Origin of the sequence: Lacticaseibacillus zhaodongensis, assembly GCF_009687905.1 — a bacterium.
Classification (GTDB): domain Bacteria; phylum Bacillota; class Bacilli; order Lactobacillales; family Lactobacillaceae; genus Lacticaseibacillus; species Lacticaseibacillus zhaodongensis.
The window spans coordinates 1-224032 of sequence record NZ_BLBG01000003.1; the positions used below are offsets into that span (position 1 = coordinate 1).

Here is a 224032-nt window from a genome sequence, read left to right on the forward strand (position 1 = left end):
AACTCACCAACTTCATAGATAACAGGCTTTCATACGCCGGATCGGGCCAGGTGGCTAACTTGTTCTTGCAATTTGCGATCATAAAAAAACGAATCAAGGAGTTAAATAGTTCCGTAAGGGTGATTACTGTCCGTAAATATGTAAGCGCAAACAGTACGGCGAATACGCAGATCTTTGCAGATAGTGACATTGTATTGCAGGCGGCAGACCAACCCAGCGGATTAATTGACCGATATGTTGTTAAAGCAGCAGTCGCAGCAAATGTGGCAGTCTTATTGGTGCACAATGGTTCCGTTGGTCCTTTGTTTACCTCTGAGCGTGGAGGCAGTTTTGACCAGTTTGAAGAGTATTTGCAGAAAGAATCAGCTGGTCTATATTTAAAGTTGATTGAAAATAGGTCTGAAAATAACCGAACTGCGTTTCCAACGATTGCTCATGGTATTCTTGGGCTGACTGAGTACGTTTGTGATGTAATTTTGGCTTTCCTCGCAACAGGTAGATTTAAAGACCTTGAGAAGGCCTATTACGATCAAAGAAGCGGGAGCTTAATAGGTTATCTGTAGGGAAGTGTTCAAATTGTTCAAAGACAAAATTAGTAGATTGTTCGAAAGAAAGACGCTTGTGCTGATTTATTTGTCCAGAGCTGTTCTGGCGGGCTTTAATGTTGCAATTTCTGTAATGATTCAAATATCGCTTACCCAGAGTTTGCAACACGAATTTCAGCAACTTGTAGTCAGTGTTTTACTAATGATGTTGGCAGCCATCTTGTATTTGTGCGTGTATTATGCATCTGCTAAGCTTCTTGAGTCAGCAAAACGCCAAATGAATGTCAGTCTCGCGAAGGGAGTTGCGTTAGAGTATCTTTCTAACGGAGGTACGGCTGAGTTAACGAAGGGTCATGCAACGAATCTACTAATGCAAGATTCACAAAATGTTGTCCAATACTTTCAGTACGCATTGTTGCCGTTAGTAGATTTTGTCCTAACCGTTTTTTTTGGTGTGATGTATGTAGGAAATCAGTCCTTGACGATGTTACTGGCTTTTGTAATGTTTGGTATTGTGATTGGTTCTGTGAGTTCAGAGATTTATCGCTATCAGAAACAAAGACAAGAATTTATCATGAAGATTGATGATCATCACAAAACCTTTTTCGAACAAGTCGTAAAAATGGCACCTGTTATTAGAAATTTAAGGGTGCTTTCTTATATCCTTAATCTACATTCAAATTTTTTTAGCAGAAAGGAGAAGAAACTACGCTCATATTCCATTAATTCCGGAATTATTTCTGGGTTGTTTACAGGTGGTGTCTATCTGGCTGAGGTAGCTGTTCTGGCTGTCGGATATATCATGGTCCGCCAAAAAGCGTTGGAAATACCTGGAATGTTAGGAGCTTGGAACGCAGGCGTTGGATCAATTCTGTGGCCGATGATTTCCCTACCGTCAATCGTTGAATATTTCGTGAAGGAACGGATTTCAGCGAAAAGACTTTTTAAAAATATCGGGGATAATTCGGACTTTCAGGTTAACGTAAAAGAAGATTTAAGGCGTATTAAGGGCGATGTGGACTTGTCCCTAGAAAAGGTTAATTATGTATACCCAGGGTCGACAGAGAAAGTTTTAAATAATATTAGCTTTTCGATTCCAAGCTCGGGTTTTACTTTTGTCCTAGGTACAAACGGCGTGGGGAAAACGACGCTTCTAAATATAGTTCTGGGAAATTTGAAACCCACTGCCGGTGAAGTATACGTTACTAATGGTGTAGCTAAAGACCATGCCCAGCCATACGCTGCGTTTGTCCCTCAAAAAAATATTGTAACTTATGATACCCTACGAAATAACTTGGTCTTTGGGAAAAATATTGAAGATAAAAAAGTTAAGGCCGCCCTCAAAAGTGTAAATTTAAGTGAATATTCGACAGATCTCAATCAAAAAATTTCCCCTGAAACTTTGTCTGGGGGACAGATGCGAAGAATCGGAGTTGCTAGAGCGCTGTTGAGTGATCAGCCCTTTATTCTATTAGATGAGCCTTTCTCAGATATTGACACGGTAAGCAAGAAAGAAGTGCTTACTGCTTTACGAGCGGCAGCCGTTCACAGAGGTATTGTTGTAGTTACACACACGACAGACATGATACGGTCCGACGATCAGATATTAAGCTGGTGAAAAATTATGAAAGATTTCAATGGCTCGTGGAAATTTTTGATTTCTAAAACAACCGTTTTAGCATGGGTATTGGCCGCGATCTTGAGTGTTTTGGAGTTTATAGTTGCTTTAACTGTGGGCAACATCACAGGTAAACATGGTTTAATGAGGAGTCTCGTTTTCTTGCTGGTGTTGGGTTTGCTAATTTTTACGGGAAGAACAGTTGTTGCCTATATTCAATATTACTTCAGTGCAAAAAAAGAGCAGGAACTTCAAGAAAGAGTAATAACTGACCTAATAGACACGTCGGAAGCAAATGTTGATTTGAAAGCAGAATTACATTATTTGACTACAGAGGCTAGAGCAGCTTCAAAAACCTATCTTAACAATATGACAGACGTTATTGTTGGCTTGTTTTCATTTGGAGCAGCAATTGCATATGGATTCACGATATCGCGGACTCTGACGCTTTTAATGCTTTTTCTATGTTGTGTCGGTATTTTTGTTCCTAGATATACAGCAAAAGTCTACCAAGTTAAGCAAAAGGCAATGCAAGAAAAAAGCACTACTGCACAGGATTATTTTATAAACTTTATGGATGGCAAAAGTGTTTTTAAAGCATTTGGTGCAAGAAGGTATGCAATTGAATATTTTACTGAAAAGTATTCAGAATCTGCTGATGCACAGTACGAGGCTGGAATTAGTAAGGCGAAGATTGAAACACTTGGGATGGCTTCCGGCTTCCTTTTTGATATTGCCATTTTGGGAGTGGAGCTACTGTTCGTGGGGTTAGGACGCATCTCAATCTTTCAATACGCTGCATTGGCGATTTTAACACCGAATTATACTTGGCTTTTTTACACATTTCCGTCAACTTTTGCCGGATTGATCGAAGGATTAACTCCAGCTGCTAGGATTGTTAATACTATTAAGAAAGCTAAAGTTCAAACTGCATTAGAAATTAAAACAGCACCTGCGACTAGTTTGTCTGTAAATAATGTTTCCTTTGGCTATTCGAATGCAAAACCGATGGTTCTAAAGAGAGTCAGTTTTAAATTGAATGCTCTTCAAAATGAGAAGTTAATGATTGTTGGGCCAAGTGGAGGCGGAAAGACAACTTTACTCAAATTGATTTTAGGTGAGTATATGCCCTCTGGTGGTTCAATCACAATTGGATTGGGCGAAGAGAAAAAACGGAATCTGACGCGTTATGATTCTGCGTATGTTCCACAGAGCAATGTGCTGATTCCAGCAAGTTTACGGAATAACATTTTGTTGGGTAGAAAGGTTTCTGAAGATGAATACCTGCACGTATTGACGGAGGTGGGGCTGGTCGATCTGGTTGCACAGATTCATACTCGAGGTAGAGATGATGACGATTTAACAGATGTTTCAGCCGGTCAAGTGCAAAAAATTGGAATTGCGAGAGCATTGATAAGCAATCGTTCGTTTCTGCTGATGGACGAGCCCTTTGCCAATCTTGACATTCAATCCAGAGAGAATTTATCCAATACCCTCAAAGAGCTAAAGCATTCTGTAATTGTGGTTTCACATCAATATGGTTTTAGTCAATTTTGGACGGTGAAGTACACACTATCAAATGGGTATTTAAGGTGAGCGGGGGTCATTTAGTATGAACGATAAATTGGATATCATTGAGGGCACATCGTATGGTCGCGCAGCAGGAATCTCATTTTGTGAATATCGAGAGTTATCTGAGATGCTGGAAAGCGCCACTGAGTTCAAAGCTTTTGGAACAACCAAAACAGGCCGCAAATTTATGGGTAAGCTTGCTTCGTCTAATCCTAATTTATATATTGCGTTACTGAATGATAACCATATTAGTGACAAAATGCGTCTTGCCATCAAAAAATATCTACTGAGAATGTGTACGAGAGCTACACCTTTTGGAGAATTAGCTTCGGTATTTGACGAAGGAAGTGTAGACAAAACTCAGTATGATATCGATGGCGATTGGTACACAAAAGTTTTGGAAAGAATAAATCTTGCGGAGGCAATTGCTGATGATGTCATACTCCTTTATCGAAACGGTAATTTTGTCTACTATGCTCCTGATATCGCTGTTGATTTCGGTGAGGAGGGGCAAACCAGCATCCGATTGGTTAGTACTGACAGCTTGCTAAAGATGATGGGAAAATCTCTTGAAAAGCCCTTAAACTTCACTGAAACCAAAATTAAATTTAATGACACCCTTGATGGAAGCTTAACTGACGGTCAAATGATCAGCCTGTTGCTGCATCTTATAGATATTGACTTATTGTGCTGGCAGTTGAACTCCAAAAAGACGCGGTTGTACGAAAAGTTGACTGAAGTAGCTAGGTATTTGCCCGTTTCAGATGCTGGGAGGGTTGGCGTTGTTGTTACGAAACTGCGCAAAGTAAACTCCCTGGGGGCATGTTCCTCATTTGATATTGTAAACATTGTAGACAACATGAACCAAATTGAAAAAGTTCGTAACCCATTGATGACTATTAGCGCGGTGAAGTCACCACTTAAAAATGTCGAAGTTACTAATGCCCGAGAATCCGTAAATAAGGCGGCTTCAGATTTAAACAGACTTACTCCATACGTTGGTATGAATTTTGTTCAGCAGAGGGTATCGATGGAAGTATTTAACAAATTCGGTGCAAATGCTTGCGTTCCATTGTCGGAGGTCATGTCTATAATTCAAGAAGAAGGATTCGAACAGGATTCAACTAATAAACTAAAGGACATCTTAAAAGAGGTCTTACTATCCATTTCTTTAGAAGGCAGAACGAACGAAGTACTAGATCTGAAAGCCATTAGATTTGTGAACAGGACACTGGAACTTATTGAAAAGAAGAAAATGTTTGGTACTCGTGTTCCATTTCAGAACAGGTTTGAACTTTTACTAACTGGTGTCTCTGGCAGGAATGATTCTTGGTCGATATCTCCCTCAATTGGAGTTGATGGGAATGGCCGATATGGAGGACGCTTTTTTGATGTCTTTTCAGGCACAAAGCAACAGGACTTTAAAAGGGCAGTTGCGAACGACGGAGACCAAGAGATTGAAATTGTTGATCTTGTGTCGGATTTTTCTAGCCATTCTGCAGTCAACGTGATCCCCAAAAATTCGTATCGAGGCCGAGCCATATCGTTAAATGAAGTTAGCACATTTGAGGACACGTTACGTCCGGATAGTTTAAAGGTTCATGTTGATTCTAAGACAGACTATCCATATTTATCTGATGGCAAGAATGTTATTAGTGTGCAGACTGTGAGCATGATTTATCCACCCTTGGGTGGAAAGCTATATTCTACGATCGACTATATTTCAAGGGTACCAACGTTGGTCGAAGTCTTGAACTTCATCAAGGAGGCTGTTCTAGATCTTGACAGAGCAATTGAAGTGTCATACGGGGGATTCACAATTTTTCCACCTATGATCAGGGCCATTCGTTTCAAGGATATGGCGTCTAACGTTGATGGAACTCAATTGTACACTCAACTTGAACAGGCTGGGGTAGTCAATGGGGGAATGGTCACAGTTTCAAGGTATGATGACGCAATGGTGGTTGATGTCAGAACCGAGTTTGGATGGAACATTGTGGTAAAAGAAATGAAAAATATCGAAGGACTGGTCTTCGTACGACCATCCAATGCTTATGTGGAAAGTTTGAATCGGCGAGATAACACTCATGCAGTAGAATTATTATGTTCCTTCGATTCATCTCGTCGGATGTATGAGCAAGATCTGACTCCGGTACGTGCTTGGAAAAACGATAATAATCTCAATATCTTCAATTCATTAGTCGTATATTACCAGATTGATGTTCCAAAATTTCTGGAGGACCATTTTTTACAAAGCCATTTGCAATCTTGGCGACAGTCTTTAGGAGAAGAGTACACTGGCCATATCCAGCTCGTTCGATACGCTGAACTGAGCAATGAGTTACGGCTTCGTATCTTTACGAAACACAGAGTAGGTGCTGCTACTATTAAACAGTGGACACGTGAGTTAGAATCATTACCGCATGTTAATGCGGTGAGACTGTGTGAATATCAACGGGAAGTGTGCCGGTATGGTGGTATAAACTCACTCAGACTTTATGAGGAATTGTCGTGCGTGGAAACGGGTCTGATTATGGATATAATGTCCATAAAAGTCTCACCCAACGTGATGGATGGTACCGTGTCCTGGATGCTATTCCAAATTTGGAAACTGTTGGGGGGACGGCATTCTTTGAGTGAAGAGTCTGAAAGAATTACACGAGATAAGAAAAAAATTTGGGAGTCACAATTCCGCGTACAAAGCAAAAAAATGGAAGAGATCTACAACGATATTATGTGTAATCGTTCTAAAGTGCAGCTTCAGATATCACGCTGGATTGGTGCGCTTTATAGATATGTGGCAAGCTTGGGAGATAAAAACTACGAGGAAAAATATGAAATTTGTCGAAGCTTAGGACACATGCTTTGTAATCGCGCTTATGGTGTTGAGCATGATAAAGAGATGCAGGCATATTTACGTTCACAAAAGCTTTTGAATTGGTTTACACACATAAATTAGCTTCCAATAGTTTCCAATCCTAATTTAGTGGATGGTAAGTTGATAATGAAATAACACTCTGCCAATTCCACACCAAATGTTACCATTCCACCGTTTAAGCTGGTATTACAATAGTTAATTCAACTACCGCAAAAAATGTTCGCAGATATGCGAAGCATGTTTGCGGCCGTTTTTGTAACATTGATTTTTCTTTTTGTGAGAATGGCATCTTCAATGGGGAACTGTTGGGTACTTACTAAGATGCTCCGGCTTTTTTGAATGATCAGGGTTAGTATTGTGGCGTACCCTTTGGTGATTGTGAGACGAAAATAGAGGCGAAGTACTTTGATTTTTGAATCTTTATGCCTAAAACTAACGGAAATTTTGTTCCGGGTACATACTGTGATATTCTTATATTGAAAGTAATTGGCCGCTTATAACCGCCATGGAGGTGGACCCCATGCACACAGTTAGAACTAAGTCGTGGCTCAAGCTCGTTTTCATCACCGCGGCTTTAGCAATCATTGCTCTGAGCATTAATAATTTCTTCGCCCCCCACGGTGTTGCCGCGGGTGGTGCGACCGGTTTAGCCATTATCGTTCAGGAAGTGGCCGGTGTGCCGACCTATGTGAGCACACTGGTGATCAACATCATTATGCTCATTCTGGCGTGGCTGCTGCTTTCGCGCGCCACGACTGCCCGCATTCTCTATGGTAGTTTCATGCTGCCGGTACTGATGGCCATTTTGCCCAGCAGCAAAATTGTCGCCGACCGCACCCTAGCAATCATGGTGGGGAGCGTGACGATGGCAGTCGGGTTCACGATGCTCTACGCCGTCGACGCATCTAGTGGGGGCACCACCGTCCCGCCGTTGATTTTCAAGAAGTATTTTGGCCTGAAACCTGCGACCGGTTTGCTGCTTGTTGATGTGGCCGTGTCGCTGCTCAACATCCCCGTTTCGGGTCTAGAAGCCTTCATCCTGGCCGTGTTCTCGCTGGTGATTACTAACGTGGCGATGAATTACATTCAGACCGGGCTCGACCGACGGCTGCTCGTGCATGTGTTCAGCTCGGAGCAGCTTGACGCAATCAAGACGGCGCTGCGCAAATCATTGGGTGGCGATGTGCAGGCCGTGCTTATTTCCGGGACCGAGGGCAACTGGGGCCACGATATGCTGATGGTGGTGGTTGACCAACCTTATTACAAAGCTGCGGTCAACATCATTCATGGCATTGATAGTCATGCGCTGATTATTGCTGGTGAGGTCGCCGAAGTCCAAACTGGCAAATGAAACTACTTGACAGGCACACTCTTTCTACGGTAAACTGTTCAAGTTGAGAAAAAGCAGAAGTTCCCGCTTCTCGCCTAAGTCGCTAGACCGCTAGGCTAATTACGTACGGATATAACGTGGTGGCGGGGTTTTGAACTCTGCCACCACTTTTTGCTTTCTCACGGATTAAATCTGGAGGTGAACAACCATAGCAAAAGATATGATGGTCAACGATGGGATTCGCGCTCGCGAAGTGCGACTGATTGCTGCCAACGGTGATCAGCTCGGTATCAAGAGCACACGCGATGCCATTGCCCTTGCAGAAGCCGACAACTTGGATGTAGTCCTTGTTGCGCCGAATGCCAAGCCGCCTGTCGCCCGCGTCATGGATTACGGTAAATACCGTTTCGAGCTTCAGAAGAAGCAACGCGACGCTCGGAAGAAGCAGAAAACCGTCAATATTAAGGAAGTCCGTCTCAGTCCTACGATTGAAGACAACGATTTCCAAACCAAGCTTGCAAATGCCGTTAAGTTCCTGGGCAAGGGTGCCAAAGTTAAGGCATCCGTTCGGTTCCGCGGCCGTGCAATTACGCACAAAGAGATTGGTCAGAAGGTACTCCTCAAGCTTGCTGATGCCACTAAGGACATCGCAAACGTTGAGTCAGCACCAAAGATGGACGGACGGAGCATGTTCTTGCTTCTGTCCCCTAAGGCTGAAGAGAAAAATTAGTCAGCACTACAAAATAGCGGATGCTGTTGTGTCCGGATAAAAGTTCTAGGAGGAAATAATTATGCCTAAGTTCAAGACCCACCGTGCTTCCGCAAAGCGTTTCAAGCTCACTGCTAGTGGTCAGCTCAAGCGCGGCCACGCTTACACTTCACACCGTTTCCACGGTAAGACCAAGAAGCAGCGTCGTCAGCTTCGTAAGTCCGGTGTAGTTCACTCAACGGTAGTTCGTAACTACCGCAAGATGCTACCTTACCTGTAGTAATCGCTGCGGCGATAACTAATCTAGGCGTCCGGCGCATTCCGCCGCGACTCGCCACAACGTTTTTTCTAATTCTAGGAGGTTTTTACTATGCCACGTGTTAAGGGTGGAACTGTTACTCGCAAACGTCGTAAGAAGGTCATGAAGCTCGTTAAGGGCTACCGTGGCTCTAAGCACCGTCTTTTCAAGGCCGCACACACACAGCTGATGGTTTCATACCGTTACGCTTTCCGCGACCGTCGCGCTAAGAAGCGTTCATACCGCTCACTCTGGATTGCGCGGATCAACGCAGCAGCCCGTCTGAACGACATTTCCTACAGCAAGTTGATGCACGGTCTGAAGCTGGCCGGTATCGACATGAACCGCAAGATGCTCGCTGACCTCGCTGTTAGTGATGCAGATGCATTCAGCAAGCTTGCTGAAACCGCTAAGAAAGCTAACGCTTAAATAGCAAATCAAGGTCCGTCCTTTCGGGGGCGGGCTTTTTTTGTACACAGAGCGGAGGGAGACGGTTTGAAGCTGAGCATTTGCGTACTCTGGGAGAAATGCCGGGCTTTGGCATTACTTCCAGAGTGTGCAAAGCGCAGGCTTCAGTCTCACGCAGCTCGACTATGAAACAGAGCGAAGGACCGCGGCCAGAAGCTGAGCATTTGCGTATTCTGGGAATAAGGCCGGTGTTTGGCATTACTTCCGGAGTGTGCAAAGCGCAAGCTTCATTCCTGCGCAGCTCGACTAAGAATTTGAACTGAAAGTGCTTTGTAATCATTTTTCACAATCCACAAGATACTTGCGGGCGTGAATCAAACCAATTTATCGTGCATGAGTGAACTCAATTTTTCTCCCTTTTGCTTGCCTGCCAAATCCAAATCAATAAATAAACAAAACGGCTGCCAAATCAATGACAGCCGTTTTGTGTGGTGCAACGAATTCTATGCTTCTAAATCTGTGGTTTTACCCATGTGAATTGTGTAGCTTAGGCCGTAAGAAATGGCCAGAATCACGATGACAACGGTGTAGGGAATGTGGTAGTTGAGATCCAGCAGGCTGCCGGCCATCAGCGGCCCCGCAATGTTGCCGATACTGGTGAGGGACAAGTTCAAACCGTTGATTGCGCCCTGCATATCGGCATTTTGGCGGGTAAGTAGAGTGGTGATGGCTGGCCGCAGTAAATCAAAGGCGGTGCAGACAATCAAGGTTGCGACCATGACCTGCCATTTTGCGTGGGTCAGCATGATCCACCCGATGGCCAGAAAGCTGAACAGGAAGGTGTAACGAATCACCTTCATTTCCCCTAACCACAACACGATGCGGTCGAAGAAGACCACCTGCAAAACCAAGGAGAAGATTCCGTTCAGGGTGAGCACGAGGGCGATGTCGCCAAGACTGAACTTGAAGACCTCGTTGACAAAAATGCTGTAGATACTCTCAAAGCCTTGCAATCCAAATGAAGAAACGAGAATCAAGATGAAGAGCATCAGTAGGGGTCCGGACAAAAGCTCCCGCCAGTTCGTGCGCGTGGTTCCTGCAGCGCGCTCCGCGTTAGTGCGCCGCTGCCGGCCGATCCGCGGCAGAAAAAACACGGTAGCGAGGGTTGCGAACAGGCCGAGTAGCGCAGCAATGTAGAAGGGTAACTTGTAATTGAAGCCAGCTAGGATCCCGCCCAAACCGGGACCGAGGATGAGGCCGCCACTCAGGGATGCGGACAATAGGCCGATGACCCGTGCCCGCTGTTTTGAAGTGGTGATATCCGCAGCCATAGCCTGGGCCGTGGGAACGTACATCCCCGCCGCAATCCCGCTGACGATCCGGGACAGGTCAAACATTCCGAGGTGGTTGGTAATGGCGAAGAGCAATTCACCGACCGCGAAAAGAAACAGGCCGCCAATCAGAAGCGGTCGGCGCCCCCAAGTATCCGACAAGTGGCCAACGATAGGTGAAACCACGAATTGCGCAAGTGCAAACAGGGAGGACATGATTCCCATGTCGGTCGCACTGAAGTGGAGTTCATTCTTTAGAAAGGGCATCACTGGAAAAATAAGGCTCATTCCTAAGCAAACAAGAAATTCGCTGAAAACGAGGATGGCAACGGCACGTTTGGTTTCACCTGACATAATTGGACTCCTTCAAATTGACATTCCTACCATGATAGCATTTTTTATCGCGTCAAGATAACGGCGAATTGGTTTTGCGAACTTAATAGCATCGCATTAGCGGTGTAGAGAACACTAGTTTGTAATTTGAAATTGCTGTAGAATAGTTAATCGTAGTGAATACATACAAAATGCTAGAACTGGAGGAGCGATATGCCCAAGAAACGGAAAAAACGCGGGAAGCGCAGTTCGCGTCGCAACAGTCAGTGGGCAGGCGTCATTGCCATCATTTTGGCGGCCGTTTTGTACCTTTATCGTGGTGGTTATCTCAACCAGTGGCTGCAGCCACAGGGGAGCAGTCCCCAGATCAGCGCGCAAAGTAATAGTGATAACGCGCTGGACAAAAATGCCTATGCCAAGCTAGCGCAGCTTGACTTCAAGAGTGGTGATAAGCCGGTTGTGCAGGTCAATGGCGGTAAGAGTACGCTTGATGCGGCCAGTTGGCATTCAGAACGCATTGCATACGGAGACTTGGATCACTTAAACCGGACGACCGTGGACACGGCTTACCTGTCTAACAAGAACTTGGGTAAAAGTGCGGGGCGGCCGTCCCAAGACTGGACGCCTACTGGTTGGCATTACAATCACACCGGTAAGGAAATTTATAATCGGGGCCATTTGATTGCGTACACGGTTACCTTCGACATCAACGCCGACGGACAGTATGAACAGGGGGCCGAGGGGTCATCAGATAATCCGAAAAATTTGGCAACCCAATCGGCCTATTCCAACCAGGTGCTGATGCAAATCTATGAGGAGCAGGTGCGAGAGGCTTTGGCACAAGGCAAGCACTTCATTTATCAAGTTACGACCGTGTTCCGTGGCAGTGAACTCATGCCGCGGGGCTATTGGCTCCAAGGTTTGGCCACTAACGGGAGCGTTAACTTCAACGTCTACATCTTTAACGTGCAACCGGGTTATGACTTTGATTATGCAACTGGGAGTAGTCGGGTCGACCAGAATATGCGGGTCGATGAATCAGGATTAGATAAGTAACAAATCGTTACAAAGCATAAATAAGGCGTAGGACCGCGGTTCTGGCGGCCTACGCCTTATTTTGTAATAATCCAGATGGGTTTACTTGAAGACCTCACCGTCCTTGTTGGCTGCCTTGACGATGTTGTCCGGAATCTTGATGCCGAGGATTTTGGCTTCCTTGGTGTTGATGACGTATTCACCTTTAGTGATGTGCTTGACCGCGTAGTCGCTGGTCTTCTTACCCTTCAGGACCTTAGCAGCCATCTGCCCGGCAACGCGGCCGAGGTTGAACTGGTTGATTGCGTATGCAGCGAGCCCGCCGTCCTTGACCATCGTGTCAGCAGCAGGGATAACGGCGACTTTGGCGCCGTTAGCAACGCCGACGAGGGTCTTCATGGAACTGGCAACGAGGTTATCTTGAGGTGCATAGATGATGTCACATTCTTGGACCATCTGGCCAGCAACCTGTTCCACATCGTTAGTGTTGCTGATGGTGTAGAGCTTGTACTTCAGGCCCGCCTTGGTGACGATTTTGGCGAACTTCTTGGCGTTGTAGTCACCACCGTGATCGCTTGGGCTGTAAATAATTCCAATCCGCTTAGCGTGCGGCTTGATGGCTTTGATGACTGATAGGTCTTTTTCCAGAGGTGCTTCACCAGAGGTACCGGTGATGTTGGCGCCAGGCTTGCTCTCACTCTTGATCAGGCCACTACCAGCAGGATCGGTAATTCCGGCAAGGATGACGGGGGACTTACCGTTGGCCGCGTTGGCTAGTGCCATTGCGGCGGGGGTGGCAATCCCGAAGGTCAGGTCCGTCTTTTCAGAGATGAACTTGTCGCTCATTGATTTGAGGTTGCTTTGGTCAGCCTCAGCGTTGGAGTACTTGATGGTGAGGTTCTTACCCTTGTGGAAACCACCATCAGCGAGGCCCTTAGTGATACCGTCATTAATTTGATCCAATGCTGGGTGCCGCATGAGCTGCAAAACCCCGACGGTGACGTGTTTAGGGGTTGCGGTGGTGTGGGCCTTGCTCTGAGTGCTGTTGAAAGCGAAGGCCCCGACGATAATGACTACTAATGCTGCAATTGCTGCGTAAATCTTCTTCATTTTTGTTCTCCTCGTAAATAATGGCAAAGTTTAATCGAATTTAAGCTACAAAAAAACGGCAAACCGACATGGACGGTTTGCCGTTTCTAGCAATACCGGAGCCCGTCATGGATTTCACCATGCAGACTCCACTGAATGACACCTTGGAAGACCACACGGATACAAACTGTTTGCCAGATTGTATCCGCTCAGGACGAATACAATCGACTACCGCCAGGCCTGCCAAGAAGTGTTTGCGTTGATAAATGTCGATGTTGTCATGATTCGTCTTCCTTTCGTTGATTGATAGGGCAATTATATGAGCTGGAGATGGCAGTGTCAACAGAAAAATTAAAATAACTTTCATTCACTGATCTTGGCTTTATTAAATGCAGGTATCATGATAAGCTATAGATAACAGTCAGAGCTTAGTATTGTCTTATAGTAAAACTTATGAAACCATCACTAATTATGACGGGGGAAATCGATATGCGCCTATTAAAGACCGTAGCAATCCTGACGATGTGTATTCTGCCACTAGCAGCGTGTCGTGACGACGATGATGATAAGGACGAAGCGCGCTTGCAAAGTGAGGTCAGCAGCTTACGCGCGGAGAACGCTGACCTGCGGAGTAAGCTCGCGAATGCGGACAGTCATTCTGAAGACTCAGCGAGCAGCAGTTCTGTTGTTAGTGAATACACTTCAACAACTGACGATGACGACGACGATGATGCAGCCCGCACCTTTGCTCGTTTCGGTGCGCTCCAGGTGACCGTCCGGGACGTAGATAGCGACGACGTGGACAATGAGGAAGAAGATTACACGCCGGTTGAACGCTCGTATCCAGATATTAAGAACTGGCCGGCCGAGTACTTCCGCGGCGAGGTGGCTTATACCATCCACAATGTCTCCGGTAGCACGCTTGATTTACGGACCCTGACCGCTGAACTAACCGATGGTAATGGCCGTAAGTACGAACGGGCAAGTAGTGATACAGCTGCCGCCAACCAGTTTGGCCGTGACAGTCTGGCTCCAGGAGCGAGTGTTGATGGCAAGCTGTACGTGATTGGTAAGCGGAGCGTACGTCTTGACACCTTCAAAATTCACTTTGGTGCCCAGAAAAATAACGCTGGCAAGCAGGTTGGTGCCGGTGGAACGATTGAATATCGTTAATTGTTAAGACCAGATGGCAACTAATTAATTAGAAAATAATTCAAAACGAAATCGCTCGGCGGATTCATAACCCGCCGGGCGATTTCGTTTTGCTAGTATTTTCTTTACAGGTCTCGAACTAGTTGACTTTGTTCAGAGCTGCAGACGATTTTGCCTGCAGCGTGGTGGGTGTCCAGTTCAGCTTGCGCCTGCTGCACACCGGCCAAGGTCATCTGGAAGGTGTCTGCGATGTTGATCCACAGGTCAGCGCGTTCACGCAGCTCATGTAGCATCGCAAAAGCTCCCTGAACATCAGCTGGCCCGTTTTCACCAACAACGTGGTAGCGGGAATCGGCTTGCTGAACGGGCGGAATGGCACTCAGACTGACATACGTGCCCTCAGGCTTGAGCATCCAAGTCCCAGCTCCGGCGTCATTTCCACCGCTTGTGGCGTTGAAAACATAATCACCCTGATCAGCAAAACGCGCTGCCACGTTTTCTTTGTCGTAGTGGGCAACTTGATCTGCGCCAAGTTTCATGACCATGTCGTGGTTTCGGGAGTGGCAGGTTGCAAGTACAGTGAGTCCGTAGTACTTGGCCGCCTGCACCACGATGCTACCGACACTGCCACTGGCGCCTTCAACTACGATGGTCTTGCCGGAACCAGACTGCAGTTTGAGTAATTGAATCGCAGAATAAGCCGCGACTCCAGCTTGGGGCATCGCTGCGCCGACCGTGAACGGGACATCTGATGGGATCGGGGCGACCTTGCTGGTGCTGGCGGTCACGTACTCACTGTAGCCACCGCGCGGCCGGTAGTTGATCACGCGGTCGCCAATTTTGAAATCAGTGACGTCTGCGCCGATGGCCGTGACCGTTCCGGCGACTTCCGTTCCGGGAACGATTGGCATCTGCAAAGGCCGCTCATCCTTGAAGTCACCTTTGCGGAGGCGGACGTCGTATGGATTCAGTCCGAACGCAACGACCTTGATTTGGACTTGATCAGCCTTGGGTTCAGGAATCTCCGCTTCAATTTTGCGGAACACCTCAGGGCTACCGTACTCGTAAAAACCAAAGCGAATCATGATTTAGAATGCCTCCTGTCCAATTGGTGCTAAATCGAGTAGTGTTTCCGGCCGGGTGAGCATGTATTCGGCATCCTCGAAGCGGCTAAGATCGTAAGCTCCCCACGTTGCGAGTGCAAAACTAATGCCGGCGTTGTGGGCGCTTTGCATGTCATAAATGGAGTCGCCAAGGTAGAGGCTCTTATCTTTGGAACTGCCAAGTTGCCGTAACGCGGCTGTGATTGGGTCACCAGCGGGTTTTGGCTTGATGCCCGGCTGAGCGGTCACGATGACGTCAAAGTAATCGTTCAGCCCAAAACGGTTGAACTCGTGCTCCAGTTCCGGCTCATTCTTGGATGTAATGATGCCCATGCGAATACCACGGTGCTGCAGGTGACTCATCGTCTGCCGCATCGTGGCAAACACGCGCACATCGCGCTGCTTTTTGGCCAGCAGTTCCGGCCACAGCTTCTTGACGGCTGCACTCTGATCTGCGGGCAACTTCAGGTCCGCAATCGTCTCTGCACTCGGGATTCCCAAGGAAAAACGCAGTTCCGCGTGGGTGTATGCCCGCCCGGTGACTTGGGCTAAAGCCTCCTGAAGAGATGAAATAATTACATCTTCTGTATCGATGATGGTGCCATCGATATCAAACAAAATTGTTGAAAACATAAGGCTTACCTCCCAATAGTCAAATATTGTAACCGCTTCATTCAGCATACCCTGTTTTGCCGTATTTGCCAAGCTAACCGCGAGATAATCACCTTGTGCGTGAACTAGCTGTGCTGATTGCAAGACAATTATTAAGTTTGTGGAAACATGGGCGCATTTCCTTTATACTGAAGGGATAATTACACGTCAGGAGGCGCCATTTTGGCACTAGTCACACCAACGTGGATGGTGAAGGCCATCTACAATATCCGTCCGGCCACGCTGAAGCGTTTAGGCATTCAGGCTGTGCTTACGGACCTCGATAATACGCTCATTGCCTGGAACAATCCCGAGGGGACCGTTCAACTGCGGCAGTGGTTAGAAGAAATGCATGTAGCCGGCATCACCGTGATGGTGGTGTCTAATAATAGTAACGATCGCGTGGGCAAAGCACTCGCGGGAATGGAACTTCCGTACGTTGCGCGGGCACTGAAGCCGCTACCCGTGGGGATTGCGCGCGCAGTGCACCGGCTCAAGTTAGACCGGCGCGCTTGCATCATGGTTGGGGATCAACTGCTGACGGACATGGTGGCCGGTAATCTGGCCGGTGTTCGCACCGTCTTGGTCAAGCCGCTCATCAGCACTGACCAGTGGAACACCCTACCGAACCGGTTCGTTGAGGGCTTTATCAAGCGACACATGAAGCGGAAGGGAACATTCAAATACATGGAGGACATTGATGACTGAAACTGAGACTGTTGATAACAGCTTGTACTGCATCGGTTGTGGGGCTAAGCTCCAGACGACCGACCCGGATGCGGCCGGTTACCTGCCGGAAAAGAGCCTGCAAAAGGCCCAACAGGAAGGTAAGGATGCGTACTGCAAACGGTGCTTCCGGCTGCGGCATTATAACGAAATCCAACCGGTAGGACTCACCGATGATGATTTCTTACGCTTGCTCAACCTATTAGGTAAGCAGGACGCGCTGATTGTTAACGTTGTGGACATCTTTGACTTTAACGGCAGCCTGATTCCTGGCCTGCACCGTTTTGTTGGTAGCAATCCGGTCCTGCTCGTCGGGAACAAGGCCGATGTTTTGCCGAAGTCACTCAAGCGGACCAGGCTGCGCACGTGGCTGGATCACCAAGCTCATGATAACGGCTTGCACCCAGTTGAAACCATTTTGATGAGTGCCAAGGACAAGGCCGACGTGGCTGAACTCTTGCGTCGCATCGAAAAGTACCGGGAGGGCCGCGACGTTTACTTCGTTGGGGTCACTAACACCGGGAAGTCAACACTCATCAATGCAATTTTGAAACAGACTACCGGGGTTGATGACCTCATCACCACCTCGCGTTTTCCCGGAACGACCCTGGACCAGATTCGTTTGGAACTCGAGGACGGTGCCGGGCTCATTGACACCCCTGGGATCATTTACCGTAAGCAAATGGCGCATTATTTGGACGCCAAGGATTTGCGGCTCGTATCCCCGACGAAGGTCATTCGGCCGCGGACCTACCAACTTAATATGGAGCAAACCCTGTTTTTGGCAGGTCTGGCCCGTCTGGATTACGTCCGGGGACCGCGTGCCGGCTTTACGGCCTACGTGGACAACATGTTGCTGATTCACCGCACTAAGCTCGAGAATGCCGATGACTTTTACGATCGGCAGAAGGGCAAAATGCTACAGCCACCGCGCGCGGACAGCGAGCACGAGTTACCACCGCTCGTTCGCGTTGAGTTCACCCCAACGGAGGATTCCGACATTGTCTTTGCCGGTCTCGGTTGGATCAGTGTGCCTGCGGGTGCTGTTGTTGCCGCGTATGCACCAAAAGGGGTGGACGTTGTGATGCGTCCCGCCATGATTTAGTCAAATAAAGGAGTAATAAAAAAACATGTTAACTGGGAAACAAAAGCGCTTGTTGCGCAGTCGCGGCATGACGCTACGGCCACTGATCAACTTGGGTAAGAACGGTCTCAGTGCCACTTTTGTCCAGGGCGTTGCGGACGCACTGGAAGCACGGGAACTCGTTAAAATCAGTTTATTGCCTGCAGCTGAGGAAACCCCCGCAGAGGTTGGGGCATACCTGAGTGCAAACATCGCAGGGCTTGACGTCGCACAGACGATTGGCCGGACACTGCTTGTCTACAAGCAGGCGGAGAAGAAAGCTAATCGGCACCTGTCCGAGCAAGTGACTGCGCTGGTAAAGTAGCATGGCGAGCAAGGTAGAGACGCTCCGGCACCCCGTAATCTCGACCGAATTGCGTGCGAAGATTTTGGGCCCGGAGCAGCGGCGCCAAATCGGTATTTTTGGTGGTACCTTCAACCCCGTGCACACCGGCCACTTAGTTATGGCCGACCAGGTGGGGACGCAACTCGGGCTGGACAAGGTTTATTTCATGCCTGATGCTAACCCACCGCATGTCGACAAGAAGGAGGCCATTCCGGCCAAATACCGCGTCGAGATGTTGGCCGCGGCCATTCAGGGTAACCCGCTATTTGACCTCGAGCTGTGTGAAATCAAGCGGGGTGGCATTAGCTATACCTACGACACGATGGTGCAACTCAAAAAGGACCACCCAGATACGGACTACTACCTAATTATTGGGGCGGACATGGTCAATTACCTGCCTAAGTGGTACCGCATCGATGATTTGGCCAAGTTGGTCCAGTTTGTCGGCGTTAAGCGGCCCGGTTACGCACCGCGGAGTAAGTACCCGGTGCTCTGGGTCGACGCGCCCCAGCTAGAAATCACCTCCACCGCGATTCGCAAGCGGGTGGCAAATGGTGAAAGCATTCGCTACCTCGTCCCCGATGTGGTAGCGGCGTACATTGAGAAAGAGGGTCTGTACCGTGACTGAATATGTTTATCCCGTGGCACTCACGGGGGGGCTGACCCGCAGTGAAATCATCGCCAAAATGCACGCCCGGCTCGATGAGCAGCGCTTTGCGCACTGCCTGCGGGTTGAGGAATGCAGTCGGCAGTTAGCAGAACGCTTTGGCGAGGACGTTGACGTAGCGGGTCTAGCAGGCTTGCTGCATGATTACGCCAAGCAGGTTCCAAGTGCTGATTTTGAAAAAGTCATTCGCACTGAGGGCTTCGATCAAGACCTGCTGCAGTATGGCCGCGGCATATGGCACGGCATGGTCGGTGTCTGGTTCATCCAAAAGGAACTTGGTGTGAGCGATCCGCGCGTTTTGCGCGCAATCAAACGCCACACGACCGGGAATCCTAACATGACCGCGCTCGACATGATCACCTTTACGGCTGATTTTATTGAGCCCGCCCGGACATTAGATACGGAAGTTGCCGCCCGGAAGGCTGCCGAAACCAGTCTTCGCACCGCAACACTGATTCAACTCCAGGGCACCCTCAGCTACTTGGTGGGTAAGGGCGCAATCGTGCACCCGCTGACCCTGGCAACTTATAACGCATTGATCAAGAAGGAGAAAAACTAAATGGTAAGTAGTAAAAAGGTCCTTGAGGCTGCCGTTCGCGCCGCGGATGACAAACGCGCCGAGGATATCTTGGCTCTAGACATGCATGAAGTTAGTTTACTGGCTGATTATTTTCTGATTGTCAGCGCCAGTACCGAGCGGCAGGTTCAGGCCGTGGTTGATAACATCGAAGAAAAGGTTGAAGAGGCCGGCGCAACGGTCAAGTCAATTGAAGGTAAGAAGGGTTCCCGCTGGATTTTGATGGACCTCGGCGACGTGGTTGTGCACGTCTTCACGCCTGAAGAACGGGCTAATTACAACCTTGAACAGTTCTGGCAGGACGCGCCAATCGTTGACGTTTCCGCATGGCTGACTGAAGCATGATTTACTCAACGTTCGCCCAAGTCTATGACCAGTTAATGGATCAGGACCTCTACGATGATTGGGCAGAGTATGTCGAAAAGCGGGTGCAGCCCCAGCAGCAAGAGTTGCTAGAGCTCGCCGGTGGTTCCGGTACGCTGGCGGTGAAGCTGGCGCAGGCCGGGTACAAGGTCACTAATCTGGACCTCAGTGCGGATATGCTGGCCCTCGCTGCGGACAAAATTAACGCCGCGGATGTCGACATCCCCCTAATTCAGGCCGACATGCGGGATTTTGGGGTCATCGACCAGTTTGACCTGGTCACTTGCTTCGATGATTCAATCTGCTACATGCAAAATCTTGATGATGTTAAGGCGACGTTTGCGCAGGTTGCTGCTAATCTCAAGTCTGGTGGGCGCTTCATGTTTGACGCGCACTCAATTTACCAGATGGACGAGGTGTTTCCTGGCTACATGTATAACTACCAGACTGAGGATTACGCTTTCCTCTGGAGTAGTTACGAGGGCGAATACCCGCATTCCTGCGAGCATGATCTAACCTTCTTTATTTATCGGGAAGACATTGACGCATACAAGCCTTTGATTGAGACGCACAAGGAGCGCACCTACCCGATCAATGATTTTGTAGCCGCTTTGGAAGCGACTGGTTTCACGAATGTGGAAGTTAGTGCTGACTTCGGGAAAAGCACCGTCAAAGATGACAGCACGCGCTGGTTCTTCAGCGCGGTCAAGCAGTAGGGTAATAACGGAGGATAATGATGCAGGCTGTTGGGATGATTGCTGAGTTCAATCCGCTCCACAACGGGCACGTGTACGCAATGCAAGCTGCCAAGCGTGGCAGTGGTGCTGACGCTTTGGTTGTGGTCATGTCTCCAAATTACGTGCAGCGCGGTGAGGTGGCAATTGTCGATAAATGGACGCGCACCAAGCTCGCACTGCAGGCAGGTGCTGACCTGGTGCTCGAATTACCCTTAGCCAGTGCCATTCAATCTGCACGGGAGTTCGCTTTTGGCGGGGTCCAGCAGTTGGCGGCATTGGGAATCACGAATTTGGCTTTTGGTAGTGAGGATAGTGACCTAGATTTTGCCGGACTCGCGCAGAAGCGAATCGCGGCGGAAGCCCACCCAGCTGGCGGTATTTTTAGCGATTACACGCAGACTTATGCAAGTCAGTTGGCGCAGTTTTACGCCACAGAAACTGGGCGCAAAATCACCGCGCCGAACACCATGCTCGGTTTGGCCTATGCTGATGCAGATGCGGCGCTCCATGCGGGGATGCACTTCTTTGTCATTCCGCGGCGTGGCGCCGCCCATGATAGTCAGCTCGTCCGCGATGAGTTCGCTAGTGGCAGCGCGATTAGGCATGCACTGCGGCAAGGACAAGATGTCAGGACGCTGGTTCCAGCCAGCACGCAGGCACTGCTTGAGCAGGAGCGCCGCATGAGCTGGGCGGACTTCTGGCCCTTACTGCGGTACCGTCTGCAGACGGCCACTTTAGACGAACTGCGCGCAATTGACCAGATGTCAGAGGGTCTTGAGTACCGGCTGCGCGGCGGGATTGTTGGTGCGGCTGATTTTGCAGACTTCTTGCACGCGGTCAAGTCAAAACGTTATACCTATGCACGGCTGCGACGGCTCGCGCTGGCAACGATGCTGAACATGCGCAGTGATGCGGTGGCTTTTAGTAAAGCCAATCCGGTCGTGCACGTGCTCGGGTTTACCGCGCGCGGGCAGCAATTTCTTCACGAGCGGAAGAAGACGGCTACCCTGCCAATTGTGACGCGGGTGGCTGCTGATATGCTTGGAACTGGCGGTGTGCTCGAGCTAGAGGGGCATGCCGATAGCTTAGTTGAAACGATTACGGGCCGGCGCCAGAATTACGGGCGGCGGCCAATTATGGAGGGAATGGGCAATGCTTAAATGGTCAACGAGTAACTTGCGAGAGTATAATCACAAGCCGCTAGCGTTTGATGAAACGTTGGCGCTCAAAAAGGAATTGATGGAGCGGGATCCAGAGCTGATCGACCTTGATGAAGTGCGCGTGCAGGGTGAAGTACTCTACAGTCGTGGTGATTTTGTGGTCACTGGTGAACTCAACACGCAGGCAACTTTACCATCAACGCGGAGCCTGACCCCGACTACCGTTCCGGTTCATTTTGAATTCAAGGAAATCTACCTGAGCGACCCGGACCACGCCGAAGATTATGAGGATGATGACCTGCTCATCCCCCTTGATTCCGAATGGCTCGACCTCATGCCGGCCGTTAAGGACAATGTGTTGCTCGCACTGCCACTGCGCGTACTGACGCCGGAAGAACAAAGCGCCAGCGAGTTGCCTAGTGGTGATAACTGGACACTGATGAGTGAAGATGATCTGGAAGAGGCTAAGCCCGCGCCTGAAGAGCGGCCCAACAATCCCTTTGCTAGTCTGAAGGGACTCTTTCCTGACGATGGCAAGGACGATCAGGACAAACAGGATTAACTGCCATTTAATTCGGCGGAATTATCTGATAGGATAAAGGGTGATTGGGTGGATGCGTTCTATTAACGTCTCCCCGAACTAATTGCCAAAAGAATGAATCACGGATTCATTAAAAAATGGAGGAATTTAGACTAATGGACAAACCACAAATTGGTGTTGTTGGGATGGCTGTTATGGGTAAGAACCTTGCTCTGAACATTGAGAGCCGGGGTTACACCGTAGCCATCTACAACCGGACGGGCTCAAAGACCAAGAAGGTTGTTGAAGAACACAGTGACAAGAAGCTCGTCCCAAGCTACACCGTGGAGGATTTCGTTAAGTCACTCGAGAAGCCCCGCCGGATTCTCATGATGGTTAAGGCTGGTGCTGGTACGGATGCTGTTATCAGCCAGCTTTTGCCACTGCTGGACAAGGGTGACGTGCTGATCGATGGTGGGAACACCTTCTTCGAAGACACCATGCGGCGTAACGCCGAACTGGACAAGTCCGGGATCAACTTCATCGGTATGGGTGTTTCTGGTGGTGAACTCGGTGCGCTGGAAGGCCCTTCCATCATGCCTGGTGGCCAGAAGGAAGCTTACGACTTGGTTGCCCCAATCTTGAAGAAGATTGCTGCCAAGGCTGAAGACGGTGAGCCATGTGTTACCTACATTGGACCAAATGGTGCCGGTCACTACGTCAAGATGGTGCACAACGGAATTGAATACGGGGACATGGAGCTGATTTCCGAGAGTTACAACTTGCTCCGGAACATGCTCGGAATGTCCGTTGATGAAATTGCCGACGTCTTTGGTTCTTGGAAAGATGGCGAGCTCAGTTCATACCTGATCGACATCACCGCCGACATTTTGACCCGCAAGGATGACCTTGGTTCAGACAAGCCGATTGTTGACCTGATTCTTGACGAAGCTGGCAACAAGGGGACCGGTAAGTGGTCTTCTCAGTCCGCACTCGAATTGGGTGTGCCTCAGTCCGTGATCACCGAGTCCGTTTACGCTCGTTACATCAGTGCAATGAAGGACGAACGGGTTGCCGCAAGCAAGGTTCTGCCTAAGCCAGTCGCTAAGGTGAACGTTGACAAGAAGGAAGCCATTGAGATGATCCGCAAGGCGCTCTACTTCAGCAAGCTCATGAGTTATGCTCAGGGCTTCGAGCAGATGCGTGTTGCTAGTGACCACTACGACTGGGACCTGCAGTACGGCGAACTGGCAAAAATCTGGCGCGAAGGCTGCATTATCCGCGCTAAGTTCCTCCAGAACATCACCGACGCCTTTGACAAGCAGCCTGACCTCAAGAACCTGCTTCTTGATGACTACTTCAAGGACATCGCCCGCAACTACCAGGAATCAGTTCGGGACTTGGTTGGTTTGGCAGTTAAGGCTGGCATTCCAGTTCCTGGTTTCTCCGCCGCCATCACATACTACGACAGCTACCGCAGTGAAGTTCTGCCTGCCAACCTGATTCAGGCCCAGCGCGACTACTTCGGTGCCCACACCTACAAGCGGAACGACCGCGAAGGTATTTTCCACTACACCTGGTACCACGAAGCTTAATTAAGATAATTCTCTAACACCCAAGCGCGTAACTCCGCGCTTGGGTGTTTTTGTGTCTGTGCTTGGATTACCGGGCAACTATTGTAATCGTAACGATTTATTTATAAAATTGATGACACTTACATAATTTGCGTGATAAATACGCAGCGGAGGATTTTGCCATGAAGCCAATTATTGCCTTATCTAGCGATGAAATAATCAATGTTGATCCGCAAAAGCCGGACGATTACCCGGTATACGCGCCGCACGATGTTAAAGAAGGGGTGCTGGCTGCCGGCGGGATTCCGATCATTCTGCCCTTCCCGGATGACAGCACACAGGCGGATGCACTCGCGCGCGCCATGGTGCATACTTTTGATGGTCTGATCTTGCCAGGGGGCCCGGACGTGAACCCAATCAGGTATGGTGAGGAGCCCATTCCGGAAGTGGGAATGACCTTGGACCAAAAGGATGTCTTTGAGCTTGCCCTGATTAAAGCAACAGTTGCCGCGCACAAACCGATTTTCGGCATTTGCCGCGGCATTCAGATTGCCAACGTGGCACTTGGGGGCACCGTCTATCAAGATTTGGCCGCACAAGACCCTGATTGCAAAATCCAGCATGCGCAAGCGACGCGTGGCCACTGGCTCACCCATCACGTTGACACCGTTCCGGGCAGCAGGGTTAACGCACTACTCGGCGACCGTTTCCTAGTTAACTCGCGCCACCACGAGGCTGTGCGGGCCGTTGCGCCTGGTTTGCGGGTCACAGCAACCGCGCCAGATGGGGTGATTGAGGCACTGGAATCAACAGCGGATGACGGTGTGCTTCTAGTGCAGTGGCACCCCGAAAATCTCTGGTATAAGCACCCAGAACACCTACGTTTATTTACCGACTTGGTTGAACGGGCTCAACGCGCCAAGGCTGAAACCTGAGCATTAGACAAACAATCTTGTAACGGACTGACCGCAATTGGCGGTGAGCCCGTTTTTTGGTAGGCAGTGCACAAAAATGGCGCCCCCAGCTAGGCCGGAGACGTCATCATGTTGCTCAATTATTTGCTTTAGTCGTGCAGGGTAAACTGTAACTTCATCTGGGGAGCTGCGAGTTCAACCATCTGTCCCATGAGCTTGTTGGAGTTGTCGAAGGAAATCTTCGCCATCTTGGCGTTGACTGCTTCGAGAGTTGCGGAAACGTCCTTGACGCCGGCGATGTCGGTGTCAGTGCTGATCTGCAGGTGTCGGCAAGCGGCAACGGTGTTCTGTTCGAAGAGGTTCTCGAAGTCTTCGAACAGGCCGAAGTTGGTGTCACCGAGAACAGCCAGGGTGCAGCTGAGCCAGTACATAGCCTGGGGGTCGTAGTCCTTCGTGGTGCGCTTGTAAGCGTCAGGTGTGTCGTTCACGTTGGCGTAGAATGGCACAACAGCGTTAAAGGTGTTTGGACCGAATGCAAGCCAGTGAACCGCGGCAATTTCAGGAGCCACGTCATTGCGAATCTGCAAAATGTGCAGTTCCTGGTTCCGGTTGATTCCGATTGGGCGGTAAAGCTTCTTTTCGGCGTCGGTACCGGTTGTACCATATGGGTCGTAAGGTGTGTTCTCGTAGTGAGAACTCAGAACGAACTTGATGTCCTCAATGCTGATCTTCCGCTTGGTGCGGCAGATGAATGGCAAGTCCTGATCAATTGGGGTCGTGTCGAATTCAGGGTTGAAGTACTTCTGACCATACCAAGCCCGGGGGTTGTTGTAACGGGTGTCCTTGATGGTGGCACTGCCGAAAATGTGGCGCATGTTGACCTGATCTGGATCTGGATTAAGGTGGTAACGCTCAATCAGGTCGGGGAGGTCAGCGGCGTACATCGTGTCGTCGGAGTCAAAGTCGAACTGGTCGATGTTCATACGGTTAGGTGCAATGACGTACGCATCGTCGGGGATGCGGATAGCAGCCCAGTGGTGACCGGCGATTGATTCGAAGTACCAAACTTCATCTTTGTCGGAGAAGCAGATGCCGTTGGTTTCGTATGTCCCGTAAGTCTCGAGCAACTTGCCGAGGCGGCGAACACCGTCCCGAGCGGAGTGAATGTAAGGCAGAGTGATGGTTGGCATGTCCTCTTCACCAAGACCATCGTCCACAAGTGGGTCGATGCCAAGGATGCGGGAGTTGGTCGTGATGGTTTCGGTTGAAGTCATGCCGACGTTTTCACTATTGATCCCGGCTGCGCCCCAAATCCCGTTTGCCGGGTTGGCGTTAGGGGTGGAGGTGTAGCGGAGTGGGTTGTCAGGCAGGTCGATGTTGAATTTGCTCAGCACGGACTGGTAGTGACGAGGCTGGTCCTCGGGTTTGATGACAACAAACTTTTGTGGTTCGAGTGGAGCGGCACCGTCCTCGTTCCGGGCAATGATGGTTGAACCATCGGTAGTTGCATTCTTACCGACGAGAATGGTGGTACATGAACCTTTAATACGTTTGGTCATAGAATTCATCTCTTTCTTATTTGTTGGTGACTTAATGGGTCATATGTCTAGTGTATGCGAAAACGAGTCGGAATTCAGCACCCAAAGCAAAAATTCTGTGAATAACTTTCTTAGCGAAATTAGGAGAATTGCTAGCGCATTAAGCTAATAAGTGAGAACATAGTTGTGAAACTAACATTAAATAAGCATAAATTGTTTGGTCAACCCAGGTTAATCCTACAGAATGCCCGTTACGTCGGGCAAATGGTGGCCTTTATCGCGCTTATGTGTTAGTATTTTTTCAGGAAATGGTTCTTATAATGAGATCAACTGTGCATTGATGAGATAACGAATTAGTTCAATCGACTGATTCTTAGAGGAGTGACATAGTAATGAGCAAGATTTTGATTATTGAAGATGAGAAGAACTTGGCACGTTTTGTCGAGCTTGAACTTAAGCATGAAGGCGACGAAACGGCTGTTTACGCTAACGGTCGTAAGGGACTTGACGCCGCACTCAACGAGGACTGGGACGCAATTTTGCTGGACCTCATGTTGCCAGATTTGAACGGGCTTGAGATTTGCCGGCGCGTGCGGCAGGTTAAGAACACCCCAATCATCATGATGACCGCGCGGGATTCCGTTATTGACCGGGTTTCTGGTCTTGATCACGGTGCTGATGACTACATTGTTAAGCCATTTGCTATCGAAGAACTTTTAGCCCGCTTGCGTGCGTTGTTGCGCCGGGTCAAGTCCATGGACGCCAGCAACAAGGCTAAGCAAACGACTATCAAGTACCGGGACTTAGTTATCGAGAAGGAAAACCGGATTGTCCGCCGCGGCGACGACATTATTGAGCTGACCAAGCGTGAATACGAACTGCTGCTTACCCTGATGGAAAACATCAACGTTGTTTTGGCCCGCGATGTTCTGCTCAGCAAGGTTTGGGGTTACAACTCGGATGTTGAAACCAATGTTGTTGACGTTTACGTCCGTTACATCCGGAACAAGATCGACCGTCCTGGTGAACAGAGTTACATTCAGACCGTTCGGGGCACGGGCTACGTAATGCGGTCCTAGAATGGACGGCACGCACGAAGACCAATCTAGTAGTGCAAAATCACGGCGCTTTATTTCGCTGCGCTGGCGGTGGGCAGCCACCGTTGGCTTCGGCATTTTTCTAACCTTCCTCGTGTTTGCCATCATCATCTACGGGGTGATGCGGCAGACTTTGGTGACTCAGGAGAAAAACACCGTTACGGATACCGTGAACGCGGTGCGGGCGCGGCTCACCCCAGTCGCAGAAAACCTGACCGTGAGTGCGGTCCGGCCACTGCTGGATACTTCAATTAGCCAAGGCGAAGATATGTACCTTCCCAACCAACGGCGTAGTAATATCAGTATCTTTTCGGACACGACCATCCAAAAAATGTCCCGTGCAGATTTCAACGTCTCAGTTTATGACCGGTCTGGGAAACTCCTGTTTAATTCGCGGCCAAATCCGTTGAAATTCCAGCGTTCCGAGCGGTTGGCCGTGAAGAGCGAACGGAACACCAAATTCGATGGCATTGTTGGTCGTGCTGCCGTGATCAGTGATGGTACCGGGCGCAGGATCGGGTACGTGCAGGTTGCCGATGGAATGACCGCGTTCCACCACACGATGGACACGATTACCGACACAATCTACATGATCAGCATTGCCGCTCTACTCATTTCGGCGATGGTGGGCTTTTGGCTTGCAAACCGCTTCTTGCGGCCAATCAAGCGGATCACCACAACCATTGATGCGATCAATGGGGAGCCGGAGAGTGATGCGCGGATCGAGCAGATTGCTAGTAACGATGAGCTCAGCCATTTGATCAGCGAGTTCAACGCCATGTTGGACCGGATGCAGCGCTATATCGATCAGCAGACTGATTTTGTCGGGGACGTCTCGCATGAATTGCGGACACCGGTGGCTGTTTTGGAAGGGCACCTGCAGCTTCTTAATCGTTGGGGCAAGGATGATCCTGAAGTGCTTGACGAATCCCTAAAGGCTTCGTTGCAAGAAGTCGCCCGGATGAAGAGCTTGATTCAGGAAATGCTTGATTTGACCAGGGCTGACCAGGTTGACACGCAGTTTGCAAATGCTGTTACCGACGCCCAGCCCGTGATTGCTCAAGTGGTGGACGACATGCAGATGATTCATCCTGATTTTGCCATCACGCTTGAAGATGATTTGAAGGGCAAGAATTGGGTGCAGATTTACCGCAACCACTTGGAACAGGTCATGATCATTCTCGTTGATAATGCCGTGAAGTATTCCAAGCAGCGCAAAGAGGTTCACGTTTCGGTGGCGACGAGCCACAACGAGCTCGATATTGCCGTGCAGGACTTCGGTGAGGGTATCAGCCCCGAGAACGTTGCACGGGTCTTCAATCGCTTCTATCGGGTCGATAAGGCCCGTAGCCGTGAAAAAGGCGGTAATGGCCTTGGCCTTGCCATCGCGAAGCAGCTCATTGATGGCTACGGCGGGTCGCTAAGCTTGGACTCCGTCGTCGGTTCCGGTTCGGTCTTCCGAATCGCTCTACCGCTGCTCACGGATGCGCAGGCACAGGCCTTCCGTGACGCAGCCGCCCAAGACGGCGATGGTGCCACTAGCGACAGTCTTTCGGGTTCCCAATTATAATTATGTAAATGCAAGACGGCGTGGGTTGGACTTCATTCTGATGCGCGCCGCCTTTTGTATCGGCTTGGTTAATTTAGGGCAAAAAATAAGCAGTTCCCACATCAATCTGGGAGCTGCTTTTTGAATCGGCTTTATGCCAAGTTATTCGTGCTTTTGCTTGCCCGCGTTGCGTGCCCGTAGATCTTCTGCTGTGGGCGTTGGGTCTGTTTTATCTGCTGCGGAATCAGAACTATTGCCTGGTGCGGCAACGCCCATCGCCTGCATTTTGTCAAAGTTACTTGCTTGGGGTGCGCGGTCAGTAATTGCGCCGTCTTCATCGAACATGTCTGGTGTGACCAGAACAACTGGTGGTTTGGTGGCGTATTCCTTGTCCAGACGCTTGCGGATTTCAGGAACAATCATGTAGGTGATGATTGCTTGTTGAATCACCATGACAAAACCGGTACCGAAGAAGTAAAGACCCAGACCGGCTGAGGAAATCATACTAATCCAGAAAGTGATCAGCGGGCTCATAATCATCATGTTGCGCATGGTCTTCTGCTGTTCAGGGGGCACAGACTGTAAGCTCATCCAGCCTTGCACCACATAGAGCAAGGTCGCGGTGATGGTGATGAACATACTTGGTTTGCCGAGCGGAATGCCGAAGAAGGTACTTTCGGAGATCACCTTCGAGTAGGCAACGGCTTGGTACAATCCGGTGATGAATGGCAGCTGAATGATCAGGGCTAGGCAGCCCATTTTCGGCATCATACTGCTGCCGTTCTTCTTGTAGACATCCTGCATCAACCCGTTGATCTGCATTGTAGTTTCCTGATCAGAGGTGACTTTAGCGGCCTTTTGTAGCAAGTCGAGTTGCGGCTTAAGGACCTTGGCTTTTTCCTGTTGCTCCGTTGAGTTGCGCTGTTGCTTGAGCATGCTTGGCATCAAGACGAGGCGAATGATCAGCGTGAAGATCAAGATGGCGAAACCATAACCGTTACCACTGATGCCACCTAAGTGTTGTGCGGACCAGTTAAGCATGTGGGCCATGGGCAGAGAAACATACTTGTAGAGGCTCCCGTAGAGAAAGCCTGTCGGTGGTTGGCGGACGCCGGTGCTGACGTGCCTGCTGCAGGCAGACAGGAAGATCAAAATGCTTCCTAACGCACCCGCAGTGAGGATTTTTTTATTTTTCATTTACACATTAATTCCCTTCGTGATAATCGCTTCCCACTATACTTGATGCCCTGCAGGCTTTCAAGCGATAACGTCGAAACTGTCATATGAAGGAAGCGGCTGGATTGGCGTTTCCTCGTAACTAGAAACGCGGCCATAAGGGGTCGGGCTGTCCTTGATTGCTTTTTTGAACTTGGCCATGACCGTTGGTGTTGCTAACGCGTGGATGACCACTGAGCCGTCCGCTTGGTTGGCAACATTCCCGCGCACCCCTAATTCGTCCGCGACCATTTTGGTGCTCCAACGGAAGCCAACGCCCTGAACGAGACCGCTGACGCGCATTGTGTAAGCTACTGAATCCATTTTGTAATTACCTCCGCTTCAATATAGGTGTATCCGGATACTACAGACGCACTGTTTATTATTTACAGTTTAGCACAGACATCGCTAGCAGCACGGACTTACATGGACGGATTTAATTACACGAAATGTTGTTATCCATGTTATAGTTGTGATAGCTATGACTAGCCGCCGTGTGCGTTGCACCTGTTTGCACACTGGTGGTACAAAAGTGTCGTGAGTGCCGCTACGAGCGATCACTCAATCGGAGGATTTAAACATGGAAATTATCGCGTCACCAAAGAATGATCACATTAAGTTAGCCAAGAAGTTGACCGTTAAGAAGTACCAGAAGGATTACGACCGCTACCTGCTTGAAGGGCCGCACCAGGTTCACGATGCAATTGCTAGTGGCGCTGAACCCGACCGGATTTACGCTACGAGCAAATACATGCAGGACCGGGAGTTACGGACATACTACAACCGCATGTTTGAAATCAGCTCTGATGTCGCACAAGCCCTCAGTTCAGCCAAAACTTCTCAGGGTGTTTTTGCGGTCATGAAGATGCCCCACAATCAGTTGCCAAAGCCACTGAGCGGCAGCTTTTTGATGCTGGACGCCATTCAGGACCCCGGTAATGTCGGGACCCTGGTCCGGACTGCTGACGCTGCGGGTGTTAAGAACGTGATTTTGGGTAAGCAGACTGCCGACGAATTTTCACCAAAAGTTCTGCGCGCGATGCAGGGTAGTCAGTTCCACGTGAATGTTGTTAGTGCGGACTTGATTAAGCTCACCACCGCATTGCAGCGTAGTGGGGTGCCTGTCTATGGGACTGAACTGAACGATGAAGCTAAACCTTACGCATCGATGGCCAAGACTGAAAACTTTGGCTTGATCATGGGTAACGAAGGTAACGGGATGCGGCCCGAACTGCTCGCCCGGACGGACGCGAACATTTACATCCCAATGCGCGGCCGTGCGGAATCACTGAACGTCGGCGTTGCGGCCGGGGTTGTCCTCTTCCACTTGCTTTCCTAGGATTTCTTTGCGGATATTACGTTTCTCTTACTTTTAGCAAGAATAATCTGCAGATATGCACCCACCTGCTATAATGTGGCTAAACAAGTTAAAGGATGGTCAGCAATGGAGAAATATCGGCGTTGGCAGCATGATCAAGAATATTTGGCACTGGTTAGTGACTTACTCGCTAAGCCTGAAGTTCAGCGGCTTGCAGATTTTACGCAGCACCACCACAGCACCCGTTTGGAACACTCGATTCGGGTGTCCTACACCAGTTACATGATCGGTAAGCAGCTGCACTTAGACGTACGCGCGATTGCGCGGGCCGGCTTGCTACACGACCTGTTTTACTATGACTGGCGGACGACCAAGTTTGACCTTGGAACGCACGCATATGTGCACCCACGCATTGCGCTGCACAACGCTGAACATTTGACTAAACTCAGTCCCGTTGAGCGGGACATCATTATTAAGCACATGTGGGGTGCGACGCTGGCATTGCCGAAGTACCCTGAGAGTTACGTGGTTTCACTGGTTGACGATTACGCCGCAACCGCTGAGTTCATGCACCCGTGGCGGATGCGGATGCTCGCTAAGCTTGGCGCCGCAACCGTTGTGAATGGTAAATAGCTTGAACACAAATTAAGTAATGACGGAACACCAGCGAAGTGCTGGCGTTCTTTTTTTTCGCCTGTGAATTAATATGTGCGGTGAGTGCAAGTTTTGTTGCATTCGCGTGATTTAGCGGTATACTTGATTCAAGGTTACTATCAATTCGTAAGCGAATGAGGGGAATAAAATGCAAGTTGCCACAAAGCCATGCACTAAAAACAGTGCAACAGAAATCTGTCCACATTTTCAGAAGACGTTCATGATTCTGGGAAAGAAGTGGAACGGTCTAATCCTTGAAGTACTCATGGATGGACCGCAACGGTTCAAGAACATTGCCAGTGCCGTTACCAAGTGCTCAGACCGGGTGCTCGTTGAACGGCTCAAGGAGCTTGAGAGCGATGGCTTGGTTGATCGGGTCACGCACCCAGATTCAGCACTAATTGAATACCGGCTGACACCTAAGGGTGAGGGCCTTTCCGATGTGCTTGCCAGTGCCCACGCTTGGGGCGATGTTTGGCTGACTGACGAAGAATGTGTTGACTAGCAGCATTTTGGCGTCTAGACTGAAGCATAGTTAAATCGTAAAGGCGTTGAAGAAAACGCAGGCGTGAATTGCTGTCAGGAAGAAAGCTCACCGACTGAAAGGCTTTTGAGCGGAGCGCGCCCGTATTCATTTTCTGAGCTGACTTATTAGTGCGGAGGCTGCTACAAGGCAGTGGTCGCGCGGTATGTTCCGGTCGCGACCGTTATCGCCTTAATTAAGAGCGCACATTGTGTGAACAAGGGTGGTACCGCGGCTAGTTCGTCCCTGATCGTCGAAAGACGGTTGGGGGCTTTTTTTATGCGTTCAGCCGTCGCTACACACTTTAGATACAGAAAGGATTATTGCCATGGACTTGCAAGATAAGCTTCAGGCACTGCTCAAAGAGAACCAGAAGAAAATTGAGGAAACCAAGGAGCTCGATGACTTGGACAAGATCCGGGTCAACCTGCTGGGCAAGAAGGGCCCCATCACCCAAGTATTGCGGGGGATGCGGGACCTGGACGCAACGGAGCGGCCAAAGGTTGGTGCTTTTGCGAACAGCATTCGCGATGAGCTGAACGCCGCACTTGATGAACAGCGGGAAACACTGCGCCGCGAGCGGGTTGCCCGCAAGCTTGCTAAGGAAACGGTTGACGTGACGATGCCCGGCACGCCGGTCCGCTTGGGGACGCCGCACATCCTGCAGCAGATTATCGATGACTTGTCCGATTTTTTCCTCGGCATGGGTTACCAAATTGTGGACAGTTACGAAGTTGAACAGGACCACTACAATTTTGAAATGCTCAACATTCCTGCTGACCACCCCGCTCGGGACATGCAGGATACCTTCTACCTGAACAAAGAACTGCTGATGCGGACCCAGACCTCCGCGGCGCAGTCCCGGACGCTGGAGAAGCACGACTTTAGCAAGGGTCCGCTCAAGATGATCAGCCCCGGCCGCGTTTACCGGCGCGATACCGATGACGCAACCCACAGTCACCAGTTCCACCAGATGGAGGGGCTCGTGATCGACAAGAATATCACGATGGCCGACTTGAAGGGCACGTTGCTCGCAATGGCCCAGCACGTCTTCGGTGCCGACCGTGAGATTCGTTTGCGCCCATCATACTTCCCATTCACGGAACCTAGTGTGGAAGTCGATGTGTCTTGCTTCCGTTGTGGCGGTAAGGGCTGCAGCGTCTGCAAGTACAGCGGCTGGATCGAAGTTCTGGGTGCCGGCATGGTCCACCCGAACGTCCTGACCTACGCGGGTGTTGACGCAGATGTCTATGGCGGCTTTGCGTTCGGCCTCGGCCCGGACCGATTCGCCATGCTGAAGTATGGTGTTGACGACATCCGGAGTTTCTACACCGACGATGTTCGTTTCCTTGAACAGTTCCACAAGGAGGGCTAATTAACAATGGATGTATCGTATGAATGGTTAAAAGAGCTAGTTGACGTTCCGGTGACCCCGGAAGAGCTGGCTGATAAAGTTTCCCGGACAGGAATCGAAGTACCAAGCGTGACCTACCGTGGCGCTGGCATGAAGAAGCTTGTGATCGGGCACATTGAAAGTGAAGTTATGCACCCGAACTCTGACCACCTGCACATTTGTCAGGTTGACGTCGGTGAAGATGAGCTCCGCCAGATTATCTGTGGTGCGCCGAACGTGGCTGCTGGCCAGACGGTTGTGGCCGCACTACCTGGTGCCCGGATTGCCAACAATGTCAAGATCAAGCGCGGCAAAATCCGCGGTGAGGTCAGTGACGGCATGCTCTGCGCCCTGCAGGAAATTGGGTTCAGCGACAGCGTGGCGCCCCACAAGTACAGTGACGGCATCTACGTCTTTGATGAAGCTATCAAGCCAGGGACTGATGCTATGGACGTGCTCGGCATGAACGATGCCGTCCTCGATTTTGACATCACCCCGAACCGGGCGGACATCTTAGGCATGCGCGGTACGGCTTGGGAAGTCGGTGCCACTTATGGCAACAAGCCGCACTTCGAAGAAAAACATCTGGTTGAAGGCAGTCAGAAGACTGCCGACATGCTGAAGGTCAGTGTCACTGACCCTAAGGATGCGCCAAGCTACAATTTGCGCGTGGTCACGGGCGTCAAGATTCAGGACAGCCCACTCTGGATGCAAAAGCGCCTCTGGAATGCTGGCGTCCGGCCAATCAACAACATTGTTGATATCACCAACTACATCATGCTCTACTTCGGACAGCCGCTGCACGCCTTTGATTACGACAAGCTCGATAACAAAGAAATCCTTGTGCGTCGGGCGACCGATGGCGAAAAGCTCACCACGCTTGATGGTAACGACCACGAGCTGGTCAGTGACGACATCGTTATTACTGACGGCGACAAGCCGGTTGCTCTCGCCGGGGTCATGGGCGGTTTGAACTCCGAAATCACTAAGGACACCACCACGGTTGTTTTCGAAGCTGCGACCTTTAACCACATCAACATCCGTAAGACCGCCCAGCGTTACAATCTGCGCAGCCAGGCGTCAATTCGCTTCGAGCGCGGGATCGACTTGGCCAGCATCGTTCCTGCATTGAACGAAGCCGCGCGCCTTGCCGGTGAACTAGGTGGCGGGACCGCTACGGCGGGAGTGATCACAGGCAGTTCGGTCAGTGCCGATCCAGTGGTGATCGATATCTCTTTGAACCGAATTAACAAAATCTTAGGAACCCAGATTTCAGCGGTTGCAGTCAGCAAAATTTTTGATCAGCTGGGCTTCGGGGTGCAGGAACAGGCAAGTGCAGACGATGTGATTTTCACCGTCTCCGTTCCGGCCCGGCGCTGGGATATCAGCATTGTTCCTGACCTGATCGAAGAAGTTGCGCGAATCTACGGCTATGATCAGCTGCCAAGTACCTTGCCAACCACCAGTCAGACCGTTGGTACTTTGACTACGGTTCAGGAACGCGTCCGGCGCAGTCGCAAGCTCCTTGAAGCGATGGGGATGGATCAGGCGATTACCTATGCTTTGCGGCGTGAAGGGGACAACAAACACTTCATCCTCGAACCAGGCGAAACCACTAAGTTGGCATGGCCGATGACGGTCGACCACCAGGAATTGCGGCAGAACATGCTCAGCGGGTTGCTCGATGCCGTTAAATATAACGTCGCCCACGGGACCGCGGATATCGCACTCTACGAACAAGGCCGGACCTTCATTCGGCATGCGGGGCACGACCGACCAGCCGAGCACGAATACCTTGCCGGCGTGTTCAGTGGGTCAATGCAGCAAGACTCATGGAATCAAAAGGCAAAGCCAGTCGACTTCTTCACAGTCAAAGGCATTGTTAGTGCCTTGCTTGATGATTTTGACATTGCTGGGAACATTGAATTTGCGGCAACTGACCTTGACTCCGCTTTGCACCCTGGGCAGGGCGCATCGATCTACTTGGACGGCGAACGCATTGGTCTGCTTGGTCGGCTGCACCCCGAGTTTGAACACGAAGAGGGCTTGCCTGCAACCTTCGTTTTCGAACTGAACTTGGAACCACTGTTTGTTGCCGACCGGAACGTCAAAATCGCTGTGCCTGCGCCTAAGTTCCCTGGCGTCACCCGCGACGTTGCGCTGTTAATCGCAGACAACGTTACCGACCAACAAGTACTCGATGTGATTAAGGCCAATGGTGGCAAGTACTTGCAGTCCGCCCGCCTGTTTGATGTCTACGCTGGACCGAAGCTGCCTGCTGGCACTAAGAGTTTGGCCTACACCTTGACCTACCTGAACCCAGAAGCCACCCTGACGGACGAAACGGTTTCCGCTTCATTTGCCAAGGTTACGGCTGCCTTGGAATCTGAACTTAAGGCACATATCCGTTAGGGGTATCGCATTTTGGCTGTGTTTTAGCTATAATGTTAGGGATAATGCTATGGAGGTCTAACGGTGGCTGAAACGAACAAAGACACAAACAATCAGGATAAGAAAACTATCCGTAATGTCCAGTCGAATGTGGTACACCGCATTGTGATTTGGGTTGTAGGGATTATTATTGCCCTACTGATCATCGTCGGCTTCATGGGCTACCGCTACGTGCGGTCTTCCTTTGGGCCTGTCAACGAGTCGGCGACCGCGACCGTGAACGTCAAAATTCCGATTGGGTCAACGAATAAGGACATTGCAACACTGCTTGAAGACCGCCACGTCATTAAAAGTGCGGTTGTCTTTGACTACTACGTTAAGTCCCGTAACTACACTGATTTTCAGGCGGGAACGTACTCTTTGAAGCAGTCGATGAGTTTACAGCAGGTGATTGCTGCTCTGCGGACCGACAACGGTTCTGTTGCGCGGCCTGTCGCCCACGTACTTGTGCGTGAAGGGGTGACGGCTGAAGACATTGCGGATACGATGTCTAAGTACACCAAAAAGGATAAGAACCTGACTAAGAAGTCATTCATGAAGGTCATGCGTAGTAAGTCATTCTTTAAGCAAATGGCTGCTAAGTACCCCGCACTACTTAGTTCTGCGACTAAGGCGAAGGGTGTCCGCTACCGACTTGAGGGTTACCTCTTCCCGGCGACCTACGATGTCTCGAAGAACATGACCGCAGAAAAACTCGTTGAATCAATGATTGCCAAGTCGGATAGCACCTTGAGCCCGCTCTACAAGTCGATCGATCAGAAGGGCTTCACTGTCCAGCAGGTCTTGACACTTGCTTCCTTGGTTGAACGTGAAGGGGTGACGGAGAACAGTCGGCGGATGATTGCCGGCGTTTTCCTGAACCGAATTGACGTTAAGATGCCGCTGCAATCGGATCTGACCGTCATGTACGCTCTTAACACCCACAAGAAGCACCTGACCAACAAGGACACGGCAGTTAACTCCCCGTACAACTTGTACAAGCACACGGGATATGGCCCTGGTCCCTTCAACCAGCCTAGTCTTGAGTCTGTCCGTGCGGTCCTGAATCCCGCGGAGCGTAGCGCAGGTTACCTCTACTTCGTTGCCAACATGAAGACAGGTAAAATCCTGTACGGGCGCACCCTCAGCGAACAGAATGCTAATATCGCTGCAATTGGCTCGGATAACAATTAGGACACTGATTTGGGGGATACCGTGACAGAACTACAAAAACCAATCGTCATCGGGATTACTGGGGGCTCTGCTTCTGGTAAGACCACGGTGGCACACGAAATTTTTCAGCACTTCTCCACAAGCAGTTCGATTCTGCTTCTCGAACAGGATTCATACTACAAAAGTAGCAAGCTGCCCTTTGAAGAGCGCAAGAAAATCAATTATGATCACCCGCTTGCTTTCGATACACCACTGTTGGTTGCCAGTTTGAAGAAATTACTTGCACGGCAATCAATTGAAAAGCCAGTTTATGACTACAAAATGCACAACCGGAGTGATAAGGTTGTCCACGTTGAGCCCCGTGACGTCATCATCATTGAGGGAATCCTTATTCTCGCCGATGAGGAGTTACGCAAGCTAATGGACATTAAGGTTTTTGTCGATACAGATGACGATATCCGCCTAATGCGCCGGATACAACGCGATATGGTTGAGCGTGGCCGCTCTCTCGACAACATCATGGCCCAGTACATGAGTACCGTTAAACCGATGTATCATGAGTTCATTGAACCCACGAAACGGTACGCGGACTTGATCGTGCCAGAGGGGGGCGAGAATCACGTTGCCATTGATCTTTTGGTAACCAAGATTCAGTCAATTCTCTCTGAGCGTGGCTTGGCTTAAAACAAACAAATTAAAAGGAGTACACGCACATGGCAGATAAGAACTATCAGATGACCGCTGAAGGTAAGGAAAAGCTCGAGAAGGAACTGAATGAATTAAAGACCGTTAAGCGGCCTGAAGTGATCGATCGCATCAAGATTGCCCGTTCATTCGGGGACTTGTCCGAAAACTCAGAGTACACGAGCGCCAAGGACGAGCAGTCATCATTGGAGAGCCGGATTTCCACGGTTGAACAGATGCTGCGGTATGCCGAAATCGTTGACAGTGATGCTGTCGCGAAGGACGAGGTTGCTGTCGGCAAGAAGGTCACCTTCATCGAAGATGGCGAAACCGATGAAGAGACTTACCAGATCGTTGGTGCGGCTGAAGCTGATCCGGCAACCGGTAAGATCAGCAATGAATCACCAATCGGCCAGAGTCTCATCGGCAAGCACGTGGGCGAGAAGGTCAGCATTCAGACCCCGGGTGGCGAGATGATCGTTAAAATCGTGAATGTCGAATAGTAGTGATTAAGTGAACGGTTAAGGTAAGGGGTCCGGCGTGAGCCGGGCCCCTTACTTGTTAATTGCTTGAAATATCAGCCGCTAGCCCTAAGACAAATTAGGGAAAACGCGTATTATAATGTCGGGAGGTGATGTCATTGTCATCCAGAGTGCGCTTTTTTATCATCATCGAGGCAGCATTATTCTTGATGCTCGCATATCAAATCATTAGTAATCCTGCTACCCTGGTCTTTAGCATTTTGGCAGTGTTGAGTTTGGTCTGGGCAAATAGTCTGCACCGGGGCAACTTTTTAAAAACACCATTGCTACTATTTGGCACCATTGCGCTAGTCGTTACGGTGTTCATTAATCCCACTGCGTGGTGGATGATCATGGTCGCAATTCTCGCCATTCTGTTTGCCGGGCGTGGTTCCATCAGTAGTTCAGGGCTCATGCCCTGGTTCCGAAAGCAGTTTGTCAGCGTGCGGACTACTGGTGACGGCGATAAGGGGACTGATGGCCGCCGCCCGTGGTTTGGCGATTTCGTGATCGGTCAATCAGTCTTTGAATGGGAAGACGTTAATATCAGTATTTTGACCGGCGACACGATTGTTGACCTTGGTAACACCATCTTGCCCCGCAGAGATAACGTCGTGATGATTCGAAAGGGCTTCGGGAAGACGCGCGTACTAGTACCAATTGGGGTCGGAATCGAGCTCAACCACTCAGCACTTGTTGGCAAGGTAGACTTTGGTGGGGCGCAGCATATTCTGCGCAATGAGACCCTGCACCTGTACAGTGATGATTATGAGAGTGCACCACGGCATTTGCGGATCGTGACCTCAGCCATTATTGGCGATTTGGAGGTCGTGCCAGTATGAGAAAACGTTCGTATTTGGGGGTTTTTAGCGCCCTCGCAATTATTACTATTGGTTTTGAACTACTGTTACTCTGGATCATCGCCGGGCCAACGAATCCCCAGCACCTGCTGGATCTGCTGCTGAAGAGTTATTTTGGCGTGCCAGTCGTCATGTATGCCTTATTTGGCGGAATCACGACTGGAATTACAGGTTTTTTGATTGCCTATTTTGCCGTACACCGCTTAACCCGCAACATGACCAGTAAGTTATCCGTTCTGGCTGGTAACCAGCTGGAGCGCGACGGGTCCATGGCTACTAATCGGGTTGCTCACGAGGTCGGCCGGGAGAACGCGGTAATGTTGGAAAGCCTGCGCCAAAAAATCGTCCGCTTGCAGCAGGAAATTGCCCGTTACAGCGCCCAGCCGGTCATGGTCGGTGGGGAGTCGAAGGAACAGATTCTCATTGAGGAGCGGCACCGGATTGCGCGGGAGCTGCACGATTCCGTTTCCCAGCAGCTGTTTGCGGCCATGATGATGCTTTCGGCAATGAAGAGTACACTTAAGAAAACTGATGCGGACGCCAACTTACAGAAGCAGGTGCGGACGATTGAGCGGGTCATTAATGCCGCCCAGTCTGAGATGCGGGCCTTGCTCCTGCACTTGCGGCCTACGAGTTTGGCTGGTAAGCATTTACGTGCAGGAATTATCGGTCTGCTTAAGGAACTCCAAACCAAAATTCACATTCGGATCACCTGGGAATTGAGCGATGTTCAGTTGGCGCCTGCCGTTGAAGATAATCTGTTTAGGGTGGTGCAGGAGCTACTTAGTAACACTTTGCGGCATGCCGACGCCGAGGAGCTTGAGGTTTACCTTGAGCAGGCGAACGACACCGTGATTCTGCGGGTCGTTGATGATGGTGTGGGTTTTGACTCGCGCAAGGACGTCGCGGCTGGGAGTTACGGCTTGCAAAATATCAAGGAACGCGCTGCTAGTATTGGCGGCACCGCCCGCATCATTAGCTTCCCAAATCAGGGAACGAGTGTGGAGTTGCGGGTTCCGGTAACCAAGGAGGATGATTCAGTTGATAAAAGTTCTGATCGTTGATGACCACGAAATGGTGCGTCTTGGAATTTCTTCATACTTAGGGGTTCAGGATGACCTTGAGGTGGCAGGTGAGGCCGAAAATGGCCAAGAGGGTTTGGACATGGCCTTAAAGTTACGGCCGGATGTCATTCTCATGGACTTGGTGATGCCGAAGATGAACGGGGTTGATGCCACAAAAAAGATTCTCAAGGCTTGGCCGGCCGCTCGCGTGATCATTCTCACCAGTTTTATCGATGACGAGCTAGTTTACCCGGCGATGGAGGCCGGAGCGGCTAGTTACATTCTCAAGACCAGTACGGCCGAGGAAATCGCAGACGCCATCCGGCAGACAGCGAAGGGCCAGACGGTTCTGGAGCCGGAAGTTAGCAGTAAAATTCAAAACCGGGGTAAGGCAATGGCGGACATTGCCCTTTACGATGATTTGACCAGTCGTGAGCGTGAGGTCCTCCGCCTGATTGCGCAAGGTAAGAGTAATCAAGAAATTGCCGACGAGCTCTTCATCACTTTGAAGACGGTCAAGACGCATGTATCCAACATTCTGGCCAAGCTGGAAGTTGATGACCGCACGAAGGCTGCAATTTATGCTTTTAAACACGGTATCGTCAAACCCAGCGGTGATGATGACGATGATGGTCATACCGCAGCGGTTTAAATCAAAACAACTCAAGTTCCATGCAAAAATGCCACCGACCCGGCGCGGATCGGTGGCATTTTGTGTTTTATAGGTCTGTACGTTAGTGACGCCGGCCCATTGCGTGGCGCGGCCGGTAACGACTACGCAATGTCCAGTAGGCTAAGATCCAGCTACACATGGAAATCACGCTACCCAGGAGCAAGTACGGCGGCACGTAGCGCATGGTGACGTGGTGATTACCTTGCGTTAGCGGTACTGTCATGAACATGTTGAGCGCCTTTTGCGGAGTGACCCGTTTGCCGTCAACGCGCACCGTCCAGCCCGGAACCTGGGGGATGGTGGTGAACAGGACTTGCTTGCGTTTGCTGACGTTGATGTCCCCGCTGAGACTGCTAGCCTTTTGCTTGACGTTCGTGAGCGGGCTCGCCTTCAATTGCGTGATGGCGGCGGTTGCCTTTGCGTTGTTGAGCTGGTAAAGGGCCACGTCCGCGAAGCTGATGTCCTTACTAAAGCTGAACTTCAGCACCTGCTCCTTACTCATATCTCGTGGCGTCACGTTCAGGACCACAGTGTTGCGGAAGGTGTCGTAGGTGTGGACGGGTTCACCATTAAGCGTGATGTTGACCACGTTGCCGGTGAAGTCACCACCAACGGTCAAGTAAAATGAATCGGTGGTGTCAGCCTTGAAGTGGTACGCGACGGTGGCCGTTTTATGCTTGGGCGCGACGCCATAAACCATTCCTGACTTGGTATGAACATTTGTGAAGACGGTCTTGCTGGGAGTGATTGCGGCAAAATACGGGCTGTAGCTCTGCCCAGTGAGTCCCGCCATAATCGCTTCTTGATTGCTAATTGGACTACCAGGGGTCAGTTTGACCCGCTCAATTTTGTTGCTGGCGGCGAATCCTAATCCCAGCGCGTTCTGATTTTTGTAGATGTTTAGCAGCTTAGTGTGACCCACCGGCTCGTAGTCGGACATGTCGGGCCGGGTGCTGAGCGTTGGCAGCAAGGTGTTGCCGAGCGTTTTAGCAGTTACTGGCCGCTGATCTAACCAGTACTTGGTGTCGAGTAACGCATCAGTCAGGATGGTGCCGTCCGCGTAGGTCACAAAACCATCGCCCTCAGGTTGGCCGATGTTGGCGTAGAAGCGGGGCACGGCTGGTTCGAACATCGAGTTGAACTGGTCTTCGCCCATGTAGCCGATCTGCATCGCGTCGTTCTTTGTCCGCAGCACTGTTTTGCCGATGCGATAAGTACTGTGGTCGTGGTTTTGAATGCGGCTGACGCCCTGGCGCAATGTCTCGGTGTAAGTATGGTAATCACTATGGCTGACGTAACTGATTTGGTTGAGCGACAGGGCCGCGTTCGTGGCCATATCAATGACCGTGAAGCTAAGAATCAAGAAGCCGCTCAGCTCCTTGCGGTCATCGCCGGTACTCAACAGGATGATGGCGAGTAACCCAAACAAACCGGATAAGACAACCGTTTGTTTGCGCAAGTAGGTGAAACTCCCAACGTGCGCGTACACATACACGCTAGCAGTGATGACGAGCACGCAGAGGAGCAACATCTGGACAATGTTAATTCCGTCCTTAACTGTCCCCAGTCCCCTGGCGGCGAGGAAAATCAGCCAGAATACCACCACGAAGGAAAAACGGTAGGGGTACCAGACGGGAAACTGCATTCCGTGCCAGAATAGATCTAGTGGTTCGTACATTAGCGATAAGGTTAAGAATGCGGTGATGGCGAAAGCAACGACGCGCTCCCGAATTGGAATTTTGCCGGCAATGAAGTAGATAATTACCCCGAGGAAGACGATTGCCCCCACGAAGATATTTGGTAGTCCCGACGGCATTTGGCCAAAATTGAAGGAGCCACTAAACATCTTGCTGAGCAAATGGAGCGGGGGGTACTCGATGCGGTTGTGGACTGCAGTTACCGTATAGGTGCCCTTGCTGAGGGTGATTTGGTAAAAAGTTGGCAGCAAGATGAGTGCCGCGCTCCCGGCTGCGAGGATGGCTCCGGAGACGAACCGCCAGCTAGTTCGTAATAATTGCGCGCGCTGGGGCCGCTTCCTGGCAAGACAGTAACCAAAATACAAGCAGCTGAATATGCAAATCATGTACGCCATGTAATAATTAACAATGAGGGTGACCGCGAGCGCGATGACGAAGCGGCGGGGCCGGTGCTCAAATAATTCTTCGATTCCATCTGCGACCAGTGGCAACATGATTGCCCCATCAAGCCACATCAAATTGAGCTGATTGCTGATCATCCACCCGGATAGTGCGTAGGCAAGACCATATGTCGGTAGCAAGCGCGCGGTGACCCCGCGCCGTTTGAGAAAGTAGGCCATGCTCAAACCGGCAGTTCCGTATTTAAACAGGGTGATGATGGTGATTCCTAAATCGAGCTGGGTTTTGGGAATCAGGACTAGAATCAGGTTGAAGGGACTCAGCAGGTAATACGCCCAGACGCCGAGCATGTCCCCACCAAGGGCTTTATTCCAGCCGAAAAGGAACTGTCCAGGGTGGCCGAGAACCGTTTGTCTAAAGTATGCGTAAAAATCGATGTATTGTTGGCCCATATCGACCGTTAAGAGACTACCATTACCAAAGGGATAAACCCGCCGAAAGGCAAAAAAGTAGATTGCCATGATGATCACCGGTAAAATAAAGGCGATCACCAGCGGGTGAGTCCGGATTTTGTTCAAGAAACGCATGTGTACCCTCCAATCGGCGGATGTTTTGATGAATTCAGCATACCACGAGCAGCGGGTGCATGGAGTTAGCACTGCAATTTTGGTACACTGGTAAAGATTATAATTAAAGGAGCTACTTAGTTGAAGTATATCCGTACACCGCGTCCGAAGCGGCAAAAATCATCAATTCCCTTCCGGCTGAACTTCCTGTTTTTCGTGGCGTTCTTCCTGTTTGCGATGCTCATCGGCCAGCTGGCTTACCTGCAGATCACAAACGGAGCCCGTTTTGCCACCGAAGTTAACCGGACTGGGACGACCGTTGTTACTGGTAATGTCCCCCGGGGGCTTGTTTACGACTCCAAGGGCCGGATCATGGTGAACAACAAGGCTAATGCCGCCATCACCTACACCAAGAACATTGCAACCTCCACCGACCAAATGTACAAGACGGCCAACCGCCTGCAACGTTACATAACGGTTGATGCTAGTAACCTCCAACCCCGTGATGAACGGGACTACTTCTTGGGTGATAAGAATAACCTGAAGAAGGTCAACGCGCAGCTTAGCAAAGCCCAGCTCAAGAAGAAGGGCAATGCCTTGTACCAGCTTGAGCTGAAGGTTGCAGCACGCTTGATGCCGTCATTGACCGCGCGCCAAAAGCAGGCCGCGGCGATTTATAAGGTGATGAATGGGGCGACGCAACTATCCACCGTGTACATCAAGAACAACAACGTGACCTCTAAGGAGGTCGCGGTCGTTGGGGAACACTTGACTAGTCTACCGGGGGTCAATCTCGGGACGGACTGGGACCGGAGCTACCCGAACGGGAAGTCAATAACTAGTGTGATTGGGACGGTCAGCTCAGAAAAGTCAGGGCTACCCCGCGAAGAGCTGGACAGTTACCTCGCCAATGGTTACGCCCGTAACGACCGCGTTGGGACTTCTTACCTTGAGAAACAGTACGAAGATGCGCTTCGGGGCAGTAAGTCGCAGACAACGGTCGAAATCAATGATCAGGACCAAATTGTTAGCCAGGTTCAGAAGTTTGCCGGCCAACAGGGGCAGAACCTTAACCTGACAATTGATTCGAGCTTCCAGAATCAAGTTCAACAAATTGTTAAGAAGTACTACTCACAAACGCTGGCAACTGGGGATGCATCCCTTTCTGACGGTGCCTACGCGGTCGTCTTGAATCCCAATACCGGTGCGGTGCTCGCAATGTCCGGGATCTCGCGTAATCCAGACACAGGTAAGCAAACCGACGATGCTCTCGGTGTGATCAACCGCGCCTTCGTCATGGGGTCCGCCGTCAAGCCCGCTATGGTGTTGGGTGCTTTGCAGCAAGGAGTCATTAGCCGGAGTAACAACACCCAATCTGACGAGCCCATCTACCTGAAGGGTGCACCCGTCAAGAAGTCAATTTATCCTGCTGGCACTTTTGGTGCAATGAACGCTCAGCTGGCGCTTCAAGTTTCTAGTAACATCTATATGATGCGCCTAGCCATGAAGGAAGCTAACGCGAGCTACGTACCGAAGTCCGTTATGACCATGAAGCCCGACATCTTCTCCATTTTGCGCGGTCATTTTGCCCAGTTTGGTTTGGGGACCAAAACGGGGATCGACTTGCCTGGTGAGGCACTGGGGGTCACTGGTGCCGATTACAACGCTGGCGGGCAACTAGCTGTTGGGTCCGCACTGGACTTGTCCTACGGGAACTATGATTCCTACCCGCTGATCGAAATGGCGCAGTACGTCAGCACCATTGCTAACGGAGGCTACAAGATGCAGCCTTACGTTGTGCAGTCGATTTCCCAGACCTTGTCAGATGGTTCTGAGGGCCCGGTTGTTTCGACAACGCAACCCAAAGTGCAAAGCAAGGTTCTTTCCAGCACGGAAGATATTAACTTTGTGAAGCAAGGTATGTGGCAGGCGGTTCACGGGACCAACGGGTGGACCACGGCGACCTCGCTTAGCGACCTGAACCCTGGAGTTGCTGTGAAGACCGGGACCGCACAGACCTTCTCACATGGCCAAGAAACAATTAACACGTCCTTGGTTGGTTTTGCACCGGCGAAGAATCCGCAAATTGCGATTGCCATCGTGATTCCTGATATTGGGCAGGCTGCCGACAAAGCTTTCTTCAACCAGAAGATTGCGCATGATATTATCTCGGCATACTACAAGAGTCACCACATTGCTAAGGACAAGGGTTACAGTGCTCACCAAACTAACATGCCGTAAATGCATCTACCAATTCGGCAAATGCCTAGTTCTGGCGCATGAAAGGGTATAGCAATATTCATGCGTGAATGCTAAAATTTTAATGTTGGTCTTTTATAATCAAACTATTCAAGCGAAGAGAGGTATGCCATGCGCGATAGAGACTGGTCTGAGCGACCTTTTGTCACTTACCTATTGATTGCGGCCTGCGTGCTGATGTTTCTGCTCGAAGCAGTGGCTGGGGGGTCAACTTCCACCGCCGTTTTGGTGCGACTGGGCGCGCGCGTAACGCCGTACGTCTTTGCGGGAGAGTGGTGGCGCTTAATTACCGCGACCTTCCTGCACATCGGGATCATGCACATCGCGATGAACATGCTGACGCTTTGGTTTCTGGGGCCACTTACTGAGCAGCTGTTCGGGCACACCAGATTTGCGGTGATTTACCTGCTCAGTGGTATTATCGGCAATTACGCCGGCTTATTTTTCAACAGCCCAAACGTCGTTGGCGCCGGTGCGTCTACCGCTTTGTTTGGAATGCTGGGCGCCTTCTTGATGATTGGCGACAATTTTAGAGATAACCCAGCGGTTGCGGCGATGACCAAGCAGTTTTTGATTTTGATCGGAATCAATTTACTGTTTGACATCACCCAGAGCAACATTGATATTGCCGGTCACATCGGGGGCTTAATTGGGGGCTTCCTCGTGGCTGGCGTTTGCGGGGCACCGCGGTTTGGCCGCATCAGCACTTGGAAACGGGTGTTGATGGGGGTCATCCTTGTGGTCAGCCTGCTGCTTTTGTACTTTGTTTATGGGGGTTCTTTGTGGTGATTAATACTTACAACGATATCCTGCAATTACTAAAGCGTTTTGGCACTTATATTCACTTGGGCAATCGGCTCTACGACATGGAGCTAGCGGCGATTGAACTCGACCGCTTGCACAAGGCCCAACTAGTTGATAATGAAACTTATGCGCGGGCCAAAATCGTGCTTAATCATGAACACGAGGAAGAACTGAAGCATCCCCTCAAACTTACAAAATGGAGGAAAAATACAAATGACTGATAAGAAGCTGATTGGTGTTGACTTGGGCGGTACTACCGTCAAGTTCGCCATCCTCACCGCCGATGGTGAGATCCAGCAGCGCTGGAGCATTGACACCAACATTCTGGACGAGGGTAGCCACATCGTCCCAGACATTATTGACAGCATTAACGAGCACTTGGATTTGTACAACATGAAGCCTGCTGACTTCTATGGTATCGGCATGGGCTCACCTGGTTCAGTTGATATTGATGCGGGGACCGTTGTCGGGGCCTACAACCTCAACTGGAAGACCAAGCAGTTCGTTAAGCGCGACATTGAGAAGGGGACCGGGATTGCCTTCAAAATCGACAATGACGCTAACTGTGCCGCAATGGGTGAACGCTGGAAGGGTGCCGGTGACAACGCTAGTGATGTGACCTTCGTTCCGCTTGGCACTGGTGTCGGCGGTGGGATCATCGCTAATGGCCACCTTTTGCATGGTGCAGCCGGTTCTGCCGGTGAAATTGGCCACGTGGTGGTTGATCCTAACGGTTACCTTTGCACCTGTGGCAACCATGGCTGCCTCGAAACCGTTGCTTCCGCGACTGGGATCGTCCGCGTTGCGCGCGACATGGCTGAAGAATTTGCTGGTGACAGTCAGCTCAAGGCGACCCTTGATGATGGTGATGAAATCTCATCCAAGATGGTCTTCGACCTGGCTAAAGAGGGCGACAAGCTCGCAGTTGCAGTTGCTGACCGGGTATCTTAGTTCCTCGGTTTCGCACTCGCTAACCTCGCTAACACGCTGAACCCCCAGTACATTGTTATCGGTGGTGGGGTCAGCGCGGCCGGTGATTTCCTGCTTTCCCGCGTCCAGAAGAACTTTGAAAAGTACACCTTCTCCAACGTGCGCACTTCAACCCAGGTCCGGCTCGCTACTCTTGGCAATGCTGCCGGTGTGATTGGTGCAGCAAGCTTGGTATTGGAGTAAAATAAACTTATTACGTTTCTAGGAGGCAGTTGGATATGGTGCACGGAGCAGGCGTTAATTTTCTAACTTTGATTTGGATCGTCATCGGTCTGATCTTGGTTATTTGGGCGGTGTCATGGTTTTACCGTTACTTCATGGCTCGTCGTTACAAGCAGTATGGTGGGGAATTAGACGCCGAACAGTTTGAAACCACGATGCGCAAGGCTCAGGTCATTGATCTGCGTGAAAGTAGTGAATTTGACAAGGGTCACATCATGGGTGCCCGGGACATGCCTTACACGCAGCTCAAGGAGAAAATGAGCGGGCTGCGCAAGGACCAGCCTGTTTACCTCTACGACACGACCGGTGCGCTCTCATTGCGGGCCGCAAGTCGCTTGCGCAAGGCTGGTTACACCCAAATCTACTGGCTCAAGAATGGTTTTGATGACTGGTCAGGTAAGACTAAGGCTAAGAAGTACCCAGATTAAAGCGCGCTGCCTTTGGTTCTGATTCCAAAGGCGGAGCAAAAAATCACCCGTAAGCACAAGGTTTCGTGTTTACGGGTGATTTTGCGTTGATAGTCACAATGTGAAAAGTCCGGCTACGCTTCTAGAACTGGTGGGCAGCGCGAGACTTGCGAATGGCCTTGCGCCGGTTCTCATTGATCTCGTCCACCTTGGTCTCAACAGGGTCGATGTAAGCCTTCTTGAAGGTGACAATGGTTGCAGCGACGGCACCGAGGGTAGCCAGGGAACCGATTAGGAAGCCGGTACTAAATTTGTTTTTCATGTTTTTCCCTCCTGTCTAATGCTTCGTATGAGTTGGTATAACTTCATTGTAATACTTCGCGGCCACGAACAGAAGTAAAAATTGTGGCGGTTTCATTTTCGCAGTGACGCTCACGAAAGGAGTAACACGGATTCATGGCAGATAAGCAAGCAAAGCCGCAAGTGCTCATGATCGGTGGACCAACCGCCGTCGGTAAAACAGCCCTCGCGATTCGTTTGGCACAACAATTTGAAGGCATCATTATCAACGCTGATGCCTTTCAAATCTACAGGGGGATGGACATTGGCACGGCGAAACCGACCGGAGCTGAACGCCGCGCCGCAGAGCACCGCTTAATTGATATTGCCGAGCCGGATGCGGGTTTCTCCGCCGCGAAATTCGTCGCCTTAGCTAAGCAAGAAATCAGCCGCGCACTGGCTATGGGCAAGTTACCGATTCTCGTCGGGGGAACTGGTTTTTACCTCAACGCATTGCGGCTTGGCTTAGCTTTGGGTGAAAAGGGTGCTGGTCCCGAGCGGCAGCGATGGCAACAATATCTGGTTGCGCACGATTCCGTCTCACTCTGGCAGCAGTTAAATGAGCGCGACCCCAAAGCCGCAGCGGCAATTCCCCCTGCAAACACACGGCGGGTCATTCGCGCACTTGAGGTCATTACGACCACTGGTGAATTATTTTCGGCGCAGGCCGAAAATGAACCGGAATTCGACTGCCTTGTGCTCGGTCTAAACACGGAGCGCAGTGTCCTTTACGAGCGGATCAATACTCGGGTTGATGCGATGATGCACCAGGGGTTAGAACAGGAAGCACGGGCCGTGTTTGCGCGTTATGGTGCTCAGGCCCAGGGCTTAGCCGCAATTGGCTACAAGGAATTCATTCCTTATTGGCAAGGGGAACAGGACCTGCCGACCACAATCGAATTGATCAAACGCAATTCCCGGCGTTACGCCAAGCGGCAGCTGACGTATTTTCATAACCAGATGCCGGCACACTGGTTTGATTTGGTTGCTCACCCTGAAGAAGATCAAGAAATCAACAAATTGGTATATGCATGGCTAAGCGGACCGATAGCACCGATACCAGGGTAAATTTGCTGATTCATGCCGATTTGCCAATTACTTATTTACGCCGAATCTTGAATGAAATGCCGATTTGACGCCCTTCATGAAAGCTGCCAACGCGACCGTAACATTGTTTCACTAAAAATGTTAGAATAGCTAACATAAATGGTTGACCCCCAATTGGCATGCTTGCTATACTGACAAAGTCGAAAGGGGGAAGCGTTCTTGGCACAGGATGATATGTTACGGCGACGGGACGTTCTCCCGATTGGTACAGTGATCAACCTCACCACTTTAACCGCGCGGCAGATTCGTTACTATGAGGAGCAAGGGTTAGTGAAGCCGAGTCGCAACGCCGGCAACCACCGTATGTATTCGCTCAACGATGTGGATTCACTGATCCGGGTAATGAATGACCGCAAGGCGGGAATGAGTCTGGCGGATATCAAGCGGGTGCGAGCTAAGCGGGCGCAGAGGACTAGTGATTCCGCGGCCCGGCGAATGCTCCAGGACGAGTTACTGCACCAGTCGCCTTTTGGCCAGACCGACGACGGAACGTTTCGGCGCGGGTTTTAGTTTTAGTTAGGGTTCCAAAAAATGTGTATACAGAATAGGAGAGGGATTAATGGCTCGCAAAGTGTTTACTGCTGATGAAATTCGCCAGAGTGTTAAGGACGAAAATGTTCAGTTTTTCCGTTTGATGTTCACCGACATCAACGGAATCATTAAGAATGTTGAGGTGCCAGTGTCACAGCTTGAGAAGGTGTTGGCTAACAAAATCACGATGGACGGATCCAGCATTGACGGGTTCGTGCGGATTGAAGAAAGTGACATGGTCTTATACCCTGACCTGTCCACTTACCTGATTTTCCCATGGGGCAACGAACACGGTCGGGTTGCGCGGCTGATTTGCTCAGTTCACCGGCCAGACGGTAAGCCATTTATGGGTGACCCCCGGAACAACTTGATCCGGGTGGTTGAAGAGATGAAAGCTAAGGGCTTCACCAGCTTCAACATCGGACCAGAGCCAGAATTCTTCCTCTTTAAGTTGGACGAGAACGGATTGCCAACGACTCGTTTGAACGACAAAGGTTCTTACTTTGATTTTGCACCACTGGATCTTGGTGAGAACTGCCGCCGCGACATTGTGCTTGAACTTGAGAAGATGGGCTTTGAAGTGGAAGCTTCCCACCACGAAGTCGCTCCTGGCCAGCACGAAATTGACTTCAAGTACGCCAACGCCCTTGAAGCCGCTGATAACATCCAGACCTTTAAGTTGGTTGTTAAGACGATTGCGCGCAAGCATGGACTCTACGCAACCTTCATGCCGAAGCCTTTGCATGGCATTAACGGTAGTGGCATGCACATGAACATGTCGCTCTTCACCAAGGACGGAAATGCCTTCTTCGATCCAGACACTGAGGAGCAACTTTCCGATGCCGCAATGCACTTTCTTGCCGGCTTGCTCTACCACGCGCGTGCTTTGACGGCCATTAACAATCCGATTGTTAACTCCTACAAGCGCTTGGTACCAGGTTTTGAGGCTCCAGTTTACATCGCTTGGTCCGGTCACAACCGTTCGCCTTTGATCCGCGTTCCTTCTGGTCGGGGCATGTCCACTCGTTTGGAAATGCGGAGCGTTGACCCTGCGGCTAACCCATACCTCTCCATTGCCGCAATGCTTGAAGCGGGACTCGATGGGCTCAAGCAAAAACTGCAGCCTGAAGAAGCAATCGACCGCAACATCTACCGGATGAAGCCAAGCGAACTTAAGGCTAACCACATCCAGGATCTGCCAAGCACTCTGCACAACGCCTTGAAGGCCTTAGAAGATGATGATGTGATTGTTGCCTCCATGGGTGATCACCTCTACCACAGCTTCATGGACTCTAAGAACATGGAGTGGGCTGCATATCGGCAGCAGGTTAGTGAGTGGGAACGCGATCAGTACCTCGAATTGTACTAATAACTAACTAAACTAATTCACAAATGAGTCTGTCTTCCAATCAAGGGCAGGCTCATTTTGTGACTATTGGCAAAGCTTTGTTGAACCGCGCGAATATTGTTAAGCATTCTTAATCACCAAGTGTGCTCGATGCGCGTACACTAATTAACAGGCCTGACCGGGGGATGTTGGCCGCACCCAAGCTGTCTTCATGGGCATTACTGTTCGTCAGCTGACATTGATCTACTAACTGGTGTGAGGGCTGGCGGAGTTAAGTTGCACCATTGCGGCAGAATTAAGCTGGAAACGTGGAATCCAGAATTCGCATGGTATACTTGAAATAATTCATTTTAAACGAGGTACGACATGAGACAAGAAGCACGACGGGTGCAACCCAAACACCCAATTTTAAATTTCTTCCTGACCGCTATCGTTGCCATGGTGGTTGTGGCGGGTGCCTATGCTTTTCGCATGTACGGGGACACCAAGAACGCAATTAATGGAACTTTCCAGCAGATCAGTGGCCGCGCTAACGCGAGTGCCCGCATTAAGGAGAACAAGCCGCTGTCCTTTCTGTTATTAGGAACGGATACGGGTGCGTTGGGCCGCAGCCAGAAGGGAAACTCAGACACGATGATTCTCGTCACTGTGAATCCCGAGACTAAGAAGTCAACGATGGTCAGCATTCCGCGGGACACGCTGGCTAATATTCAGAATCGCTCGACCCGTAACCTGCAGAAAGTTAATGCCGCATACTTCTTGGGCGGATCAACTACAGCTGTGAAGACAGTGGAGAACCTCCTTGACGTGCCAATTGATTACTACGTGACGGTTAACATGGGTGGCTTGTCCAAAATTGTTGATGCTGTTGGTGGTGTTGACGTCAACGTGCCATTTTCTTGGGACGACACTGCCCACGATGCCGGGGTCTTCACCAAGGGACCGGCGCATCTGAACGGGAAGCGGGCACTGCAATTTGCCCGCATGCGCGAGCAGGATCCGAAGGGTGATTACGGGCGACAACTGCGGCAACAAGAAGTCATCAAGGCCATCATGAAAAAGGTCCTGTCGACTTCGACCATTGCTAATTACGAACCGCTGCTCAACTCGCTGAAGGGAAATCTACAGATGAACCTGACCTTCGACGACTTGGTTGCGATTGGGTCCAGTAGTAAGTACCGCGCCGCACTTGGTGATTTAAAGCGCGACCAAATCAAGGGTACTGGCGCGTGGATCGGTAATGGTAGTTACCAGGTTGCCTCCACAACGGAATTGCAGCGGGTGAGTGATCTCGTTAACACCAGTCTGGGGCGGAACAAGGTCGTCCTCGATAACGCGGTTACGCGCGAGAATGCTCAGAACTACAATTTTGATTGGGGTTCAGGCAACAACCCAACTTACTACATTTACCCGGGTGAATAAGTCCAAAGCGAAGCAAGCCAAAAAGGGCCGTGAACATGTCAATTAGACACGTTCGCGGCCCTTTTGGATTGCACTTAGTCGTTCTGCTTGCGGACTGGCAAGGTCAGGACACTCTTGCTTAAGTCAACGGTGTATTTTGTTGCTCGTCGTGGCCGAATGGTTTGGGCCATGTCCGCCCCGTGAATGATGAGTGCGAACTGGCGCTCGGCTGGCAAGCGGTAGCGAGTCGGTTGCAGGTCGAAGTCCAGATCAACGAAACGGTTCGGTTCGACGGTGACACTCTCTGCTGCACTGTGCGGATTTTGCAGGTTGCAGTGCGCCAAACTGATCAACTTGGCCGCACTAGGTTTTTTCGCTAAGCCGAACTCAAGGATGTTGTCCTGACTGAAGTTAAAGCCCTGCGGATAGGCTTTTGCCCCGACCACAGCGGCGTTGGGCGTGAAGCGCTTGGCACTACCTAAGTCGATTAGCCGGGTACTGACGATGGCCGTTGCGCCGTCCACCTTGACCCGCAGGTGCAGGTGCGCGGTGCCTTCGATTACCGTGTCATTGGCGCTGACGGGGAGCTTTAGCACCAGTCGCGAGTCGGCGTATGCGGATTCAGGTTGGATGATGGCCGTTTCGTAGCTGGCACTGGTATCACCAGCCGCGGTGAAGGTGCTAAATGAATTGTCGGTGAAGCTAACCTGACCGTCACCAAGTACGTGGTCCACGGCGTCAACGTTGCCGCCACGGCCAAAATCAGCCTCTTGTACCCAAGTTTCGGGTTGAACGTTGTCTTGAATGAGGAGGTCGGGCAAGACATTTAAGGCGTCGTTGTTAACACCCAACAGTTTCGCACTTAGCCAGAGGTTCATCTGGTCCGTGAAGTCCAGTGAGCGGACGTTATTCAGGTAAACGTGTTGGCCTTGGTGCAAGAACATCTTGTGGCGAATCGGTAAGCCGGCGACCGCTTTATGGAACTCAATCACGTTGCGGGGCTTAACGTTCCAGTCGTTCAAACCGTGAACGCTCACGATATCACACTTGATATTTGCAACGTGCTTGCGGTAATTACGGGCGTCCCAAAATGGGGTGTAGTCGCCATACTTGCGGTCCTGCAGTCGCTCCAAATCGGCGAGGCGTTGTTGCCAAGCCGCATTGACTTTGTTTGCGTCACCGGCGGCCTTTATCCGGGAGTAAGTGTCAACGGCGAGTACATCCGCGTCTTCACCCTGAAAGCCCCCAGGAGCAACGACAAGCCCATTCTCGCGGTAGTAGTCATACCAGCTCGAAATAGCGGATTCGGAAATGGCAGTCTTGAGTGCGGGGGTGCCACTGGTTGCCGCGGCGATGGCCAGGGTGCCGAGGTAGGACTTGCCGGTCATCGCCACACTACCGTTGCACCAATTAGCTTTGATTGCCGTGTACCCAGTGCGGCTGGTGAAGGCGCGGCGCGTGCCAGCAAGCCATTCAATGACTGCAACGGCACTAGCCGTTTCGTCCGGGCCGCCAGTGCTACGTAAACCATCAGAGCCCATGGTGCCCACGCCTGCCGAGTACACCGTCGCAAAACCGCGCGCCAAGAAGTAGTCATTCAATGAGTAGATACCGTCCTCATTGGCCGCAGCAGCGGTCTGGTCCGCTTCGGCATCAACGCGGCGGTGCGGTAGGTCGGCCACTTGGGGCGCTTGTGCTGGAGCTTGGGTCCGGGCCGGCTTGACTGCTAATTCTGGTTCAGGATCGTGGGTTACGGCAGTCACGTCGTTGGTGCCGTGGAAATAAGGGTTAGCTGTGAACAAGGCTGGCACTCGCAGTTGGGGACCGCTCTCAACCGGCCGAAAAATGGTGGCTTCCAACATGTCGCGCTCGCCATCGCCATCGGTGTCGAGGTCGGATTCGATCCAGACGCGCTCACGGATGATTTTGCTGGTGTCAAAAGTCGGGAGTGCCTTCCCATTAAAGATTTTGAAGTTGCCGAGCTGTTGCTGGAAGAAGCCGCGGGCAGCAAGAGCGTCGATCAGGGTGACGAGATTCTTGCTGCGGGTGTTCAGCAGCAGGTAAACCGCCCGCACCAGGTCGTCTTGGGTGGCAATCGCAGTTTGCAGGTGCGGCAGCAAGGTCTGATCCATGAATTCCAAGGCGTGGCCATATTTGAAGTCAATGCCGACTTCAAAACTCAGGTATTGCAGGGCCACGGTGTAAAATTGTTCTCCCGTGAAGCTTGTCGGCTTCTGGGCTAGAAACGCGGCCAAATCGGTTTGTTCATCCACCGCCCGGTCGGCAAGAGCTTCTTGTGTAGTTGCCGCGTCTTGGGCTTCTGGTTCAAACTTAGCGAAAATCGCGGCGGCCAATTCTGCAAAAGAAGGCGCGGTCGTTGGCAGCCCGATTGTCGTCAGCTCGCTCTTTTGCGTTTGCAAGTCTGGTGTCAGCCGTGCAAATTGATTCAATTTCATCTTGATTACCCCATTCCTTAATATGTATGTTCTAATCGTTGCCTAATAATGATTTTAGACATCTGTCAGACTGAATACAATGGGCGCGGGAATAATCAATTGCACGGTAGCGGCACCGATTCATCAACACTCTGTAACTGGCAAGATTCCGCCGGTATAACTGCCGGCAAATCGGCTTTAAGATAATCTTAGTTATTGACAAAAGTCCCTAATCTTCGCTAAACTTGAATCTAGCTTTGCGATAGTAGCTCAGCTGGATAGAGCAATGGTCTTCTAAACCATCTGTCGCGGGTTCGAGCCCCGCCTGTCGCATTTATTAGCAAATTTGCTTAATAGGTTTGCACCCCGGCCGGAAGCTAATCAGCGCTTCTGGCTTTTTTTGTGGAGTTAACGGCAATTAATTGAATTCGTTTCCATTGCTTATACCGCGCGTATATAGTTGAAGTAGATGTTAGTCACTGCTGATCATTTTGTCGGTGGGGGAAAATCGTCATGAAGAAAACTGTCACTTTAGGCTTGCTTGCCGTTGCTGGCATGACGCTTAGTGCTTGTGGTGGGGCAATGCTTCCCCGTCTAAATCAGCCGGTGCGTCTTCGAGTAGCAAGAAAGTTAACGAAGATAAGTTGTCGCTAAGCGATTTTGAATCGATTCAGCTTGGTGACGTCGCAAAAGACGGCGCTGGCGGGGTCACAAAGGAGGAATTAGTTGCCAAGTGGGGCAAGCCCATCAGTAGGAGTAATTCGAGCTTTCAGAACGTCCAGACTGAGCTGCTGACGTGGAACAAAGTTGCAAATGCCGATTTCACCGCCACGTTTACGGTGCAGCTAGCGAACAAGCGCGTGGTCCAGAAAGCAATTCAGGGGCTCAAGGTACGGCGGGAACGGCAGCTCACCCTAGATGACTACAACGCGATCCAAGCCGGGGACACGGAGAGCGATGTTGTCAGTCGGCTGGGAAAACCGAATGGGTACAGTGAAAACATTTTGAACGGGATGGTCACTAAGGAGCTGAGCTACACCAGTGACATCAAGGGCCAAGCCGGGGCGAATTTTGCGGTCACTGTTCAAAACGGGCAGGTCACCTTGAAGTCCCAGGTAAACATGGAATGAACGGTACGCACGCTAAGCAAAATTGCTGAATTTACTTGACAATAGTAAGCACGACCCGCATAATGCAACAGTGAAGTGGTCATAGTAGTGCCGCACAGGAAGACTGGTCAGCGATTGAAAGCCGGTTCAGGTGCACGAATCCAAGCCACTAGGAACTGTTAATTTTAATATTGATGTTAAAAGTGTGAAGCGCTGCTTCAAACGAGGATGGTACCGCCCGGCGACGGGTGCCTCGGTTGAAGTGGCGCTTTTTTTAAGCAGATGGCAATTGTGAGCGAGGAGTAATTTGGTAATGAAGCGGGTTATGGATGCAAAACGGGTGGTCGTGAAGGTGGGGACAAGCAGTCTCATCTATCCGACCGGGAAAGTTAACTTACAGGCTATTGACCGTCTGGCTTACACACTGGCCGCACTAAACAATCAAGGCTACGAGATGATTCTTGTTTCTTCTGGGGCCATCGGGGTCGGGCTGGACGTCATGCATATGCAGCAACGACCGGATGCGATTGCTGAGCAGCAGGCGCTGGCAGCAATTGGGCAGTCGGAGCTCATGACCTTGTACACGCAGCGTTTCAGCGATTACGGTGCTCAAGTTGGGCAGTTATTGCTGACCCACGATATTTTCGAATTTACACTGAGCCGGCGCCACGTGCTGGACACCTTCAACACTTTGCTGAAACGCAAAATCATTCCGATCGTCAACGAAAACGACTCTGTTGCGGTTGATGAACTGGATCATCTGACCACCTTTGGGGACAACGATCAGCTATCTGCGCTGGTGACTACACGTGTGGATGCGGATTTGCTGATTGTTCTGTCCGACATTGATGGTTTGTATGATCGGGATCCGAACAAGTTCGCGGATGCCCGCATTCAGAAGGTAGTACCAGAGATTACGGACGCAATCATGACCGGTGCTAGTGGTAGTTCTACGCGTTTTGGCACGGGGGGGATGGTCACCAAACTGCGGGCTGCTGCGCGGGTCATGGCTCATGGCGACAAAATGGTTTTGGCAAACGGTAGTGATCCGCGCGTCATCATGCAGATTCTGGCGGGTGAAGACGTTGGCACCTTATTTTGCAGGCAAACACAGGAAGGGCTGGTTACTAATGAACACAATGGCGAATAACGATTTGGAACGCATGGGGCGTGCAGCTAAGGCCGCCGCTTATGATTTGGCACAGCTGCCAACTAGTCAGAAGAACGCAGCCCTGCTGCAAATGGCCACCGACTTGCTTGCTGCAACGCCGCAGATTATCGCCGCTAACGAACAAGACTTGGCCGGTGGGCTGGTACAAGCTAAGTTTGTCGACCGCTTACGGCTCACGGACGCACGGGTGGCCGATATGGCGGCTGGTTTGCGTAATGTGGCCAGTTTAGCCGACCCCACAGCAGTGATCGATAAGGGCTGGGAAACAGAAGCTGGTCTCAAAATCGAACAACGCCGCGTCCCGCTCGGTGTCGTGGGGATGATTTACGAGGCCCGGCCAAACGTGACTGTTGATGCGGCCGCATTGACCTTTAAGAGTGGGAACGCCGTTATTTTGCGCGGCGGCAAGGAAGCAATTAATAGTAATGTCGCCTTGGCAAATGTACTGCGGTCCAGACTCCAAAAGAGTGGCTTGAATCCGGATGCGGTGCAACTGATTACGGATCCGAGCCATGAACTAGCCGCCCAGTTCATGCACCTGAACGACTACCTAGACGTGCTCATTCCCCGGGGCGGTGCTGGACTCATTCAGGCCGTGGTGCGCAACGCCAGCGTTCCCGTGATCGAGACTGGTGCTGGTAATTGTCATATCTACGTTGACGCCAGTGCCGACCTCAAGATGGCGACAAATATCGTTGTCAATGCCAAAGTGCAGCGCCCGTCCGTTTGCAATGCAGCGGAGAAGCTCCTGATTCATCGAGATGTGGCCGTGCAGTATTTGCCAACGTTGATTGCCGCACTGCGGGAGCATGGCGTCGAGGTACGTGGGGATGCAGCCACGCAGGCAATCGTTAGTGACGTCAAACTTGCTACAGATGCTGACTGGGACACAGAATATAATGATTTGATTATGGCGGTGCACGTGGTTGATTCGGTGGACGCTGCGATTGCCCACATTAACCAGCACAACACAAAACACTCCGAGACCATTGTCACCAATGATTACGCTAATTCTGAACGGTTTTTGCAGCGCATTGACGCTGCTTGCGTGTATGTGAATGCTTCCACTCGCTTCACGGACGGGGTTGAATTTGGTTTTGGCGCCGAAATTGGCATTAGTACCCAGAAATTGCACGCTCGGGGACCAATGGGGCTAAGCCAGCTGACGACGATAAAGTACGAAATTCGTGGTAATGGTCAAATAAGGTCATAGTTGACCAGTAGCGGCCCATTAACTACTGAAAGCGACTCCATTTCCAGCAAAAAACTTGCATATGCAAATAGGCATTTTTTAAGTGAAGGTGGTATACTAAACGCGGTGAGCAGTTGTCTTGATGTGCTCAGTTTGAGCACTGATTGGGGGCGACTTTAATGCTTGAGACGTTGATTTCAGTAGTGTTGATGAGGGCAGGAAATAGGGATCGTACGGGATTGGTAACGCACCTTAACTTGAGGGTGTCGCAAGCGATTGCCAACCGCTAATTTTGGACGCACAACTGTTAATTGTGCTGGCGAGCAGTTTTTTCGTTCCAAAATTAGTGATTAGCGGCGTTTGTGAACTTGTCCTGTGCTATGATGGTGTTGCTTGGCAGGGGCACCCGAGTACATTTTTGTACTCGGATCCACATAAAACGGCCACCCATCATTGTGGGTGACCGTTTTTTTGTGAAGAAATATTTGCTTGATTTAGTGGCGGTGTTTCTGCATCCGGTAGTAATAACGCAAGCCGTACAGTCCGGCAATTATTAAAATCATCCACACCACCAACAGGAAGGTGAACACACCGAAACCAAACATTTTACCGGAAATCATGGTGATAATTAATGCTAATACCACGGCTGCAATTGTCCCCAGCGGTTTTGGTAACTCTAGTAATAGCACTAAGAGTAGCACACTAACTAGTATGTAAATGATGATGTCGATTAGCATTATTGCCACCTCCTGAGTGCAGTATAAATGAAGTACTCGTGGTGAGCAAGTAGACAGCAGATAAAGGGCTTGGTATAATTTGTGGGCTGGTTTAGGAGGTGAACTAAATGGCGGATAATGGTAAACGTCAAGTTGATGCACGGGTTAGAAAGACACGATTACGCCTGAGAAGGGCTTACTTCTCAATGCTTGAAAATGGCGAGCGGCTAAATATTGCCGCAATCAGTAAGCGTGCAGGCGTGACGCGTGGTACTTTCTATCAGCACTATCACGATAAGGACGAGTTTTTGCGGGCGGTGATGGCTGATAGCGTTAATGACTTCATTAACGCTTGTGTATACGTTCGTAGTGGTGATAAGGGTCCAGAACGCATGAATTTGCACGAGGGACTTGAGTATTTGGTCCGCAAGGAGAACGGTTTTGCGATACTCTTTACTAGCGCGAGGGGCGACGACTTCGCGAACAAGTTCGCAGATGCGCTTTGTGATAAGATGCGGCAATACGTGGCTCAACAACAGGTTCATCCCAGCACGACTGCGCAATTTAGTGAAGACGACATTCTGCATTTAGTCGCAACGACGAACGTGTTGGTGTTCAAAGGGTGGCTGCTTGGCGGAATGCGGCGTAGTGCAACTTATGTATATGATCTTGTTACCTTCGCCGCGGACCGCTTAGCTAGTGGCCAAACCGATATTCGCGGTTTCTACTATTAAGGCTTAAGCAGAACTGATAGTGGTGGGCGCTCAGCACCCACTTTTTTCATTATCGAGAAGATTTAATGCATTTGAGCTTGTATAAAGTTAGAAGTATTGATAGAATAGCAACGTTGTATTTGTCACCCTGCGACTGCAACCGCACGGCGGTAGGTTTTAAGCGTAAGCACCTATCCCGGCGAGTAATCAGGGAATCAGCCCATAATTGGGCACGTAGGAGGTGTACACATGTACGCTATTATTAAAACTGGCGGCAAGCAATACAAGGTTCAGGCTGGTGAGGCTGTCTACGTTGAAAAGCTTGACGCAGAAGAAGGCTCCACAGTTACTTTCGACCAAGTTATCTTTGTCGGCGGCGATGAAACCAAGATTGGCACGCCCGTTGTTGAAGGTGCTACTGTAACCGGCAAGGTTGAAAAACAGGGCCGCGAAAAAAAGGTTGTTACTTACAAGTACAAGCCTAAGAAGCACCAGCACCAGAAGAAGGGCCACCGTCAGCCATACACGAAAGTTACGATTGACGCAATTAACCTTTAATCTAGCGGAGTAATCCGCACCATTCATTAACCATGGAGGTGTATCACAATGGAAATGCAGAATCTTGAGTTCCTCTCCCACCATAAGGGGGGCGGTTCCACTTCTAACGGCCGTAACTCCGCTGGTCGGCGTCTTGGTAGCAAGCGCGCCGATGGTCAGCTCGTCAAGGCTGGTAACATCTTATACCGTCAGCGCGGTACTAAGATTCAACCAGGGACGAACGTTGGCCGCGGTAGCGACGACACGCTCTTCGCAACTGCAGACGGTATCGTTAAATTCGAGCGTCTTGGTCGCGATAAGAAGCAGGTTTCCGTATACCCTGCTCCTGCTGAAGCTTAAATCAGCTAATGGGAACGCCCCGGTTACGGGGCGTTTTTTTGTATCAGGCGGCAAGATCCCACGCAGTCAGCTACCGCTGGCGATGCGTACAAAGTACTTTTCTTTGGGGAGATAGCGAATATGTCGAGAATTGAAGCATTGCGCAAAGAAATGATCGGGGCCAAGCTTGATGCCTTGCTTGTCACCGACCCCGTTAATGTATCGTATCTGACTGGCTTTACGGGCAACGAGAGTGCGCTTATGCTCACTCCGGATGCGGGAACTTTCATTACCGATTCCCGATTTGCAGAGCAAGTGCAGCAGGAAGTCAGCGGTTTTACCGTGCAGCTGCACACTACGGGCTTGTTGCCAGAAGCGGGCGAGCTCGCTGCCGCTGCTGGAGTCAAGGTTTTAGGTTTTGAAGCTGACACCATGACCTACAGCGACTACAGCTTGTTGAAACACTCCTTTACTGGGCAGTTAAAGCCCGCTAGCGATTTCGTTGAACGCATTCGTGAGGTCAAGGACGACGATGAGCTCATGCTGATTGAACGGGCAATCGAAATCGCCGAGGCAGGCTATGATCACGTCATCAAGACCATCAAGGCGGGCATGACCGAACTGGCCGTTGCTACCGACCTCGATTTCTTCATGCGCGGATTAGGTGCTTCCGGACTATCATTTGAAACGATTGTTGCCTCCGGTGCGCGCTCCGCAATGCCGCACGGTTCAGCAACAGACCGGGTCATTCAGGATGGCGATATTGTCACCCTTGACTGGGGCTGCGTGTACAAGGGTTACGTTTCGGACATTACTAGGACCTTTGCAATTGGTACTCCCGACCCTAAACTCGATGAAATTTACAAAATTGTTTACGCCGCTAACCGGGCTGTTGCTAAAATTATGGGTCCTGGGGTGACTGGTGCTCAGATTCACGCCGCGGCGCACCAAGTAATTGATGGCGCCGGCTACAAGCAGTACTTCGGCCATGGAACTGGTCACGGGATTGGCCGGGGCATTCACGAGGGTCCAGGTGCTTGGGGCCGCTATATGCAGGTTGAGCAGCAGCCTGGTAACGTTGAAACGGATGAGCCGGGAATTTACCTGCCCGAAATCGGTGGCGTGCGGATCGAAGATGATCTGCTTGTTACCCGTGATGGCAATCAACAGCTGACGGCATTGGCGCCGGCGACATTACCACATATTAATAACTAGTGAGCGTTCGCCTTGCAAGCCGCAGCGAGCCTTGCTATCATGGATAAAGAATAACTCTTGGAGGAAACGCATGATTTCAGTAAACGATTTTAAAAACGGCCTGACCATTGAGGTTGATAGTGACCTCTGGCGGATCGTTGAATTCCAGCACGTTAAGCCAGGTAAGGGCAGCGCGTTCGTGCGTTCCACCCTTAAGAACCTGCGGACCGGTGCTGTGCAAGAAAAGACCTTCCGTTCAACAGAAAAGGTTGAGAAGGCCCAGATTGACACTAAGTCAATGCAGTACCTTTATGCTGATGGCGATACCTACAACTTCATGGATAACGAGACTTACGAGCAGATTGCACTTTCAGCTGACCAGCTGGGCGACACGCTCAAGTACCTGAAGGAAAACATGATGGTTCAGATCATGATGCACGGTAACGAAACACTTGGGATCGAAGTGCCAAAGACCGTTGATCTTGAGGTGACGGACACCGAGCCTGGGATTCGGGGTAACACTAGTTCAGGTGGTTCCAAGCCTGCAACTCTTGAAACTGGTTTAGTGGTGCAAGTACCATTCTTTATTAACAAGGGTGATATGTTGACCATTAACACATCGGACGGTACCTACATTTCACGTGCATAAACGAAGCATGATAATGACGGGAGGTCATGAGCATGGCTGAAGATTCAAACATCATTTTGACCGGGCGCGAAGGCAGCACCGGAACGATTGAAATCGCGCCGGCGGTCTTGGAAGTCATCTTAGGCATCGCGGCGGTTAACGTCGAGGGTGTTTACCAGATGCGTGGTAGCTTGGCGTCGAGTATCAACGCCTGGTTCGGCCGGGTTAACCGGGGCAAAGGCGTTGATTTGCATGTCGCTGACAAGCAGCTGAGCGCTGACGTGTATGTTTACCTCAACTACGGTGTTTCTGTCCCAAAGGTTGCCTTGAGTATGCAGGAAACATTGCGGGAACAGATGCTGTACATGACCGACCTCGAATTGGCTGAAGTGAATGTTCACGTTGTTGGTGTTGTGCCTGAAAAAGCCGACAAGGTTGATACTGCCGACTTGTTCGCAGATGATGATGATACCGAGGAAGACAAATAATGCTTAAACGCCACGAAATTCGCGAAGCCGCCTTTAAGGTGCTCTTCGCACTTGACACGAGCCCGGATGCAGACCGGGACATGGCATATGCAGCAGCACTACCTGAGAACGAAGCAGTTCCTGCTTATATGTTGAAACTGATTGACGGGGTTACCGCCAATCAGGATGCTTTGGATGCCCAGCTTAGTACCCACCTCAAGAAGGGCTGGACACTGAAGCGGCTTTCCAAAACGGACCTGATCATCTTGCGTCTCGGTTTGTTTGAGATTACTGATGAGGATGACCTACCTGCAAAGGCGGCTATCAACGAAGCGGTCGAACTTGCCAAGACATATGCAGATGAACAGTCTGCCAAGTTCATTAACGGGGTGCTCGCGCACTTCGTGGATGCAGAGGACACCGCTGCGAAGTAAGACCAGACAGGAGTCGAGACAATTGTCTCGGCTCCTGTTTGTACATACGTACTGGCAGAGGATTTTGCCCGCTTTTGCGGATTCTCTAAGTAGACATTACAGTAAAGGAGGCAGTTAAATGGATCCAAGTGATTACTTAACAGTCACCGCACTGACCAAGTACATCGCCCGTAAGTTCACCAATGACCCTTATATGCAACAGGTTTACGTTGCGGGGGAAGTTTCTAACTTTCGGCAGCGGCCGGCGCACCAATATTTTTCGCTCAAGGATGATCATGCCAAGATCAACGTGGTGATGTTCAAGAGCGCCTTTGCGAAGGTGAAGTTTCAGCTGGAAGAGGGGATGCGCGTACTAGCGGTTGGGCGCATTAGTGTGTACGAGCCAAGTGGAAACTACCAGATGACAATTGAGCGCTTGGAACCTGATGGTATTGGGGCGCTGTATGCGGCTTTTCAGCAACTGAACAAGAAGCTCGCGGCTGAGGGTCTGTATGATGTCCACACTAAGTGGCCGTTGCAACGCTTTCCGCGGCGAGTAGCTGTTGTGACCAGTCCGAGCGGAGCCGTTATCCACGACATTATTACGACCGTGCGGAGGCGCTATCCGCAGCTGGAAATCGTGCTGTTTCCGACCCAAGTGCAGGGCGATACTGCGGCTCCGGATATTGTCCGCCAACTAGGACGCGTCAATCAATTAAGCGGTTTTGATGCCGTTATCGTTGGGCGCGGCGGTGGCTCGATCGAAGACTTGTGGCCCTTCAACGAGGAAAGCGTTGCCCGCGCAATTGCCGCGATGAAGATACCGGTGGTTTCGTCTGTTGGCCACGAAACGGATGTTACCATTGCCGATTATGTTGCTGACTACCGTGCAGCGACGCCAACTGCTGCGGCCGAGTATGTTACCCCGGTCACATTGAGCGATGCTCAAGATATGGTCAAGAAAGACTTTCAGCGGCTGGTGCGTGCACAGCAGGCCTTGCTGCAACTACAGCGGAGTCGTTTGGACCGCGCCCGGGCTAGCGTGATGTTCACGCAGCCAGACCGGATGTACGATGGCTACGTGCAGCGGGTTGACCAGCTGCGCTTGCGGCTCGTACAGACTGTGCCAGCTCAGGTGCGTCAGCTGCGTGGTCAGCTCACACTTGCCAGCAGTCAACTCGTACGTAGCGGACTGAAACAGCGTATTAGTCAGGACCTGAGTCGGACGCAGAATCTTAGTGAACGCTTATTACGGGCGCAAGAGAACCTGCTAACGCATTACCGGCAGGAATTAAGCAGCAGGTCGGAGGCGTTAGATCACCTTAGTCCACTCAAGACAATGGGCCGCGGCTATGCTTATGTCAGCGCCGATGATGGGAGAATTTTGCAAAAGACGGCTGATTATCAGGTGGGTCAAGAGGTCAATATTCACACAGCAGACGGGCGAGTACGGGCGGCAGTAACCGCCAAGGAGGAACAAAGTGGCAGCAAGTAAAGAAACAGCTAGCAAGCAGAGTGATAAAACTTTTGAAGAGAACTTGCAGGAGCTTGAGGCAATTGTTAATCAGCTCGAGCGTGGTGACGTGCCATTGGAACAGGCACTCAGTCAGTTTCAAAACGGGGTGCAGATTGCCGGCAAACTCGACAAGACGCTGAAGAACGCCGAGGATGCCGTGGCCAAGGTCATGACCGAAGATGGGGAGCTGAAGACTTTTGACACAGACAAGTCCGAGTCTTAAGGAGTTCAGCGCGGCGCAGATGCCGCCGCTCGAGGACATGATGCACGCCTTCTTGCGGGAAAGTCATGATGAGCATTTGCGGCAAGCGATGCAGTATTCGCTTGATGCCGGTGGGAAGCGGCTGCGGCCGTTGCTAACGCTGGCGACTTGCGTAGTTCTCGGCGGTGACGTGGCTAACGCGCGCCCGGCAGCGGCTGCCGTGGAGTTTGTGCACACCTACTCCCTTATTCACGATGACTTGCCAGCAATGGACGATTCCGATATGCGCCGCGGGCAGCCAGCTAACCACATCAAGTTTGGCGAGGCAACGGCGATTCTGGCCGGGGATGCGCTGCTGACGGATGCTTTTAGCATGTTGGCACGGACACCAGACCAGGTACTCATTCCTGATTTATTGATGACTCTTGCCACCGCTGCGGGCTCGCAGGGGATGGTCGCGGGACAGATGCAAGACATTGATGGCTCGCACGAGCAGTTGGATAAGGCAGCACTGATCCGGCTCGACCGGCATAAGACCGGGGCGCTGCTGCGAGCAGCCGTGCGTAACGGTGCGCTTTGCGCTGGGGCGAGTCTGAAGCAGTTGCAGCTGCTGGATGATTTCGCGGCCGCGTTCGGTTTAGGTTTCCAGGTCAAGGATGATATCGAAGACGCCAGCGGGACCGTTGCGGAGCTGGGTAAGCCTGTTGGCCAGGATGTGGACAACGCCAAAAATACTTACGTCGCCCTTTATGGCTTGGCCGGTGCGCAGAATAAGCTGCAGGAGCAGCGGCAGCTGGCCCGGAAGGCACTGGCCCAGCTTGATGGCAACATGGCCCTGTTGGAACAGATCACGGATTATTTGAATTAGGAGAATACTTAATACATGAAAGAACGAGTGGACGTCCTGGCGGTTGGTCAGGGACTATTCGCATCACGCGAGCAAGCCAAGCGCGCCATTATGGCCGGTGAGGTATACGATCAAAACAATGAACGGCTGGATAAACCAGGGGTCAAGATTGCTGCGGACAGTCAGTTGCACGCAAAAGGGAAGAAGTTGCCCTATGTCAGTCGGGGTGGCTTGAAGTTGGCGAAGGCCCTCAAGACTTTTGCTATCGACGTGACGGATTTGACGGTGCTCGATATCGGCTCATCCACTGGTGGTTTCACCGATGTGTGCCTCCAAAATGGCGCTAAGCAGGTGTACGCACTGGACGTGGGTACAAACCAGCTGGTGTGGAAACTGCGGTCCGATCCGCGGGTGCACGTAATGGAAAAGGTCAATTTCCGCTACAGCAAGCCTGAAGATTTCACCTTTGGTCAGGTTGAGTTTGCAGTCACCGATGTGTCTTTTATCTCCTTGAAGCTCATTTTGCCGCCACTACGGCCAATTCTAAAACCAGATGGGGATGCGGTTGTCTTGATCAAGCCCCAGTTTGAAGCGGGACCCGAAAATGTAGGTAAGCACGGAATCGTGCGGGATCCGGCTGTCCACCGCGCCGTTTTGGAGTCCATCACGACCTTCGCTGTAGAAGCTGGTTATTCCGTCCTCGGTCTGGACTTTTCACCAATTAAGGGTGGAGAAGGAAATATCGAATTTCTGGCGCATCTGCGCAACACTGGCGCTGGCGCCCAACCACTTCCGAGTGGGGCCATTGATGAAGTTCTTGCCGCTGCGCACGAAACTTTAGATTAATATAATGCATTTTTATGCACGAACTGATACTATTAAATCGCAAGACTATAACAACGGGGGTTTGTGCTGATGCCTAAACAAACACGACAAGAAATCATTAAAACTATTCTCAACGCCAACATCGTGGAAACACAAGAACAGCTGGTGGAGTTACTCAAACAGGCCAACGTTGAGGTGACCCAGGCGACTGTATCCCGGGATATCAAGGATATGCAGTTGATCAAGGTGCCGATTCGGGCCGGTCGGTACCGCTACAGTTTGCCAGTCATGAATAATGCGGCTGCCAAGGGCGATTCGGATCACGTTGTTGCTAGTGCACTGAGGGCGGCTAAGTCGATGGACAAATTCGTCAGCCTCACCCTATCGCCTGGGAGCGGTCCGGCTGTCGCCAGCATTCTGCAAGCTCGTAACGATGAGCGGATTTTTGCAATTGTGCCTAGTGACGCCAGCACCTTGATCATCTGCTACACCGCTGTGCAGGCTTCTGCGCTTGCAGCTGAACTTGATATTATCGCGGGGTGACTAAATGCTTCAAGAATTACAAGTCCAAGATTTCGCAATCATTGAAAAACTTGATCTGACCTTCGAGGACGGAATGACCGCCCTGACCGGAGAAACGGGTGCGGGGAAGTCAATCGTTATTGATGCCGTATCGCTGCTTGCCGGCGCGCGCGGATCAAGCGAGTTTGTGCGGACTGGTGCCAAAAAGGCCAGCCTGCAGGGGATGTTCTACGCCAAGGATAACGCACATACCGCTGCGGCCCTTGCCGCCGTGGGACTGAAGCTGGATGGTGGACAGGTACTCTTGGAGCGAGATCTCTATGCTAGTGGCCGCAACGTGTGCCGGATTAACGGCCAGCTCGTGAACACTGGTACCCTGCGGACTGTGGGCGAAACGCTAGTGGACTTTCACGGGCAAAATGAGCATCAGGAATTGACCAAGCCGGAGCGGCATATCCACTTGCTGGACCAATACGCTGGGCCAGACTTGCTGAAGGTGCTTACGCGGTATCATCAGCTTTACGCCGAGTACCAGCAGCGCAGTGCCGCCTTGCGTAAGAAACAGCAAAACGAGCAGGAATGGGCGCAGCGTCTGGACATGCTTAAATTTCAGGTGAAAGAGATTGCTGATGCGCACCTTCAAGTGGGCCAGGAAGAGGCTCTGACGGCAGAACGGGACCGGCTAACGAATTTTCAACACATTCAGGATGCACTTAGCACTTCTTACAGTGAATTGTCCGGCGATGAGTTTAATCCGCTGGACGTGATTGACAACGTTCGGCAAACACTGCAGGGAATTAGTGACCTTGATCCGGCGTATAAAGATATCGCCGAGACAGTTGCAAGTGCATACTACTCGCTTCAGGACGCCCAGAGTGACTTGTCGAAGCAGATCGACCAGCTTGAGTGGGATGATGGCCGCTTGGATGAAGTTGACGATGCTCTGGCGGTTATTAGCAGTTTGGAACGGAAGTATGGTGACAGCATTGAGGCCGTGATTGCTTACGGTAATAAAGCCCAGAAGGAACTAAGCGACATGGAGTCCACCGAGCAGAACGCTTCTGGACTTGAAGACCAGGTTGCAAAGCTCCGGGAACAATTACGAATCACGGCAGGAAAACTTAGTGAGCTGCGCAAGCAAGCTGCACACCACCTGGAAAAGGCCGTGCACATCCAACTGCGGGAACTGTACATGGCTAAAACGGTGTTCAGCGTTAGTTTCAGCAAGGATGGCGGCGAATTGGGGCCGGATGGGACCGATGCCCTTGAGTTCTACATTCAGCCTAACCCTGGTGAACGGGCACAACCATTGGCAAAAACAGCCAGTGGTGGTGAATTATCGCGCATCATGCTGGCGCTCAAGACCATTTTTGCAGAGTCCGATGGCGTTACCAGCATCATTTTTGATGAGGTTGATACCGGGGTTTCCGGGCGCGTCGCCCAGGCCATTGCCAATAAAATCGTGCGGATCGCGCAACATTCACAGGTGCTTTGCATCACGCACCTGCCCCAAGTTGCCGCGATGTCTGATTATGAGTATAAAATTGAGAAGAAGGTCACCAGTGGCCGAACGCAAACCACAGTTACGCCGCTGGCGGAGCGAGAACGTGTGGACGAATTGGCCCGGATGCTTGCCGGAACCGAGATAACGGATTTGACTAAGCGTCATGCTCAGGAGCTTCTGGAGCTGGCTGCCAAGACGCGCCGCGAGCTCAAACAAAGCACGAGCGATTAAGAATAACGCAAAAGGGGAGGAGCAGCGTTTGCTGCCCCTCCCCCTTATTAACTTCAATTTCAAATTCAGCCTATGCTTGCGCAGCTTCTAGCTCCTGCTCCGTTAAGCGCTGGACGAATTCACATTGCTGGAGGCGAATGATTTGGGCCACGTTTGATTGCCAGCTCTGCAGCAGATAAGTATTGCTGCTCAACTTATGCTGAACGTATCCCGTCGCAACGTCATGACTTCCCAAACGCACGGCAACCAGTAAGTGTTCTGCGTAAGCCTTCTCCAGGAATAGGGCACTTTGCCACCGCGGCATGCTGATTGGGTCGTCTTCCATGGCGAAGAAACGCTTGGCACCGGCGCCAATACTCTGTTCAACTCGACTGATCGTGCGGTTTGGTTTTTTGATATCCATGATTACTCGCTCCTCCGAACGCTTGTTTGTACTTTCATTATACGAACAGATGTTCTAAAACGCAAGCGCTGATTCTACAAATTTCGGTAATTTTGCATCGCTGACGGACTGGCGTGAGCTTTATCTTAGCTTGCACATACTGGCGAAAAGGCGCAAAATGTATGGATATAGAAGTTACTTATTTGGGAGGGGTAGACAAATGCACGAACGAGGGATGCTCATCGTTTTATCCGGTCCGTCCGGTGTCGGTAAGGGGACGGTTCGCCAGGCGATGATGAACTCTGGTTACCGTGATTTCAAGTACTCAGTGTCCATGACGACCCGTAAGATGCGGCCGGGAGAAGTTGACGGAGTTGATTATTACTTCCGGACCCGGGAACAATTCGAACAAGAAATCGCCGATGGAGGTATGCTTGAATACGCGCAGTACGTGGACAACTACTACGGAACACCCCTTAAATACGTTAACCAAACGCTTGATGAAGGTAAAGATGTCCTTCTTGAGATCGAGGTTAACGGGGCCATGCAAGTTCGGGCCAAGTGCCCAGATGCTGTCTTTATCTTCCTCACGCCTCCAGACCTCGGCGAACTAAAGCACCGGCTTGAAGGTCGCGGAACTGACGATGAAGCAACCATCATCAAGCGCGTGCGCAAGGCCGTGGGTGAAGTTAAAATGATGTCTAATTACGATTACGCGGTTGTTAACGACAAGGTGCCACTGGCCGTTGAGCGGATTGAAAATATCATCAAGAGCGAGCACCTACGCGTGACACGCGTTATGGATCGTTATACCAATATGCTGGAACACACCAAGTTAAGCGATTAAAGGAGATTTTTTAAATGATTGTTTACCCATCAATTGATAAGTTGTTGAGTCAGATTCCTTCCCGCTACTCACTGGCTGTTCTCGCTGCAAAGCGGGCACATCAGCTTGAAGGCAATGCCATTCGCCTCTTGCCTGAATACCAGTCACCACGGACTGTGGGCCAGGCCCTTGAAGAGGTTGCTGATGGTGATATCATTATCGACCCCGATTCAAAGCTGCTCGAACGCGACGCCGAAAAGCTTGATCGCGAAGAAGAGACCCGTGAGGCCGAAGAGCGCGACAGTGAAGAATAAGCGTCTTTGCAATTTGATAGTGCATAATTCTGGGGAGCGGGGACGAATGTCTCGGCTCCTTTGTTATTGCCCGATAATTGCGGATTTTGAGCCTACTTTACAAAGTGGCAGTGTCAAGATTTTTGCTATAATGAAGTCAACGAGATAGGGGGAGTAGCCGTGCCGCAGATTGCCAAGATTATTGTTGATGTGCCGACCATGCAGACTAACCAACCTTACGATTATTCGATTCCAGACGTGCTTTCCGGTCAAGTCGTGCCTGGGAAACGTTGTGTTGTTAATTTTGGCAAGGGTACGCGGTTAGTGATGGGCATGGTCGTTGGCGTGCAGGACGCGCCCGATTATGCCGGAACGTTGAAGCCGATTCAGAGTGTGCTTGATAAAGAGCCGGTACTCGACAAGGAGCTATTGCAGCTGTCATCATGGCTGGCCAATGATAGTTTTGCGTTCTGGATCACCTGTTTGCAGACGATGCTACCGACTGCGCTGCGGACGGAGACCAAGCGGATCGGCAAAATGGATGAGTTTACACTGGTCGACAAGGGACACGTCCAAACGGTCTACTATGTGCATCCGGCGCAGACTGCCGCTGATTACGCCACGATTCAGGCTAGTGTGCGTAGCAATGCCAAAAAGCAGCTCGCGTTGGTCGCTGAACTCAGTCATTTGAGCCAGAGTCAGGGTGAGGTCGCTGCACACGCGTTGACACGGGAGTACGGCATCACGCTTGGGATGCTGAAGAGTGCTGCAGACAAGGGCTGGTTGCGACTAGAGGAGCGGGAAACCTACCGCCACCCTTATGCAGAGCTCGATGATATGCCCCGCACCAAACCCTTACAGCTAACTGATCAGCAGCAAAAGGCCTATGATGCGGTCGCTAAGTCCATCAAGGGCCAGCAGGCGGCCACATACTTGCTTGAGGGTGTGACCGGCTCGGGTAAGACTGAGGTCTATTTGCAGCTGATGGCCGCAGCCCAGGCTGCCGGCAAGGATGCCTTGATGCTCGTGCCGGAAATTGGCTTGACTCCGCAAATGGTCGCACGGGTCAAGGGCCGGTTTGGTAGTCAGGTCGCGGTGCTACACTCCGGCCTGAGCGATGGCGAGCGTTATGATGAATGGCGGCGGATTGCCCGTGGTGAGGCGCACGTAGTCGTAGGTGCCCGCAGCGCGGCTTTTGCCCCGTTGCACAATCTTGGTCTGCTGATCATGGACGAAGAGCACGAAAATAGCTACAAGCAAGATGATGCGCCGCGTTACCATGCCCGCGACGTTCTGCGCTGGCGCAGCGAGTATAATCATGCGCCACTACTGCTCGGTTCCGCCACCCCAAGCCTAGAATCACGGGCCCGGGCGGAAAAAGGGGTTTACACTCAGCTACTGATGCCTGAGCGAGCGAACAAGCAGCCTTTGCCGCCAGTGGATGTGATTGACATGCGCGAGGCTGATCTTGACGAATACAGTGGCGATTTTAGTGCGCAAATGTTAGCGGCTATTAAGGATTGCCTGAGCCAAGGTAACCAGGCGGTGCTGATGCTTAACCGTCGCGGCTTTTCATCGTTCGTGATGTGCCGGGAGTGCGGGTACGTTGCCAAGTGTCCAAACTGTGACATCTCGCTGACGCTGCACATGGACACGCACAGTCTGCGCTGCCACTACTGCGGCCACGAAGAAGCAATCCCCCGTGTTTGTCCGAGCTGCGGATCTAAGCGGATTCGTTACTACGGAACCGGTACCGAAAAGGTTCAGCAGACGCTGGGCAAGCTGCTGCCTGACGCCCGGATCATGCGGATGGATGTTGATACGACCCGGCGGAAGGGTGCACACGGGCGCATCCTGAAGGAATTCGGCGAGCACAAAGCCGACATTTTGCTTGGCACCCAGATGATTGCCAAGGGTCTGGATTATCCAGACGTGACGCTGGTCGGCGTGATCAACGCCGACACCGCGCTGGGGTTGCCAGATTTCCGGGCCAGTGAGCGCACCTTCCAGTTACTGACGCAGGTCAGTGGCCGAGCCGGCCGGGCGGAAAAGCCCGGCCGCGTTCTCGTGCAGACTTATAACCCTGATCATTACGCCATTAGGCTAGCGCAAAAGCAGGACTACGAGCGTTTCTTCGCTCTTGAAATGCACATGCGCCACGAGGGGGATTACCCACCGTATTACTTCACTTTCAAGTTGACCGTCAGTCACGAGGACGAAGATAAAGCAGCCAAGGCAATTTTCCGATTGGCCGACATGCTCCAAAAAGGTCTGTCTGACCAAGCAATTATTTTAGGCCCCAGCCGGGCGGCAATTGCTCGCGTCAAGCGCAAGTATTATTATCAGTTAGTAATTAAATATAAAAACGAGCCCGAATTACAGGCGGTTTTGGAATCAATGTTGGAGAGTACGCAGGTGTCGAGCCGGAGCGGCTACCAGATTGCATTTGACCGGGAGCCCCTGTCGTTCATTTAAACGGGCAGATTGACAGTGCTTAGCGATATGTAGTGTGAGGAGAAAATTTAAAATGACATCAATTATATTCATGGGGACGCCGCAGTTTGCTGTACCCGTTCTGGACGGCTTGGTTGCTGCTGGTTACGACGTGCAACTGGTGATCACCCAACCGGACCGGCCAGTTGGGCGGAAGCAAGTGCTGCAGCAGAGCCCTGTTAAGCAGGCGGCGTTAAAACATGGTATCAAGGTGTTGCAGCCCGAGAAGTTATCTGGTTCACCAGAATTGGCTGAAGCCATCGACCTGCACGCGGACTTGATTGTTACGGCAGCGTATGGGCAGTTCTTGCCTACCAAGTTCTTAAAGTCGGTCAAAGTTGCTGCAGTCAATGTTCACGGCAGTTTACTGCCGAAGTATCGTGGTGGTGCCCCGATTCAGTACGCGGTCAAGAACCTCGATTCCGAAATTGGTGTAACCATCATCGAGATGGTCAAGGCCATGGACGCAGGCGGTATGTACGCGCAGCGGAGCATTCCGCTGACGCGGGCTGACGACACTGGCTCCGCCTTTAAGCGGCTTAGCCCTGTTGGTCGTGACCTACTTCTGGACACCTTGCCGGACATCATTGCTGGTACTGCCAAGAAGACGCCTCAGGAAGAGGCCAAGGTGACTTTCTCACCAACCATCAGCAAGGAGCAAGAGCATTTGGACTTCACGCTCCCAGCAACCAAAGTGGATGGCTGGATTCGCGCATTGCGGCCAGACGTTGGTGGTTGGGTCAAACTCGGCGGCCAGCGTTGCAAAATTTGGGCGGCGACCCCGCTTGATGAGCACACGGAGCTCGCACCTGGGCAGTTGGTTCGCAGCGGCAAGCACGAATTCGTGCTGAGCGCTGGGGATGGGACTGTGCTCGCAATTGACGAGTTGCAGCCAGCAGGCAAGTCCAAGCAGGACGTTACCGCGTACATGAATGGTCAGGGTCGGAAATTCACAACAGGAATGCAGGTAGTTGAGATTGAAGAATAATAATCCCCGTCTTTTGGCGGTCGAAGTTCTAGCACGCGTCAGCAAGGGGAGTTACTCTAACCTCACCCTGGATGGCACGCTGCGTAGCAATAAGCTCGATCCCCGTGATGCGTCATTACTGACAAATATTGTTTACGGTGTGATTCAGCGCCAGCTCACCCTCGACTTCTTCATTGACCCTTTTATCAAGGGCAATAAGGTTGATGACTGGGTGAAAGTTTTACTGCGAACGGCGGTTTACCAGATGGTTTATCTGGATAAAGTCCCAACTCGCGCCATTTTCTATGACAGCACCGAAATTGCCAAGAAGCTGGGCCACGCCGGAATCGGTAAGTTCGTCACCGCAATCTTGCGGCGTATGGACCGTGAAGGCTTCCCCAAAATCGGTGACGTCAAGGACTCAGTGCAGCGTTTGGCCATTAGTTCCAGCACGCCACTATGGCTCACGCAGAAGCTTATCGACGAGCTCGGGATGGACGCCGCTAGCGGCATCCTGAATTCGATTGACAGTGCCCCCGCAGCTTCATTGCGCGTGAACAGCACGGTTAGTTCTGCAGACGACCTCTTGTTCCGCTTGTCCGACCGTTTTCCAGACATTCATCGGAGTAAGCTCACGCCGACCGCGCTTGTTGCCCCAAGTGGTCATTTAGCCGGCACGCCCGAATTTAGGGACGGGATGTACACCCTGCAGGACGAAAGTAGTCAACTAGTCGCTGCTAGTTTGCGGCTTGAACCTGGCGATCAGGTGCTTGACGCGTGCGCCGCGCCTGGGGGTAAGACCACGCACATCGCGGAACACTTGCTGCCAGATCAGGGCGGCAAGGTGGTTGCACTTGATTTACATCCCCACAAGGTGCAGTTGATTGCCAAGAACGCGGCGCGGATGCACTTAGCAGACCGAGTCGAGGCTTTCGCGATGGATGCACGGGATGCGCATGAACATTTTGCCGCGGGTAGTTTTGACAAAATCCTCGTTGACGCCCCTTGCTCAGGCCTTGGACTGATGCGCCGCAAGCCCGAAATCAAGTACGATAAAACGCAGGCGGACATTGATAAATTGTCTGAGGTGCAGCAGAGTATCCTTGGCAGTATGGCCGACCTCGTTAAAGTTGGCGGGCGGATTACCTACAGCACTTGCACCTTGGCGCAGGAGGAAAATCAGCAGGTTGTTAGTGCCTTCTTGCAGGCGCACCCGAACTTCAAGCAGGACACAGTTGCAACCGACACGACCATCACCAAACGGCATGGCGCACCGGCACTACAGATTTATCCTAATGATTACGGCACGGACGGTTTCTTTATTGCGAGCCTAGTCCGGACTGAGTAAGGAGTTAGTTATGGAGTACGCGTATCGAACGGATATCGGCAAGAGACGAGCCAGCAATCAAGATTATGTTGGCTTATTTAAGAATGACAGCGGCGCTAACTTGGCCATTGTGGCTGATGGAATGGGCGGACACCAAGGCGGGGATGTGGCCAGTGAAATGGCTGTCTCCCACATCGGTTATGCCTTTGCCGATTTAAATGCTGCTGACATCGACGGCGCGGCCAAGTGGCTCATTGCGGAATTAAGTCGTGAAAATGATCTGATTCTAGAGCGGGGGCAACAATTTGCCGACCTAACGGGGATGGGGACCACCATCGTGGCGGTGCTCGTCTATGGCAACAAGTTTGTTGTGGCCAATATTGGCGACTCGCGTGCATATCTGTACCGGCGCAAGCACCTGCTCCAAATCACGGAGGACCACAGTTTGGTCAACGAACTCGTCAAAAGTGGTGAGCTCACGCCGGAAGAGGCTGAGAACTTTCCCCGCAAGAACGTTATTACGCGTTCACTCGGGGTCGCACCCGATGTGGACGCGGATGTGAACACATACGACTTGTTAGTTGGCGACACGCTATTACTGTGCTCGGATGGGCTCACCAAAACAGTCAGTGACGAGCATCTCGCCCAGATTCTTGCTGACTCCGCGACGCTGCAGGAAAAAGCCGATGAGATGATCAAACAGGCTAACGCAGCGGGTGGGCCGGACAACATTTCGGCCTTGCTAGTGCACGCAAATTCAGGGGGTGCAAGCGATGATTGAGTCGGGAGCGATACTCGGCGAACGCTATAAATTGCTGAAAACCTTGGGCGAAGGCGGTATGGCCAACGTGTACCTTGCCCGGGACCTGATTTTGGATCGTGACGTGGCGGTCAAGGTTCTGCGCCTTGATTTGCAGGATGACCCGGATACCTTGCGGCGCTTCCGGCGTGAGGCAATGGCGACCCTGGAGCTCAGCCACCCGAACATTGTGAGCATTTATGACGTGGGTGAAAGTGATGGCCAGCAGTACCTGGTTATGGAATACGTCGAGGGTACAGACCTCAAAAAGTACATTGCCAAAAATTTCCCCATTCCTTATGCACGGGTGATTGCGATGATGCGGCAGATCCTGAGCGCGGTGCAGACCGCCCACGATCACAACATCATTCACCGTGATCTGAAGCCCCAGAACATCATGGTGGACAAAGACGGCACAGCCAAAATCACTGACTTTGGGATTGCCGTTGCGCTGTCGGATAACTCGATGACACAAACCAATTCGCTGCTAGGCTCGGTGCACTATCTCTCTCCTGAACAGGCGCGGGGCGGAATGCCGACTAAGCAAAGTGATGTGTACGCGCTCGGAATTATTTTGTACGAGTTGTTGACCGGTAGTGTGCCTTTTGAGGGCGATTCTGCGGTATCCATTGCGCTGAAGCACTTCCAGCAGGAAATTCCTTCCGTTCGTGACTTTGATCCGCGGATTCCCCAAGCACTAGAAAATGTGGTTCTGAAGGCGACTGCTAAGGATCCGAACCAGCGCTACAGTAGCGCGCAAGCGATGAGTGACGATTTAGCGACCGCGCTTGATCCGAGCCGGGCCAGCGAGCCACGGTTCACACCGCAATCTGCAGACGATATGGATGAGACTCGTGTGATCGGTGATTTACCAAGCGCGCTGCGCGGGGTCAGTGCAGAGCAGGAAGCGGACAGGAGCGCAACACAACCGCTTCCACAATCGGAACCGGAGCAGTCGCTCGCGGCAGAAACTGAGAAACCTAAGAAAACGAAGAAGTCCAAGCGCAAGTGGACCTTTGGCATTATCGCGGGGCTCATTTTGCTGGCTCTGGTTGGACTGGCTGTGGCGTTCTGGCCCAAAGGGGACGTCAATGTTCCCGATGTTGCGGGGATGAGTGTCACCCAGGCACAGTCGGCGCTTGAGAAAGATAAGCTGACGGTCGGTACGCAAACCAAGGAGCATTCCAATAAGTATTCTGCAGGTGAAGTAATCACTAGTGACCCAGCCGCGGACACAAGTGTTAAGTCGGGCTCGGCAGTTAACCTGATTGTCAGTTCTGGGGTGCAGAAGGTCACGATGAAGAGTTATCGCGGCGAAACTTATGCGGACGCCGCGACTGATTTGCGCCAACGTGGGTTCAAGGTTGAACGTAAGACAAAGGTCAGCACCACCGCTACGGCCGGTACGGTTCTCAGTCAGAGCATTCCGGCCGGGCAAAAGGTCGATCCGAAGGCGGATGCGGTCGTGCTAACGGTCGCACGGGCGGGGTCCACTTTCGAAATGAGTGATTTAACGCAGCTCAACCTTTCCGGAGTGCAGATGTTTGCTAATGAACACAACCTGCAATTCACGTCCAGTGGGGATAGTAACGGTGTCGTGGTTAGTCAAAGCCCCGCTGTCGGGACTAAAATGCACCGTGGTGATAACTTCACGGTTGTATTACAGGCCAACAATGGTCCGGCACGGTCAACATCTTCAAACGCTGACAGTCAAAGTGACGCCAACAAGGACGAGAGCTCAAAGGCTGCGCAAAGCAGCAGCAGTAGTAGTTCAACGGCTAGTGATGCGCAGACCGCAACCAGCAGTAGTTCGGCTGAGAAGCCTGCGGAGAACCAAAATAGTGCCAGTTCACAGAGCAGTGATAACACCAATAATTAATGGCTTTTAGTTAGCACGCATTATTCAAGGAATAAACAGGAGGAAAACATTTGCAGGGGCGAATTATTAGGCAGATCAGCGGCTATTACGATATCGCTGTTGACGGAGAAGTGGTGCGCACACGTGCTGCGGGCAATTTGCGGCAGCAAAAAGTTACCCCACTTGTGGGTGATATTGCCGAGTTCATTCCGGCCGAGGACAATGGTGAATTAGGGTACTTGACCAGCATTAAGGAACGACAGAATGCATTATTGCGGCCGCCGGTTGCGAATATCGACCAGGCAATCCTAGTCACTTCTGCCGCGGAGCCGGAATTTTCCGCTAACCTTCTGGATCGATTTTTGGTCTACCTTGAGGGTAAAAACATTGCCCCAATCATTTACCTGACGAAAACGGATCTGCTCACCGATGAGGAGTATGCACGTCTAGATACGGTTCTGCAGGGTTACGCGCAGATCCCGTACCGCGTATTCGCCCCGCGCGAGGCATTCGCTGAGGACGTACTCGCTACGCTGCATGGGTTATTTGCCGATAAGTTGACCATTTTTACCGGCCAAACTGGGGCTGGCAAATCTACATTGATCAACCACCTGGCACCTGGTCTGAATATCGCGACTGGCGCAATTTCGAAGAGTCTCAATCGCGGGAAGCACACGACCCGGACTACAGACCTGTACCAAAGTGATGGCGGCTTGTTGGCGGACACACCAGGTTTTTCCTCCTTGGGTTTGTTAGACGTTACTCTGGACGATTTGCGGCTCCGTTTTCCCGAATTCAGGGCGCGCATGGATGGCTGCAAATTCCGCCGCTGCGAGCACATTAGTGAACCTAAGTGTGCGGTCAAGGCCGCGCTCGACGCGGGGGAAATTATGCAAAGCCGCTACGATGACTACCTGCAGTTCCGCAGCGAACTCAAGCAGCAGCGACCGGTGTGGGGAAAAAATTAGGCAGACCGGAGTGAGGTGTAGCGCGACTGGACACCGGCAGATAGAAATGCACGTCGAGTAATGTGAGTTGACCAATTGCAGCCAGCCTCCGTATTTTTGAGGCCTGACTGCAATTTTTGCAAATTGTCGGGCTAGTTTCTGGCCGCAAGACTATGAAACGGTTTCCATTTCGGGTAGTATTGGAATCATTAACGAAATCAGAGCCACCATCCTTATTAGAATCAGGCCGCTCGAAAGGAAGTAATTGACTATGAAAATTGCACCTTCAATTTTAAGTGCTGATTTTGGCAATCTTGCAGCAGCTGTTCGTCAGGTTGACGGTAGTGGGGCAGATCGCATTCACATTGACGTAATGGACGGCCGTTTTGTTCCTAACCTTAGTTTTGGTCCCCAAATCGTTTCGGTTCTGCGGAAGGTCACTCAATTGCCGCTAGAAGTGCACTTGATGGTCCAGAACCCGGAGAATTGGATCAAGCCGTTTGCGGACGCCGGTGCAGACATCATCATGGTCCATGTGGAGTCAACGCCACATATTCACCGTGCACTCGCGCTGATTGATGAAACGGGTGTTAAAGCGGGCGTCGTTCTTAATCCGGGGACCTCGGTTGACGCCGTTAATTTCCTGCTCCCGATTGTGCAGCAAGTGCTTGTGATGACGGTAGATCCTGGTTTCTCGGGTCAGCACTTCATTCCGGAGAACCTGGAAAAAGTTGATGAGCTCGTTACTATCCGTGATCGCAATCCGGAACTTAACTATGAGGTTGAAGTCGACGGCGGGGTTGATGCAGAACGCATCAAGAGTGTTGAGATTCACGGTGCGGATGTCGCAGTTGCCGGTTCAGCGATTTACAATGACAAGGCCGATCCCGCAACGAACATCAAGGCACTGAAGGCGGCGCTATGAGTCGGCGAATCAACCTGATGGTCGGTGGGCCCACCGCCAATTTACCTGCAGATTGGCAGCAAGCGCCAGGGGAATGGGCTGCCGCCGACCGGGGAACTTTAGAACTAGAACGGGCGGGCATCAACATGCTCTTTAGCGTTGGTGACTATGATTCACTGACTGAAAACGAGTTTGCACAGTTGTACGAGGCGGGTCTGACGGGCGAACAATTTCCATCCGAAAAGGACTACACCGACACACAATTGGCTGCCCGCGCAGCTTTCGTGCATTACGGTGCAGATGAACTATACATTTATGCCGCAACAGGTGGCCGTTTGGACCACGAACTCGCGAATATTTTGTTGCCGACCGACAAAATGTTTCGGGCGTACACCGAGCGGATTCATCTTGTTGATCGGGTGAATCTCTTCGATTACCTCACTCCGGGTACACACACGATCGCTGCTAATGCGAATTATCCCTATTTTGGGGTCATTCCTTTGACTGCGGTTGATGATTTGAATATCAGTGGCGCCAAGTACCCCTTGGCACACTGGTCAACTGCCGTTCCGTTTAGCTGGGCTTCTAATGAATTTTTAGGGGGCCAACCGGCGAGCGTATGTTTTGCGAGCGGAGTGGTTGCAATTAATTACAGTCGTGACTACAGAGGCCAGACAAAAGATAATTAAACGCAAATACCAAAACGGGCTGCTAGCATTAATTATGCTGGTAGCCCGTTTTGGTATTTAGAGTATGCTGATAGGTATCGTAGTCGAGCTGCACCCCGCAGAAACTTGCGCTTTGCCCACTCTGTCATAAATGCTTAAGCCCGTGCATTTCTGCCAGAGCATGCAAATGCTCAGTTTCTGACCGCGGGGCTCCGCTCTGTGTCATAGTCGAGCTGCGCCATCCTGCTCCTTCCGCTCAAAATGACTTAGGCCTTGACGAGAAGAGCATTCGTCAAAACCCAAGTCACCTTGATGCTCAGGAGCAACCCGGGTGGCTCCGCTCTGTTTCATAGTCGAGCTGCGTGGGACTGCCTCTTGAACTTTTGCAACTTGTTGCCATTAGTTCAAAGGACAACGTAGTGAAGCCTGCGCTTTGCACACTCCGGTAGTAATGCCAAAGCCCAGGCATTCCTCCTGGAGTACGCAAATGCTCAGCTTCAAACCGTCCCACTCCGCTCTGTGTCATAGTCGAGCTGCACCCCGCAGAAACTTGCGCTTTGCCCACTCTGTCATAAATGCTTAAGCCCGTGCATTTCTGCCAGAGTATGCAAATGCTCAGTTTCTGACCGCGGGGCTCCGCTCTGTGCAAAAAAATAGAACGCCCAGCAGTTAACTGCTGAACGTTCTACAGGTTGCGTCTTAAACGCGGGTAACTTTACCTGATTTAAGTGCACGAGCGGAAACCCACACGCGCTTTGGCTTGCCATCCACCAAGATGCGAACCTTCTGCAGGTTAGCCTTCCAAGTACGGCGAGAGCTGTTCAAAGCGTGAGAACGCTTGTTGCCGAAAGTGGTGTGGCGCCCAGTAATTACGTCTACTGCCAAAAGTATGACCTCCTTGCTGATTCAAGTTTTTTACTCGAATTAATCACCTGACCAATTTATCACAGGCATTGGGGCAATGCAAGAGTTTTGCAAAGTAAAATTCCTTGACACTGCTTTTGCAACCGGTAAAATTGGCACATAGTCTAGTTAACGTCTGTGGCGAAAGGGCAGGGGTTACGTCTGTCAATGGCACGGTAGTTCCTTTAACACCGCGGCTATGCTAAACTGTCATAGAAGCTACACACACTTTTGAGGAGGTATATTATGGCTGTCAAAATTAAGACCAAGTACGGGATCATTGACATAGATAACTCTGTAATTGCGACCGTGGTTGGTGGTGCCGCTACGGATATCTACGGCATTGTGGGTATGGCGAGCAAGAATCAGATCCGCGACAACCTCAGCACCATTCTCAACCGCGAAAATTACGCGCGGGGTGTGGTTGTGCGCCAGGAAGACAACGGCGTTAACATTGAAGTAAATATTATCGTTGGTTACGGGACCAAGATTTCTGAGGTCTGCCGCAACGTCCAAGCTAAGGTTAAGTACAATCTTGAAACGATGCTCGGACTAACCGCGAATGCCGTGACAGTAATCGTCCAGGGCGTTCGGGTCATCGGCGAATAGTTGGTATGCGCTGGTGCATTAGGAGGTTTGATTTTTGAAAGTTACAGAAATTACCGCTAAAGAGTTCCAAAATATGATTCGTGCCGCTGCGCACCGGATCAGCAAGAATGCCGAGTTTGTTAATTCACTGAATGTTTTTCCAGTTCCCGATGGGGATACCGGTACTAACATGAATTTGACCTTTCAGAGCGGCGCTAAAGCCGTACTTGAGAGTGATTCACAGAGTGTTGGCGAATTGGCCCAGAAGCTGGGTAAAGGCCTGCTGATGGGTGCGCGTGGTAACTCTGGGGTCATCAGTTCCCAGCTCTTCCGCGGTTTTGCCAAGAACGTTGAAAAGAAACAGTCATTAACCGCTTCTGATCTGGCCGCCGCTTTTGCAGCAGGGGTTGAGACGGCATATAGTGCCGTGATGAAGCCCGTTGAGGGGACCATTTTGACCGTTGCCCGTGAAGCTGCTAAGGCTGCCCTTAAGGAAGCTAAGGGTACCGATGACGCGGGGGTAGTTATGACTACTACCGTTGAAGCTGCGCGGCGCGCGCTTGCCAAGACACCAGACCTGTTGCCAGTCTTGAAGCAGGTTGGTGTGGTTGATTCCGGTGGTCAGGGTTTGACCTTCCTCTATGAAGGCTTCATGGAAGCTCTCACTGGTGAAACTAGTGATGCGGCCTACGTACCGAACGATGGCGAAATGAACGAGATGATCAACGCCACGCACCACCAGGATGCCCAGATTCAGCTCAACCCTGACGATATTGTCTACGGTTACTGTACCGAAATGATGGTCGGACTTGGTAAAGGCGAGGACAACCAAGAGTTTAACTACGATGAGTTCCGCCAGTACCTGAGTGGTTACGGTGACTCCCTACTAGTCATTGCTGATGATGAAGTCGTGAAGGTGCACGTGCACACTGAACACCCGGGGACGGTTTTCCGTTACGGTCAGCAGTTCGGGACGCTCGACAAAATTAAGATTGATAACATGCGCCTGCAACACGAAAGTATCATCGAGCGCGATACTGAGTCCGACGATAACGACCCTAAGCCACTCGCTGACTTTGGCGTTGTTACAATCTGCAGTGGTAATGGTCTCGCTGAGCTCTTCAAGAGCCTGGGTGTCACCTACGTGCTGAGTGGTGGTCAGACCATGAATCCAAGTACTAATGATATCCTTGATGCGATCAAGGCTGCTCACGCCAAGAAGGTCATTGTGTTGCCAAACAACTCCAACATCTTCATGGCGGCGGATGCTGCGGCCAAAGAAGCACCAGTTGACGTTGCAATCGTTAAGAGCCGCACAATCAATCAGGGGCTCACGAGCATGCTCTCATACAATCCTGAGCGCAGTCTCGCCGAGAACGCAGCGGAGATGTCCGAAGCTTTGAGTAATGTTGTTTCTGGTCAGGTTACCCAGTCCATTCGGAACAGCACCATTGACGGGCTCGAGATTCACGAGGACGACTGGATCGGTTTGATTGATGGTGATATCAAGATCGCCGAGGCCGACCGTTTTGAAGCTACGACTAAGATGATCGACGCCATGCTTGATGAAGATTCCGAAATTGTGACTTTGATTTACGGGGTTGACGGCAGTGAAGATGAAGCCAAGCAGATCGGCAATGCGGTCACAGCGGACAATCCGGACATCGAAATCGAAATTCACGAAGGGGACCAGCCCCTGTATCCATACATCGTATCTGTTGAGTAATTGCGGGAGGTGAGCAGTAGTGGCATTAAGTGATTCAGTAGCCGTGCTCGGTGGGGTTGGCGCTAAGCGTCAAGAAGCCCTCGCCGAACTGGGAATCAAAACAATTGCCGACCTGCTCTTTTACTTTCCCTACCGCTACGATGATTTGAAAGAACGCGATCTGCAGACAGCTGTAGATGGCGAAAAGATCACTATCAAGGGGACGGTTGTGTCCGCTCCCGTCGTGAGCCGGTTTGGCGCACGCAAAACTCGGGTCAACATCCGGCTGCGTGTCGAGCACGCGGTTGTGATGGTGACTTTCTTTAATCAGCCGTGGCTCAAGGACCGGTTTCATGAGGATCAAGAGGCGGCCGTTTACGGTAAGTGGGACGCCAATCGCTCCGCAATGACGGGGATGCGGGTTCTGGCCACTCAGGATGAGGACACCCCGAGTTTGGCCGCTATTTACCCGCTAAGCAAAAGTGTGCACCAGAAGTTTCTGATGGACCTGATCAAGGAGGCCTACGAGCGGGATGGTGCTTCTATTCAGTCTGTTGTTCCGGAAGCAATTCGCACCCGCTTGCGCCTGCTGGACGACCGGACGCTGGTGCAATGGATGCACTTTCCGGAGACCGCGGAGCAGGCGACTGCCGGCCGCCGCAGCGCGATTTTTCGGGAGTTCTTCCTCTTTGAAGCCCGGCTGCAGCAAATGAAAGCCCATGCGGCCGCCCCAGCTGCAGGATTGAGAATTCCCTTTGATAATCAGGCGGTACGGGCGTTTGTTGGCCAGCTGCCTTACGAGTTGACCAATGCGCAGAAACGTGTGGTCAACGAAATCTGCGCCGATATGCGCAGTCCGAAGCACATGAACCGATTACTGCAAGGGGATGTTGGTAGTGGGAAGACCGCTGTCGCTGCCATTTGTATGTATGCTGCTGTCACCGCGCACTTCCAGGCCGCGCTCATGGTGCCGACCGAAGTGCTTGCAGAGCAGCATTACGCAAAGCTAAGTAAGTTGTTCGCACCGTTGCCTGTGCACGTTGCCTTACTCACTAGTGCCACCAAGCCGGCTGCTAAGCGCGAGATTCTTGAAGAACTACGGACTGGCGAGATCGACATCGTAATCGGTACGCACGCCTTGATTCAAAAGGATGTTGACTTCGCGGCACTCGGCTTGGCCATCATTGATGAGCAACACCGGTTCGGTGTTACCCAGCGGGAGATCCTGCGTAGTAAGGGTCTGAAACCAGACGTGCTCGCCATGACTGCCACGCCGATTCCGCGCACGTTGGCCATTACCGCGTACGGTGAGATGGATGTGTCGACCATTGACGAGCTACCAGCAGGCCGCCAGCCGATCAGTACCTACTGGCTGCGTAAAAATGAGCTGGGGCGGGTTGTCGACCGGATGCGGGCTGAAATTGCCAAGGGCGGACAGTGTTTTGTCATCACGCCGCTGATTGCGGAGTCTGAAAAGATGGACCTCCAGAATGCGGAGAGCGTATTCGCGGACATGCAGGAGCGGCTCGGACCAAATATTAAGGTCAGCCTGCTTCACGGCCAGATGAAGAACGAGGAAAAGACCGCCATCATGCATGATTTTGAGGCCGGTAAAACGCAAGTCCTTGTTTCGACGACGGTTGTCGAAGTCGGAGTCGACGTACCCAACGCGACCATGATGGTGATTCTGGATGCCGATCGTTTCGGCTTGGCCCAGTTGCACCAGCTGCGCGGACGCGTTGGCCGGGGCAATATGGCGGCCACCTGCTTTTTGGTTGCCGATCCCAGCACCGAGCAAGGGATTAGCCGGATGGAGGTCATGACCAGTACTACCGATGGCTTCGTGGTCGCGCAAAAGGATCTGGAGCTGCGGGGTCAAGGTGACATTTTTGGCGCAAAGCAGTCTGGCATGCCGGACTTTCGACTTGGTGATCCAGTCGGGGACTTTAACATTCTGGACACGGCACAGCGCTGTGCTGCCAGTTTGTTTAACCGCGATCCGGAGCTGCAGGAGTCAGAGCACCAAGAACTCAAACGCGTTTTGCAGCGGGCAGCCGTTGCGGCGGGTAGTCTTAACTAAACTGAGAAGCACGGGCAGCATTTTGCCGGAGCTACTAGGAGGAAAATTGTGAGAATTGCAGTTGACGCAATGGGCGGCGATGACGCCCCTAAGGTTGTTATTGAAGGTGTCGAACGGGCCCGGGACGAACGGCCAGAAATCGAGTTCACTCTCTATGGTGACGAGAATCAAATCAAGCCGCTTCTGAAGAGTGACGAGCGCATCTCCATCGTGCACACCACCGAACAAATCGAGGGTGACGAGCACCCAGTTAAGGCCATCCGTAGCAAGAAGCAGGCATCGATGGTACTGGCAGCGCAGGCGGTCAAGAAGGGTGAGGCCGATGCTTTGTTCTCACTGGGCAGCACTGGTGCACTTCTTGCGGCGGGACTGTTCATTGTCGGCCGCATCAAGGGTGTTGACCGGCCAGGCCTGATGCCGAGCATGCCGTCAATCAAGTCCGACAAGGGTTTTGTGATGTTGGACGTTGGTGCTAACGCTGACAACCGGCCTCAGCAGCTCCTGCAGTATGCCATCATGGGCAACTTCTACGCCCGCGATGTCCGTGGTTTTGATAACCCGCGGATCGGCCTTCTGAACAACGGTACCGAGGCGACTAAGGGTGATGAACTTCACCAGGAAGCATACAAACTGCTCGCTGCAGATTCCAACTTGAACTTTATTGGGAACGTCGAGTCCAGCACCTTGCTTGAAGGGGGCGCTGACGTCGTGGTTACCGATGGCTTCACCGGGAACGCGGTTCTGAAGTCAATTGAGGGTACCTCGCACGCCCTCCTGCATGAAATCAAGGGCATCATCATGGACGGTGGAATCAGTGCTAAGCTCGGCGGTGCGCTGCTGCAGGGCGGCATCAAGTCTGTCGTCAAGAAGTTTGATGCCTCCCGTTACGGTGGCGCCGTACTGCTAGGTCTCTCCGCACCCGTAATCAAGGCGCATGGTTCAGCCGACGCCCGCACGGTTTACTACACGGTGCTGCAAATCGAGACGATGCTGCAGAAAAACACCGTCGGCAAGTTCATTGATTACTTCGCCGCCCACAATATCCGGGAGCAGGAAAATCAGCCTAAATAAGGCGCTTGTCACATTTTAGTGGTGACAAAAGCCGAAATAAAGGCTATATTGAATCGGGATTTGAATTAAGGAGGATCATCGTGAGCGAACAAGAAATTTTCGACAAAATCTCTGCAATTTTGCAGGATCACTTCCAGTTGGATGCGAGTCAAGTTAACAAGGATTTGAACTTCAAGAAGGACTTGGACGCCGATTCAATCGACATCGTGGAGTTTGTGCTTGAGCTTGAAGATACCTTCAACGCTGAGATTCCCGATGAGGATGCAGAAAACATCCAGACGGTTGGGGATGCGGTGGCTTACATCGCCGCCCACCAGAAATAATGACCAATGTTTTAAGCTAAATCGCCTGCGCATCTGCGTGGGTGATTTTTTGTACTCTTTGATGCCGGGTGGTAGGGGTAGCTACTCCCGCTTCAGCACGGGGCTGCTCCATAGCTACCCCCACCGCCCTCTACATGGATGTCTTTAAGTTGGTTCAGCAAATATTGGAAATTTACGGTGATGGTGATTATGTTTTAGAGTTTTAAATCACCAATGTTCAGTAACTAGCAGTCGGTGTAGAAATGTAGCGGTCAAAAATCTCAATTGTCTTTTGAACTATGGTTGGCATCAACACGACCGCACAAATAACCCATTCACGACAATCCAACATCGACTAATAAAGTAACAACTGATGAGGTTCAAGCGAGTGATTATTAACCCACGAGGTAGGGCTGGGGGCGCCTCTTCTGGAGTGTAGTTGGCGGGAGTGACCATGCTGAAACGACTATTGGATGTGGTAGACTTGCGGGTCTTGCAAGGCTACCACATCCAATAGTCGGGGATAGCGGAGAGACCGCCAAGTCAGATAAACAAACTAGTTGGGAGATTACCGGTGACCTTGCGAAAACACGGGCGGGCTCAGAGCTAAGGCGGAAGACTTGACCCGGGTTTGGTCAAGCCCGGAGCCGCGCCCCAGCATGCCTGTCTGTCACTGCCGCCAACGGAGTGGAGGAAGATGCGCTCCCAACCCGGCAGTTAATGCAACCGTAACTGCGCATTCGACATTTGCCCCCCTGGCGCGGTACAATTAGGCTCAGACAATTAGGAGGTAATCACTTGGTAGTAGCAGAGTTTGTCAGTAATTTACGCAACACGTATGGCATCGAATTTAAGAACCTAGCACTGCTTGATGAGGCATTCACCCACTCAAGTTATGCGAACGAACACCGTGAGCTCGGTATCAGCGATAATGAACGCCTAGAATTCTTGGGTGACGCTGTTCTCGAGCTGACTGTGTCCGATTACCTGTACCGCAAGTACCCCGAAGAACCTGAGGGTAAACTCACGCGGATGCGGGCAGCCATTGTGCAGACACGCAGTTTTTCCGCATTTTCGCGGGAGGCTCATTTTGACCGCTATATTAAGCTCGGCAACGGTGAAGAAGCAGCTGGTGCGCGCAAGCGGAACACACTGCTTGAAGACTTATTTGAAGCTTTTTGTGGGGCGTTGTATCTGGATCAGGGCCGTGGTGCCGTGATCAGCTTTTGCGAAAAGATTATTTTCCCCAAGATTGATGCTGGTGAGTTTCTGAGCACCCACGACTTCAAGACGGCGCTGCAGGAGGAACTACAGCGTAGTGGTGACGCCCAGATCGAGTACGAGTTGCTGAGTACTAGTGGGCCTGCTAACGCGCGGATCTTCACCGTGCGCGTTTTGGACGGGAAGAAGGAGCTTGGTACTGGCACTGGTAAGAGCAAGAAGGCGGCGGAGCAAGAGGCTGCCAAAGCTGCTCTGACGACGATTCGGGCGGATAAGTAAGCTTGAGGAACGGAGTACGTAGATGCAGCTGAAGTCCTTGACACTGAACGGTTTCAAATCGTTCGCAGATAAAACAACAATTGAATTTACGCATGGTCTGACCGGTATCGTTGGCCCCAATGGTAGTGGGAAAAGTAACATCACGGAGGCCATTCGCTGGGCGTTAGGTGAGCAGAGTGCTAAGAGTCTGCGCGGTGAGCGGATGGGTGACGTGATTTTTGCCGGCACTGACAGTCGGCCGGCATTGAACCGGGCGGAAGTAACACTGACTTTTGACAATAGTGACGGCTTTCTGCACGATCAGGGGGCAGAGGTGACGGTTAGCCGCCGCCTTTTTCGTGATGGCACCAGCGAGTTTATGCTTAACGGCAAAAGTGTCCGTTTGCATGACGTCCTAGACCTATTTATGGATAGCGGCCTGGGCCGGGACTCGTTTGCGTTCATTTCCCAAGGCCGAGTTGAAGCCATCTTTAACAGCAAGCCCGAAGACCGTCGGAGCATTTTTGAAGAGGCGGCCGGGGTACTCAAGTACAAGCTGCAGAAGCAAAAGGCGCAGGGCCAGCTGCAAGAAACCAGCGATAACCTGGCGCGGGTGCACGACATTGTTCACGAACTATCTGGCCGGATGGAACCACTGGCGGAGCAGGCGTCAATCGCAAAGGATTACGCGCAGCAGAGCAAGGAACACGCAACTCTGCGGCAACAGTTATTAGCACTAGAGATTCGCGACCTATCTGCGGACCAGGAGCAGGCCCAAACCGCCGCGGAAGTGAATAAGCGCAAAATCGCCGAACTGAACGGTTTGATCAAGCAGCTCGAGACCAAGTCCGACGCCGCAACCAAGGCTGACAACGAGTTGACCCGCAAGCTAGACGCCGTCAACGATGAACTGCTAAGCAAATCGATGCAGCAGGAAACACTCAATGGTGAGGAAAATGTCTCCACCGAGCGCGTGCAGAATGCGGCAACGACGCTGGCTGACTTGAAAGAGCAGTTAACGGACGCGCAGACGGCTAAGCGGGATGCGCAAACGCACCTGACAAAGTTGCAGAAGCAACACGAACAGTTGATCAAGCAAAGCCAAGACCTGCAAAAGCAGCTTAAAGATATGCAGCGGCATGGTAGTAGCAGCAAGAGTCTGCAGGAACAATTGGATGCCGCGCAAGGTGAGTACATCGACACGATGCAGAGACAGGCCGACACGCGGAACCAGCTCGTTGCTTTGGAAAAGGAGCAACAGCTGTCGGCTAGTCAGCTGAAGTCCACGCAGGGCCGGCTTGCGGAACTGAGCACGCAGGAGCAGCAGCTGCAAGCCAAACTGCAGACGTTGACGACGGCCCTCGATGAAGCTAAGCAGCAGCACGAAACAACCACAGCTAACGCCAGCCAGGCACAGGCGGCACTGAACACTGCACAGGAACGGTTAGAGGCGGCGCAGGTTCAACTGCGGCAGCACCGCAGTCAGTACGCGCAGGCGCAGACCCGTTACAACACGCTTAAAGAAATGAGCGAGGACTACACCGGCTTTTATGCTGGTGTGCGGGCCGTGCTGAAGAGTAAAGATGAATTGCCAGGGGTAATCGGCGCCGTTGCGGAACTCTTGCAGGTCCCCCAGAAATACCAGGCGGCCATTGATCAGGCGCTGGGGGCCAACCTCCAGGCCATTGTCACGACCAATGAAGCTGCCGCGAAGGGCGCGATTGCGCATTTGAAGCGGATGCACGCGGGCCGTGCAACCTTTTTGCCAACCGACGTTGTGCGGCCACGGCAGCTAGGCGCGGGTATCGAAACAACACTCGCTCGCCAGCAGGGCTTCATTGGGGTTGCGGCGGAATTGGTCCACTATGATGATGCCGTTGCCAGCGTCATGCGCAACCTGATGGGCACCTTATTACTGGTGGATAACCTTGATAACGCCGTGCACATCGCTGGCGCAATCAACCATCGCTACCGCATCGTGACCCTCGACGGCGATATTTTGAACGCCGGTGGCTCGATGTCCGGTGGATCGCGGCAAAAGGGCAGTAGCAGTCCCTTGGCGCGTAGCCAAGAACTGCAGCGGCTCGCCATTAACGGTAAGGCCATGGCGGAGAGCATCCGCGCCGAAGAGGCTAAGTTGGATGCTCTGCAGGACAAGGCTAATGATTGTCAAAATGCCGCTGGGATCGCGGCCGAACAGCTAAACACTTGCAACGCTAAACTGCAGGAACTTAATTCCGACAAGCGGGTGTTGGACGAACAGGTCAAGCAGGTCCAGCGCCAACGCGCCAACTTGCAACTCAGCATGCCGGCGGGCAGCGTTGACCTCGCCGATAAGCAGCAACAGCTGCAAGAACAGGCTAAAGATATTGCAAGTCAGCTGGAAGAGCTGAAGCAGCGGCAGGCCGATCTCAAACAGCAGCAGAGTGATAGTGAATCTGCCGCTGGTGCCTTGCGGGAACGCACGGCACAACTGCGCGCGGACATTGCCGTTGCCGATACTGATCTGCGCACCAATGTGGAGCAGACACAGCAGTGGCAGTCCAGCTTGCAGCAGGCCAATGGCAACATTGACCGGCTGGAAAAGCGCATTGCCAGCATTCAGGAATCTGCCGGGGTTACGGCCGAGGAGAAGGCCGCCCGTAAGGAGACCTTGGCCCAGTTAGCCGTCGACACCAAGCGCTTGCGCAAGCAGCAAGCCGATTACAAGCAGCAACAGGCTGATGGCCGCACGGCGATGAGCCGGCTGTCCGCCCGGATTACTAGCGCGTACAGCGAGCGGCAAACGGCCCAGACGGAGAGTGAAACCCAAGCGGTCACCCTCAACCGCTGCAAAATCAATCTGGATAACCGTCTGAACATTTTGGCGGATGATTATCAGACGACTTATGAAGCCGCGCTCAAGACCGTGCCGAATCCGGAACCAGACCAGCCGCAATTGCGTAGTCAGTTGAAATTGCTGCAGCGGGGGCTGGACGAATTGGGGCCGGTCAACCCGAACGCGGTTGCCGAGTATCAAGAGGTCAAGGAACGCTTTGACTTCCTGACTAAACAGGAAGGCGACCTGAACTCTGCGCGTGAACAGCTTAATGCCACCATGGCGGAGCTCGACGACGAGGTGCGGGTGCGCTTTAAGGACGTGTTTGACGCGACCAGCGCCGCCTTCACCGAGATTTTCCCGCAGATGTTTGGCGGGGGTCACGCCGAGCTGCGGCTGACGCAGCCGGATGATTTGCTCAACACAGGCATTGAGATTATCGCGCAGCCGCCTGGCAAGAAGCTGACCCGGCTGTCCCTACTGTCGGGTGGTGAACGGGCGCTAACCGCAATCACACTTTTGTTCGCGATTTTACGGGTCCGGCCCGTACCATTCTCCATTCTGGATGAAGTCGAGGCCAGTTTGGACGAGGCAAACGTTGAACGTTTTGGTGAGTTCTTGCGTAACTACTCCAGTTCGACGCAATTTATCGTCATCACGCACCGTCGTGGCACAATGGTTGCCGCCGACATCCTGTATGGTGTTACCATGCAGGAGTCAGGGGTATCCACAATGGTCGCCGTCTCGATTGATGAGGCGGTTGCCGCGAAGAAGGACAGCATTTCGCAGTAAGGAAATGAACGCGATGCAGGAGGCAAAATTATGGGATTATTCGATCGAATTAAACGCGCTTTTGGCGGCAAGTCTGAGACCGAAGACACGGAGAAGTATGACGCCGCGCTTGAAAAAAGTCGGAGCAGCTTTGGCGACAAGCTGAACGCACTGTTTGCCAACTTCCGGACCGTTGATGAAGATTTCTTCGATGACCTTGAAGACACCTTAATTGGGGCCGACGTTGGCTTTGAAACGGCGGTCAAAATCACCGACGAGCTGCGCGAAGAGGTTAAACTCCGCAACGCCAAGGATTCAAATGCCGTTGCCCGGGTGATCGTCCAAAAGCTCGTTGACCTTTATGGTGACGAGGGGCAAGACGAAGATAACAGTTTACATTTTGCCGAGTCTGGCCCGACCGTCTTCCTCTTCGTGGGGGTGAATGGGGCCGGTAAGACGACCACAATCGGGAAGCTAGCTAAGCGCCTCCACGACCAAGGTAAGTCGGTCCTGTTGGCGGCCGCCGACACTTTCCGGGCCGGTGCCATTCAGCAGCTGCAGGTTTGGGGCGAGCGCGATGATGTGCCCGTTGTTGCCGGTCCTGAAGGTGGCGATCCGGCTGCGGTTGTCTTTGACGCTGTGGTCCGCGCCAAGAAGGAGAATGCCGACGTTTTGCTGGTCGACACTGCTGGCCGCTTGCAGAACAAGGTCAACCTGATGAAAGAACTGGGCAAAATCGAGCGGGTGATCAAACGTGAATTACCGGATGAACCCAGTGAGGTTTTGCTAGTTGTCGACGCGACGACCGGCCAGAACGCACTTAATCAGGCTAAGGAGTTCAACCAGACCACGAAGATGACGGGCTTGGTCCTGACCAAACTGGATGGTTCCGGTAAGGGTGGCATTGTTTTGGCCGTCCGCAACGAGTTGCACGTGCCGGTCAAGCTGGTCGGCCTGGGTGAGAAGGTTGACGACCTGGCTGATTTTGAACCCACCAAGTTTGTATATGGCCTGTTCAAGGGCTTGATCGATGAACCGGCGGGTGCTAAAGATGAGGCAGATCCAGCTGCTGTGGCTGCCGCAACTGAAAACAATGAAGATTCAGAAGAGCACGAGGAGGACAAATAATAAATGAGTTGGCGCGATAACTACGACCCCAAACTGGTCGCACTTGTAGACAAGGTGGATGCCAAAATTGCACCCCGACTGGCCGAAATTGACGAGCAAATCGTTGAGAATGAGTCTAAGGTTTTACGCTCATTTCAGGAACACAATGTTGCTGAAAGTGACCTGACGGGGTCAACCGGTTACGGTCACTATGATGAAGGTCGCGACAAGCTGGAGGCCATCTACGCCGATGTTCTGGGCGGTGAGGACGCATTGGTGCGCCCACAACTGATTTCCGGAACCCACGCAATCGGGGTCGCTTTGCTAGGCCTCGTGCGCCCAGGCGATGAGATCGTCTACATCACTGGTAAGCCTTACGACACTCTGCAGGAAGTCCTTGGGATTGCCGGGGATGGCGTTGGCAGCCCCAAGGAATACGGCATTGGGGTGGACTGGGTTGACCTCTTGCCGAACGGTGAGGTTGACGTTGACGCCATCAAGAAGCGTGTGACACCAAAGACCACGGTCGTTGCCATTCAGCGCTCCCGTGGTTACGCGACGCGCGATTCGTTCACAGTCGATAAGATTGCGGCCATGATCAAGGTGGTCAAGGAAGTCGCACCTGACGCGGTCATTTTCGTAGATAACGCTTATGGTGAATTTTCCGAGACCAAGGAGCCACTGCACGTGGGCGCCGACCTGATGGCGGGCTCCCTGTTCAAGAATGCTGGCGGTGGCATGGCCAAAACTGGTGGTTACATCGTTGGTCGTAAAGACCTCGTGACGAAGGTCAGCTACCGCTTCACGGTTCCTGGTCTGGGTGGCGCTGAGGGGGCTACTTACGGCAACCTCGCCGACATGCTGCAGGGTTTCTTCATCGCGCCACAGACCACTGGGAACGCCATCAAGGGTTCCATCTTCGAAGCTGCTCTGTTTGCGGAGCTCGGCCTGGAAGTTGCGCCGAAGTGGGACGCACCGCGGACCGACCTCATTCAGACGGTCAACTTCGGGAATGCGGACGACATGATTGCTTTCGCCAAAGCGATTCAGCATAACTCGCCCGTTGATTCTTTCGTTACGCCGATTCCAGAAAAGATGGCCGGCTACGAAGATGAGGTCATCATGGCCGCCGGTAACTTCGTTCAGGGTGCGACCATTGAGTACTCCGGTGACGGTCCACTGCGGCCACCATACACGCTGTACCTGCAGGGTGGTCTGACTTACGCGCACGTTAAGCTCGCAACGATTGGGGCGGCGCAGGAGACGTTCTTCGACAAGAAGAAGTAATTGTTAGTTTAGAATGCTGTTTATTCCTAATACGCACGTAAAAGGGTTTCCGCGTTGATGCGGGAACCCTTTTGTTGCGCTTACAATACATGTGCCAAAAACTCTCATTGATGTGCCAAAATTTTGCTAAAATGTAGATTAGCGAACGTTAGGGGTGAACACCTTGGAAAAGTACAAAGCCGGTATCGACAAAAATGCCTTCTGGCTCAACGAACTGATTGCCGTCGCACAGATGCGGGATTCTGGTCAAGAGTGGGCCGATGTTCAGCAGGCCGTGGTTGACGATAATCAGTTGTTGATTTCGTCAAGACAGCGGGCCAAACAAATATATGGTGTTTTGAACCGTCGCCTTGAGTCGTTGCCAGATAAACTGCGTAGTTTGTTGCTGACAAGCAGCATGGATGATCAGAAAATCATCAACTTAGTGGCAATTATGAATACAGAGTTGCTGATTAAAGATTTCATCCTGATTCGGTTCCGGGACGAACTGATTGTGGGTGATGCCAAGATTGAGCCTTATGAGATTCAGGCTTTCTTTGATCATTTGCAAGCTACTAATGATGTTGTGGCTTCGTGGACCGACCAGACCATTCACCGCTTGGGCAGTACAATTCGGAATTACCTCAGGATGGCAGGGTTAGCGGTTGCTGACGGTAATGATTTAGTGGTCCAACGGCCGATTGTTGGTTATGAGTTGGAACAAGCCTTACGCAACAATGGATATGGCGCGTATGTGAACGCGCTGACGGGGATGTAGGATGGATAAACTAACCAAAGATTTTATCAATCTAAGAGAAAAAATCAGTTCACCAACTTTTCAAGCCAATGAAGGTTTATCAAACGAAGTCGGTTATTATATTTTCAGCTATGATCCAGCGCAGGAGATGCGAGTGCGGGAGGAAATCACCAATTTAGTTACGACGGCAACGCCCGCTACAATCAATGCGTCCATTCAAGTGTTTGATCTTTTTAAGATTATGATGCACATAGTTGATGAGTTTGGTTATCGGGAGCAATTCGCTGATTTTGAAAAGCAGTACGGAATGTCTTCCGTGATTGAGCAAATGGAACGCTTGCTACGAATGAACAGGGATGACAACCGGATTGTTGAGTATATTCAGAAGCACTTACGCCCGGGACGAACTATCATCTTCGTAACTGGTGTTGGCGCGGTGTTTCCCTTGGTGCGTGCACATAAGGTCTTGAATACTATGAATCAAGTTATTGATAACGTACCGGTCGTGATGTTTTATCCTGGGATGTACGATAGCGTCCGGTTGAAAATGTTTGGGGAACTGCAGGATGATAACTATTACCGCGCGTTTAGCCTAAATTCCTAATGGTTACGCAATGGGGGAGAATTATGGAAATTAAAGATGTGTTTGCTAAGCCGATTGATCGGCGCATTCAAGGGGTAATTAAAGTTGGTCAGGAAGAGGACGCGATTCTTCGGCAGGAATTAGACGAGTACGTCGTAACTGATGAGCTGCAGCGGTTGTTCGCGGATTTCTTTACCGCTTATGAACGTAGTTTGGACGAACCAACGGATGAAATGGGTGCCTGGATTTCAGGCTTCTTCGGTTCAGGTAAATCGCACTTCATGAAGATTATCGCTGACATCTTGAAAGACACACCAGTTGATGGCAAACGGCCGGTTGATTATTTCCAGAGTAAAATTCACGATCAGATGACCTTGAACCAAATGGAACGGGCGGCAAATGCTCCGACCAACGTGATTTCATTCAATATTGATGCGGCCTCTAGGGTCTCCGCAAAGTCAAAAGACAGTGCGATTCTGGATGTGTTTTTACAGGAATTCAACAAGAGCCAGGGCCTGTCCGATGTCGCCTGGATTGCTGACTTGGAACGGCACCTGATTGCTGATGGCAAGTATGCTGCATTCCAGGATTATTTCAATAGTCACAACACCCACGGTTTGGTTTGGGAAGACGACGGTCGGGAGCAGTATGCGTTCAACGCCGGTGTGATTAAGGATGCACTAGTTGCATCCGGATTCATGAGTGATGAAGATGCGGATGGCTTCACAAGACAGTGGAACACACCTTACCCAATGAGCATCGAAGAATTCGCCCAGCTGGTTGCAAAATATATAAATGAAAGTGGCAATCGTGTGGTCTTTCTTGTTGATGAAGTGGGGCAGTTCGTTGGCGACAGTCAGTCATTGATGCTGAACCTGCAATCAATGGTGGAACAATTGGGAGTTGCCGCGCGGGGCAAGGCGTGGGTCATCGTAACTTCCCAGCAAGATATCAACGCGGTCACTAAGAATGTTGATGGGCAAGACTTTTCGAAGATTCAGGGCCGGTTCAAGACCCGCATCAACATGAGCTCGGCCAATGTTGATGAAGTGATCAAGAAGCGGATTCTTGCTAAGACTGAACCAGCACAGCGGGCCTTGGAAACGGAGTATGCTGCCAACTCTGCTTCAATCAACAATAGTATTGATTTCGACGATGGTGTTTCGCGTGATCATTACAAGACGGCGAAGGATTTTGCGGACAATTACCCATTTGTTCCGTACCAGTTCAATTTGTTGCAGGATGTGTTGACCGCAGTGCGGACGCACGGTTCTGATGGTAAGCACCTCTCAGAAGGTGAACGCTCAATGCTCGCCATCTTCCAGGAATCTGCGGAACGTATCATGCACGCTGATATTGGTAAATTAGTTCCTTTCAGCCTGTTCTTCGAAGGCTTAGACCAGTTTCTAGACCACACACACCGGATTGTCATCACCCACGCCAAGAACAACGACAGCGTTAACCCTAAACACGAGGAAAATCCCTTTGCCGTACAGGTGCTTAAAACTTTGTTCATGGTTAAGTACACCAATTTTAAAGCGACCCTAGATAACATCACAACTTTAATGATTGACGACATTAACGTGGATCGGGTACAGCTGCGGAAGAACGTGCAGAACGCTTTGAACGTGCTGATCCGGCAGAATTTGGTTGAGAAGAACCTTAGTGTCTACGTATTCTTGACTGATGCTGAGCAAGACATCAACCAAGAAATCGAACACCAGAATGTTGATGATGTTGAGGTTGCCAGCAAACTAGGCGAGTTTATTTACAGTGGCAATATTATTAAAAATAAGTATTCTTACCCGAAGCTTAGTGGCCGCTATACTTTCAACCTGAATGCATTTGTTGATGATACGCCTGTCGGGAAGACCAGCAACGAATTATCACTCAAAATCGTTACGCCGCTGCAGTATGAGCTGGCTGATGAAGCAAATCAGTTGCTTTACTCAGCTGGGGATGGAAGTCACTCAGTTGTGATTGCCTTGCCGCAGCAGCAAACAGACTATGTGGAGAACACGCGGCGGGCACTCAAAATTGACAAGTTTCTGCGGTCGAATTTCAGCAACCGTGATGCTGAGTTCCAAGCTTTAGGCCGGGCGCGTTCGGTCGAACGGACAGAATTGCAGGCAGAGGCTAAACGGCAAGTAACAAATGCGCTCGAGGAAGCTACCTTGTTGGTCGGTGGCCAGCGTATCGATTCAAAGCGGGATTTCGCTTCACGATTAGCTGATGCTGAACAGATGCTCGTTGACAACAACTATCGCAACTTGAGTTATATTACTGCGGCCAAGGGCGAACGGGATATTCTGCAGCTATTGGCCGGTGATGGCTTAGTTAAAACTGATGAAAACAGCCAGGCGGTTGACGAAGTGGCCAGGTATATCGACAGGGTTGCGCAGACACGCCCACACGTGACACTTCATCAGGTGCGCGAGCAGTTTGAAATAATTCCGTATGGCTACACGGAAGAGGACATCGAATGGCTAGTTGCGAAACTGTATGTAACCCGAAAAATCAAGGCTACCTTTAATGGAGTTGTGGTATCAAGTGAGCAGTTTAAGAATAAGGAAATAGCCGATCTGTTCACGCGTAAGCAAAACGTCGACAAGGTGGAGTTGCAGCCGCGTCCAACCATAAGCCAACAGGATGTACGCATGGTAAAGGACACCGCCCGGGATGTGTTCGGCAAGAAGAACTTCAGTGCTGACAACATTGACGGCCAAATTGTGGAGCTTAAAGAGAAGATTAAGCTTGATTTGGATAATCTGGAAGAATTTTATCAACAGAATTCGGGTTTTCCTGGCCAAAATTTACTTGAGCAAGGAATCAAACTACTGCGGCGGTTGAAGGATACTGCGGATACCGATTCGTTCATTAAACAATTGCGTGAAATTAAGACGGAACTTGAGGATTGGGATTACGACTGCGAAGACACCGGTGTAATTGAGTTTTATCGGAATGAGGCCCAGCAGAAGATCTGGGAACGATCATTGACCGACATGAGCCTCTATAAGGCATCCAAAGAGTTCATTTCAGACGAAGGCCTGGAGGATGTTGTTCAGCAATTAAACAAGCTGCTTAATTCAAACAATCCAGCCACTAACACACCAAAGCTTGGGACGTTAAATGATGAATTTGCCAAACGTTACAGCGAGATATTTGATGCTGAAGAGGAGGACCAGAACGCTAAAATTCAACAAATTTTGGATGTCGGCTTAGCACGCTTTAATCGGGCCCACGTTGGGGATGATTTTAAACATCGAATTGCTCAGTCGTATAAGAATGAGATTGCCGAAATTAACGGACGCGACGCAAAGGACATTGGTACACTTCGCACCAAGTCTGATCGGGCACAAACTGTTCTTGATCGGAAATCGCAGGAATTGCAAAAAGAAGAAGAACGTCTAATTGTTAAAACAGTTCCTGTCGATCCCAAACCAACAGTTGATACACCAGTAAAGCCTAGAACGACCAAGTACATCGACTACAATAACCTTGGTCTGAAGTCCACATGGGTGATTAACAACGAAGATGACGTTGATGCTAAATTGACTGAGTTGCGCAAGGTGCTGGTTGCAAAACTAAACGAAGAAGGTACTAGCGGAATTGAACTGACTTTCTAGTCCTTTGAAAGGATTCATTAATGGATAAACGTGTAATAGAAAAATTTGCGGTAAGTGCTCGCAAACAATTGATCGAAGATATTGGGTTGCGTTTGGCACAACTAGGTATTGATGAGAACGGTGCAAGTGAGAGGGAAGATCGTTCCACTCGTGAGGCCGAGTTTTATGCTAATCAAGAAAAACCCTTGACGGGTGTGGAAATTGGTTGGCGACAAGCAGTTGTGAACCGCCTGACTAAGACTGCAAAAAATGATCAGTGGGCCACTGCATATGCAGATTTGGTGGAGGAAGTTGCTTACACTTGGTTTAACCGGATTATTGCGATTCGTTTCATGGAAGTTAACGACTATCTTCCCAGCCACGTGCGGGTTCTGTCGTCCATTGAGGGGCGCAATGAGCCAGATATAATGACGGAAGCACTGGATATTTCTGAATATCTGGGCGAATTTACTGCGGCAGAGAAGCAAGTTTACGATGAGGCGTGGGCGGCTCAAGATCCGGCCAAAATGGATAAGCTGTACCGCATGCTGTTCTTAAAGCAGATTGATGCGTTGAACGAGAACCTTCCTAAGCTGTTTGAGAAAACTGATGATTACATGAAACTTTTGTTCACCCCCAGCTATAACAACGGGGTGATCAAGGCACTGGTGACGGATGTGCCAGAGGCTGATTTTGATGTGGAAAAAGAGGGCCAGGTCGAGATCATTGGCTGGTTGTATCAGTACTACAATGAGGAACCCAAGGACGCTGCATTCAAAAAGTCCAAGTATACTCGTGCCGAAATCCCTGCAGTTACACAGCTATTCACCCCTGACTGGATTGTCAAATATCTAGTTGAAAATTCATTGGGTCGTTTTTGGATTAATCGTCTGCAAGCTAAGGGCGACACCAGAACTGCAAAGGAGATTGCCGAGGTATTTAATTGGCGGTACTTTATGCCAGCTGCCGAACAAACTTCTGAAATTCAGCTGCAAATCAAGAATGATGATAAAGAACTCAACAAACTTGAGCTTGAAGATATCACCCTGATTGATCCTTCGATGGGATCCGGTCACATTCTCGTGTACGCTTTTGACGTGTTAATGCAGTTGTATGAGTCCGAAGGCTACGGACGAAGCGTTGCAGCCCGGAGCATTCTGAAAAACAATCTGTTTGGTTTAGACATCGATACGCGAGCTTATCAGCTGACGTATTTTGCACTCATGATGAAGGCACGGCAGTATGATTCGCGAGCATTAACACGAAAGGTCAGTATTAATGTGTTAGATGTTCCTCAGTTGAATTGGACAACTGAAGATCAAGAATTATTGGTTAATAACTTAGCAACAACTGCTGACACACGGAGCAACTTAGCAACACTTACAAATATGTTTAGCGTCGGGGATGAATTGGGATCAGTAATCAGTTTTCCCGCTGACTTTGATTGGAATGGGTTGAGAGGACTGACAGTTTCAATACCCGATGATGGACAATTGCTGCTTGATTCGAGTCGACTAACAGACTTGCAGCTACAGCTTAGTAATGCGTTGAGTGTCGGCAAAATCTTAAGTAGTCATTACACTGTAGCGGTTACAAACCCACCTTATATGGGCTCTGGCAAGATGCCTTCCGCATTGCAAAAGTTTGTAAAAAAGAACTTTCCTAACAGTAAATCAGACTTGTTTGCTGTTTTCATGGAGCGGTTGCATCAGTTGGCTGCACAAGCCGGTTACTATGCGATGATTACGCAACATCAGTGGATGTTTCTTTCCAGTTTTGGGAATCTACGCTCACTTTTGCGTGGAGACACACTTGTCAATTTGGCACATCTTGGAACACATGCGTTCCAAGAAATTGGCGGGGAAGTGGTTCAATCGGCTGCGTTTGTATTCAAAAGAACTCAAGTTAAGGATTACTTGGGAACTTATGAGCGGTTAGTTGATTTTGGGTCACAGCAGAAAAAAGAAGAAGCATTTTTGAATGCCGTTCATAATCCTCAGGTGAAATATCTTTATCGAACTAACCAAGCGAACTTTAGCAATATTCCTGGTAGTCCAATCGCTTACTGGGCCAGCGACAATTTGATCCATGATTTTGAAATTGGCATCCCTCTCTCCGAGCTGGTGGATCCTCGTCAAGGACTGGCTACAGCCGACAATAACCGCTTTTTGCGTCAATGGTTTGAAGTAACGTATTCAGAAATCAAGTTTGATGCCAAATCCATAAGTGACTCTGTTAAATCTAAGAAAAAATGGTTCCCGTATAACAAAGGTGGTGCTTACCGCAAGTGGTATGGAAATTACGACTATGTGATTAACTGGGAAAACGATGGATATGAAATTCGCAATTTTAACTGGCCAAACGGAAAACAACGTTCAGTGGTACGCAACCCAGATTATTACTTCCGTGAAGCGATTACTTGGTCAAAAGTCACGTCGGGATCTTTTAATATTCGATATAGAAACAGTGGTTCAATTTTCGACACTGGTGGTAATGAGGCATTTGCTGACAATCTTGGCCAGTTACTCATTGCTCTAGGAGTGACCAATTCAAAAGCTGGAAATTATATTCTTGAAATATTAAATCCAACAATCAACATGTTGACAGAAGATTTTAAACATTTTCCAGTTGTTAACGGAGACAGGGAGGATACAATCAAGAGAATAGTTGCCGAAAATATTAACTATGCAGAATCAGATTGGAATATTGACGAAACCTCATGGGATTTTTTAACTAATCCACTACTGCACAAATTCGATGAACATAATCGAAATTGGACGATTGCAGAGGCCTTTGATCAGTGGAAACAGGAGGCTGAGAACCGCTTCGAGCAGCTTAAGTCAAACGAAGAGGAACTAAATAGGATTTTCATTGATTTGTACGGTTTGCAGGATGAGTTGGCCCCAGAAGAAGATGACAAGGATGTCTCCGTACGACGTGCTGATTATAAACGTGATATCAAAGCATTTTTATCGTACTTTGTTGGGGTAACGTTTGGCCGATATTCATTGGATACACCAGGTCTTGCTTTTGCCGGTGGAGAATGGGATGCAGGTAAGTACAAGTCTTATGTGCCAAATACTGATGATGTATTGTTACTTACGGATGCAGATTATTTTGGTGATAATCGAGACGTGATTTATCGATTAAAGGAGTTTTTGACGGTAACATTTGGTCAACAACATTTATCAGAGAACTTAGACTTTATTGCTGGTGCATTAGACAAAAAAGGTGATTCATCTGAAGCACAGATACGCAAGTACTTTGTTGACGACTTTTACAAAAAGGACCATCTTTCCACCTACCAGAAGCGCCCAATTTATTGGCAGTTGCAATCAGGCAAAAAGAATGGATTTAAAGCATTGATGTACTTGCATCGTTACGATTCAAACACGATGGCGGCAATTCGAACCAAATATTTGCATCCGCTGCAAAGTGCCTACGAAAATCGGATCGAACAGTTAAAACAGATGCTCGATCAAGGGCTATCTGGGCGTGATAAGAATGTAGCTTCAAAAGAATTAGATAAGTTGTTGGCACAACTAGACGAATTGGTTAAGTATGATCAAGTTCTGCAGCACGTTGCTAATCAACACATTGTGTTAGATTTAGACGATGGCGTTTTAGTAAACCATAAAAAAGTACAAGCAGGAGAAAAGTTACTAACTCCCATTAAGTAAATAGTTAAACGAGAGGCCCGCCAGTAAACAGACGGGCCTCTCGTTGTGCCACGAAATGTGCCAAGTTATAAATTATTCAAAACTGAAATGATTTTATCATTATCTAGTTGCTCTAACTCTTTGATTACATGCAAATAGGTTGATTGGGTTGTCGTTATGTTCGCGTGGCCTAAGCGTTTTGATACTGACAGAACGCTAACCCCTTGGTACAACAGGACCGACGCGTGTGTGTGGCGTAGACCGTGGAAGGTAATTCGTGGTAAACCAAGCAACTTCAGAATTCCGGTTAGTGTTTTGTTGATCTCGGCGCTAACGGGAGCAGGCGACTCAGCTGCGAATATTGGCTTGCTGGCATCTTGAAGGCAGCTTGTGAAAGCTTTTAATCGCTGGGTCGTTCTTGAATCTATTGGAATGGTCCGGATTGATGATTTGTTTTTAGTTGGCTTGAAGCCTGTGTGGTATTTGTAATCCCAAGTTTGACTCACGGTTATAGTTGATTGGTCGAAATCAATTGATTTTAGGGTGAGCCCAACCACTTCGGCAAAACGAAGTCCGGTTACAGCCGCGAGATAGATAATCATTTGCTGTTTGTTGCTGGTGTCCAAAGAATTAACGAGTGTACGCCAGTCGTTGTAATTTAATGCTTGCTGAGGATGTGCCACTTTCCGGCCCGTGATGACGACCTTACGTGTTGGGTCAGACAAGATAATCTTTTCGTCTAATGCATCCAAAACGGCGGCACGAATCTGCTTGTGGAATGTGGCAACAGTTCTAGGTGCGTGTGTTTGGGCGAACTCATTGATTTTTTCTTGGTAAAAAATGCGGTTTAAATCATGCAGCGTAATATTGCCAAAGAGGTTTTGAATATGGCTGAGCGTATTGTAATACTTAACCAAAGTTACCGCTGAAACTGACTTCTCCTTGTATAATTTAATCCACTTCTCAAAATAGGCTGCCAGGGAAATGTTGCCGTCACGAAAACTACGAACATCAATGTACGTTGACTTAATTTGGCTGGCGGCCAGTTCCGCATCTGACTTGAAATGAAATCCGGATTTACGCAGCTTCTTGTATTTTCCGTCCAAATCTTTGTAGGAAATCTCGTATTGCCATGATTCCCCACGTTTTCTATAACTAACCATTTTTTCCTCCTAAATTATCGCTTGATAATACTTGGCACTTTTTTGGCACAAATATATTTTATATTGCGACAAATCAGGGAGGAGGTTGTTTATGTTCATCAATATTGGAGATCAATGGCGAATTGTCAAAGTCCCATGCAATCTCTAAGATGTTCCAATCGTCTTTTGCTATGGAAATGTTTTTATAAACCAGTTGTTGAATCTGTAATTTATCTTTCCGACTTACAATTAGGGGAAATCTTCCCACATCGCCGACTTGAAGACTGACAGTAGGATTTAGTATTTCAAAAATTAAGTCTCCTAACTTTGTGTTTAGTGCTGCCAACGAGTAAAACAAAATATCCCTGTTTTGGCCTCTGGCGAAAGCCGACATACCTTTATCTGCATGAATAGAAGATGCAGCGCGGTAACGAATAGAGAAATGGCCACTCGTAATACCTGACCACGTAATCGCTTCACGGAAGTAAAAAGAAGTATTTTGTGGACGAGATTTTACCTTGCCATTGTGATCTTTGAAATTTCTAATTTCGTATCCGTCATTTTGCCAATTAACTACATAGTCATAATTTCCATACCACTTGCGGTAAGCACCACCTTTGTTATACGGGAACCATTTTTTCTTAGATTTAACAGAGTCACTGATGGATTTGGCGTCAAACTTGATTTCTGAATATGTTACTTCAAACCATTGACGCAAAAAGCGGTTATTGTCAGCTGTAGCCAGCCCTTGTCGGGGCTCTACTAATTTGGACATAGGGGTACCAATTTCAAAATCATGAATTAAATTGTCGCTTGCCCAGTATGCGATTGGACTACCCGGAATTTTACTAAAGTTCGCTTGGTTAGTTCGATAAACATAACCAACAGACGGATATTTGATAGCTTCAGTAACTTTCTGCCCTTGCACTTCCATTCCACCTTTAAAGTCAGTCAGCCGAAGATAAATTCCATTAGAATGATTCACGGTGTTTTTAAGAACAAAGCTATCAATGGTGACAAACGCTTCGTCGAAAAAGGCGTGGGTTTCCATTTGAATTAAACTACTGATCTCGAAATTATCAATTATGGATTCTCGCAGCTTCTGAAAGGTTTTGATAAACATCCAAACCATGGGCGTCATGTATGCAGCATAGCCGTCAGTTGTAGTCATATTAATATTCATCCAGATAAATATTGAAAACATGTCCCCACAATAAGCCTTGTAGTTTTTCTTCACATAGGCTTTAAGAGACTTATCCATGTGGTTCAGATACGGTGGGTTCGTAACTATAACTTCGAATTTTGTTTGAAATATCTGAACAATATTTAGCGTATTCGACAGAATATTAATTTTGCCGTCGATTCCAAAAACGTCCAGATCCGTTTTACTAATTGCATTGGATAATTCTTTTTTTAATGATGATGTGTCAAAAGAACGATTCAGCTTAACAATAGAACCAAGGGTGCGTGCATTCGAAAATTTATTCGCAATCTCAGCCAAATCTTTCTTTGCAGGTTCGGATATATTCCACGAATTTATATCTTCTGCCGTGATATCGTCGGTGTCTTCAAACACATAAATATTTGGCATAATTTCCATGGTCAATGCACGGCGGTTGTATTGCCGCAATTTCATCATCAGTGCAAAGTAAGCTAACTGGTACGCGCGACGGTCAATTTCCAGGCCGTACAGGTTGTTTTCAATTATGCCAACTGCAGCATCACGTTTTGAATAGCCCTGTTCGAGATACATTTCCATCAGCACGTCAAACGCGTATACCAAGATGTGTCCTGAACCCATGGCATTATCGAGTACTTTAATGTTTTTTAGTTCAACGGTGTCTTCAGATTGGACGAGCTTGCCTGGCAACAAATATTCCAACTTGTCAGCAATTGTGGAATCTTCATTATGCTCCAGGTAAAACCGGCCCAGTGAGTTATCGACCATGTAGCGTACAACCCAATCAGTCGTGAACAGCTGCGTAGCCGCGGGGATGTCGTTCTTTTTCACGGGTCCACCGTTGATATTAACAACTTGATTATGTGGTTCCTCATTGTAGTACTGGTACAGCCACCCAATGATCTCGACCTGGCCCTCTTTTTCCACGTCAAAATCAGCTTCTGGCACATCCGTCACCAGTGCCTTGATCACCCCGTTGTTATAGCTGGGGGTGAACGATATTACGCTGATTTAATAGTCATTGGAAAGGCTGTCAGCTATACTAGGAATAGTATTTACGCGATGAGAGAGTGGGTAGCTAAATGGCTGAATTGAATGTTGATGAAATTGTCACGGGTTTAACCGCGAAGTTTACCGATAGCAATCGGTTTGTGGTCTGGTACGACGATGATGGCAGCTTTGCCGAGGATATTGAGGAAATCGCACAGCGCTTACCGGCTGGAATTGAGCTGCTACAGATGCAAGCAGATGAACAATTTAATACTAAGTTGCGGCTTGAAGAGATTAGTCGTGCAGATGGGGCCGCTTTAGTGTACTCGCCAGCTCCGGAACCACCACTGGCGCAGAACTTCCTTGCCGATTTCATCCGTTTTGGGGCCAAGTACACCGCGGACGCAACAGCGATGTTGCTGGATCAGCTTAACTTGCCCAAGACGTTGCGGTCGTTTGTTGGGGACCAACAGAAGTTCTTTAACAACAAACGCCGGGCCAGTGAGTTCGGGCGCCTTTATACGACCACCAACAAACCAGAATTGGTTGAGATGGCCGTGCTGACTAGAGCCAACGAGGCGACCGTAATCAGTGTTTTGCAGGTCGTTGGTAGTTCCAGCCTGGATGCTGATAATGACTACTTGCAGCTGTTTGCGAAGTATGGTTTGGCGGATGAGTTCTGGAATATGATTGACCAAACTTTTGCCTTTAACAACATTCAACATGACTTGATGCAACTGTTCAGTGCGTTATTCTTGAATTTTGCGTTTGCACAAGCTGACACCCAGATGCCGGACAGGTTGAGCTCTTATACTGCTAACAACCTCAACAATGCCGTCGCGTTTATTGATCACAGTCGGGACAAGAAGAGTTTGGATGCTGACATGCAGGTGCTTGCCGCAAAGGTGTGGCAGTATGTCAACGGTGGTAGCATTTTTGGCAAGCTAGAGATGGATGTTCTGGTGCAAATTGACGCCTTTGCCGAAATCGACATCACCATTATTAACTGGCTGGTCGCGCGGATTAAGGCTAGAGATTTTGGCATCACGGCTAACCGGTTGAGTTTGGCGGAGATTGCTGATGCCCGGACGCGGATGAATTTTGGTTACCAGTATGCCGATGCGTACGCAGCAATCGTTGATGCGCTCCACATCCTCACGTGGGCTGCGGAGCTGCCCGGTGGTGAGTTAAATGCGCAAATTGAGTGGTACACCAACTCCGGTTACAAATTAGACCAAACGTACCGGCACTTCACCAAGCTAACAACTGGCTTAAAGTCAGTACAGCGTGAGCTTGTTGATGAACTTGCTGACGGTGTTGAGAACCGTTATCTCAACGACTTCCTAACGCCAAGTATTAGTAACTGGACGGACGCATACGCTCCACGGTTGGTTAGTCATGACCAGTTACAGCGCAATTTCTACCAGCGTTATGTTGGCAGCAAGTCTGAATCCCGCACCGTTGTGATTATTTCTGACGCCTTTCGGTTTGAAGCTGCCAAGGAATTACAGGCCCAACTTGAGGGTCGGGATATGTTTAGCACCCAGATGGATTATGCAATCACGGCGCTCCCGTCGGTGACCTACTTCGGGATGCCGGCGCTATTGCCGAACCACGAGCTAAGTTACACTGGCGACACCACGGTGCTGGTGGACGGGCAAAAGGCTAACACGGAGGAGACCCGGCGCAAAATACTGCAGAAGCAGAATCCAGCCAGCGTGAATGAACAGCTAGATAATTTCCGGGTCCACATGAACTCTGGACAACGCAAGGCGTTTCTTGCCGAGCAAAAAGTCGTTTACTTATACCACAACCAAATTGACACGACTGGCGAGAAGGAAAAGCAGGAAGACGAAACTTTCAGTGCCACCGCCATCGCCATCAAGGAGATTGCGGAAGTTGTCGGTTTGCTGCGCAATCTGAGTGTCCGCAATATCATCATTACTGCTGATCACGGCTTCATATACCGCTGGTCGCCAATTGACGAAGCTGACAAGATTGAGCTGCAGGGGTCAACCGAGCGCAAGGAACAGCGGTATGCCATTTCTAATGACCCGATTGCTGAGGTTGGTGTCAAAAGTCAGCAGTTAGGCGAACTCTTAGGTAGTACGGATGCACGGTGGGTGAGTTATCCAACCAGCGGGCGGATATTTAGAGCTCCCGGGGCCGGTCAGAATTACGTTCACGGTGGGGCCTCCCCGCAGGAAATGATTGTGCCGGTTTTGCAAATTAAAGCCCAGTTGGGTAAGTCGCAGGCCGTACCGGTTGAACTCACGGATGTTACTGCTGGTGCGCGGCGCATCACGTCTCGAGAAGTGGTTGTCCGCTTGAATCAAGTTCAAGCAATCAGTGATAAGGTTACAGCCGCTGATTACACTGCCGTCTTCACTGACGCGCAAGGCACTCCAATTTCTGGAACGGTGCAGTTGCGGATTGATAGTCGCGAAGCAGATCCCAAGAACCGGATATTTACCACGCGCTTTACTTTGACTGATCAGCAGTTTGTTAACCAGGCGACATACTACCTAGTCCTGACTAACTTGAGCAACAACACAGAAACTAAGTATCCATACACCATGGACATGATGATTGGAGGTGGCTTTGGCTTTGACATCGGATGAGAATATTTCCAAGGATGAAGCGGCAAGTACGCAGGACGCTTTGCTTGATAAGCTCCAAGCTAATTTTCCCGGGCGCTTTGTGCGCAAGGATTTAACCACGCGCATCAAGGGTGGCGCAAATGTCCCCACTTACGTCCTCGAGTTCTTGCTCGGCCAATACGCTAATGGCGCCGATGAGGGCCAAATCGAACGGGGCGTGGAGAGCGTTAAGAAGACGCTGGCTAATAATTACGTTCGTCCTGACGAGGCCGAGAAGGTCAAATCTAAGATTCGCGAACTGGGTTCATATACCGTCATTGATAAGCTGACTGTGAACCTGAACACGCGGGAGGACCGTTACGAAGCCACTTTTAGCAATCTGGGTATCAGCGGCGTTCCCGTTGACGAGGATTACGTCCAAAAGTATGAGCGACTGCTGGTGGGCGGAATCTGGTCCATTGTGCGTCTGAGTTACGATCACGAGGGCGCAGATTCTTTTATCATCGACAACTTAACCCCAGTGCAAGTTCCATACGTGAACATGGATGAAATATACACTGGTCGTAAAGAGTTAACGACTGATGAGTGGATTGACCTGATTCTGCGGACAACGGGGATGGAACCAACTCAGTTCACTCAGCGCGAGAAGTGGTTGCTACTCGCCCGCTTAATTCCGTTTGTAGAGAACAACTACAACCTAGTAGAGCTTGGTCCGCGGAGCACTGGTAAATCGCACGTGTACAAGGAATTGTCCCCGAATTCCATTCTGGTTTCCGGCGGACAGACCACCGTGGCCAATCTCTTTTACAACATGAGTACGCATAAAGCAGGCTTGGTTGGTCTGTGGGACGTGGTCGCGTTCGATGAAGTTGCCGGCATCAAGTTCAAGGATAACGATGGCGTGCAAATCATGAAGGACTACATGGCTTCTGGATCCTTCGCTCGGGGTCGGGATCAGATTCAGGCCTCCGCGGGGATGGTATTCGTGGGTAACATTGATCAAAGCGTTGATGTTTTGCTGCGTACCTCAAGCCTGTTTGAGCCTTTCCCGGATGCCATGGGTACGGATACAGCCTTCCTGGATCGTATTCACAACTACTTGCCGGGCTGGGAAATTCCTAAGCTCAAGCCCAGCCACTTCACAAATGGATATGGTTTTATCACTGACTTTTGGGCCGAAGCGATGCGTGCACTCCGAAAAATTTCCTATGGGGATGCCTTTGATGAATACTTCAATCTGGGTAGTAATCTAAATCAGCGGGATACGATTGCTGTTCGCAAGACGGTTTCAGGAATGATCAAGTTGCTGTATCCTAATGGTGAATTTACCAAGGATGAAGTGACTGAAGTACTAGAGTTCGCTTTAGAGATGCGGCGGCGGGTCAAGGAACAGTTAAAGCGGATTGGCGGCATGGAATTCTACGATGTGAACTTTTCGTACATCGACAAGGAGAACATGGCCGAAAAATACGTTTCTGTTCCTGAACAGGGCAGTTCAACCATTATTCCTGATGGCAGCCCCAACCCTGGGCAGATTTTCACAATTGCCTACGATGAATCCAACCGGATGTCACTGTTGAAATTAGAATCACAAGTAACAACGGGTTCCGGTAAGCATGACTGGACAGGAATCTCTAGTAATCGTGCTGCGCGGGAGTCGATGAATACCGCGTTTAATTACCTGACTGCCAATTACCGGGCCGTCGATCAGCGGATTGATCCAGAAAAACACGATTTTATTGTCAATGTGACCAATGTGAATGATTCGGTCCCGTCAAAGCACCTTTCACTTGCGACATACATTGCACTCGTGTCAATTGCAACCGCACGGTCTACACTTGATCAGTTGGTCGTTTTGGGCGATTTAACAATTGGCGGTACTATTCAACGGCCTGATAACTTGGCCGATGCTTTGCAGGTCGCGCTGGATAGTGGTGCGAAGAAGGTACTATTACCGACGGCGTCTATGTCTGACTTGGTTTCTGTACCCAGCGAATTGATTGGAGCGTTCTCTTTGCTACCATACAGTAATGTTGAGGAGGCCGTGTTCAAGTCTCTGGGCGTAGAGTAGGAGAGCTTGTTTACACATTCTGGTGTTTATCCAAACAAAATAGACCTAGGCTCTGCCGTTGCTGATACGTTAAGCAACGATAGTCTTAGGTCTATTTTTGTATCTAGAAATGTTGTTATGAAATCATGCTATTTTTGTTGCTGGTCGAGCACGTGTACGCATGGTTCCCCGTCTTTCACGAACACACCCTGAATCTCCGGTGTGAACCCTGGAAACTGATCAACAGCGCTATAGAGGGCTTCAAAGTAGTCGATAGCAGCCGGACTCCAAGTCTCCCCGGGCACGGTGACAAAAATGCCAGGAGGGTATGGCAGCGCCCCCTCAACGGCGACGTGGCCGGCCGCTTCCTTCAGAGCCACGGTGGTGTACTGGCCGCGAACAAAGGCGAGGTCCGCCTCTCTAGGTGTCAGTGGCGCTTTATTGGCCTGACTATTCTGGAAGAGACCGGCCTGTTTGGCGGCGAGCCGCTCGTTCTTGAACAGGTCGGAAAGACTCTGGGCGAGGTCGCACAGGGTTTCGTCGTGATAGCGACTGCCGGTTTCTGCGACCAAAGCTGGTAACACTTCGGTCAGCTTTTTATCGGCAAAGTAGTCAGTTTCAAACTGCTGGAGGACGCTGAACAACTTGTTCCAGTCGGTAGGGCCACTACCTGGTGTGACGAGGAAGAGCACTGAGTTCGGGTCGGCTTTTTCCGGCACGATGCCGTGGTCGAGCAGGTAACGGTCGAGGACCCAGCCGGATGCGCGCAGGTCGCCGCTATTTGCGAGTTGAATGGTGACCTTGCCGGGATCGAGGTATGCCTGGCCGGGCTGGAGACCGGTGAAGCCGTGCCAGCTGGCGGCGGGCTGCAGTTGCCATGCGGCCGCGGAGGTCAGGGCCATGTGGTTAGAAGTATTGAGCATTTCTGGGCTGTTGAAGGCCCTGAATAGGCGGGTGCTTTGCAGCTGGCGGCGGAAGTCTTGGGCCGCGGCGAGTGCATCTGCCCAGATTTTACGGCCGCGCGCCCCACTGTTCAGAGCCACGTTGACGGCCAGAGAGGCGTAGACGGGGTAGGAAAAGCTAGTGGTGACGTGCTTCAAGTACGCGTGGTTAAACTGTTCGTGGGTCACGTAGCGCTTTTGCCCGCGAATGTGGGCGTCTTTCTTGTGGATCTGCGAGGTTTGCGCGAGGCCGCTCTGCTGCTTGTGGACGGACTGGGTGACGATGATGCCGGGGTCATCCGGGCCGAGATCAAGCTGTAGTGGGTCCATGGCCTTCATAGCGGGCAGGAATGGCTCGTAGCCACCCCAAGCCGCATCGAAGGCGATGTAGTCACACAGTGGTCCGAACCGCTTGATCAGTTCCTTGACGTCGGGAACGATGCCGTCAAAGGTTTCGAGCTCCAAAACCGCTAAGCGGAAGGTCCGCTTTTGGGCACCACGCTGGGGGTCAATTTTGCTGGCGGCGGCGCGCAGATTGTCTTGACTGACGTTGCGCAGGTCGACGGGGCCGATGAGTGCGTTCTGGTTGCGCAGGGTGTCCAGGTAAACCGCTTGGGCGCCGCACTGGACGAGGGCGGAGTTATAGAAGGATTTGTGGTTGTTGCGGTCGAAGAGCACGAGGTCGCCAGGAGTGAGTAGCGCGGATGCGACCACGTTGTTCGAGCCGGTGGTGCCGTTGGTCACAAAGTAGGTTTCATCGGCATGAAAAAGCTTGGCCGCGGCTTGTTCGGCTTGCAGGGGCGTCCCGCCGTGGGTGAGCATGTCGCCCAGCGCGGTCACGACATCACTAGTGTCGCTGGCGAAGAACTTGTCACCGTATGCCTGGTGGAAGAGGTAGCCGGCCGGGGCGAGGTCGTCGTAGTGCCCGGCGTGGTGCCCTGGCGTGGCAAAGGTAACGGGGTCAGCATCCGCAAATTTGAAGAGGTCACGAACGAACGCCGGCACCATGCGTTCTTCGTAAGCGCTGGCACCATTGCAGATGACTTTTGCCCCCTCAGCATTGAGTTCAGGCAGGACGGTGACCTGTAACTGGCCGCAGTCAGCCGGTAACTGTGTCTGGCCGACGATGACGACTGGTAGGGGTAATTCGCTATCAATCAGGCGCTGCAAGTTGTGGTCATCGCTGGCGTGGAGCACAGCCGCTCCGAGTGCGCCGAGTGGGGTTTGGGCGACTAGCGCGGTGTGCTGTGTGAACAGCTGTGCGTTGATTCCGGGGCCGATACCAATTGTTAAATGCATGTGGATAGTTCCTCCTTGGCATGATTGCCATTCCGCACGTTGTGGTAACGGCGGAGATGTTTACCGCCCAATTATAGCCTTAGTTACCGTCTCCAGACTAGGCTTGTTGTCTAGTGTGATCGGACTTACACTGATAGCAAAATTACTGAGGAGTGATGATCATGCGGAATGAGCAGACGATGCGCGATTTGATTTTGACGGTTGCGCAAAGTGACCAACGGGTGCGGGCAGTGTATATGAATGGTTCCCGGGCAAATCCACGGGCCAAACATGACCTGTTCCAGGATTACGACATCGTGTACGTGGTGACCGACATTAACGGTATGCTCGCGGACCGTAGCTGGTACGGGCAATTCGGAACGCCGTTGTTGACCCAAGAACCAGACGCATTGGATGAGGCGGTAGGTCAGCCGTGTGATCCGGAGCAAAATGGCTACACCATCATGAGCGTTTTCACGGATGGCAACCGGATCGATCTGCACCTGGAACCCGTAACCGTTTGTGAGTTAACTTATGGGAGCCACAGTCAAACGGTCCCACTCCTTGATAAGGACGGTATTTTGCCGCAGTTACCCGCCGCTAGTGATAAGGACCGGTGGGTGCAGCGGCCCAGTGCCGAATTGTTCTACCACCACACCAACGACTTCTGGTGGGTCGCTCCGTATGTCGCCAAGGGCTTGTGGCGCAACGAGTTGCTGTACGCCAACGCGATGCTAGGTGATGTTCTGCGGCCGCACCTGCTTGACATGTGTGATTGGCTTGTCGGCAGTGATGCGGATTGGCAGATCAGCACCGGCAAGCTGCACAAGGACCTCGTTCACCTCTTGCCAGAGGAGTTGTGGGTGCCGCTCACGAAGACGTTTGCTAATGGCGACAACGAGGCCACCTGGCAGGCGTTAAGCACCACAATGGAGCTGTTCGCAACGGTTGCCCAACTGGTTGCACAGCGGCTAAATTTTGACTATCAACTTAGCGAGGAGCAGGCCAGTCGGCAGTACATTGCGGCCATTCGCGACCTGCCAGCAGGGGCCACGACCATGAAACTAAAGTGGGGCGTCCGGACCAAATAATTTGCAGTCATGGCAAAAATATATGGGCTGTTTTCAGAAAAACATGGTAAATAAATTCATTCGCGGTATAATATTAACGATATTTTAAAGAAAGTTGGACTTATTATGCCCGTACGGACTCGTATTCATAACAATTCGCCGTGCCCAGTAGTGTAGTTGCTGCTAAGTAAACCTTATTAACTACACGAAAGGTAATGTAAAAATGAATAATGACGCACCTTTATTAGGCCAGAAGCCAAAGTACATGTCCTGGCAGGTTCTCGGCCTGCTGACATTTGTTACGGTTATCGGTTTCGAAAACATTTTGTACCCATTCCAGAATCAAGGCCTATCCGTGGTCTTCTCCTGGGTTTTCCTGATGCTTACCTACATCGTTCCTTACGCGCTCATCGCGGCGCAAATTGGGACGACCTTCACGCATGAAGGGGGCGGACTTGCTACTTGGGTACGACGGACGACCAACGATACCCTTGGTTACGTCGTGTCCTGGATGTACTGGAGCTCAACGCTGCCATACCTGATTGACGTTGCCAACGCCATTATCGTTGCACTGTCTTGGCTCATCCTCGGCGATAACACCTTGGATCACTACATGTCACCAGAATGGTTTGGTATTTTCACTTTTGTTGTGATTCTGGTCTTCATCCTTCTGGAAAACGTCTTCTCCCGCTCGATGGAAGTCATGTCCCTGATTGGGGGCGCAGCGATGTTCATCATGGGGATGCTCTTTGTCATCATGGCTTTTGCCGCCGTTGCCAAGGGCTACCACCCGGCAAGTAACATTTTCGACCTCAGCTCCTTCAAGCCCCACTTCTCAGTGCACTACTTCTCGACCACCGGACTGCTGATTTTTGCCACGTCCGGGGCTGAACTCGGGGCAACCTACATTCAGCAGGTTCGCAATCCGAAGAGGGAATTCCCGAAGTCAATGTGGATGCTGGCCATCATGACCGGTTTCCTCGTCATCTTTGGTTCTCTGGCTCTTGGTGTCTTCTTTGATGCTAACCACCTGCCAAATGACCTGAAGATGAACGGTTCCTTCTATGCGTTCCAGTACATGGGTGAACAGTGGGGTGTTGGCAAACTCTTCATGTACCTGTTTGCCGGGACCCAGCTCGTGTTCATGTTGGCGCAACTGGCCGTGCTCATCGACGCAGCGAGCCGAGTTCTGTCCGCTGACACCGCCGCTAAGTACATGCCAAAATGGCTCCTCAAGAAGAACCGGCAGGGCCGGCCAATTAATTCCTACGTGCTGACGGCTGGCATTTGCCTCTTCCTGATCTTGATGGCGGGGACGCTACCAGACATCAATACCATCTTTAACTGGCTGCTGAACCTGAACGGGATCGTTTCGCCATACAAGACCGCTTGGGTGTTCGTTGCCTTCTTAGCTCTGCGGGCCCAGCAAGATAAGTTTGAGTCGGGTTACGTCTTCCTCAAGAACAAGAGTCTGGCCATGGTGGTCGGTGGTTGGTGCTTCCTCTTCACCTTTGTCTGCGCGACGATGGGTTTCATGCCGCAAGATACCAAGTGGGGTACCCCTGCCTTCACGCACCAGCTACTCCTCAACTTCATCTCTGTTATTGTGTTGTTCGGGATGGGCTTCATTTTGCCGATGATTGCCCGGCACCAGCGCGAAAAACACGCTGACAAGCAGCTCAAGTAGGCTGATGACCAGGCGTTAAAAAGGAGATCACATGCACATTTTTTTGACGGTTATGTTAGTCCTCGTGGGTTTGGAGCACCTCGGGATTTGTTACCTCGAGATGTTTGCCTCCACGGCTGCGCAGGTTAAGGCCTTCGGGATGCCCCGTGAGTTCGTGGAGCGGAAAGAGACCAAAATCACTTTGGCCAACCAGGCTAGTTACAACGGCATGCTCGGCGTGCTGCTGTTATTGACGGCGTTTATCGTCCCTGTAGATGCGGTCGTCATCGTGGCGGCGATGCTCTTTGCATTTGTGCTAGTCGTGGGTATCTATGGTGGCGCGACTGTGATTAAGGGCATTTACCTCTTCCAGGCCCTTCCCGCGGTGATCGGTCTGCTGGCGGTATTCTTAGCTCGTTAATGTGTTCGGATGCTCGGTCCCAGTTTTTGGGGGACCGGGCATTTTTTTGATTGCATGACGGCTGGAGATATTTATCTGCTAGAGCTGCGCCAGCCGTTGACGCGGCGCGGTTGCACCGGTATCCTTAAATAGTATGAAAAAGGACTGATTAGATGGAATTAGCCAAGACAAACCGCATGAACAACCTGTTTGCATTTTACAAGGAACTGCTCACTAAGAAGCAACAGGAATACCTCGAACTATATTATGGTGATGACTACTCACTGGGTGAGATTGCCGCCGATGCTGGCGTTAGCCGCCAGGCCGTTTATGACAACATCAAGCGTTCTGACGCTGCGCTCGAGGAGTATGAGGGTAAGCTGCATCTGTTAGCAAAGTACGAGGCTAGCAATGATGCGGTAGACGCACTGAGCGCCTATGTTCATGAGCACTATTCTAAAGATAATGATTTGCGCCACCTGCTCGGGGAAGTCCAGAAGCAAGTTGCACAATAGGAGGAAGCATTAATGGCATTTGAAGGTTTAACTGAGCGCCTGCAGAAGACGTTCTCTGGTTTACGCAGAAAGGGCAAAATCTCCGAGAGTGATGTCCGCGACGCGATGCGCGAGATTCGCCTGGCCTTACTTGAGGCCGACGTCAACTTGGGCGTTGTTAAGGATTTCGTCAAAAATGTCCGGGCAAAGGCGGTTGGTACCGAAGTTCTGGACGGGGTCAACCCTTCACAGCAAATCGTCAAAATTGTTAACGATGAACTCACCAAGACCATGGGTGAGTCCGCAGTACCGCTGAACAAGTCCGCGAAGATTCCGACCGTTATCATGATGGCCGGTTTGCAAGGGGCTGGTAAAACCACGACGGTTGGTAAGCTGGCCAAGTACCTTGAAGAAAACGAGAAGGCGCGGCCACTGCTGATTGCTGCCGATGTTTACCGGCCAGCCGCAATCAAGCAGTTGCAGGTCGTTGGCCAGCAAGTGCACGCGCCTGTCTTTGAGATGGGCACCGATGTTGATCCCCGGGAAATCGTCCGTAAGGGGATGGAACAGGCCCGCGCTGATCACAATGATTACGTGTTGATCGATACTGCCGGCCGTTTGCAGATCGATGAGAAGTTGATGCAGGAACTTGCCGACATCAAGGAGATTGCCAAGCCAGACGAAATTCTGCTCGTTGTCGATGCTATGACCGGGCAGGCTGCTGTTGATGTGGCCAAGGGCTTTAACGAGCAACTCGAGATTACCGGGGTTGTCTTGACCAAACTCGATGGTGACACCCGTGGTGGTGCCGCGCTGTCAATTCGGGCAGTCACCGGCAAGCCAATCAAGTTCACCGGGCAGGGTGAAAAGATGAACGCGCTGGACGTGTTCTATCCTGACCGCATGGCGAACCGAATCCTCGGGATGGGGGACATCCTGACCCTGGTCGACAAGGCCCAGAAGAATTTTGACGAGAAGCAAGCCAAAGACCTGACTGAGAAGATGCAGCTGAACACCTTCGACTTCAACGACTTCATCTCGCAGATGGATCAGGTTCAGAACATGGGCCCGATGGAAGACATCATCAAGATGATTCCCGGCCTGGCCAGCAACCCGCAGCTCAAGAATATAAAGATCGACCCTAAGGACATGGCTCACACCAAGGCCATTGTGCTGTCGATGACCGAAGCAGAGCGGACCAACCCCGACCTGCTGAACCCATCCCGGCGCCGGCGTATCGCAGCTGGTTCTGGGCGGCCGATTGTTGAAGTTAACCGCATGATCAAGCAGTTTAACGCCAGCAAGAAAATGATGAACCAGATGAGCAAGGGTAACATGTCTGGCATGGAACAGATGATGGGCGGTGGCATCAAGGGCAAAATCGGCAAGATGGCCATGGGCTCAATGGTCAAGCGCCAGCAGAAGCAAAAGAAGCGCCGGCTGAAGAACGCCAAGCGGTTTAAGTCCTAGTATTCAGATAATTAGCTAAAAAAATTAAAGCCGTAGTTTGCAACGCGCAGAGAGGATTTTCTTTCTGCGCGTTGTTTCAGTTGCGGCGGTCGGTCATGCGTGGTCCGCTCTGCCGGTGCCCTTCTGCTAACAATTTTTTTGAGACAGGGTGGGAAATGCTTTTTTACATTAATAGCTTATGAACTGTTTAAGAAATAATTAAGGTTATATTATTACCAGATACATTGGTTTGTTCTTTCCGACCGAGATGCCCAGCACGAATTCCTATAATTATATGTAGTGAGGGAGCGCTATCAACCAGTTTATTTAGCAAAACTACTGGTTATGTTGCTTTGATTTGTTCCGTTGTAGCTACGTCCGGATTCGGGCTCGTGATTGGGAGGTTCTTGAACATGACGAAGAATAATAGAGAATTTAATCAGTCCAAACTGATTAAAGATAGTCAGGATCGTAAAGAGCACTTTAGAATGTACAAGGCTGGCCGCCAATGGCTCGTTGCTGGTGTCGTAACACTGGCGGTTGGTGCGGGTGGTCTATTCACCGTCAGCCAAAGTTTTGCTGCGACGACTGGTGGAACTGAACCTGATCAGGTTGCTGGCGCGAAAAATAGTGCCCCTGTCAGTGGTGAGATTAACACACTAACTAGTGGACAAGTCGGGAGTACTCAGAATCAAGAGTCTGGTAGTAAAAGCTCTGCGGAGGGGACAAGCGAGAATTTAAATCGCCGCAGTCAAACTAGTTCTGCATCTCAGCAACAGAGCGATGCTAATGATGATTCTGCAACGGATAGTGCAAACTCTGCCGCTCCTGCAGCAGTGCCCAGTTCTGCAGCTACAACCGCCACTGAGGGTCAGCAAACTGCTGAGTTGCGTCAATCTAGCACTGGTTTGGACTCAGCAAAGCTGGCTGCCAGTTCCGCCGGGGTGAACGTTACTACAAAGCCTACGCAAACACAGACGGTTGATCGCTCCAATGGCCTTGCTCAAGGGCTCGAGGCTGCAGTTGACAGTGTAAAGGACGCTTATGCGGATCAAATTGATGCTCTAAATACAGCCAAAACTAAGCAGGATAGTGATAACGCTGTTTATCAGCAAGCCAAAACCGCATATGACAACCAAACCGTTGAGATCAGTTCAACAAACGATGATTGGACCTCTGATCAGCTAACTAATTTTCTTGCTGGTAAAACAGACATCAACAGTCCGGTTACAGATGCTGATCGTGAGGCTGCTTCAGATGCGGTTAAGAACAGTACGTTAATCAACATGAATAAGAGCACCGTACACATTACGGAGCCTGATAATCCCTTGCTGACCAATGGCAATCTACCGAGTTGGACATATACGAATGTTTTCACCGATTCCAAAACGGGTAAGTCAATCAACATTCGTGAATCGATTACTGCTGTGACGCTAAACAAAGACGCAAATACTGATCCGAACGCCACTATTAGCAGTAGTCACGCGCCGTATATTGAAGTTGATTCCGTAAAAGAAGATTCTAAGAGCACGGACATTGGTTTTATTCCGCACTGGGTCGACAACATTACAGCGCGCCTCGAATACTTCTATGCTGACGGCACCCCTGCTACAATTGATGCGATTGTTGGGATTGGTGACATCGACGGTAAGCAAGGGGTCAAGATTAACAATGGGTATGACTCTGAACTGCATGGTAGTGATATTGTCGAGGGTGATGACGGCACGTTCACTTCAACCTTTGGTGCCGGACGCGAAATCACGGACCCTAGAGGTCAGTTGTGGGCTCTCCAAAAAGGAGTTACCGAGACTGTCTACACGTTCTATGATCCAACCAATCCTGATGGAAGTACGACCAATTCCATACCAGTTCAAGGAATTGGTAACGTTACTTTTGCTACGAAGGTACCCACAGCACCAATCCTGACCACCGAGACGGCGACTGTGCAGCCGATTCAGTTGAGTGTTGCGACCAACTACACCATTCACTATCAGGGTGCCGGTTCCGCCACACCTGCGGACGAGACGAAGACTGTCATTTGGACCGGGAAATATGACCCCGACAGTAAAACGATTACTTGGACACCCGACAAAACTGATTTGACGAAAGTTAGCCCACTGATTGCCGGTTACGTGGCGGACACCCCAACGGCAGGTTGGACTCTGGCCGGAAGTACTGCTGATCCAGCCGATCAAATGCAGACGGTTACTTACAACAAGGTCAGTCTACCTGACGATGATGTTGCGAACCTGACCGTGCACTACGTTGATCAAAACGGGCAGACCATCAAAGCGGATACGACGCAAAGTGGTACTCAGGGCGAAGCGTTCACGGTTAATGCCCCAGCCATTGATGGTTACCGCCTAGTGGATGCCAGTCAGCAGACAACCACGGGTACCTACGTTGGTGCGCAGATGACGTTGACGCTGACCTACCTAAAGGACGGCACGGTGCCTGATGAGGCAACGGATGCGAACTTGACCGTGCACTATGTCGACCAAAATGGTGCCACAATCAAAACTGATACCAACCAGAGTGGTGCGCAGGGTGATGCGTTCACTGTCGATGCGCCGACCATTCCTGGTTACCGCTTGATTGACCCGAGCCAGCAGACAACTTCTGGTAAGTACACTGGCAACCAGATGGAGTTGACGCTTAAGTACTTGAAGGACGGCACGGTGCCTGATGAGGCAACGGATGCGAATCTGACTGTGCACTATGTCGACCAAAATGGTGTCACAATTAAAACTGATACCAACCAAAGTGGGGCGCAGGGTGAAACGTTCACTATCGATGCGCCGACCATTCCTGGTTACCGCTTGATTGACCCGAGCCAGCAGACAACTACCGGCAAGTACGTTGGCAACCAGATGGAGCTGACGCTTAAATACTTGAAGGACGGCACGGTTCCCGACGAGGTTGCGGACGCGAACCTGACCGTGCATTATGTGGATCAAAATGGTGCTACTATCAAAACTGATACCAACCAAAGTGGTGTGCAGGGTGAAGTGTTCACTGTCGATGCGCCGACCATTCCTGGTTACCGTCTGATTGATCCGAACCAGCAGACAATTACTGGTAAGTACGTTGGCAACCACATGGAGCTGACGTTGCACTATCTAAAGGACGGCGCGGTGCCCGATGAGGCAATGGATGCGAATCTGACTGTGCACTATGTCGACCAAAATGGTGCCACAATCAAAACTGATACCAACCAAAGTGGGGCGCAGGGTGAGTCATTTACTGTCGATGCGCCGACCATTCCTGGTTACCGTCTGATCGATTCAAACCAGCAGACAACTACCGGCAAGTACGTTGGCAACCAAATGGACCTGACGTTGCGATACCTGAAAGACGGTGTACCGGCTGACGAAGATGGGGTCGTACTGTTGATTGTGCATTATGTCGATGGAGATGGGCACGCCCTTCAAGCTGACACGACCCAGACAGGGGCGCAGGGTGCTGCCTTTACGGTCAATGCACCAGCAATCAGTGGGTACACTCTAGTTGATTCTAATCAGCAAACGACCACTGGGACTTTCCGTGGCAATGTGATGGAACTGACCTTAGTTTACAATCAGAATCCAACGGTGCCAGACGTGCCAGTTGGTCCAAATACACCTGTGCCGAATGGTGAAAAACCACATGGGCCTGGCAACGATGTTCCTGAGACTCCTGACGTGCCTGAGCTACCAGATACTTTTGGCGGTGATGGCGGTAATACCAATACCGGCACGGACGGTACAAGGGCCGATGGGACTGATGGGACGCGGTCTCCGCTAGCGGACACGTTTGTGGCGACCGGCACGAAGCCGACCCGCAAAGCAGTAAAGGCGGTCAAGCCTGCGCAAGGAGTACGGAACCCAGCGCGTAACCTGCCCCAAACAGGAGAACAAAAGCAAAACTTCCTGTCCATGTTAGGACTCGTGCTTGTCGCGGCAATGTCTGGCTTCGTATTCCGGAAGCACCAGCGCGACTAGATTATTAACTTGGCAAATGCCTTCTCACTACCAGACGCGAATACCCTGGTGGTGGGGAAGCATTTTACTGTAATCGTAAACGGGCCAGCAAATTTGGTATAATTCTTTTTAGAATGGTATTCGTGAGCGACCCAGATACTTGGAAACGAGGATTTTGCCACTTTTCTGCCCATGTAAAGAAAAACCCCTTTACACCTGCCATGGACTCTGGTATTCTATACGAGTTAAGAATTACTAGGAGGAAATACAAACATGTCAGTTAAGATTCGCTTGAAGCGCATGGGTTCAAAGAAGAACCCATTCTACCGTGTTGTTGTTGCAGACAGCCGTTCACCTCGTGACGGCCGGTTCATCGAACAGCTCGGCTACTACAGCCCACTTACAGAACCAATCACCTTGAAGCTTGATAACGACAAGGTTCTCGACTGGCTCCAGAAGGGCGCACAGCCTTCAGATACTGTTCGCACGCTTCTTTCTTCTGAAGGTATCCTTCAGAAGTACCACGAAGCTCGCTACAGCAAGTAAGTCATATGGTCGAGATTGCGCCGCTGATTGAATCGCTGGTGCGGCCGCTGTTAACACAGCAGGACACGCTGACCATTAAGGCTCATGAGACCGCTGAGTACATGGCGTTCGACCTGTCAGTTGCGCCGGAAGATGTCGGTAACGTCATCGGCCGCCAGGGACGGGTCGCGCAGGCATTGCGCTCCGTAGTTTACGGCGTGCGTTCGCCATACGCCAAACGGGTTCGTCTGAACATTGTGGACACCCGGAAAAGGCATTAAGAAAGATCGGTGTAAGCCGATCTTTTTTTGTACGCTGGATTTGCTTCGTAAGTGCAGCAGCTTTAACCAAAGAGTAATGTCATAGTTTTGAACTTTGTTATTTACCGAGATGATAACACCAGCAAAATAAGGTTCAGCACTTATTTATATGGCGATTCGCGAGTATCGTATTGACTCGAATATATTAAATTAGAATGATGGCTTTTTTATCAATAACAACTGTACCACCTCTGGTATAGCTCATAATTACACCTGAAATGCAGAATACCATTAAGCAACCTATGTAGTAACTTAGTTGACCATAAGCGTTGCTGCTGGCTGGATTTAGCGATTAAATCAAGTGGCGCTAAGCGATTAAGTGTCCCCCGACGTTACAGTTAACTGTAACGGACAACTGGTATACCAATGCTGCTGAAACTTGATTTAAAAAGGAAATAAGCGTAATGTAATTATTTGAATATAAAATTTATGTGGTAGAAAGCCAGGATTAACACATGGAGCAAACGAAAAATAAAAAATTTGGCATTGTGTTGCCAATTATTCTGATTAGTTATTTTATGATTCTTCTCGATAATGCAATTGTATACACGAGTTCAGTCAAACTGGCTCAGGATTTGTCACTAAACGCACAGACTCTCTCGTGGGTCAGCAATGCGTATGCGTTAACTTTTGGCGGGATGATTCTGCTCGGTGGGCGAGCGGGGGATGTCTTTGGTCGTCAGGAGGTTTTCTTGCTTGGTCTGGTCATTTTTAGTGCTGCGTCGCTTTTGGTTGGGATGTCTGTCAATGGCGCGATGCTAATTAGCATGCGCGCTGTCCAAGGAATCGGCGCAGCAATTCTAGCGCCAACCACCTTAGCCCTCCTAATTGATAGTTATGCTGGTTCAATGCGTACGCGAGCTATCGTCTACTACGGGGCAACCGGTGGGCTGGGGGGCAGTGTCGGCCTAATCATCGGCGGCCTGATTGCCAGCTATTTTTCTTGGCGAATCGGTTTTTTGATTAACGGACCCGTTGGCATTGTGCTATTTATCTTGGCTAAGAAATTCATTCCGCGTAGTAAGCGTGCGCGGGGGACAATCGATTGGTCCGGCGCAATTTTGTCAGTTCTAGGGATTGTAGCGATTATTTATGGTATCAATGGAGCTACATATCCAGTTCCCACAATCGTTCTGGGTGTTTTGTTGATTGTTGTGTTTATTTGGCAGGAACAGCGGACGGCAGAGCCATTGATGCCGCTTGTGCTCTTCAAGAATCGTGAACGTAGCAGCGCCTATCTTGCGCGGTTTTTCTTTCTCGGTGCCATGACTTCCTACTTTTTTCTGACCCCGCAAGTCATGCAAAGTGTTGATCATTACACACCGCTGATGGCCGCAGTAGCTTTTCTACTGCAGACGTTGCCCCAATTTATTTCTGCAACCGCAGTTTCTAGATTAAATAAACGCTTTTCGAACACGCAAATTATGATTGTTGGGACGTTCATCACTATGCTTGGGATTTTATGGGCCGCTATTACTAAAGTTCAAAGTGGCTTTCTATTGGGGCTCGCGGTGCCAATGGTCATTTTGGGAATTGGTCAGGGACTTGCGATGAGCACTTTGACCGTTGCTGGGGTGGCCAACACGACTCCTGATATTGCTGGATCTGCCTCCGGGGTCGTCAACACTATGCACCAAGTCGGTAGCTCGGCCGGGCTTGCCGTGATCACAATGATGACTGCTGGTTTGAGTAATCCGGTAATTGCTTATAACCATTCTTTAGCAATCATGTTTGTCTTCATGGTGGTAGCCTTGTTTGCAACAATTAACGTTGCGTTTGCGAAAAAATAGGCGCGCAATGTAACGGTATGTACGCAGCCACTCAATAGATGTTGCGTAAATGGCAGCCACTCAATAGATGTTGCGTAAATGGCAGCCTTAATCGGATTATATTTGCGACTGAAAACGAATTGCGGTAGATTGAAAAAGAACGTTTGCGCTATTTAGGCTGAGATGAGCACTCAAGTCGACATTTCTGCATGGAGTACATCCGCGGCTTAGCGTAAAGCGATTAGACAACGTAAATGAAAAGCAAAGCGAGCATCAACAATTATAAGGAGATCAACATGCCAGAATATTACCACGTGGGCAAAATCGTTAACACGCACGGTATCAAGGGTGAAATCAAGGTTATGGCCACGACCGATTTTCCCGATGAACGCTTCAAGAAGGGCGCCGAGCTCTACATTTTGACCAAGCCCGAGCTGCGGGTCGTTGTGAGCGGCCACCGGGTGCACAAGGACATGCACTTGCTAACGCTGGAAGGCTACGACAACATTAATGATGTTGAGAAGTACAAGGGCCAGCTACTCGGCGTGAAGGCGGATCACCTTGAGAAAGCACCGCTTAACGACGGCGAGTTCTTTTACAAGGATGTGATCGGGATGCAGGTGCAGACTGAAGATGGCATCAAGGTGGGTACCATCAGCGAGATTCTGAGCCCAGGTGCGAACGATGTTTGGGTCGTGCGGCGGCCAGGTAAGTCTGATTTGTTGTTGCCGTACATTGATTCGGTAATTTTGCAGGTCGACGTCGCGAACAAAAAGACGATTGTGGATATTCCGGAGGGTCTCGATCCAGATGAAAATTGATGTATTAACCTTATTTCCAGATATGTTTGCACCACTTGAACAATCACTCATTGGTAAGGCAACCGAGGACGGATTACTTGACCTGAACCTGATCGACTTCCGGTCCTACACGCACGACAAGCACCAGCACGTTGACGACACGCCATACGGTGGCGGGGCGGGGATGCTGCTGAAGCCGGAGCCCCTGTTTGAAGCAATGGACGCGCTGGACGTAAAATACGCTGCGGATGGCGGGGACGCCACGAAGAAGCGCGTGATTTTGCTCGATCCAGCCGGCCGGAAGTTTGACCAGGCCGCTGCCGATGAATTGGCGCATGAAGAGCACCTGGTGTTCATCTGCGGCCATTATGAAGGCTATGATGAGCGGATTCGCAGCTTAGTAACTGATGAGTTCTCCCTGGGTGATTTTGTGCTTACTGGGGGCGAGATTGCGTCCATGGCGATGATCGATGCGACAGCGCGTCTGTTGCCAGGCGTGCTTGGCAACTCCGAGTCTCCGCACACGGACAGCTTCCAGAATGGCTTGCTGGAGTACCCGCAGTACACGCGGCCAGCTAGTTATCGCGGCATGGATGTCCCGGCCGTCCTCCAAAATGGTAACCACCAGTTGATCAATCGGTGGCGATTGAAGGAAAGTCTGCGCCGGACTTACCTGCGGCGGCCCGACCTGCTGGAGGGCTTAGAGCTCGATAAGGACGCTAAGAAGCTGTTGCGCGAGGTCAAGGGTGAGGAGAACGCCAAGGCGCGGGAACGCGAACTGGGGCTTTCTGAAGACGATTAGATTACAAAAATAAAAACCTGTTCCGAATTAACGTGATTTCGCTAATTTGGAACAGGTTTATTTTTGTCGGGACATTTTATTCCGGATCGTCTAGCAGGCCGACCTCGTCAATTGCCTGTTGCGCGGCGGCGTTGAGGTAGTTCAGTGGCCGGTTGTATTCGGGATGAAAGAGCATGTCAACCGCAGCGAGGTCTTCCAAGGTGTTCTTGTTCTCCATTGCGACCGAAAGAGCATTGGTCGCCTGAACTATATCTTCTTGCATGCTCTGCAACTGGCCGCCCAGTATGCGGTGAGTGGCAGTGGCGAAGACCAAGCGGACAGTAATTTTGCCGTTGGGCTGAATTGACGGCATGCGGCACCAGTCTGTGTATGTCGTTGCCCGCACGTCCAGCCCATACCTCTCGGCTTCCTCCTGGGTAAGGCCAGTCGATGCAAAAATGTGGCCAAAGAAGCTGGACGCTGTTGATCCTTGGCTACCACGATCGCGGATGTGCCGCCCGGCAACATTGAGACCCGCCAGCTGCCCTTGACGCACCGCGTTGGAAGCTAGGGGGAGGTAGATTTCCTTGCCCAGAACAGTGGAGTGCGCCGCCCGGACGTCACCGGCCGCATAAATGTTCGGGTCGCTGCTTTGACCATAATCGTTGGTTACCACTGCACCGCGGCGATCCAGATCAACGTGGCCGGCAACGAGGTTGGAAACGGGAACGAAGCCCGTACAAATTAGTGCCAGGTCGCTTGGGTACTCGTGGTCTGCCGTGCAGACTTGCAGGTCGACGCCGTTTTTGAAGCCCGTGACTGCTGCGTTAAGATGAATGTCGACCCCGTTTGCGACTAGTAAGTTCTGAACTTCAAGGGCGATGTCTGTGTCGTAATACAAGGGCAAGAGGTGTGAGTTCCGCTGGAGCAAGGTCACCTTATGGCCACTGGCAGCGAGCGCCGCCGCGAGTTCGGTGCCGACATAGCCCCCGCCAATGATTGTGATGCGTTCGTTAGCCTTGGTTGCCTTGACCACCTGCATCGTCGTCTGATAATCCTTGACCATCATCACGCGTTGAGCGTCAACACCGCGCATTGAGGGCACGACGACAGCTGATCCAGTCGCAAGAATGATTTTGTCGTAATGCAAGCTGAGGATTTCATCCGATTGCAGATTTTGAACTAGTACCTCTTGCCGATCGTAATCGATCCGAATTGCATCGTGTTGCATCAGCATCTTGGCCCCCAGCGCGGTCAAATCAGCCACACTAGTGTACATCAATTGGTTGAGGCTACTGATGCCACCTTCTAAGTAGAGCGGCACACCGCCGGCTACAAAAGACACCTCGGCGTGGCGCTCAATCACGGTGACCTCAGCAGTGGGGTTGTATTTTAAGACCGTTTTAATCGCGGCGACACCAGCGTGAGTGGCGCCAATAACAATAACTTGCATTAGATAAATCCCCCAACATTAATTATATTGAACGTTGCTATGTTAAACTCTGATATGGGACGCTTTTGGAAAGTGAAGGTCAAACTTATGTCAGAACCATTATATCGCTATTTTGCACAACAACAGTTTAATGTCTATACAAACACGATAATCGGTTTCGAATTACTGCTGAAGTACTATCAAGATGGTTACTGGCAGACACCGCGTGATTTCAATCAGCTGTCAGCGCAGACAGTGGCCGGGCAGTTGTTGCTCACCACGGAAAAGCTGGCTACAAAAACGAACACGGTTTCCGTTAACTTGACGCTTGATCAGCTTAATTCTCCCGAAATGCGGCAGGCGTTGAAGACGGTGCAGCTGCGTTTGCGCCCAACCCGCGTCATCGTTGAATTGATTGAATCCGGTGGTGGTGACGATGTGACTTTGCCGGGCTTGATCCAGATGATCAAGGGCTTCACCGACCTCGGGATCAACTTTTCGCTAGACGACGTGGGTACTGGGCAGAACACTTGGCCGCAAGTAGAGCCTTTGCTCGACTATGTGCAAGAAATGAAGTACGCATTGCAGAATCGGCATGAAACGCTAGCTGATGCGACAACGCGCGAACACGTGACTTTCTGGCGGCAATTGGCAACCCGGCACCACATGAATTTTGTGCTTGAGGGTATCGAGACCCAGGAAGATGTAGATTGGGCGGACAAAATGGAATTGGATGTTCGCCAGGGTTACTTCTACAGTAAGCCAGAGTTGATCCGGGTTACGGCTGATGACCCAGATGTTGCACTACACTAGCCAGCATACGGTTGCTGAATGCCATGCGCAAGCTTGATGAGTAGACTAACGGTTTGCCCAAATTTAGGCGAGCCGTTTTTATTTTAGTTTGAAATACAACTATTCTAATGTTAAGCTACTTGCACGTGAAAAAAGGAGGCAAGTACAGTGCTCGTTGTCGATAGTGAAGAATTGTTCCAGCAGCACGCTGGTAAAGGTGAGGATTACGGGGCGCAGCCGCAAGCAGTAACGGTTAGTGGTCCAATCACGTATGTGGGTCCGGACATGTTTGGCCTCCCGTGCATTGAACTGGGTGACGAACATGGCGGCGCGACCCGCGTCAACTGTGTGTTCAGTGATTTGGATTACAGCAGTATTCCTGAATCTGGTCACGCAACGATTAGCGGGACGGATGAGGGTTATGCCTACGAACAAGTAGTTGTGAAGCAGGTCCATCTCGTTTCGACGGTTGCTGATTAAAGCCGATGAAAACATAAAAGGCTGGGCAAATGCCCAGCCTTTTATGCTAATTGGTTTAGAAGACGGATTTAATCCCCAAAATAATCAGCAGCACCGCCATGACGGGTTTCATGTAGACTGCTACCTTGGTGTTCCGCAAGCGTAATGCTAGTTGGGGCGCAATGAGTGCACCAAGCATCGCGCCGATCATCAGGGGCAAGCCAACGCTCCAGGCGACTTGGCCGCTACCAATGTGAAATAGACTGCCGACAATGTTCATAAATACCAGCACGTAGGCGGAGGTCGCGGTTGCGTCAAAACCGGAGAGTCCGAGTAAGAACAGTCCGCCAAGAATGATCCCGCCGCCACTCATGCCGGCGACGCCAACCATGAGGCCCGCAATGATCCCGTAAGCACCAGCTTTTACGCGCACGTGGGGGTCTGTAGTGTTTGGCCCTTTTTGCTTGGACTTTTGGCTGAGCATCCCCACGCCAAGCGCAACCAACACGATGGCGATCAGCCAGCTGTAAACAGGGGTGGGAATGAACTTACTGAGCATGACTCCAATGATGACCGCGGGGATGGCCGGGATAAGCATTTGGGTACCGATTCTGGTCTGAATCTGGCCCTGCTGGTGGTACCGCCACGCACCAATCATCAGTGATGAGAGTGAGGTAATTAAGGACGTGGCTGCTGCGGCCGCGGCCGGAATGCCGAAACCACCAGTAAGAATCCCCAAATAAATCGCGCCACCGCCACCGCCAAACAGAATCACGATGGTGCCAACGAGTAAGCCGATGCAAGTGAGTAGAACAAAATGCATAATGAAGCCTTCTTCACGTAGTTTGTGGTGTAACATTGTTTCTGGAACATGAACATCATAATTAATTACAATGTGTAATTATAGAATACATAGTGTATCTGTCAAACTGATGACGCAAGGAGGACGGCTTATGCCACGGCACTTATTATCAAAAGAACGCATTATTGCTGCAGGTGTTGCAATAATTGATGCTGGGCAGCCGCTAAGTTTTGCGGCTGTCGCCCGGCAGCTGGGAACGCGCTCCCAGGCGTTATACGCGTATTTTGCTAACCAAACGGATCTTAGTTATGCAATCGTACAGCAAGTAATTGTGCAGCTGACCCAGAGACTGCAGAGCCAGCTTTTCGGAGCAGCGGGGCGTGCAGGAATTATCATGCTGGCGCAAACCTGGCGGCGGCTAGCCCTTGACCATATCAATTTGAGTTTGTTCGTCCTCACGATGCCCCGGACGGATGCGTACCCTGAGCTCACCCAAGTGTATACACAGTTTGCGACCTTGTTGAGCCAGATGGTGGCGAGCGCGTATCCGGATGAACGGCAGTGTCGTTTGCTGGCGCGCAATGTCCGGGATCTCGTTGTTGGGGATGTTGTCAATGTGGGTTCGGGCTGGTTTAGTAACCCTGAAATTGATCCGGATGTTAGCTTCAGTGAGAACCTCAGCAATAGTTTGCCGCAATAATGGTTGTTTCTGGAAACATTTGTAAAAAGGCCGGCCACATTGAGACTTTGGACTGATTTTGGCATTCAGGGTAAGCGCTTATAATTGCTTTAGTGAACCGATATAGAGAAACTCGCGCGTTGGGGACGGGTTGGTTGATTCACTGAGTATAAATATGTGGTCGCGGTGTCCTGGAAAGCACCGGCCCAGATATGGAGGAGTTAACATGAAAGAACGAAAAGTTGGGTTTTTGCTCGCCCCAGTTGTGTATGTGCGGCGTGCGTTCGACTTTAGGGGTAAGAGTCGGCGGCCAGAATATTGGTGGTTAGTTGCGTGGGGCTTTATTTTAATCACGGTGGTTATGTTGCTGCCTGCGGGGCTCCAAAACAGCTTGTTGCGGTATGCACACCCAGTGCCGTTACTTTTCCACGGTAATTTGTTAGCAATTGTGGCAATCATCGTGCAGGTATTCTTCTATATTGCCTCCTTATCGCTGAGCACGCGCCGGATTCGCGATGCGGGGTGGAATCCGTACTGGGTGCTGCTCAGTGTGGGTACGGACGTGCTGGGCTTATTGCCGACTAACTTGGGCATTCTTAGCTCTGCTGTTAACTTGGCTACTTTTGCTACTGGACTGTTCTTACTGTACGTGTGCATCAAGCCGTCTGCGGAAGACCACATCGGCGAAAACTGGCACCAGCCTGTAAGTAAGGATAGTGCACAATAATCTCAGATTTGTTGATGGAACCACGGATTGACAAGGACTAGCGCTTTACAACCCCTTGGCGGATTGTTATAATACTTGCTTGTGGGGTAGACCCACATAAAAAATCCGATGTTCCGCTGGCCCCGGGAGGGTGTATGAAAGTCGACAAAGGAGAACTACTATGAACCAGCTTATTAACGATATTACCAAGGCCCAACTGCGCGATGATATTCCAGACTTCCGCGTTGGGGACAACGTTCGTGTTCACGCCAAGATCGTTGAAGGCGACCGCGAACGTATCCAACTTTTTGAAGGCGTTGTAATCAAGCGTCGTGGTACCGGCGTTTCAGCTACTTACACTGTTCGTAAGATCAGTTCAGGTGTTGGTGTTGAACGGACTTTCCCTGTTAACACACCACGTGTTGAGAAGATTGAAGTTACCCGCCATGGTGCCGTTCGTCGTGCCAAGCTTTACTACCTGCGTGCACTGCGCGGGAAGGCTGCACGTATCAAGGAAAAGCGTATCTAATTATTCATACGCAAAGGCGGCCGTTCCGGTCGCCTTTTTCTGTTCACAGAGCGAAGTGGGGTTCACCCCTGCTGCGTGAATAAAAGTGGAAGGAGCGCTGCTTAATGGCATCACAACCACAAGAACGAATTGACCGGATCAACGCGCTGGCTAAAAAGAAGCGTGAATCCGGCTTAACAGACGCGGAAGCAGCTGAACAGGCTGAATTGCGCAAGGCATTTCTGGCCGACTTTCGGGCCGGTATGCGGCAACAAGTCGAAGAAACCAAGTTCGTCGATAAGAACGGAAACGATGTAACACCGAAAAAACTTGTCGAGATTCAGCGTAAACGGGGCTTACGCAAAGATTAGCCCTTTGCAAAGCGCTTCATCTTTGGCACAATATAAACTGTGATAAAAAGGAGGGGAACTTGCTATGATGATGTTTTTGTTTGGATTGGTCATCGGTGCTTTAGCCGGTGCAGTCGCGGGCTTTTATGGGGCTCGCTGGTACATGAAGAAATACTTCCAGGATAATCCTCCTATTAACGAAGATATGCTGCGGACCATGATGTTGCAGATGGGTGCTAAGCCTTCTGAGAAGAAGCTTAACCAGATGATGCAGCAGATGAAGGTTGCACAGAAGAAACAGAAGTAGTTCATTCTGACTTTTGCTGCGATTACCATACCAAGGCTCTTATCCGTTATGCGGATGGGAGCCTTTTGTTGTGGGTAAAATTTCATTATTAGCAGTTAATTGGGAAGCAACCTTAGAGCTTGCTTAGACAGTCGTTAGCTTGCTCGTGCTAAACACGAAGCACCCCAACTGTCCGTTAAGCCTTTTTGATTTGGCAATACCGGCATATTAAAGGCGTTGTCCGCTTGCAAATTGATTAAAAATTAACTAAGATTGTCGGAGCAATCTTTAATGTGTTATCGATCTAGAAAGGTCGTGAATTAGCGATGGGAATCTTTAAGAAACTGGGCTGGTACTTCCAGCAGGAGAAGCGCCGCTACGCAATTGGGGTGCTGGCACTGTTCTTAGTCGCCATAGTCAACTTGGTACCACCAAAGATTATTGGGATGATGGTCGACGCGATGAATACGCGCACCGTCACCGCGCACCACTTGGTTTTATGGCTAGGGCTGATGCTGTTTGCTGGAGTCGCCCAGTATCTGTTCCGTTTCGCCTGGCGGGTGCAAATCTGGGGTGGCGCGGCGCTGCTTGAGCGGACGTTGCGGAGCCGGCTGTTTTGGCACTTCATGAAAATGGACGCCACCTTCTACCAGAAACACCGGACGGGGGACTTGATGGCCCACGCTACCAACGACCTGAACGCGATCCAAAACGTTGCCGGGGCTGGGGTGCTGACGTTGTTTGACTCCATTATTACCGGGGGCACAACGCTGGTGGCCATGGTGGCGTTCATTGATTGGCGGCTGACTATAGTCGCTATTTTGCCGATGCCACTGCTGGCACTCATGGCGCGGTTTTTGGGTAAACATCTGCACGATGCCTTCACCGAAGCACAAGCGGCTTTTTCACGGCTGAACGATAAGACGCAAGAATCAGTGTCCGGGGTGAAGGTCATCAAGACTTTTGGTCAGGAAAAAGAGGACCTTGCTGACTTCAATGGCATCGTTGACCGCACCGTTAACATCAATAAAAAGGTTAACTTCATTGACTCACTCTTCGACCCAAGCACGACCTTGATCATGGGGCTCACCTACGTGATTACCATTATCTATGGCGGACACTTGGTCATTGCGAACCAGATTACCATTGGGCAGCTGGTTTCCTTCGTGGCTTATGTGGCCGGATTAGTTTGGCCGATGTTTGCCATTGGGAGGCTCTTCAACATTCTTGAACGGGGAAACGCTTCCTACGACCGGGTTGCCAAACTGCTTGCGGAAAAGAGTACGATCATCGAACCCGCAAAGGCAATCAGTGCTCCTGCTCACGGCGACATTCGTTACTCAGTAGATCAGTTTAGTTACCCAGGTGACGACGACGCGGCGCTGGTTGACGTGCACTTTAATTTGCAAGCCGGCAAGACGCTAGGAATTGTCGGCAAAGTCGGTGCCGGCAAGAGTACCATTTTCAAGCTTTTGCTGCGGGAATTCGACAATTACAAGGGCGCGATTGAGTTCGGGGGCCACAACATCAAGGATTACACGCTTGATGCACTGCTAGATTCGATTGGTTACGTACCACAGGACAATTTCCTCTTCTCCACGACTGTTGCCAATAACATTCGCTTCAGTGCTTACAACAAGGCTCAGGCCGACATTGAGGAGGCCGCGCGGGAGTCTGCCGTCCACGAAGACATCATGCACTTCACCGATGGTTACGACACGCTTGTCGGTGAGCGCGGTGTCAGTCTGTCCGGGGGGCAAAAGCAACGGCTCGCGATTGCCCGGGCGGTGATCAACGGACCCGAATTGCTCATCTTGGACGACGCACTGTCCGCTGTTGACGCAAAAACTGAAGAGGAAATTCTGGAGAACATGCAGCGCGACCGCGCCAACAAGACGACCATTATTGCCGCACACCGGCTCAGTTCCGTGATGCACGCTGATGAGATCATCGTGCTCGAAGCCGGCCGCATCATCGAACGCGGCACCCATGACGAGCTGCTCAAGCAGAACGGCTGGTACGCCGAGATGTGGTCACTGCAGCAACTAGAAAGCAAAATCGGGGGTGAGAACAATGGCTGATCAATATAAGTCCGCTTGGGCAAAGAGTATTCCCTTCAAGCAGCAAGTCAAAATCATGGGCCGCTTGATGACTTATGCAAAGCCGTACAAGAAGCAGTTCATTGGGGCCATTGTCGGTGCTGCCGGCTTGGCAGGGATGAACATCCTGCTGCCATATATTTTGCAGGAGTACATGGATAAGTACCTGGCTAAGCAGCGTGCTAGTGTCAAAATCATTCTGGCGGTCGCCGCGCTTTATGCTCTTGGCACGATTCTGAAGGCCTTTTCTCAGTTTGTGCAGTCCTTCCTGTTTCAGATGGGGGCCGAACGCGGCCTTGAAGACGCACGGCGGGCTCTTTTTGCCAAGCTGGAAACACTCGGGATGCGCTATTTCGACCAGACGCCGGCCGGGTCCATCGTGTCCCGAGTCACCAACGATACCTCAACCATGTCTGACTTCTGGAACGTGTGGTTAACCATTCTGGTGGGTCTGTTCAGTATCATTAGTTCATTCGTGGTCATGCTGAAGTGGGCGCCGAAAGTGGCACTCATGGTGCTCGCCTTCCTGCCGATTCTCGCTGTGGCGGTTTGGTACTACAACCACTACTCCAGTCGGGTATACCGGCACATGCGGGAGAAACTGTCCGAACTGAACACCAAGTTGAACGAATCAATTGAAGGTATCGGCATCATTCAACAATTCCGGCAGGAGAAGCGGATCAGCGATGAGTTTGAAGCGACTAACGAGGATTACCTGCGTAGTCGTAAAGCGATGATTCGCACCAACTCGCTGCTCCTGGGCTCAATGATCAACTTACTCTACAGTCTGGCACTGGTCGTCGTTCTGGCCGCATTTGGCCTGATGAGTATGCACAGCTTTGTTGAAGCCGGAATGGTTTATGCCTTCACGACGTATGTTGCCAACTTCTTCAACCCGATGACTAACATGATGGATAACCTGACCTTCCTCCAAGACGGGGTCGTTGCCGGGAGTCGAATGTTCCACATACTGGACGACACACAGTACGTCCCAGCACAGAATCCTGGTGCGAACGCAATGGTGACGCAAGGCAAAATTGAGTTCAAACATGTCAGCTTCGCCTACGATGGCAAGCACAAAATTCTGAAGGACATCAGCTTTGTTGCTAATCCTGGCGAGACGGTTGCGCTAGTTGGGCACACTGGTAGTGGTAAGAGTTCCATCATCAACGTCATGATGCGCTTCTATGAATTTGGTGAAGGCCAAATTTTGATTGACGATGTTGACATTCGTGATTACCCAATGGCTGAATTACGCCGGAAGCTCGGCCTAGTTCTGCAGGATTCATTCATGTTTTATGGCGATATCAGTTCCAACATTCGGCTGTTCAATAAGGACATTACCGACGAGCAGGTAGAAGAAGCCGCTAAATTTGTGCAAGCTGATCGGTTCATCGAACAGCTACCAGGCGGTTATCACGCGAAAGTAATTGAAGGCGGCAGCCAGTTTAGTTCCGGTGAGCGTCAGTTGATTTCCTTCGCACGAACCATCGTGACGGAGCCAAAAGTCCTAGTTTTGGATGAGGCGACAGCCAACATCGATACTGAGACCGAAAACCTGATTCAAGAAGGGCTCAAGCGCATGCGGCGGGGCCGGACGACCATTGCCATTGCCCACCGGCTCTCGACAATCAAGGATGCTAACTTGATTTTGGTTCTTGACGCCGGCCGGATCGTTGAACGCGGTACGCACGATGAACTGATTGCCAAAAAGGGCCGCTACTATGACATGTATGAACTCCAAACCGGAGTGGATTCGCTAAAGTAAATTTGCTTTAGTACGGTGCTCCAAAACAGTCCAGAATCATTTAGACACAAAAGCAGCTCGCCAAATGGCGGGCTGCTTTTGGATTCTGTGTAGTTGAATTAATCACAATTTTGCTTACCGCCGGCCCTTGCGCCGCAGCCGGAAGTAGTAATAGGAGTCTGTGCCGAGGATGCCGAGCACGAAGACCGTCATGCCGATGCTCGACAGCAGGTTGGTGCTAGCACTACCAAACGTGTTGAAGGCCAAGAGGATGATCAGAAAAATGTCAAAATACAAACTAGTCCGGGCCTGAACTAGCATGACTGGCGGGTGGCGCAAGTTGCGTTGAATGTAGTAAGCAACGTAAGTTAGGCCAAAGGTGTAGAGGGCAAACGGCGCAATGGGGCCACTCACGAAGAAGTACCAGATACCAGTGACCAAGGCGAGAAGGCCTAAGAAATGCCGGCCAATCCAAGTAAAGAGATTATTATTTTGTTGCATTACGTTCCTCTTTTCGGTGATTAATTGCCGCGTGGTGGTAGCCATAGGTGAAGTAGATGATCAGCCCAATTGCGAACCACACGCCACTCATGAGCCAGGTTTCGCGGCTCAACTGACTCATGAAGATGAGACAGAAGATGAAGGAGATAATCGGTACAACTGGGTAGCCAGGGACTTTGAACCCATCGTTATCAATGTCCTTATGACGCCGTAGGGGGATGATGCCGATGGAAACAAAGGCGAAGGCAATCAGCGTCCCAATGTTAACCAGGCTGACCAACTTGTCTAGCGGAATGAGCCCACCCATGATGGCAATGATAATGGTTACCGTCCACAGCGAGTTATCTGGGAGCTGGTTTTTAACCTCACCGAACCAGTGCGGCAACAGGCCATCGCGTCCGATTGCGTATACCAGCCGGCTGGAGCTGTAAATCATCGTCAGCATCATTGTGAACATTCCCGCCAGTGCCCCAATCGCGATGATACCAGCGAGCTGGGGCTGATGCACGAGGTCCAGTGCAAATGACACTGGGTTGGCCACGTCTAGTTTGGTGTATTTTACCATGCCGGTGAGCACAACTGCTACCAAGACATAGAGGATTGTCGCAATGATGAGGGTGCTGATGATTCCACGGGGGAGCGTTTTTTGCGGCTTGACCACTTCCGGAGCACTGGCCGAAACGGCGTCGAAACCTAAGTAAGCGAAGAAGACGGTGGCGGCCCCGGCCAGGACGCCTTTCATGCCGAAGGGAGTGAAGGGGTGCCAGTTCATTGGCTTGATAAAGAAGAGGCCAACGCTAACAAAGAGGATAATGATAGCAATTTTGACCAGCACCATTGCTCGCGATAGTACCATCGAGGTCTTCATGCCACGGCTCAGCAACAGACCGATCAGGAGCACGATAATTACCGCGACGATATTAACGTAAGTGCCATGGCTCGGGTCAAAAGCACCGCTGACTGCCTTGGGGATATGCAGGCCGAAGCCGGAAAGCAAGCTGGCAAAATACCCAGCGAAACCAGTCGAAACCGAGGCGACTGCGAGCATGTATTCCAGAATGAGGGCCCAACCGATGATCCAACCGACAATCTGCCCGAAGACAATGTTCCCATAAGCGTAGGCGGAGCCGGCAATGGGCAGGGCGGATGAGAATTCCGCGTAACACATAGCGGCGAGGCTGCAGACAATCGCTGCCAAGACGAAGGAAATACTAATTCCAGGGCCGGCCGTGGTTGCTGCGACAGTGCCGGGAAGAATGAAGATACCCGTTCCGATGACGGCACCGATCCCGAGGCTGATTAGGTCTCGCGTAGTCATGGTCCGCACTAATTGGTGGTCGGCATACTTAGCTCGGTTGACGTCTGCTTTAGCAAAGATGTGTTTCCAAAAAGACATGTGCTTCTCCCACTTACTTTCAATAGTAATTAATTAGTATATTGTGCCACAGTTGGGACGAATATTCACGCACAGAGCGGAGCGGGACGTTTAGAAGGCGAGGACTAACGAAAATGAGGTTCGGTCACAATAAGCACTTGGAACTGATGGACGATCATCGCTGCCGGCCGACTCCTAACCGTTCGTAATTATGGTGAGGAGTCGGCCTGGAAACGTGGTCCACAATGCAACTCCTTCCGCTTAGCCTGAAAATGAGGTGTATTCCCAAAGTTCGGGAATACACCTCATTTTTGCTAATGCTCAGGAGCTGACCGCATTGTGGCCCACTCTCAAGCCTTAAACTTTACCCTTAGCCTTTTCTTCCAGATACTTCTCCTCATCGGGAACGTAGTGGAAGTTTGGGTCAATCTCTTGGTCCAATTTGTCGAAGGCGGTCTGCATACTTTGACTGACCTCTTCGATTCTGGCGTCATCCATTCTGCCGCTTGGAATCGGGATTGGCGCGCCGAAACGAACGGTGATTTTCTGGCGCTTGAGCAGGTCGCGGAAACGCAGTGGTCCTTGGTAGACAGCTGGCACGAGTGGCACTCTGGCCATCCGGGCAATTAAGGTGGCGCCGCCCTTGATATCGCTGGAGTAGCGGGAACCGGTCGGGAACATAATTAATGAAAGTTCCCCTTTGCGCAAAATCTTGACTGGTGTTTTGATTGCGCTGGGGCCTGGTTTAGCGCGGTTAACCGGAAAGGCGTTGGCATGAACTAGAATCCACCGTATAATTGGATTGTGAAAAGTTTCTTCCTTAGCCATGAAGGTGAACTTGCGCGGTGATGCCGCCAGCCCAAACATGAATGGGTCCCACCAAGTCCGGTGCGGACCAACTAATACATAGTTACCTTCAGGGAGGGCTTCCGTATTTTCGCTATGAAAGTTACCATTGATAATCCATAGAAATACTCGGATTGCAGCTCGTAAAAAAGAGTAAAACATGAATTCGCCTCATTTCGTGAATTGCTTTGGCGCCATTATATCATATACACGGGATTCCAAGTGTCACGGATAGCCGGGACCACCCCTTAATTAGAACGGAGGACCATTTTGCCACTAAAAGATGATGAGCGGATCGATCAGTTACATTCGTCCGGAATTAAGATTATTCAAAGCCCCAGTGTGTTTGCATTTTCACTAGACGCGGTACTCCTCGCGAATTTTGCCGAGGTGAACCGTAAGAGCCGGGTCGTTGACCTTGCCGCCGGAAATGGTGCGGTGGGACTATTTGTTGCGCGCCGGACTGAGCAGCAAGTGACCTTAGTGGAGCTGCAGCCGCGGCTGGCAGACATGGCGGAGCGTAGCGTGGCACTGAATGGGCTCGAAGACCGCGTTGATGTGGTTAACGCTGACTTGGCAGACACGTGGGATTATGTAGCCAAGGACAGTGTGGACGTGGTGACCTGCAACCCGCCGTATTTTAAAGTGCGTCCCGGGGATGTGCAAAATCCGAACACTGCGCTGGCTTTGGCGCGGCACGAACTACGGACTAATTTTGACACGGTTGCGCGGATCAGTGCCGGACTGCTCAAGACGGGCGGCAAGGCCTTCATTGTGCACCGGCCAGACCGGCTGGAGGAATTGCTGCACACGCTGTCTGCGCACCAGCTGGCACCTAAGCGGATTCGCTTCGTTTATCCCAAGGCGGGTAAGGAAGCCAACATGGTGCTGATTGAGGCGCGGCGTAGCGGGCGCGAAGGCGGGGTCCGCATCCTGCCACCGCTGCTGGTATATGGCCCCGACGGTGAGTACACAGATGAGGTGGCGCGGTTGATTCATGACTAGACTACGAATAAATGATAAGCCGTCGCGGCAGGCGGGTGTGAAACACCGGCGGGCACTCCTTGGCCAGCGACCACTCAAAAGCCACGCTACGGCCAAAGCCTCCGCATTACGGGCGGCAGCACATTTTACCTTTTACGTGTTGCTCTGTAATGATGGCAGCTTTTACGGCGGCTATTCGCCAGATGTGGCGGCACGGGTCAAAACTCACAACGCCGGAAAGGGTGCTAAGTACACCAAAACGCGGCGGCCAGTGCGCTTGATTTATACGGAGACATATCCCGATGAGCACAGCGCACTTTCTGCTGAATGGCACTTCAAACATCAAAGTCGCAGCAAAAAGGAGCAATATTTACGCGCCCATGGTGTTGCGTGGAATTAAAAGCTCATGTATACTGGTCGAGTGTGTGAAACGCACACAACTTACATTGCTAACGGATTGTAGAATCGGTGCCCGGAGAGGGTCTTTCCGCAAGGTGAAGTTAGCAAGAAGAAAATAAACCATTTTGGAGGATTTACCATGTCAGTACTCAGCATGAAACAGTTGCTCGAAGCTGGTGTCCACTTCGGCCACCAGACCCGTCGTTGGAACCCTAAGATGAAGCCATTCATCTTTACGGAACGTAACGGTATCTACATCATTGACCTGCAGAAGACGGTCAAGATGATCGATGACGCATACGACTTCGTTAAGGACGTTGCGGCAGATAATGGTGTGTTCCTCTTCGTTGGTACGAAGAAGCAGGCTCAGGACTCCATTGCTGAAGAAGCAACGCGTGCCGGCCAGTTCTACGTTAACCACCGTTGGCTCGGTGGTACCTTGACCAACTGGAACACTATCCAGACCCGGATTCGTCGTCTTAAGAGCATCAAGAAGATGGCCGAAGATGGTACCTTCGATGTTCTTCCTAAGAAGGAAGTTTCTCTTCTTAAGAAGCAGCAGGACAAGCTCACCAAGTTCCTCGGTGGTATCGAAGACATGCCTCGCATCCCAGATGTAATCTTCATCGTTGACCCACGCAAGGAACGGATTGCCGTTAAGGAAGCTCAGAAGCTGAACATTCCTATCGTTGCGATGGTCGACACCAACACCGACCCAGATGACATTGATGTTATCATCCCTTCAAACGATGATGCTATCCGTGCCGTTCGTCTGATCACCTCCAAGATGGCTGATGCTATCATCGAAGGTCGTCAGGGTGAAGAGCAGGCTCCTGAACAGGATGCCGCTGCAACTGACGCTAAGGATGCTGCTGAAGCACCTGCAAGCGACAACAAGTAAGAATTAAATAAGCTGTCTGGGCCTGGTGCTCCAGGCGGCTTTTTTATTAAAACAGAGCGGAGCGGAACGGTTTGAAGCTGAGCATTTGCGTGCTCTGGAAGAAATGCCGGGTTTTGGCATTACTTCCAGAGTTTGCAAAGCGCAAGCTTCAGTTCCGCGCAGCTCGACTATAAACAGAGCCGAGTGGAATGTTTTAGCTTCACAACGCTCAACTAAAAATAGGTTAATTTTCCAGTCAATAAGGAGGACTGCCAGTTATGGCTATTACCGCTAAACAAGTTAAGGAATTGCGCGACAAGACTCAGGCCGGCATGATGGACGTCAAGAAGGCGCTCGTTGAAGCTGATGGGGACATGGACAAGGCAACTGAACTGCTTCGTGAACACGGTCTCGTGAAGGCTGCTAAGAAGAGCGGCAACATTGCTGCTGAAGGTTTGGCTGAAATCGCTGTTGATGGTAACAGCGCTGCTATCGTTGAAGTTAACGCCGAAACAGACTTCGTTGCTTCTAACGACAAGTTCAAGAACTTTGTCAGTGGCGTTACCAAGACTATCGCTGCTAACAAGCCTGCCGACCTGAAAGCTGCACTTGCACTTGACCTTGATGGCGAAACCATCGACGAAGCTGCTAAGTCTTTGACCGCCGTTATCGGCGAAAAGATCAACGTTCGTCGCTTCGACGTTGAAACCAAGGAAGACGGCGACGTCTTCGGTTCATACCTGCACAATGGTGGTCAGATTGCAGTACTCGTTACACTTAAGGGTGGGGACGAAGCAACTGCCAAGGATGTTGCGATGCACGTTGCCGCAATCAACCCTAAGTACCTGTCTCGCGAAGAGGTTCCCGCTGATGAATTGCAGCACGAAACCGAAATCTTCACCGAAGAGACCAAAAACGAAGGCAAGCCTGAAAAGATCATTCCACGGATCGTTGAAGGTCGCGTTAACAAGTGGCTCTCAGAAATCTCACTGCTTGACCAGGAATTCGTTAAGGACTCCAGCATGACTGTTGGCCAGTACGTTGCCAGCAAGGGTGCTGAACTCAAGGGCTTCAAGCGCTTTGAAGTCGGCGAAGGCATGGAAAAGAAGGAAAACGACTTCGCTGCCGAAGTTGCGGACCAGGCTAAGTAATTAATTAGTCGCCTAAAGGAATCCCGGTTATCATACCGGGGTTCTTTTTTTGGGAGTTTTGCAGATTATTCACTCGCTTAGCCGGTAAGATATTAATTTTGCTTACTATTCGGCGTGAATAGCTCATCATGCCCTTAGTTTTCACCCGTGCTCATGCGATTCATGGTAAACTAAATGCATATAAAAGACAGAGGAGTATTCATTCATGGCTAAGTATAACCGCATTGTACTGAAGGTTAGTGGCGAAGCACTAGCCGGTGACACTGGTTTCGGCATTCAGCCCCCAGTAATCGCCGATGTTGCTAAGGAGATCAAAGAGGTTCACGACCTCGGAGTTGAGATTGCTATCGTCTGCGGTGGCGGGAACATCTGGCGCGGTGAAACTGGTGCCCAAATGGGAATGGAACGTGCTCAGGCCGATTACATGGGGATGCTTGCCACCGTCATGAACGCCCTGGCACTCCAGGATAGTTTGGAAAATATCGGCGTACCGACACGGGTGCAGACATCCATCGAGATGCGCCAAATCGCTGAACCTTACATTCGGCGGAAGGCTGTTCGGCACTTGGAAAAGGGTCGCGTCGTAATCTTTGCTGCTGGGACTGGTAACCCGTACTTCAGTACTGACACTACCGCTGCACTGCGGGCAGCTGAAATCGGAGCTGATGCCATTCTGATGGCCAAGAACAATGTTGATGGGGTTTACTCTGCAGATCCAGCAAAGGACAAGTCAGCTGTTAAGTTTGACAAGCTCAGTCACCTCGACATTATCACCAAGGGCCTCAACGTGATGGATTCAACCGCTAGCACTTTGTCCATGGACAACGACATTCCTCTAGTTGTCTTCAACCTTAACGAGCCTGAGAACATCAAGCGCGTTGTTATGGGCGAGAAGATTGGAACTACTATCGAAGGGAGAAAGTAACATGGCTAACGAAGCAATTGAACGCGCCAAGGAGAACATGGCTAAGACCGAGAAAATTCTGGAAAAGGATTTAGGATCTGTGCGGGCCGGTCGCGCGAACGCCGGACTTTTGTCCAAAATCATGGTTGACTACTACGGTGTGCCAACGCCACTGACCCAGATGTCCGCAATCACGGTGCCTGAGCCGCGGGTCTTGCTGGTAACTCCTTACGACAAGTCCAGTCTGAAGGACATCACCACCGCAATCGAAATGTCCGATTTAGGCATCAACCCTGCTAACGACGGGACCGCGATTCGGCTGGCCGTTCCGCAGCTCACAACTGACCGTCGCGTTGAGCTTGCTAAGGAAGTCGGCAAGTACTCTGAAAGTGCCAAAATTGCCGTCCGTAATGTCCGGCGTGACGCTAACGATGACATCAAGCGGCAGCAGAAGAATGGTGACATCACTGAAGACGAAATGCACCGACTGGAAAAAGACATCCAAAAGGTTACTGATGACGCAACCAAGCGGATCGACGAAATCGCTGCTGACAAGGAAAAAGAAATCAAGGAAGGCTAATTGCCTTGCTTGGGTGGTCTCGATGATGCATCGGGGCCGCTTTTTTACATATTTTCGGATTGGGAGAACGTTCAGCGGTCGTTAAGTGCAATCGCAGACTGGACGGCACGTTTTAAGCTAAAAGCGACAGAAGGCTGAATCCGGACGCGAAGGCTTTTGCTTAGGCCCGTAATCTGCTAAACTCTTATGGTGAATCTTTATTCTGGAGGCGCTTTGTGCGAAGCGATAATAATACTCAAATTAAACTAGATCCGCAGCGGATTCCGCAGCATGTTGCCATCATCATGGATGGTAACGGCCGCTGGGCGAAGAAACGCCTGCTGCCACGGATTGCTGGTCATAAGCAGGGCATGGATAATGTCCGGACAATCACTCGGGCGGCATCGGCACTCGGCATCAAGGTGTTGACGCTCTATGCTTTTTCGACCGAAAACTGGAAGCGGCCTAAAGATGAGGTCAGCTACATCATGAGTTTACCGGTCACCTTCTTTAATAATTTTGTTCCCGAACTGATTGAGCAGAACGTCCGGGTCATGATTATGGGTGATTTGACTGCTTTGCCTGAATCCACGCGGTCGGCGTGCGCCAGGGCTATCGCAGACACGGCGCATTGTGATGGGATGATCTTGAACTTTGCGCTCAACTATGGTGGCCGCGATGAGCTACGGCGGGCTGTTCAGCAGCTCGCGCAAGAAGCGGAGGACGGCAAACGGCAAGCGCGCGACATTAAGGATACCGATATCGATGCCGCGCTGATGACCGCACCCCTGGGCAAGCTGGCCGATCCTGACTTGCTGATCCGGACCAGCGGCGAGGAGCGGATCTCGAACTTCCTGCTCTGGCAAATTGCCTACAGCGAACTAGTGTTTACCGACCGGCTGTGGCCAGATTTCAGTGCCGACGACCTGCGCAGTGCTTGTGCTGATTACGCGAGTCGTGATCGCCGCTTTGGGGCGGTAAAGTAACACAGAGCGGAGCCCCGCGATCAGAAGCTGAGCATTAACGTACTTTAGGACAAATGCCGGGTTTTAGGCATTGGTCCTAAAGTGTGTTAAGCGCAAGCTTTTGCGGGGCGCAGCTCGACTACAACACAGAGCGCAGGGAGCCGCAAGCTTCACTACGTTGTCCTTGGAACTAATGGCAACAAGTTGCGAAAGTTCCAGAGGCTACCCCGCGCAGCTCGACTATGCCGCGGCCGTATACCTAGCACCACGGCACACTATGCAGTTAACCTGCATTTATCTTGAAACTAAAGGGGAATATTTAATGAAAACACGTGTAATCACGGCAGTTGTCGCGCTGGCAATCTTTATTCCGATTTTGCTACTCGGCGGCTACTGGATCGATTTTGCGGCGGTAGCCTTAGCACTGGTGGCCTTGAGCGAAGTCTTTATCATGCGCAAGAAGATTATTGTGTCATTGGAATTTTTGATCGGCTCGCTTGGCGTCTTGGTCATGGTTCTGCCCGACACCTTCTTCAACTTCGTGCCACAGAACCTTGGCCGAATTGACATGCTCAGCATCATCATTGCTCTACTGCTGGTTCTGACTGTTACCACAAAGAATAAGACTAGTTACGATGATATCAGCGTGACTGCGCTGTCCATCCTGTACATTGGGACCGGTTTTCACTATTTGGCCGCGATTCGCAACAAGGAAGGCTTTGGCCTGTTGATGTTCGCGCTGCTCATCGTATGGCTGACCGATTCTGGTGCTTATATGGGCGGTCGGGCTTTCGGCAAGCACAAGCTGTGGCCAGCAATCAGTCCGAACAAGACCTGGGAAGGCTCCATCTGTGGGGTCGTTGTCGCGATGGTTTTCGCCGTGATTTACACGCACTTCGTTCCCCTTGGCCACGGCATCCCAATGATGCTGCTGATTGCCTTCGTAATGTCCGTTTGGGGCCAAATGGGGGACCTTGCCGAATCCGCACTCAAACGTTACTACGGCGTGAAGGATTCCGGCAAAATTCTCCCTGGTCACGGCGGCATTCTGGACCGTTTCGACAGTCTGCTGTTCGTTCTACCCTTGGTCCACTTCCTTGGTCTGGTATAATTTAGAAAGCAGCAAAAATACTTTCGTTTGCTCCACCCAAAAGGAGGCTCAACCATGACTACAATCATCTGGTTCATCATCATTTTCGGAACCATCGTTATTGTGCACGAGTTCGGCCACTATTTCTTTGCCAAGCGCTCTGGTATTCTGGTGCGGGAGTTCTCAGTCGGCATGGGGCCGAAGCTGTACAGCTCGCGGCGTAACGGTACCGCCTACACCCTGCGGATTCTGCCGTTGGGCGGTTATGTGCGCATGGCCGGTTGGCAGGACGAAGAGGCGGACATTAAACCCGGCATGCAGGTGACCTTGGCGACCGGCGCTAACGGCAAGGTCAGCCGTATCAATACGTCGACAAAAAATATCCTTGAAGGCGGCGTGCCTGTGCAGGTCAGCAACGCCGACTTGGTCGATGACCTGCTGATTCGCGGCTACGCGAACGGCAATGAAGACATACTCAAGACTTACGAAGTTGACCATGACGCCACTGTCATTGAAAGTGACGGGACGGAGGTGCAGATTGCGCCGCGGGACGTGCAGTTTCAGAGCGTATCCGTTTGGCGGCGGATGTTAGTCAACTTTGCTGGGCCGATGAATAACTTCATTTTGGCTTTTGTCGTCTTCTTGGGACTCGCGCTCAGTATGGGTGTGCCTAGTCCTAGCAACCAAATCGGTGCCGTCTCCAGTGGCGCACCAGCTGACCGGGCCGACATGCGGAGTAACGACCGCATCGTTGCCGTTAACGGGGTCCGCACTGATTCATTCACTGGTATCCAGAAACAAATCGACAAGCACAAGGGCGGTACACTCACCCTGCGCATCCAGCGGCAGAGTGAGCGGCGCACAATTAAGGTCACGCCAAACAAGGCCGGCATGATCGGAATCGAGAGCTCGATCACCCGTAATCCTGGAATTGCAATCAAGTACGCTTTTGTTGAACCATGGACCATGGCTCTGCAAATTCTGGCTGCACTCAAGGATCTCGTTACCGGGGGCTTCTCATTGAACAAGCTCGCGGGTCCGGTCGGGATCTACCAGATGACCAGCCAGGCCGCTAGTGGTGGTTTGTACACGGTGGTTGGCTTCTTGGCGTCACTTTCGATCAATCTGGGCATTATGAACTTGCTGCCGATTCCAATGCTGGATGGTGGCAAAATTTTGATGAATATCATTGAGGCAATTCGCCGTAAGCCGATTCCGCACGAACAGGAAGGGGTTGTCACCCTGATCGGGGCGGCGCTCGTCATGGCATTAATGATTGCCGTGACCATCAACGATATCCTCCGCATCTTTTAACTAAGGTAATTAATTTAATCAGTAACAAGAGGGGAAATTAATCTAATGAAACAAAGTCGCGTATTTATTCCAACAACCAAGGAAGTTCCAAACGGAGCCGAGGCTAAGTCCCACCAGCTCATGCTGCGTGGGGGTTACATTCATCAAGTAGCAGCCGGTGTTTACGCATACCTGCCACTCGCTGAACGGGTGCTGAGCAAGATCGAGGGCATCGTCGATGAAGAGATGGCCAAAATCGATGCCGTCAAAATGCGGATGCCGCACCTTCTGCCCGCCGAACTCTGGGAGCGTTCCGGACGTTACGCGACGTACGGTCCTAACCTGTACAAACTGAAGGATCGCCACGACCGCGACCTGATTCTGGGACCGACCCACGAGGAAACCTTTACGGACCTCGTAGCCAACGAATTGACCTCTTACAAACGCATGCCGATGGTGCTGTATCAAGTTCAGACCAAGTACCGCGATGAAGATCGTCCCCGTTATGGATTGCTCCGGGGCCGTGAATTCGTGATGCAAGATGCCTACTCCTTCACCGCAACCGAAGAAGATCTCGATACGGTGTACGAGCAGATGCGTCAGGCCTACACGAATATCTTCAACCGCATCGGCCTGAACTACCGGGCCATTATTGGTGATGGTGGGGCGATGGGTGGTAAAGACTCCACCGAGTTCTCTGCCATCGCCCCAATCGGTGAGGACACGATTGCTTATTCCGACGGCAGTGATTACGCAGCCAACTTGGAAATGGCAACGACCCTCAATCAGCCGCAGACCAGCGATGTGCCTGCCGGCGAGTTGACCGTCATTGATACTGGTGATGCCAAGACGGTTGATGAAGTTGCCGCAAAGCTAAACATTAAACCAGAGCAGATCATTAAGTCAGTACTGTTCATCGCTGACAAGGAGCCAGTTTTGGCCCTTGTCCGGGGCAATTTTGAAGTCAACGACACCAAGCTTAAGAACTTGCTCGGTGCGGACTTCCTCGACATGGCCACCCCTGAACAGGTTCAGCAGTACATGCACGCTAATATCGGCAATGTCGGCCCCGTTAAGGTCGATGACGATGTCAAAATTGTCGCTGACGACAGCGTGACCTCAATGGTCAATGCATACGCCGGTGCCAACGAGGACGGAAAACACTACAGTAATGTCAACCCTGGCCGCGACTTCAAGCCAGCCATTACTGCTGACATTCGCTTCGTGCTTGAGGGCGAACCTTCCCCAGACGGTAAGGGCAGTCTGCACTTCACCCGCGGAATCGAAATCGGCCACATCTTCAAGCTCGGGACCCGTTACTCCAAGGCAATGGGCGCCAACTTCCTTGATGCTAATGGTCGCAACCAGCCAATCATCATGGGTTCATACGGGATTGGTGTTTCCCGGCTGCTTTCCGCAATCGTTGAACAAACTGCTGACGACAACGGGATGGTTTGGCCACGGCTCATCGCGCCATTCGACATTCACGTTGTGCCAATGAACATGAAGAAGGCTGAACAGGCTGAACTCGCCGAAACCGTCACCAAGAAGCTTGAAGACGCCGGTTACTCCGTTCTGCTCGATGACCGGAAGGAACGCCCAGGGGTCAAGTTTGCCGACTCTGACCTGATTGGTTTGCCAGTCCGCGTCACAGTTGGTAAGAAGGCCGCTGAGGGTATCGTCGAAATCAAGCTGCGTCAGAGTGACGACAGCATTGAGGTGAAACTCGACGAAATGGTTAATTCCATCAAGATTCTCTTAGGTGAAAGTGACGAGAAATAGCCAGTTGCCTGCTTGCCTTTTGCAAAATTGACGGCAGGTACTGTGCCAAGCGCAGAGTGTGTGCCCGTAAAGGGTAACTGCTGCAGCCGCAACTAATGAGAGTGGACCACAATGCGGTCAGCTCCTGAGCATTAGCAGAAAACGGCGTATTCCCGAACTTTGGGAATGCGTCGTTTTAGGCTAAGCGGAAGGAGCTGCAGTGTGGGCCACGTTTACAGGCCGCCTCCTCACCATAACTATTAACGGTCAGGAGGCGGCCGGCAGCGATGGTCGTCAGTCAATTCGAAGCCACTGACTGTTACTTAGCCTCTTATTTTGCAGTGAGGTAACACATTTAGAAAGGAACATCATGCTAGACAAACGGGAAATGTTTGAGAAGCTGAGCGAGCAAATTCAGCTTAATCCGAATATTGCGAACGCCCCAGCTTTTGCGACCGCCACGGTTGATAGTGTGACCGTGCACGCAAAGTCGCGGCGCTATGAATTCCAGTTCACGATGGGGGAGATTCTGCCTTACGCCGTGTTCCAGGAGTTTAGCAATGCCCTTAGTGCGGCCTTCACCGACATTGCGCAGGTCAGCCTGCACATCAACGTCGACAAGCCCAACTACGACATCAGTTTGATTCGCGGTTATTGGGATTACGTGGTCAGTCACGCCCAGCTGCAATCGGCAATTGTCAGTCAGCAGTGCGCGAACATCACGCCCGAACTACGTGGCCAGACTTTAATTCTACCGGTCGAAAATGACCCGATGCGGCAATTCTTCGCGGATGGTCCAGTTGCGGCCTTGGAAAATAAGTATCGCGACTTGGGTTTCGGCGGCTTAACCGTTAAACCGGAAGTGGACACCGCTGCTGAAGCGGCAAACATCTCCGAATTCAAGAGCAAGCGCGCTGAAGAGACCGCCGCGCTCGCCGAACGGGCTGCTAGTGTCATCCAGAAGGCAAGTGAAGAGCACAAAGCGACCGCTGTGGCCGTTCAACTCGGCCGGGAAATCAAGCCCAGCGAGAACGTGCAGCAGATGGTCACCATTAACCAGGAGGAACGCAGCGTTGTGATCGAAGGTTATGCCTTTGACGTTGAGGTGCGGGAACTCCGGAGTAAACGTAAGTTGCTGACAGTCAAACTCACTGACTATTCCAGTAGTTTCCTGGTTAAGAAGTTTAGTAATAATAAGGAAGATGAAGCCGTTTTTGACCAAATCAAGCAGGGAATGTGGCTCAAGGTCCGTGGCAGTGTCCAGGAAGATTCATACTCGCGTGAATTGACCGTTAATGCCCGCGACATGATGCAGGTCAAGCATGCGGAACGCCAGGACACAGCTGAAGGCGAGAAGCGTGTTGAGTTGCACCTGCACACCAACATGAGCCAGATGGACGCAACCAACAGCATTACGGATTACGTCAAGCGCGCGGCCGCCTGGGGTCAGGACGCAATTGCCGTCACCGACCACGCTGATCTGCAGGCTTATCCAGAGGCACACACCGCAGCGGCGAAGGCAGGTATCAAAATGCTCTATGGTGTTGAAGTCAACTTGGTTGATGACGGCACACCGGTGGCCTACCGGAATGACGCAGATGTGCCGCTGGCTGATCAGACCTACGTCGTGTTCGATACTGAAACGACCGGCTTGTCCGCTGTATACGACAAGGTGATTGAACTGGCGGCCGTCAAAATGAAGGACGGCGCGGTCATCGATTCTTTTGAAGAGATGATCAATCCGGGTTTTGCACTGTCAGACTTCACTATGAATCTGACGCACATCACCAACGAGATGGTGCAAAACGGCGGGACCGAGGAGCAAGTTTTCACTAAGTTTGCCGAATTCTCTAAAGACTGCATCCTCGTTGGCCACAACGTCACCTTCGATATCGGGTTCTTGAATGCAGCGCACGACCGGTTAAAACTGCCCGAAATTACCCAACCGGTCATTGATACCCTTGAACTATCCCGGGCTTTGCACCCTGAAATCAAGAACCACAAGCTGGATTCCCTGACTAAGCGCTACAACATTTCGCTGGAGAATCACCACCGTGCTAACGCTGATGCTGAATCGACCGGTTACCTGATGTACGCGCTGTTCAAAGAGGCCAAGGAAATGTTTGACTGGACCCAGCTGAATCAGCTCAACGACAGGGTCGGCACTGGTGATGCCTATAAGCAGGCGCGGCCGGTGCACGCCATCGTGATGGCGACCACCCAGGCGGGGCTGAAGAACCTGTTCAAACTGGTCAGTGAATCAATGGTCAAGTACTTCTACCGGGTACCACGTGTTCCGCGTAGCCGGCTCCAGCATTACCGCGAGGGCCTAATTGTGGGTTCCGCGTGTGAGCGTGGTGAAGTCTTCACCGCCATGATGCAGAAGGGGGTCCCGGAAGCGCGGGCCGCCGCGAAGTTCTACGACTACCTAGAAGTGCAGCCGCTGGCGAATTACAAGCAGCTTTTGGAATCCCAGATGGTTTCGGGCCCCGTGCAGCTGAAGGATATTATTGGCAAAATCATCAAAATCGGTGAGGAGTTGGGTAAGCCAGTCGTTGCAACGGGGGATGTTCATTATCTGGACCCGCACGACGCAATTTACCGCCACATTCTGATTAATAGTCAGGGTGGGGCGAACCCACTGAACCGGTACCCACTGCCAGACGTCCACTTCCGGACCACCGATGAGATGCTTAAGGAATTCGCCTGGCTCGGTGCGGACAAGGCGCAGGAACTTGTTGTCACCAACACGCACAAAATCGCCGACATGATTGACGGCGAGATCACGCCCGTGAAGACGAAGCTCTACACGCCTGAGATTCCCGGTGTTAACGAAAATTTTGAGCGCGACGTTATGCGGACTGCGCACGAATGGTACGGCGAGGAATTACCGACCATCGTTGCGGAGCGTATTAAGAAGGAACTCAAGAGTATCATTGGGAACGGGTTTGCGGTCATTTACAACATCGCCCAGCAGTTGGTATTGAAGTCCAACAAGGACGGTTACCTGGTTGGTTCCCGTGGTTCCGTGGGCTCCAGTCTGGCCGCAACGCTTTCTGGAATCACCGAAGTTAACCCCTTGCCGCCGCATTACCGCTGCCCGAACTGTCAATACAGTGAGTTCTATACGAAGGGGGAGTACGGGTCTGGTTTTGACTTGCCCGACAAGAACTGCCCTAAGTGTGGGACGGAGTTGATCAAAGATGGCCACGATATTCCTTTCGAAACCTTCCTGGGCTTCCACGGGGACAAGGTGCCTGATATTGACCTGAACTTCTCCGGTGACTACCAGCCAGTCGCCCACAACTACATCAAGGTGCTGTTCGGTGAGGACCACGCCTTCCGGGCCGGGACGATTGGGACGGTCGCGGACAAAACCGCATACGGTTACGTGAAGGCATACGAGCGCGATAACGGCCTGATGATTCGCGGTGCCGAAATTGACCGGCTCGCTTCTGGTGCGACCGGGGTTAAGCGGACGACTGGCCAGCACCCAGCCGGAATTCTGATTGTCCCCGAAAACATGGATATTTACGACTTCTCGCCGATCCAATATCCAGCCGATGATCAGGATGCAGCTTGGCGGACGACGCACTTTGATTTCCACTCCATCCATGACAACATTTTGAAAATGGATGTCCTGGGGCATGATGACCCGACCATGATCCGTACCCTGCAAGATTTGTCCGGGGTCGATCCAAAAACGATTCCAACTGACGATCCGGGCGTCATGGCCTTGTTCTCATCAACCAAATCACTCGGGGTCACCCCAGAACAGATCAACTCCAAGACGGGGACACTAGGGGTGCCTGAATTCGGGACCCGCTTTGTCCGCGGCATGCTCGAGGAGACGCACCCGGCCACTTTTGCAGAATTGCTGCAGATTTCTGGGCTTTCCCACGGTACCGATGTGTGGCTCGGGAATGCCGAAGAATTGGTCAACGATGGCGTTATCTCCCTCAAGGAAGTCATTGGTTGTCGTGATAACATCATGATGGACTTGATTCACTGGGGGATGGACGATTCGATGGCCTTCAACATCATGGAACACGTGCGTAAAGGCCGCGGGATCCCTGATGACTGGCAAAAGGCGATGCGGGATAACCCGAACGTGCCGGACTGGTACATCGATTCCTGCCTCAAAATCAAGTACATGTTCCCTAAGGCCCACGCGACCGCATACGTCATGATGGCGCTGCGGATTGCTTGGTTTAAGGTTTACTACCCACTGGTTTACTACACGGCCTACTTCTCCGTGCGGGCTGAAGACTTCGATCTCGTGGCGATGAGCCGCGGTAAGGACGCAGTTAAGGCAGCAATCAAGGAGATCTCCGACAAGGGTAACGAAGCCAGCGCGAAGGAAAAGGGTCTCCAGACCATTCTGGAGATTGCTAATGAATGCTTGGAGCGCGGCTTTGAGATCAAGATGGTCGACATCGAGAAGAGTGATGCCCATGACTTCCTGATTGTGGACGACCACACCTTGCTGGCCCCATTCCGGGCGATTCCGGGTCTGGGTGAAAACGTGGCAAAACAAATCGTTTCCGCGCGTGAAGAAAAGCCATTCCTGTCGAAGGAGGACCTCTCCAACCGCGGTAAAGTTTCCAAGACGATTATCGACTACATGACCGAGCAGCACGTCCTCGACGCGCTTCCCGATGAGAACCAGTTGTCACTGTTTGATAATTTGTTTTAAACCAGAGCGGAGCCACCCGGGTTGCTCCTGAGCATCAAGGTGACTTAGGTTTTGACGAAGGGGTTTCTCGTCAAGGCCGAAGTCATTTTGAGCGGAGGGAGCAGGGTGGCGCAGCTCGCCGACAACCAGAGCGGAGCGGGGCGCTTAGAAGGCGAGGACTAACGGACTTTTGGAAAAATGCCGGGCTTTGGCATTATTCCAAAAGTTGGTTAGCCGCAGCCTTCTGCCCCGCGCAGCTCGACGCGGCACCGTAAGTTCGAAGCATCAAAATTAATGCAGCACCATAACCTAGAATGTTTCGAAGTCAAGGGAGGTTTCTCCATGCCCCAATCATCAAAGAAATCCAGTTTATTTGAGGGCTTGCGTGCCGGTGGCTTGAATCGGCGCCTGTACATCATGGCCGGAACCGCAATCGTGATGAGTGTTGTGGTCTTGATTGCGGGCATCGTCTGTTTAACGCGGGGCCAGTATGGCTACGCGTTGATGAACTTTGCCGTTATGGCTTTTGTCGGCTTTGCTGGCGTTCGCTTGTGGCGAGATGTTAAGCATCACAGCTAAACTGGTTTTGCTCTAAAACTGAACGTAAAAAACAAGCAGCCGTTGCGGAACCTCGCGACGGCTGTTTGTTGACGCATAGAAATATTGCGCACAAAGAGCACAGATAATTCATGACCGGCCGCTAGCATGAAAAACAGATAGTAATGAGCAGTCGGTTTATGGAGGTAAGACAATATGTTAGCTAGTGACTTGTGCAAATACCTGTTTCTGGATCCGCCAACGCGAAGCCAATTGCGGAGCGGCGGCCTGGTGGTGACTAGTTTGACCGCGACGACACAGGCGGTTCGCCCTGGCAGTTGCTACGTTGCAATCAAGGGCGAAAATTTTGATGGGCATGAACACCTCGCAGAAGTTTTCGCTGCTGGCGCCACGCTTGCCGTGGTTGAACAGCCGGTGGCACGGGAATTTGCCGATCGCTGTGTTCGGGTTGCAAACACGCACAAAGCCTTGGCCCAGCTTGCCCAGGCCTTCTATTGTGAGCCGAGTCGCGAACTTAACGTTGTCGGCGTGACGGGAACGAACGGCAAGACGACGATCACCCAATTGTTCAGCCAGGTCCTGGAGGGTGTGGGCGTGCGAACCGGCGTCATTGGCACCTTGAACATTCGTGATGGCAACCGCATCGTACCCACGTGCAACACCACGCCAGATGCGTTGACGATGGCCGCAGAGATGCGGGCGATGGTTGCAAACGGGGTGCGGACCTGTGCACTTGAGGTGTCCTCTGTTGCTTTAGATCAGGGCCGCAGTTGGGGGCTAGATTTTGACACCACCATTTTCACGAACCTGACCGAGGATCATTTGGATTACCACGGGACGATGGCGAACTACTACGTGGCTAAAAGCAAGTTGTTCATTCAAAACGCAGCTTTTAACGGCCGTGCGAAAACGGCAATCATTAATGGGGATGATGACTACGGCCGAAAACTGGTCGAGCTGGCAACTGGGACGGCCGTGAACGTGATTACTTACGCGATTGATACCCCGGCGACGGTTCGCGCGCAGCATCTGCAGATGTCGGCGGCTGGAACCACCTTTTCATTGCTGTTTGGGGGCCAGGAGTATGTTTGCACGATTCCGCTGCTGGGCAAGTTTAATGTGTACAATGTGCTCGCTGTGTTCGCCGCGGCTTACGTGCAAGGACTGACTGTCGAGCAGATCATCGCGGCTTTGGCGCAGGTTCACGGGGCCCCGGGTCGGATGCAGTTGTTGCAGGCTGCGGACAAGATAACTGGTATCGTTGATTATGCGCACACACCAGACGGACTGGAAAAGGTTCTCAGTACTTTAAAACAATTGGAACGGGGGCGGATCATCTGTGTGTTCGGCTGTGGCGGTGACCGGGACCACGGGAAGCGACCGCTGATGGCGGCCATCGCGGTGCACCTGGCCGATGTTGCAATCATCACGAGCGACAATCCGCGTAGTGAAGATCCGGAGCAAATTGTGGCGGAGATGGTTGGCCAGCTCGCACCGCAGCAATATCGGCTGGAACTGAATCGCGCCAAAGCTATCAAGCTGGCTGTCAGTTTGGCCCAACCGGGTGACGTGGTGTTGGTTGCTGGCAAAGGCCATGAGGATTACCAAATCATTGGTAGCGAGCGACTGCACTTTGACGACCGGGAGGTGCTAGCTGCCGCACTGCAAGAACGATTTTGACGGTTGTTGATAACTATTTACTCGTGGGTTGATTGAGGAGGGCTAGTCGTGTTCAGACCGGCCGCCTGTCAGTTATTTTTACTTGTCACCCTGCTAATATTATGCTATCCTGTAATTAGAATTTTTAGACCTCGGTCGAGTGAGCAGCGATGCTCACTCTTTTTATTGCAAGGGACCGATACAAGGGAGGTACGGAAAATGAGCACGGTAATTGATACCGTTAGTGAGATTGTGCAGCCGATTCTGGCCAAACATGACTACTACTTGGCAGACGTAGAGTTTGTTAAGGAGGGTGGCAACTGGTACTTGCGCGTTTACATCGACAAGAAGGGGGGCATCACCCTCGACGATTGTGTGGTTGTGAATGACGAACTCAGCGAAGCCATGGATAACCTCGACCCCGACCCGATTCCGCAGGCGTACTACTTGGAGGTTTCAAGTCCAGGCGCCGAGCGGCCACTGAAGACGGAAGAAGATATGAAGAACTCCGTTGGGGAGTACATCCACATCTCACTCTTCCAGAAGCAGGATGGACAGAAAGTATATGAAGGCACACTCGATAAGTTGACCCCAGACAGTTTGACACTCACAATTAAGGTTAAGGGCAGACCCAAGACCCTTGAGTTTGACCGGAAAAATATTGCCAAGGCGCGTCTGGCCATCGAGTTCTAGAGTTTGCACATAAAGGAAGGGTACACATGTCTAAGGAAATGTTAGAGGCACTTGATGCCTTAGAAACAGAAAAGGGCGTTAAAAAGGACGTTGTCATTGAAGCCCTTGAAGCTGCGCTGACCAGTGCGTACAAGCGTAACTACAACCAGGCTTCCAACGTTGAGGTCACCTTCGATAAGAAGAAGGGTGACATCAAGGTTTTCGCTGTTAAGGAAGTAACCGAAGAAGTCTTCGATTCCCGCCTTGAAGTTAGCCTGAAGGACGCCTTGGCAATCAACAAGGCTTACGAGATCGGCGACGAGATCCGCTTTGAAGTCACACCAAAAGACTTCGGCCGGATTGCTGCCCAGACCGCTAAACAAGTCATCATGCAGCGGGTCCGCGAAGCTGAGCGCTCAATTGTCTACGATGAATACTCAAAGTACGAAAACGAAATTATGCAAGGTGTTGTTGAACGCCGCGACAATAAGTTCGTTTACGTGTCCTTGGGCAAAATCGAGGCTGTGCTTGGTAAGTCCGACCAGATGCCAAACGAGCGTTATGAGGCCCACGATCACGTTAAGGTTTACGTGACCAAGGTTGAAAACAACGCCAAGGGGCCCCAAGTCTTCGTTAGCCGGACAGCTCCTGGTTTGGTCAAGCGCCTGTTCGAGCAGGAAGTTCCCGAAATTTTTGATGGCACCGTTGAGATTGTGGGTATTGCCCGCGAGGCCGGCGACCGGACGAAGATTGCGGTCCGCAGCACCAACCCAGACGTTGACGCTGTCGGGACAACAGTTGGCCCCCGTGGCTCACGGGTGCAGGCCGTTGTCAGCGAACTTTCCGGCGAGAACATGGATGTTGTACAATGGGAAGAGGACGCATCTGACTACATCGCCAATGCACTTAACCCAGCGCAAGTTATCGCCGTGCAGTTTAACGATGAGGATAACGAACGCAGTGCAACCGTCATCGTGCCTGATTACCAGCTCTCACTGGCAATCGGTAAGAAGGGTCAGAACGCCCGCCTCGCAGCGAAACTCACTGGATTCAAGATTGATATCAAGCCTGAATCTGAAGTGGAGTTCGTTGACGACGAAGAGCTGACCGCTGAAGATGAAGATGTTGAGGGTACTGAAGCGGATGTGCTTGCAGCTGGCGACACAGCTGCCGAAGACGTTGCTGCCGATGATGCTGCGGAAGACACTGCTGAAGATGCAGATACGACCGATGCTGCCGCAGATGACGCAACACCTGATTCTGATACTGATTCAGACGAGAACTAGTAGGAGGTGGCCGCAATGAAGCCGCGTAAAGTTCCAATGCGAAAAGATCTCCTGACGGGTGAGATGCACCCCAAGAAGGAAATGGTTCGGATTGTGAAGTTAAAAGACGACACGCTGGAAATCGATCCTAGTGGGAAGAAGTCTGGCCGGGGTGCATACGTTGCACTGAATCCGGACGGGGTGAAGGCAGCCGCGCAGAAACACGTTCTTGAGTCTGCGTTTGGGATCAAGGTTGACGCGCAGTTTTACGACGACCTGTTCGCCTATGTCGATCACCAGAAGGCGCGCCGGGAATTATTTGGCGATAAGGCATGAGTGACAAAGAGCGACTCATGAACCTTCTTGGGTTGGCACAGCGGGCTGGCAAAACTGAGACCGGAACGGATTTTGTTCTCACGGCCATCCAGCAACAGAAGGCGCGACTTGTAATCATTGCGAGTGACGCCAGCGCTAATCTAAGTAAAAAGATCAATGATAAGGGCAACTTTTACAAGGTGCAGGTCGCTAGCCCAATAACGGGCGCCGAACTGAGCACCGCGGTCGGCCACAAACGGTCCGTAATTGCAATTATGGATCCGGGTTTTGCTAAGGCCATCGCTAAGCTGCTGCAGTGATGAAGAGGAGCGTGAACATATGGGCAAAAAACGTGTATACGAGCTTGCTAAGGAGATCGGTGTCTCAAGCAAGACCGTGATTGAAAACGCACAAAAGCGTGGGATTAACGTTAGCAACAATATGAATACTATTAATGAACAGGATGAAGCGACTATCAGAAAAGAATTGACGAAGGATACAAAGCCAGCTGTAAAGCCAGAAGTTAAGGCCGCAAGCAAGCCAGAAGTTAAGAGCGAAATTAAGAGTGAACCTAAGGCAGCTGCCAAGCCAGCAACTAAGCCTGCAGTTCACACCGACGCTAAGGCTGAAGTTAAGATCGAAAAGCCCGGCACGATTCACGCAACGCATGTGACTCCTACCGGTAAGACTAAGATCAGCAAGAACGCGATTCGTCGTCCCGGAACACAGGGTGCTAGCCGTGGGAACCATAACCACACTGCTGGTAACGAGCAGAGTCACCGCAATACGAACTCTGCTAATGGCAGCAACAATGGCCCACGCACCAACAGTCGTGGGGGTCAGAACTCTGGTAACCGCAACGGTAACCAGAATAACAATCGCGGCGGCCAGAGTTCTAACTATCGTGGCGGGAACCAGAGCAACAACCGTTACGGACAGGGTAGAAACAACACCCAGCGTCCGGCAGCAGCGCCACGGCCAAACCTTGGTCGGGTAGCAGCAGCTGCAGAGCGTTTGCGTCAGCGCCAGCAGAGCGAATTCCAGACCTCCGCAGCACCAATCGGCCGTTACGAAGAACCAAAGCCAGCCAAGAAGGTTGAAACACCAGCAGCAAAGCCAGCCGCAGCACAGCAGAGTGCTAAGCCAGCAGCAAGTGCTGCAAAGCAAGCACCTGCACGTAGCCAAGCTACAAGTCAGCCGACCACTACTAACACTGCTAGTCACAACACAAACACGAACAGCAGTCAGTCTAGCAATGGTAGCCGCTCAACCAGTTCCAACAACCGTCAGCGCAACTACCGCACTGGTCGTGAAACCCCATACAAGGGCAAGCGGAACAAGCGCGGCAAGCGTAATCGTCGTAATGAAGCACCTAAGAAGCCAATGCCACAGCGTAAGGATCGGCCATTACCAGAAACATTGGTTTACACGGTCGGCATGAACGCGCAGGATCTGGGTAAGCTTTTGCACCGTGAACCAGCTGAAATCATCAAGAAGTTGTTCATGCTCGGCGTGATGGTCAACCAGAACCAGAGTCTGGACAAGGACACAATCGAACTGGTTGCTACCGATTACGGCATTGACGCACAAGAAAAGGTCGAGGAAGATATCACCGACCTGGACAAGGTGTTCAAGGCTGAAAACGAGAGCACCGAGAACCTCAAGGCCCGCGCCCCAGTGGTTACCATCATGGGTCACGTTGACCATGGTAAGACGACCCTGCTTGACAAGCTGCGCCACACACACGTTACCGAAGGCGAAGCCGGTGGGATCACCCAGCATATTGGTGCTTACCAAGTGCGCTTGAACGACCGTCTCATCACCTTCCTGGACACCCCGGGGCACGCTGCCTTCACCAACATGCGTGCGCGTGGTGCTGACATCACCGATATTGTCGTGCTGGTTGTTGCTGCTGATGATGGGGTAATGCCACAAACCATCGAAGCGATTAACCATGCGCGTGCTGCTAACGCCCCAATTATCGTTGCGGTCAACAAGATCGATAAGCCGGGTGCTAATCCAGAACATGTTATCGAACAGCTCGCCAAGTACGACCTGATTCCTGAAGACTGGGGTGGCGACACCATCTTCGTTGAAATCTCTGCGAAGTTTGGCAAGAACATCGACCAGTTGCTCGAAATGATTCTGCTTGAAGCGGACATGCTTGAACTTAAGGCTAACCCTAAACAGAAGGCTGTCGGTACTGTTATCGAAGCCCGTCTGGACAAGGGTAAAGGTCCAGTTGCGACCGTCCTCGTTCAGCAAGGGACTTTGCACATCGGGGATCCTGTCGTTGTCGGGAACACCTTTGGCCGCATTCGGAATATGACCAACGACCGTGGCCGCCGCGTCAAGGAAGCTGGGCCAAGCATGCCAGTTGAAATTACTGGGATGTCTGATGTGCCGCAGTCCGCTGACCACCTGGTTGTCTTCGAAGATGAGAAGACTGCTCGGGCTGCCGGTGAAGAACGTGCAAAGCGCGCTCAGGACAAGAACCGTGAAGCTAAGAACACCGTAACCCTTGATAACCTCTTCGAATCAATGAAGGAAGGGCAACTCAAGGAAGTTGACGTCATCATCAAGGGTGATGTTCAGGGTTCTGTTGAAGCAATCGACAACTCCCTGCGCAAAATTCAGGTTGAGGGTGTCCGGGTCAACATCATTCACAAGGCCGTTGGTGCCATCACGGAATCTGATGTTACCCTGGCCAGCGCTTCTAACGCGATCATCATCGGCTTCAACGTGCGGCCAACCGCACAGGCACGGGCTCAGGCTGATTCCGATAACGTTGATATTCGTCTGCACAGTGTCATTTACAAGGCAATCGACGAAATTGAAGCTGCCATGAAGGGTATGCTCGAACCTGTCTACGAAGAAAAGACGACTGGTTCCCTGACGGTTCGTGAGACCATCAAGGTTTCTAAGGTCGGTACGATTGCCGGCTGTATCGTTGATTCTGGTTACATTACCCGCGATGCCGGCGTCCGCGTGATTCGCGACGGGATCGTTGTTCACGAAGGCAAGCTTGGTTCACTACGTCGCTTCAAGGACGATGTGAAGGAAGTTAAGTCCGGCTTCGAATGTGGTCTCTCAATTGAGAGCTACAACGACATCAAGGTTGATGATCAGATTGAAGCTTACACGATGGAAGAAGTGCCCGTTAAGTAAAGTGCTTTTCCGGTGCGTTTGTACCAGATTGGCAAGTAAGGAGCGACTATGAAGCATCGTATTGGACGAGTTGAAACACAGATTCAGCGCGAAGTTGACGACATCCTCCTCAAGCTGGTTAATGACCACCGTGTTAACGGTGTGACCATTACCGGGGTTGAGCTTACTGGGGACCTGCAGCAGGCGACAGTCTACTACAGCACCCTGCAGGACGACGAGAAGACCAAGGCGCAGGCTCAAGAAGGTTTGGATAAGGCTACTGGTCTTATCCGCCGGGAAGTTGGCAAACGCATCCGTTTGTTCAAGGTGCCAACCATGACTTTTGCCCGGGATGAATCTGTTGAGTACGGGGCCAAAATCGACCGACTGATTGCTGAGGCCCGGAAGATTGACGATATGACACCGAAAAATGATTCAGAAGACTAGGTTGAACTAGTTTTAATAACCGTCAAAATGGGACGTCTGGTGCAAGCCGGCGTCCCATTTTGTTGTGGCAAAGAGTAGAATGTTACTAAGTAGTTTTAATTATTGCGCAAAGATAGGGGGTGGATTGCCATCGACACCATCATCAAATTATACAAACCGTTCTTCGAAGCAACAGATTGGCACGCCGCCCTTTTTACAGGTAGTGGCTTGCTGACGATTGCGATGCTAGCAGTCATGGAGTGCTTGCTTTCCGTTGATAATGCCGTTGTTCTGGCCACCCAGACGCGGTCGCTGGAAGACCCAGTCAAGGAACGCCACGCGCTGGTTTACGGCCTGTGGGGGGCATACTTGTTCCGCTTCATCGCCATTGGCCTGGGAACCTACCTAATGAAGTTCTGGGGCATCAAGGCCCTCGGTGCGGGTTACCTGCTGTACATGTCCCTGCACTTCTTCTATGAACAGCACAAGCCAAAGCCAACCGACACTGACACCGTTGTGCCTAAGAAAAAACGGTCGTTCTGGGGCACGGTGGCGACGATTGAACTGCTGGACATTGTTTTCTCAATTGACTCGATTTTGACGGCGCTGGCCATCGATAACAATCCGGTCATCGTGCTGCTGGGTGGGTGTATCGGCATCCTCGCAATGCGGCTGGTCGCGCAGGTGATGATCACCTTGTTGGCCCGAATTCCGGAGCTGCTCTACATGGCTTACGTGCTGATTGCGGTGATTGCAATCAAGCTGGCACTGAGCCTGCCGATGATCAATATCGAAATTCCAAACGTTGCCTTTAGCCTCTTCGTTTTTGGCGCGTTCGGCGTGACAATGTTCTGGCATTACCGCAAGGAGCAGCAAAACGGCATCAAGCACACGCACAAGGAGAATAAATAGTGATTGACGGATTTATTGCCATTAACAAGGCGCCGGGGATGGGATCCACCGACGTCGTCTATAAAGTACGCAAAATCGTGCACATGAAGCGCGTCGGCCATTCCGGCACCCTGGATCCGGCCGTGAACGGCGTGCTGCCGATCGCACTCGGCTCCGCAACCAAGGCCATCAGTCGCCTGCAAGACAGCGGCAAAATTTACACCGGCAGCATCACTTTTGGCTTCGCGACGACTACCGAAGACATGGAAGGAGAGGTCGTTGAACGCACACCGCTGACCGTGCCGATTCCGGACGAGCGCATCGACGCCGCCATGCAGAGCTTTATCGGTGATATCATCCAAATCCCACCGATGTACTCCGCGGTGAAGGTCAATGGCCGGCGTTTGTACGATTATGCACGTGCCGGCGAGACGGTCGAACGGCCCCAGCGCCACGCAAGTATTTATGATTTTCGGCGCACCAGTGCCACCCGCTTTGACGCCGATCAGGGAACGCAAACTTTTGAATTCAGCGCCCACGTTGGTAAGGGGACTTATATCCGCACGCTGGCCGTTGACCTCGGTAAACGGCTGGACCTTGCTGCTACAATGACGCAGCTGACCCGGACCGAAAGCGGCGGCTTTGTGCTGGAAGAATCCGTCACGCTGGAGCAACTCGCCGCCGCCGCGGAAGCAGACCAGTTACTGACGTTAGTGCGGCCTGTGCAGCATGCTTACGCTGGCTTGACCAGCTACGCACTCGCAGACTGGCAGTGGGAATCCGTGCAGCACGGGAACTTTTTGAAGTTGCCGTCCACGGATGATGAGTTGATTTTGACCTACCAGGGCATCATGAAGGCCCTGTATAAGCTTGATGCAGACGGTTCCTACCACCCGGAGACCATGTACCTGAGCAATTCGTTTGGAGGCGACAACAGTGCAAACTAGAGACATCATGCCGCCACTGACAGCAGCGGACCGGCCAGCTGAGCCGGTCGTGCTGGTGCTGGGCTTTTTTGACGGTGTGCATCGTGGGCACCAGCACGTCATTGCAGCCGGGAGAGCCGAAGCCAAGCGGCGCGGTTTGCGGCTGGCACTCATGACCTTCGACAAACACCCGGCCATTGTGTATGGTGGTGCGGACGAGGCTAGTTTCACCTACCTATCGCCGCGGAAACGAAAAGCACAGCTCATGGAACAATGCGGTGTTGATGATTACTACATTGTGCACTTCACGCCGGAGTTCGCGCACCTGCAACCACAAGCATTTGTGGACCAGTACCTAGTCGGGCTGAATGCCGCCGTGGTGGTTGCTGGGTTCGACTACACGTATGGCAAGCGTGATGTTGCCAACATGGCCTTGCTCCCAGGTTACGCGCAGGGTCGGTTTGAGGTTGTTGAGGTGCCAGAGCTTGATGATGGGGGCAGTAAGGTCAGTTCCACCCGCATTCGCCAGGCTCTAGCCAGTGCCGACGTGGACGCAGCCAACCAGTTGCTCGGTTACCATTATCAGACCACTGGGATTGTTATCCACGGTGAGGCGCGGGGGCGGACACTAGGTTACCCCACGGCTAATATCCAAAGTGGAGTTCAGGAGGAGATTCCGGGGATCGGTATTTACACGGTCCGGATGTTCGTTAACGGTAAGTGGCAGCCGGGGATGGCCTCGGTCGGGCGCAACGTCACTTTTGGTGCTGGTCGCAACGTGACCTTGGAAATTAACCTCTTTGATTTTACCGGTGACATTTACGGTGCCGCCGTGCAAGTCGAGTGGCTGCATTACCTGCGTGGTGAAGTCAAGTTTACAGGTGCAGAGGGTCTCATTAAGCAGCTGGCCCAAGACGAGATTAACAGTAAGGCGTATTTGGCAAAATTAAATTAGCAGGTAGATTTGGCGTCCCGTTGACGGTTAGGTAGCGGGACGCTATTTTGTTACCGATTAGCAGTGACTGCTAATTGAGTTTTCGGCTCAATCCCTAGGTCTAGAGACTGATTTACAAAGATTTTTGTGGAAAATTAGCACCGGGACATTGACATTGCTAATTGTGGGGCGTAATATAATGGTCGTTAGCACTTAGGAAATATGAGTGCTAAAAGGAGGTGGCAAACATGCTGACGAAGCGCGAATTAACGGTACTCAACGAGATCATTAAGCTTTACACGGAAAACGGGCAGCCCGTTGGTAGCAAGAAGCTGCTGAGCACCCTTCCGATGCATGTTAGTTCCGCCACGATTAGAAACGATATGGCGGCACTCGAAAACGAGGGCCTCATTCGGAAGACGCACAGTAGTTCCGGCCGCGTGCCCAGCGCCCGGGGATACCGCTTCTACCTCGACCACATGTTGACGCCGGCTTCGGTGCCAGCTAATGACATTCAGGAGATTCGGAATTCCTTTGGTGGTGAGTTCAACCGGATAGATGATATCGTCGAGCAATCGGCCCGCATTTTGTCACAACTCACGTCCTACACCGCAATCACACTCGGTCCCGAAGTTTCGGCCTTGAAGTTGGAAGGCTTCCGGCTGGTTTCACTTGGCGGGCGCCGCGTGATGGCGATTCTGGTGTCGAGTGATGGCAGTGTGCAGAACAAAGCGTTCACCCTGCCGGAGGGAATCAAGTCTGAGGATGTTGAGGCTGCGATTCGGATCGTTAACGACAAGCTGGTTGGCTTGCCACTGACCGATGTGGCCCAGAAGTTGCAGACAGACGTTCCGGCAATGCTCATGCAGCATCTGTCGACACCAGACGGGTTCCTCGATGTGTTTGGCGGCGTCCTGAAGCAGGCGGTCACCGAGCGTTTCTACGTCGGCGGACGGTTAAACTTGATGGATTACTTCGAACCGAATGACGTGAGCGAGTTGAAACGAGTGCTCGGCATCATGGACCAGAGCGATGCCATCAACCGCTTGATTGCGACTGACAATGATTCACCGATCTCGGTACGTTTAGGACCGGAGATGTCGGATGAATCACTCAAGCGCCTGTCCATCATCACCGCACACTATTCCGTCGGCGAACACGGCCGCGGAACGATTGCGATTCTGGGACCAACATCGATGCCTTACTCCAAAATGATTGGGTTGCTCGATGCGTTCCGGGGTGAACTCGCTAAGCGTTTAACCAATTACTACAACGATTTGCATTGATGAACCGTTAAATTAATAACTGAAATAGAAGGGAGCCAGAGGATGAGCAAGCAGGAAGACAAGCAGTCCCAGGCAACTGGGGAGGATATCAAGAAAGAAGTTCTTGAGAATTCCGCGAAGGATTTGGAGCATTTGAGCCAGGAAGTTGGCGGCGAGAATGCCAGCGAACTCAAGCAGCAGCGCGACAATTTTGAAGATAAATACTTGCGTGCTGCCGCTGAGATTCAGAACATGAACGCACACTTCAAGAAGGAGCGTGCGGACCTGCTTCACTATGACGGGCAGAAGGTCATCACCGACATCCTACCGGTTCTGGATAATCTGGAGCGTGCGCTGCAGGCCGAAGTCACTGACGATGGCGCGCAGCAGTTGAAGAAGGGCGTGGAGATGGTTTATGAGCATCTGCGCAAAACCCTGCAGGATGCGAACGTTACCGAGATCAAGAGTCTTGGCGTGAAGTTCGATCCGACCGTGCACCAAGCTGTCCAAACGGTTCCCGCTGATAAAGATCACCCAAAGGATACCGTAGTTAAGGTTCTGCAGCGTGGTTACAAGCTGCATGAACGGGTATTACGGCCCGCGATGGTTGTTGTCAGCAATTAGCCCCGCATAAGCGGCTACTTCTCAGTCAAGGCTGAGACACTAACTTAGTGTTTGAGCCTTGACCGAGAAGGTAACTGAGCTTTTGTCCCGGGCACATTAAATCAATAAAAAATTGAAACGAGGTTTGTAAAATGTCAAAAGTTATTGGTATTGACTTAGGTACGACTAACAGTGCCGTTGCCGTACTTGAAGGTGGCGAGCCAAAAATCATCACCAACCCAGAAGGTAACCGCACGACTCCATCTGTAGTTGCGTTCAAGGATGGCGAGATTCAGGTTGGGGAAGTTGCAAAGCGTCAGGCAATCACCAACCCAGATACTATCAGCTCCATCAAGCGCCACATGGGTGAAGCGGGTTACACCGTTAAAGTTGGCGACAAGAACTACACTCCTCAGGAAATTTCCGCGATGATCCTGCAGTACATCAAGAAGTTTGCTGAAGATTACCTTGGCGAAAAGGTTACGGATGCGGTTGTTACCGTACCTGCATACTTCAACGACAGCCAGCGTCAGGCGACTAAGGACGCTGGTAAGATTGCCGGCTTGACCGTTAAGCGGATCGTTAACGAACCAACCGCTTCCGCACTGGCATACGGGCTCGACAAGTCTGATAAGGATGAAAAAGTCCTCGTTTATGACCTTGGTGGTGGTACTTTTGATGTTTCCATCCTGCAGCTTGGTGATGGTGTCTTCGAAGTTCTCTCCACGAACGGTGATACGCACCTTGGTGGTGATGACTTCGACAAGAAGATCATGGACTGGCTTATCAAGAACTTTAAGGACGAAAACGGCGTTGACTTGTCTCAGGACAAGATGGCACTCCAGCGGTTGAAGGATGCGGCTGAAAAGGCTAAGAAGGACCTGTCTGGTGTATCTTCCACCCAGATTTCCCTGCCATTCATCTCCGCTGGTGCTAACGGCCCACTCCACTTGGAGCAGACATTGACCAGAGCTAAGTTCGATGAACTGACCCAGGACCTCGTTGACCGTACCCGGATTCCAGTTCAGAACGCTCTGAAGGATGCTGGCCTCTCAACTGGTGAAGTTGACAAGGTTATCCTCAACGGTGGTTCTACCCGGATTCCAGCCGTTCAGGAAGCTGTTAAGAGCTGGACTGGCAAAGACCCAGACCACTCCATCAACCCTGATGAAGCCGTTGCTTTGGGTGCTGCTATCCAGGGTGGTGTTATCACTGGTGATGTTAAGGACGTTGTTCTGCTTGACGTTACCCCACTTTCCCTTGGGATTGAAACCATGGGTGGTGTGTTCACCAAGCTGATCGACCGGAACACAACAATTCCAACCAGCAAGTCCCAAGTCTTCAGTACCGCTGCTGACAACCAGCCAGCCGTTGACATCCATGTTCTGCAAGGTGAACGTCCAATGGCCGCTGACAACAAGACGCTTGGTCGCTTCCAGCTGACTGACATTCCTGCTGCTCCTCGTGGTGTACCTCAGATCGAAGTTAAGTTCGACATCGACAAGAACGGGATCGTTCAGGTTTCCGCTAAGGATATGGGGACTGGCAAGTCACAGAACATCACGATCAAGAGTTCATCAGGCCTGTCCGATGAAGAAATCGACCGGATGGTTAAGGAAGCTAAGGAAAATGAAGATGCCGACAAGAAGCGCAAGGAAGAAGTTGACCTGCGTAACGATGTTGACCAGCTGATTTTCCAGACTGACAAGACGTTGAAGGATCTTAAGGGCAAGGTTTCCGATGAAGAAATCAAGAAGGCTCAAGATGCTGAAGAAGAGCTGAAGAAGGCTCAACAGGATAACGACCTCGAGGCTATGAAGACTAAGCGGGATGCTTTGTCCAAGATCGTTCAGGACCTGACCGTAAAGCTTTACGAGCAGGCTCAGAAGGATCAGGCTGCTAAGGGCGACAATGCGCAGTCAGGTGCTGCCGACGCTAAGAGTGATAACAAGGGCTCTGACGACGACACGATTAACGGCGATTACAAAGACGTTAACGACGACAAGAAGTAAGCGCACATGACGACGAAGGGCCAAAGTTCGCGCTGCGGACTTTGGCTTTTTGTTAGTGCTGTGCTATTCTGAGAATGCATTGGCGACAATTGTTTAAGGAGGCCAACGATGGCGGAAAACAAAGACTACTACGCGGTTCTCGGTGTATCCCGGGATGCTAGCGATGACGAGATAAAGAAGGCATTCCGTAAGCTATCGAAGAAGTACCACCCGGACATTAACCATGACCCCGGGGCCGAAGATAAGTTTAAGGAAATTAACGAGGCTTATCAGGTACTCTCAGATAAACAAAAGCGGGCTGCGTTCGACCAATATGGTAGTGCTGACGGTCCGCAGGGCGGTGGCTTCGGCGGTAGCGGCTTCGGCGGCGCCGGTGGCTTTAGCGACTTCGGTGGCGGCGGTTTTGACGACATCTTCAGTTCCTTCTTCGGTGGTGGCGCAACGGCGTCCCAAGGCCGGACGCAGCCGCGTGCTGGTGCCGACTTGCAGTACCGGATGGACCTGAAGTTCGAAGAAGCTGTTTTCGGTAAGAAGAGCACCATTTCTTACAACCGGCAGGGTCGGTGTCACGTCTGCAAGGGTACAGGAGCCAAAGATGGCGCCCAGCCCCAAACCTGCAGCAAGTGTCGCGGGCGCGGGTTCGTAACGGTTCAGCGCAACACTCCACTCGGTGTAATGCAGACCCGGGAGACCTGTGATGTCTGTGGCGGGACTGGTAAGGAAATCAAGGACAAGTGTGAGAACTGCCACGGCACTGGTGTTGAACAAGAACGCCACGAGATCGAAGTGACAGTCCCAGCTGGGATTCTTGACGGCCAGCAGATGCGGCTCGACAACGCTGGGGAAGCCGGTAAGAACGGCGCACCATTTGGCGACTTGTACATCGTCTTCCGCGTTGAACCAAGCAAGAAGTACGAGCGTGATGGCGCAGATATCTTGATGACGATGGATGTGTCCTTCGCTCAGGCAGCTCTGGGTGACGAGGTAAAGGCTGATACCGTTCACGGGCCAGTCAAGTTGAAGATTCCAGCTGGCACGCAGGCGGGTACGAAGATTCGTCTCCGCGGCAAGGGTGCACCACGCCTGCAAGGTAGCGGAACTGGTGACGAGATCGTCACAGTCAAAATCACCACACCAAAGCACCTGAATGCTAAGCAGCGTGAGGCTCTGATGCAGTTTGCAGCTGCATCCGGCAAGTCGGTCAAGCCAAATGAGAGTAATCTGTTTGATAAGGTCAGGGAAGCGTTTAAGAAATAGGATGCGCAGGCCCGCGGGTAGAAGCTGAGCATTAACGTACTTCAAGGCAAATGCCGGGTTTTGGCATTGGTCTTGAAGTGTGTTAAGCGCAAGCTTCTGCGGGCTGGAGCTCAACTGCGGGTAAGCAAGAACATCTATGTCGTGAGTATTGTAAACTAGTAACTCGATATAGATTCGCCCTAGACGTTTATCTGAGCGCTCGTCCCATTTTGCTTCAACCTAATCAAACCTCACTCACAAGAAGCATCCCCATTGCTCCGCTTGGATAGGCGAGTGGGGATGCTTTTTTGTTGAAGATTGTCCGTCTGAGAACGAACGAAGGAGCATAACACATATGCAATTAATTGATCAATACCGCCAAGATGTGCAGCAGTTGCTGAACATGGCGGACAAAAATAATTTGGCCGTCGTCATGAAGGCAGTTGAGCTAAGCAGTCACTATGCGGCCATGGCTCTCGACCAGGCTGGCAGTGCCAGCGCGGACACGAACTTGGACATGACGGCCGCGCAGAAACTACTTGCAGCTAAGGGTAACAGTGTCCAGTCAGCAACGGCCACATACACGACCATCATGCCGGCAGCGGAGACTAGCGACGAGGATGCCAAAAAGGTGCCAGCGAGCGACAACGACCTCTTCAAGGTGGAACGGAAGCTGATTGGGGCCATCGTTGGCAACCGTTTCTTTACCGAAGCGGCCGTGCGCCAGCTCGACTTAGCCGATGGGGACACGGTCAGGATTCGCGATAGTTACGATCACGACGGCCCTGAAGTCACGATTGTTGAACGCAACCGCTCGACCCAAGAGCCCCGCATCAAGACAGTCAACGGGGCGGTCATCAGTCGCGACGACACTTTGCCGGCAGATTACCAGTACGTTGCCAGCAAGAACATTACCGGTGACACCTTGCTGGAAACCAAGGACGGCTTACCATTCACATTCTTGATCAAGCCGACCGATGTGGCCCGGCTCGGGCTGCGTAGTGGCGACATCGTGGACCTCAGTTGGTACAATACTGACGGTCCGGAAGTCGCGACCGTTACTTGGGTCTACAAGGACAAGAAGGGCATCAAGCCGCTCAAGCAGCACGTGGCCAAGCCGAAGAAGAAGGCGGCAGCTGTGGTCGCCGTAAGCTCTGCGACTGATTCCGCTGCTCCTAAGACTACGTTGGCTAAGCAGTACACACCGCAGCTCAAGTTCGACTTGGACGGTAAAAACGTGTTGTTTATCGGTAATGTCAAGAGCAAGCCCCAGCTAGAGCTCGTTGTGGCGGCTCACTTCGGCGGCAGCGTCGCGGCAACCGATAGTCAAAAAGGTACCCAGCTGAAGCACAAGCTGGGCCGTGCGGACGTCGCCGTTTTGATTACGGATGAGGTGCACCACATCACCACCAACACCAGTGTCAAAATTGCGAAGAAACTCGGCGTGCCATACGCCGTGGCGAACTCCGATGCGCCACTGTTGATTGAACAGGCGTTGTACCGCGCAATTGCGGGGATGCCCGCCTACGAACCGAGTCAGGGTTCCTTCGATTATCCAGAAGTTTAATTTGTGCAGTGAACTGGTCCTCAACTATTGGTTGGGGGCTTTTTTGTTAGCTGTTCCCGTACATACCAGTACAGTAGCATTGATAGAATGGTACAGTATATGCCTTTAATAGCACACTTTTTATTTAGGACACCGTTTCCAAAGGAACACTGCTATGCTATGATGTAAACAACAATCAATTACTAATTAAATGTTAGCAACTAAAAAAGAGGTAGACATCATGGCAGATAAAGATATGCAGAAGTACGGTGCAGATTTGGTCGTCGACAGTTTGGCGAACCACGGCGTTGATTACGTCTTCGGTCTTCCCGGGGCCAAAATTGACCGGGTCTTTGAAAAGCTGGAACACAGTGACAACCCCAACGTGCCCAAGCTGATCGTGACCCGGCACGAACAAAATGCCGCGTTCATGGCCGCTGGCGTTGGCCGGATCACCGGTAAACCCGGCGTCGTCCTGACCACTTCTGGGCCTGGTGCCTCCAACCTGGCGACTGGGCTCGTTACTGCACAGGCTGAAGGGGACCCCGTTTTGGCCATTTCTGGCCAGGTACAGCGGAAGGACCTTTTGCGGCAGACGCACCAGAGCATGCGCAACGCGGCCTTGTTTGAACCGATCACCAAGTACTCGGCTGAAGTGCAAGATCCCGATAATATCTCCGAAATCATTGCTAATGCCTACCAAGCTGCCGCTTCCGGCAAGCAGGGCGCCAGTTTTGTTTCGATTCCCCAAGACGTGACCGACAGTCAGATCAGCACCAAGCCGATCCGGCCGCTGACCGCCCCGAAGCTGGGCCCTGCTAGTCCGCAGGATATGACCGCGCTCGCTCGGGCCATCAAGGACGCCGAATTGCCAGTCTTGCTGCTGGGGATGCGCGCATCTTCACCGGAAGTGACCGCCACGATTCGCGACCTACTAAAGGTCAGCGAGCTGCCCGTTGTTGAAACCTTCCAGGGTGCCGGCATTATCTCCCACGAACAGGTGAAGAACTTCTTCGGCCGGGTGGGTCTGTTCCACAACCAGCCTGGTGACGTATTGCTCAAGCAGTCAGACCTAGTTATCACCATTGGCTACGACCCCATCGAATACGAGCCCCGCAACTGGAACGCGGACGGCGATGCCCGCATCATCGTGATCGACAACGAACCAGCGGAAATTGATCACAACTTCCAGCCGGAGACCGAGCTGATCGGTGACATTGGCCAGACACTTGAGATCATCGACCCACTACTCCGCGGTTATCACGTTGCCCCTGGTGCCAAGCACTTCCTGGACCACCTGCAAAATGAATTGCAAACCCGCGATGTACCGCCAGTTAGCACCAGGCCCGACCTCGTGCACCCGCTGGCGATCATCCGCGAGCTGCAGGCCCAGGTCGATGACACGATGACGGTAGCCGTTGACGTCGGCAGTTTCTACATCTGGATGGCGCGCCACTTCCGCAGTTACCAGCCCCGGCACCTCTTGTTCAGTAACGGGATGCAGACGCTTGGGGTGGCCTTGCCATGGGCGATTGCGGCAACGCTAGTCCGGCCTGGTACCAAGGCGGTTTCAGTTTCTGGTGACGGGGGCTTCCTCTTCTCCGGGCAGGAACTGGAGACGGCGGTGCGCCTGCACAGTAACCTCGTCCACATCATCTGGAATGACGGCCACTACGACATGGTCAAGTTCCAGGAGGAAAAGAAGTACGGTGCGTCCGCCGGGGTTGATTTTGGCCCCGTTGACTTCGTTAAGTATGCCGAAAGTTTCGGTGCACGTGGACTGCGCGTCAAGCAGGCCGCAGATCTGCACGATGTTTTGACCAAAGCCTTTAACACTGACGGCCCCGTTGTCGTTGATATCCCCGTTGACTACAGTGATAACCTGAAGCTAGCGGCAGACTTGCTGCCAGACCAGTTCTAAGATCGCACTAGGGGGAATTCGCAATGGCAAAAGACACACACAGTTTGTATCAACACGGCACGCTCGCACTGCTGGTCCCGGGGCTCTATGATGGCACCCAGACGGTGGGCGAACTGCTCCAGCACGGTGACACCGGGATCGGTACTTTGAGCGGGCTGGACGGCGAACTCATCATTGACCAAGGGCGCGTTTACCAGGTCAATTCGGCGGGGGCGGTGCGGCAGGTCAGCGCTGATGAAAAGGTTCCCTTTGCCAACGTGCACTACGCAGACTTTCAAGCGGCTGGTTCAATCAGCGGTACCGACTATGCGGAGACGCAAGCGGCTTTACTGCAGGCGCTCGGCAGCCGGAATCTCTTCGTTGCCATCCGCCTGCAGGGCACTTTCACCGCAGTGCGCACCCGTGCCATCACCAAGCAGCAGCCGCCATATGCGGGGCTAGCCGCAATGGCCGCGCGCCAGCACGAGTTCACACGGGACACTGTTAGCGGCACCGTGATTGGTTACTACTCGCCGCAGGTCTACGCGGGAGCTGTATCACCGGGCTTCCACTTGCACTTCCTAAGTGCGGAACATGACTTTGGCGGGCACATCTTGGATCTAACCGTGCAAAATGCCCAGTTGGCGTTACAAAAGTTCACCGATTTCCAGCTGCACCTGCCAACGGAAAGCACCGCATTCTTGACGCAAGATTTCGGTGGTGACATCCTGGGTGATATCCAGAAAGCTGAAAACTAATTAAGATGGTTGTTTTGGGGTCCCGGTCGCGGTTGCGGCGGGGGCCTTTGTTTGTACATTGGACTGCGGATTCTGCTATACTTACTAACAGGACTATATACGGAAAGCAGGAACCTATTTAATGAATTTTGATGAAATGCGTGAACGGCAGCGGCACATTCGTAACTTCTCCATCATTGCCCACATCGACCACGGTAAGAGTACCTTGGCCGACCGGATTTTGGAGATGACCGACACAATTGCCAAACGCGACATGCAGGCGCAGGTGCTGGACGATATGCCCCTGGAGCGTGAGCGAGGCATTACGATCAAGTTGAACGCTGTTGAGCTGCATTATCACGCTAAAGATGGCCAGACTTACATTTTCCACCTGATCGACACTCCAGGACACGTGGACTTCAGTTATGAAGTTAGCCGCTCGCTGGCTGCTTGTGAGGGTGCACTGCTGGTTGTTGATGCCGCGCAGGGAGTCGAGGCGCAGACTTTGGCCAATGTTTACCTCGCGGCCGATGATGACCTGGAGATTATTCCCGTAATTAACAAAATTGACCTGCCGAGCGCCCAGCCGGACGTCGTTAAGAACGAAATCAGCGAGATGATCGGGATCGATGGGGACGACTCCATCTTGGCTAGTGCCAAGGCCGGCATCGGGATCGAGGAGATCCTTGAGCGGGTCGTTTCCGATGTGCCCGCACCAGCGGGGGATGTTGAAGCACCACTTAAGGCCCTGATTTTTGATTCAGTTTATGATTCCTATCGCGGCGTTGTGCTCGACGTGCGGGTCGAAGAAGGCTACGTCAAGGTTGGCGACAAAATCAAACTGATGAGTAATGGCAAGCAGTTTGAAGTCACCGAAGTTGGGGTCATGTCTCCCCACGCCGTTAAGCGCGACTACCTGATGGCCGGGGATGTTGGTTACATCACCGCTTCTATCAAGACCATTCAGGATACCCACGTCGGGGACACGGTCACGAACGCCGACCGGCCAACCGAGAAGGCCCTCGAAGGCTACCGGGCGATTCAGCCAATGGTCTACGCTGGGGTCTTCCCAACCGACAACGCCAAGTTCAACGACCTGCGAGAAGCACTGGAAAAGTTGCAGCTGAATGATGCCGCACTGGAATTCGAACCTGAAACCAGTAAGGCCCTTGGTTTTGGTTTCCGCTGTGGTTTCCTTGGCCTTTTGCACATGGACGTTGTGCAGGAACGGCTCGAGCGCGAGTTCAACCTGGATCTGATCATGACTGCCCCATCAGTTGACTACCACGTTGTGAAAACGGATGGCGAGGAAGTCACCGTTGAAAACCCAGCCGAAATGCCTGATGGTAGCGAGATTCGTGAAATCAAGGAACCTTACGTCAAGGCCAGCGTGATGGTGCCCAACGATTACGTTGGCCCCGTCATGGAGCTGTGCCAGCGTAAACGCGGTGAGTTCGTAACAATGGACTACCTGGACAAGTACCGGGTCAACGTCATTTACAACATGCCGCTGTCCGAAATCATCTATGACTTCTTCGACGACCTGAAGAGCAGCACTAAGGGCTATGCAAGTCTGGACTACGACATCACCGGCTACCGGGCCAGCGACCTGGTCAAAATGGACATCTTGCTCAACGGGGAACCCGTCGATGCTTTGTCATCCATCGTGCACCGTGATTTTGCCTTCAACCGCGGTAAGACCATCACCGCCAAGCTGAAGGAAACCATTCCCCGGCAGCAGTTCGAAATCCCGATTCAGGCTACGATTGGCAACAAAATCATCGCGCGGACGACCGTGCGGGCCTACCGCAAGGACGTTACCGCCCGCATTCACACCGGGGATCCGGACCGGCGAGCCAAGTTGCTCGAGAAGCAGAAGCGGGGGAAGAAGCGCATGAAATCGGTTGGTAGTGTGCAGATTCCGCAAGAAGCGTTTATGTCGCTGCTTGAAGTCAACGAGAAGGATGTGCGCGGGAAGTAAGATGTGGATTTGACTAACATAAAAACTTGAGTAAATTGCGCTGCTTGGTAATTTGCTAATAGTAAGAGCTCTCGCTTTCGCGGGGGCTCTTTTTGTAGCACGGCTAAGGTAACGAAGCTGGTGCAGTTTTGCTGCCGACTGTGCCGTGATACTCAGAAGAACTTGCACCACCATAAATAACACCGAAAATTAAAATTATCACCATTAGCATAAACTGAAAATATTCCATATATGCCTAAGCAATGTTAGATAATCCGAATCACAATTGCCGAAACGCTGCGTTATGATGCGAGTATAAAGATGACCATTTCTTGCAAGCAATCGTTATTAATTAATCGTAATAGCGTCCTTTAAAAAACACCGCCAAGCTACTAATATAACATAACCTGATGGACTAGTGGCGTTGCGTGTTCCTTAAGAACCGACAGCGATTGTTTGGTTACATCTTCCATTTCTTAAAACGTTGAATTTCAAGTTTGTGAAAGGTGGGATTATTATGCTTGGAGATTACCGTAAACTCTCAACGCATAATCAAATGCGCCAGGAGCCCGAAATTAGAACCAGAGTCAAAATGTTCAAAGGCAAAGGGCGGTGGTTAACGACACTCCTTGTTGCCGTTGGTGCGGCTGTGGCGGTTCAAAGCCAGACGACTGCCCACGCCTCAACGAGTGATCCGGCAGGCGCTAGTCCGGAGACTACTACTGCAAGTGATCCTGCAGCGGTTGCCCTGCAGACGGCAAAGACGCTCAACTTGGCTGATGTTAAAGGGGAGCAAACCTCTGATGGGATTCCGGAGACGCCAGAAATACCGGTGGCAGCTGCGCAAACCGACACCGGAGAGTCCAGCAAGCCGCCAACAGACCAAAATCTTGGCCAGCCAACATCCCAAGTGACTTCAGAGGAAGCGACTCAAGCCGATGATGAAGCGGTCGCTGGGGATGCGACAGAGACCACCATTGACGATGGCCAAGCCGAGCACGCTGAGCAGGCAACGAAGTTTGTTGACGCCGCTGCCAACACTGAAGATGATGACGATGCCGGTGCGGGATCCACCCCTGAAGCCACCGCTGAGCCGAATGCGGCAATTACGAGCTCAGATAATGCCGATGCAGTAAAGGCAGCTGCAGACGAAGATTCAACGACTGACGCTACAGTAAGTCCGGAAGTTAAGACAGCGGTGGACCCAGTGGCGGCTACTCAGGTTGACACACTATTGTGGACTGAAGTCAGCGATCCAGGAACAATTTCACTTTCCCGGACCATCGAAAATGACGGTAAGAGCTACACCTTCAAGATCAAACCTGGACACGATGATATGGAAGATCATGAAGAGTGGGGCTATCCGCTACTTGATAACACAGTAACGGATGATGCTAGCCAAACGGAGCACACTTATACCTACACACATGGAGATACTAGTGCTTATTACATGCGCGATTTAACCAAAAGTGCGACAGACTATGAGCCACTAGCTTTTCCAGATGACGATCTCGGAACGCTCAAGTACGAAACGAGTACCGCAGCGGATGGCACTCCTTATTTGCGCCTAACGACTGAAGATGCTACCGATCAATTAACGATTACAGAAACACTGTCAATTGATGCTAGCGGTGCGTTCAACCACACGGTCACAGTTAAAAACAATCGGGCCACCAGTTTGGATAAGGTGCAGTTCGGGACGCTGATTGATACTGCACTGGACGAGAATGACGAGATCCCCATCGTTTCCAATGGGGATGGTTCGGCAACCATCTCGAGCTCAACTTCAGAATCTGACAGTTTGACATTGTATTTTACCCCGACTGATAACGATACTTTAACTGTTGGTCACTGGATGAACCCGCGTAAGGCTTCCATCCAGATTCACATGTATGGTGATATGACCGACAAGGCAGTTGTTGCAGGAACCGCTAATAGAGCTGTTTTGGCTTCTGGACTGGATACAGGGGCACAGTTTGAGACACCAGTGCTGTCGCTGGCTCCCGGGGCGACGACTTCATACTCCTACAGTGAGCATTTATATGTCCAGCCAATCACGACGAGCACAATCACCGTCCAATACCAAGATGAGGGGCATGCGACTCTGCAGCCTGATACCACCACGGGCGGGGTCGTCGGGTCACCATTCGTTTTGAGCTCGCAAGCGAAGACGATTGATGGCTACACTTACCTGAAGACGGAAGGTAACGTCACCAGCTTTACTAAAGACCCACAAACTGTCACTCTAGTCTTCCAAAAAGTGGTGCCAGTGACTCCACAAACTGCGACTATCACCTATGAGGATGTCACGGACGGTAATAAAACGCTCGGTGCGGTGGACACCATTACCGGGAATTCAGATACGACCGCAACCTACACTACCGCCGAGCGGATTAAAGAATACACGGACCAAGGTTACAAATTGGTCAACGATGGAACAAAAGATGGCATTGTCTTCGATAGTGATGATGACGCGGACCAGCCTTTTGTTGTGCAACTGGCACATGACACTGTCGCTGTCACCCCTAAGGATCCTCATGATGCCGAGCCAAGCGACTTTAGCGCCACGGCAACACGCGTGATCAATTACGTCAATTCTAGCAACCCGACGAAAGTGCCCGCACAGGCGACCCTGACCCAAACCGCCACCTTGACGCGAACGGGGACTGAGGATCTTGTTACCAAGGAAGTCACATTCTCCGGCTGGAAAGAAGGCACAGTTGCGGCTGTTGATAGCCCGGAAGTTGCTGGCTACACACCGGATCAGGCTACTGTTCAGGCAGCCTCATTCACTGCCCCTGATGTAGATGGCCAGGCTAGTGCGACCGTGACGGTTACTTACAGTGCCGACAAACAGACGGCAGTCGTTACTTTTGTCGATGAGTCGGGTAAGCAGCTGCTCACACCAGATCAGGATATCAGTGGTGATAGTGACAGCGCGGTAGAGCACGACCAGATTGCAACGAACATCAAAAAAGTGATTAGTCAGAATTATGTTTTAGTTAACGACGGAACGGTCGGAGCAAGTTTTGATCACAACGACGACCAACCACAAAAGTTTACCGTGGTTTTTGGCCAGGTTCCGAAGGCACAATTGACAACGACCATTGTGCCGAAGGGTCCAGATGGGCCACTGACACCGACCACACCAGCTCAGGTTACTGGTTTCCCTGGTGATCCAATCAGCGAAACGGACTACCCGGATGTTCCTGGCTACACACCGAACGAAAATCAGAACAAGTTGGTGCCAGATGAGCCTGGTGATACCACCGTTGAGTACACACCAAACACTCAGGCTGCGATCGTGGCTTACGTTGACGAGTCGGGTAAGCAGTTGATCACGCCAGATCAGGATATTACTGGTGATAGTGATACCGCAGTGGTGCACAGTCAAATCAAAGCTAACATTCAAAAGGTGATTAGTCAGAATTACGTTTTAATTAGCGATGGGACAGTCGGTGCAACGTTTGACCACAACGATGACGAGCCGCAAAAGTTCAAGGTGGTCTTTGGCCAAGTTCCGAAGGCAGAATTGACAACGACCATTGTGCCTGAAGGTCCGGATGGTTCATTAACGCCGACAACACCAGCTCAGGTGACCGGTTTCCCTGGTGATCCAATCAGTGAGACGGACTACCCAGATGTTCCAGGATACACACCCACTGAGAACCAGAATAAGTTGGTTCCAAATGAACCTGGTGATACCACTGTTGAGTACACGCCAAACACTCAGAACGCGATTGTGACTTACGTTGACGAATCAGGTAAACAGTTGATCACGCCAGATCAGGACATCACTGGCGCGAGTGACACGGCGGTGGATCATGGCCAGATCACAAATAACATTCAACAAGTAATTGGACAAGATTACGTTTTAATTAGCGATGGGACGGTCGGCGCTAAGTTTGACCATGACGATGACCAGCCACAAAAATTCACCGTAGTCTTCGGCCAAATTCCAAAGGCAAAATTAACAACGACGATTGTGCCAGAGGGTCCTAGTGGTCAATTAACACCGACAACACCAGTTCAGGTAACCGGTTTCCCTGGTGATCCAATCAGTGAGACGGACTACCCGGATGTTCCTGGTTACACACCAAATGAGAATCAGAACAAGGTGGTGCCAAACGAACCTGGTGAGACAACCGTCGAGTACACGCCGAACACCCAGACTGTGACTGTTGCGTACGTTGATGAATCCGGTGCGCAATTGATTACGCCTGACCAAACAATCAATGGTGACAGTGACACGAAGGTTGATCACGCACTAATTGCGACACACATTCAAACGACAATCGATCAAGGATACGTTCTAGTTGAGGACGGTACGGTTGGTGCAACGTTTGATCACAACGATGACCAGCCGCAAAAGTTCACGGTGGTCTTTGGCCAAGTTCCGAGGGCAGAATTGACAACGACCATTGTGCCAGAGGGTCCTAACGACCAGCCGCTGACGCCAACAACTCCGGCTCAGGTGACCGGTTTCCCTGGTGACCCAATCAGTGAGACGGATTACCCAGATGTTCCTGGCTATACACCAACCGAGAACCAGAACAAAGTGGTCCCAAACGAGCCTGGTGACACAACTGTTGAGTACACGCCAAATACGCAAACTGCAACCGTCACCTATGTTGATGAAGAAGGCACGCAGCTGATAACGCCTGACCAAACAATCACGGGTGACAGTGATACAGCAGTAGTGCATGGTCAGATTACAGCGAACATTCAAGAGGTTATTAGCCAGAATTACGTTTTAGTTAGTGATGGGACAGTTGGCGCGACCTTTGATCATGATGATGACAAGCCACAAAAGTTCACTGTGGTCTTTGGTCAGATTCCGAAGGCTGAACTAACAACGACTATCGTGCCTGAGGGTCCAGATGGTCCACTGACACCAACAACTCCGATTCAAGTTACAGGTTTTCCTGGTGATCCAATCAGTGAGACGGACTACCCTGATGTTCCTGGCTACACACCAACCGAGAACCAGAACAAAGTGGTCCCAAACGAACCCGGTGAGACAACCGTAGAGTACACGCCAAATACTCAGAACGCGATTGTGACTTACGTTGATGAGTCAGGTGTGCAGTTGATCACTCCAGATCAGAACATCGCTGGTGACAGTGACACAGCGGTAGACCACAGTGATATTAAAGCCAACATTCAAAAGGTCATCGGACAAGATTACGTCTTGGTTAGCGATGGCACGGTCGGTGCAACTTTTGATCACGATGATGACCAGCCGCAAAAGTTCACCGTAGTGTTCGGCCAAGTTCCGCAGTCAGAGCTGACAACGACCATTGTGCCAGAGGGTCCGAACGACCAGCCGCTGACGCCAACAACACCAGCTCAGGTGACCGGTTTTCCTGGTGATCCAATCAGTGAGACGGACTACCCGGATGTTCCTGGCTATACACCAACCGAGAATCAGAACAAGGTGGTACCAAACGAGCCTGGTGAGACAACTGTTGAGTACACGCCGAACACCCAGAACGCAATTGTGACTTACGTTGATGAGTCAGGTAAAACTTTAAGCACGCCAGATCAGGCCATTAGCGGTGATAGTGACACGCCAGTAGTACACAGTCAGATTACAGCTAATATCCAAAGGGTTATTGGCCAGAATTACGTCTTAGTCAGTGATGGCACAGTTGGTGCGAAGTTTGATCATGATGACGACCAGCCGCAAAAGTTCACGGTAGTCTTTGGTCAGGTTCCGAAGGCAGAATTGACAACGACCATTGTGCCTGAAGGTCCAAATGGGCCGCTGACACCGACAACTCCGGCTCAGGTGACCGGTTTCCCGGGGGACCCAATCAGTGAAACGGATTACCCAGATGTCCCTGGCTATACACCAAGCGAGAACCAGAACAAGGTCGTACCAAATGAACCGGGTGAAACAATAGTTGAGTACACGCCAAATACCCAGACTGTAATCGTGGCATACGTAGACAAGGCGGGCAAACAACTGATTACACCGGAACAGATCTTAACTGGCGACAGTGATGCGGTACTAGACCACAGTCAGATTAAAGACAACATCCAAAGGGCAATCGAACAAGATTACGTCTTAATTAGCGATGGAACAGTCGGCGCTACCTTTGACCATAATGACGACCGGCCACAAAAGTTCACCGTTGTCTTTGGCCAAGTTCCAAAGGCTGAACTGACGACGACCATTGTGCCTAAAGGTCCTAATGGTCCGCTGACACCGACAACACCGGCTCAAGTAACTGGCTTCCCTGGTGATCCAATTAATGAAACAGATTACCCAGATGTTCCTGGCTACACGCCGAGCGAGCATCAGAACAAGGTGGTACCAAACGAGCCTGGTGAGACAACTGTTGAATACACTCCTAATACGCAAATCGCAACTGTGACCTATGTTGATGAGTCAGGCAAGCAGTTGATTACTCCGGATCAGGACATTAGTGGCGACAGCGACACAGCGGTCGACCACAGCGCTGTAACGTCAGGAATTCAGAAGACAATTGAGAAAGGTTACGTGCTGATTAGCGATGGTACAGTCGGCGCTACCTTTGATCACAATGATGACCAGCCGCAAAAGTTCACCGTGGTGTTCGGCCAAGTTCCTAAGGCTGAGTTGACCACGACTATTGTGCCAAAGGGTCCAAACGACCAGCCGCTGACCCCAACTACGCCAGTGCAGGTCACAGGCTTCCCCGGTGACCCAATCAGCAGCACGGATTACCCGGACGTGCCCGGCTACACACCTGAAGAGAATCAGAACACGGTGGTGCCAAATGAACCCGGTGTAACGACGGTTGTCTACACTGCGAACACTCAGACAGCGACTGTGACGTACGTCGATGAGGCCGGCAAGCAAGTGATTACGCCGGACCAGACTGTTAGTGGCAAGTCAGACAGTGCTGTTGATCACGGTCTGGTTACGTCTGATATTCAAAAGGCAATCAGGCAGGGCTATGTTTTAATTGACGATGGCACGGTTGGTGCAACTTTTGACCACAACGATGACCAGCCACAAAAGTTCACCGTAGTCTTTGGCCAAGTTCCAAAGGCAGAGCTGACAACGACCATTGTGCCAAAGGGTCCTAATGGTCCGCTAACGCCAACGACACCGGTTCAGATTACTGGTTTTCCAGGCGACCCAATTCGCGCGACAGATTACCCGGAGGTGCCTGGTTATACTCCGAACGACAATCAGGACAAAGTGGTGCCAAATGAACCGGGTGCAACGACGGTTGAATACAGCCCGAATATCCAGACAGCAACTATTATCTATGTTGACGGCTCGGGGCAGCATCTCATTCCTGATCAACCGATTGCGGATAAGAGCGACACGCCAGTCGATCACGCGCAGATTGAAAAGGACATCCAGACTGCGATTAGTCAGGGTTACAACTTGGTTAGCGATGGGACGGTCGGTGCAGTGTTTGATCATGATGATGATCACGCGCAGATTTTCACAGTGGTTCTTAGTAAACTCCCAGCTCCGCGGCCTACGTACCCTGCAGGTCAGGACACGCCGCCAAGTGCTAGTTCAGATACCGATGAACCTGAGCTGCCATCAACATTTGGTGGAACGACTCCTGATGAACCTGGTCAAGCGGCTACGGGCGGCAATGAGACACCAGCTGAACCAAGCCTGCCAGCAACGTTTGGTGAAACAAGCGACGGTACTGCTACCGGCGGGTCAGGAACGAGAGGCAAGTGGCAAGGAGGGGCAAATCGGCAGTCAAGCTCACAAGCAAATGCTAAGGCAAGCGCGGAGCTACCGCAGACTGGCGATAAGCCCGCAAGTGGGCTGGCATGGCTTGGGGCAACCTTACTCCTGCTACTTGGGCTTGCTGACCGGCGGGGCAAAACACAACGGTAGATTGATTGCAGGTAAGATTATTCCGCAAAAGTTATTCGCAAATATCAAGAAGGTTCAAGAACGGAATCAGCACGTGTAAATCAATAATAGCCATAATCAGGTCTCCGTAATTGGGGGCCTTTTTATCATCATGACGCAATTTTGCGCACAGGAGTTTACGCTTGGCCGCCGAAAAACTGTGGTAGTCGATTTGGTTCAACAGCTGCTGGTTGAGCAAGGATAATTGTGGACAGGCCACAATTGTTATCGATTTGCTTTCAAATAACACATGAAATGGTATATTGACATCATTAGCCAAGCGTGATGCGTTCGCAAATATCCTAATGCCAGATTAGATAACTTGAAGGCTTTGCTTCTGCTAACAGCGGTATTCTTTAAACAAGGGGATGTTGCCAACTTTGCTACATTGCCGTCGATGATTTTATCTTACCTTGAGGGTCGATAAAGTTGATTCACGGAAATATGTTCATTTCGATTTGGGGTTCCAGCTTGAGGAACCAAACTTAAAGTGTATTACTCGATTAGTTTTATGGGTCTGGAAAGTAGACAAAATATTTAGCTACATCTTCCGTACTTAAAACATTGTATTTCAAGTTCATGAAAGGTGGGATTGTTTTGCTTGGAGATTATCGTAAGCTCTCAACGCACAATCAACTGCGTCAGGAGCCAGAAATTAAGACCAGAGTCAAAATGTTTAAGGGCAAGGGCCAGTGGTTGACAACACTACTGGTTGCTGTTGGAGCAGCGGTGGCGGTTCAGGGTCAGGCCACTGCCCACGCGGCAACAAGCAGCACATCTGCAGCTAATCCAGAAACAATCAAACCGGCTGCTGACGAGGTCGTTGCTGCGAAGACGGCAGCGGCCGTCAAACTGAGCACGGCTACTAAAGCTGCAGACAGCACTGTTAACGTTGAGCAAGTGGAAGCACCAATTGCAGCTCCGGCTGATTCTGCCAGCACTGAGGAAACGGAAACAGCAACACCAACACCAACTGTTAGTCAACAAAACGTTGTGCCTGCTGATGACAATCCGGAACAACAGACTGATGAAGCGGCATCTGGGCCAACAGACAAGCAGTCTGCTGATACAACGGAACAAGCAGCACAAAGTGAACAAGCAGTGCCAGCCACTTCCGAAGTACCAAGTGCTGATACTGACGCAACTCAGAAAAATGAGCCCGCAACTGCGTCGAATGCCACCACGTCAGATACCGCCACAGCGGAGCAGAAGAATGATGCTTCTGCAGCAACACCTGCCGGAGCTGATGCATCTGCGGCCACTGGGGATGCGACTGAAGGTGAGCCACAATTTAAAGCGGTTGTTGATCCGGTATCCGCCAGCCTGATTGATACAATTGATTGGACTAAGACAGAAGGGGTCGACGGCGGCCTCCAAACGCCAATTATTCAAGAGTCAATTCTCAATAGTGACGGTAAAACTTATATCCTCGCCGTTAACCCCGCAAATAGTGGCGATGGTTATCCGTTGTTTAACAATTGGGTTGCTGATGCTTCTGATCCAGACACGCATTATATGTACACGTATGCTACTGGGCTGACCAGTCAGTATTACATGCGCGATCCGAAACTGGATTTGGATGATGATGAAGATACGAACAGTTTCGTTAGCCTTGAGCATGATCCGAAGGCAAACCAGTTGTATTACGGTACTGGCAGTGATGGCACTAAGTATGTTCGTCAAGATTTGGAAGATAAGGCTGACAACTTGACGATTACCGAAATTGTAAATATTGATCCGAGTGGGGCGTTTAACCACACCGTGTTCATCAAGAATAACGGTTCAGATCCACTGGAAAATGTTAAATTTGGTACCGAACTTGATACCGCTTTTGGCTCGGGCCTCGGTAGTGATGATGTGAACGATGGTGTGCCGATTATTTCAAACGGTGATGGCTCAGCATATCTTCCCAATGCAACGTCGGAGAAAAATCCCAACTTGACGATTTTTGTAAGCCCTACCGGTAACGACACCCTGATTGCTGGTGCGTGGGGTGGCACGAACTTGGATATTAAGTTGCCAAAGGCTGCTGCAGGAACTGCTAATGGCGCTGCACTCAACACGCCAGAGATGGATGAGGCTGCTGGCGTCAGGAAAGATACTTCAGTTCAGTACGAGACACCGACAGTTACTGTGGCTCCGGGAGAAACGATTTCCTATTCTTACTCTGAGCATTTGTACCTGACCCCTGTCGAAACAGGAACAATCACGGTCAATTACCAAGATGAAAACCAGCAAGAACTTAAACCTGCGACAACTGTTGGTGGGGCTGTGGGCTCTCCATTCAGTGTCACCCCGGATCAGGAAATTATTGAGGGCTACAAGTTCCTGCGGACAGACGGTAACGTCAGCACCTTCACTAAGGATCCGCAAACCGTTACCTTGATTTTCACTACTCAACCGGCAACGCAAACCGCCACGATTACCTACCAGGACGCATCAGATGGCAATAAGACGCTTGGGGCAATTGATACAATTACCGGTGATGCTGGTTCAACTGCGACCTACAGTAGTGCGGAGCGAATCGAGGATTACGAGGCTCAAGGCTACAAACTGGTCAGTGATGGAACTAAGGACGGAATTGTTTTTGATAGCGATGACGCTGCTGACCAGCCATTTGTCGTGCAGCTAGAACACAACATTGTTGACGTCACTCCGGATGACCCCCACGAGGCTGATCCTAAGTCCTTTAGTGCTACGGCAACGCGGGTGATCAATTACGTTAACACGAGCGATCCGACAAAAGTCCCTGCACCAGCTACGAAAACCCAAACGGTTACCTTAACGAGAACCGGGACTGAGGACCTCGTCACCAAGACCGTTACCTATTCAGAATGGAAATCAGCAACCGCTGTGGCAGTGCCTAGCCCGGATGTTGCTGGTTATACACCAGACCAGACCACGGTTGCGGCTGACACCTTCACCACGCCAGATGACGAAGGTAAGCCAAGCTCTACGGTTACAGTGACATATACAGCTGATGAGCAAACGGCAGTAGTTAGCTTTGTGGACCAGGATAATAACCCGGTGGCGCCAAGTCAGACAATTACCGGCGCAACCGACACCGCAATTGACCATGGCCAGGTTGCAACTAACATTCAGTCAGCAATGGCCAATGGTTACACCTTGGTCAAGGATGGCACGATTGGGGCTACTTTTGACCACGTTACCGACAAGAACCAAAGCTTTATTGTGACCTTCGTGCCGGTCGAAAAGGCAAGCGTAAGCACGAATCTGATTCCACAAGGACCAGGTGCAAAACCACTCACCCCAACGGAGCCAAAGACGATCACTGGCAAACCTGGTGATCCGATCAGTGCAACAGATTACCCGGATGTTCCAGGTTACACGCCTGATGATGATCAGAGCAAGGTGGTGCCAAATAAGCCTGGCGATACCGTTGTTTCCTACACGCCAGATACCCAAAAAGCCGTGGTCACATTCGTTGATAATGACGGGAACACAGTGGCGCCAAGTCAGACCATCACGGGTTTGACCGACACGGCTGTCGATCACAGTACAATCAACATCCAAGATGCGATGAACGCTGGTTACACGCTGGCGCAAGATGGCACTGTCGGTGCAAAATTTGACCACAAAACTGACAGAGATCAGGCCTTTAGCGTTACGCTGGTGCCAATCGATCAGGCTAGTTTAACGACGCCTTTGATTCCACAAGGGCCCGCGGGAGAACCGCTCACCCCGACGGAGCCAAAGACAGTTACGGGCAAGCCTGGTGCACCAATCAGTGCCGGTGATTACCCAGATGTGCCTGGCTACACGCCAAACGAAAACCAGAACAAAGTGGTACCTAATGAGCCTGGTGACACAATCATCACTTACACACCGGATACTCAGACTGCAACGGTTAAGTACGTTGATAAGTCGGGCAAGCAGTTGATTGCGGCGGCCCAGACGATTACTGGTGCGACTGCGACCGTGGTCGATCATGATCAAATCGCGCCAAACATTCAGAAGGCGATTGATCAAGGCTTCACGGTTGTTAGTGACGAGACTATTGGCGCAAGCTTTGACAGTAATACCGATCAGAACCAGACCTTCACGGTTGTCTTTGCCCCAATTGAGCAGGCAAGTATCACGACCACGCTCGTTCCCCAAGGGCCAGACGGTAAATCACTGACTCCTAAAGACCCAAAGACGGTCACTGGCAAGCCCGGTGATCCAATCAGTGCGACGGATTACCCTGACGTTCCAGGTTACACGCCAGCTGAAAAGCAGGACAAGGTGGTGCCAAACCAGCCAGGTGACACAGAAATTGCATACACGCCGGATACTCAAAAAGCGCTAGTCACCTTTGTAGATGGTGCTGGCAACACGGTGGTGCCAAGTCAGTCAATCACTGGTCAGACCGACACGCCCGTTGATCACAGCACAATCAATATTCAGGCGGCAATTGACGAGGGCTACACCTTAGTCCGGGATGGAACCATTGGTGCAAAATTTGACCATAATACTGCAGACGACCAGACTTTTGAGGTCACCTTAGCCCCGATGGAGCAGCTTAGTGTCACGACCACGCTGATTCCACATGATCCGGATGGCAAGCCACTGACCCCGACAACACCGAAGACGGTCAAAGGCAACCCTGGTGATCCAATCGCTTCAACTGATTACCCAGACGTTCCGGGCTACACACCTGATGAAAACCAGGACAAGGTGGTGCCAAATGAGCCTGCTGATACGGTTATTCGTTACACGCCAAATACGCAGACCGCAACTGTGAGCTACGTTGATGAAGCTGGCAATAAGTTGATCACTCCGGATCTGACGATTACCGGAGCGAGTGATAGCGCAATCGCCCATGGCCAAATCACGGCTTATCTCCAGCAGGCAATCAATGAGGGCTACACGCTCACTACTGACGGAACCGTTGGGGCAACTTTTGACCACGATGATGACCAACCACAGAAATTCACCGTAGTCTTCAGCAAGATTCCTGCAACGGATACTACGACTCCGGATGGTGACAAGGGTGGTGGCGGAACAACGACACCAGAGAACCCGAGTGGTGGTGTCACAGTGCCACCAACCGATGACTCTAGCATCGAGAATCCGGGCCTTCCGTCAACGTTTGGTGGAACAACGCCTAACGCTCCGACTCAGTCCACCACTGCTATTGATGAGCCAACAGAGGAAACAATGGACGAACCAAGCCTGCCATCAACATTTGGTGGTGAAACTACCGACGATTCCACAGGTGCGGCGGCAGATAGTACCACCACGACTGCTACTGGAAACCGGTTGGTAGCCATGAGTTCGGCCAATACCCAGGCTGCGGGTAAAACGGTTGCTAAGGCGGCGAACGCACACGCCAGCGCAACCTTGCCGCAGACGGGTGATCGCCATGCTACCGGTCTCGTAGTGCTTGGTGCCACTTTGATGATGCTGCTTGGTCTCGCTGATCACCGGCGTAAGCTGGAGCGCTAGTTTCGCTGCAGTTGAGTCAAACATTTTCCTCGCAAAGGTCGCCATAACCGGCGACCTTTTGCTATGCTTAGGTTATTAGGGCCAGCAAAACGGGGAGGCACAATGATGCGTGAGAAATTAGATGTGGCAAATTTCAGGACGATTGCCGATTACATTTCCGCTAAGCCATTGGCAGTGCAGGAACAAATGCAAAATATGTACGCAATTTTGAAGGCCGCGTTGCCGCAAGCAGAGGAGCGCTTCAGTTACCAGATGCCGAGCTTTTGGCAGGGGCAGACGGTGGTTTACTTTGACGCTGGCAGTGATTTTATTGGTTTTTACCCGACTGCGGAGCCAATCGCGCACTTTGCGACGGAGCTGGCACCCTACAAGTCTACGAAGGGCGCGGTGCGCTTTCCGCTCGCGGATAAACTGCCTGCGGATTTGATTACGGCCATGGTGCATTGGCGGTTGGGCCAGATTAAGGCGGGTGTTGCGCGGCCGACGCGGACGAAGCGGGCGCAAAATTCAATGCCAGATTTTGTGGAGGCGGCACTAAGTAACCACGGGCTGATGCAGCAATACAAGGCCCGCCCGCCATACCAACGGAATGATTACCTGGGCTGGATTGCCGGGGCTAAGCGGCCTGCGACGCAGCAGAAGCGACTTCAGCAAATGCTCTCTGAACTCGCGGCAGGTGATGTGTACATGAAAATGGCTTGGCACCACAGTCAGAATTCACAACAATAAAAAAACTGTCACCACAAAATTTGTGGTGGCAGCTTTTAGTATCTGGATAATTAGCGTGGCAACAGGCCAGCAAGCAAATCGAGGACGCCAACCGTGGAACTAGGGAAGGCGAAAATCTGTTGTTGGAGCATTGCGGCCGTGTAGCGACCGTTGATGATCATTGTCAGCAGGTTGATCAAATCGTCACCGTCATCGGCGTAGACGCTAGCACCGACCAAGAAACCATCGTGGTCGAACACGAGTGTGGCCTCGGCATCCATGGCGCGCTTGTACTGGAAGGCAAGCTGCTGGCCAAACGGCAACACTTGGGTGCGGAATTCATCTGGCTGGGACTGGGCAGTCGTGACGCTGACGCCAACCTCAGCAATCCGCGGCATCGTGAAGACAACACTCGGAACGACGGGGTAGCTGATTGGGTCCTGATTGCCGAGAATGACACTGGCAATGTAGTTGGATTCGAAAATTGCGACTGGGGTGAGCTTCGCTTGCGGCTTGTCGATGACGTCGCCACTAGCGAAAATATTAGGAACGGCGGTCTGCAGGTGGCCATTGACTTTGATGCCGCGACGGGAGGATTCGATACCCAAGTCTTCCAGACCGATGTTCTCAACGTTGGCAACGCGGCCGGTGGCACCGAGTACATAGTCAGTGTCGATGCTTAACCCACTGTTGGTCGTGACGGTGTAACCGGTAGCGGCCTTGCTGACGGCGTTAACGGCTTCGTTGAAGTGGAAGTGCACACCCTGATTGCTGAGTTTCTTTTGCAGCCGAGCCACGTACGCTGGGTTGAATGTGGCCAGAGCCTTGGCACTAAATTCGACGACATGGACGTCCTTGCCCATGCTTGCGGCCATTGAGGCGAATTCAAGGGCGATGATGCCAGCCCCGATGAAGGTAAGCCGCTCGGGCATGGCGGGCAGGTCGAGGAATTCGCGGCTGTCGTGAATGTATTCGGCCCCGGGGATGTTCAGCATTGCTGGGCGCTGGCCGGTACCGAGGACGATGTAGTCGCTGCTGTATTTCTTGCCATCAACAACGACGGTATGGGCGTCAGTCAACTTGGCGCTGCCGGTGATGAGGTCAATGCCGAGCTGACCGAAGATTTTGGTCATGGTTGGTGCGAGCGGGTCGATCACCTGGTGCTTGTAATTCATCAGGGCGTTCCAGTTGATACTGGGCACGTTGTCGACGCCGGCGCCCTTGAAGCGATTGAGTTGTTCAACCAGTTGGAAGGGACCATCGAGTGCGATTTTGGCGTCACAGCCGTAGTTAGTGCAGGTGCCACCAACCAGGTCTTTTTCCACAATGGCAACGTGCTTGCCGGCCTGCTGCAGGGTGACCGCAGCGTGCCAGGTCGCGTGGCCAGAACCAATCATAATTACGTCATAATTCATTATCCAAGTACCTCCGTCTATTTTTAATCGTGCACGACTAATTGGGCAAAAGCAAAACCCTCAGTTGCTGAGGGCCGCAATCAACTTCTGATTTAAGCTCATTGCTTGTTCATAGTCAGCTTTCGTGAAGCTGTAACGACCCAGACATTCTGCCAATGCTTGCTGAATCGGTGCCTCCTGTGCCTTAGCTTTAGGGGTCAAACTCACTAGTAGTCGGCGGCGGTCCGTTTCCGGGTGGACCCGAGTGACCCAGCCCCGTGCTTCCAGCCGCTTAACGAGGGGAGTCAGGGTGTTTGAACTGAGTTTGAGTTCGTCGCCAAGGTCGCGTAGTTCCCGGTGGTCCTGGTTCCACAGGGCCGTTAGTAACAAGTATTGGGAGTAGGTCAGGTCGAAATCAGCCAGAGCCTCCTGGTAGAACTTGTTGAACAGGCGGTTAACGTTATAGACGCTGAAACACAGTTGGTTAGCTAGGTTGACATGGTTGGTCATGGTTGTTGCTCCTTATTAGTCGTGCACGATTAAACATAGCTTAATGCTTTTGGCTGGCGAATGCAAAATTGATTGAGTGTGGGGACAGCAAAAAGGGCGGACCCATGATGGATTCGCCCTGAGCAGTAACGATTCGTGTGCGCTTAAGCAATCGTTCCTTCGACCGTTTCAATGTCGCCCTTACCGTCGCGCTCAACAATTGCCGTAATTGCGGCCGTGATGCCGCGCACATCGTCGTCCAGCGACAATGACGGTGTATTCGGCCGGTTTGTGACCTGGTTGGGCAGGAACGGGATGTGCATGAAGCCAGCCTTGATGCTTGGGAACTCCTTGTCGCGCATGTACTGCACCTGGTACATGATGTGGTTGCAAACGTAGGTGCCGGCGGTGTTGGAAACTGTGCTGGGCAGACCGGCAGCGCGGATCGCCTTGGTCATCGCTTTAATTGGCAGCTGCGCAAAGTAGGCGTTCGCACCGTCTTCGTGAATCGTGTGGTTCAGTGGCTGGTAGCCGGCATTGTCAGCAATCCGGCCGTCATCCAGGTTGATGGCAACCCGTTCTGGGGTGAGACCGAAGCGGCCACCTGCCTGACCAATGTCGAGCACGTAGTCAGGCTGCTCGCGCGCAATGGCGTCGTGAACAACTTCGGCGCACTTGTTGAAGATGGTGGGGATTTCGAGCTTCACGATGTCTGCACCGGCAATTGTGTCTGGCAGACGCTTAACGGCTTCAATTGCCGGATTAATTTTGTCGGGACCGAATGGATCAAAACCAGTAACGAGAATTTTCATGGTGATTCCTCCTCAAATATGGATGTTTGCGCTTAGTATAACGCTAGATGTCTAAGGCGAGCTACGGAGAGCTGAAGGTTGCGGTTAACACACTTCTGAAAAATGCTTAAAACCAAGCATTTATTCATAAGTCCGTTAATCCTCAGCCTCTACCCGCGGGCCTTCGCTCTGTGTCATAGTCGAGCTACGTGAGGCAGAAGCTTGCGCTTAACACACTCTGGTCCAAATGCTAAAGCCCAAGCATTTGGACCAGAGTACGTTAATGCTCAGCTTCTAAGCGCCTCACTCCGCTCTGTGTTCCTAGAACGCCAAAATGTACATCAGCCCCATTTGCAGTACCAGCAGGAGCAGGGCAATCGGGGCTTGTTGTTTGATTACGCCCATTTCATCGTCCATTTCCATCAGGGCCACTGGTAGGGAGTTGAAGTTGGCTGCCATCGGTGTCAGCAGGGTGCCACAGTAGCCGGAAGTCATGCCGAGGGCCGCCACAACGGCCACGCTGCCACCCTGAGCGATGACGAAGGGAACGCCGATTGCGGCGGTGATGACCGCAAAGGCTGCGAAGGCGTTGCCCATGATGGCGGTGAAGATGGCCATCGCCGCGCAGTAGAGCACTACGCCGAGCAGGTGACTGCCGGCCGGAAAGACGCCCGCAATCAGTTTGGCTGTTAAGGTGCCGACACCGGCCGCGGTGAAGACCGCACCCAGCGTTGCGAGCAGCTGCGGCAGAATACCAGGCGCCCCGACCGAGCGGACCATCCGCTGCGCATCGCTGTACACCTGCTTGACTGGTGCTTTAGTGAGGGCAATTGCCAACAGGAGGGAGACAACGGCGCCGATGCCGATTCCAATTTGGCCGCCCAACTGGGTGAACTGGGAAATCAGGATGGAGACAATCGCCAGGACCACGCTGGGCAGGAAAATCCAACCGCCAAGCTTTTGGGCACTTGCCGCCGCCCGCTTGGGGTTGACCTGCGTCAGGTTGCCGACCTTGATCTGTTTGAACAGGGAGAGGAGGCCGATGACAACGATCATGGCGCCGACGAGCATCGCGGGAATGAAGCTCCCGAAGGCGAAGATAATTGCTAGCAGCGTCCAGAACAGGCCGGTGCCGAGGTGGGTCGGACTTTTGACATCGCGGAAGGACTCAATTCCGGCCAGAGCCATCATAAAACCGATGAGTACATAGAGAATCGTTAGTAATGTGTTCACCATGATTACTCCTCCTTCTTGTCGTGTTTACTTGCCTTGCCCTTGAAGTGGCGGTCGAACAATAGGTTGTAGATGCCGACCAGGATCAAGGTCAAAATGGCGACGGGAATGCTGGCGGTCACAATCTCGATGGGCTGGACCGCGTGGCCGAGTGACTTCATCGTGCTGGAAATCAGCAGGACGGAGCCGGATGCAACGAAGAGGTTCTGCGCGAAGAAGTTCCCAAAATTATCGACCGCAGCGGAGCGCGCTTTGGTGAGTTCAACGTCTTTCTTGGTCAACTTCTTCTCGACGCTCGCTGCGGCCTGAACCATTGGCTGAATCAGGGGTCGAACGAACTGAACTTGCCCGGAGAGGCTGATGCCGAAGACGTTAGTGACCTCCCGCACAATCAAGTAGAGATTGAGGATGCGACCCGGCGTGGCTTTCTTCAGTTTCTGAATGGCACTCACCGCGACTTCCTTCAAGCCGTGACTTTCAACCAGCCCGATCATGGGCAAGGTCAGGAAGAACAGTGAGACCATGCGGTTATCGAGGAAGCTCTTGCCGAGTGTCGACAAGAGGTCGGGGACGGACATCCCGGACAGGACGCCGGTCACGATGGCCGCGACCACAACCACGGCCGTTGTGTCCCATTTGAGGGCAAAGCCGATGACAATCACGGCAATGCCGAGTAGCTTTAAGTATTCCATGGTGATTCCCCCTTTATTATTGGTAAACGTTATCGTTGGATTAAGTAGTTATCCTGTTAATAATAATTTTATAATAATAGGCTTCGCCAGTCAAAATAAAATTTGAATGATGCTTCGCGATAGGGTGCGTAAACGTATTCCGTCAGTAATGTTGCTTGCGTTAAGCAAATACCGTTCGTTTTACACTTATGATTCGGAAAGATGAAAAAAATAGGATTAATGTGTTCACTTACCATCGTGTTTGCCAATGCTACGCGCTATAATTGCAACGTTATGTTTATTAGGACCCACGGAGGAGGAAAACAGCAATGCACATTCGGCCAATCAAACCAGCTGATGACGCAGCACTGAAAGCAGTCATTCAGGCGACCATTCATGAATTTCACAATGATGTTCCGGGTTCGCCATATTTTGACCCACATCTGGGGCAGCTCGCCGAGTTATACGCCGATCCCGCAACCTCAGCATACTGGGTGGTTGTTGACGATGACGACCAAGTGCTCGGTGGGGGCGGTTTTGGTCCGTACCCTTATCCAGATACCGTCGAGGTGCAAAAGCTCTACTTGACGCCTGCTGCCCGCGGTCATGGATTCGGGCATAAGTTGGTCGACATGGCGGCTGCAAGGGCCAAAGAGCTGGGTTTGAAGCAACTCTACATTGAAACCTTCCACAACTACACTGCCGCGCGCGGCTTGTATGAACACCTGGGTTTCAAGCAAATTCCTGCGGCACCGGCTGGTCCGGCCCACCCGGCTTGCGATACTTTTTACCTCAAGCAAATCTAGGCATGATCAACACGTGGCTGCATTTGCGACTGATTTTGGCCCGAATTGAGCTGCAAATGTGCAGAAACTATGTTGCAAAATACATTTCGGCATTTGCTTGGACACATGATTGTGGTTTAATTATAAAGTATGCCGAAATTTGTTATATTCCGTAATATTTTTCTCAGGCAACAGGCAATGATAGACGTTGGAATTTCAAATCAATAAAGAAGATGTGGATGGGACAAATGGATAATGTAATTGAACTAACCAGACTGTGGAATATCATCAAGCGCAGCTTCTGGCTCATGATCGTGCTGGGCATCGTTTGCGCAGCCGCAGCATTTGGGGTCTCCAAGTTTGTGCTGACCCCTAAGTACTCTGCCTCAGTCGCGATGCTTGTTAACCGCAAGTCCGACGACCAAGCAGCCAATGGGGTTCAGTACGCTGACCAGCAGGCGAACGTCCAACTGATTTCTACATATAAGGACATCATCACCAAGCCGGTCATCCTGAATAAGGTTGCTAACCAGCTGACGAACCCCCACCGGGTACTCGTCAAAAAGGCGGTGCCCGCCAAGACCAAGCGGGTGTGGAGTGAACAGGACCAGCGTTACTACACCACCACCACGCGCAAGGCGCAGCCAGCTAAGTACAAGCTGCAGCCGGCCAAGTACTCTAACATTGACGCTAAGAAGCTCAGCGACGAAATTGCAATCGCTAACGAGACGAACTCTCAGGTCTTCACCGTGACGGTCACTGACCCGAGCCCAAGCAAGGCCAAAGACATCGCTAACGAGATCGCGGCCGTGTTCCGCACCGAAGTCGTTAAGATGATGAGTGTCAAGAACGTTTCTGTTGTTTCCAAGGCGACGACTGATGACACGCCCGTTTCACCAAAGACCAAGTTGATTACCCTAGCCGGCTTAGTGCTCGGCATTCTGATCGGCTTCGTGATTGGGACGGTCCGTGAACTCACCGACCGGGCCGTGAAGTCAATCGACTTCCTGACCGACGACATGGGTCTGGTTGACCTTGGCGTTGTCTCCTACATCGGCAAGCTGAACAAGAAGGCACCGGCGGAACCAGCACCGGCAGTCGATGACGATAACAAAGGTGAAGGCCGGATGCAACGCCGGTCATCACGGCGCGTATAGGAGGAGGCAGACTATGTTCTGGAATAAACGTAAAAAAGAGAGCGAAGAGAGTCTGACCCAAGGCGTGCGACTGGTTGCTTACTACGAGCCCAAAAACGTCATCTCTGAACAAGTGCGGACCGTGCGCACGAACATCGAATTCGCCGGCGCGGCCCTCGACAAGCTGCAGGTCGTAATGTTTACCTCCGCTGAAATGTCTGATGGTAAGTCCACCGTTGCGGCCAACGTGGCTGTGACTTGGGCGCAGGCAGGTAAGCACGTGCTGCTGGTTGACAGCGACATGCGCCGGCCAACACTGGACAAAACTTTTGACCTGATCAACGCGCAGGGCCTGTCGACCGTGCTGTCAACCGATAAGAATCCCGGTGACATCATCCACAGCACTTTTGTGCAGAACCTCGACGTCCTGACTTCTGGACCCGTTCCGCCGAACCCAGCCGAGCTGCTCGGTTCGAAGCACATGGCTAGCTTCATCGAATACGCCCGGGCTAACTACGACATCGTGATTCTTGATGCAACCCCAGTCTTGGCCGTGTCCGACGTGCAGGTTTCACTGCCTCAAGTCGATGGCGTGGTCGTTGTCGTGCGGATGGAGAAGACACTCAAGGGGAACGTTAAGCGGACCCTGGAGATTCTCAAAATGTCTGATGCTAAAGTGCTCGGCGTGGTTGAACGCGTCAAGAGTAAGCGCGGTGACGCCGGTTATGGCTATGGTTACGGCTATGGCTACGGTTATGGTTACGGCGAGACTAAATAATCAGCAGCATTCCGGCCTGATTCCGCGATTACACCGGAGTCGGGCCGTTTTGCTGGTTCAACGGCTGCATATTGCAATTTATATGCAAAAGTCAGAAAATGAATGCGGATAAATTTGGCAATGCATTCAAGGTAAGGGCAAAAATCTGTGAGGCTTGTAGCTGAGGCTTCAAAAGCGAGGGTTATTCAATGCAAAATCATGAGAGTCATCAAAATCACCAGCACCACAATCACCACCGGAAGCACCGCGTTCGCAACGCCATTTTGTGGATCGTTGGGATCGTGCTTGCCGCAGCGGTTATCTTTGGCGGGGTGATGTTCTTCCGCGTTAACCGCGCGACTTCCAACGTGTACTCATTCGCGCACGTGAAGACGGAGCGCTCCGATTCGCGGACCAGCAAGGGGAAGCCGGTTGCTTACCTGCTGCTGGGGACTGACACCGGTGCGCTGGGCCGGACGTACAAGGGCCGGACTGATACCATCATCGTGACGGTAATCAACCCGAAGACGAAGACAACCACAATGGTATCAATTCCGCGGGACACGAAGATCAGCCTCGATGGTGCGACCATCAAAATTAACGCGGCCTACGAGTACGGCAACGCTAAGGGAAGCATCAAGGCGGTCGAAAAGCTACTCGACATCAACATCGATGGCTACATGTTGATCAACATGGGTGGCCTCGAAAAACTTGTTAACGCAGTCGGCGGCGTGGACGTCACCTCACCACTGACATTCACATACAGCGGTAAGTCCTTCACGAAGGGCCAGCGTTACCACCTGAACGGTAGTGACGCCTTGAAGTTCAGCCGGATGCGGTACGACGACCCTGACGGTGACTACGGTCGGCAGCGCCGGCAGCAGCTCGTCATTGGTTCCGTCATCACGAAGCTCAAGGACAACCCAGCTACGGTTACGTCCGGTTCCTTCCTGAATGCGGTCAGTGATAACGTCCGGACCGACGTTTCCCTCAGTTCCATCAAGAACCTTGCCAGCAAGTACCGCTCCGCTGGTGGCAACGTCAAGCACGACCAGATGAAGGGTAACGGTAAGATGATCAACGGCCAGAGCTACGAAGTGCAGCCGCAAAGTGAAATCACCCGGGTGCACAAGGTCATTGAGGACGCACTGGGTAATAAATAATTAGTTAAGCAAACATTAGCTTCAGATGCCCCTAGTCCGCACGGATCAGGGGCATTTTTTTGTGGTTTCAGCCCAGGGATTGCTTAACAATGATTATGAATAATGTCACTCGTGACTGAATGTGACACTATTAAAGCGCACTTTTTTGCGCTTCATGGCATGATGACAAAGCACTAACAGGCTCAAAACACTGCTGTGGCAGGGCCGGCTGCAAAATACTTGGTAATCCGCAAATTTATGGTAATGAATTATTAAAGAATTATGGCCCACACATTTACAAACATTACTTTCTGCTTATGCGACTAGGAATCCGTTTGCGACTACGGTATCATGAGCTTAGATCGTCCGTGCGGAGATCACAGCCAGTATTATTTTGTTGATAAAGCTTTGGGGGAACGACTGTGAAATCCAGCCAGAATGTGATCAATCGTGGTTGATTATTATTCTTAGAACAAGAGGGAAAAGCTATGTCAGTAACTGGAAATATCGAACAAATCAAAACCAGCCTGAGTGCAACTGAAAAGCGTCTGGCTGAATATGTACTGAAGGAACCACAAGCAGCATTGCAGTTGAATTCACAAGAACTGGCGGATGCGACGGCAGCGTCCGCCGCAACCGTCACGCGTTTTGCGCATCATCTAGGTTTCAAGAGCTTCACTGAACTCAAATTGCAGCTCGCGGCCGATGTTAGTAGCCAGGAGAACCAAGAGGACTGGGAACCTGATATCAAGGCAAACGAGCAGGTCAGCGATATTACGGCTAAGTTGTTACACAATGCCGAGCGCGCCATGCACGAGACTGCGGACCAAGTGCGGCCGGAAGTTGTGTCCGAGCTCGTCACGACACTCAAGCATGCGAGCCAGATCATCTGTTTCGGTGTGGGGGCTTCCTATCTGATTGCCCAAGACATTGCGCAGAAATGGACCCGCCTGGGCTACAACATCGTGGCCGGGGATGATCTGAACTGCTTATTGCCGCTCGCAGTTAGCGGGGATCCGGAACGCAAGGTTTTCTGGTTTGTCTCTAATTCCGGTGAGTCGCCAGAGGCAATTGTGGGCGCACGGATGGCGCACGACGCCGGTTGCACGGTTGTGGCAATCACCGGCGTTGGCAGGAACTCCCTTGCGGCGCTGGCCGACATTGCACTGCAGACCTCCGACCCGCTGGAGGCCAAAATGCGGATTGCGGCAACCCAATCGCTGCACGCACAGTTGTTCTTGGTCGACGCTGTATTCTACGCCTTTACCAGCAGCAATTATGAAGGTTCAGTGCACGTGATTTCCAGCTCGCGCAAACTCGTCAGTGACTACAAAGATGAGTTGCGCCGCGGCGTTGCCCACCGGCATAACCGTAAATAGCAAAATGAATAATTAAATTGGGAAGGTCGCTGACGAGGCGGCCTTCCTTTGCATATTGAAAGCAATTTTGGCCGAAGCTATAATTGTCTCAAACAGCACTGCACGCTTATATCTACCGCATAAACAACTAATGATAGCCGGTACCTAGTGGTCACCTGCGTCATGCGGCCCATGCTTGAGTGGGTACCGGCGAATGAGTTGCGCAAGCGTATTGAGGAGTGGCAACAAGTCGCTTACCCGGGGAGGAACGGCAAGATGAATTTAGACAAACTAACGACCGAACAACGCAACGAAAACAGTAATCACCTCGATGAGATGAGCATCCATGAGTTTGCCACGATGATGAACAGAGATGACCAGACCGTTGCGCTGAATGTTAAACTGGCGCTGCCGGCGATTGAACGCGCAATTGCGGCCATTGCCGATTGTTTTAGAGCTGGGGGCCGCTTGTTTTACGTTGGCGCCGGTAGCAGCGGACGAATGGGGGTTTTGGACGCGGCCGAGTGCGTCCCCACTTTTGGCACCAATCCCGATATGGTTCAAGGGCTGATTGCGGGCGGGTTGACCGCGATGACGCTCGCTGTTGAGGGGGCCGAGGACAAGCAGCAGCTTGCCGTCCATGAGCTGCGGGAACGTGAGCTCGGCCCGCACGACTGTGTTGTCGGGATTACTGCTAGCGGCCGGACGCCATATGTGGTTGGCGGTCTGAATTACGCCCGCAAGGTTCATGCGACCACGATTGCGTTCGCCTGTAATGAAGATTCACTGGTTGGCAAGCATGCCGACATCACGATCGAAGTCCCGGTCGGTCCGGAGGTATTGACCGGGTCCACGCGGCTCAAGTCGGGGACGGCACAGAAAATGGTTCTGAATATGCTCTCGACTGGCGCGATGGTGCAGATCGGGAAGGTGTATAAGAACTTGATGGTCGACGTCAGGCCCACCAACGAAAAGCTGGTCGCGCGGGCCAAGCGCATCATTCAGGAAGCAACGGGTTGCAGTAGCGCCCTTGCCGCAGCTACTTTTGCGGAAGCTGACCACGACGCCAAGCTCGCGATCGTGATGATCCTGACGGGCTTACCCAAGGCGGCCGCTAAGCAGCGCCTGCGCAAGGAAAACGGGTTCATTGGTAAGGCAATCGGTGCATAGTCTGGGCGCACCGAGTGAGGAGCAGTCTCATGGCTGATGACAAGTACAAAATTCTGGGGGACAGGATCTACGCGCACGTTGGGGGGATCCAAAACGTTGCTAAGCTGATTCACTGCATGACGCGTTTACGAATCAGCATTCGTGATGCCGCGCAGGTTGATTTGGCCGGTTTGGAACAAATCCAGGGTGTGCTGGGGGTTGCGCAAGAGGACACGCTGCAGGTAATTTTGGGTCCGGGTGTTGTCAACAAAGTAGCCACTGCAATGGTGCGGGAAGTTGGCGTCGAACTCGGCGCGGACTTCCCGACCGGGAGCAAGCACGCCGCAGATAAGTACGCCGTGACCGCTAAGGCGGCGCTGGTTAAGGCAGGTAACAAGGCCAACTTGAAGCAGACCTGGTGGCGGCGCGGCTTGCAGCATATCAGTGCCATCTTCATTCCCTTAATTCCAGCCTTCGTCGGTGCGGGCCTAATTTCCGGCATTGCCGGCGTGATGGGCAACATGGAGGTCGCTGGTGACCTCAGCAATAACTGGGCCACGATGATCACCACCCTGAAGGTCATTAATAGCGGCTTGTTTACTTATTTGAACATCTTCGTTGGCATCAATGCTGCCCAGGAATTTGGCGCGACCCCAGGACTGGGCGGGATCATCGCCGGCCTGATTTACTTGCCTGGTGTTGCCGGGGCAAGCGTCCTGCCAAACACCTTCACGGGGCAGCCGCTCGTGCCCGGCTCCGGCGGGGTGTTGGGTGCGCTCTTTGCCGTATGGGTGCTGGCATTCGTGGAGAAGTTTCTGCACCAGCACGTTCCTGATGCCCTCGACATCATCGTCACGCCCTTCCTGACCTTGCTGATTATCGGTCTCTTCACCATTTTCCTGATTATGCCGGCCGCAGGGTGGGTGTCCAGTTCGCTTGTGGGTCTAATCAACTGGGTGCTGAGCGTTGGCGGCGCTTTTGCCGGCTTCATCCTGGGCAGTCTGTTCCTGCCGATGGTGATGCTCGGCTTGCACCAGGTGCTAACCCCGATTCACCTGGAAATGATCAAGCACACCGGATCGACGCCCCTGCTGCCAATTCTGGCGATGGCGGGGGCCGGCCAAGTTGGGGCCGCCTTGGCGCTATGGGTCCGCTGTCGCAAAAATAAGCAGCTGACGCGCCTCATCAAAGGGGCACTCCCAGTTGGTATCTTGGGCGTTGGGGAACCGCTCATCTATGGCGTGTCCTTGCCCCTGGGCCAGCCGTTCATCACCGCCTGCATTGGTGGCGGTATTGGTGGCGCTGTGATCGGCGCAATTGGCAACGTCGGCGCGACCTCGATCGGCCCGTCTGGCGTGGCTCTGATTCCGCTGATTACCAATGGGCACTGGCTGGAGTACATTATTGGCTTGCTCGCGGCGTACGCTGGTGGTTTCGTTCTGACCTTCTTCCTTGGCGTGCCGCGGGATGCAATGCGGGCGCGGCGGGTTGATGGCACGCCGCTGCCGGCCACTGCTACCGAAGCGGCACCTGACTTGGACGCCGTCATGCAGCAGCCAGCGACGCCGCGGGCCCGGACCGAGCTTCTGGCCCCAGTCACAGGGCGCAAAATGCAGCTCGCGGACGTGCCGGACACCACTTTTGCCCGCCAACTAATGGGTGCCGGTTTTGCAATCGTGCCGGAAACGGATAGCGTGGTCGCACCGGCTGCCGGGACGATTACGAGTATTGCCAGCACTAAACACGCGTTTATGTTGAAAACCGACACCGGTTTGGAACTGCTGGTGCACCTAGGCATTGATACGGTGGAGCTGAACGGGACGCCCTTTACTTACTTCGTGCAGGTGGGCGCGCACGTCAGCGCCGGCCAGCAGGTAGGGCTGATGGATGTTGCGGCGATTGTTGAAGCCGGAAAGGATCCGGTCGTGGTCACCATCGTCACGAACATGAGCTCTGTGGCCCGCATAAGTCCTTACGCGCTTGGTGCGGTCGCTAGTGGCGCAATGGTGATCAATGTGGTCAATAAGTAATTAGCATAAATATCATTCAATGCACGTCCGTCCGTGAACAGCGGGGGCGTGTTTTTTTGGCCAATATTTGAGGTGCGGGTGGCAACCTGATTTCTTAGTTTTCAAACGTAAGTGGGGATTCATGAAAGTTTATGTCAAAGTGCCCGTGATATGGTAGTATTTGTTAGGAAGATTACATAATTAATGCGCATGAACATTGATGCCGGATTTGGGGGACGGGTCAAGGATGCAGCGGCAAGTTAGAGTGTGGACGCGGATTGCGGCCATTTTTGTTTTAAGTGCGGGCGTATTTTTGCTGATGAAGTTATTGAATGACTTCACGGGCTACGGCGCCGACGATTATTTGTATCACTTTTTTTACACCGGGGAGTGGCCCGCGCAGCACTTACGAGGGATTCACAACCTGCTAGATCTTGTGCAGTCAGTGCAAAATCACACGCGGATTTTTAATGGTCGGTTTGTTGCGCACACGGGCGTAATGACGGCGATGCAGTTTTCCAAAAGCTGGTTCAACTTTGCCAATTCGCTGGTCTTTGTCCTCGTTGGCTGGCTGATCAATTTGCATGTCTTCGGCAAAAAGCCCGTCCGGGTCAGTTTCTTGGCACTGACTTACGCTTTGCTGTGGGTGGCTTTACCTGACCACGGGACGACGATGCTCTGGTTGTCTGGGAGCTTCAACTACCTGTGGATGGCGCTGGTGTACCTGCTGTTTTTGCTGCCATACCGCTTCAATTACCACGCCCGCTATCCCCGGCTCATGGCGGTGGGGATGCTGCTGCTGGGCTTTCTGGCCGGAGCGACCAACGAGAACACCGCGCCACTAACAATTTTCATTGCCTTTGCTTGCACGCTGCTTGATTGGCAGCACGCGCAGCTGGCCTGGAAGTGGACTGGTGGAATAGCCAGTGCGGTCGGGTTTTACGTGATGGCGCGCTCGGGAGCCAATCAAATTGCGGTCCGAGGCAGTCAGTTCCAGATTCACAAGTTGCTCAATCTGACCATGCGGTATTCGGGCTGGTTGTTGCTCGTCACTGCGCTCGTGGCCCTATATTTGCTGTGGCAGCATAATGGCGCCGGGGATGCGCTTGGCTGGCGAAACCGCCGGCTGTACCTCACCGCTTGCTTGTACGCGCTTGGAGCGGTTCTGGGAATCATCGCGCTGGTCGTTTCGCCGCAGATCCTGAGCCGGGTTTTCTTCGGTCCTAACCTTTACCTGATTATTGCGCTCTTGATGTTACTGCGGGATCACAGTGAATTGCGGACCGGAAGTGCGATTGCCGTGCTGTTACCGGGCTTATTGGCCCTTGGCATCGGTTTTGCCGGGATTCCCGCATACCAAACCGCGGTGCAGTCGAACTACCAATCCTTCCGCTACTGGGCAACGGGTGATCAAATCTGCCGGACTGCCGCCAAGCACGGAATCAAGGACGTTAAGGTGCCGGGGATGCCGCCAGTTTATACTGATTTGAACATGTACAAGACGACCACCTACCTGGCCGGGGGGAATCCGCACAAGCAGTGGTTTAACGTTTGGATGGCGAAATATTACCACCTTGATTCTGTGGCCGTTGATAACTCAATTGCGCCGCGGCCAGTCGCAAAACCCACCCACAGCTTGAGTTGGCTTTTGTACCGCGGCCTCGTTGACATTCATTCTGCGCTGACCCAACCCTGGGCAGGTAACCCGGTTGCGGCCGCCAGTGAAATGCGCACAGCCTACTTACACTATGTTGACCAAAATGGTCAGCAAGTGGGGACCGAGCCGATTTCCGGTAACGTTGGCACACGCTTTGATATTTCGCACGCATCGGTCAGCGGTTATACGACTGATTCTGGCAATCCGCAGAGTTATGTTTTCACTGACCTGGCTGCGCAAAGTATTACCGTCCATGTACACCGGCAGGCCGCGGCGGCACACGCGCTGCTGCAGTACACCTTAGCATCAGGAACCGTGGTCGCCCGTGAACCAATTAGTGGCACGGTCGGCCAGACGATCGACATTAGTCATGCCGCGACGGCAGGTTACCGCACGCTTGCTAAAGCGCCAGCCAGTTACCGCCTGACTGCGGCAGCCAAGCAGACCGTTACCATCCCGGTCGTTGCGCAGGTGCAGGGGCTGACGATCCGCTACTATCACGGCCAGCACCTGGTGAAAAGGGTCTTCGTCCAAGTCCGGACGGGTAAGACCTTCCAAATCCGTGCACCATTTGGCTACCGCCTGGAATCGGGGACGGCCAAAACCGCGCGGATGCCGGCGCAGACGCCTGGCAACATGCGCGTGCCGGTAATTCCGGTCCATGGTTGGGCAAAATTGCGGATCTCCGTGCCGTTTTGGGCGGTCATCATTGGCCTGCTGATTGTGGTTTGGGACCAACTAGCGGCTTATCGGCTCCGCAAGCAGTGAGGATAAATTACAACTGATTAGCCAATATGGCTAGTCAAATATGATAAATATGTTAATATGCATTTAGAAAAGTAGTGCCATGACGTGATTCGGGGGAATCACGGCCGGTGAGCTTAGCTTGCCGAAGGTCGGTGTGGCGTTACGGACGAGTAGAAGCACGTCAAGAGTCTTGCAAGTAACGGGGGAGTGCAACATGTCACTAGCAACATTGGAGTTTTGGTTATTTTGGATAGCCATCGCCTTATTAATCATTGCGGTCCTGATTATCGTTTTTTACTATTATCATTCCCGAAAGCGGTCCAACAATTACTTGGGTAAGCAGGAGCTGGAGCTGCGCTACTTCATTCAGCCCACGGTCGGCCGGAACAAGGAAATCACCGGCTACGAGTGTTTGTTGCGGCAAAAACAACCGGATGGGAGTTGGCGCCTGCCCCAGCAACTGGACACCTTGCCCTTGCAACGGGTGATCAAGCTCCTTGACACAACCTTTGAGTCGCTACCGCAAGAAGACATTCAGCTGTCGATCAACCTAGAATACGACCAAATCATCAGCCCTGAGTTTGATTACTTCGTGCGCTGGGCGATTAGCGAAATTGCGCCGATGCGACTGGCCGTTGAAATGAAGCTGGACCCGAACCGGCGCTACCTCTACCACCAAACCTTCCTCAGCCATATTCGGGCGGGGCAGTCGTACGGCATGCGCTTTGAAGTCGATGGGGTCGGCGCGAATAGTGCGGACATGCAAAGCATCGGCTGGATGGTCGGCGTTATTGACAGCTTAAAGTGCTCGATGCGGGCCTTCCGCAAAACGGACCCAGGGCAGTGGCTCGATCTGAATCTCGGCTCGTGGTGCAAGTTCTCCCAAGAGCAACACATTCAGCTCGTCCTGACCGGGATCGAGAGCGATGCCGATGAGGCCCTTGCTGAGCAGCTCAACATTGGCTTGCGTCAGGGTTACCGTTTTGGCCGGCCCGCTGATCCGTACGTGCACAAGGAGGCGTGAGGATGGCTAGTAAGAACAAGCAAAATGCAGACGCTGATCAAGAGCAGCACCAGCAGCTCTTCACCGATGAATATTTTGACAAGGGTCACTGGCTCCTCAAAATCTGGCAGACGCTGGTTGCCATCTTGAGTTGGGTCTGCGTGTTCATTCCCGTTGCCGTCACCGTGATCAGTTACATCGGGACGACGACCGGCCGCTTTAAACCGCTGTGGAGTTATGGCGAGGGCATCTTCGAAATCAAGTTTCTCGCGGTGGTGTTGCTCTTTTTGGCCGCAGTCGCGTTCATTTACACCGTGGCGATGACGATCATTCAGGTGCGCCGGCGCGATCGGTTGGTCGAACAATGGCCGACCTTCAACCCAATTGACCAGAAGGTGCGCAAAACCGAGCTGGAGAAGTTCATGGATCAGCGTTTTGGTGAGCCAGAGTTCCGGGAAAACGTCCGGAACTACAGCGTGCCGCCCGAAAAGAACCTAGACACGGACCAATTCCAGAAGCTCTTCGATCAGCAGCGGGAGGGGGTCCAGAAGCATGATTAGTCAGGTGCTTGAATCCACCTTTTGGGCAACGGTCGCGAACGATGCGATCCTCATCATGTGCCTCTACCCGGTCATTGGGTCCTTCTTCTGGTTCTTCGGTTCACTGAGCTACCGCTGGTTGCGGCCAAATGATGAGGATTACAACTGGCAAGTCCTGCCCAAAGCTAAGCAGCCCCTAGTCACGATCATGATCCCCGCCCACAACGAAGAGGTCATGATCGAATCGACCATTCGCTACCTGTTCGACGAAATCAATTATGACAACTTTGAGGTCCTCGTGATGAACGACGGCTCGACGGACACGACCGCGGACATCGTCATGCGGCTGGAGCAAGAGTACCCGCGCCTGCGCCTGATCACCATCGAGAAGAACAAGGGCAAGGCCCACGCGTTCAACATCGGGATGTATTTTGCCAAGGGGGAGTACATCCTCAGTAACGACGCGGACACGATTCCTGAGCCGGACGCATTGATGAAGTACATGAACTACTTCATTCACGACCGCGACATGAACACGAGTGCGGTCACCGCCAACATGGACGTGCAAAACCGGACCAAACTCATCTGCAAGTCGCAGACCGTTGAGTTCTCCAGTATTGTCGGCGTCATCAAACGCAGTCAAGCCGCGGTCAACGACTCGATGTATGCTTATTCTGGCGCCAACACCATGTACCGCAAGAGTTTCCTGGTTGCGGTCGGGGGCTTTCGCCAGAACCGGGCGACCGAGGATATTTCGATTGCCTGGGATCACCAGATGATCGGGGCCGTGCCGCGGTTTGCCCCGAACATCGTTTTTCACATGAACGTGCCGGAGACGGTGGGCGACCTCTTTAAACAGCGCAAGCGGTGGGCACAAGGCGGCACTGAGGTGTGGCTGACCAACATCAAGAAGTTTCTTTTGCACCCGTGGCGCCACCGCTACCAGATGTCAATGTTTGTGGATTCGACGTTGTCCATTCTCTGGTCCTTCTTCTTTGTGATTACCTCGATTATCTTCGCACTAGACTGCGTGTACTTCGTGATGACCGGCAACTGGGAACGATTCGGGCACGCATTGGATATGTCGGCCATTTTTATCACCTTCGAGATGGCGGCGGGCAGTTTGCAGCTGCTGGCGGCCTTGTTGCTGGACCACCACGCGGCAAAATTAAAGTACTTGGGCTTCGCGCCGCTCTACATGCTGTTCTACTGGATGGTGAATCCGATCACCATTGTGTGGACCTTCATCCCCGCAATGAAGACCATCTTGGGCTACGGCTCTGGCACTTGGATCAGTCCCAAACGCAAAGCCATGCTGAAGAGCAAGGAAGACAGTGGGGCGTGAGCAAGTCAACTGAATAGTTCACGCAAAAATCGCTCAACACAGTCAATCTGTGCTGAGCGATTTTGCGTTTGGGGGTATTTAGAACTTAGTACTTCGCGAACAGGTGCTTCTTCACTGGCTGCTCGTGCAGGCGCTTGACCGCCGTCCCGTTGATGATGGCCTTGGCGTTCTCCTGGAACAAATCGGCGTAATCGGCGCCAAACTGCTTGGTCAGCTGCTTAAAGGCCGCGCTCATCTCGTACTGGCGGTTCGGCAGGTGGTGGGCGTCACTGGCGAAGACTTGCGCCAAGCCCGCCGTCAGGATGTCGCTGGCAAACTGGGCCACGCCCTTGCCGAATGTGCCAACGTAACTGCTGGCGGTGACCTGACTGAGGGCGCCGCGCTGGATGAAGTCGTACAGGGTGTCGGGGTGCTTCATGAAGTATTCGTTGCGCTCCGGGTGGACGATGATCGGGATCAGGCCGCGCTGCTGGACTTGGAAGAACATGTCCTCCGCATAGGTGGGCACGTCGGTGTGGGGGAACTCAAGCAAAATGTAGTGCTGGTCCTCATCGCAAGTCAGGGTGTCGCCGGCATCAATGGCCGCAATCAGGCCGCCGGTGATGTGGACCTCCTGGCAGGGGTACACGTGCAGGGGGATGTCGTGCGCGTCCAGCTCGGCCTGGAATTGATCCGTCAGTGCAATCACGTCATCCGGGTGGTTGGTGTACTCGCGACTCATGTGGTGCGGCGTCATCAGCGCGTGGGTGATGCCGTCCGCAACCGCATCGCGCGCCAGCTGCAGCGAGGTCGCCATGTCCTTGGAGCCGTCGTCGATGCCGGGTAGTAAGTGACAGTGAATATCAATCATTTTTGCGTCTCCTTCAGAACTATTAAGTCTAGTTTAGCCGTCAGTTCCGGCAAAAACTAGCGGGCGGCATAATTTCCCGGCAAAATTTTCTGCTTACGGACATTTTTCCGCAGCAAAAAGCCGCCCGCGTTTCCATGACGGACGGCATTTGCTGCTGTTTGCACAGCCAATATTGGAGGTATTACCCAAACTACGAAAGTTAAAGCTTCAGCCACAACTCTATGAACTTCAAACTGTTAGACGCATTTCCGCGGCGTTAGTCGTCGTCGCGGAATGTGTCCTTGATGGATTCTTTGGCATCGGTGAGCTTATCCTTCGCCTTGCCAAGTGCGTTTTGCACTTTACCCTGTGTTTCGCGCGTCTTGTCGCCGGTTACCTTGCCTTCGACCTCTTTGGCTTTACCAGCCGCACGGTCTTTAGCGTTGTGGAGCCGTTCATCAATTGTCATATCAATCCCTCCCTTAATTAAAGTATTACATCTTGGCTAATGTAGTTCAAGCTTATTTGCAAAATAAGTTGTTAGCGATTACAAATATTTTTTTGGTCCGCGGTTTGCGTAATCTACTCCAAGCACGTTAAAGCAAAATTGTACAAATAACGCGTGAGCACGTAGAATTGATTTTAGCGATTTATTTGGCTGGTGAGTTGCGGAGCAAAAATTCGCACGCCCGCAAGTGAACAATTGGAGGAATCAGAATGGCAAATGCAGCCGCACTGGCGGTGCTGAAGGAGAAGTTTGGTTACGACAGTTTCCGGCCGGGACAGGAAAAGGCAATCGACCGCGTCATGGCCGGTGAGAATACGCTGGCCGTTATGCCGACTGGGGGCGGGAAGTCACTGTGTTACCAGATTCCCGCACTTTTGGCGCCCGGACTCACGGTAGTCGTTTCGCCGCTCATCGCGTTGATGAAGGACCAAGTTGACGCGCTGAACGAAAACGGCATCCCGGCGACCTTCATTAACAGCTCCCTGGACTATCGGGAAATTGATAACCGGCTCGACCTAGCCGCACGCGGCGAAGCCAAATTGCTGTACATTGCGCCCGAGCGCTTTGACAACGCCGGCTTTGTCCAGGAACTCAATGAAATCAATATTTCCATTTTGGCGGTTGATGAAGCCCACTGTATCTCGCAGTGGGGCCACGACTTCCGGCCCAGCTACCTGAACCTGCAGGCGGTAGCCGAACAGTTGCAGTCGCACCCGGTCATCATCGCGCTGACGGCGACCGCAACCGAACGCGTTTCCGACGACATCCGCAAGCGGCTGGATATTCCGCTGGCAGGGCTCGTCAACACTGGTTTTGAGCGCGATAACCTGAGTTTTCAGGTCGTTAAGGGTCAGGACAAGGACACCTATCTGCTTGAATACCTGAAGCTCAACTCCGGCCAGCCCGGCATTATTTACGCCAGCACGCGGAAGGAAGTTGACCGGCTGACCATGCTGCTCAAAAGCAAGCATTTTCCAGTCACCAAGTACCACGCGGGGATGACGGAGACCGAGCGCAACGCCAACCAGGAGGACTTCCTTTACGACCGCAAAACGATCATGGTGGCCACCAATGCGTTCGGGATGGGCATCGACAAAAGTAACGTCCGCTTCGTGATTCACGACCAGGTGCCCGGTGACCTCGAATCATACTACCAGGAGGCCGGGCGCGCGGGGCGGGACGGTTTGCCTAGCGATGCGATTCTGCTCTACAAGCCGCAGGACGTCCAGATCCGGCACTTCTTCATCGATCAGAGTGAGGGGGATGATGACTTCAAGGCGCGCCAGTATGGCAAACTGCAGACCATGCAGCAGTATGCCAACACTGGCGACTGCCTGCAGCAGTTCATCCTGCGCTACTTCGGTCAGACGAACACCAAACCGTGCGGCCGGTGCTCCAACTGTCTAGACGACCGGGAATACCAAGACGTTACCCTGGATGCGCAAAAGGTCCTCAGCTGCATTATTCGCATGCACAGTCGTTACGGTAAGACGATGGTCAAGCAGGTGCTCGCCGGTTCCAAGGACAAGCGAATCCTAGAACAACAGCTCAACGAACTTTCAACGTACGGCTTGATGAGTTCTTGGCGTGCAAAAGACATCTCGAGTTTCATCGACTTTCTGACCGCGGATGGCTACATTCAGCCTAGTGGCGGTGAATTCCCGGTGCTCACAGTGAGCGAACAAGGAGCAGCCGTCCTGCGCGGCAAGGCTAAGGTGCAACGCAAAATGGCAGCGAAAGCCAAGCAGTCGCTGCCAGTCGATGATGATCTGTTTCAGAAGCTGCGCGGTTTGCGCTCGCAGCTTGCCGAGAAGCAGGGCGTACCGCCATACGTTATCTTCTCCGACCAGACGCTGCGCGACCTCTGCCGCGTCATGCCGCAAACCAAGGTGGAAATGCTCAGCGTCAAGGGCATCGGCCAGAACAAGCTCGACAAGTATGGCGACCTGTTCCTCGAAGCACTGCAGGACGCACCAGATCCAGCCGTGAGCTAATTATGGGCGGGATAGTGCCATGATGCCCCCAGCAATGATCAGTGCCCCGGCGAGCACACCGAACGTGCCGCCAAAGATGATGGCCATGACCCCGCAGAAAACGATACTGCCGCCGACATAAGTGTGCTGGTCGTTGATGAAGAAGGGCAGGCAGATGGCGAAGATACTCGCGAGCATGACGCCCAGCGCCCGCCCATCAACGGAAGCGGCACCGGCTGCGGCGATCATGTTGGCGTTGGCGACGGATTCTTCCAGTATGGCCGACAGTAAGCCGATGACCCCACCGGCGATACAGAGAATGGTTTCGCCGTACCGTTTAGTATTGCTGGCGCGTGATTTTTTCATGGTTTGGGCCTCCCTCAAATTGATTCAGAATGATTGTTTGCCTACGTTAATTATATTGTGCCGGCGCTCAGTTTCGGGAGCGCCGGTTTTGTGATTCCAGCAACAATGCCGCGGGGACGGGTTTTAACTACGGACCATTATTTTACGTGGCGACAAAGCTGAACGTGCGGCCGCGCGTTGGTGCAAAAAATGTGGCTGTTCGCGGCGAATTTTGTTAACGCAAGGCATTAAAAAAGCAGCTCCCCGTCACCAAGCATTTACTGGTGTTAGGAAGCTGCTTTAAGTTTGAAATTACTTAGTTGCGTAGCCTTGGGGGTGACTTTCGTGCCACTTCCAGGCGCTACCGATGATGGCGTCAATGTCATCGTACTGTGGGTCCCAGCCGAGGACGGAGCGCGCCTTGCCGGATGCGGCAATCAGGGTGCTGGGGTCGCCGGGGCGGCGGGGAGCCATTTCGGCAGGAATTTCCTTGCCGGTTACCTTACGGGCAGCCTTCAGGATCTGGAGGTTGGAGAAGCCGGTTGCGGAGCCGATGTTGAAGGCGTCGGACTTGTTGCCGGCAGCCAGGTACTTCAGCGCGCAGATGTGGGCGTCGGCGAGGTCAACGACCTGGACGTAATCGCGGACGTTGGTGCCGTCTGGCGTTGGGTAGTCATCGCCGAAGATCTGCAACTTGTCGCGCTGGCCGTTAGCGACCTGCAAAATGATGGGGATGAGGTGAGTTTCGGGTGCGTGGTCTTCACCGATACTACCGTCAGCCTTGGCACCAGCAACGTTGAAGTAACGCAGGGCGACGAACTTGATGCCGTACGCCACGTCGGCCCAGTGCATGATCTGTTCCATCATCAGCTTGCTCTGGCCATAAGGGTTGGTTGGTACCTGGGGGTCGCCCTCTTCAATCGGGGTGTGCTCAGGCTCACCGTATGTCGCGGCGGTGGAGCTGAAGACGATGTTCTTGACGCCGAATTCGTTCATAACTTCGAGCAGGTTGATCATGCCGTAAGTGTTGTTGTCGAAGTACTTCAGCGGGTCCTTCATGCTTTCAGGCACAACGGAGAAGGCGGCAAAATGCACCACGCCCTCGACGTCTTCCTTCTTGAACACGCTGCGCATGAATTCCTTGTCGCGCACGTCACCGACGTAAAGCCGGGCAGCGGCGGGAACGGATTCCTTGTGCCCAGTCACCAGGTTATCAACGATTGCGACGTCGTAACCTTTACTGAGCAAACGGTCAACGGTGTGGGAACCAATATAACCGGCACCACCCAAAACTAGAACTGTCATCTAAACAACCTCCATGTTGTACTGCTATTAAAACACTCTTGTATTACTACTCTGTTAGTTTACCATTTTGCTGAGTTATTACCGAGTTCGGTAACAACTTTTAGAAAAAACAGATTATAAATCTGGCAAACAATCTTTTCACCGCCGCTGGATGTCACATGCTGGCGTTTCGAGACTGTACTATCACAATATCAGTTAAGTAAGGAGAAGCAGGTCAGGTGTGGCCTACTTCTGTGTATTGGTGCCGTATTTGTTGGAAAGAGATATGATTGTAGGGCTCCGCTGGCCTCGACCGGGAGCGAAGGGGCTGGGAGTGACTCCGCTGTCGCGATAATCAGTGCGATTTTTTGCACTGATTGTCGGGGAGACCAGAGAGACCGCTAGTAAATTATTGGAAGTTCAAGGTAGTTATCGAAAATTTAGGGTCAACACGGCGGGCTCGGAGGTCAGGGTCGAAACTCGCGCACCTCAGCGAGGTTCGAACCCGGCCCCAGCGGACCTTTGTCACTCCCAGTACCGAAGCGGGAGGACGAGGCCAGCGGAGCCCGGCAGTCAACATGATTGTCTACCCGTACATTATAAGCCAAATGTTGGTAATCATTCGCTACTTCCCAACGGCCATCTCTGATATACTAGTTCCCGTTAGAAAGGAACGGTAAAGACAGTGAAGCAAAGGTTTGATTGGCAACTAGAGAAGCAAGCAGACGCGGGTCGCGTTTCCGAGATTGCGCAAAAGCTGAACGTGACGCCATTTATCGCGCAGCTACTGGCGCAGCGGGGCATCACCGACGAGCAAACGTGGGCAAAATTCAAAGAGCCTGATCTGAACAATCTGCACGACCCCATGTTGCTCCACGACATGTACAAGGCGGTTGCCCGGATCACCCAGGCGGTCGAAAATGACGAAAAAATTGTCATTTACGGGGACTACGATGTCGACGGGCTGACCAGCTCGACCATCATGAAGGAAGCCCTCGAGAGCATCGGTGCCGAACCCCAGGTCTACATTCCTAGTCGCTTCACTGACGGCTACGGGCCGAACCTGGCCGCGTACAAGCGGCTGCAGGCAATCGGCACGCAGCTATTGATCACCGTCGACAACGGGGTCAGCGGCAAGGACCCCATTGCTTGGGCGATGGCGAACGGGATGGACGTGGTTGTCACCGACCACCACGAACTGCCCGATGTGTTGCCGGACGCGGTGGCGGTTGTGCACCCGCGTTATCCAGGAACGAACTATCCTTTTGGTGACCTCTCTGGGGCCGGCGTTGCACTCAAGGTGGCCACTGCGCTGCTTGGAGAGCTGCCCGTGGAAAGTGTCGACCTGGCCGCACTGGGCGCAATTGCCGATGTGGTCAGCCTGACCGACGAGAACCGGATTTTTGCGCAGGTGGGCCTGCAGATGTTGCGGAAGCAGCCGCGCACCGGTCTCGCTGCCCTGATGAAGGTTGCTGGCGTTGACCCGGCGACTGCCGATGAGCAAACGGTTGGTTTTGCCATTGCACCGCGGCTGAACGCACTGGGGCGGCTAGGAGATGCGAGTGACGGGGTCAAACTGCTCACGACTTTTGATGAAGCCGAAGCGACCGAGCTCGCCACCGAGATCGACAGCACCAATAAAAAGCGGCAGCAACTCGTCAGCGACATCTACACGCAGGCGCTGGCCATCGCGCAGGCGCCGGACAACGTGGACGCACCGGCGCTGGTGATTGCTGGTGAAAATTGGCACCAGGGCGTGCTGGGTATCGTGGCCAGCCGGATCGTTGAGGACACCGGCAAGCCGACCGTCATCTTGACCATCGACCCGGAGACGGGCGAAGCGAAGGGGAGCGGACGCTCCGTGCCTAGTTTCCACCTGTTTAAGGGCTTGCAACACGCCGCGGACACGATGGAGCAGTTCGGGGGCCACGCCATGGCCGCAGGGCTGAGTCTCAAAGCCGACCGCATTGACGACCTGCGGAATAAGCTGCAAGAAGCCGCTGCTGAATTCGTCACCAGCGACACCAAGCCGCCACTGGCCGTGACCGCGCGGGTCGACTCGCGCGACATCACAATGGCGAATTATCAGGCGCTCAGTGAGCTATCTCCTTTTGGGGAGGGCAACCCGCAGCCGGTGTTTAGCCTTGTGCCGGAAATTGTTGATCAGGTCAAGCAGATCGGCGCAGACGGGAAGCATCTGCGTTTCCGCGTGGACGGTAATTACGGCGCGATTGCGTTTGGCATGGGCGCCATTGCTAGTGAACTGGCGAGCGCACAAAAGGTCAAGCTGGCGTTCTGCCTGAGCACGAACACCTTCCGCGGTAATACTAGTTTGCAGCTGGAAATCAAGGATGTGCAGTTACAGCAGGATGAAGTTGTGGACCTGCGCGTGCCGAACCTGACCGCCGCCACGATGATGGAAGCCCATACCTACGCCTTCTTTGATGCCAAGGTGCGGCAGCGGCTGACCAGCCGCCTGAACTTTGGCGGCCCGACCACCATGGTCAAGGACCTGCCGGCAGCAGCCGCCAACGTGGTGTTGGTGGATGTGCCGCACAATCAAGAGGAACTGACCGCGGCGATGCGGACGGTGGCTTTACCGGTGCGCGTGTTGTTTTACGCCAGTCCCGCTGCTACGGTTGCGGTGCCGACCCGGCGCGAGTTCGGCAGTGTGCTGATGTACCTGCGGCAGCACCCAAATTTTGATAAACACAAGCTGGCAGCGGTTGCGCGGGACACTCACCTCAATGTGTCGCAAGTGATTCTCGCTGTACAGGTGTTTTTCCAGTTGAATTTTGTTACTATAGAGGGTGCTTTGATTTCTGCGGTAGCCGATCCTGAGCACCAAGAGCTTGAATCAGCGCCTGCGTACCGGGAGCGCGAGGCCGAGCTGACCATCGTCAAGCACCTGCAAACGGCGACCAAGGCGCAGCTGCGGCAAGAACTACTGGCTTATCGTAATTAAGAATTGTGAGGAATGCATAATGGCAATCGATTTCAAGGACTACATCGCGAGTGTACCGGATTTTCCAGAACCCGGCATTCTGTTTCGTGATATCTCGCCGCTGATGGCGGACGGCAAAGCTTATGGGGCCGCTACGGACGCAATCGCTGATTACGCTAAGAACAAGGGCGTCGAGATGATCGTCGGTCCTGAAGCGCGGGGCTTTATCGTTGGCTGCCCTGTCGCATACAAACTGGGCAAGGGCTTCGCACCAGCCCGCAAGAAGGGCAAGCTGCCGCGGGAAACGGTCAGCGCAACCTACAACCTTGAATACGGCACTTCAACTTTGTACCTGCAAAAGGACGCCATCAAGCCCGGCCAAAAAGTTCTGGTTTGTGACGACCTTCTGGCAACTGGTGGTACCATCGCCGCAACCATCGAGTTGGTTGAACAACTGGGTGGTATCGTCGTGGGTACAGCTTTCATCGTTGAGCTCACCGATCTGCACGGCCGCGACAAGATCAAGGGTTACGACATGCTCGCACTGACCCAGTACGCTGGGGCATAATTTCCCGAGTGTATTGGCAGCCGACTGTTGTTCGGAAAATTGAAATTTTCTTGGACAAAAGAAAAAACCGTTTCCTGGCTAAACGCACAGAGAACGGTTTTTTGCTTTACGCACTGCTTTTTAAGCTGCTGATAGTTAACGATTACTAATGCGAATTGGTTGCAACTTCAATTCCTGGTACTTTTGCTTCCGTGGCTGCACGGGGGTGAGGGTCATCTCCCAAGCGCCAAGCGGGCAGAGGAACATGAAGGCGGTACTCATGCCAATGACCCAGTAACAGCCCTGCTTGAAGTTCGCACTCGGCTTGAACTTTGCAAACGGATCCTTTGCGGCCGGTTCATGAGTAATGTGCAACTTGTTGGTGTGGGTCAGGACGTTCCCAATGACCAGCTGGCCGTGTTCATTCGGCTTGGAGCTGGCCGTGCTGACCCAGAGCCCGACGGTAATGAGAATCAAAACTGAGTATAGAACCTTTTTAAATACACGCATAAACGACTCACCTTTCAAACTACAATTACTAGCATACCATGTTGGCGCTTACTTGTAAGCGTCTTCGGGACATTTTCCGCTTAATGGTTTAATTTTGCCGGGCAGTTTGTTAGGCTTATCATTAGATAGTGAATTAGAATCAAGAAACGAGGCTTTGAATTGAGCAAGAAGAAAGCCAAGGGTGTCGAGAAGACACTCGTGGAGAAAATTCTGGATAGCGCCAAAATCCCTTATGAGTCCGTTACCTTTGCGACCCACAAGGATGGCGACGTGATGCAGATCAATGAAGAAGACATGGCTGTTCCGGAACACAACGTCTACAAGACGCTGGTGCTCACCGGTAACAAGACCGGCCCGCTAGTGGGGATCGTGCCCCTCGACATGCACATCAACTACAAGCACCTGAGCGCCGTTAGCGGCAACAAGAAGGTCGGCATGGTGCCGCTCAAGGACCTCGTGAAGACGAGTGGTTACGAGCACGGGGCTAACAACCCGGTCGGCATTCACCAGCGCCACAAGTACCCGATCTACTTTGGTAATGAGGCCAAGGAAGCCGGTACCATCATCATCAGTGCTGGTGAAATCGGCCGGTCAATCAAGGTCGACGCGGTCAAGCTGGCCACGTTCGTGAATGGAAAGTTCGCGGATATATCCGAGCCAGAGTAAAAACAGAGCGAAGCGGAAGCTTCTCTACGATGTCCTTGGAACTAATAGCAACAAGTTGCAAAAGTTCCAGAGGCTGTCCCGCGTAGCTCGACTAAGAGTAGCAAAAATTCTTCCACAGGAGGCAACATTATGTTTAGTGCAAACAGCAGTCGTTTCGCCACATTTGGCGTCATCTCCAAGGTGCCCGGTGACATTATTGACACCATTTGGGGCATCATCGACAACAATCTGCAGGGCGTGTTCCCGCTGCAGAATCTCCTGAAGTTTGACCTCATTGATAACAATGGCAAGCTGCAGGTGCACTTCACCGAAGAGGGTCTGAACACCGAAATGGCCTTCGATGAGGACTTTGTCTATAGCGACAGCTTCCCGAAGGCTGTTATCGCTTATGACGACGGTTCCGCACAGACAATTCTGTTGCCGGAAGAAGCAGAGCAGGAATAAGTATCTCTAAGTAAATTACGCAGCCAGTGCCAATTTGGTGCGGCAACAGTGGGCCTTGAAAAATGCGGCTGGGGAGCCGGGGGTTTCAAGGCCTTTTGTATGGTTTTGGGGGGATAAACAACACACATAGCGTAAATATGTTGACCTTTAGCGACTTTTGGTCAATTATTGAGCTAGTTTGGGGGCAACATCTATGATTCAACAAGCACTAGGCTACTTTTTCCTGATTGTAGCCAGCACGCTCGGATTTATCACCGTTTATACACAAATCGATAGCAGTATCCAGCAGGCGAATGCGGCCAAGCGCAATTTAAGTCCCCTGCGGCGGGAAATGCCAATCGTGATTTATATTTGCGCGGTGTTAATTCTGATGCGGGTGATCACCACCGGCTTTTCTGGTGAGGCTTACTGGTTATTCGTTAACTTGCAGGTCATCATCTTGGTCTATTCCAACTTCTTGGTCCCCAGCGTGCCAGCATTTTTGACGGTGCAAGCAGTGGGCGGAATCATCTTCGGGACCTCGGGGATGATGGACTGGTTTTCCTGGATTTTTCTATTCGCGTCCGACTTCATTGTGTTTGCTGAGCGCTGGTACGGGCCAAAATTCAAGCACTACCGGATGATCTACATGGTGCCGGCAATGATCATTGGTATCATTTTCTGGGCCATGATTGGGGTGCGCTTTCCAGAGCTGATTTCCACCAGGGTCGCGGTTTTCAATGGCTTTAGCTTCTGTTACGCCTACTTTGCGCTTCAACGCTTCGACCAGGATCAGCACGTGGACCAGCAGATCATTGCCAAATTGACCCATGAGACGCAGTACGACGGGCTCACGCAGGTCCGCAACTGGAGCACCTTTCAGGAGGACTTCAATGACGCGTTCCATGCGGACGGGGAGCTAGCCTTGATTGCGCTGGACATTGACCACTTCAAGGACATCAATGACACCTATGGGCACCTAGTCGGCAACCAGGCCTTGATGGTCGTGTCCAGCAACCTGAGCAAGTACTTCAAAGAGAATTATCCGGCTGGCCACGTGTACCGGACCGGGGGCGAGGAGTTCGCGATCATTTTGCCGCACACCGATCAGCAAGTTGCCAGTGACATCGTGCTGACCTGTCAGAAGCGCGTGCAACAGGCCCAGGTGCGTTACAGTCAGGGCGAGTTCAACCTGACCGCTTCGTTTGGCTTGGCGGTTGATGGCGGTAAACGTAGTGGCGACCCAACCCTCATGTTCAAACGCGCCGACCATTATCTCTACCAGTCTAAACACAACGGTCGGGACTGTGTGACCGTTGAGGGGCAGACCTTGCCGGCAAGCCAGAATTCAGCCGTGCATTCGTAAGATTAAAATTAAAGCTCTGCAGTTTCCGCTAGTTACCTCGGAAGCTGCAGAGCTTTTGTGTTATTTAAGTTATTTCTGCGTCAAAAAGGCCGCGGAGTCATTCCGCGGCCTTTAAGCCCTCATTACACTCGTTATCACGCGTCGTCACCATCCTGGCAGACAAAATTACATGCATGTGCAGCGTGGTGATTGGTTGCCGGCCGCAGTAGCGAAGATGCGTTTAGACACCCATGATCTCACCGTTAGTAATCCGCAGCCGGTCAATGAAGTAGGAGTCCAGCTGGGCCAGTGCGTTGTTCTGCACAGAAACGTTGCTCAGAAATTCGCGCTGGTTCAGTTCACCATCGTGCATTGAGTTCATGATGCCGGTGATAGCTGAAGCATACTGGTCCACGTTTTCTGCCAGTTCGCCGTGCAGGTTGCTGTATTCTGCCGGTACCGGAATGGACTTGAACTCATTCACGAAGGGCAGGAAGCGTACGAGGTTGCGCATGAAGTACTGGTGCAGATTATTGATGTTTTCGCTCGCGAGACAATTGCCATTTACAATTTTTTGGCAAGTCTGAATGTATTCGTTGAATACTTGCTTGAACAGCAAAAGCTTTTCAAGGTGCGTCGTGATGTTGTGCAGATATGCGTTCTTGTACATGGTTATTCCCCCTAAAATTTATAATTGACAATTGGTTTCGCTTACAAGATATAGAATACACGAGATAATCCTTATTGGCAAGATAATATGACCGTAATATCTGCAAAATGTTATAAGTTTTTTGCACTTAGTTGAATTAGTTGCAGCACTAATTTATGTGCGAATTAGTAGAAACTAATTCTAGCCCGCAGTGTTAACTATAAGTAAGCGGAACCAGACTATTGTCATGATAAGTTCTGCACGTTTGGGTCTCCGTAACTTTTCGATGAGTAAAATATGCATATTAATATCAATTTGGCGGCGCAGTTGATTTTGGCGGTTTCAGCCTTAAGCCTGATGTCGCGGCTGTCAGGACAGGGGGATAATCAACACAAATGGGTTGATAACTGGAGGAGTCTGTATGAACAATACGCAAAAATTGCCGGAACGGATCAAGGTTATTTGGCGCTTGAGTGCTGGGGGTTCGCTCATCACCGGGCTAGTGGTCAGTGCGCTTTTACTCCTGCCGCACTGGCTGTGGAATTTGCCGCAGTGGTTCGCTTACGTGGGGCTGGGGCTCACCGCGGTGTACGTGCTCGGCGAGCTGATCTTGGTGCCGTACCGCTACGCATTTTCCGGCTACCGGATCACCGACACGGCGGTGGAACTGAGCTCGGGCTTTCTGTTTAAGAAGCACATCGCCATTCCGATCGCGCGTATTCAGAACGTCACGCTTGAAGCCGGACCATTGATGCAGTGGCAAAAGCTCGAGCAGGTGGTCATCGCCACTGCCGCGACCGAACACGACATTGAGGGTGTGGAGCCGGCCGTGGCCGCGCAGCTGCGCGACCGGATCATGCGCCGGGCAATCGAGGTTCAACATGACGAATTCTAAATGGCACCGGCAGAATGCTCTGGCAATCGTTGTGCTGTCCCTGCACTATGTGTGGACGGTGGCCTTCGCGGGGCTAATCAACCTCAACAAGGACTTGATTCGGCATCCAGTGCAGAGCCTGTTGATTGGGCTGGTGGTTTGGGCGGGGTTCCTCCTGTTCGCTGTGCTGCCGCAGTACTTCACGACTAAGTACCGGCTCACGGACGATGAGTTCATCCTCCGGCGCGGGATATTTCGGCGGCGGGTCTTACACATCAACTACGCGCACATCCAGACCGTGCAGCACGACCAGTGGTTTTTCATGAAGCCATTTGCCGTTGAATCCCTGACGGTGGAGACCGCCGCCCACGCCAGCAAGGACCCGGAAGTCAAGCTGATTGCCGTTCCGCAGAGTCTGGCTGCAGAGCTGGAGCGCCGGCAACAGGCCTTGCGGGCAGCAGCAGAGTCGGAGCCAACCCCTGTGGTCACTGAATCAGTCCCGCTTACCGAAGTACCCACGCCGGATTATTCTCCGGAAGCCGCGGCCAAAATTTCTGCAGACAGCGCAGCTAGTTTGACGGCTAATACCCGCTCGTCTGCGGCTGCTGCAAACCGGGCGCACTACACGCACCGGCTAGATTTTGCCGAACTCCTTGAGTATTCCCTGACCTCCCTGGGCTTCGTGTCGACGATCTTGCTGCTAATTTCCGGCTTTGCCTACCTTGGTCAGGTGCCGGGGCTGGAGGACTGGCTGACGGCGAGCTTGGCGCATTTGGCAGTTTACGTGCTGGTCATGCTGGGCGTGACGCTGTTTGTCGGCAGCGTGATCGTGTCGGTGCTGCTGACGATGGCACGCTACTGGCACTTCACCGTCACTTTTGACGGTAGTCAGGTGCACACGACCCGCGGCCTGCTGCAAACCAATAGCGTGTCCGCACCGACAAGGCGAATCCAGGCCGTTCGCTTCAAGCAAAATATCATTCGCGGCCTGCTGCATAAGGGCAGCGCCCAGGTCATCTTGGCGTCCGCGGTCGGTAAGAGCGACGATGATGACGACATGGTGCTCTACCCGCTCACGCTGCGGACTGGCGTCTGGGCAAAATTGCACCGGCTCGTTGACTGGTTGCCGGCCACGGAGCCGCGCCTGCAGCACTTCACTACCGGCCGTCTAGCCATGGTGCGCAACGCGGTCTGGTTCCCGCTGCTCGTTGCGTTCGGCCTGAGCTATTATTTCCGGCCGTGGGGACTGCTGGGCTTCATCTTGCCGCTACTTGCGATTGGCAGCGGCAGCTTTGCCAGTCGGGCGCGGGGCCTCGCCATCGCGGATAAGGTTTTGTTCGTTGCGACTGGCTCGATGTTTGTTCGCCACGACTTCGCGGTCACCCGCCAGCACATTCAGGCGGTGGAGATCAAGCAGAGCTGGTGGATGCAGCGCCGCCAGCAGGTCACCATCGTGGTGCACGTGCGCAAAGGCAACGGGGATGAGGACATCAAGCTCCAATACGTGCCCGAAGAGTGCGGCCGGAGCGTGTACGGTTGGTACCTGGGCGGAAGTGACAATCAGCTTTCGGCAACCCTAAGTACCGCGGACTAATTGCTATTTGCGCCATAACGCGCCGCTGACACGATTCAGAAGATTCACGATAAAGTTAACCAGAGATACTAATCAGGGCCCTCACAGCGACTGTGGGGGCCCTGATTAGCGTTAATTTGCAATACTAGGGGGTTAATTACCGTTCCGTTTGCGAATTCTGCTAGCAAAGGTGGGTGCAATCACCAAACTTTTTCGTTGGAGGACAAATAGTGTCTACTATTAAACAGTACAGTCGCAAGGACGGCAGTAAACGCTGGTTGTTCACAGTGTATTTGGGCGGTAAATTTCAAGTACAAGTTAGCCACTTCTGAAAATAACATCTAAATCAATGCGTTATTCTAAAAATCTGTGTAAC

187 protein-coding genes, 1 tRNA gene and 2 pseudogenes are annotated in these 224032 nt (G+C 51.7%); 157 read left to right on the forward strand and 33 right to left on the reverse strand.

Annotation, left to right across the window (positions count from 1 at the left end):
- The 8 genes from GN107_RS04085 to rplT form a co-directional block, all read left to right on the forward strand.
- On the forward strand, positions 1–563 hold a 563-nt coding region (locus tag GN107_RS04085), incomplete at its 5' end, for a ThiF family adenylyltransferase (protein ID WP_230678557.1).
- A gap of 13 nt (positions 564–576) precedes the next feature.
- Positions 577–2163: an ATP-binding cassette domain-containing protein gene (locus GN107_RS04090; protein WP_155286762.1), complete on the forward strand. Its 1587-nt coding sequence runs from the start codon at positions 577–579 to the stop codon at positions 2161–2163.
- 6 nt (positions 2164–2169) lie between these two features.
- On the forward strand, positions 2170–3759 hold the full coding sequence (locus tag GN107_RS04095) for an ATP-binding cassette domain-containing protein (RefSeq protein WP_155286761.1): 1590 nt from the start codon (positions 2170–2172) through the stop codon (positions 3757–3759).
- A gap of 16 nt (positions 3760–3775) precedes the next feature.
- Complete coding sequence (locus GN107_RS04100; protein ID WP_155286760.1) at positions 3776–6694, forward strand: thiopeptide-type bacteriocin biosynthesis protein; 2919 nt, start codon at positions 3776–3778, stop codon at positions 6692–6694.
- Positions 6695–7133: 439 nt separating this feature from the next.
- Positions 7134–7964: a YitT family protein gene (locus tag GN107_RS04105; RefSeq protein WP_155286759.1), complete on the forward strand. Its 831-nt coding sequence runs from the start codon at positions 7134–7136 to the stop codon at positions 7962–7964.
- A 202-nt stretch (positions 7965–8166) separates the two neighbouring features.
- Positions 8167–8673 carry a translation initiation factor IF-3 gene (gene infC, locus GN107_RS04110; RefSeq protein WP_155286770.1) on the forward strand — a complete coding sequence of 169 codons (507 nt, stop codon included), beginning with the start codon at positions 8167–8169 and terminating at the stop codon, positions 8671–8673.
- A 61-nt stretch (positions 8674–8734) separates the two neighbouring features.
- Positions 8735–8932 (forward strand): 50S ribosomal protein L35, encoded by a 198-nt coding sequence (gene rpmI, locus GN107_RS04115; RefSeq protein ID WP_155286758.1) that lies wholly within the window; start codon positions 8735–8737, stop codon positions 8930–8932.
- Between the two features lie 90 nt (positions 8933–9022).
- A complete protein-coding gene (rplT, locus tag GN107_RS04120; RefSeq protein ID WP_155286757.1) occupies positions 9023–9379 on the forward strand; it encodes a 50S ribosomal protein L20 in 357 nt (118 codons plus the stop codon).
- Between the two features lie 482 nt (positions 9380–9861).
- On the opposite strand, the gene GN107_RS04125 is transcribed toward rplT, so the two are convergent.
- Positions 9862–11043: an MFS transporter gene (locus GN107_RS04125; RefSeq protein ID WP_155286756.1), complete on the reverse strand. Its 1182-nt coding sequence runs from the start codon at positions 11041–11043 to the stop codon at positions 9862–9864.
- A 192-nt stretch (positions 11044–11235) separates the two neighbouring features.
- Between GN107_RS04125 and GN107_RS04130 the strand changes: the two genes are divergently transcribed.
- Positions 11236–12078 (forward strand): DNA/RNA non-specific endonuclease, encoded by an 843-nt coding sequence (locus GN107_RS04130; RefSeq protein WP_155286755.1) that lies wholly within the window; start codon positions 11236–11238, stop codon positions 12076–12078.
- A gap of 81 nt (positions 12079–12159) precedes the next feature.
- On the opposite strand, the gene trpX is transcribed toward GN107_RS04130, so the two are convergent.
- Positions 12160–13167, reverse strand: coding sequence for a tryptophan ABC transporter substrate-binding protein (trpX, locus tag GN107_RS04135; protein WP_155286754.1), 1008 nt, complete (start codon positions 13165–13167; stop codon positions 12160–12162).
- Positions 13168–13635: 468 nt separating this feature from the next.
- Here trpX and GN107_RS04140 point away from each other — a divergent pair, with 468 nt between their 5' ends.
- Complete coding sequence (locus tag GN107_RS04140) at positions 13636–14319, forward strand: DUF4352 domain-containing protein (protein ID WP_196246258.1); 684 nt, start codon at positions 13636–13638, stop codon at positions 14317–14319.
- Positions 14320–14423: 104 nt separating this feature from the next.
- Here GN107_RS04140 and GN107_RS04145 read toward each other — a convergent pair whose 3' ends face one another.
- The gene (locus GN107_RS04145) at positions 14424–15383 is read right to left on the reverse strand and encodes an NADP-dependent oxidoreductase (protein ID WP_155286752.1); all 960 of its coding nucleotides are present in this window, start codon (positions 15381–15383) and stop codon (positions 14424–14426) included.
- Between the two features lie 3 nt (positions 15384–15386).
- Positions 15387–16034 carry an HAD family hydrolase gene (locus GN107_RS04150; protein ID WP_196246257.1) on the reverse strand — a complete coding sequence of 216 codons (648 nt, stop codon included), beginning with the start codon at positions 16032–16034 and terminating at the stop codon, positions 15387–15389.
- Positions 16035–16235: 201 nt separating this feature from the next.
- On the opposite strand from GN107_RS04150, the gene GN107_RS04155 reads away from it, so the two are divergent.
- The 11 genes from GN107_RS04155 to GN107_RS04205 all read left to right on the forward strand — a co-directional run bounded on the left by GN107_RS04155 (position 16236) and on the right by GN107_RS04205 (position 24780).
- Entirely contained in the window at positions 16236–16760 is a 525-nt protein-coding gene (locus GN107_RS04155; RefSeq protein ID WP_155286750.1) for a YqeG family HAD IIIA-type phosphatase, read from the forward strand.
- Entirely contained in the window at positions 16753–17883 is a 1131-nt protein-coding gene (yqeH, locus tag GN107_RS04160; RefSeq protein WP_155286749.1) for a ribosome biogenesis GTPase YqeH, read from the forward strand. The genes GN107_RS04155 and yqeH overlap by 8 nt, the downstream gene beginning before the upstream one ends.
- A 25-nt stretch (positions 17884–17908) precedes the next feature.
- Entirely contained in the window at positions 17909–18226 is a 318-nt protein-coding gene (locus tag GN107_RS04165; protein WP_155286748.1) for a YhbY family RNA-binding protein, read from the forward strand.
- Position 18227: 1 nt separating this feature from the next.
- On the forward strand, positions 18228–18875 hold the full coding sequence (locus tag GN107_RS04170; RefSeq protein WP_155286747.1) for a nicotinate-nucleotide adenylyltransferase: 648 nt from the start codon (positions 18228–18230) through the stop codon (positions 18873–18875).
- Positions 18868–19473, forward strand: a complete 606-nt coding sequence (gene yqeK, locus GN107_RS04175; RefSeq protein ID WP_155288047.1) for a bis(5'-nucleosyl)-tetraphosphatase (symmetrical) YqeK — start codon at positions 18868–18870, stop codon at positions 19471–19473. Before GN107_RS04170 ends, yqeK begins: the two co-directional genes overlap by 8 nt.
- On the forward strand, positions 19474–19836 hold the full coding sequence (gene rsfS, locus GN107_RS04180; RefSeq protein WP_155288048.1) for a ribosome silencing factor: 363 nt from the start codon (positions 19474–19476) through the stop codon (positions 19834–19836).
- The gene (locus GN107_RS04185; protein ID WP_155286746.1) at positions 19833–20570 is read left to right on the forward strand and encodes a class I SAM-dependent DNA methyltransferase; all 738 of its coding nucleotides are present in this window, start codon (positions 19833–19835) and stop codon (positions 20568–20570) included. Before rsfS ends, GN107_RS04185 begins: the two co-directional genes overlap by 4 nt.
- 20 nt (positions 20571–20590) lie before the next feature.
- Positions 20591–21751, forward strand: coding sequence for a nucleotidyltransferase (locus GN107_RS04190; RefSeq protein WP_155286769.1), 1161 nt, complete (start codon positions 20591–20593; stop codon positions 21749–21751).
- Positions 21744–22313, forward strand: a complete 570-nt coding sequence (locus GN107_RS04195; protein WP_155286745.1) for a YceD family protein — start codon at positions 21744–21746, stop codon at positions 22311–22313. The genes GN107_RS04190 and GN107_RS04195 overlap by 8 nt, the downstream gene beginning before the upstream one ends.
- A gap of 134 nt (positions 22314–22447) precedes the next feature.
- Positions 22448–23866 (forward strand): NADP-dependent phosphogluconate dehydrogenase, encoded by a 1419-nt coding sequence (gene gnd / locus GN107_RS04200; RefSeq protein WP_155286744.1) that lies wholly within the window; start codon positions 22448–22450, stop codon positions 23864–23866.
- 161 nt (positions 23867–24027) lie between these two features.
- Positions 24028–24780: a gamma-glutamyl-gamma-aminobutyrate hydrolase family protein gene (locus GN107_RS04205; RefSeq protein WP_155286743.1), complete on the forward strand. Its 753-nt coding sequence runs from the start codon at positions 24028–24030 to the stop codon at positions 24778–24780.
- Between the two features lie 128 nt (positions 24781–24908).
- Here GN107_RS04205 and GN107_RS04210 read toward each other — a convergent pair whose 3' ends face one another.
- Positions 24909–26318 (reverse strand): C69 family dipeptidase, encoded by a 1410-nt coding sequence (locus GN107_RS04210; protein WP_155286742.1) that lies wholly within the window; start codon positions 26316–26318, stop codon positions 24909–24911.
- A 371-nt stretch (positions 26319–26689) separates the two neighbouring features.
- Between GN107_RS04210 and GN107_RS04215 the strand changes: the two genes are divergently transcribed.
- Both GN107_RS04215 and GN107_RS04220 read left to right on the forward strand, forming a co-directional pair.
- Positions 26690–27376, forward strand: coding sequence for a response regulator transcription factor (locus GN107_RS04215; protein ID WP_155286741.1), 687 nt, complete (start codon positions 26690–26692; stop codon positions 27374–27376).
- Between the two features lies 1 nt (position 27377).
- Positions 27378–28964, forward strand: coding sequence for a sensor histidine kinase (locus GN107_RS04220; protein WP_155286740.1), 1587 nt, complete (start codon positions 27378–27380; stop codon positions 28962–28964).
- Between the two features lie 141 nt (positions 28965–29105).
- Here GN107_RS04220 and yidC read toward each other — a convergent pair whose 3' ends face one another.
- The gene (gene yidC / locus GN107_RS04225) at positions 29106–30140 is read right to left on the reverse strand and encodes a membrane protein insertase YidC (RefSeq protein WP_155286739.1); all 1035 of its coding nucleotides are present in this window, start codon (positions 30138–30140) and stop codon (positions 29106–29108) included.
- A gap of 60 nt (positions 30141–30200) precedes the next feature.
- The gene (locus GN107_RS04230) at positions 30201–30482 is read right to left on the reverse strand and encodes an acylphosphatase (RefSeq protein ID WP_155286738.1); all 282 of its coding nucleotides are present in this window, start codon (positions 30480–30482) and stop codon (positions 30201–30203) included.
- Between the two features lie 256 nt (positions 30483–30738).
- Between GN107_RS04230 and GN107_RS04235 the strand changes: the two genes are divergently transcribed.
- From GN107_RS04235 to GN107_RS04285, 11 genes are all read left to right on the forward strand, one after another.
- Positions 30739–31497, forward strand: a complete 759-nt coding sequence (locus GN107_RS04235) for a TrmH family RNA methyltransferase (protein WP_155286737.1) — start codon at positions 30739–30741, stop codon at positions 31495–31497.
- Positions 31498–31602: 105 nt separating this feature from the next.
- Complete coding sequence (locus tag GN107_RS04240; RefSeq protein WP_155286736.1) at positions 31603–32109, forward strand: HD domain-containing protein; 507 nt, start codon at positions 31603–31605, stop codon at positions 32107–32109.
- 169 nt (positions 32110–32278) lie between these two features.
- Positions 32279–32635: a winged helix-turn-helix transcriptional regulator gene (locus tag GN107_RS04245; RefSeq protein WP_155286735.1), complete on the forward strand. Its 357-nt coding sequence runs from the start codon at positions 32279–32281 to the stop codon at positions 32633–32635.
- Between the two features lie 346 nt (positions 32636–32981).
- The gene (gene pheS, locus GN107_RS04250) at positions 32982–34028 is read left to right on the forward strand and encodes a phenylalanine--tRNA ligase subunit alpha (protein ID WP_155286734.1); all 1047 of its coding nucleotides are present in this window, start codon (positions 32982–32984) and stop codon (positions 34026–34028) included.
- Positions 34029–34034: 6 nt separating this feature from the next.
- Positions 34035–36458 carry a phenylalanine--tRNA ligase subunit beta gene (pheT, locus tag GN107_RS04255; protein ID WP_155286733.1) on the forward strand — a complete coding sequence of 808 codons (2424 nt, stop codon included), beginning with the start codon at positions 34035–34037 and terminating at the stop codon, positions 36456–36458.
- A 63-nt stretch (positions 36459–36521) separates the two neighbouring features.
- Entirely contained in the window at positions 36522–37670 is a 1149-nt protein-coding gene (mltG, locus tag GN107_RS04260) for an endolytic transglycosylase MltG (RefSeq protein WP_155286732.1), read from the forward strand.
- Positions 37671–37691: 21 nt separating this feature from the next.
- Complete coding sequence (gene udk / locus GN107_RS04265) at positions 37692–38333, forward strand: uridine kinase (RefSeq protein ID WP_155286731.1); 642 nt, start codon at positions 37692–37694, stop codon at positions 38331–38333.
- Between the two features lie 29 nt (positions 38334–38362).
- Positions 38363–38836, forward strand: a complete 474-nt coding sequence (gene greA / locus GN107_RS04270; protein WP_155286730.1) for a transcription elongation factor GreA — start codon at positions 38363–38365, stop codon at positions 38834–38836.
- Between the two features lie 137 nt (positions 38837–38973).
- Positions 38974–39696 (forward strand): cell wall-active antibiotics response protein LiaF, encoded by a 723-nt coding sequence (gene liaF, locus GN107_RS04275; RefSeq protein WP_196246256.1) that lies wholly within the window; start codon positions 38974–38976, stop codon positions 39694–39696.
- Positions 39693–40778: a sensor histidine kinase gene (locus GN107_RS04280; protein WP_155286728.1), complete on the forward strand. Its 1086-nt coding sequence runs from the start codon at positions 39693–39695 to the stop codon at positions 40776–40778. Before liaF ends, GN107_RS04280 begins: the two co-directional genes overlap by 4 nt.
- Positions 40756–41430 (forward strand): response regulator, encoded by a 675-nt coding sequence (locus GN107_RS04285; protein WP_155286727.1) that lies wholly within the window; start codon positions 40756–40758, stop codon positions 41428–41430. Before GN107_RS04280 ends, GN107_RS04285 begins: the two co-directional genes overlap by 23 nt.
- An 82-nt stretch (positions 41431–41512) precedes the next feature.
- On the opposite strand, the gene GN107_RS04290 is transcribed toward GN107_RS04285, so the two are convergent.
- Positions 41513–44134: a YfhO family protein gene (locus GN107_RS04290; RefSeq protein ID WP_155286726.1), complete on the reverse strand. Its 2622-nt coding sequence runs from the start codon at positions 44132–44134 to the stop codon at positions 41513–41515.
- A 120-nt stretch (positions 44135–44254) separates the two neighbouring features.
- Here GN107_RS04290 and GN107_RS04295 point away from each other — a divergent pair, with 120 nt between their 5' ends.
- From GN107_RS04295 to GN107_RS04315, 5 genes and pseudogenes are all read left to right on the forward strand, one after another.
- Positions 44255–46354, forward strand: coding sequence for a peptidoglycan D,D-transpeptidase FtsI family protein (locus GN107_RS04295; protein ID WP_155286725.1), 2100 nt, complete (start codon positions 44255–44257; stop codon positions 46352–46354).
- A gap of 129 nt (positions 46355–46483) precedes the next feature.
- Positions 46484–47161 carry a rhomboid family intramembrane serine protease gene (locus tag GN107_RS04300; RefSeq protein WP_155286724.1) on the forward strand — a complete coding sequence of 226 codons (678 nt, stop codon included), beginning with the start codon at positions 46484–46486 and terminating at the stop codon, positions 47159–47161.
- On the forward strand, positions 47161–47397 hold the full coding sequence (locus GN107_RS04305; protein WP_155286768.1) for a YqgQ family protein: 237 nt from the start codon (positions 47161–47163) through the stop codon (positions 47395–47397). The genes GN107_RS04300 and GN107_RS04305 overlap by 1 nt, the downstream gene beginning before the upstream one ends.
- Positions 47390–48349 (forward strand): annotated as a pseudogene (locus GN107_RS04310) (ROK family glucokinase). The gene GN107_RS04305 and the pseudogene GN107_RS04310 overlap by 8 nt, the downstream one beginning before the upstream one ends.
- A 35-nt stretch (positions 48350–48384) precedes the next feature.
- Complete coding sequence (locus tag GN107_RS04315) at positions 48385–48816, forward strand: rhodanese-like domain-containing protein (protein WP_155286723.1); 432 nt, start codon at positions 48385–48387, stop codon at positions 48814–48816.
- Positions 48817–48937: 121 nt separating this feature from the next.
- On the opposite strand, the gene GN107_RS04320 is transcribed toward GN107_RS04315, so the two are convergent.
- Positions 48938–49117, reverse strand: coding sequence for a DUF3042 family protein (locus GN107_RS04320; RefSeq protein ID WP_155286722.1), 180 nt, complete (start codon positions 49115–49117; stop codon positions 48938–48940).
- A gap of 134 nt (positions 49118–49251) precedes the next feature.
- Between GN107_RS04320 and miaA the strand changes: the two genes are divergently transcribed.
- The 4 genes from miaA (at position 49252) to GN107_RS04340 (ending at position 53542) form a co-directional block, all read left to right on the forward strand.
- On the forward strand, positions 49252–50202 hold the full coding sequence (gene miaA, locus GN107_RS04325) for a tRNA (adenosine(37)-N6)-dimethylallyltransferase MiaA (RefSeq protein ID WP_155286721.1): 951 nt from the start codon (positions 49252–49254) through the stop codon (positions 50200–50202).
- Between the two features lie 198 nt (positions 50203–50400).
- Complete coding sequence (locus tag GN107_RS04330; RefSeq protein WP_196246255.1) at positions 50401–50751, forward strand: MerR family transcriptional regulator; 351 nt, start codon at positions 50401–50403, stop codon at positions 50749–50751.
- A 49-nt stretch (positions 50752–50800) separates the two neighbouring features.
- The gene (gene glnA, locus GN107_RS04335) at positions 50801–52141 is read left to right on the forward strand and encodes a type I glutamate--ammonia ligase (RefSeq protein WP_155286720.1); all 1341 of its coding nucleotides are present in this window, start codon (positions 50801–50803) and stop codon (positions 52139–52141) included.
- A gap of 345 nt (positions 52142–52486) precedes the next feature.
- Positions 52487–53542, forward strand: coding sequence for an LCP family protein (locus GN107_RS04340; protein ID WP_230678555.1), 1056 nt, complete (start codon positions 52487–52489; stop codon positions 53540–53542).
- 74 nt (positions 53543–53616) lie between these two features.
- Here the strand turns inward: GN107_RS04340 and GN107_RS04345 are convergent, their stop codons facing one another.
- Entirely contained in the window at positions 53617–55977 is a 2361-nt protein-coding gene (locus GN107_RS04345; RefSeq protein WP_155286719.1) for a Xaa-Pro dipeptidyl-peptidase, read from the reverse strand.
- A gap of 238 nt (positions 55978–56215) precedes the next feature.
- On the opposite strand from GN107_RS04345, the gene GN107_RS04350 reads away from it, so the two are divergent.
- The 4 genes from GN107_RS04350 to GN107_RS04365 all read left to right on the forward strand — a co-directional run bounded on the left by GN107_RS04350 (position 56216) and on the right by GN107_RS04365 (position 59449).
- Positions 56216–56289: transfer RNA gene (locus GN107_RS04350), tRNA-Arg, on the forward strand.
- Between the two features lie 311 nt (positions 56290–56600).
- A complete protein-coding gene (locus GN107_RS04355; RefSeq protein WP_196246635.1) occupies positions 56601–57086 on the forward strand; it encodes a DUF3862 domain-containing protein in 486 nt (161 codons plus the stop codon).
- Between the two features lie 292 nt (positions 57087–57378).
- Positions 57379–58215, forward strand: coding sequence for a glutamate 5-kinase (gene proB / locus GN107_RS04360; protein ID WP_155286717.1), 837 nt, complete (start codon positions 57379–57381; stop codon positions 58213–58215).
- Positions 58205–59449 (forward strand): glutamate-5-semialdehyde dehydrogenase, encoded by a 1245-nt coding sequence (locus GN107_RS04365; protein ID WP_371863475.1) that lies wholly within the window; start codon positions 58205–58207, stop codon positions 59447–59449. Before proB ends, GN107_RS04365 begins: the two co-directional genes overlap by 11 nt.
- A gap of 473 nt (positions 59450–59922) precedes the next feature.
- Here the strand turns inward: GN107_RS04365 and GN107_RS04370 are convergent, their stop codons facing one another.
- Entirely contained in the window at positions 59923–60165 is a 243-nt protein-coding gene (locus GN107_RS04370) for a hypothetical protein (RefSeq protein WP_155286715.1), read from the reverse strand.
- Positions 60166–60272: 107 nt separating this feature from the next.
- Here GN107_RS04370 and GN107_RS04375 point away from each other — a divergent pair, with 107 nt between their 5' ends.
- The 13 genes from GN107_RS04375 to recN all read left to right on the forward strand — a co-directional run bounded on the left by GN107_RS04375 (position 60273) and on the right by recN (position 70082).
- A complete protein-coding gene (locus GN107_RS04375) occupies positions 60273–60878 on the forward strand; it encodes a TetR/AcrR family transcriptional regulator (RefSeq protein ID WP_155286714.1) in 606 nt (201 codons plus the stop codon).
- Between the two features lie 228 nt (positions 60879–61106).
- Positions 61107–61415, forward strand: coding sequence for a 50S ribosomal protein L21 (rplU, locus tag GN107_RS04380; protein ID WP_155286713.1), 309 nt, complete (start codon positions 61107–61109; stop codon positions 61413–61415).
- Between the two features lie 48 nt (positions 61416–61463).
- Entirely contained in the window at positions 61464–61754 is a 291-nt protein-coding gene (gene rpmA / locus GN107_RS04385; RefSeq protein ID WP_155286712.1) for a 50S ribosomal protein L27, read from the forward strand.
- A 120-nt stretch (positions 61755–61874) separates the two neighbouring features.
- Positions 61875–62948, forward strand: coding sequence for a M24 family metallopeptidase (locus GN107_RS04390; protein ID WP_155286711.1), 1074 nt, complete (start codon positions 61875–61877; stop codon positions 62946–62948).
- A gap of 70 nt (positions 62949–63018) precedes the next feature.
- Positions 63019–63576 (forward strand): elongation factor P, encoded by a 558-nt coding sequence (gene efp, locus GN107_RS04395; RefSeq protein ID WP_155286710.1) that lies wholly within the window; start codon positions 63019–63021, stop codon positions 63574–63576.
- 32 nt (positions 63577–63608) lie between these two features.
- Positions 63609–64043, forward strand: coding sequence for an Asp23/Gls24 family envelope stress response protein (locus GN107_RS04400; protein WP_155286709.1), 435 nt, complete (start codon positions 63609–63611; stop codon positions 64041–64043).
- Positions 64043–64456: a transcription antitermination factor NusB gene (nusB, locus tag GN107_RS04405; protein WP_155286708.1), complete on the forward strand. Its 414-nt coding sequence runs from the start codon at positions 64043–64045 to the stop codon at positions 64454–64456. The genes GN107_RS04400 and nusB overlap by 1 nt, the downstream gene beginning before the upstream one ends.
- Positions 64457–64574: 118 nt before the next feature.
- On the forward strand, positions 64575–65930 hold the full coding sequence (xseA, locus tag GN107_RS04410) for an exodeoxyribonuclease VII large subunit (protein ID WP_155286707.1): 1356 nt from the start codon (positions 64575–64577) through the stop codon (positions 65928–65930).
- Entirely contained in the window at positions 65917–66174 is a 258-nt protein-coding gene (locus GN107_RS04415) for an exodeoxyribonuclease VII small subunit (RefSeq protein ID WP_155286706.1), read from the forward strand. The genes xseA and GN107_RS04415 overlap by 14 nt, the downstream gene beginning before the upstream one ends.
- A gap of 19 nt (positions 66175–66193) precedes the next feature.
- Positions 66194–67021 (forward strand): polyprenyl synthetase family protein, encoded by an 828-nt coding sequence (locus tag GN107_RS04420; RefSeq protein ID WP_371863476.1) that lies wholly within the window; start codon positions 66194–66196, stop codon positions 67019–67021.
- A gap of 15 nt (positions 67022–67036) precedes the next feature.
- On the forward strand, positions 67037–67846 hold the full coding sequence (locus GN107_RS04425; protein ID WP_155286704.1) for a TlyA family RNA methyltransferase: 810 nt from the start codon (positions 67037–67039) through the stop codon (positions 67844–67846).
- A 69-nt stretch (positions 67847–67915) separates the two neighbouring features.
- On the forward strand, positions 67916–68368 hold the full coding sequence (locus GN107_RS04430; protein ID WP_155286703.1) for an arginine repressor: 453 nt from the start codon (positions 67916–67918) through the stop codon (positions 68366–68368).
- Between the two features lie 4 nt (positions 68369–68372).
- Positions 68373–70082 carry a DNA repair protein RecN gene (recN, locus tag GN107_RS04435; protein WP_155286702.1) on the forward strand — a complete coding sequence of 570 codons (1710 nt, stop codon included), beginning with the start codon at positions 68373–68375 and terminating at the stop codon, positions 70080–70082.
- 70 nt (positions 70083–70152) lie between these two features.
- Here recN and GN107_RS04440 read toward each other — a convergent pair whose 3' ends face one another.
- Positions 70153–70485, reverse strand: a complete 333-nt coding sequence (locus GN107_RS04440; protein WP_155286701.1) for a hypothetical protein — start codon at positions 70483–70485, stop codon at positions 70153–70155.
- Between the two features lie 199 nt (positions 70486–70684).
- Here GN107_RS04440 and gmk point away from each other — a divergent pair, with 199 nt between their 5' ends.
- The 10 genes from gmk (at position 70685) to GN107_RS04490 (ending at position 81567) form a co-directional block, all read left to right on the forward strand.
- Positions 70685–71311 (forward strand): guanylate kinase, encoded by a 627-nt coding sequence (gene gmk / locus GN107_RS04445; RefSeq protein WP_155286700.1) that lies wholly within the window; start codon positions 70685–70687, stop codon positions 71309–71311.
- Positions 71312–71325: 14 nt separating this feature from the next.
- The gene (rpoZ, locus tag GN107_RS04450; protein WP_155286699.1) at positions 71326–71604 is read left to right on the forward strand and encodes a DNA-directed RNA polymerase subunit omega; all 279 of its coding nucleotides are present in this window, start codon (positions 71326–71328) and stop codon (positions 71602–71604) included.
- 198 nt (positions 71605–71802) lie between these two features.
- Entirely contained in the window at positions 71803–74058 is a 2256-nt protein-coding gene (priA, locus tag GN107_RS04455) for a primosomal protein N' (protein WP_443093569.1), read from the forward strand.
- A gap of 52 nt (positions 74059–74110) precedes the next feature.
- Positions 74111–75064, forward strand: coding sequence for a methionyl-tRNA formyltransferase (gene fmt, locus GN107_RS04460; RefSeq protein WP_155286697.1), 954 nt, complete (start codon positions 74111–74113; stop codon positions 75062–75064).
- Positions 75054–76391 carry a 16S rRNA (cytosine(967)-C(5))-methyltransferase RsmB gene (rsmB, locus tag GN107_RS04465; RefSeq protein WP_155286696.1) on the forward strand — a complete coding sequence of 446 codons (1338 nt, stop codon included), beginning with the start codon at positions 75054–75056 and terminating at the stop codon, positions 76389–76391. The genes fmt and rsmB overlap by 11 nt, the downstream gene beginning before the upstream one ends.
- A gap of 10 nt (positions 76392–76401) precedes the next feature.
- Complete coding sequence (locus GN107_RS04470) at positions 76402–77151, forward strand: Stp1/IreP family PP2C-type Ser/Thr phosphatase (protein WP_155286695.1); 750 nt, start codon at positions 76402–76404, stop codon at positions 77149–77151.
- The gene (pknB, locus tag GN107_RS04475) at positions 77144–79048 is read left to right on the forward strand and encodes a Stk1 family PASTA domain-containing Ser/Thr kinase (RefSeq protein ID WP_155286694.1); all 1905 of its coding nucleotides are present in this window, start codon (positions 77144–77146) and stop codon (positions 79046–79048) included. Before GN107_RS04470 ends, pknB begins: the two co-directional genes overlap by 8 nt.
- Positions 79049–79098: 50 nt before the next feature.
- Positions 79099–79995 carry a ribosome small subunit-dependent GTPase A gene (gene rsgA / locus GN107_RS04480; protein WP_155286693.1) on the forward strand — a complete coding sequence of 299 codons (897 nt, stop codon included), beginning with the start codon at positions 79099–79101 and terminating at the stop codon, positions 79993–79995.
- Between the two features lie 250 nt (positions 79996–80245).
- Positions 80246–80899, forward strand: coding sequence for a ribulose-phosphate 3-epimerase (gene rpe, locus GN107_RS04485; protein ID WP_155286692.1), 654 nt, complete (start codon positions 80246–80248; stop codon positions 80897–80899).
- Positions 80896–81567 (forward strand): thiamine diphosphokinase, encoded by a 672-nt coding sequence (locus GN107_RS04490; protein ID WP_155286691.1) that lies wholly within the window; start codon positions 80896–80898, stop codon positions 81565–81567. The genes rpe and GN107_RS04490 overlap by 4 nt, the downstream gene beginning before the upstream one ends.
- Positions 81568–82245: 678 nt before the next feature.
- Here GN107_RS04490 and rpmB read toward each other — a convergent pair.
- Positions 82246–82431, reverse strand: coding sequence for a 50S ribosomal protein L28 (gene rpmB / locus GN107_RS04495; RefSeq protein ID WP_054677482.1), 186 nt, complete (start codon positions 82429–82431; stop codon positions 82246–82248).
- 264 nt (positions 82432–82695) lie between these two features.
- Here rpmB and GN107_RS04500 point away from each other — a divergent pair, with 264 nt between their 5' ends.
- From GN107_RS04500 to pglX (GN107_RS04560), 13 genes and pseudogenes are all read left to right on the forward strand, one after another.
- Complete coding sequence (locus GN107_RS04500; protein WP_155286690.1) at positions 82696–83058, forward strand: Asp23/Gls24 family envelope stress response protein; 363 nt, start codon at positions 82696–82698, stop codon at positions 83056–83058.
- Positions 83059–83092: 34 nt separating this feature from the next.
- The gene (locus GN107_RS04505) at positions 83093–84763 is read left to right on the forward strand and encodes a DAK2 domain-containing protein (RefSeq protein WP_155286689.1); all 1671 of its coding nucleotides are present in this window, start codon (positions 83093–83095) and stop codon (positions 84761–84763) included.
- A gap of 19 nt (positions 84764–84782) precedes the next feature.
- Positions 84783–86822, forward strand: a complete 2040-nt coding sequence (recG, locus tag GN107_RS04510; RefSeq protein WP_155286688.1) for an ATP-dependent DNA helicase RecG — start codon at positions 84783–84785, stop codon at positions 86820–86822.
- Between the two features lie 48 nt (positions 86823–86870).
- Positions 86871–87893: a phosphate acyltransferase PlsX gene (gene plsX, locus GN107_RS04515; protein WP_155286687.1), complete on the forward strand. Its 1023-nt coding sequence runs from the start codon at positions 86871–86873 to the stop codon at positions 87891–87893.
- An 80-nt stretch (positions 87894–87973) separates the two neighbouring features.
- Positions 87974–88216, forward strand: coding sequence for an acyl carrier protein (gene acpP / locus GN107_RS04520; RefSeq protein WP_155286686.1), 243 nt, complete (start codon positions 87974–87976; stop codon positions 88214–88216).
- A 777-nt stretch (positions 88217–88993) separates the two neighbouring features.
- The gene (gene rnc / locus GN107_RS04525) at positions 88994–89695 is read left to right on the forward strand and encodes a ribonuclease III (protein ID WP_155286685.1); all 702 of its coding nucleotides are present in this window, start codon (positions 88994–88996) and stop codon (positions 89693–89695) included.
- A gap of 22 nt (positions 89696–89717) precedes the next feature.
- Entirely contained in the window at positions 89718–93284 is a 3567-nt protein-coding gene (gene smc, locus GN107_RS04530) for a chromosome segregation protein SMC (protein WP_155288049.1), read from the forward strand.
- Positions 93285–93314: 30 nt separating this feature from the next.
- Positions 93315–94298 (forward strand): annotated as a pseudogene (gene ftsY, locus GN107_RS04535) (signal recognition particle-docking protein FtsY); the annotation flags it as partial.
- Between the two features lie 96 nt (positions 94299–94394).
- Complete coding sequence (locus tag GN107_RS04540) at positions 94395–95657, forward strand: methionine gamma-lyase family protein (RefSeq protein WP_155286682.1); 1263 nt, start codon at positions 94395–94397, stop codon at positions 95655–95657.
- 163 nt (positions 95658–95820) lie between these two features.
- Positions 95821–96414: a DUF1819 family protein gene (locus GN107_RS04545; RefSeq protein ID WP_196246254.1), complete on the forward strand. Its 594-nt coding sequence runs from the start codon at positions 95821–95823 to the stop codon at positions 96412–96414.
- 1 nt (position 96415) lies between these two features.
- Positions 96416–96997, forward strand: a complete 582-nt coding sequence (locus GN107_RS04550) for a DUF1788 domain-containing protein (protein ID WP_155286680.1) — start codon at positions 96416–96418, stop codon at positions 96995–96997.
- Between the two features lie 23 nt (positions 96998–97020).
- The gene (brxC, locus tag GN107_RS04555; protein ID WP_196246253.1) at positions 97021–100602 is read left to right on the forward strand and encodes a BREX system P-loop protein BrxC; all 3582 of its coding nucleotides are present in this window, start codon (positions 97021–97023) and stop codon (positions 100600–100602) included.
- Between the two features lie 20 nt (positions 100603–100622).
- Positions 100623–104261, forward strand: a complete 3639-nt coding sequence (gene pglX, locus GN107_RS04560) for a BREX-1 system adenine-specific DNA-methyltransferase PglX (protein WP_155288050.1) — start codon at positions 100623–100625, stop codon at positions 104259–104261.
- Positions 104262–104326: 65 nt separating this feature from the next.
- Here the strand turns inward: pglX (GN107_RS04560) and GN107_RS04565 are convergent, their stop codons facing one another.
- The gene (locus GN107_RS04565; protein WP_155286677.1) at positions 104327–105403 is read right to left on the reverse strand and encodes a site-specific integrase; all 1077 of its coding nucleotides are present in this window, start codon (positions 105401–105403) and stop codon (positions 104327–104329) included.
- A 73-nt stretch (positions 105404–105476) separates the two neighbouring features.
- On the reverse strand, positions 105477–107534 hold the full coding sequence (pglX, locus tag GN107_RS04570) for a BREX-1 system adenine-specific DNA-methyltransferase PglX (protein ID WP_269057686.1): 2058 nt from the start codon (positions 107532–107534) through the stop codon (positions 105477–105479).
- A 110-nt stretch (positions 107535–107644) separates the two neighbouring features.
- Here pglX (GN107_RS04570) and pglZ point away from each other — a divergent pair, with 110 nt between their 5' ends.
- Both pglZ and brxL read left to right on the forward strand, forming a co-directional pair.
- Positions 107645–110173: a BREX-1 system phosphatase PglZ type A gene (pglZ, locus tag GN107_RS04575; protein ID WP_155286675.1), complete on the forward strand. Its 2529-nt coding sequence runs from the start codon at positions 107645–107647 to the stop codon at positions 110171–110173.
- Entirely contained in the window at positions 110160–112223 is a 2064-nt protein-coding gene (brxL, locus tag GN107_RS04580; protein WP_155286765.1) for a protease Lon-related BREX system protein BrxL, read from the forward strand. Before pglZ ends, brxL begins: the two co-directional genes overlap by 14 nt.
- A gap of 128 nt (positions 112224–112351) precedes the next feature.
- Here brxL and GN107_RS04585 read toward each other — a convergent pair whose 3' ends face one another.
- Positions 112352–114442 carry an Orn/Lys/Arg family decarboxylase gene (locus tag GN107_RS04585; RefSeq protein ID WP_155286674.1) on the reverse strand — a complete coding sequence of 697 codons (2091 nt, stop codon included), beginning with the start codon at positions 114440–114442 and terminating at the stop codon, positions 112352–112354.
- 161 nt (positions 114443–114603) lie between these two features.
- On the opposite strand from GN107_RS04585, the gene GN107_RS04590 reads away from it, so the two are divergent.
- From GN107_RS04590 to trmD, 11 genes are all read left to right on the forward strand, one after another.
- The gene (locus GN107_RS04590; protein WP_196246252.1) at positions 114604–115512 is read left to right on the forward strand and encodes an aminoglycoside 6-adenylyltransferase; all 909 of its coding nucleotides are present in this window, start codon (positions 114604–114606) and stop codon (positions 115510–115512) included.
- Positions 115513–115714: 202 nt separating this feature from the next.
- The gene (locus GN107_RS04595; protein ID WP_230678553.1) at positions 115715–117178 is read left to right on the forward strand and encodes an APC family permease; all 1464 of its coding nucleotides are present in this window, start codon (positions 115715–115717) and stop codon (positions 117176–117178) included.
- Positions 117179–117209: 31 nt separating this feature from the next.
- Positions 117210–117578 carry a DUF1304 domain-containing protein gene (locus tag GN107_RS04600; RefSeq protein ID WP_155286672.1) on the forward strand — a complete coding sequence of 123 codons (369 nt, stop codon included), beginning with the start codon at positions 117210–117212 and terminating at the stop codon, positions 117576–117578.
- 152 nt (positions 117579–117730) lie between these two features.
- Positions 117731–118072, forward strand: coding sequence for a putative DNA-binding protein (locus GN107_RS04605; RefSeq protein ID WP_155286671.1), 342 nt, complete (start codon positions 117731–117733; stop codon positions 118070–118072).
- Between the two features lie 12 nt (positions 118073–118084).
- Positions 118085–119521 (forward strand): signal recognition particle protein, encoded by a 1437-nt coding sequence (ffh, locus tag GN107_RS04610; RefSeq protein ID WP_155286670.1) that lies wholly within the window; start codon positions 118085–118087, stop codon positions 119519–119521.
- A gap of 392 nt (positions 119522–119913) precedes the next feature.
- Positions 119914–123480 carry a MucBP domain-containing protein gene (locus GN107_RS04615; protein WP_155288052.1) on the forward strand — a complete coding sequence of 1189 codons (3567 nt, stop codon included), beginning with the start codon at positions 119914–119916 and terminating at the stop codon, positions 123478–123480.
- A 252-nt stretch (positions 123481–123732) separates the two neighbouring features.
- Complete coding sequence (gene rpsP, locus GN107_RS04620) at positions 123733–124005, forward strand: 30S ribosomal protein S16 (RefSeq protein ID WP_155286664.1); 273 nt, start codon at positions 123733–123735, stop codon at positions 124003–124005.
- 5 nt (positions 124006–124010) lie between these two features.
- Entirely contained in the window at positions 124011–124265 is a 255-nt protein-coding gene (locus tag GN107_RS04625; protein ID WP_155286663.1) for a KH domain-containing protein, read from the forward strand.
- A gap of 494 nt (positions 124266–124759) precedes the next feature.
- Complete coding sequence (locus GN107_RS04630) at positions 124760–126094, forward strand: MFS transporter (protein ID WP_155286662.1); 1335 nt, start codon at positions 124760–124762, stop codon at positions 126092–126094.
- A 275-nt stretch (positions 126095–126369) separates the two neighbouring features.
- Entirely contained in the window at positions 126370–126894 is a 525-nt protein-coding gene (gene rimM, locus GN107_RS04635) for a ribosome maturation factor RimM (RefSeq protein WP_155286661.1), read from the forward strand.
- Positions 126884–127675: a tRNA (guanosine(37)-N1)-methyltransferase TrmD gene (gene trmD, locus GN107_RS04640; protein ID WP_155286660.1), complete on the forward strand. Its 792-nt coding sequence runs from the start codon at positions 126884–126886 to the stop codon at positions 127673–127675. Before rimM ends, trmD begins: the two co-directional genes overlap by 11 nt.
- 76 nt (positions 127676–127751) lie before the next feature.
- On the opposite strand, the gene GN107_RS04645 is transcribed toward trmD, so the two are convergent.
- Positions 127752–129107, reverse strand: a complete 1356-nt coding sequence (locus GN107_RS04645) for an FAD-dependent oxidoreductase (protein ID WP_155286659.1) — start codon at positions 129105–129107, stop codon at positions 127752–127754.
- An 87-nt stretch (positions 129108–129194) separates the two neighbouring features.
- Between GN107_RS04645 and GN107_RS04650 the strand changes: the two genes are divergently transcribed.
- Both GN107_RS04650 and GN107_RS04655 read left to right on the forward strand, forming a co-directional pair.
- Complete coding sequence (locus GN107_RS04650; protein WP_196246250.1) at positions 129195–129899, forward strand: EAL domain-containing protein; 705 nt, start codon at positions 129195–129197, stop codon at positions 129897–129899.
- Between the two features lie 147 nt (positions 129900–130046).
- Complete coding sequence (locus tag GN107_RS04655; RefSeq protein ID WP_155286657.1) at positions 130047–130358, forward strand: hypothetical protein; 312 nt, start codon at positions 130047–130049, stop codon at positions 130356–130358.
- Positions 130359–130413: 55 nt separating this feature from the next.
- On the opposite strand, the gene GN107_RS04660 is transcribed toward GN107_RS04655, so the two are convergent.
- Complete coding sequence (locus GN107_RS04660; protein ID WP_155286656.1) at positions 130414–131160, reverse strand: sulfite exporter TauE/SafE family protein; 747 nt, start codon at positions 131158–131160, stop codon at positions 130414–130416.
- Positions 131161–131290: 130 nt separating this feature from the next.
- Between GN107_RS04660 and GN107_RS04665 the strand changes: the two genes are divergently transcribed.
- The 7 genes from GN107_RS04665 (at position 131291) to GN107_RS04695 (ending at position 137535) form a co-directional block, all read left to right on the forward strand.
- A complete protein-coding gene (locus GN107_RS04665) occupies positions 131291–131839 on the forward strand; it encodes a TetR/AcrR family transcriptional regulator (RefSeq protein WP_155286655.1) in 549 nt (182 codons plus the stop codon).
- A 205-nt stretch (positions 131840–132044) separates the two neighbouring features.
- The gene (locus GN107_RS04670) at positions 132045–132545 is read left to right on the forward strand and encodes a DUF805 domain-containing protein (RefSeq protein WP_196246249.1); all 501 of its coding nucleotides are present in this window, start codon (positions 132045–132047) and stop codon (positions 132543–132545) included.
- 160 nt (positions 132546–132705) lie between these two features.
- Entirely contained in the window at positions 132706–133053 is a 348-nt protein-coding gene (rplS, locus tag GN107_RS04675) for a 50S ribosomal protein L19 (RefSeq protein WP_155286653.1), read from the forward strand.
- A gap of 104 nt (positions 133054–133157) precedes the next feature.
- A complete protein-coding gene (locus tag GN107_RS04680; RefSeq protein WP_155286652.1) occupies positions 133158–133403 on the forward strand; it encodes a DUF896 domain-containing protein in 246 nt (81 codons plus the stop codon).
- 64 nt (positions 133404–133467) lie between these two features.
- Positions 133468–133689, forward strand: coding sequence for a YneF family protein (locus GN107_RS04685; protein WP_155286651.1), 222 nt, complete (start codon positions 133468–133470; stop codon positions 133687–133689).
- Positions 133690–133994: 305 nt separating this feature from the next.
- Positions 133995–135749 (forward strand): ABC transporter ATP-binding protein, encoded by a 1755-nt coding sequence (locus tag GN107_RS04690; protein ID WP_155286650.1) that lies wholly within the window; start codon positions 133995–133997, stop codon positions 135747–135749.
- A complete protein-coding gene (locus GN107_RS04695; protein WP_155286649.1) occupies positions 135742–137535 on the forward strand; it encodes an ABC transporter ATP-binding protein in 1794 nt (597 codons plus the stop codon). Before GN107_RS04690 ends, GN107_RS04695 begins: the two co-directional genes overlap by 8 nt.
- Positions 137536–137649: 114 nt before the next feature.
- On the opposite strand, the gene GN107_RS04700 is transcribed toward GN107_RS04695, so the two are convergent.
- From GN107_RS04700 to GN107_RS04710, 3 genes are all read right to left on the reverse strand, one after another.
- On the reverse strand, positions 137650–138015 hold the full coding sequence (locus GN107_RS04700; protein WP_155286648.1) for a hypothetical protein: 366 nt from the start codon (positions 138013–138015) through the stop codon (positions 137650–137652).
- The gene (locus GN107_RS04705) at positions 138002–139411 is read right to left on the reverse strand and encodes an APC family permease (RefSeq protein ID WP_155286647.1); all 1410 of its coding nucleotides are present in this window, start codon (positions 139409–139411) and stop codon (positions 138002–138004) included. Before GN107_RS04705 ends, GN107_RS04700 begins: the two co-directional genes overlap by 14 nt.
- 336 nt (positions 139412–139747) lie before the next feature.
- On the reverse strand, positions 139748–140398 hold the full coding sequence (locus tag GN107_RS04710; protein WP_155286646.1) for a lysophospholipid acyltransferase family protein: 651 nt from the start codon (positions 140396–140398) through the stop codon (positions 139748–139750).
- Positions 140399–140506: 108 nt separating this feature from the next.
- Here GN107_RS04710 and GN107_RS04715 point away from each other — a divergent pair, with 108 nt between their 5' ends.
- The 31 genes from GN107_RS04715 to GN107_RS04865 all read left to right on the forward strand — a co-directional run bounded on the left by GN107_RS04715 (position 140507) and on the right by GN107_RS04865 (position 184807).
- Complete coding sequence (locus tag GN107_RS04715; RefSeq protein WP_155286645.1) at positions 140507–141241, forward strand: tRNA1(Val) (adenine(37)-N6)-methyltransferase; 735 nt, start codon at positions 140507–140509, stop codon at positions 141239–141241.
- 136 nt (positions 141242–141377) lie between these two features.
- Positions 141378–141620, forward strand: coding sequence for a GIY-YIG nuclease family protein (locus GN107_RS11355; protein ID WP_230678552.1), 243 nt, complete (start codon positions 141378–141380; stop codon positions 141618–141620).
- Positions 141621–141758: 138 nt separating this feature from the next.
- Entirely contained in the window at positions 141759–142520 is a 762-nt protein-coding gene (rpsB, locus tag GN107_RS04725) for a 30S ribosomal protein S2 (protein WP_155286643.1), read from the forward strand.
- A 257-nt stretch (positions 142521–142777) separates the two neighbouring features.
- On the forward strand, positions 142778–143650 hold the full coding sequence (gene tsf / locus GN107_RS04730; protein ID WP_155286642.1) for a translation elongation factor Ts: 873 nt from the start codon (positions 142778–142780) through the stop codon (positions 143648–143650).
- A gap of 205 nt (positions 143651–143855) precedes the next feature.
- The gene (gene pyrH, locus GN107_RS04735) at positions 143856–144575 is read left to right on the forward strand and encodes a UMP kinase (protein WP_155286641.1); all 720 of its coding nucleotides are present in this window, start codon (positions 143856–143858) and stop codon (positions 144573–144575) included.
- 1 nt (position 144576) lies between these two features.
- Complete coding sequence (gene frr, locus GN107_RS04740; RefSeq protein ID WP_155286640.1) at positions 144577–145134, forward strand: ribosome recycling factor; 558 nt, start codon at positions 144577–144579, stop codon at positions 145132–145134.
- A 215-nt stretch (positions 145135–145349) separates the two neighbouring features.
- Positions 145350–146099 (forward strand): undecaprenyl pyrophosphate synthase, encoded by a 750-nt coding sequence (gene uppS, locus GN107_RS04745; protein WP_155286639.1) that lies wholly within the window; start codon positions 145350–145352, stop codon positions 146097–146099.
- Positions 146100–146400: 301 nt separating this feature from the next.
- A complete protein-coding gene (locus GN107_RS04750) occupies positions 146401–147189 on the forward strand; it encodes a phosphatidate cytidylyltransferase (RefSeq protein WP_155286638.1) in 789 nt (262 codons plus the stop codon).
- Between the two features lie 54 nt (positions 147190–147243).
- Complete coding sequence (gene rseP / locus GN107_RS04755) at positions 147244–148482, forward strand: RIP metalloprotease RseP (protein ID WP_155286637.1); 1239 nt, start codon at positions 147244–147246, stop codon at positions 148480–148482.
- A 45-nt stretch (positions 148483–148527) separates the two neighbouring features.
- The gene (locus GN107_RS04760) at positions 148528–150243 is read left to right on the forward strand and encodes a proline--tRNA ligase (protein WP_155286636.1); all 1716 of its coding nucleotides are present in this window, start codon (positions 148528–148530) and stop codon (positions 150241–150243) included.
- 349 nt (positions 150244–150592) lie between these two features.
- Positions 150593–154918, forward strand: a complete 4326-nt coding sequence (locus GN107_RS04765; RefSeq protein ID WP_371863474.1) for a PolC-type DNA polymerase III — start codon at positions 150593–150595, stop codon at positions 154916–154918.
- 321 nt (positions 154919–155239) lie between these two features.
- Positions 155240–155476 carry a hypothetical protein gene (locus GN107_RS04770; protein ID WP_155286634.1) on the forward strand — a complete coding sequence of 79 codons (237 nt, stop codon included), beginning with the start codon at positions 155240–155242 and terminating at the stop codon, positions 155474–155476.
- A gap of 174 nt (positions 155477–155650) precedes the next feature.
- A complete protein-coding gene (locus GN107_RS04775) occupies positions 155651–157135 on the forward strand; it encodes a UDP-N-acetylmuramoyl-L-alanyl-D-glutamate--2,6-diaminopimelate ligase (RefSeq protein WP_155286633.1) in 1485 nt (494 codons plus the stop codon).
- A gap of 198 nt (positions 157136–157333) precedes the next feature.
- Positions 157334–157807: a ribosome maturation factor RimP gene (rimP, locus tag GN107_RS04780; RefSeq protein WP_155286632.1), complete on the forward strand. Its 474-nt coding sequence runs from the start codon at positions 157334–157336 to the stop codon at positions 157805–157807.
- A gap of 26 nt (positions 157808–157833) precedes the next feature.
- A complete protein-coding gene (gene nusA / locus GN107_RS04785) occupies positions 157834–159072 on the forward strand; it encodes a transcription termination factor NusA (RefSeq protein WP_155286631.1) in 1239 nt (412 codons plus the stop codon).
- Between the two features lie 15 nt (positions 159073–159087).
- A complete protein-coding gene (gene rnpM, locus GN107_RS04790) occupies positions 159088–159387 on the forward strand; it encodes an RNase P modulator RnpM (RefSeq protein ID WP_155286630.1) in 300 nt (99 codons plus the stop codon).
- Positions 159384–159686: a YlxQ-related RNA-binding protein gene (locus GN107_RS04795; protein ID WP_155286629.1), complete on the forward strand. Its 303-nt coding sequence runs from the start codon at positions 159384–159386 to the stop codon at positions 159684–159686. Before rnpM ends, GN107_RS04795 begins: the two co-directional genes overlap by 4 nt.
- 19 nt (positions 159687–159705) lie before the next feature.
- Positions 159706–162534, forward strand: coding sequence for a translation initiation factor IF-2 (gene infB, locus GN107_RS04800; protein WP_155286628.1), 2829 nt, complete (start codon positions 159706–159708; stop codon positions 162532–162534).
- Between the two features lie 48 nt (positions 162535–162582).
- Complete coding sequence (gene rbfA / locus GN107_RS04805) at positions 162583–162960, forward strand: 30S ribosome-binding factor RbfA (RefSeq protein WP_155286627.1); 378 nt, start codon at positions 162583–162585, stop codon at positions 162958–162960.
- 102 nt (positions 162961–163062) lie between these two features.
- Entirely contained in the window at positions 163063–163851 is a 789-nt protein-coding gene (locus GN107_RS04810; protein ID WP_230678551.1) for a TerC family protein, read from the forward strand.
- A gap of 2 nt (positions 163852–163853) precedes the next feature.
- Complete coding sequence (gene truB, locus GN107_RS04815) at positions 163854–164777, forward strand: tRNA pseudouridine(55) synthase TruB (protein ID WP_155286667.1); 924 nt, start codon at positions 163854–163856, stop codon at positions 164775–164777.
- Positions 164767–165711: a riboflavin biosynthesis protein RibF gene (ribF, locus tag GN107_RS04820; RefSeq protein ID WP_196246248.1), complete on the forward strand. Its 945-nt coding sequence runs from the start codon at positions 164767–164769 to the stop codon at positions 165709–165711. The genes truB and ribF overlap by 11 nt, the downstream gene beginning before the upstream one ends.
- A gap of 227 nt (positions 165712–165938) precedes the next feature.
- Positions 165939–166976, forward strand: coding sequence for a heat-inducible transcriptional repressor HrcA (hrcA, locus tag GN107_RS04825; RefSeq protein ID WP_155286626.1), 1038 nt, complete (start codon positions 165939–165941; stop codon positions 166974–166976).
- Between the two features lie 42 nt (positions 166977–167018).
- Positions 167019–167579 carry a nucleotide exchange factor GrpE gene (gene grpE, locus GN107_RS04830; protein ID WP_155286625.1) on the forward strand — a complete coding sequence of 187 codons (561 nt, stop codon included), beginning with the start codon at positions 167019–167021 and terminating at the stop codon, positions 167577–167579.
- 131 nt (positions 167580–167710) lie between these two features.
- Positions 167711–169570, forward strand: coding sequence for a molecular chaperone DnaK (gene dnaK, locus GN107_RS04835; RefSeq protein ID WP_155286624.1), 1860 nt, complete (start codon positions 167711–167713; stop codon positions 169568–169570).
- A gap of 108 nt (positions 169571–169678) precedes the next feature.
- The gene (dnaJ, locus tag GN107_RS04840; RefSeq protein ID WP_155286623.1) at positions 169679–170827 is read left to right on the forward strand and encodes a molecular chaperone DnaJ; all 1149 of its coding nucleotides are present in this window, start codon (positions 169679–169681) and stop codon (positions 170825–170827) included.
- A gap of 334 nt (positions 170828–171161) precedes the next feature.
- The gene (locus GN107_RS04845) at positions 171162–172373 is read left to right on the forward strand and encodes a DUF2325 domain-containing protein (protein ID WP_155286622.1); all 1212 of its coding nucleotides are present in this window, start codon (positions 171162–171164) and stop codon (positions 172371–172373) included.
- Positions 172374–172593: 220 nt separating this feature from the next.
- Entirely contained in the window at positions 172594–174273 is a 1680-nt protein-coding gene (gene alsS / locus GN107_RS04850) for an acetolactate synthase AlsS (protein ID WP_155286621.1), read from the forward strand.
- Between the two features lie 23 nt (positions 174274–174296).
- Positions 174297–175010: an acetolactate decarboxylase gene (budA, locus tag GN107_RS04855; protein ID WP_155286620.1), complete on the forward strand. Its 714-nt coding sequence runs from the start codon at positions 174297–174299 to the stop codon at positions 175008–175010.
- A gap of 121 nt (positions 175011–175131) precedes the next feature.
- Entirely contained in the window at positions 175132–176970 is a 1839-nt protein-coding gene (gene lepA, locus GN107_RS04860; RefSeq protein WP_155286619.1) for a translation elongation factor 4, read from the forward strand.
- A gap of 496 nt (positions 176971–177466) precedes the next feature.
- Positions 177467–184807, forward strand: a complete 7341-nt coding sequence (locus GN107_RS04865) for a mucin-binding protein (protein ID WP_155286618.1) — start codon at positions 177467–177469, stop codon at positions 184805–184807.
- Between the two features lie 31 nt (positions 184808–184838).
- Here GN107_RS04865 and GN107_RS04870 read toward each other — a convergent pair whose 3' ends face one another.
- Positions 184839–185105: a hypothetical protein gene (locus GN107_RS04870; protein ID WP_155286617.1), complete on the reverse strand. Its 267-nt coding sequence runs from the start codon at positions 185103–185105 to the stop codon at positions 184839–184841.
- A gap of 317 nt (positions 185106–185422) precedes the next feature.
- On the opposite strand from GN107_RS04870, the gene GN107_RS04875 reads away from it, so the two are divergent.
- Together GN107_RS04875 and GN107_RS04880 are read left to right on the forward strand one after the other, a co-directional pair.
- Positions 185423–190273 carry a mucin-binding protein gene (locus tag GN107_RS04875; protein WP_196246247.1) on the forward strand — a complete coding sequence of 1617 codons (4851 nt, stop codon included), beginning with the start codon at positions 185423–185425 and terminating at the stop codon, positions 190271–190273.
- A 105-nt stretch (positions 190274–190378) separates the two neighbouring features.
- Positions 190379–191002, forward strand: coding sequence for a YdeI/OmpD-associated family protein (locus tag GN107_RS04880; protein WP_196246246.1), 624 nt, complete (start codon positions 190379–190381; stop codon positions 191000–191002).
- A gap of 50 nt (positions 191003–191052) precedes the next feature.
- Here GN107_RS04880 and GN107_RS04885 read toward each other — a convergent pair whose 3' ends face one another.
- The 5 genes from GN107_RS04885 to GN107_RS04905 all read right to left on the reverse strand — a co-directional run bounded on the left by GN107_RS04885 (position 191053) and on the right by GN107_RS04905 (position 195580).
- Positions 191053–192399 (reverse strand): dihydrolipoyl dehydrogenase family protein, encoded by a 1347-nt coding sequence (locus tag GN107_RS04885; RefSeq protein WP_155286614.1) that lies wholly within the window; start codon positions 192397–192399, stop codon positions 191053–191055.
- A gap of 57 nt (positions 192400–192456) precedes the next feature.
- The gene (locus GN107_RS04890; RefSeq protein ID WP_155286613.1) at positions 192457–192885 is read right to left on the reverse strand and encodes a MarR family winged helix-turn-helix transcriptional regulator; all 429 of its coding nucleotides are present in this window, start codon (positions 192883–192885) and stop codon (positions 192457–192459) included.
- Between the two features lie 143 nt (positions 192886–193028).
- Positions 193029–193676, reverse strand: coding sequence for a pyroglutamyl-peptidase I (pcp, locus tag GN107_RS04895; RefSeq protein ID WP_155286612.1), 648 nt, complete (start codon positions 193674–193676; stop codon positions 193029–193031).
- 300 nt (positions 193677–193976) lie between these two features.
- Entirely contained in the window at positions 193977–194891 is a 915-nt protein-coding gene (locus tag GN107_RS04900; protein WP_155286611.1) for a DUF979 domain-containing protein, read from the reverse strand.
- A 2-nt stretch (positions 194892–194893) separates the two neighbouring features.
- A complete protein-coding gene (locus GN107_RS04905) occupies positions 194894–195580 on the reverse strand; it encodes a DUF969 domain-containing protein (RefSeq protein WP_155286610.1) in 687 nt (228 codons plus the stop codon).
- A 308-nt stretch (positions 195581–195888) separates the two neighbouring features.
- On the opposite strand from GN107_RS04905, the gene GN107_RS04910 reads away from it, so the two are divergent.
- The 11 genes from GN107_RS04910 (at position 195889) to GN107_RS04960 (ending at position 209186) form a co-directional block, all read left to right on the forward strand.
- On the forward strand, positions 195889–196365 hold the full coding sequence (locus GN107_RS04910; protein ID WP_155286609.1) for a GNAT family N-acetyltransferase: 477 nt from the start codon (positions 195889–195891) through the stop codon (positions 196363–196365).
- Between the two features lie 227 nt (positions 196366–196592).
- Complete coding sequence (locus GN107_RS04915) at positions 196593–197501, forward strand: YveK family protein (RefSeq protein ID WP_155286608.1); 909 nt, start codon at positions 196593–196595, stop codon at positions 197499–197501.
- Between the two features lie 13 nt (positions 197502–197514).
- Positions 197515–198258 (forward strand): CpsD/CapB family tyrosine-protein kinase, encoded by a 744-nt coding sequence (locus GN107_RS04920; protein ID WP_155286607.1) that lies wholly within the window; start codon positions 197515–197517, stop codon positions 198256–198258.
- 188 nt (positions 198259–198446) lie between these two features.
- The gene (locus GN107_RS04925; protein ID WP_155286606.1) at positions 198447–199400 is read left to right on the forward strand and encodes an LCP family protein; all 954 of its coding nucleotides are present in this window, start codon (positions 198447–198449) and stop codon (positions 199398–199400) included.
- Between the two features lie 467 nt (positions 199401–199867).
- The gene (locus GN107_RS04930) at positions 199868–200758 is read left to right on the forward strand and encodes a MurR/RpiR family transcriptional regulator (RefSeq protein ID WP_155286605.1); all 891 of its coding nucleotides are present in this window, start codon (positions 199868–199870) and stop codon (positions 200756–200758) included.
- A 255-nt stretch (positions 200759–201013) separates the two neighbouring features.
- Positions 201014–201907 carry an N-acetylmuramic acid 6-phosphate etherase gene (gene murQ / locus GN107_RS04935; RefSeq protein ID WP_155286604.1) on the forward strand — a complete coding sequence of 298 codons (894 nt, stop codon included), beginning with the start codon at positions 201014–201016 and terminating at the stop codon, positions 201905–201907.
- Between the two features lie 29 nt (positions 201908–201936).
- On the forward strand, positions 201937–203916 hold the full coding sequence (locus tag GN107_RS04940; protein ID WP_155286603.1) for a glucose PTS transporter subunit IIA: 1980 nt from the start codon (positions 201937–201939) through the stop codon (positions 203914–203916).
- A gap of 226 nt (positions 203917–204142) precedes the next feature.
- A complete protein-coding gene (locus GN107_RS04945; protein ID WP_196246245.1) occupies positions 204143–206320 on the forward strand; it encodes a DUF6056 family protein in 2178 nt (725 codons plus the stop codon).
- A gap of 193 nt (positions 206321–206513) precedes the next feature.
- Positions 206514–207323 (forward strand): EAL domain-containing protein, encoded by an 810-nt coding sequence (locus GN107_RS04950; RefSeq protein ID WP_155286601.1) that lies wholly within the window; start codon positions 206514–206516, stop codon positions 207321–207323.
- A gap of 2 nt (positions 207324–207325) precedes the next feature.
- Positions 207326–207862 carry a hypothetical protein gene (locus GN107_RS04955; protein ID WP_155286600.1) on the forward strand — a complete coding sequence of 179 codons (537 nt, stop codon included), beginning with the start codon at positions 207326–207328 and terminating at the stop codon, positions 207860–207862.
- Positions 207855–209186 carry a glycosyltransferase family 2 protein gene (locus tag GN107_RS04960; RefSeq protein ID WP_155286599.1) on the forward strand — a complete coding sequence of 444 codons (1332 nt, stop codon included), beginning with the start codon at positions 207855–207857 and terminating at the stop codon, positions 209184–209186. The genes GN107_RS04955 and GN107_RS04960 overlap by 8 nt, the downstream gene beginning before the upstream one ends.
- Before the next feature lie 85 nt (positions 209187–209271).
- Here the strand turns inward: GN107_RS04960 and GN107_RS04965 are convergent, their stop codons facing one another.
- The gene (locus GN107_RS04965; protein WP_155286598.1) at positions 209272–210036 is read right to left on the reverse strand and encodes a tyrosine-protein phosphatase; all 765 of its coding nucleotides are present in this window, start codon (positions 210034–210036) and stop codon (positions 209272–209274) included.
- Between the two features lie 256 nt (positions 210037–210292).
- Positions 210293–210484 (reverse strand): CsbD family protein, encoded by a 192-nt coding sequence (locus GN107_RS04970; RefSeq protein WP_155286597.1) that lies wholly within the window; start codon positions 210482–210484, stop codon positions 210293–210295.
- A gap of 248 nt (positions 210485–210732) precedes the next feature.
- On the opposite strand from GN107_RS04970, the gene recQ reads away from it, so the two are divergent.
- A complete protein-coding gene (gene recQ, locus GN107_RS04975; RefSeq protein WP_155286596.1) occupies positions 210733–212517 on the forward strand; it encodes a DNA helicase RecQ in 1785 nt (594 codons plus the stop codon).
- On the opposite strand, the gene GN107_RS04980 is transcribed toward recQ, so the two are convergent.
- Together GN107_RS04980 and galE are read right to left on the reverse strand one after the other, a co-directional pair.
- Positions 212518–212862 carry a hypothetical protein gene (locus tag GN107_RS04980; RefSeq protein ID WP_155286595.1) on the reverse strand — a complete coding sequence of 115 codons (345 nt, stop codon included), beginning with the start codon at positions 212860–212862 and terminating at the stop codon, positions 212518–212520. It lies immediately after the preceding gene.
- Between the two features lie 291 nt (positions 212863–213153).
- Positions 213154–214146 carry a UDP-glucose 4-epimerase GalE gene (gene galE, locus GN107_RS04985; RefSeq protein WP_155286594.1) on the reverse strand — a complete coding sequence of 331 codons (993 nt, stop codon included), beginning with the start codon at positions 214144–214146 and terminating at the stop codon, positions 213154–213156.
- Positions 214147–214810: 664 nt separating this feature from the next.
- Between galE and recJ the strand changes: the two genes are divergently transcribed.
- Positions 214811–217090 carry a single-stranded-DNA-specific exonuclease RecJ gene (gene recJ, locus GN107_RS04990; RefSeq protein ID WP_155286593.1) on the forward strand — a complete coding sequence of 760 codons (2280 nt, stop codon included), beginning with the start codon at positions 214811–214813 and terminating at the stop codon, positions 217088–217090.
- Positions 217091–217109: 19 nt separating this feature from the next.
- Positions 217110–217637: an adenine phosphoribosyltransferase gene (locus GN107_RS04995; protein WP_155286592.1), complete on the forward strand. Its 528-nt coding sequence runs from the start codon at positions 217110–217112 to the stop codon at positions 217635–217637.
- A 135-nt stretch (positions 217638–217772) separates the two neighbouring features.
- Here the strand turns inward: GN107_RS04995 and GN107_RS05000 are convergent, their stop codons facing one another.
- Positions 217773–218126 carry a hypothetical protein gene (locus tag GN107_RS05000; protein WP_155286591.1) on the reverse strand — a complete coding sequence of 118 codons (354 nt, stop codon included), beginning with the start codon at positions 218124–218126 and terminating at the stop codon, positions 217773–217775.
- A gap of 159 nt (positions 218127–218285) precedes the next feature.
- On the opposite strand from GN107_RS05000, the gene GN107_RS05005 reads away from it, so the two are divergent.
- The 3 genes from GN107_RS05005 to GN107_RS05015 all read left to right on the forward strand — a co-directional run bounded on the left by GN107_RS05005 (position 218286) and on the right by GN107_RS05015 (position 220581).
- Complete coding sequence (locus GN107_RS05005) at positions 218286–218792, forward strand: aminoacyl-tRNA deacylase (RefSeq protein ID WP_155286590.1); 507 nt, start codon at positions 218286–218288, stop codon at positions 218790–218792.
- A 129-nt stretch (positions 218793–218921) separates the two neighbouring features.
- Positions 218922–219236: a DUF960 domain-containing protein gene (locus tag GN107_RS05010; protein ID WP_155286589.1), complete on the forward strand. Its 315-nt coding sequence runs from the start codon at positions 218922–218924 to the stop codon at positions 219234–219236.
- Between the two features lie 193 nt (positions 219237–219429).
- The gene (locus GN107_RS05015) at positions 219430–220581 is read left to right on the forward strand and encodes a GGDEF domain-containing protein (RefSeq protein ID WP_155286588.1); all 1152 of its coding nucleotides are present in this window, start codon (positions 219430–219432) and stop codon (positions 220579–220581) included.
- 220 nt (positions 220582–220801) lie between these two features.
- Here GN107_RS05015 and GN107_RS05020 read toward each other — a convergent pair whose 3' ends face one another.
- Complete coding sequence (locus GN107_RS05020) at positions 220802–221230, reverse strand: hypothetical protein (RefSeq protein WP_155286587.1); 429 nt, start codon at positions 221228–221230, stop codon at positions 220802–220804.
- 400 nt (positions 221231–221630) lie between these two features.
- On the opposite strand from GN107_RS05020, the gene GN107_RS05025 reads away from it, so the two are divergent.
- On the forward strand, positions 221631–222104 hold the full coding sequence (locus tag GN107_RS05025) for a PH domain-containing protein (RefSeq protein WP_155286586.1): 474 nt from the start codon (positions 221631–221633) through the stop codon (positions 222102–222104).
- A complete protein-coding gene (locus tag GN107_RS05030) occupies positions 222091–223677 on the forward strand; it encodes a PH domain-containing protein (protein ID WP_155286585.1) in 1587 nt (528 codons plus the stop codon). The genes GN107_RS05025 and GN107_RS05030 overlap by 14 nt, the downstream gene beginning before the upstream one ends.
- The last annotated feature ends 355 nt before the right edge of the window (positions 223678–224032 follow it).

Excerpts from the sequence above, each read along its gene's own strand:
- GN107_RS04170 (WP_155286747.1), top strand. The coding sequence starts at position 18,228 with ATGGCGAGCAAGGTAGAGACGCTCCGGCACCCCGTAATCTCGACCGAA.
- GN107_RS04930 (WP_155286605.1), top strand. The coding sequence starts at position 199,868 with ATGTCAGTAACTGGAAATATCGAACAAATCAAAACCAGCCTGAGTGCA.
- GN107_RS04925 (WP_155286606.1), top strand. The coding sequence starts at position 198,447 with ATGCAAAATCATGAGAGTCATCAAAATCACCAGCACCACAATCACCAC.
- gnd (WP_155286744.1), top strand. The coding sequence starts at position 22,448 with ATGGACAAACCACAAATTGGTGTTGTTGGGATGGCTGTTATGGGTAAG.
- GN107_RS04775 (WP_155286633.1), top strand. The coding sequence starts at position 155,651 with ATGTTAGCTAGTGACTTGTGCAAATACCTGTTTCTGGATCCGCCAACG.
- GN107_RS04390 (WP_155286711.1), top strand. The coding sequence starts at position 61,875 with ATGTCGAGAATTGAAGCATTGCGCAAAGAAATGATCGGGGCCAAGCTT.
- GN107_RS04430 (WP_155286703.1), top strand. The coding sequence starts at position 67,916 with ATGCCTAAACAAACACGACAAGAAATCATTAAAACTATTCTCAACGCC.
- GN107_RS04165 (WP_155286748.1), top strand. The coding sequence starts at position 17,909 with ATGTTAACTGGGAAACAAAAGCGCTTGTTGCGCAGTCGCGGCATGACG.
- pknB (WP_155286694.1), top strand. The coding sequence starts at position 77,144 with ATGATTGAGTCGGGAGCGATACTCGGCGAACGCTATAAATTGCTGAAA.
- rpsB (WP_155286643.1), top strand. The coding sequence starts at position 141,759 with ATGTCAGTACTCAGCATGAAACAGTTGCTCGAAGCTGGTGTCCACTTC.
- GN107_RS04550 (WP_155286680.1), top strand. The coding sequence starts at position 96,416 with ATGGATAAACTAACCAAAGATTTTATCAATCTAAGAGAAAAAATCAGT.
- GN107_RS04105 (WP_155286759.1), top strand. The coding sequence starts at position 7,134 with ATGCACACAGTTAGAACTAAGTCGTGGCTCAAGCTCGTTTTCATCACC.
- rnpM (WP_155286630.1), top strand. The coding sequence starts at position 159,088 with ATGAAGCCGCGTAAAGTTCCAATGCGAAAAGATCTCCTGACGGGTGAG.
- recN (WP_155286702.1), top strand. The coding sequence starts at position 68,373 with ATGCTTCAAGAATTACAAGTCCAAGATTTCGCAATCATTGAAAAACTT.
- tsf (WP_155286642.1), top strand. The coding sequence starts at position 142,778 with ATGGCTATTACCGCTAAACAAGTTAAGGAATTGCGCGACAAGACTCAG.
- GN107_RS04905 (WP_155286610.1), bottom strand. The coding sequence starts at position 195,580 with ATGGAATACTTAAAGCTACTCGGCATTGCCGTGATTGTCATCGGCTTT.
- GN107_RS04125 (WP_155286756.1), bottom strand. The coding sequence starts at position 11,043 with ATGTCAGGTGAAACCAAACGTGCCGTTGCCATCCTCGTTTTCAGCGAA.
- trpX (WP_155286754.1), bottom strand. The coding sequence starts at position 13,167 with ATGAAGAAGATTTACGCAGCAATTGCAGCATTAGTAGTCATTATCGTC.
- galE (WP_155286594.1), bottom strand. The coding sequence starts at position 214,146 with ATGACAGTTCTAGTTTTGGGTGGTGCCGGTTATATTGGTTCCCACACC.
- glnA (WP_155286720.1), top strand. The coding sequence starts at position 50,801 with ATGGCTCGCAAAGTGTTTACTGCTGATGAAATTCGCCAGAGTGTTAAG.
- nusB (WP_155286708.1), top strand. The coding sequence starts at position 64,043 with ATGCTTAAACGCCACGAAATTCGCGAAGCCGCCTTTAAGGTGCTCTTC.
- pglX (WP_155288050.1), top strand. The coding sequence starts at position 100,623 with ATGGATAAACGTGTAATAGAAAAATTTGCGGTAAGTGCTCGCAAACAA.
- GN107_RS04980 (WP_155286595.1), bottom strand. The coding sequence starts at position 212,862 with ATGAAAAAATCACGCGCCAGCAATACTAAACGGTACGGCGAAACCATT.
- GN107_RS04145 (WP_155286752.1), bottom strand. The coding sequence starts at position 15,383 with ATGATTCGCTTTGGTTTTTACGAGTACGGTAGCCCTGAGGTGTTCCGC.
- xseA (WP_155286707.1), top strand. The coding sequence starts at position 64,575 with ATGGATCCAAGTGATTACTTAACAGTCACCGCACTGACCAAGTACATC.
- GN107_RS04365 (WP_371863475.1), top strand. The coding sequence starts at position 58,205 with ATGGCGAATAACGATTTGGAACGCATGGGGCGTGCAGCTAAGGCCGCC.
- dnaJ (WP_155286623.1), top strand. The coding sequence starts at position 169,679 with ATGGCGGAAAACAAAGACTACTACGCGGTTCTCGGTGTATCCCGGGAT.
- rpoZ (WP_155286699.1), top strand. The coding sequence starts at position 71,326 with ATGATTGTTTACCCATCAATTGATAAGTTGTTGAGTCAGATTCCTTCC.
- GN107_RS04670 (WP_196246249.1), top strand. The coding sequence starts at position 132,045 with ATGAAAGAACGAAAAGTTGGGTTTTTGCTCGCCCCAGTTGTGTATGTG.
- GN107_RS04595 (WP_230678553.1), top strand. The coding sequence starts at position 115,715 with ATGAATAATGACGCACCTTTATTAGGCCAGAAGCCAAAGTACATGTCC.
- rbfA (WP_155286627.1), top strand. The coding sequence starts at position 162,583 with ATGAAGCATCGTATTGGACGAGTTGAAACACAGATTCAGCGCGAAGTT.
- infB (WP_155286628.1), top strand. The coding sequence starts at position 159,706 with ATGGGCAAAAAACGTGTATACGAGCTTGCTAAGGAGATCGGTGTCTCA.
- GN107_RS04665 (WP_155286655.1), top strand. The coding sequence starts at position 131,291 with ATGCCACGGCACTTATTATCAAAAGAACGCATTATTGCTGCAGGTGTT.
- GN107_RS04290 (WP_155286726.1), bottom strand. The coding sequence starts at position 44,134 with ATGCGTTTCTTGAACAAAATCCGGACTCACCCGCTGGTGATCGCCTTT.
- GN107_RS04230 (WP_155286738.1), bottom strand. The coding sequence starts at position 30,482 with ATGGATTCAGTAGCTTACACAATGCGCGTCAGCGGTCTCGTTCAGGGC.
- GN107_RS04955 (WP_155286600.1), top strand. The coding sequence starts at position 207,326 with ATGGCTAGTAAGAACAAGCAAAATGCAGACGCTGATCAAGAGCAGCAC.
- efp (WP_155286710.1), top strand. The coding sequence starts at position 63,019 with ATGATTTCAGTAAACGATTTTAAAAACGGCCTGACCATTGAGGTTGAT.
- hrcA (WP_155286626.1), top strand. The coding sequence starts at position 165,939 with ATGCTGACGAAGCGCGAATTAACGGTACTCAACGAGATCATTAAGCTT.
- GN107_RS04950 (WP_155286601.1), top strand. The coding sequence starts at position 206,514 with ATGTCACTAGCAACATTGGAGTTTTGGTTATTTTGGATAGCCATCGCC.
- proB (WP_155286717.1), top strand. The coding sequence starts at position 57,379 with ATGAAGCGGGTTATGGATGCAAAACGGGTGGTCGTGAAGGTGGGGACA.
- GN107_RS04650 (WP_196246250.1), top strand. The coding sequence starts at position 129,195 with ATGTCAGAACCATTATATCGCTATTTTGCACAACAACAGTTTAATGTC.
- GN107_RS04760 (WP_155286636.1), top strand. The coding sequence starts at position 148,528 with ATGAAACAAAGTCGCGTATTTATTCCAACAACCAAGGAAGTTCCAAAC.
- budA (WP_155286620.1), top strand. The coding sequence starts at position 174,297 with ATGGCAAAAGACACACACAGTTTGTATCAACACGGCACGCTCGCACTG.
- GN107_RS04215 (WP_155286741.1), top strand. The coding sequence starts at position 26,690 with ATGAGCAAGATTTTGATTATTGAAGATGAGAAGAACTTGGCACGTTTT.
- GN107_RS04705 (WP_155286647.1), bottom strand. The coding sequence starts at position 139,411 with ATGTCTTTTTGGAAACACATCTTTGCTAAAGCAGACGTCAACCGAGCT.
- GN107_RS04300 (WP_155286724.1), top strand. The coding sequence starts at position 46,484 with ATGCGCGATAGAGACTGGTCTGAGCGACCTTTTGTCACTTACCTATTG.
- GN107_RS04685 (WP_155286651.1), top strand. The coding sequence starts at position 133,468 with ATGATGATGTTTTTGTTTGGATTGGTCATCGGTGCTTTAGCCGGTGCA.
- pyrH (WP_155286641.1), top strand. The coding sequence starts at position 143,856 with ATGGCTAAGTATAACCGCATTGTACTGAAGGTTAGTGGCGAAGCACTA.
- pglZ (WP_155286675.1), top strand. The coding sequence starts at position 107,645 with ATGGCTGAATTGAATGTTGATGAAATTGTCACGGGTTTAACCGCGAAG.
- rpmI (WP_155286758.1), top strand. The coding sequence starts at position 8,735 with ATGCCTAAGTTCAAGACCCACCGTGCTTCCGCAAAGCGTTTCAAGCTC.
- GN107_RS04890 (WP_155286613.1), bottom strand. The coding sequence starts at position 192,885 with ATGACCAACCATGTCAACCTAGCTAACCAACTGTGTTTCAGCGTCTAT.
- recQ (WP_155286596.1), top strand. The coding sequence starts at position 210,733 with ATGGCAAATGCAGCCGCACTGGCGGTGCTGAAGGAGAAGTTTGGTTAC.
- GN107_RS04425 (WP_155286704.1), top strand. The coding sequence starts at position 67,037 with ATGAAAGAACGAGTGGACGTCCTGGCGGTTGGTCAGGGACTATTCGCA.
- GN107_RS04370 (WP_155286715.1), bottom strand. The coding sequence starts at position 60,165 with ATGCTAATCGACATCATCATTTACATACTAGTTAGTGTGCTACTCTTA.
- GN107_RS04130 (WP_155286755.1), top strand. The coding sequence starts at position 11,236 with ATGCCCAAGAAACGGAAAAAACGCGGGAAGCGCAGTTCGCGTCGCAAC.
- GN107_RS04600 (WP_155286672.1), top strand. The coding sequence starts at position 117,210 with ATGCACATTTTTTTGACGGTTATGTTAGTCCTCGTGGGTTTGGAGCAC.
- GN107_RS04565 (WP_155286677.1), bottom strand. The coding sequence starts at position 105,403 with ATGGTTAGTTATAGAAAACGTGGGGAATCATGGCAATACGAGATTTCC.
- GN107_RS04910 (WP_155286609.1), top strand. The coding sequence starts at position 195,889 with ATGCACATTCGGCCAATCAAACCAGCTGATGACGCAGCACTGAAAGCA.
- smc (WP_155288049.1), top strand. The coding sequence starts at position 89,718 with ATGCAGCTGAAGTCCTTGACACTGAACGGTTTCAAATCGTTCGCAGAT.
- rimM (WP_155286661.1), top strand. The coding sequence starts at position 126,370 with ATGCCAGAATATTACCACGTGGGCAAAATCGTTAACACGCACGGTATC.
- GN107_RS04770 (WP_155286634.1), top strand. The coding sequence starts at position 155,240 with ATGCCCCAATCATCAAAGAAATCCAGTTTATTTGAGGGCTTGCGTGCC.
- GN107_RS04605 (WP_155286671.1), top strand. The coding sequence starts at position 117,731 with ATGGAATTAGCCAAGACAAACCGCATGAACAACCTGTTTGCATTTTAC.
- pheT (WP_155286733.1), top strand. The coding sequence starts at position 34,035 with ATGGATGTATCGTATGAATGGTTAAAAGAGCTAGTTGACGTTCCGGTG.
- GN107_RS04345 (WP_155286719.1), bottom strand. The coding sequence starts at position 55,977 with ATGAAATTGAATCAATTTGCACGGCTGACACCAGACTTGCAAACGCAA.
- GN107_RS05015 (WP_155286588.1), top strand. The coding sequence starts at position 219,430 with ATGATTCAACAAGCACTAGGCTACTTTTTCCTGATTGTAGCCAGCACG.
- GN107_RS04220 (WP_155286740.1), top strand. The coding sequence starts at position 27,378 with ATGGACGGCACGCACGAAGACCAATCTAGTAGTGCAAAATCACGGCGC.
- GN107_RS04590 (WP_196246252.1), top strand. The coding sequence starts at position 114,604 with ATGCGGAATGAGCAGACGATGCGCGATTTGATTTTGACGGTTGCGCAA.
- alsS (WP_155286621.1), top strand. The coding sequence starts at position 172,594 with ATGGCAGATAAAGATATGCAGAAGTACGGTGCAGATTTGGTCGTCGAC.
- GN107_RS04205 (WP_155286743.1), top strand. The coding sequence starts at position 24,028 with ATGAAGCCAATTATTGCCTTATCTAGCGATGAAATAATCAATGTTGAT.
- rpmA (WP_155286712.1), top strand. The coding sequence starts at position 61,464 with ATGGAAATGCAGAATCTTGAGTTCCTCTCCCACCATAAGGGGGGCGGT.
- ffh (WP_155286670.1), top strand. The coding sequence starts at position 118,085 with ATGGCATTTGAAGGTTTAACTGAGCGCCTGCAGAAGACGTTCTCTGGT.
- lepA (WP_155286619.1), top strand. The coding sequence starts at position 175,132 with ATGAATTTTGATGAAATGCGTGAACGGCAGCGGCACATTCGTAACTTC.
- GN107_RS04900 (WP_155286611.1), bottom strand. The coding sequence starts at position 194,891 with ATGGTGAACACATTACTAACGATTCTCTATGTACTCATCGGTTTTATG.
- GN107_RS04690 (WP_155286650.1), top strand. The coding sequence starts at position 133,995 with ATGGGAATCTTTAAGAAACTGGGCTGGTACTTCCAGCAGGAGAAGCGC.
- GN107_RS04100 (WP_155286760.1), top strand. The coding sequence starts at position 3,776 with ATGAACGATAAATTGGATATCATTGAGGGCACATCGTATGGTCGCGCA.
- GN107_RS04680 (WP_155286652.1), top strand. The coding sequence starts at position 133,158 with ATGGCATCACAACCACAAGAACGAATTGACCGGATCAACGCGCTGGCT.
- GN107_RS04540 (WP_155286682.1), top strand. The coding sequence starts at position 94,395 with ATGAGTTGGCGCGATAACTACGACCCCAAACTGGTCGCACTTGTAGAC.
- fmt (WP_155286697.1), top strand. The coding sequence starts at position 74,111 with ATGACATCAATTATATTCATGGGGACGCCGCAGTTTGCTGTACCCGTT.
- rpsP (WP_155286664.1), top strand. The coding sequence starts at position 123,733 with ATGTCAGTTAAGATTCGCTTGAAGCGCATGGGTTCAAAGAAGAACCCA.
- GN107_RS04490 (WP_155286691.1), top strand. The coding sequence starts at position 80,896 with ATGAGTCGGCGAATCAACCTGATGGTCGGTGGGCCCACCGCCAATTTA.
- GN107_RS04320 (WP_155286722.1), bottom strand. The coding sequence starts at position 49,117 with ATGAAAAACAAATTTAGTACCGGCTTCCTAATCGGTTCCCTGGCTACC.
- frr (WP_155286640.1), top strand. The coding sequence starts at position 144,577 with ATGGCTAACGAAGCAATTGAACGCGCCAAGGAGAACATGGCTAAGACC.
- GN107_RS04440 (WP_155286701.1), bottom strand. The coding sequence starts at position 70,485 with ATGGATATCAAAAAACCAAACCGCACGATCAGTCGAGTTGAACAGAGT.
- GN107_RS04970 (WP_155286597.1), bottom strand. The coding sequence starts at position 210,484 with ATGACAATTGATGAACGGCTCCACAACGCTAAAGACCGTGCGGCTGGT.
- GN107_RS04695 (WP_155286649.1), top strand. The coding sequence starts at position 135,742 with ATGGCTGATCAATATAAGTCCGCTTGGGCAAAGAGTATTCCCTTCAAG.
- GN107_RS04795 (WP_155286629.1), top strand. The coding sequence starts at position 159,384 with ATGAGTGACAAAGAGCGACTCATGAACCTTCTTGGGTTGGCACAGCGG.
- GN107_RS04420 (WP_371863476.1), top strand. The coding sequence starts at position 66,194 with ATGCCGCCGCTCGAGGACATGATGCACGCCTTCTTGCGGGAAAGTCAT.
- GN107_RS04240 (WP_155286736.1), top strand. The coding sequence starts at position 31,603 with ATGGAGAAATATCGGCGTTGGCAGCATGATCAAGAATATTTGGCACTG.
- GN107_RS04185 (WP_155286746.1), top strand. The coding sequence starts at position 19,833 with ATGATTTACTCAACGTTCGCCCAAGTCTATGACCAGTTAATGGATCAG.
- GN107_RS04375 (WP_155286714.1), top strand. The coding sequence starts at position 60,273 with ATGGCGGATAATGGTAAACGTCAAGTTGATGCACGGGTTAGAAAGACA.
- GN107_RS04235 (WP_155286737.1), top strand. The coding sequence starts at position 30,739 with ATGGAAATTATCGCGTCACCAAAGAATGATCACATTAAGTTAGCCAAG.
- GN107_RS04765 (WP_371863474.1), top strand. The coding sequence starts at position 150,593 with ATGCTAGACAAACGGGAAATGTTTGAGAAGCTGAGCGAGCAAATTCAG.
- murQ (WP_155286604.1), top strand. The coding sequence starts at position 201,014 with ATGAATTTAGACAAACTAACGACCGAACAACGCAACGAAAACAGTAAT.
- GN107_RS05025 (WP_155286586.1), top strand. The coding sequence starts at position 221,631 with ATGAACAATACGCAAAAATTGCCGGAACGGATCAAGGTTATTTGGCGC.
- GN107_RS04940 (WP_155286603.1), top strand. The coding sequence starts at position 201,937 with ATGGCTGATGACAAGTACAAAATTCTGGGGGACAGGATCTACGCGCAC.
- GN107_RS04960 (WP_155286599.1), top strand. The coding sequence starts at position 207,855 with ATGATTAGTCAGGTGCTTGAATCCACCTTTTGGGCAACGGTCGCGAAC.
- GN107_RS04845 (WP_155286622.1), top strand. The coding sequence starts at position 171,162 with ATGCAATTAATTGATCAATACCGCCAAGATGTGCAGCAGTTGCTGAAC.
- GN107_RS04920 (WP_155286607.1), top strand. The coding sequence starts at position 197,515 with ATGTTCTGGAATAAACGTAAAAAAGAGAGCGAAGAGAGTCTGACCCAA.
- GN107_RS04945 (WP_196246245.1), top strand. The coding sequence starts at position 204,143 with ATGCAGCGGCAAGTTAGAGTGTGGACGCGGATTGCGGCCATTTTTGTT.
- grpE (WP_155286625.1), top strand. The coding sequence starts at position 167,019 with ATGAGCAAGCAGGAAGACAAGCAGTCCCAGGCAACTGGGGAGGATATC.
- GN107_RS04965 (WP_155286598.1), bottom strand. The coding sequence starts at position 210,036 with ATGATTGATATTCACTGTCACTTACTACCCGGCATCGACGACGGCTCC.
- rplU (WP_155286713.1), top strand. The coding sequence starts at position 61,107 with ATGTACGCTATTATTAAAACTGGCGGCAAGCAATACAAGGTTCAGGCT.
- GN107_RS05030 (WP_155286585.1), top strand. The coding sequence starts at position 222,091 with ATGACGAATTCTAAATGGCACCGGCAGAATGCTCTGGCAATCGTTGTG.
- GN107_RS04915 (WP_155286608.1), top strand. The coding sequence starts at position 196,593 with ATGGATAATGTAATTGAACTAACCAGACTGTGGAATATCATCAAGCGC.
- rseP (WP_155286637.1), top strand. The coding sequence starts at position 147,244 with ATGACTACAATCATCTGGTTCATCATCATTTTCGGAACCATCGTTATT.
- infC (WP_155286770.1), top strand. The coding sequence starts at position 8,167 with ATGGTCAACGATGGGATTCGCGCTCGCGAAGTGCGACTGATTGCTGCC.
- brxC (WP_196246253.1), top strand. The coding sequence starts at position 97,021 with ATGGAAATTAAAGATGTGTTTGCTAAGCCGATTGATCGGCGCATTCAA.
- GN107_RS04470 (WP_155286695.1), top strand. The coding sequence starts at position 76,402 with ATGGAGTACGCGTATCGAACGGATATCGGCAAGAGACGAGCCAGCAAT.
- GN107_RS04315 (WP_155286723.1), top strand. The coding sequence starts at position 48,385 with ATGGTGCACGGAGCAGGCGTTAATTTTCTAACTTTGATTTGGATCGTC.
- GN107_RS04880 (WP_196246246.1), top strand. The coding sequence starts at position 190,379 with ATGCGTGAGAAATTAGATGTGGCAAATTTCAGGACGATTGCCGATTAC.
- GN107_RS04700 (WP_155286648.1), bottom strand. The coding sequence starts at position 138,015 with ATGCAACAAAATAATAATCTCTTTACTTGGATTGGCCGGCATTTCTTA.
- GN107_RS04750 (WP_155286638.1), top strand. The coding sequence starts at position 146,401 with ATGAAAACACGTGTAATCACGGCAGTTGTCGCGCTGGCAATCTTTATT.
- yqeH (WP_155286749.1), top strand. The coding sequence starts at position 16,753 with ATGACTGAAACTGAGACTGTTGATAACAGCTTGTACTGCATCGGTTGT.
- GN107_RS04150 (WP_196246257.1), bottom strand. The coding sequence starts at position 16,034 with ATGTTTTCAACAATTTTGTTTGATATCGATGGCACCATCATCGATACA.
- priA (WP_443093569.1), top strand. The coding sequence starts at position 71,803 with ATGCAGACTAACCAACCTTACGATTATTCGATTCCAGACGTGCTTTCC.
- GN107_RS04865 (WP_155286618.1), top strand. The coding sequence starts at position 177,467 with ATGCTTGGAGATTACCGTAAACTCTCAACGCATAATCAAATGCGCCAG.
- GN107_RS04280 (WP_155286728.1), top strand. The coding sequence starts at position 39,693 with ATGAGAAAACGTTCGTATTTGGGGGTTTTTAGCGCCCTCGCAATTATT.
- trmD (WP_155286660.1), top strand. The coding sequence starts at position 126,884 with ATGAAAATTGATGTATTAACCTTATTTCCAGATATGTTTGCACCACTT.
- rplS (WP_155286653.1), top strand. The coding sequence starts at position 132,706 with ATGAACCAGCTTATTAACGATATTACCAAGGCCCAACTGCGCGATGAT.
- rplT (WP_155286757.1), top strand. The coding sequence starts at position 9,023 with ATGCCACGTGTTAAGGGTGGAACTGTTACTCGCAAACGTCGTAAGAAG.
- GN107_RS04660 (WP_155286656.1), bottom strand. The coding sequence starts at position 131,160 with ATGCATTTTGTTCTACTCACTTGCATCGGCTTACTCGTTGGCACCATC.
- GN107_RS05020 (WP_155286587.1), bottom strand. The coding sequence starts at position 221,230 with ATGTACAAGAACGCATATCTGCACAACATCACGACGCACCTTGAAAAG.
- pheS (WP_155286734.1), top strand. The coding sequence starts at position 32,982 with ATGGACTTGCAAGATAAGCTTCAGGCACTGCTCAAAGAGAACCAGAAG.
- pcp (WP_155286612.1), bottom strand. The coding sequence starts at position 193,676 with ATGAAAATTCTCGTTACTGGTTTTGATCCATTCGGTCCCGACAAAATT.
- rpe (WP_155286692.1), top strand. The coding sequence starts at position 80,246 with ATGAAAATTGCACCTTCAATTTTAAGTGCTGATTTTGGCAATCTTGCA.
- GN107_RS04190 (WP_155286769.1), top strand. The coding sequence starts at position 20,591 with ATGCAGGCTGTTGGGATGATTGCTGAGTTCAATCCGCTCCACAACGGG.
- miaA (WP_155286721.1), top strand. The coding sequence starts at position 49,252 with ATGGCAGATAAGCAAGCAAAGCCGCAAGTGCTCATGATCGGTGGACCA.
- dnaK (WP_155286624.1), top strand. The coding sequence starts at position 167,711 with ATGTCAAAAGTTATTGGTATTGACTTAGGTACGACTAACAGTGCCGTT.
- GN107_RS04995 (WP_155286592.1), top strand. The coding sequence starts at position 217,110 with ATGGCAATCGATTTCAAGGACTACATCGCGAGTGTACCGGATTTTCCA.
- GN107_RS04095 (WP_155286761.1), top strand. The coding sequence starts at position 2,170 with ATGAAAGATTTCAATGGCTCGTGGAAATTTTTGATTTCTAAAACAACC.
- GN107_RS04195 (WP_155286745.1), top strand. The coding sequence starts at position 21,744 with ATGCTTAAATGGTCAACGAGTAACTTGCGAGAGTATAATCACAAGCCG.
- GN107_RS04630 (WP_155286662.1), top strand. The coding sequence starts at position 124,760 with ATGGAGCAAACGAAAAATAAAAAATTTGGCATTGTGTTGCCAATTATT.
- gmk (WP_155286700.1), top strand. The coding sequence starts at position 70,685 with ATGCACGAACGAGGGATGCTCATCGTTTTATCCGGTCCGTCCGGTGTC.
- GN107_RS04615 (WP_155288052.1), top strand. The coding sequence starts at position 119,914 with ATGACGAAGAATAATAGAGAATTTAATCAGTCCAAACTGATTAAAGAT.
- greA (WP_155286730.1), top strand. The coding sequence starts at position 38,363 with ATGGCAGATAAGAACTATCAGATGACCGCTGAAGGTAAGGAAAAGCTC.
- GN107_RS04710 (WP_155286646.1), bottom strand. The coding sequence starts at position 140,398 with ATGTTTTACTCTTTTTTACGAGCTGCAATCCGAGTATTTCTATGGATT.
- GN107_RS04500 (WP_155286690.1), top strand. The coding sequence starts at position 82,696 with ATGGCTGTCAAAATTAAGACCAAGTACGGGATCATTGACATAGATAAC.
- GN107_RS05010 (WP_155286589.1), top strand. The coding sequence starts at position 218,922 with ATGTTTAGTGCAAACAGCAGTCGTTTCGCCACATTTGGCGTCATCTCC.
- GN107_RS04245 (WP_155286735.1), top strand. The coding sequence starts at position 32,279 with ATGCAAGTTGCCACAAAGCCATGCACTAAAAACAGTGCAACAGAAATC.
- GN107_RS04340 (WP_230678555.1), top strand. The coding sequence starts at position 52,487 with ATGAGACAAGAAGCACGACGGGTGCAACCCAAACACCCAATTTTAAAT.
- GN107_RS04210 (WP_155286742.1), bottom strand. The coding sequence starts at position 26,318 with ATGACCAAACGTATTAAAGGTTCATGTACCACCATTCTCGTCGGTAAG.
- rimP (WP_155286632.1), top strand. The coding sequence starts at position 157,334 with ATGAGCACGGTAATTGATACCGTTAGTGAGATTGTGCAGCCGATTCTG.
- GN107_RS04625 (WP_155286663.1), top strand. The coding sequence starts at position 124,011 with ATGGTCGAGATTGCGCCGCTGATTGAATCGCTGGTGCGGCCGCTGTTA.
- GN107_RS04400 (WP_155286709.1), top strand. The coding sequence starts at position 63,609 with ATGGCTGAAGATTCAAACATCATTTTGACCGGGCGCGAAGGCAGCACC.
- yidC (WP_155286739.1), bottom strand. The coding sequence starts at position 30,140 with ATGAAAAATAAAAAAATCCTCACTGCGGGTGCGTTAGGAAGCATTTTG.
- GN107_RS04645 (WP_155286659.1), bottom strand. The coding sequence starts at position 129,107 with ATGCAAGTTATTGTTATTGGCGCCACTCACGCTGGTGTCGCCGCGATT.
- nusA (WP_155286631.1), top strand. The coding sequence starts at position 157,834 with ATGTCTAAGGAAATGTTAGAGGCACTTGATGCCTTAGAAACAGAAAAG.
- GN107_RS05000 (WP_155286591.1), bottom strand. The coding sequence starts at position 218,126 with ATGCGTGTATTTAAAAAGGTTCTATACTCAGTTTTGATTCTCATTACC.
- rsfS (WP_155288048.1), top strand. The coding sequence starts at position 19,474 with ATGGTAAGTAGTAAAAAGGTCCTTGAGGCTGCCGTTCGCGCCGCGGAT.
- GN107_RS04585 (WP_155286674.1), bottom strand. The coding sequence starts at position 114,442 with ATGCATTTAACAATTGGTATCGGCCCCGGAATCAACGCACAGCTGTTC.
- GN107_RS04140 (WP_196246258.1), top strand. The coding sequence starts at position 13,636 with ATGCGCCTATTAAAGACCGTAGCAATCCTGACGATGTGTATTCTGCCA.